The 182,761-nt window shown below is 57.5% G+C and carries 174 protein-coding genes, 2 tRNA genes, 1 other RNA gene and 1 riboswitch (1 of these 178 cut by a window edge); of the genes, 80 read left to right on the top strand and 97 right to left on the bottom strand.

Annotated features, from left to right (window positions below; genetic code table 11):
• Window positions 1-21: 21 nt before the first annotated feature.
• Together V1587_RS21600 and V1587_RS21595 are read right to left on the bottom strand one after the other, a co-directional pair.
• Window positions 22-417, bottom strand: a complete 396-nt coding sequence (locus tag V1587_RS21600) for a YraN family protein (RefSeq protein WP_111964949.1) — start codon at window positions 415-417, stop codon at window positions 22-24.
• Window positions 375-2,552, bottom strand: a complete 2,178-nt coding sequence (locus V1587_RS21595; RefSeq protein WP_395314483.1) for a penicillin-binding protein activator — start codon at window positions 2,550-2,552, stop codon at window positions 375-377. Before V1587_RS21595 ends, V1587_RS21600 begins: the two co-directional genes overlap by 43 nt.
• 62 nt (window positions 2,553-2,614) lie before the next feature.
• Between V1587_RS21595 and rsmI the strand changes: the two genes are divergently transcribed.
• Both rsmI and V1587_RS21585 read left to right on the top strand, forming a co-directional pair.
• Window positions 2,615-3,478, top strand: coding sequence for a 16S rRNA (cytidine(1402)-2'-O)-methyltransferase (gene rsmI, locus V1587_RS21590; protein WP_048028870.1), 864 nt, complete (start codon window positions 2,615-2,617; stop codon window positions 3,476-3,478).
• A 5-nt stretch (window positions 3,479-3,483) separates the two neighbouring features.
• Entirely contained in the window at window positions 3,484-4,464 is a 981-nt protein-coding gene (locus V1587_RS21585; RefSeq protein ID WP_371899165.1) for a Fic family protein, read from the top strand.
• A 19-nt stretch (window positions 4,465-4,483) separates the two neighbouring features.
• On the opposite strand, the gene V1587_RS21580 is transcribed toward V1587_RS21585, so the two are convergent.
• From V1587_RS21580 to kbaZ, 11 genes are all read right to left on the bottom strand, one after another.
• Window positions 4,484-6,373, bottom strand: a complete 1,890-nt coding sequence (locus V1587_RS21580; RefSeq protein ID WP_371899164.1) for an enterotoxin — start codon at window positions 6,371-6,373, stop codon at window positions 4,484-4,486.
• Window positions 6,374-6,389: 16 nt separating this feature from the next.
• On the bottom strand, window positions 6,390-7,562 hold the full coding sequence (locus V1587_RS21575) for a MalY/PatB family protein (RefSeq protein WP_395314482.1): 1,173 nt from the start codon (window positions 7,560-7,562) through the stop codon (window positions 6,390-6,392).
• A gap of 12 nt (window positions 7,563-7,574) precedes the next feature.
• Window positions 7,575-9,146 (bottom strand): maltose/glucose-specific PTS transporter subunit IIBC, encoded by a 1,572-nt coding sequence (malX, locus tag V1587_RS21570; RefSeq protein WP_371899162.1) that lies wholly within the window; start codon window positions 9,144-9,146, stop codon window positions 7,575-7,577.
• 116 nt (window positions 9,147-9,262) lie between these two features.
• Window positions 9,263-10,135, bottom strand: coding sequence for a tagatose-bisphosphate aldolase subunit KbaY (gene kbaY, locus V1587_RS21565; protein WP_371899161.1), 873 nt, complete (start codon window positions 10,133-10,135; stop codon window positions 9,263-9,265).
• Window positions 10,136-10,147: 12 nt separating this feature from the next.
• On the bottom strand, window positions 10,148-11,293 hold the full coding sequence (locus tag V1587_RS21560; protein WP_395314481.1) for an SIS domain-containing protein: 1,146 nt from the start codon (window positions 11,291-11,293) through the stop codon (window positions 10,148-10,150).
• 246 nt (window positions 11,294-11,539) lie between these two features.
• On the bottom strand, window positions 11,540-12,673 hold the full coding sequence (gene nagA / locus V1587_RS21555; RefSeq protein WP_371899159.1) for an N-acetylglucosamine-6-phosphate deacetylase: 1,134 nt from the start codon (window positions 12,671-12,673) through the stop codon (window positions 11,540-11,542).
• Entirely contained in the window at window positions 12,670-13,104 is a 435-nt protein-coding gene (agaF, locus tag V1587_RS21550) for a PTS galactosamine/N-acetylgalactosamine transporter subunit IIA (protein ID WP_045355421.1), read from the bottom strand. Before agaF ends, nagA begins: the two co-directional genes overlap by 4 nt.
• A 16-nt stretch (window positions 13,105-13,120) precedes the next feature.
• Window positions 13,121-13,999: a PTS N-acetylgalactosamine transporter subunit IID gene (agaE, locus tag V1587_RS21545; RefSeq protein WP_371899158.1), complete on the bottom strand. Its 879-nt coding sequence runs from the start codon at window positions 13,997-13,999 to the stop codon at window positions 13,121-13,123.
• Window positions 13,989-14,768 (bottom strand): PTS N-acetylgalactosamine transporter subunit IIC, encoded by a 780-nt coding sequence (agaW, locus tag V1587_RS21540; RefSeq protein WP_024906387.1) that lies wholly within the window; start codon window positions 14,766-14,768, stop codon window positions 13,989-13,991. Before agaW ends, agaE begins: the two co-directional genes overlap by 11 nt.
• Before the next feature lie 10 nt (window positions 14,769-14,778).
• Window positions 14,779-15,252 (bottom strand): PTS N-acetylgalactosamine transporter subunit IIB, encoded by a 474-nt coding sequence (agaV, locus tag V1587_RS21535; RefSeq protein WP_028014524.1) that lies wholly within the window; start codon window positions 15,250-15,252, stop codon window positions 14,779-14,781.
• An 18-nt stretch (window positions 15,253-15,270) separates the two neighbouring features.
• On the bottom strand, window positions 15,271-16,578 hold the full coding sequence (kbaZ, locus tag V1587_RS21530; protein WP_395314480.1) for a tagatose-bisphosphate aldolase subunit KbaZ: 1,308 nt from the start codon (window positions 16,576-16,578) through the stop codon (window positions 15,271-15,273).
• 239 nt (window positions 16,579-16,817) lie between these two features.
• Here kbaZ and V1587_RS21525 point away from each other — a divergent pair, with 239 nt between their 5' ends.
• Window positions 16,818-17,621: a DeoR family transcriptional regulator gene (locus V1587_RS21525; protein WP_371899156.1), complete on the top strand. Its 804-nt coding sequence runs from the start codon at window positions 16,818-16,820 to the stop codon at window positions 17,619-17,621.
• Between the two features lie 553 nt (window positions 17,622-18,174).
• Here V1587_RS21525 and garD read toward each other — a convergent pair.
• Window positions 18,175-19,746 carry a galactarate dehydratase gene (garD, locus tag V1587_RS21520; protein WP_371899715.1) on the bottom strand — a complete coding sequence of 524 codons (1,572 nt, stop codon included), beginning with the start codon at window positions 19,744-19,746 and terminating at the stop codon, window positions 18,175-18,177.
• A gap of 374 nt (window positions 19,747-20,120) precedes the next feature.
• Between garD and garL the strand changes: the two genes are divergently transcribed.
• From garL to V1587_RS21475, 9 genes are all read left to right on the top strand, one after another.
• Entirely contained in the window at window positions 20,121-20,891 is a 771-nt protein-coding gene (gene garL / locus V1587_RS21515) for a 2-dehydro-3-deoxyglucarate aldolase (protein ID WP_371899716.1), read from the top strand.
• A gap of 20 nt (window positions 20,892-20,911) precedes the next feature.
• The gene (garR, locus tag V1587_RS21510) at window positions 20,912-21,802 is read left to right on the top strand and encodes a 2-hydroxy-3-oxopropionate reductase (RefSeq protein ID WP_371899717.1); all 891 of its coding nucleotides are present in this window, start codon (window positions 20,912-20,914) and stop codon (window positions 21,800-21,802) included.
• 59 nt (window positions 21,803-21,861) lie between these two features.
• Window positions 21,862-22,239, top strand: an RNA gene (gene rnpB / locus V1587_RS21505) — RNase P RNA component class A.
• A 687-nt stretch (window positions 22,240-22,926) separates the two neighbouring features.
• A complete protein-coding gene (gene tdcA, locus V1587_RS21500; RefSeq protein WP_371899718.1) occupies window positions 22,927-23,847 on the top strand; it encodes a transcriptional regulator TdcA in 921 nt (306 codons plus the stop codon).
• Window positions 23,848-23,947: 100 nt separating this feature from the next.
• A complete protein-coding gene (tdcB, locus tag V1587_RS21495) occupies window positions 23,948-24,937 on the top strand; it encodes a bifunctional threonine ammonia-lyase/L-serine ammonia-lyase TdcB (RefSeq protein ID WP_023326154.1) in 990 nt (329 codons plus the stop codon).
• A gap of 9 nt (window positions 24,938-24,946) precedes the next feature.
• Complete coding sequence (gene tdcC / locus V1587_RS21490; RefSeq protein WP_371899719.1) at window positions 24,947-26,278, top strand: threonine/serine transporter TdcC; 1,332 nt, start codon at window positions 24,947-24,949, stop codon at window positions 26,276-26,278.
• A 30-nt stretch (window positions 26,279-26,308) separates the two neighbouring features.
• Window positions 26,309-27,517, top strand: a complete 1,209-nt coding sequence (gene tdcD / locus V1587_RS21485) for a propionate kinase (protein ID WP_371899752.1) — start codon at window positions 26,309-26,311, stop codon at window positions 27,515-27,517.
• A 15-nt stretch (window positions 27,518-27,532) separates the two neighbouring features.
• On the top strand, window positions 27,533-29,827 hold the full coding sequence (pflB, locus tag V1587_RS21480) for a formate C-acetyltransferase (RefSeq protein WP_371899720.1): 2,295 nt from the start codon (window positions 27,533-27,535) through the stop codon (window positions 29,825-29,827).
• Window positions 29,828-29,976: 149 nt separating this feature from the next.
• The gene (locus V1587_RS21475) at window positions 29,977-30,387 is read left to right on the top strand and encodes a Spy/CpxP family protein refolding chaperone (RefSeq protein ID WP_045371418.1); all 411 of its coding nucleotides are present in this window, start codon (window positions 29,977-29,979) and stop codon (window positions 30,385-30,387) included.
• A gap of 83 nt (window positions 30,388-30,470) precedes the next feature.
• Here V1587_RS21475 and V1587_RS21470 read toward each other — a convergent pair whose 3' ends face one another.
• Window positions 30,471-31,172: a pirin family protein gene (locus tag V1587_RS21470; protein ID WP_023309295.1), complete on the bottom strand. Its 702-nt coding sequence runs from the start codon at window positions 31,170-31,172 to the stop codon at window positions 30,471-30,473.
• Between the two features lie 104 nt (window positions 31,173-31,276).
• On the opposite strand from V1587_RS21470, the gene V1587_RS21465 reads away from it, so the two are divergent.
• Complete coding sequence (locus V1587_RS21465; protein WP_371899721.1) at window positions 31,277-32,179, top strand: LysR family transcriptional regulator; 903 nt, start codon at window positions 31,277-31,279, stop codon at window positions 32,177-32,179.
• A 47-nt stretch (window positions 32,180-32,226) separates the two neighbouring features.
• Here the strand turns inward: V1587_RS21465 and V1587_RS21460 are convergent, their stop codons facing one another.
• The 11 genes from V1587_RS21460 to V1587_RS21410 all read right to left on the bottom strand — a co-directional run bounded on the left by V1587_RS21460 (window position 32,227) and on the right by V1587_RS21410 (window position 39,726).
• Complete coding sequence (locus tag V1587_RS21460) at window positions 32,227-32,592, bottom strand: DUF805 domain-containing protein (protein WP_032650333.1); 366 nt, start codon at window positions 32,590-32,592, stop codon at window positions 32,227-32,229.
• 231 nt (window positions 32,593-32,823) lie between these two features.
• On the bottom strand, window positions 32,824-33,810 hold the full coding sequence (locus V1587_RS21455) for a glutathione S-transferase family protein (protein WP_371899722.1): 987 nt from the start codon (window positions 33,808-33,810) through the stop codon (window positions 32,824-32,826).
• A gap of 71 nt (window positions 33,811-33,881) precedes the next feature.
• On the bottom strand, window positions 33,882-34,274 hold the full coding sequence (locus V1587_RS21450) for a DoxX family protein (protein ID WP_023309292.1): 393 nt from the start codon (window positions 34,272-34,274) through the stop codon (window positions 33,882-33,884).
• A 252-nt stretch (window positions 34,275-34,526) separates the two neighbouring features.
• On the bottom strand, window positions 34,527-34,823 hold the full coding sequence (locus tag V1587_RS21445; protein WP_371899723.1) for a YqjK-like family protein: 297 nt from the start codon (window positions 34,821-34,823) through the stop codon (window positions 34,527-34,529).
• Window positions 34,820-35,218, bottom strand: a complete 399-nt coding sequence (locus V1587_RS21440; RefSeq protein WP_014885329.1) for a phage holin family protein — start codon at window positions 35,216-35,218, stop codon at window positions 34,820-34,822. The genes V1587_RS21445 and V1587_RS21440 overlap by 4 nt, the downstream gene beginning before the upstream one ends.
• Before the next feature lies 1 nt (window position 35,219).
• Window positions 35,220-35,525, bottom strand: a complete 306-nt coding sequence (locus tag V1587_RS21435; protein ID WP_008503141.1) for a YqjD family protein — start codon at window positions 35,523-35,525, stop codon at window positions 35,220-35,222.
• Between the two features lie 31 nt (window positions 35,526-35,556).
• Complete coding sequence (locus tag V1587_RS21430) at window positions 35,557-35,925, bottom strand: DUF1090 domain-containing protein (protein WP_008503142.1); 369 nt, start codon at window positions 35,923-35,925, stop codon at window positions 35,557-35,559.
• 142 nt (window positions 35,926-36,067) lie between these two features.
• Complete coding sequence (gene mzrA / locus V1587_RS21425) at window positions 36,068-36,451, bottom strand: EnvZ/OmpR regulon moderator MzrA (protein WP_023294631.1); 384 nt, start codon at window positions 36,449-36,451, stop codon at window positions 36,068-36,070.
• Between the two features lie 2 nt (window positions 36,452-36,453).
• A complete protein-coding gene (gene yqjA / locus V1587_RS21420; protein ID WP_023309289.1) occupies window positions 36,454-37,116 on the bottom strand; it encodes a DedA family general envelope maintenance protein YqjA in 663 nt (220 codons plus the stop codon).
• A 344-nt stretch (window positions 37,117-37,460) separates the two neighbouring features.
• Window positions 37,461-38,237: a transcriptional regulator ExuR gene (gene exuR / locus V1587_RS21415; RefSeq protein WP_023615584.1), complete on the bottom strand. Its 777-nt coding sequence runs from the start codon at window positions 38,235-38,237 to the stop codon at window positions 37,461-37,463.
• A gap of 190 nt (window positions 38,238-38,427) precedes the next feature.
• The gene (locus V1587_RS21410; protein ID WP_045910065.1) at window positions 38,428-39,726 is read right to left on the bottom strand and encodes an MFS transporter; all 1,299 of its coding nucleotides are present in this window, start codon (window positions 39,724-39,726) and stop codon (window positions 38,428-38,430) included.
• A gap of 475 nt (window positions 39,727-40,201) precedes the next feature.
• Here V1587_RS21410 and uxaC point away from each other — a divergent pair, with 475 nt between their 5' ends.
• Both uxaC and V1587_RS21400 read left to right on the top strand, forming a co-directional pair.
• Window positions 40,202-41,614 (top strand): glucuronate isomerase, encoded by a 1,413-nt coding sequence (gene uxaC / locus V1587_RS21405; RefSeq protein ID WP_371899724.1) that lies wholly within the window; start codon window positions 40,202-40,204, stop codon window positions 41,612-41,614.
• 17 nt (window positions 41,615-41,631) lie between these two features.
• Entirely contained in the window at window positions 41,632-43,119 is a 1,488-nt protein-coding gene (locus V1587_RS21400) for a UxaA family hydrolase (protein ID WP_371899725.1), read from the top strand.
• Between the two features lie 139 nt (window positions 43,120-43,258).
• Here the strand turns inward: V1587_RS21400 and sstT are convergent, their stop codons facing one another.
• From sstT to V1587_RS21380, 4 genes are all read right to left on the bottom strand, one after another.
• Window positions 43,259-44,500 carry a serine/threonine transporter SstT gene (gene sstT, locus V1587_RS21395; protein ID WP_371899726.1) on the bottom strand — a complete coding sequence of 414 codons (1,242 nt, stop codon included), beginning with the start codon at window positions 44,498-44,500 and terminating at the stop codon, window positions 43,259-43,261.
• Window positions 44,501-44,771: 271 nt separating this feature from the next.
• Window positions 44,772-45,740 (bottom strand): TerC family protein, encoded by a 969-nt coding sequence (locus tag V1587_RS21390; RefSeq protein WP_023309283.1) that lies wholly within the window; start codon window positions 45,738-45,740, stop codon window positions 44,772-44,774.
• Window positions 45,741-45,991: 251 nt separating this feature from the next.
• Window positions 45,992-46,990 (bottom strand): Gfo/Idh/MocA family protein, encoded by a 999-nt coding sequence (locus V1587_RS21385; protein ID WP_371899727.1) that lies wholly within the window; start codon window positions 46,988-46,990, stop codon window positions 45,992-45,994.
• A gap of 70 nt (window positions 46,991-47,060) precedes the next feature.
• A complete protein-coding gene (locus V1587_RS21380) occupies window positions 47,061-47,564 on the bottom strand; it encodes a YgjP-like metallopeptidase domain-containing protein (RefSeq protein ID WP_131633444.1) in 504 nt (167 codons plus the stop codon).
• 83 nt (window positions 47,565-47,647) lie between these two features.
• Here V1587_RS21380 and rlmG point away from each other — a divergent pair, with 83 nt between their 5' ends.
• Window positions 47,648-48,784 (top strand): 23S rRNA (guanine(1835)-N(2))-methyltransferase RlmG, encoded by a 1,137-nt coding sequence (gene rlmG / locus V1587_RS21375; RefSeq protein WP_371899728.1) that lies wholly within the window; start codon window positions 47,648-47,650, stop codon window positions 48,782-48,784.
• Window positions 48,785-48,949: 165 nt separating this feature from the next.
• Here rlmG and V1587_RS21370 read toward each other — a convergent pair whose 3' ends face one another.
• The 3 genes from V1587_RS21370 to lsrR all read right to left on the bottom strand — a co-directional run bounded on the left by V1587_RS21370 (window position 48,950) and on the right by lsrR (window position 53,780).
• Window positions 48,950-50,971, bottom strand: a complete 2,022-nt coding sequence (locus tag V1587_RS21370; RefSeq protein ID WP_371899729.1) for an FAD-dependent oxidoreductase — start codon at window positions 50,969-50,971, stop codon at window positions 48,950-48,952.
• Between the two features lie 176 nt (window positions 50,972-51,147).
• Window positions 51,148-52,776: an autoinducer-2 kinase gene (lsrK, locus tag V1587_RS21365; protein ID WP_371899730.1), complete on the bottom strand. Its 1,629-nt coding sequence runs from the start codon at window positions 52,774-52,776 to the stop codon at window positions 51,148-51,150.
• A 32-nt stretch (window positions 52,777-52,808) separates the two neighbouring features.
• Window positions 52,809-53,780, bottom strand: coding sequence for a transcriptional regulator LsrR (lsrR, locus tag V1587_RS21360; protein ID WP_371899731.1), 972 nt, complete (start codon window positions 53,778-53,780; stop codon window positions 52,809-52,811).
• Between the two features lie 215 nt (window positions 53,781-53,995).
• Between lsrR and lsrA the strand changes: the two genes are divergently transcribed.
• From lsrA to lsrG, 6 genes are read left to right on the top strand one after another with little or no spacing between them, the layout of a single operon-like run.
• Complete coding sequence (lsrA, locus tag V1587_RS21355) at window positions 53,996-55,483, top strand: autoinducer 2 ABC transporter ATP-binding protein LsrA (protein ID WP_371899753.1); 1,488 nt, start codon at window positions 53,996-53,998, stop codon at window positions 55,481-55,483.
• The gene (lsrC, locus tag V1587_RS21350; RefSeq protein WP_371899732.1) at window positions 55,480-56,511 is read left to right on the top strand and encodes an autoinducer 2 ABC transporter permease LsrC; all 1,032 of its coding nucleotides are present in this window, start codon (window positions 55,480-55,482) and stop codon (window positions 56,509-56,511) included. The genes lsrA and lsrC overlap by 4 nt, the downstream gene beginning before the upstream one ends.
• Window positions 56,512-57,489, top strand: a complete 978-nt coding sequence (lsrD, locus tag V1587_RS21345; protein WP_371899733.1) for an autoinducer 2 ABC transporter permease LsrD — start codon at window positions 56,512-56,514, stop codon at window positions 57,487-57,489.
• 1 nt (window position 57,490) lies between these two features.
• The gene (gene lsrB / locus V1587_RS21340) at window positions 57,491-58,492 is read left to right on the top strand and encodes an autoinducer 2 ABC transporter substrate-binding protein LsrB (protein ID WP_371899734.1); all 1,002 of its coding nucleotides are present in this window, start codon (window positions 57,491-57,493) and stop codon (window positions 58,490-58,492) included.
• A gap of 11 nt (window positions 58,493-58,503) precedes the next feature.
• A complete protein-coding gene (gene lsrF / locus V1587_RS21335) occupies window positions 58,504-59,391 on the top strand; it encodes a 3-hydroxy-5-phosphonooxypentane-2,4-dione thiolase (protein ID WP_032650317.1) in 888 nt (295 codons plus the stop codon).
• Complete coding sequence (gene lsrG / locus V1587_RS21330) at window positions 59,388-59,681, top strand: (4S)-4-hydroxy-5-phosphonooxypentane-2,3-dione isomerase (protein ID WP_371899735.1); 294 nt, start codon at window positions 59,388-59,390, stop codon at window positions 59,679-59,681. Before lsrF ends, lsrG begins: the two co-directional genes overlap by 4 nt.
• Before the next feature lie 202 nt (window positions 59,682-59,883).
• Here the strand turns inward: lsrG and V1587_RS21325 are convergent, their stop codons facing one another.
• Both V1587_RS21325 and V1587_RS21320 read right to left on the bottom strand, forming a co-directional pair.
• Window positions 59,884-60,732, bottom strand: coding sequence for a dihydrodipicolinate synthase family protein (locus V1587_RS21325; protein ID WP_371899736.1), 849 nt, complete (start codon window positions 60,730-60,732; stop codon window positions 59,884-59,886).
• A gap of 12 nt (window positions 60,733-60,744) precedes the next feature.
• Entirely contained in the window at window positions 60,745-61,431 is a 687-nt protein-coding gene (locus V1587_RS21320) for a B3/4 domain-containing protein (protein WP_371899737.1), read from the bottom strand.
• Window positions 61,432-61,473: 42 nt separating this feature from the next.
• Between V1587_RS21320 and V1587_RS21315 the strand changes: the two genes are divergently transcribed.
• A complete protein-coding gene (locus V1587_RS21315) occupies window positions 61,474-62,076 on the top strand; it encodes a helix-turn-helix domain-containing protein (RefSeq protein ID WP_371899738.1) in 603 nt (200 codons plus the stop codon).
• Window positions 62,077-62,161: 85 nt separating this feature from the next.
• Here V1587_RS21315 and ygjG read toward each other — a convergent pair whose 3' ends face one another.
• On the bottom strand, window positions 62,162-63,541 hold the full coding sequence (gene ygjG / locus V1587_RS21310; protein WP_032660397.1) for a putrescine aminotransferase: 1,380 nt from the start codon (window positions 63,539-63,541) through the stop codon (window positions 62,162-62,164).
• 435 nt (window positions 63,542-63,976) lie between these two features.
• On the opposite strand from ygjG, the gene V1587_RS21305 reads away from it, so the two are divergent.
• Together V1587_RS21305 and V1587_RS21300 are read left to right on the top strand one after the other, a co-directional pair.
• A complete protein-coding gene (locus V1587_RS21305; RefSeq protein WP_371899739.1) occupies window positions 63,977-65,497 on the top strand; it encodes a methyl-accepting chemotaxis protein in 1,521 nt (506 codons plus the stop codon).
• Between the two features lie 335 nt (window positions 65,498-65,832).
• A complete protein-coding gene (locus V1587_RS21300; protein ID WP_371899740.1) occupies window positions 65,833-67,392 on the top strand; it encodes a methyl-accepting chemotaxis protein in 1,560 nt (519 codons plus the stop codon).
• Here the strand turns inward: V1587_RS21300 and V1587_RS21295 are convergent.
• Window positions 67,389-67,883, bottom strand: a complete 495-nt coding sequence (locus V1587_RS21295; protein ID WP_116342146.1) for a PadR family transcriptional regulator — start codon at window positions 67,881-67,883, stop codon at window positions 67,389-67,391. The two genes, V1587_RS21300 and V1587_RS21295, sit on opposite strands and share 4 nt — an antisense overlap.
• A 147-nt stretch (window positions 67,884-68,030) precedes the next feature.
• Between V1587_RS21295 and V1587_RS21290 the strand changes: the two genes are divergently transcribed.
• Window positions 68,031-68,795: a siderophore-interacting protein gene (locus tag V1587_RS21290; protein ID WP_371899741.1), complete on the top strand. Its 765-nt coding sequence runs from the start codon at window positions 68,031-68,033 to the stop codon at window positions 68,793-68,795.
• On the opposite strand, the gene V1587_RS21285 is transcribed toward V1587_RS21290, so the two are convergent.
• Entirely contained in the window at window positions 68,796-69,965 is a 1,170-nt protein-coding gene (locus tag V1587_RS21285) for a DNA repair protein (protein ID WP_371899742.1), read from the bottom strand. It lies immediately after the preceding gene.
• A gap of 320 nt (window positions 69,966-70,285) precedes the next feature.
• A tRNA-Ile gene (locus tag V1587_RS21280) sits at window positions 70,286-70,361 on the bottom strand.
• A 124-nt stretch (window positions 70,362-70,485) separates the two neighbouring features.
• Between V1587_RS21280 and mug the strand changes: the two genes are divergently transcribed.
• Complete coding sequence (mug, locus tag V1587_RS21275; RefSeq protein WP_008503183.1) at window positions 70,486-70,992, top strand: G/U mismatch-specific DNA glycosylase; 507 nt, start codon at window positions 70,486-70,488, stop codon at window positions 70,990-70,992.
• 96 nt (window positions 70,993-71,088) lie between these two features.
• Here the strand turns inward: mug and rpoD are convergent, their stop codons facing one another.
• The 3 genes from rpoD to rpsU all read right to left on the bottom strand — a co-directional run bounded on the left by rpoD (window position 71,089) and on the right by rpsU (window position 75,287).
• Window positions 71,089-72,936 (bottom strand): RNA polymerase sigma factor RpoD, encoded by a 1,848-nt coding sequence (gene rpoD / locus V1587_RS21270; protein ID WP_032642138.1) that lies wholly within the window; start codon window positions 72,934-72,936, stop codon window positions 71,089-71,091.
• A 274-nt stretch (window positions 72,937-73,210) separates the two neighbouring features.
• On the bottom strand, window positions 73,211-74,956 hold the full coding sequence (gene dnaG, locus V1587_RS21265) for a DNA primase (protein WP_167213480.1): 1,746 nt from the start codon (window positions 74,954-74,956) through the stop codon (window positions 73,211-73,213).
• Between the two features lie 115 nt (window positions 74,957-75,071).
• The gene (gene rpsU / locus V1587_RS21260; protein WP_001144069.1) at window positions 75,072-75,287 is read right to left on the bottom strand and encodes a 30S ribosomal protein S21; all 216 of its coding nucleotides are present in this window, start codon (window positions 75,285-75,287) and stop codon (window positions 75,072-75,074) included.
• Between the two features lie 236 nt (window positions 75,288-75,523).
• On the opposite strand from rpsU, the gene tsaD reads away from it, so the two are divergent.
• On the top strand, window positions 75,524-76,537 hold the full coding sequence (gene tsaD / locus V1587_RS21255; protein WP_133295161.1) for a tRNA (adenosine(37)-N6)-threonylcarbamoyltransferase complex transferase subunit TsaD: 1,014 nt from the start codon (window positions 75,524-75,526) through the stop codon (window positions 76,535-76,537).
• 87 nt (window positions 76,538-76,624) lie between these two features.
• Here tsaD and ureG read toward each other — a convergent pair whose 3' ends face one another.
• The 9 genes from ureG to V1587_RS21210 all read right to left on the bottom strand — a co-directional run bounded on the left by ureG (window position 76,625) and on the right by V1587_RS21210 (window position 83,315).
• A complete protein-coding gene (gene ureG / locus V1587_RS21250; RefSeq protein WP_024906473.1) occupies window positions 76,625-77,242 on the bottom strand; it encodes an urease accessory protein UreG in 618 nt (205 codons plus the stop codon).
• 9 nt (window positions 77,243-77,251) lie between these two features.
• Entirely contained in the window at window positions 77,252-77,926 is a 675-nt protein-coding gene (locus V1587_RS21245; protein WP_371897776.1) for an urease accessory protein UreF, read from the bottom strand.
• Window positions 77,926-78,465 carry a HupE/UreJ family protein gene (locus tag V1587_RS21240; RefSeq protein WP_248207125.1) on the bottom strand — a complete coding sequence of 180 codons (540 nt, stop codon included), beginning with the start codon at window positions 78,463-78,465 and terminating at the stop codon, window positions 77,926-77,928. The genes V1587_RS21245 and V1587_RS21240 overlap by 1 nt, the downstream gene beginning before the upstream one ends.
• A gap of 9 nt (window positions 78,466-78,474) precedes the next feature.
• Window positions 78,475-78,981 carry an urease accessory protein UreE gene (ureE, locus tag V1587_RS21235; RefSeq protein WP_395314595.1) on the bottom strand — a complete coding sequence of 169 codons (507 nt, stop codon included), beginning with the start codon at window positions 78,979-78,981 and terminating at the stop codon, window positions 78,475-78,477.
• A gap of 9 nt (window positions 78,982-78,990) precedes the next feature.
• Window positions 78,991-80,694, bottom strand: a complete 1,704-nt coding sequence (gene ureC, locus V1587_RS21230; protein ID WP_371897777.1) for an urease subunit alpha — start codon at window positions 80,692-80,694, stop codon at window positions 78,991-78,993.
• Window positions 80,687-81,001, bottom strand: a complete 315-nt coding sequence (locus V1587_RS21225) for an urease subunit beta (RefSeq protein WP_371897778.1) — start codon at window positions 80,999-81,001, stop codon at window positions 80,687-80,689. Before V1587_RS21225 ends, ureC begins: the two co-directional genes overlap by 8 nt.
• Before the next feature lie 10 nt (window positions 81,002-81,011).
• A complete protein-coding gene (locus V1587_RS21220; protein WP_006811999.1) occupies window positions 81,012-81,314 on the bottom strand; it encodes an urease subunit gamma in 303 nt (100 codons plus the stop codon).
• A 10-nt stretch (window positions 81,315-81,324) separates the two neighbouring features.
• Complete coding sequence (locus V1587_RS21215) at window positions 81,325-82,152, bottom strand: urease accessory protein UreD (RefSeq protein ID WP_371897779.1); 828 nt, start codon at window positions 82,150-82,152, stop codon at window positions 81,325-81,327.
• Between the two features lie 149 nt (window positions 82,153-82,301).
• Complete coding sequence (locus V1587_RS21210) at window positions 82,302-83,315, bottom strand: alpha/beta hydrolase (protein WP_371897780.1); 1,014 nt, start codon at window positions 83,313-83,315, stop codon at window positions 82,302-82,304.
• 149 nt (window positions 83,316-83,464) lie between these two features.
• Here V1587_RS21210 and V1587_RS21205 point away from each other — a divergent pair, with 149 nt between their 5' ends.
• Entirely contained in the window at window positions 83,465-83,887 is a 423-nt protein-coding gene (locus tag V1587_RS21205; protein ID WP_371897781.1) for a MarR family winged helix-turn-helix transcriptional regulator, read from the top strand.
• Between the two features lie 40 nt (window positions 83,888-83,927).
• On the opposite strand, the gene V1587_RS21200 is transcribed toward V1587_RS21205, so the two are convergent.
• Together V1587_RS21200 and plsY are read right to left on the bottom strand one after the other, a co-directional pair.
• On the bottom strand, window positions 83,928-85,394 hold the full coding sequence (locus V1587_RS21200) for an MFS transporter (RefSeq protein WP_371897782.1): 1,467 nt from the start codon (window positions 85,392-85,394) through the stop codon (window positions 83,928-83,930).
• A gap of 90 nt (window positions 85,395-85,484) precedes the next feature.
• On the bottom strand, window positions 85,485-86,099 hold the full coding sequence (gene plsY / locus V1587_RS21195; protein ID WP_111963295.1) for a glycerol-3-phosphate 1-O-acyltransferase PlsY: 615 nt from the start codon (window positions 86,097-86,099) through the stop codon (window positions 85,485-85,487).
• A 107-nt stretch (window positions 86,100-86,206) separates the two neighbouring features.
• Here plsY and folB point away from each other — a divergent pair, with 107 nt between their 5' ends.
• Complete coding sequence (gene folB, locus V1587_RS21190) at window positions 86,207-86,575, top strand: bifunctional dihydroneopterin aldolase/7,8-dihydroneopterin epimerase (RefSeq protein WP_023309215.1); 369 nt, start codon at window positions 86,207-86,209, stop codon at window positions 86,573-86,575.
• A gap of 105 nt (window positions 86,576-86,680) precedes the next feature.
• Window positions 86,681-87,502, top strand: coding sequence for an undecaprenyl-diphosphate phosphatase (gene bacA, locus V1587_RS21185; protein WP_134348713.1), 822 nt, complete (start codon window positions 86,681-86,683; stop codon window positions 87,500-87,502).
• 10 nt (window positions 87,503-87,512) lie between these two features.
• Here bacA and V1587_RS21180 read toward each other — a convergent pair whose 3' ends face one another.
• Together V1587_RS21180 and V1587_RS21175 are read right to left on the bottom strand one after the other, a co-directional pair.
• Window positions 87,513-88,754 carry a multifunctional CCA addition/repair protein gene (locus V1587_RS21180; RefSeq protein WP_371897783.1) on the bottom strand — a complete coding sequence of 414 codons (1,242 nt, stop codon included), beginning with the start codon at window positions 88,752-88,754 and terminating at the stop codon, window positions 87,513-87,515.
• 60 nt (window positions 88,755-88,814) lie between these two features.
• Window positions 88,815-89,435, bottom strand: coding sequence for a TIGR04211 family SH3 domain-containing protein (locus tag V1587_RS21175; protein ID WP_024906484.1), 621 nt, complete (start codon window positions 89,433-89,435; stop codon window positions 88,815-88,817).
• A 229-nt stretch (window positions 89,436-89,664) separates the two neighbouring features.
• On the opposite strand from V1587_RS21175, the gene V1587_RS21170 reads away from it, so the two are divergent.
• From V1587_RS21170 to hldE, 3 genes are read left to right on the top strand one after another with little or no spacing between them, the layout of a single operon-like run.
• Entirely contained in the window at window positions 89,665-90,966 is a 1,302-nt protein-coding gene (locus V1587_RS21170; RefSeq protein ID WP_395314479.1) for an inorganic triphosphatase, read from the top strand.
• Between the two features lie 21 nt (window positions 90,967-90,987).
• Entirely contained in the window at window positions 90,988-93,843 is a 2,856-nt protein-coding gene (gene glnE / locus V1587_RS21165) for a bifunctional [glutamate--ammonia ligase]-adenylyl-L-tyrosine phosphorylase/[glutamate--ammonia-ligase] adenylyltransferase (RefSeq protein WP_371897785.1), read from the top strand.
• Between the two features lie 40 nt (window positions 93,844-93,883).
• The gene (hldE, locus tag V1587_RS21160; RefSeq protein ID WP_371897786.1) at window positions 93,884-95,314 is read left to right on the top strand and encodes a bifunctional D-glycero-beta-D-manno-heptose-7-phosphate kinase/D-glycero-beta-D-manno-heptose 1-phosphate adenylyltransferase HldE; all 1,431 of its coding nucleotides are present in this window, start codon (window positions 93,884-93,886) and stop codon (window positions 95,312-95,314) included.
• Between the two features lie 77 nt (window positions 95,315-95,391).
• Here hldE and ubiK read toward each other — a convergent pair whose 3' ends face one another.
• Window positions 95,392-95,688: a ubiquinone biosynthesis accessory factor UbiK gene (gene ubiK, locus V1587_RS21155; protein ID WP_014071796.1), complete on the bottom strand. Its 297-nt coding sequence runs from the start codon at window positions 95,686-95,688 to the stop codon at window positions 95,392-95,394.
• Window positions 95,689-95,807: 119 nt separating this feature from the next.
• A riboswitch (FMN riboswitch) is annotated at window positions 95,808-95,958 on the top strand.
• Window positions 95,959-96,064: 106 nt separating this feature from the next.
• On the opposite strand from ubiK, the gene ribB reads away from it, so the two are divergent.
• On the top strand, window positions 96,065-96,718 hold the full coding sequence (gene ribB, locus V1587_RS21150) for a 3,4-dihydroxy-2-butanone-4-phosphate synthase (RefSeq protein WP_028017147.1): 654 nt from the start codon (window positions 96,065-96,067) through the stop codon (window positions 96,716-96,718).
• Between the two features lie 33 nt (window positions 96,719-96,751).
• Here ribB and zupT read toward each other — a convergent pair whose 3' ends face one another.
• Window positions 96,752-97,525: a zinc transporter ZupT gene (gene zupT / locus V1587_RS21145; protein ID WP_033146665.1), complete on the bottom strand. Its 774-nt coding sequence runs from the start codon at window positions 97,523-97,525 to the stop codon at window positions 96,752-96,754.
• Between the two features lie 196 nt (window positions 97,526-97,721).
• Between zupT and ygiD the strand changes: the two genes are divergently transcribed.
• Window positions 97,722-98,510 carry a 4,5-DOPA dioxygenase extradiol gene (ygiD, locus tag V1587_RS21140; RefSeq protein WP_371897787.1) on the top strand — a complete coding sequence of 263 codons (789 nt, stop codon included), beginning with the start codon at window positions 97,722-97,724 and terminating at the stop codon, window positions 98,508-98,510.
• A gap of 93 nt (window positions 98,511-98,603) precedes the next feature.
• Here the strand turns inward: ygiD and V1587_RS21135 are convergent, their stop codons facing one another.
• From V1587_RS21135 to tolC, 3 genes are all read right to left on the bottom strand, one after another.
• On the bottom strand, window positions 98,604-99,764 hold the full coding sequence (locus tag V1587_RS21135) for a glutathionylspermidine synthase family protein (RefSeq protein ID WP_371897788.1): 1,161 nt from the start codon (window positions 99,762-99,764) through the stop codon (window positions 98,604-98,606).
• Between the two features lie 2 nt (window positions 99,765-99,766).
• Entirely contained in the window at window positions 99,767-100,435 is a 669-nt protein-coding gene (locus tag V1587_RS21130) for a DUF1190 family protein (RefSeq protein WP_023309204.1), read from the bottom strand.
• 194 nt (window positions 100,436-100,629) lie between these two features.
• Window positions 100,630-102,108, bottom strand: coding sequence for an outer membrane channel protein TolC (tolC, locus tag V1587_RS21125; protein WP_371897789.1), 1,479 nt, complete (start codon window positions 102,106-102,108; stop codon window positions 100,630-100,632).
• A gap of 204 nt (window positions 102,109-102,312) precedes the next feature.
• On the opposite strand from tolC, the gene nudF reads away from it, so the two are divergent.
• From nudF to parE, 5 genes are read left to right on the top strand one after another with little or no spacing between them, the layout of a single operon-like run.
• On the top strand, window positions 102,313-102,945 hold the full coding sequence (nudF, locus tag V1587_RS21120) for an ADP-ribose diphosphatase (protein ID WP_023333429.1): 633 nt from the start codon (window positions 102,313-102,315) through the stop codon (window positions 102,943-102,945).
• Window positions 102,942-103,364, top strand: coding sequence for a DUF1249 family protein (locus V1587_RS21115; RefSeq protein ID WP_014833293.1), 423 nt, complete (start codon window positions 102,942-102,944; stop codon window positions 103,362-103,364). The genes nudF and V1587_RS21115 overlap by 4 nt, the downstream gene beginning before the upstream one ends.
• A gap of 27 nt (window positions 103,365-103,391) precedes the next feature.
• A complete protein-coding gene (cpdA, locus tag V1587_RS21110) occupies window positions 103,392-104,219 on the top strand; it encodes a 3',5'-cyclic-AMP phosphodiesterase (protein ID WP_045909978.1) in 828 nt (275 codons plus the stop codon).
• On the top strand, window positions 104,219-104,800 hold the full coding sequence (gene yqiA / locus V1587_RS21105) for an esterase YqiA (RefSeq protein ID WP_008502976.1): 582 nt from the start codon (window positions 104,219-104,221) through the stop codon (window positions 104,798-104,800). Before cpdA ends, yqiA begins: the two co-directional genes overlap by 1 nt.
• Before the next feature lie 28 nt (window positions 104,801-104,828).
• Window positions 104,829-106,721 (top strand): DNA topoisomerase IV subunit B, encoded by a 1,893-nt coding sequence (gene parE, locus V1587_RS21100; RefSeq protein ID WP_157189732.1) that lies wholly within the window; start codon window positions 104,829-104,831, stop codon window positions 106,719-106,721.
• Window positions 106,722-106,847: 126 nt separating this feature from the next.
• Here parE and V1587_RS21095 read toward each other — a convergent pair whose 3' ends face one another.
• A complete protein-coding gene (locus tag V1587_RS21095; protein WP_395314478.1) occupies window positions 106,848-108,989 on the bottom strand; it encodes a TonB-dependent siderophore receptor in 2,142 nt (713 codons plus the stop codon).
• A gap of 382 nt (window positions 108,990-109,371) precedes the next feature.
• Here V1587_RS21095 and V1587_RS21090 point away from each other — a divergent pair, with 382 nt between their 5' ends.
• From V1587_RS21090 to V1587_RS21070, 5 genes are read left to right on the top strand one after another with little or no spacing between them, the layout of a single operon-like run.
• Window positions 109,372-110,184 (top strand): ABC transporter ATP-binding protein, encoded by an 813-nt coding sequence (locus V1587_RS21090; protein ID WP_371897791.1) that lies wholly within the window; start codon window positions 109,372-109,374, stop codon window positions 110,182-110,184.
• Window positions 110,181-111,164: a FecCD family ABC transporter permease gene (locus V1587_RS21085; protein ID WP_371897792.1), complete on the top strand. Its 984-nt coding sequence runs from the start codon at window positions 110,181-110,183 to the stop codon at window positions 111,162-111,164. Before V1587_RS21090 ends, V1587_RS21085 begins: the two co-directional genes overlap by 4 nt.
• Window positions 111,161-112,201, top strand: coding sequence for a FecCD family ABC transporter permease (locus tag V1587_RS21080; RefSeq protein ID WP_371897793.1), 1,041 nt, complete (start codon window positions 111,161-111,163; stop codon window positions 112,199-112,201). The genes V1587_RS21085 and V1587_RS21080 overlap by 4 nt, the downstream gene beginning before the upstream one ends.
• A gap of 9 nt (window positions 112,202-112,210) precedes the next feature.
• The gene (locus V1587_RS21075; RefSeq protein ID WP_371898018.1) at window positions 112,211-113,161 is read left to right on the top strand and encodes an iron-siderophore ABC transporter substrate-binding protein; all 951 of its coding nucleotides are present in this window, start codon (window positions 112,211-112,213) and stop codon (window positions 113,159-113,161) included.
• The gene (locus V1587_RS21070; protein WP_371897794.1) at window positions 113,158-114,033 is read left to right on the top strand and encodes a MurR/RpiR family transcriptional regulator; all 876 of its coding nucleotides are present in this window, start codon (window positions 113,158-113,160) and stop codon (window positions 114,031-114,033) included. The genes V1587_RS21075 and V1587_RS21070 overlap by 4 nt, the downstream gene beginning before the upstream one ends.
• Before the next feature lie 96 nt (window positions 114,034-114,129).
• Here the strand turns inward: V1587_RS21070 and V1587_RS21065 are convergent, their stop codons facing one another.
• From V1587_RS21065 to qseB, 4 genes are all read right to left on the bottom strand, one after another.
• Entirely contained in the window at window positions 114,130-114,444 is a 315-nt protein-coding gene (locus V1587_RS21065; RefSeq protein ID WP_008502984.1) for a putative quinol monooxygenase, read from the bottom strand.
• A 31-nt stretch (window positions 114,445-114,475) separates the two neighbouring features.
• Complete coding sequence (locus V1587_RS21060) at window positions 114,476-115,057, bottom strand: NAD(P)H-dependent oxidoreductase (RefSeq protein WP_395314477.1); 582 nt, start codon at window positions 115,055-115,057, stop codon at window positions 114,476-114,478.
• A 104-nt stretch (window positions 115,058-115,161) separates the two neighbouring features.
• Window positions 115,162-116,511 (bottom strand): quorum sensing histidine kinase QseC, encoded by a 1,350-nt coding sequence (gene qseC / locus V1587_RS21055; RefSeq protein WP_371897796.1) that lies wholly within the window; start codon window positions 116,509-116,511, stop codon window positions 115,162-115,164.
• On the bottom strand, window positions 116,508-117,167 hold the full coding sequence (gene qseB, locus V1587_RS21050) for a quorum sensing response regulator transcription factor QseB (protein WP_371897797.1): 660 nt from the start codon (window positions 117,165-117,167) through the stop codon (window positions 116,508-116,510). Before qseB ends, qseC begins: the two co-directional genes overlap by 4 nt.
• Before the next feature lie 139 nt (window positions 117,168-117,306).
• Here qseB and V1587_RS21045 point away from each other — a divergent pair, with 139 nt between their 5' ends.
• The 5 genes from V1587_RS21045 to V1587_RS21025 all read left to right on the top strand — a co-directional run bounded on the left by V1587_RS21045 (window position 117,307) and on the right by V1587_RS21025 (window position 124,760).
• A complete protein-coding gene (locus V1587_RS21045) occupies window positions 117,307-117,708 on the top strand; it encodes a YgiW/YdeI family stress tolerance OB fold protein (RefSeq protein WP_371897798.1) in 402 nt (133 codons plus the stop codon).
• A 118-nt stretch (window positions 117,709-117,826) separates the two neighbouring features.
• Window positions 117,827-120,085 (top strand): DNA topoisomerase IV subunit A, encoded by a 2,259-nt coding sequence (gene parC, locus V1587_RS21040; protein ID WP_302237510.1) that lies wholly within the window; start codon window positions 117,827-117,829, stop codon window positions 120,083-120,085.
• Window positions 120,086-120,248: 163 nt separating this feature from the next.
• Window positions 120,249-120,986 (top strand): 1-acylglycerol-3-phosphate O-acyltransferase, encoded by a 738-nt coding sequence (gene plsC / locus V1587_RS21035; protein ID WP_371897799.1) that lies wholly within the window; start codon window positions 120,249-120,251, stop codon window positions 120,984-120,986.
• Between the two features lie 58 nt (window positions 120,987-121,044).
• Complete coding sequence (gene ftsP, locus V1587_RS21030) at window positions 121,045-122,457, top strand: cell division protein FtsP (protein ID WP_371897800.1); 1,413 nt, start codon at window positions 121,045-121,047, stop codon at window positions 122,455-122,457.
• Window positions 122,458-122,588: 131 nt separating this feature from the next.
• The gene (locus tag V1587_RS21025; protein WP_371897801.1) at window positions 122,589-124,760 is read left to right on the top strand and encodes a YgiQ family radical SAM protein; all 2,172 of its coding nucleotides are present in this window, start codon (window positions 122,589-122,591) and stop codon (window positions 124,758-124,760) included.
• Window positions 124,761-124,844: 84 nt separating this feature from the next.
• Here the strand turns inward: V1587_RS21025 and dkgA are convergent, their stop codons facing one another.
• Entirely contained in the window at window positions 124,845-125,672 is an 828-nt protein-coding gene (dkgA, locus tag V1587_RS21020) for a 2,5-didehydrogluconate reductase DkgA (RefSeq protein WP_335244783.1), read from the bottom strand.
• A gap of 105 nt (window positions 125,673-125,777) precedes the next feature.
• Entirely contained in the window at window positions 125,778-126,941 is a 1,164-nt protein-coding gene (yqhD, locus tag V1587_RS21015; protein ID WP_371897802.1) for an alcohol dehydrogenase, read from the bottom strand.
• A gap of 194 nt (window positions 126,942-127,135) precedes the next feature.
• Here yqhD and V1587_RS21010 point away from each other — a divergent pair, with 194 nt between their 5' ends.
• On the top strand, window positions 127,136-128,035 hold the full coding sequence (locus V1587_RS21010) for an AraC family transcriptional regulator (protein ID WP_115876279.1): 900 nt from the start codon (window positions 127,136-127,138) through the stop codon (window positions 128,033-128,035).
• A gap of 48 nt (window positions 128,036-128,083) precedes the next feature.
• Here the strand turns inward: V1587_RS21010 and yghB are convergent, their stop codons facing one another.
• Complete coding sequence (gene yghB / locus V1587_RS21005; protein ID WP_024906512.1) at window positions 128,084-128,743, bottom strand: DedA family general envelope maintenance protein YghB; 660 nt, start codon at window positions 128,741-128,743, stop codon at window positions 128,084-128,086.
• A gap of 143 nt (window positions 128,744-128,886) precedes the next feature.
• Complete coding sequence (gene metC, locus V1587_RS21000; RefSeq protein ID WP_371897803.1) at window positions 128,887-130,074, bottom strand: cystathionine beta-lyase; 1,188 nt, start codon at window positions 130,072-130,074, stop codon at window positions 128,887-128,889.
• 251 nt (window positions 130,075-130,325) lie between these two features.
• Here metC and exbB point away from each other — a divergent pair, with 251 nt between their 5' ends.
• Window positions 130,326-131,057: a tol-pal system-associated acyl-CoA thioesterase gene (gene exbB, locus V1587_RS20995; protein ID WP_368525349.1), complete on the top strand. Its 732-nt coding sequence runs from the start codon at window positions 130,326-130,328 to the stop codon at window positions 131,055-131,057.
• A 4-nt stretch (window positions 131,058-131,061) separates the two neighbouring features.
• Window positions 131,062-131,487: a TonB system transport protein ExbD gene (exbD, locus tag V1587_RS20990; protein ID WP_371897805.1), complete on the top strand. Its 426-nt coding sequence runs from the start codon at window positions 131,062-131,064 to the stop codon at window positions 131,485-131,487.
• A gap of 42 nt (window positions 131,488-131,529) precedes the next feature.
• Here exbD and V1587_RS20985 read toward each other — a convergent pair whose 3' ends face one another.
• Together V1587_RS20985 and V1587_RS20980 are read right to left on the bottom strand one after the other, a co-directional pair.
• Window positions 131,530-131,979 (bottom strand): cytoplasmic protein, encoded by a 450-nt coding sequence (locus V1587_RS20985; protein WP_371897806.1) that lies wholly within the window; start codon window positions 131,977-131,979, stop codon window positions 131,530-131,532.
• A 1-nt stretch (window position 131,980) separates the two neighbouring features.
• Window positions 131,981-132,385, bottom strand: a complete 405-nt coding sequence (locus tag V1587_RS20980) for a hypothetical protein (protein ID WP_371897807.1) — start codon at window positions 132,383-132,385, stop codon at window positions 131,981-131,983.
• A gap of 103 nt (window positions 132,386-132,488) precedes the next feature.
• Here V1587_RS20980 and V1587_RS20975 point away from each other — a divergent pair, with 103 nt between their 5' ends.
• Both V1587_RS20975 and V1587_RS20970 read left to right on the top strand, forming a co-directional pair.
• Window positions 132,489-132,992 carry an ESA_00282 family adhesion-associated protein gene (locus V1587_RS20975; RefSeq protein ID WP_023309170.1) on the top strand — a complete coding sequence of 168 codons (504 nt, stop codon included), beginning with the start codon at window positions 132,489-132,491 and terminating at the stop codon, window positions 132,990-132,992.
• 81 nt (window positions 132,993-133,073) lie between these two features.
• Window positions 133,074-133,562, top strand: coding sequence for a TIGR00645 family protein (locus V1587_RS20970; RefSeq protein WP_008499805.1), 489 nt, complete (start codon window positions 133,074-133,076; stop codon window positions 133,560-133,562).
• Window positions 133,563-133,673: 111 nt separating this feature from the next.
• On the opposite strand, the gene V1587_RS20965 is transcribed toward V1587_RS20970, so the two are convergent.
• Window positions 133,674-134,714: an aldo/keto reductase gene (locus V1587_RS20965; RefSeq protein ID WP_371897808.1), complete on the bottom strand. Its 1,041-nt coding sequence runs from the start codon at window positions 134,712-134,714 to the stop codon at window positions 133,674-133,676.
• A gap of 218 nt (window positions 134,715-134,932) precedes the next feature.
• Between V1587_RS20965 and V1587_RS20960 the strand changes: the two genes are divergently transcribed.
• From V1587_RS20960 to V1587_RS20950, 3 genes are all read left to right on the top strand, one after another.
• Window positions 134,933-136,480 carry a methyl-accepting chemotaxis protein gene (locus V1587_RS20960; RefSeq protein WP_371897809.1) on the top strand — a complete coding sequence of 516 codons (1,548 nt, stop codon included), beginning with the start codon at window positions 134,933-134,935 and terminating at the stop codon, window positions 136,478-136,480.
• Window positions 136,481-136,605: 125 nt separating this feature from the next.
• Window positions 136,606-136,860: a hypothetical protein gene (locus tag V1587_RS20955; RefSeq protein WP_371897810.1), complete on the top strand. Its 255-nt coding sequence runs from the start codon at window positions 136,606-136,608 to the stop codon at window positions 136,858-136,860.
• Window positions 136,861-137,062: 202 nt separating this feature from the next.
• Entirely contained in the window at window positions 137,063-137,335 is a 273-nt protein-coding gene (locus V1587_RS20950) for a hypothetical protein (protein ID WP_371897811.1), read from the top strand.
• Window positions 137,336-137,454: 119 nt separating this feature from the next.
• Here V1587_RS20950 and V1587_RS20945 read toward each other — a convergent pair whose 3' ends face one another.
• Both V1587_RS20945 and yghU read right to left on the bottom strand, forming a co-directional pair.
• Window positions 137,455-137,787, bottom strand: coding sequence for a glycine zipper domain-containing protein (locus V1587_RS20945; RefSeq protein ID WP_159514897.1), 333 nt, complete (start codon window positions 137,785-137,787; stop codon window positions 137,455-137,457).
• A 158-nt stretch (window positions 137,788-137,945) separates the two neighbouring features.
• Window positions 137,946-138,812: a glutathione-dependent disulfide-bond oxidoreductase gene (yghU, locus tag V1587_RS20940; RefSeq protein WP_371897812.1), complete on the bottom strand. Its 867-nt coding sequence runs from the start codon at window positions 138,810-138,812 to the stop codon at window positions 137,946-137,948.
• Between the two features lie 245 nt (window positions 138,813-139,057).
• On the opposite strand from yghU, the gene V1587_RS20935 reads away from it, so the two are divergent.
• From V1587_RS20935 to gss, 6 genes are all read left to right on the top strand, one after another.
• Complete coding sequence (locus V1587_RS20935) at window positions 139,058-140,647, top strand: ABC transporter substrate-binding protein (RefSeq protein ID WP_371897813.1); 1,590 nt, start codon at window positions 139,058-139,060, stop codon at window positions 140,645-140,647.
• Between the two features lie 45 nt (window positions 140,648-140,692).
• Complete coding sequence (locus V1587_RS20930) at window positions 140,693-141,646, top strand: ABC transporter permease (RefSeq protein WP_371897814.1); 954 nt, start codon at window positions 140,693-140,695, stop codon at window positions 141,644-141,646.
• Window positions 141,647-141,651: 5 nt separating this feature from the next.
• Window positions 141,652-142,497 carry an ABC transporter permease gene (locus V1587_RS20925; protein ID WP_371897815.1) on the top strand — a complete coding sequence of 282 codons (846 nt, stop codon included), beginning with the start codon at window positions 141,652-141,654 and terminating at the stop codon, window positions 142,495-142,497.
• Window positions 142,490-143,467: an ABC transporter ATP-binding protein gene (locus V1587_RS20920; RefSeq protein WP_371897816.1), complete on the top strand. Its 978-nt coding sequence runs from the start codon at window positions 142,490-142,492 to the stop codon at window positions 143,465-143,467. The genes V1587_RS20925 and V1587_RS20920 overlap by 8 nt, the downstream gene beginning before the upstream one ends.
• On the top strand, window positions 143,464-144,441 hold the full coding sequence (locus V1587_RS20915) for an ABC transporter ATP-binding protein (RefSeq protein WP_371897817.1): 978 nt from the start codon (window positions 143,464-143,466) through the stop codon (window positions 144,439-144,441). Before V1587_RS20920 ends, V1587_RS20915 begins: the two co-directional genes overlap by 4 nt.
• Before the next feature lie 182 nt (window positions 144,442-144,623).
• Complete coding sequence (gene gss, locus V1587_RS20910) at window positions 144,624-146,489, top strand: bifunctional glutathionylspermidine amidase/synthase (protein ID WP_371897818.1); 1,866 nt, start codon at window positions 144,624-144,626, stop codon at window positions 146,487-146,489.
• 472 nt (window positions 146,490-146,961) lie between these two features.
• Here the strand turns inward: gss and pgaD are convergent, their stop codons facing one another.
• Genes pgaD through pgaA form a run of 4 tightly spaced genes read right to left on the bottom strand, consistent with a single transcriptional unit; the run spans window position 146,962 to window position 153,110 of the window.
• A complete protein-coding gene (gene pgaD, locus V1587_RS20905) occupies window positions 146,962-147,393 on the bottom strand; it encodes a poly-beta-1,6-N-acetyl-D-glucosamine biosynthesis protein PgaD (RefSeq protein ID WP_371897819.1) in 432 nt (143 codons plus the stop codon).
• A complete protein-coding gene (gene pgaC / locus V1587_RS20900) occupies window positions 147,393-148,721 on the bottom strand; it encodes a poly-beta-1,6-N-acetyl-D-glucosamine synthase (protein ID WP_371897820.1) in 1,329 nt (442 codons plus the stop codon). The genes pgaD and pgaC overlap by 1 nt, the downstream gene beginning before the upstream one ends.
• A complete protein-coding gene (gene pgaB / locus V1587_RS20895; protein WP_395314476.1) occupies window positions 148,714-150,663 on the bottom strand; it encodes a poly-beta-1,6-N-acetyl-D-glucosamine N-deacetylase PgaB in 1,950 nt (649 codons plus the stop codon). Before pgaB ends, pgaC begins: the two co-directional genes overlap by 8 nt.
• Before the next feature lie 8 nt (window positions 150,664-150,671).
• Complete coding sequence (pgaA, locus tag V1587_RS20890) at window positions 150,672-153,110, bottom strand: poly-beta-1,6 N-acetyl-D-glucosamine export porin PgaA (protein ID WP_371897822.1); 2,439 nt, start codon at window positions 153,108-153,110, stop codon at window positions 150,672-150,674.
• A gap of 672 nt (window positions 153,111-153,782) precedes the next feature.
• On the opposite strand from pgaA, the gene V1587_RS20885 reads away from it, so the two are divergent.
• Together V1587_RS20885 and V1587_RS20880 are read left to right on the top strand one after the other, a co-directional pair.
• The gene (locus V1587_RS20885; protein ID WP_371898019.1) at window positions 153,783-154,310 is read left to right on the top strand and encodes a helix-turn-helix transcriptional regulator; all 528 of its coding nucleotides are present in this window, start codon (window positions 153,783-153,785) and stop codon (window positions 154,308-154,310) included.
• Window positions 154,311-154,572: 262 nt separating this feature from the next.
• The gene (locus tag V1587_RS20880) at window positions 154,573-154,995 is read left to right on the top strand and encodes a hypothetical protein (RefSeq protein WP_371897823.1); all 423 of its coding nucleotides are present in this window, start codon (window positions 154,573-154,575) and stop codon (window positions 154,993-154,995) included.
• A gap of 140 nt (window positions 154,996-155,135) precedes the next feature.
• Here V1587_RS20880 and V1587_RS20875 read toward each other — a convergent pair.
• Together V1587_RS20875 and V1587_RS20870 are read right to left on the bottom strand one after the other, a co-directional pair.
• A tRNA-Phe gene (locus tag V1587_RS20875) sits at window positions 155,136-155,211 on the bottom strand.
• A gap of 95 nt (window positions 155,212-155,306) precedes the next feature.
• Window positions 155,307-156,020, bottom strand: a complete 714-nt coding sequence (locus V1587_RS20870; protein ID WP_371897824.1) for a DUF554 domain-containing protein — start codon at window positions 156,018-156,020, stop codon at window positions 155,307-155,309.
• 181 nt (window positions 156,021-156,201) lie between these two features.
• Here V1587_RS20870 and V1587_RS20865 point away from each other — a divergent pair, with 181 nt between their 5' ends.
• Window positions 156,202-158,337, top strand: coding sequence for an ornithine decarboxylase (locus V1587_RS20865; RefSeq protein ID WP_371897825.1), 2,136 nt, complete (start codon window positions 156,202-156,204; stop codon window positions 158,335-158,337).
• Window positions 158,338-158,444: 107 nt separating this feature from the next.
• Here the strand turns inward: V1587_RS20865 and V1587_RS20860 are convergent, their stop codons facing one another.
• On the bottom strand, window positions 158,445-159,137 hold the full coding sequence (locus V1587_RS20860; RefSeq protein ID WP_371897826.1) for a response regulator: 693 nt from the start codon (window positions 159,135-159,137) through the stop codon (window positions 158,445-158,447).
• Window positions 159,127-160,752 (bottom strand): ATP-binding protein, encoded by a 1,626-nt coding sequence (locus V1587_RS20855; protein WP_371897827.1) that lies wholly within the window; start codon window positions 160,750-160,752, stop codon window positions 159,127-159,129. The genes V1587_RS20860 and V1587_RS20855 overlap by 11 nt, the downstream gene beginning before the upstream one ends.
• A gap of 345 nt (window positions 160,753-161,097) precedes the next feature.
• Here V1587_RS20855 and V1587_RS20850 point away from each other — a divergent pair, with 345 nt between their 5' ends.
• The 8 genes from V1587_RS20850 to citG are packed head-to-tail and all read left to right on the top strand — an operon-like array spanning window position 161,098 to window position 168,412.
• Window positions 161,098-162,465 carry a 2-hydroxycarboxylate transporter family protein gene (locus V1587_RS20850; RefSeq protein WP_371897828.1) on the top strand — a complete coding sequence of 456 codons (1,368 nt, stop codon included), beginning with the start codon at window positions 161,098-161,100 and terminating at the stop codon, window positions 162,463-162,465.
• A gap of 17 nt (window positions 162,466-162,482) precedes the next feature.
• Window positions 162,483-163,346, top strand: a complete 864-nt coding sequence (locus V1587_RS20845; protein WP_021242089.1) for a fumarylacetoacetate hydrolase family protein — start codon at window positions 162,483-162,485, stop codon at window positions 163,344-163,346.
• A 10-nt stretch (window positions 163,347-163,356) separates the two neighbouring features.
• Complete coding sequence (citC, locus tag V1587_RS20840) at window positions 163,357-164,379, top strand: [citrate (pro-3S)-lyase] ligase (protein WP_371897829.1); 1,023 nt, start codon at window positions 163,357-163,359, stop codon at window positions 164,377-164,379.
• Window positions 164,380-164,395: 16 nt separating this feature from the next.
• Window positions 164,396-164,689 carry a citrate lyase acyl carrier protein gene (gene citD / locus V1587_RS20835; protein ID WP_008499773.1) on the top strand — a complete coding sequence of 98 codons (294 nt, stop codon included), beginning with the start codon at window positions 164,396-164,398 and terminating at the stop codon, window positions 164,687-164,689.
• A complete protein-coding gene (citE, locus tag V1587_RS20830; protein ID WP_371897830.1) occupies window positions 164,686-165,561 on the top strand; it encodes a citrate (pro-3S)-lyase subunit beta in 876 nt (291 codons plus the stop codon). Before citD ends, citE begins: the two co-directional genes overlap by 4 nt.
• A gap of 10 nt (window positions 165,562-165,571) precedes the next feature.
• Entirely contained in the window at window positions 165,572-167,089 is a 1,518-nt protein-coding gene (gene citF / locus V1587_RS20825) for a citrate lyase subunit alpha (protein WP_371897831.1), read from the top strand.
• Between the two features lie 2 nt (window positions 167,090-167,091).
• Window positions 167,092-167,631, top strand: coding sequence for a citrate lyase holo-[acyl-carrier protein] synthase (gene citX / locus V1587_RS20820; RefSeq protein WP_371897832.1), 540 nt, complete (start codon window positions 167,092-167,094; stop codon window positions 167,629-167,631).
• Window positions 167,609-168,412 (top strand): triphosphoribosyl-dephospho-CoA synthase CitG, encoded by an 804-nt coding sequence (gene citG, locus V1587_RS20815; RefSeq protein WP_371897833.1) that lies wholly within the window; start codon window positions 167,609-167,611, stop codon window positions 168,410-168,412. Before citX ends, citG begins: the two co-directional genes overlap by 23 nt.
• A gap of 78 nt (window positions 168,413-168,490) precedes the next feature.
• Here the strand turns inward: citG and V1587_RS20810 are convergent, their stop codons facing one another.
• The 4 genes from V1587_RS20810 to mutY form a co-directional block, all read right to left on the bottom strand.
• A complete protein-coding gene (locus V1587_RS20810; RefSeq protein ID WP_371897834.1) occupies window positions 168,491-169,747 on the bottom strand; it encodes a nucleoside permease in 1,257 nt (418 codons plus the stop codon).
• A gap of 218 nt (window positions 169,748-169,965) precedes the next feature.
• The gene (mltC, locus tag V1587_RS20805) at window positions 169,966-171,042 is read right to left on the bottom strand and encodes a membrane-bound lytic murein transglycosylase MltC (protein WP_371897835.1); all 1,077 of its coding nucleotides are present in this window, start codon (window positions 171,040-171,042) and stop codon (window positions 169,966-169,968) included.
• Between the two features lie 124 nt (window positions 171,043-171,166).
• Entirely contained in the window at window positions 171,167-171,439 is a 273-nt protein-coding gene (locus V1587_RS20800; RefSeq protein WP_008499765.1) for an oxidative damage protection protein, read from the bottom strand.
• A gap of 26 nt (window positions 171,440-171,465) precedes the next feature.
• The gene (gene mutY, locus V1587_RS20795; protein ID WP_371897836.1) at window positions 171,466-172,518 is read right to left on the bottom strand and encodes an A/G-specific adenine glycosylase; all 1,053 of its coding nucleotides are present in this window, start codon (window positions 172,516-172,518) and stop codon (window positions 171,466-171,468) included.
• 144 nt (window positions 172,519-172,662) lie between these two features.
• On the opposite strand from mutY, the gene trmB reads away from it, so the two are divergent.
• Genes trmB through V1587_RS20780 form a run of 3 tightly spaced genes read left to right on the top strand, consistent with a single transcriptional unit; the run spans window position 172,663 to window position 174,481 of the window.
• Window positions 172,663-173,382 (top strand): tRNA (guanosine(46)-N7)-methyltransferase TrmB, encoded by a 720-nt coding sequence (trmB, locus tag V1587_RS20790; protein ID WP_023333355.1) that lies wholly within the window; start codon window positions 172,663-172,665, stop codon window positions 173,380-173,382.
• Window positions 173,382-173,708: a YggL family protein gene (locus tag V1587_RS20785; RefSeq protein WP_014885198.1), complete on the top strand. Its 327-nt coding sequence runs from the start codon at window positions 173,382-173,384 to the stop codon at window positions 173,706-173,708. The genes trmB and V1587_RS20785 overlap by 1 nt, the downstream gene beginning before the upstream one ends.
• Window positions 173,709-173,764: 56 nt before the next feature.
• Window positions 173,765-174,481, top strand: a complete 717-nt coding sequence (locus V1587_RS20780) for a DUF2884 domain-containing protein (RefSeq protein ID WP_257260149.1) — start codon at window positions 173,765-173,767, stop codon at window positions 174,479-174,481.
• A 61-nt stretch (window positions 174,482-174,542) separates the two neighbouring features.
• On the opposite strand, the gene V1587_RS20775 is transcribed toward V1587_RS20780, so the two are convergent.
• From V1587_RS20775 to V1587_RS20750, 6 genes are all read right to left on the bottom strand, one after another.
• On the bottom strand, window positions 174,543-174,905 hold the full coding sequence (locus V1587_RS20775) for an endonuclease domain-containing protein (protein WP_371897837.1): 363 nt from the start codon (window positions 174,903-174,905) through the stop codon (window positions 174,543-174,545).
• Window positions 174,906-174,968: 63 nt separating this feature from the next.
• A complete protein-coding gene (gene hemW / locus V1587_RS20770; RefSeq protein ID WP_371897838.1) occupies window positions 174,969-176,111 on the bottom strand; it encodes a radical SAM family heme chaperone HemW in 1,143 nt (380 codons plus the stop codon).
• Window positions 176,104-176,697 (bottom strand): XTP/dITP diphosphatase, encoded by a 594-nt coding sequence (locus V1587_RS20765; RefSeq protein ID WP_371897839.1) that lies wholly within the window; start codon window positions 176,695-176,697, stop codon window positions 176,104-176,106. The genes hemW and V1587_RS20765 overlap by 8 nt, the downstream gene beginning before the upstream one ends.
• Window positions 176,698-176,700: 3 nt before the next feature.
• Window positions 176,701-176,997: a DUF167 family protein YggU gene (gene yggU, locus V1587_RS20760; protein WP_023309131.1), complete on the bottom strand. Its 297-nt coding sequence runs from the start codon at window positions 176,995-176,997 to the stop codon at window positions 176,701-176,703.
• Window positions 176,994-177,560: a YggT family protein gene (locus V1587_RS20755; protein WP_336668952.1), complete on the bottom strand. Its 567-nt coding sequence runs from the start codon at window positions 177,558-177,560 to the stop codon at window positions 176,994-176,996. The genes yggU and V1587_RS20755 overlap by 4 nt, the downstream gene beginning before the upstream one ends.
• 21 nt (window positions 177,561-177,581) lie before the next feature.
• Entirely contained in the window at window positions 177,582-178,283 is a 702-nt protein-coding gene (locus tag V1587_RS20750) for a YggS family pyridoxal phosphate-dependent enzyme (protein WP_371897840.1), read from the bottom strand.
• Window positions 178,284-178,300: 17 nt separating this feature from the next.
• Between V1587_RS20750 and V1587_RS20745 the strand changes: the two genes are divergently transcribed.
• On the top strand, window positions 178,301-179,281 hold the full coding sequence (locus tag V1587_RS20745; protein WP_371897841.1) for a type IV pilus twitching motility protein PilT: 981 nt from the start codon (window positions 178,301-178,303) through the stop codon (window positions 179,279-179,281).
• A gap of 10 nt (window positions 179,282-179,291) precedes the next feature.
• Here V1587_RS20745 and ruvX read toward each other — a convergent pair whose 3' ends face one another.
• The 5 genes from ruvX to endA all read right to left on the bottom strand — a co-directional run.
• On the bottom strand, window positions 179,292-179,708 hold the full coding sequence (gene ruvX / locus V1587_RS20740) for a Holliday junction resolvase RuvX (protein ID WP_021242076.1): 417 nt from the start codon (window positions 179,706-179,708) through the stop codon (window positions 179,292-179,294).
• Window positions 179,708-180,268 carry a YqgE/AlgH family protein gene (locus V1587_RS20735; protein ID WP_028014368.1) on the bottom strand — a complete coding sequence of 187 codons (561 nt, stop codon included), beginning with the start codon at window positions 180,266-180,268 and terminating at the stop codon, window positions 179,708-179,710. The genes ruvX and V1587_RS20735 overlap by 1 nt, the downstream gene beginning before the upstream one ends.
• Window positions 180,269-180,355: 87 nt before the next feature.
• Window positions 180,356-181,303 (bottom strand): glutathione synthase, encoded by a 948-nt coding sequence (gene gshB / locus V1587_RS20730; RefSeq protein WP_024906557.1) that lies wholly within the window; start codon window positions 181,301-181,303, stop codon window positions 180,356-180,358.
• A 19-nt stretch (window positions 181,304-181,322) separates the two neighbouring features.
• Window positions 181,323-182,054, bottom strand: coding sequence for a 16S rRNA (uracil(1498)-N(3))-methyltransferase (gene rsmE / locus V1587_RS20725; RefSeq protein ID WP_021242075.1), 732 nt, complete (start codon window positions 182,052-182,054; stop codon window positions 181,323-181,325).
• A 51-nt stretch (window positions 182,055-182,105) separates the two neighbouring features.
• On the bottom strand, window positions 182,106-182,761 hold the 3' portion of the coding sequence (endA, locus tag V1587_RS20720) for a deoxyribonuclease I (RefSeq protein ID WP_021242074.1). It continues 52 nt past the right edge of the window; 656 of the gene's 708 nt are visible here — the last part of the coding sequence; its start codon lies off the right edge, out of view — the gene reads right to left on this strand; its stop codon occupies window positions 182,106-182,108.

Genomic DNA, 182,761 nt, shown 5'->3' with positions numbered 1-182,761 from the left:
GTTATCCCTTTTAAATCTTAATTATGCGTCTTCGCCAAAAGCGTTTTTAAGCCATTCGATCTCATTTCCGGTGAAGGCTATCACATCGAACCGGCAATCCACAGTATCAAAACTCCCATTATGGCGGGCAAGCCACAAGTGGGCAGTCTGTAATAATTTATGTTGTTTGGCGAGCGTCACGCTGGCGGCAGCACCGCCAAAACGGGAGGACTGTCGGAAGCGGACTTCTACAAACACGGTGACCTGACCGTCTTTCATGATCAGATCAATTTCGCCGCCGCGCCCGCGGACGTTAGCGGCGATAAAGCGCAGTCCTTTGCCTTCAAGCCAGCGACGCGCCTTTAACTCCCACGCATCGCCGGTCTCTTTACGGCTTAACTGGCCGGGACGATCTGCCCCTGCTGGTATTTGAGCCATGATAACTTCCTGTTGATCACGCAGTCCTGAGTCGCGGTCAGATCGCCGGTGTTGCCGTTAAGCTCAAAGCCTGGCACCTGACGCATCTGGGTAAAGTGGTTCGCCAGTGCCCATGCATCGACACCCATTGCATACAGACGCGCCAGCGAATAATCGTTACGTACGGTACTCAGCGCCTGCTGCATCAGCGCCGGGTTGCTGCCTGCCAGCATCGGGATTTCGCTGTACTGCAGGCCGTCCATTTCCAGACGGAAATCCGGGCCAGCGGTGCCCTGTGCGCTGCGGGAGCTGGCGTAGAGCGTTGCGCCGCTCTGGCTGCCGTTACGCATCGCGATCATCGGCTTGATAAAGGCGATCTCCTGCGGCGTGGCAACGATATAGGCCGCATCCACTTTACCGCCACCGCTAATCTGCGCGTCGGTTGGTGGGGCAGGGATCGTCAGGCCGCCGATCGTCACGCCCTGCTGCTGCGGCAGGCTCGCGGTGACCGGGCTACCGTTAAGCGCGATACCCGCTCCGCCGTTTACGCCAGCGCGCAGTTCAGAGACGGAACCGAATTTCTGCTGCAGCACCACGCCGCCGCCAAGCTTCTGCCACTCATCGGCAAAGGCATTGGCTACGCGATCGCCCAGCGCACTGCGGGGGATGAGCAGCAGCGGAGCCTGCTTACCCTGCTCGTGAATATGACGCGCCGCATCGCGGGCTTCATCTTCAGGGGAAAGCGCAAAATAGCAAATATTGGCCCGGTTCTGAACCTGCTCTGGCTGGTTGAGCGCCAGCACGTTCAGCGTGGTATTGCTCTTCATCAGCTCTTCCACGTTGTTTTTCAGCAGCGGGCCGACAACGATGCTCGCCCCGTCCTGTTGAACCTGCGCCAGAACCTGGTCAAGCGGCTGCGAGCTGGTGTCGTAGATTTTCAACTCAGCGCCCGGGTTGGCGCTGGTGGTTGCCACGGCCTGCGGCTGCGCGGCAGGTTGAGCGGTAGGCTGTGCAGTCTGCTGTTGAGGCTGTTCTGCAGTTGCGTCAGGCGCTGGTGCCGCTTGCGTCTCGGCCGGAGCCTGGGTCGCAGGTGCTGTAGTTGACGGTTCTGCTGTAACCGGTGCAGCAGTAGCCGGAGGCGTCGTCGGGGCCGTCACCGGATTTTGCATCGTGCCCTGCGCTGGCGCTTGCGCCGTGGTCAGGTCGCTGGTCTCTGCGGCGGATGGGCTGACAACATCATTCACGTTAGCCGCCTGGGCCGCCTGTGCGGGAACGGCGCTGCCGGTTACCGCCGTCGTGCCGTTTTTCGCCGCTTCAAAGCCCTGCTGAATGGTACGGCCAAACACCGCCGCCTGGCCGTTGAGCGGCAGAAGCAGGGCGATTTTGCTGGTCGAGGCGGGCTTAAAGTTCTGCACATTCACCAGCTGGGTTGGCAGCATTTTCGCGCCCGGGTTTTGCGGGTAGCGCGTCTGCCAGTCCGTAATACCGGCTTTCAGCATCTTTGGATCGCTGCGGTTGTTAAACCACATCTGCTGCAGATCCAGCCAGCCCTGCAGGACGTTTTCATCCGCGTTGATGACCAGCGACTGCGCCTGTTCCTGGGTCATCGACGCCAGCGCTTGCCAGGTGGCATCGATATTTTTCTGCTTATCGGCATCGCCGAGCAGCGGCTCTTGCGCGATGAGGGCGCGGAGCAGCGTCAGGGAAGGCCGCCCCTGCTCTGCGGTAATGCCCGCCTGCCAGAAGCGCGCCTGCTGGTTTTTATCCAGCGCGCTCACGTCAATGTCCCCGAAGATCTTCTTCGCGGCAGAGTAATCTTTCAGCGCGACCTTCAGCTCGGCAGAGAGTAGGCTCTGCTCACGACGCTGGGCGTCGTTAAGATCTTTCGGCAACTGGTTAAACAGTTCGGCAGCCTGCTGGGTTTTACCCTCTTTCAGCAGTGCACGAATGGCGAGTAATTGCCAGTTGGTCTTGGTATCATTTGAACTCTGCGACATTTGTTGCAGATAAAAGCCAGAATCAGCCTGAGCAGAACCCTGAAGATGGGCGGTGCTCTGGTCAGGTGCCTGGGTGCCACAGCCTGCAAAGATCAGGGCTGCCAGCAGAAGCGGCACGCTGCGCGTGGCTTTTTTTCGAAGAAACGTTAACGGTACCATACTGTATCCAGTGATTTTTTTTACGCAATGCTCAATATTAAATCGGCAATACGGACGAAACAATGAAACAACACGAAACGGCAGATAATTCTCAAGGCCAGCTTTATATTGTACCTACTCCAATCGGGAATTTGTCTGATATTACCCAACGTGCGCTCACCGTACTGCAAGCTGTTGATTTAATTGCTGCTGAAGATACCCGCCATACCGGCCTGCTGCTGCAACACTTCGCGATTAACGCCCGTTTGTTTGCTCTGCACGATCACAATGAGCAACAAAAAGCCGAAACGCTGGTGGCGAAGCTGAAAGAGGGGCAGAACATTGCCCTGGTCTCCGACGCCGGTACGCCGCTGATCAACGATCCCGGCTATCACCTGGTGCGTACCTGTCGCGAAGCCGGTATTCGCGTTGTGCCGCTGCCCGGGCCGTGCGCCGCGATTGCTGCGTTAAGCGCCGCAGGTCTGCCGTCTGACCGTTTCTGCTATGAAGGCTTCCTGCCTGCCAAATCCAAAGGCCGCCGCGACGTCTTAAAAGACCTGGAAGCGGAACCGCGCACCCTGATTTTCTACGAATCCACGCACCGCCTGCTGGAGAGCCTGGAAGATATGGTGACCGTCTGGGGGGAAGGCCGCTACGTGGTGCTGGCGCGCGAGCTGACCAAAACCTGGGAAACCATCCACGGAGCGCCGGTAGGTGAACTGCTGGCGTGGGTGAAGGAAGACGAAAACCGCCGCAAGGGTGAAATGGTGCTGATTGTCGAAGGGCACAAGGCGGAAGAAGACGCGCTTCCAGCCGACGCGCTGCGTACGCTGGCGCTGCTGCAGGCGGAACTGCCGCTGAAGAAAGCGGCGGCATTAGCGGCGGAGATCCACGGCGTGAAGAAAAATGCGCTGTATAAGTATGCGCTGGAGCAGCAGGGGGAATAAGCCAAATGAGCCGCTATCAGCCTCCTTTCACCATCACCCCCTTTATTCTCAATCAAGTGGTTGAGATTGGTGAGCTATTAGGACATTGGGCGGCACATTCAGGTCGAACCTCTCCGCTTCTCCGTAAAGAGAACCGTATTCGAACCATTCAGGCCTCGTTAGCGATTGAACACAACTCGCTGACGACAGGCCAGGTGACTGCAATTATGGAGGGCAAGCGCGTGCTTGCTCCCGAAAAAGATATTCAGGAAGTACGCAACGCTATCCTGGCATATGAGAAATTGCCCGAATGGAAACCATGGAAGCTCAATGACTTACTCAGTGCACACCGATTATTAATGACTGGTCTGGTCGATCACCCCGGCAAGCTCAGGAATGGAGATGTAGGGATATACCGTGGAAACCAGTTAGTTCACATGGCTCCACCAGCTTCGCAGATAAATCGCCTTATCGACGATCTTCTTACCTGGATTCAGCAAACCGATCTTCATCCGCTGATTGCCAGTTCAGTATTTCATTATGAGTTTGAGTTTATTCATCCCTTTTCGGATGGAAATGGCCGCATGGGGCGGCTGTGGCAAACGTTGATCTTAAGCCAGTGGCGTGCAGAACTGGCATGGCTGCCCGTTGAGACACTCATTCATTTCCAGCAAGGGCGCTATTACCAGATTTTAGGGCAATGCGATCGGGCCAGTGATTGCACGGTATTCGTGGAATTCATGCTACAAAATATGGCGGAAGCGTTGCGGGAAGGAATCAGTATGTCGTCCGTCATGTCGGAAAAAATGTCGGAAGAATTGTCGGAAAAAGAAAAGGCTATCCTTGAGCTTCTTACCGTTCAACCGCGATTGACTGCGGTAATGTTGGCCTCTGTACTGGGCGTGACTTCCCGCACCGCGGAACGATATCTCCATTCTTTGCAAACAAAAGGTAAATTGAAACGCATAGGGGCAAAGAAAGGCGGAAGCTGGCAGGTCATGGCATAACCTGCCAGCTGAACACGCCTTATTTACCCGGTACCGCCTCAAACACCAGCGTTTCCAGCGGTTGCAGCGTAATCACCACGGCGTTTTTGTACGCCTCCGGTACGGTTGAATTACGTCCATACACCGCCTTCAGACTAAACTGCGCCGCGTTTCCTGTCGGGACTTCGAAATCTCTCGTCAAATCCAGGTAGTAGCTTTGCGGCTTATCCGACGGGTTACGCAAGCCGAGAATCGCTTTGTCTTTATTCCATGAAGCCCAGCCGTAAACCTGCAGCGCCGTTGGGTCGCCGCCTATCCAGTGGGTGTCCACCAGCACGCTGGCGTTTTCCCGGGACCATTTCGCCGCCTGCGCCAGGGTATCCCACTTCGCCTTATTCAGCATTGACGGGGTGATATACAGCTCCTGCAGCTGCGTACCGGTCGCGAAATAGCTCCAGACCTGGTCGGCAAAATCGCTGTTCGTTTGCACTTTCTCCAGACCGTAATAGGCGTTTTCCGCGCTGACGATCCCGTGGTACATCAGCGAGTTCAGCGGGAACAGCGGGCCTTTGCGCACAATGGAGCGGTACGTTTCCGCATCGCGGTAGGTCATCCACTGCTGCACCGGCGTGCCGGGGCCGTAAAGGTTGATGTCATCGCCCTGGCGCCAGATGGAATCAGCGTAGAACAGCCAGGACGGGCTGGCGTTGGTCCCGGTGGTCAGGTTGATAAACAGATTCGGGTTGGCGCTGCGCATGTTGTGCAGCAGGGCGATAGAGGCGTCAAAATCCGAGGCGAACGGACTGCCCTTAATATGCGAATTAGCATTTCCCATCCCATCAAGTTTGAACGAGGTAATGTGTTCGTTTTTGATAAGCTTAACGATCTGCTCATTGAAGTTCTTAAAATAGTTCGGACCTGACAGCGCCAGCTTCCCGTCAACGGTTTCGAAACCGTACTCTTTTGCATGCGAAACGCGAGTATCGCGCGGTTTGTTGTATCCACCCCACGGCGAGAGCCACAGACCCACGGAGCTGTGCAGGCTGTCGGCTTTTTCTCGAACCTTGCCAAAACCGTTGCTGAATGCTGGGCCAAACAGCCAGCGCCCGGTAAGGTCGTCCCAGCCGTCGTCCAGCAGGAAGGCGTCCAGCGCCACGCCGCGTCCGGTGATAAATTCCTTATTCCACTCGTCCATCCGCCCCAGCACATCCTGCTCGGTGTACGGATTGAAAAAGCCGATATCCATCCAGCTGTTGTAGTGCAGATAAGGCTTGTACGGCCGCGGACGTACGGCATCAATAAACTGGTTCACGCTGCGGCGCAGCTGGCTAGTTTCCGGAAATGTGCCGAACCAGGTGGTGTAGCTGACCGGCGTTTCAGGCTGAATGGGGGTTTTCAGCTCGACGTTGAGGTTGGTCGTCGCTTCATAGGCGTAAGTGTTAACGATGGGCTTGTCCGGCAAAATAAAGAACGAATCAGCCACGATCGGCGAACTGTTAATTGCCCCGTCTACGTAAGGTGCCTGCGACTGCTTTTTCGTCGGGAAGAAGGTAATTTTCGCCACGTCTCGCGGCTGGCCGACTGCGGCAACGGTGTAGTCGATGCTGGCGTATTTCCCCTTCACCAGATTCAGCTTCACCGTTACGTTAAAGTCCGGATGGGTAAAGTCGACGACAATCGCGCTGTCCTGCTTTTCGACGTGCTTGATTTTAAAATCTGCGGTGTGGATTTTTGTCTCATCCGGCAGCGTCAGAAAGAACAGCTCCTGCGGCGTGAGAGGATGGTTAGCCTTGCTGTCCTTCACTACCACCGTTGCGTTTGCGTCATCAAACGACAGGGCAATATTGTCGTTATTGAGCGCGTAGTTGGCGGCCAGAGCGCCATGAGAAACAGAGAGAGCCAGCAGCGAAAGAGTGAGCACTTTTTTCATCGGGTTTAGATCCTTATCAGTAATGCTTCAGCATTCGGGTGATGGACTGCTCCAGCCAGTAGCGCTGGGTGCCGAAGTTAATCCGCAGGTAGTTTTCGCCGTTTTGCACGTAGTGGCTGCCGTCTTCAATGACCACGCCCGCCTGCCGGGCAAAATGTTGGGTTAACTGTGTGGCGCTGCGCTCGTCGGCGCTCACGTCTATCCAGGCCAGATACGACGATTCCGGGTTCATCATCTTCCACGCCGGGAAGTGGGTCTGAATAGCGTCCGCAAGGTAGCGCGAGTTGCCTTGCAGATACCCGTTCAGCGCGTCGAGCCACGGCAGACCGTGCTGGTAGGCGAGGATAATCCCCCATACGCCGAACATATTGGGTGAGGTAATCGAGTTCTTCTCAAGCTGCTGGCGGAAGCGCCGGCGCAGCGAATCGTCCGGGATCATCGAATAAGACGTTTTCAGCCCGCCTAGGTTGAAGGCTTTATTTGGCGACGTCAGCACGATCAGGTTGTCCAGTGCGGCACAGCCGGAGCTCAGACAGCTGACGAATGTACCGTCCAGAATGTGCTCGGCGTGAACCTCATCAACCACCAGAATGGTGCCGTAGCGCTTGCAGAGATCGGACACCTGACGTATCTCATCCGCGCGCCAGATTCGGCCCGAGGGGTTATGCGGCGAGCAGAAGAACCACAGTTTGGGACGGTGGGTTTTGAGCTGATCTTCAATCAGATGAAAATCCAGCTGATAGCGGTTTTCCTCCACGCGGAGCGGGTTAGCGAGGATCTTAACGCCCTGGCGCTGTGCCGCCATTGCAAACGGATCGTAGACCGGCGTGTTCATCATCACGCTGTCGCCAGGCTGGCAGAACGCCTGAACCGTGTAGTGCAGCGTGGAGACGGTGCCGTAGGTCAGGGTGATCCACGACTTCGCGACCTCAACCTGATGACGCATGCGCTGAAAGGCAATCGTCGCGTCGTAGAATTCGTCGAAGCACCAGGTATAACCAAAGGTGCCGTGCTCCACGATGCGCTGGAAGCCTTCAATAACGGCGGGCGGCGAGGTGAAATCCATATCTGCGATCCACAGCGGGATAAACCCCTCCGGAACATCACCAAAGCGTGAGCAGACAAACGCATGGTCCCATTTGCGGCACTTATCGCTTTTACGCTCGACGATTTTGTCGAAATCAAACACAACGACCCCCTGTTAAATTAAGGCTTCAATGCCGGTTTTGACGCTCTGCACCTGCGGGCCAATGATCACCTGCACGCTGTGAGCATCTAGCACAACCACCGACAGGGCGCCCGCCGCTTTCAGCGTCTGTTGATCGATAAGGCCCATCTCTTTCACCACCAGACGCAGGCGGGTGATGCAGTTGTCGAGCGACTCTATGTTCTCTTTGCCACCGAGCGCCTGCAGGATAAGCTCATGATCGTATTTCGATTTTCCACGCGCGCGGGTGTTGGCTTCGACGGCCTGCTGTGCAGCCTGTGCATCCACTTCACGTCCCGGCGTCTTGATATCGTGTTTGAGGATGTACCAGCGGAATACGAAGAAGTAGATGGCAAACCAGGCGATACCGACTGGGAACAGCAGATACCATTTGGTCGACATCCCCTGCATCACGCCAAAGATCAGCAGATCCAGAATCCCACCGTCGGTGTTGCCGATGGTGACGCCGAGCAGGGCCATCACCATCAGCGCCAGGCCAGACATCACGATGTGGAAGGCGTAAAGCACAGGTGCGATAAACAGGAACAGAAACTCAATCGGCTCTGAAATACCGGTGACGACGGACACCAGCACGCCGGAAAGCAGCAGCCCCTTAATCACCGGGCGGTTTTCCGGACGCGCGGTGCGGTAGATGGCGTACGCTACGGCAGGTAAGCCAAAGATAAAGGTCGGCATAAACCCTTGCGACAGAAACGCGGTAACGTGCGGGCTAAACGGCAGTCCGGCTTTCAGCTCGGCGTAGAAGATATTCAGCGCGCCGGCCACTTCATGGCCGTTGACCATTTCAATGCCGCCTGCTGGCGTGAAGCGCACCATCGCCAGCAGAATGTGGTGCAGGCCGAAGGGTTTAAGCAGCAGCACGCCTACGCCGTAAAGGAAGGGGCCAAAAACGCTGGTGCTCTGGATAATATGTCCAATCCCGGCAATCCCCAGCGCCACGTATTCCCACAGCAGGGGAATGAACAGCCCGACCAGCGAAAGGGTAAGGGCGGTGATAATCGGTACAAAACGGATGCCGCTAAAGAAGGCAAAGGCGTCGAGGAGGACCGTGTCCTGAAAACGCTCGTGCAGGAAATAGGTAATCACCCCCACCACGATGCCGCCCAGCACGCCCATCTCCAGGGTCTGGATCCCCAGCACGATCGATTGTCCCACCTGTTTCATAGTGGCGGCATCGGCAAGCTGGTGGGTGGCGATCAGGTAGTAGTTAATGCTCATGTTCATCAGCATGTAGCCAACGAACCCGGCAAAGGCGCCTACGGCCTTGTTGCGTTTCGCGAGGCCCATCGGGATCGCCATGGCGAACATCAGCGGCAGATAGGTAAAGGCGAAGCCGCCCACCATGGCGATAAAGCCAAAAGTCAACTGCGTTAACTCGCCGCCCAGAAAGGGAAAACTTTTAATGGTGGAAGGGCTGGTAACGGAGCTACCGATCCCCAGCAGCAGCCCCATAAAGGCCAGCAGGGAGACCGGGAACATAAAGGTCTTTCCCAGGCTTTGGAAAAATTCCCACGCTTTCGATTTAAACGACTTTTCCTGTGTCATGTAGGGACTCCTCGGATTTTTAGGATAATGGAAGGCGCTGTCCGGCTTAAGGACGCGCCTTCATATTTGCGAGGCTTATAGTTATTTTTTAGGTGCTGACGTAATGCGCGATGGGATCAGGCTTCCGCTGGAAGCAATAGCCGGTTTGCGGAGCCGCAAACGGTGATTTTGCTTCTGACCACCTCTTTCATGGCGTCCATGCCGACCCGCATATAGAAGCGCGGATCGTTCCCCTGCGGGTTGTCGGCAAACCAGGCCTTAACCGCGTCAGAGAAAGCAATTTTCAGCTCGGTTGCCACGTTAACTTTGCACACGCCCAGTTCGATGGTGCGACGCACATCCTCATCCGGCACATCGCTCGCGCCGTGCAGCACCAGCGGCACGCTTACCACTTCGCGGATTTCCGCCAGCCGCTGGAAGTCGATTTTTGGGCGTTTGGTATACAGGCCGTGCGCGGTGCCGATGGCGACGGCAAGGCTATCGACGCCGGTCAGTTCGACGAAGCGTTTCGCCTCCTGCGGATCGGTGAGAAACGCGCTTTCCGCGTCAACGCTCATGTCATCTTCCATTCCGCCCAGGCGGCCCAGTTCGGCCTCGACGCTGCAGTCGTTGAGGTGGCAGAAATCGACCACCGACTTCACCAGCTTCACGTTCTGTTCAAACGGATAGTGGCTGCCGTCGATCATCGCGCTGCGCACGCCCGCGTTGACCTTGCGGCGAATATCTTCCAGCGATTCGTGGTGATCGAGGTGCAGCGCCAGCGGCATGTCGTAGGTGAGGGAGTAGGCGCTGCACAGGGCGTAGATCTCTTCCAGCGCAATATGCTTAAAGGTGCCCGGCGTGCCCGCGAGGATCACTGGCGATCGCATTTCGCTGCATACTTCGAGGATCGCCTGGATCGTCTCCGCGTTGTGGATGTTGAACGCCGGAACGGCATAGCCTTTTGCCTGCGCGTCCTGGAGAAGATATTTCGTCGAGATAATACTCATAATCAGATCCTCTTAAGCCTGCCACGGATGAATAACAACGCCTTGCACCACGCGGTTGACCGTTCCGCTGGCGGATGGCGTATCGGGCGTATTGCCCACGCTGAGCGACTGCGTGAGCGCAAAGACCTGGGCATAGATCAGGAAGCAGAACGCCTGTTCCATATCGCTAAACGGACGGGAAGGCGGCAGCAGAATGTGCGGACCCGCCTCAATTGCTGGATCGTTTTCAGCGGCGATGGCGACGACGCGCAGGGCCTGGCGATCGCGGCGCAGCTCGGCCAGCAGATCCAGATCGTACTGACGCGTATACGGATGGCTGGAGATGAACACCACCACCAGCGTTTCGTTATCCACCAGCGACTTTGGCCCGTGACGGAAACCGGTGGGGGAGTCGTAGAATGCCGCCAGCTTGCCCGCCGTCAGCTCCAGCACCTTCAGCGCCGATTCGCGCGCGGCTCCCTGCAGGCCGCCGCTTCCCAGATACACGACGCGTTTCCACGCTTCATTACCAAAGACGCCGTGGCTGAAATCGCCGAGCGTAGTGAGGATCGCCTGACAGCGATCGGCAACGTCGCGGAAGGTGTGGCTATTGATCGTTTCCGGGGCAAATACGGCCAGACAGCTCGCCATCATGGTGGTGATACTGCTGGTCATCGCGAACCCGCGATCGTGCGTTTCGGCAGGCATCAGCAGGGCATAAGCGTTATCGCTGTCGACGGCGGTCTGATACAGGCTTCCGGCCTCGTTACAGGTGATCGACAGGTGGTAGCACTCCGGTACGAACTGATTGGCCAGCTCAACGGCTGCGACGCTTTCCGGACTGTTGCCGGATCGGGCAAACGAAACCAGCAGCAGCGGATGCGCAGGGCTGAAGTAATCCATCGGGTTTGTGACCAGGTCAGTGGTCGGGACGGCGGAGATATTTTTCCCGGTGTGGCTCGCAAGCCATGGCGCAACGATATCGCCGATAAAAGCGGACGTGCCCGCGCCGGTCAGGACGATCCGCAGATCGTGCTTGCGCAGCAGCGGCGTCAGGAAGCTGTCGATCGAAGAGCGCAGGCTATCGATATTGTTGAGCGAGCGGATCCAGCTGGCAGGCTGCTGGCGGATCTCTTCCTCGGTCCAGGTGCCGGTTGCGGCGGTGGTAGTTTGTGGCATAACTCAGTCCTTAGTCGTGTGAATTCCACATCAGACGCTGGCAATCGTGTCGCTATCTTTCGTTTCGTTTCACTTGTTCACTTTAGCAGTTGAATAAAATCTATAGAAAAGAAATCGAAACTTCAATGAAAGAAAAGAAATAAAAAGAAAAGTGTGATCGTGAAAGGAAGAGGCAGATTAAAGGAAAGGAAAAGAAAGGCCTTACGATCTCGGGCCGTAAAGCCAAAAGGAGACACAATGAAAGGGCTAAAGGGGGAGAGCCTGGCCCTGAATCCAGATCTGCTGGAGGTGTAAACCCCCGTTCAGTGCGTTGAGATTCGCGCGTTTACCCGGCGCTAACGAACCGAGTTGATTATCCATGCCTAGCAGGCGGGCGGGATGCAGCGAGGCCATATGAATGGCGTCTTCGGCAGTGATACCTGTATGTTCCACCATATTGCGTACAGCGGCATCCAGCGAGAGCGTGCTCCCGGCCAGCCCGCCGGAGCCGGTTCGAACCACGCCGTTTTGCATCGAGACTTCTTTACCACAGAGCGTATACCTTCCGTCCGGCATACCGGCCGCCTGCATGGCATCGGTGATCAGCACCAGGCGTTCTTTTGCGCAGCAACGGCATAACCGCATGGCTCCCGGATGGACGTGATGCCCGTCGGCAATCAGCTCCAGCCACGCCCGTTTATCCGTCAGCCCGGCGCCAACCATGCCGGGTTCTCTGTGATGCAGTCCCGTCATGCCGTTATAGCAGTGCACCAGCCCATCGGCACCCGCATCAAACGCGGCGAGGGTTTGATCGAACGTAGCGGCACTGTGGCCCAGCATCACGCGTATTCCGCGCTGTTTAAGATGGCGAATCGCCTGCAACGCGCCTGGTTTTTCCGGCGCGAGCGCCACCACCCGTAACGTGTCCAGTGAAACGTCAATTAACCTGTCCAGCTCGGCGACATCCAGTTCCCGGAACAGATCCGGCGGATGCGCCCCTTTGTTCTGCGGCGTAAAGTACGGTCCTTCCAGGTAGCTGCCCAGGATCTGCGCGCCGGGGCCGTCCGACTGACAGCGTCGGGCGATTCGCGCGAGCGCGCCGTGGATAGCCTCCAGCGGCGCGGTAACGGTGGTGGGTAAAAAGGCGCCCACGCCTTCGCGCGCTTTATGCATCGCGAGAATATCCAGCACGTCAGGCGCATCATCCATCACGTCCACGCCCGCGCCGCCGTGGACGTGCGTATCGATATACGCCGGGCAGAGCAGTTCCGCATCGCGCGACGTCACGCCCGCCGGGACAGGCTCAATAGCCGCAATCACGCCGTTTTCAATGCGTAGCTGGTGGTCATCCAGCCAGCCCTGTTCGGTAAGCACCCGCCTCGCACGCAGCAGCTGGCTCATATCCCTTCCTCGGCAGGGGCTTCCTCGCGACAGCGTCCCAGCTCGTCTACGAGGCTCGTCAGGCCGCGGTGCCCGCACTCCAGCGCCTGCAGACGAAACGCTTCGCTGCTTAATCCGTCGCGCTCCAGCACCATCTCCAGCAGCAGCTGCAGGTTGGTGCCGGTTATCACTTCACTGCCCGGCCTTTGCATGGCGAGCGTCGACGCCACGCGGAACGGCGTGCCGCCGAGCAGGTCGGTGAGAAACACAATATCGTGCTCTGCATCGAGTTCGCTCACCGCCTGCTCAAGCTGAGCGGTCAGCCGCGCGGTGGTGGACGTTTCGGGAAAATCGATGGCGATAAACTGCGGCTGTTCGCCGAGGATCTGCTTCATCGCCTGCTCAAGCCCGCTGGCAAACCCGCCGTGACCCGTCAAAATAATGCCTAACATCGCAACCTCTTTGCTTTTACAGGAAATGACAGAATTTACCGACAACGCCCAGCAGCACGGTGATACCGATCAGTCGCAGGGGGCTCCAGCCGCGGCGCACCAGCCAAAACATGGTCAGGGTGTAGACCAGCGGCAGGAATGCGGGCATCAGCTTGTCGATAACGTCGGCCTGCAGTTTGACAACGGCATCACCCGCTTTGATCTCAAGCGTGGTATTGAGGCGGACGTAGGTCGCCACCAGCGCGCCGATTACCGTCATCCCGACGATAGACGCCGCGTGACCGACTTTTTTGGTGTTGGCTTTGATCAGCGGAATGGCCGCCACGCCCATCCGGTAAGCGTAGTGCGCCAGGCCAAAACGCAGGCCGAGGTGCACTACGTTAAACAGCACGATAAAGACCACGGCCCCAAGAATCGATCCTTGCAGCGCCAGGCTGGCGCCGATACCGCCGCAGATGGGCAGCAGGGTTAGCCAGAACATGGCGTCGCCAATACCGCCGAGCGGCGCGCCGACGGCAATTTTGGTGCTCTGGATGATGTTCACATCCTGCTTGGAGCGCTCCATCGCCAGAATGATGCCGATAACAAAGGTCACCAGGAACGGATGGGTATTAAAGAAGCCCATATGGCCTTTCATCGCCCGCGCCAGGTCCCGCTTGTTGGTGTGGATCTTTTTCAGCGCGGGCAGTAGCCCGTACAGCCAGCCGGAGGCCTGCATACGTTCATAGTTAAACGAGGCCTGCAGCAGCATTGAACGCCAGGCCACGCGGTTAATATCTTTTTTCGTCAGTTCGGCACCGATGCTCTGGTCTTCGTAGACGTTTTCGTTGACGCCGGTCAGCAGCGTCTCTTCGGATTCTGACACGCCCGGTAACGTTGTTTGATTAGATGCCATCTTCGAATTCCTCTTTCTGGGCTGCGGGAGCCGTCGGTTCAGGTGATTTACGCATCAGGTCGATCAGCGCCATGGCCAGCGCGGCGGCCGCAATCGCCAGCACCGGAAGCTTGAGCCAGGCGGCGGCGACAAAACCGATAATGAAGTAAGGGATGTAGACGTTTTTCATCATGATCTTCAGCAGCACGGCGAAGCCGATGGCAGGCATGATGCCGCCCGCGACTCCGAGGCCGTCAATCAGACGCGCTGGCAGAACATCAATGGCGGTTTTTGCATGTTCCGCACCGAAGTAGATCGGCAGGAAGGCGCACAAAAAATAGAAGATGCCGAGCGCCAGCAGCGCAAGATAGTTAACCCGTTCAATACCGTGAGTATCTGCATTGGCCGCCATGCGATCGCAGCGTGACATCACGCCGGACATCACCGAGAAGAGGAACGTAATTCCCATCTGTACCGCGACGGCAAACGGGACGGCGACGCCAACGGCAACTTCTGGCTTCACGCCGGTGCTGATGGCAAATGCGGTACCTACAATGGTGCCAATAATGACGTTCGGCGGCTGGGCACCGGCGAGCGGGGCCAGCCCCATCCACACCAGCTCTAACGTACCGCCGGTCAAAATGCCGGTGTGCAGATCGCCCAGAATCAGGCCGACCAGCGGCCCGAGCACCACCGGGCGGTGCATGTGCGTTAACCCGTTAAACATATCCAGACCGGCGATAAAGGCGAGTATGCCCAACCCCAGCGCCTGCAACAGACTGATTTCCATTGTGAATCCCTCAGAGCAGTTTAAAGAGATCCAAAGCAGTTTCTGTTGGAACGCCCTGAACGAAGCATTCCACCCCGGCCGCCTTCAGGCCGTTGAACGCGGCGATATCGTTCGCGTCGACAGAGACCGTTTTGGCAATTTGTTGTTTGCCACTGGCGTAGTGCATGTTTCCTACGTTGATACGGGTGATGGGCACGCCGCCCTCAACCAGCTTCAGAAAATCAGCGGGTGATTTGCAGACCAGCAGGATTTTCTGGCGGTCAGCGGCGCGGTGAATGTTGTCGATCACTTTTTGCAGCGACCAGAAGCGCACGGCGATCCCTTCCGCGAGCACCATCTCCATCAGGTTCTGTTGAACCGGATCGTCAGCCACCTCATCGTTGGCGACGAGTACCAGGTTTGCCCCCGCAAACCCCACCCACTGCACGCCCACCTGACCGTGGATCAGGCGTTCGTCGATGCGGCATAAGACAATGTTTGGCATAGCGCTTTCCTCTTTTTATTATGCGTTTTGCGTCGTTACGCCTTCGCAGGCGGCGTGGTACTGCTGGAGTATGTCCTGAATGTGGTCGATGATGAGTTCCCGTGGCGTTGACTTGAGAGCGCCCTCGCGAACTTTGCCGTACTGCAGCGGCAGGTACTGGCTGATCAGCGGCAGCGGAATGGGCTCGTCTGCCAGGTTACGCACCAGCCGCTCGAAGGCGTCGTCAATCTGGCTGTCCGGCCAGTAATAGCGAACGCGGTCAGAGTAGCTGTAGCCGCGCGCCAGGCGACGCGCGTTGCCGTCACCGTGGTAATGGCTTTGCCAGTATTCCGGGCGATCGAGCATGACGTTTTCCAGCACGTGACGCAGGCCAGAAACGGCTTTCGCTGGCAGCAGTTCCTCTTCGATGGCGGCCAGCGCGAAGAGCGCTTCGCGCAGGGCGAAGGTCAGGGCGGGGCCAACTTTCAGAATCGCAAAGTGATCGTTGACCAGCTTTCGCAGCGCCTGCGGCGTCTGGTAGTCGGTGGAGTGCGCTTCAAACACCAGCGTGTTGTAGGCTTCAACCATTTTGCTCAGGGCGACGGCTTTCTGCGGCTGATAGTCGCAGACGTGCGCGTGGTCGAACTCCACGCCAGGCTGGACCACAAGGCCAATAATGCGCGGCCAGATGTCGGTTAAGCCTTCCTTTTCGAACGCGTGGCGGTGCGCTTCAAGTGTGGCGCGGGCCGCGTCCGGCGTGGTCACGGCAAGTTCGGTGAGCGTCTCGTGCGCGCCGCCGGGGACCGGCACTTCCGTACCGATAACGTAGACCAGATCGGATTCACCAAGCTGCTCGCGGCAGGCCGCTTCGGCAATCTTCGCCAGGCGTGCGGCGCGTCCGGCGACGATCGCGTCGGTGAGGGGAACCGGGTCGTCCGCGCAGGACATGCTGCAGTCGAGGTGGATCTTCTTAAACCCGGCAGCCACGTAGCTTCTGATCAGATCGTCGGCATTTGCCATCGCCTGTTCAGCAGGGAGATTTTGCCAGCGGTTAGGGCCCAGGTGATCGCCGCCGAGGATCAGCTGTGACGTCGGGAAGCCGAGCGAGTCCGCGAGCTGGCAGACAAACCCGTGAAAATCGGCGGGCGTCATGCCGGTATAGCCGCCAAACTGATCCACCTGATTGGAGGTGGCCTCGATCAGCAGCGGGGATCGATGCGAATGTGCGTAACGAATTGCCGCTTCCAGTACCAGCGGATGCGCGGAGCAGACGGCGTAAATCCCGTTTGAATTCCCCCGTTTATGGTGTTCCACCATTTCTGTCAGATGTTTCACTTTCCTCTCCATTTCGGATGGTAATGATATTTATCTTTCGTTTTGTTTCATTTAATCCTGCATCATGGTGATATAAAAATAAAACGAAAGATAATAGTTTTCCGATCTGTTTCACAAAAGAAACATAATGAAAGGTTTCAGCGCGAAGCCAGCTTGCGTATCGTCACCATGCAGGGCTTGCATTCCCGTAAAGGAAAGGCCTTAATAGGCAAAACGAAATGAAACGAAAGAATATTGATTAAGGAGCTCGTATGAGCAGCACCGATTCATCCGCGGAAAAGCGCATCACCGGCACCAGTGAAAGGCGAGAGCAGATCATTCAGCGGTTGCGGGCGCAGGGAAGTGTGCAGGTTAACGATCTGTCTCATCTGTACGGCGTATCGACGGTGACGATCCGCAATGACCTCGCCTTTCTTGAAAAGCAGGGCATTGCCGTTCGCGCCTACGGCGGCGCACTGATTTGCGAAGGTAATGTGCCGGGCGCTGAGCCTTCCGTGGAAGATAAGAGTTCATTGAATACGGCGGTGAAGCGCAGCATTGCCCAGGCCGCTGCCGCGCTGGTAAAACCCGGGCACCGTATCATTCTGGATTCGGGTACCACGACGTTTGAAATCGCCCGCATGCTGCGCCAGCACACGGACGTCATTGCGATGACCAACGGGATGAACGTGGCGAATGCGCTGCTGGAAGCAGACGGGGTGGAGTTGCTGATGACCGGCGGGCATTTGCGTCGTCAGTCGCAATCCTTCTACGGTGACCAGGCAGAACAGTCGCTACAGAATTACCATTTTGACCTGCTGTTCCTGGGCGTCGATGCCATCGATCTCGATCGTGGCGTGAGTACGCATAACGAAGACGAAGCCCGTCTGAACCGCAAAATGTGCGAGGTGGCAGAGCGCATTATTGTGGTGACGGATTCCAGCAAGTTTAACCGCTCAAGCCTGCATAAAATCATTGATACACAAAGGATTGATATGATTATTGTCGATGAAGGTATTCCGGCGGAGAGTCTGGACGGGCTGCGGAAAAGTGGGATTGAGGTGGTGTTGGTTTAAGGTTTTTACCCTCTCCCCTGGGGGGCTGAGGGTTCCCCACAAAATAATGCCTACACGGACGCCCCCTCTCCCTTGAGGGAGAGGGCTGGGGTGAGGGGGAACATACGGCTGTGGAGGTCATTCCGTTTACTTTATGTTCCTTGCTACTCTGTAACGACATGACCGGTGAACGTGCCAGGGTGGCTCAATCGCCACCACCCTGGCGACCCGGGCTCCCGGCGGTAAATCGCCGCTTCGCGGATTGCTCGCCCCATCCCTGGGGCTCACCCTTTCAGGGCCAGCGCATGCGCTGTCCAAAATTGCTCCCGGCAATTTTGTCCGCAGCTTATTCCTTCAGGCTATCGGGTCGGGCATGAGCCTGCATCCCTGCAGGCCACGCCCTCTCGGCGCATCCCTGCGCCTCGCCCCGCCTTACGGAAACGCTTCGGCGATTTACAGCCGGACCAGGGCGTCGCTGTAAGCCATTAATTTTGAAGAAGAGACGTTCATCGCTTCAGGTAAAAAATTACTGGGGATCCCTCAGCCTATGGGGAGAGGGTAGTGCGAGGGGAAGTCACGTCACCGGTGCCGGGTTAAACACCGCCAGCTGGTTGTGTAATCCCCATTGATCCGAAAAGGTTTTCTTCCGCCCGCTGGCGACATCCAGAATGAAGTGGAACAGCTTCCAGCCCACGTCCTCAATGCTCTCTTCTCCGGTGGCGATGGTGCCCGCGTTGATATCCATTAAGTCATACCAGCGGTTCGCGAGCGCGGTGCGTGTCGCCATTTTAATCACCGGTACCGCCATCAGGCCGTACGGCGTGCCGCGCCCGGTGGTGAAGACCTGCACCGTAATGCCGGATGCGACCTGCTGCGTACCGCACACAAAATCGCTGGCCGGCGTTGCCGCGTAAATCAGGCCACGTTTCGTCGGGCGCTGGCCCGGAGAGAGCACTTCCACAATCGCGCTCTGGCCGGATTTGGCAATGGAGCCGAGGGCTTTTTCCACCACGTTTGCCAGGCCGCCTTTCTTGTTCCCGGGGGAGGGATTGGCGCTGCGGTCGGTTTTGCCCATATCGAGATAGTTATCGTACCAGGCCATCTCCTCAAGCAGGCGCTTGCCGACCTCTTCATTAACGGCGCGCGGCGTCAGAAGATGGATGGCGTCACGCACTTCGGTCACCTCGGAGAACATCACCGTGGCGCCGCAGCGAACAAGGAGATCGGATGCAAAGCCCACCGCCGGGTTAGCCGTCACGCCGGAGAAGGCATCGCTGCCGCCGCACTGGGTGCCCACAACCAGCTCAGAGGCCGGGCACGTTTCACGCTGGCGGCGGTTAAGTTTGTACAGATGACGCTCTGCCACCTGCAGAATATCGTCAACCATTGAGCGGAAACCGACGTGGCGTTCGTCCTGCAGTCGCACGATGCTGGCCTCGTCTGCCGGGATGGCTTTGACATCCTCGGTTCCCTGAAGCAACCGTTCTGGCTGCAATTTTTCACAACCGAGGCCAATAACCATCACCTCGCCGCCAAAGTTCGGGTTCAGGGCGATATTGTGGATGGTCCGGATAGGCACCACGGCAGCGGGCGCGTTAATCGCCACGCCGCAGCCGTAGAGGTGGTTCAGTCCCACCACGCCGTCGACGTTCGGGTATTTTGGCAACAGATCGCGTTCGATGATTTTCACCACGTAATCCACTACGCCTGCCACGCAGTGCACGCTGGTGGTAATGCCGAGCAGATTTTTGGTGCCGACGCTGCCGTCCGCATTGCGATAGCCTTCAAAGGCATAGCCTTCCAGCGGGGGAAGCGGCTCCGGCACGCGGGTTGCCAGCGGAAGCGTGTTCAGCGGCGGCGCTTCTGGCAGTGCCACCAGCGACTCCTCAACCCAGCTTCCCTGCGGAATAGGGCGGACGGCATAGCCGATGACTTCACCGTAACGCACGATTTCGCTTTCTGCAGGGATATCTACCAGGGCGACTTTATGTCCCTGCGGAACATGCTCAATCAGCTCCAGCCCGTCCGGGAAGCGGGTTCCTGCTCTTAAGCCATTGTCGTTGACGATAATCGCCACGTTATCGGCGTCGTGCACTTTTATATAAAACGCCGTCGGCGGTGCCTGTCGAATTTCAATGTCGGCCATTGTTCAGTATTCTCCAGCAAATAGTCTGATAATAAATTCAGCCATTTTTCTAATGGTAGAAATAAATACGCGGCTTTCAGAAATAAAGCATGTCAGCAGAATGAATAGCAAAATGTGATCCCGATCGCTTCAGAACCCGTAATCCTTGATTCTGTGCATTAGCGCCCAGTGCTTTGTGCATATGCATATAATTTTATCAAAATATAGCGCAATACCTGAGCATTAAAACAATGTGCGGTCGCGAATTGCGTCTTATACTGAATGACGTTTTTATCACGCCATAATACGTCAGAATAATAAATATCATACTGGCGCGGTGTCTGAATAAATAAAATGATGCTGAAAAAAGCTGCGGAATAAAAAAGGTAAATACGATGAATAACGCGATCTTCCCGAATAAATTTAAAGCGGCTCTCGCGGCGCACCAGATTCAGATTGGCTGCTGGTCCGCGCTGGCAAATCCCATCAGCACCGAAGTGCTGGGCCTGGCCGGTTTCGACTGGCTGGTGCTGGACGGCGAGCATGCGCCGAACGATATCAGCACCTTTATTCCGCAGCTGATGGCGCTGAAAGGTAGCCCCAGCGCTCCGGTGGTGCGTGTTCCCACCAACGAACCGGTGATTATCAAGCGTCTGCTGGATATCGGCTTCTACAATTTCCTGATCCCGTTTGTGGAGACGGAAGAACAAGCGGCGCTGGCCGTAGCCTCAACGCGCTATCCGCCAGAAGGGATCCGCGGCGTTTCCGTTTCGCACCGCGCCAATATGTTTGGCACCGTGCCGGACTACTTCGCGCAGTCCAACAGCAACATCACCATTCTGGTTCAGATCGAGAGCCAGCAGGGCGTGGATAACGTCGACGCGATTGCCGCCACAAACGGCGTGGACGGTATCTTCGTCGGCCCGAGCGATCTGGCTGCCGCCTTTGGCCATCTGGGTAACGCCAGCCACCCTGACGTGCAGCGCGCGATCCAGCACATCTTTTCCCGTGCTAAAGCACACGGCAAGCCGTGCGGCATTCTGGCGCCGGTTGAGGCTGACGCCCGTCGCTATCTGGAGTGGGGAGCCACGTTTGTTGCCGTCGGCAGCGACCTCGGCGTTTTCCGCTCGGCCACGCAGAAATTAGCCGACGCTTTTAAAAAATAACCATCATTGAGGAAACAGATATGACGCTGAAAGTGGGTTTTATTGGCCTGGGGATCATGGGTAAACCAATGAGTAAGAACCTCATCAAAGCGGGTTACTCACTGGTGGTATCCGATCACAATCCGCAGGCCGTGGCAGAGGTGATAGCGGCGGGAGCAGAAACGGCCACCACCGCTAAGGCCATTGCCGAGCAGTGCGATGTCATTATCACCATGCTGCCCAACTCCCCGCATGTTAAAGACGTTGCGCTGGGGGAAAACGGTATTATCGACGGCGCGAAGCCGGGCCTGGTGCTGATTGATATGAGTTCTATTGCGCCGCTCGCAAGCCGTGAAATCAGCGAGGCGCTAAAAGCGAAGGGCGTCGATATGCTGGATGCGCCGGTCAGCGGCGGTGAGCCGAAAGCGATTGATGGCACGCTGTCGGTGATGGTCGGCGGCGATAAAGCCGTTTTCGATAGATACTACGACCTGATGAAAGCGATGGCGGGCTCAGTGGTGCACACCGGTGAGATCGGGGCGGGTAACGTGACCAAGCTGGCAAACCAGGTGATTGTGGCGCTAAACATTGCCGCCATGTCCGAAGCGCTGACGCTGGCAACCAAAGCGGGCGTCAATCCGGACCTGGTCTACCAGGCCATTCGCGGTGGTCTGGCGGGCAGCACCGTACTGGATGCCAAAGCGCCGATGGTGATGGATCGTAATTTCAAGCCGGGATTCCGCATCGACCTGCATATTAAAGATCTGGCGAACGCGCTGGATACGTCTCACGGCGTGGGCGCACAGCTGCCGTTGACCGCAGCGGTCATGGAGATGATGCAGGCGCTGCGCGCCGATGGCCTGGGCACGGCCGATCACAGCGCGATTGCGTGCTACTACGAAAAACTGGCGAAGGTGGAAGTGGCGCGTTAATCACGCCTTGCCCACACCTGAGGGTGACAGCGGCGCGCAAACCCTCTATACTGCGCGCCGAAGCTGACCAGACAGTCGCCGCTTCGTCGTCGTCCCTTTCGGGGGAGACGGGCGGAGGGGAGGAAAGTCCGGGCTCCATAGGGCAGGGTGCCAGGTAACGCCTGGGGGGGAAACCCACGACCAGTGCAACAGAGAGCAAACCGCCGATGGCTCGCGCAAGCGGGATCAGGTAAGGGTGAAAGGGTGCGGTAAGAGCGCACCGCGCGGCTGGTAACAGTCCGTGGCACGGTAAACTCCACCCGGAGCAAGGCCAAATAGGGGTTCACATGGTACGGCCCGTACTGAACCCGGGTAGGCTGCTTGAGCCAGTGAGCGATTGCTGGCCTAGATGAATGACTGTCCAACGACAGAACCCGGCTTATCGGTCAGCTTCAACTTCTTAAAAAACCCCGCTTCGGCGGGGTTTTTGCTTTCAGGGTGTTGCAGGCCGGATAAGCGCAGCACCACCGGCAACCAGACAAACGACATCAATTCTCATATTTGCGACATTAAGCACATTTCACTGTTTTTATCCCTTCAGTATCGCTACTGCATCTGTGGACGATCGCCATCACAAAATTTCACGCTAAAAAATGTACGGTTTTCAGTATTGATAATTTGTTATGATTGTTACCTTAATGATCCTGAAACATTTCTCGTTTGATATACATATATTGAAATCAAATACATTTATCCTGTGAATATGTGACGCATTCCACTCTTTTCCTTAAGTCTGAAAACTCACGCCGTAAAAAATTGATAATTTGAAAGAATGTTTCAAACAAATAGCGGCTATTTATTAGGCTTTAATTGCCTGAAATATCGTCTTTAATGATTTTTTCCGGACGGTGAAATTTATCCGGGTTATCGCCATAAAATTAATTTATTACCGCTATTTTTGTTGATCAATATCAGCGTAGTAGCGTATTTTTACTTTTGTATTTATTTGATAAATAACGTTTTTATTGATTTTTTGGTGTGTGCGTTAAGGGGCCTGAAAAGCAAATTGTGAGTAACAGCACATACCCCTTTAAACATTATTGAGTAGAATTCACCCCGTCATAGGGAAATAAGCGCAGAATATTATGAACACTATTATTCTACCGAAAACACAGCACCTCGTGGTATTTCAGGAAGTCATTAAAAGTGGCTCCATAGGTTCTGCAGCAAGACAGCTGGGCCTGACGCAACCCGCCGTCAGCAAAATCATCAGCGATATCGAATCCTACTTCGGCGTGGAAGTGATGGTGCGTAAAAACACCGGCGTAAAACTGACCGCCGCGGGCCAGGTTCTGCTCTCGTACTCAGAGTCGATCACCCGCGAAATGAAAAATATGGTGAGTGAGATTAACAGTCTGAGCTTCAGCACCGTTATGGACGTCTCCTTTGGCTACCCGTCGCTGATCGGCTTTACCTTCCTGTCCGGGATGATCAAAAAATTTAAGGAAGTGTTCCCGAAAGCGCGCGTCTCGATGTATGAAGCCCAGCTCTCATCTTTCCTCCCGGCCATTCGCGACGGCCGTCTGGATTTCGCCATCGGCACGCTGAGTGATGAAATGCTGCTGCAGGATCTGCACGTCGAGCCGCTGTTTGAGTCCGAGTTTGTGCTGGTCGCCAGCAAGTCACGAACGTGCACCGGCCCGACGACACTGGCATCGCTCACGCACGAACAGTGGGTGATGCCGCAAACCGATATGGGCTACTACAAAGAACTTCTGACCACCCTGCAAGACAACCACATCAGCATCGAAAACATCGTCCAGACCGATTCCGTCGTCACCATTTATAATCTTGTCCTGAATGCCGATTATCTGACGGTGATTCCCCGCGACATGATTGCCCCTTTCGGTTCTGACCAGTTTATTGTGCTGCCAGTGGAAGATGAATTACCCGTGGCGCGTTATGCCGCCGTGTGGTCAAAAAATTACAGGATTAAAAAATCGGCGTCAGTATTAGTTGAGCTGGCAAAACAATATTCGTCGATGAATATCGAAAGACGACGATGAATAATTAGTATCTATTTTAAAACACCCAGAGCGTTAACGTATTAACGCGCTGATACCCTGACTTTGCCTGAAAAGAATGAATTATTATAACGAGGATATTATGCATATTACCTACGATCTCCCGGTAACGATTGAAGATATTCAGGACGCCAGAAAACGACTGGCAGGAAAAATATATAAAACCGGCATGCCACGCTCGAATTATCTCAGCGAACGCTGTAAGGGTGAAATATTCCTGAAGTTTGAGAACATGCAGCGCACCGGTTCGTTTAAGATCCGCGGCGCGTTTAACAAGTTAAGCTCGCTGACCGACGCTGAAAAACGCAAGGGCGTGGTCGCCTGCTCCGCGGGAAACCACGCGCAGGGGGTTTCCCTTTCCTGCGCCATGCTCGGCATCGATGGCAAAGTGGTGATGCCAATGGGCGCACCAAAATCCAAGGTGGCCGCGACGCGCGACTACTCGGCGGAAGTGGTGCTGCACGGTGAGAACTTTAATGACACCATCGCCAAAGTCAGCGAAATCGTCGAGATGGAAGGGCGCATTTTTATCCCGCCTTACGATGACGCCAAAGTGATTGCCGGGCAGGGCACCATCGGCCTGGAAATTCTCGAGGATTTATACGACGTGGATAACGTCATTGTGCCTATCGGCGGTGGCGGTTTAATTGCCGGGATTGCGACGGCGATTAAATCCATCAATCCGACCATTAATATTATCGGCGTTCAGTCTGAAAACGTGCACGGAATGGCAGCCTCCTGGCAGGCAGGAGAAATAACCAACCATCGCGTCACCGGCACGTTAGCCGACGGCTGCGACGTCTCTCGTCCCGGGAAATTAACCTTCGAAATCGTTCGTGAACTGGTCGATGACATTGTGCTGGTGAGCGAAGACGATATTCGCAACAGCATGATTGCCCTTATTCAGCGAAATAAAGTGGTGACGGAAGGCGCCGGCGCACTGGCCTGCGCGGCGTTATTAAGCGGCAAACTGGACCACTATATTCAGGGCCGCAAAACCGTCTGCATTATTTCCGGCGGCAATATCGATCTCTCCCGTGTTTCCCAAATTACCGGCTTCGTTGACGCATAAAGGTGACCTATGAGCAACACAGAAAGCATTATCGTTGGCCAGACAAAAACGTCGTCCTGGCGTAAGTCTGATACCACCTGGACGCTTGGCCTGTTTGGTACCGCCATTGGCGCAGGCGTGCTGTTCTTCCCCATTCGCGCAGGCTTTGGCGGATTAATCCCTATCCTGCTGATGCTGGTTCTCGCGTTCCCGATTGCGTTTTACTGCCACCGCGCGCTGGCGCGCCTCTGCCTGTCCGGCAGCAACGTCTCCGGCAACATTACCGAAACGGTGGAAGAGCATTTCGGTAAAACCGGCGGGGTGGTGATCACGTTCCTCTACTTCTTCGCCATTTGCCCGCTGCTGTGGATTTACGGCGTCACCATTACTAACACCTTCATGACCTTCTGGGAAAACCAGCTCCAGCTGCCTGCGCTGAACCGCGGCGTGGTGGCGCTGTTCCTGCTGCTGCTGATGGCTTTTGTTATCTGGTTCGGTAAGGACCTGATGGTGAAGGTGATGAGCTTCCTGGTGTTCCCGTTTATCGCCAGTCTGGTGCTGATTTCGCTGTCGCTGATCCCTTACTGGAACTCGGCGGTGATCGACCAGGTCAACCTGAGCGATATCGCCTTCACCGGCCATGACGGCATTCTGGTCACGGTGTGGCTGGGTATCTCCATCATGGTCTTCTCATTCAACTTCTCGCCTATCGTCTCCTCGTTCGTGGTCTCCAAGCGTGAAGAGTACGAGCCGACGTTCGGGAAAGAGTTCACCGAGCAGAAATGTTCCAAAATCATCGGTCGCGCCAGCATGCTGATGGTCGCCGTAGTGATGTTCTTCGCCTTTAGCTGCCTGTTTACGCTCTCTCCGCAGAATATGGCGGACGCCAAGGCGCAGAACATTCCGGTGCTCTCTTACCTGGCGAACCACTTTGCCTCCATGTCCGGAACCAAATCGACGTTCGCGACGGTACTGGAATACGGCGCTTCCATTATTGCCCTGGTCGCTATCTTCAAATCCTTCTTTGGCCACTACCTGGGCACGCTGGAAGGGCTGAATGGCCTGATCCTCAAGTTCGGCTACAAAGGCGATAAGAAGAAAGTCTCTGTCGGCAAACTGAACACCATCAGCATGGTGTTCATCATGGGCTCCACCTGGGTTGTGGCCTACGCCAACCCGAACATTCTCGACCTTATCGAAGCCATGGGCGCGCCAATCATCGCCTCTCTGCTGTGCCTGCTGCCGATGTACGCCATCCGCAAAGCGCCAGCGATGGCGAAATATAAGGGCAAACCCGAGAACATCTTCGTCACGGTTGTGGGCCTGCTGACCATTCTGAATATCGTTTACAAACTGTTCTAACCCATTGCTCAGGAAGAGCGGAGTCACATGATGATTGAGTTTCCGGTTGTACTGGTAATTAACTGCGGTTCGTCCTCTGTTAAGTTTTCGGTGCTCGACGCCAGCAGCTGCGACGCCCTGATGACGGGCATTGCGGATGGGATCAACACCGAGAAGGCCTTTATTTCCGTGAACGGGGGTGAGCCAGCCAGACTGGCTCACCAGGACTACGAAGGGGCGCTGGCTGCCATCGCCCTGGAGCTGGAGAAGCGTAACCTGATGAGCAGCGTGGCTTTAATTGGCCACCGCATTGCGCACGGCGGCGACCTCTTCAGCGAGTCGACCCTGATCACGGAAGCGGTGATTGAGCAGATCCGCCAGGTCTCCCCGCTGGCACCGTTGCATAACTACGCCAACCTGAGCGGCGTGGAAGCGGCCGAGCGCCTGTTCCCGGGCGTGCAGCAGGTGGCGGTATTTGATACCAGCTTCCACCAGACGCTGCCGCCGCAGGCCTATCTGTACGGCCTGCCGTACCGCTATTTTGAAGCGCTGGGCGTGCGCCGCTACGGCTTCCACGGCACCTCTCACCGTTACGTGGCCGCGCAGACGCATACGCTTCTTGGGCTGTCCCCCGATGACAGCGGCCTGGTGATTGCCCATCTCGGCAACGGGGCGTCCATCTGCGCGGTGCGCAACGGCGAAAGCGTTGATACCTCGATGGGGATGACCCCCCTGGAAGGACTGATGATGGGTACGCGCTGCGGCGACGTGGATTTTGGCGCGATGGCGTGGATTGCCCAGCAGACCGGGCAGTCGTTTGAGGATCTGGAGCGTGTGGTCAACAAAGAGTCCGGGTTGCTGGGGATCTCCGGCATCTCTTCAGACCTGAGGGCGCTGGAGAAAGCCTGGCATGAAGGCAACGAGCGGGCTGTGCTTGCGATCCAGACCTTCGTTCACCGCATTGCGCGACACATTGCCGGGCACGCGGCGTCGCTGCACCGCCTGGATGGGGTGGTCTTTACCGGCGGCATTGGCGAAAACTCGAAGCTTGTCCGTGCGCTGGTGGCGGAGCATCTGAAGGTGTTCGGCATCCGCCTCGACGACGCCAAAAATGCTCTGCCGGGCAGCGCGGGTGAGCGCGTCATTAGCGCTGATTCGTCCCGCGTGGCCTGCGCGGTGATCCCTACCAACGAAGAAAAAATGATCGCGCTGGACGCCCTCCGTCTTGGGAAGGTTACCCCGGCTGCGGCTTACGCCTGATAAAGCGAGAAACACATGAAAGTAACAATCGATACGGGCGTCGCGCCTTACAGCGACGCGTGGGCCGGGTTTCGCGGTGAAGAATGGAAAAACGCCGTCAACGTCCGCGATTTTATTCAGCATAACTACACCCCTTATGAAGGCGATGAAGCTTTCCTCGCGCAGGCGACGCCAGCAACGACGGCGCTGTGGCAGAAGGTAATGGTCGGCATTCGCCAGGAGAACGCCACCCACGCCCCGGTAGATTTCGACACCAACATCGCCACCACCATTACGGCTCATGGACCGGGCTATATCGACCAGGATCTGGAGACGATCGTCGGTCTGCAAACCGATAAACCGCTCAAGCGCGCGCTGCATCCGTACGGTGGGATCAACATGATCCGCAGCTCGTTCGAAGCCTACGGTCGGGAGATGGATCCGCAGTTCGAATACCTGTTTACCGATCTGCGTAAAACCCACAACCAGGGCGTGTTTGACGTCTATTCGCCGGAGATGATGCGCTGCCGTAAATCCGGCGTGCTGACCGGCTTGCCGGACGGCTACGGGCGCGGACGTATCATCGGTGACTATCGCCGCGTGGCGCTGTACGGGATCGCTTATCTGGTGCGCGAGCGTGAACTTGAGTTCGCCGATCTGCAGGGCAGGCTGGAGCGCGGTGAGGATCTGGAGGCGACGATCCGCCTGCGTGAAGAGCTGGCGGAGCATAAGCGCGCGCTGCTGCAGATCCAGCAGATGGCGGCGAACTATGGCTTCGATATCTCACGCCCGGCGATGAACGCCCAGGAAGCGGTGCAGTGGCTCTATTTTGCCTACCTTGCAGCGGTGAAATCCCAGAACGGCGGGGCGATGTCGCTGGGGCGCACGGCCTCGTTCCTCGATATCTACATCGAACGGGATATGCAGGCGGGACGCCTGAAAGAGGTACAGGCGCAGGAGCTAATCGACCACTTCATCATGAAGATCCGCATGGTGCGTTTCCTGCGCACGCCGGAGTTTGACACGCTCTTCTCCGGCGATCCGATCTGGGCCACGGAAGTGATCGGCGGCATGGGGCTGGACGGCCGCACGCTGGTGACCAAAAACAGCTTCCGCTATCTGCACACGCTGCACACCATGGGGCCCGCGCCGGAGCCGAACCTGACGATCCTCTGGTCAGAACAGCTGCCGATCGCGTTCAAGAAATACGCCGCGCAGGTGTCGATTGTCACCTCGTCGCTGCAGTATGAAAACGACGATCTGATGCGTGCGGACTTCAACAGCGATGACTACGCAATTGCCTGCTGCGTCAGCCCGATGGTGATCGGCAAGCAGATGCAGTTCTTTGGCGCGCGAGCCAACCTCGCCAAAACGCTGCTGTACGCGATCAACGGCGGGGTGGACGAGAAGCTGAAGATCCAGGTCGGCCCGAAAACCGAGCCGCTGCTGGACGACGTGCTGGATTACGACACGGTGATGGCGAGCCTCGATCACTTTATGGACTGGCTGGCGGTGCAGTACATCAGCGCCCTGAATCTCATTCACTACATGCATGACAAGTATAGCTACGAAGCCTCGCTGATGGCGCTGCACGACCGGGACGTCTATCGTACCATGGCCTGCGGCATTGCCGGGCTGTCGGTAGCCGCGGATTCCCTGTCGGCCATTAAATATGCCACGGTGAAGCCGGTGCGCGACCATACCGGACTGGCGGTCGATTTCGTGATAGAAGGGGACTATCCGCAGTACGGTAACAATGACGATCGCGTGGACAGCATCGCCTGCGACCTGGTGGAGCGCTTTATGAAGAAAATTCAGGCGCTGCCAACCTACCGCAACGCGGTACCGACCCAGTCGATCCTGACCATCACCTCCAACGTGGTTTATGGTCAGAAGACCGGGAACACGCCGGACGGACGACGCGGCGGCACGCCGTTTGCCCCAGGCGCGAACCCAATGCACGGGCGCGACAGAAAAGGGGCGGTGGCCTCGTTAACGTCGGTCGCCAAGCTGCCGTTCACCTATGCCAAAGATGGGATCTCCTACACCTTCTCCATCGTGCCGCAGGCGCTGGGCAAGGACGAGCTGGTGCGCAAAACCAACCTGGTAGGGCTGCTGGACGGGTACTTCCATCACGAAGCATCTATTGAGGGCGGGCAGCACCTGAACGTTAACGTGATGAACCGGGAGATGCTCCTCGATGCCATTGCGCATCCCGAGAACTACCCGAACCTGACCATCCGCGTCTCCGGCTATGCGGTGCGCTTTAATGCCCTGACGCGCGAGCAGCAGCAGGATGTGATTTCGCGAACGTTTACCCAATCTATATAAAAGTGAGTTCTCATGCCCCCTCAACGCAGGGGGCATTTTTTTGCCCGCTGGACATACACAATTGTTTATATAATTACTCACACATATTCATCCGCTCTTGAAAAACAATACGCCTGCTTTTCCCTATCACAGCATGTAAGGACAGTAAGATGATGAAAATGACCCGTATTGCGTTGGCCGCCGCCGCGCTGGCCGTGTGCAGTTTTACGGCGCAGGCCGCGAACGTGGAGGCTGCTCCGTCTCCATCTCAGGACCCGCTGGTTCAGCACCTGAAGCTCAGCAATGAGCAGGTTAAGAAGATTGAAGATCTGCATAAGCAGCTGGAACAAAATGTCAGCAAGATCCCGATGACGGGCGTGAAGGACGGCGCGCTGATCGACATGTTCCAGGCGGGCAAATGGGACGAAAGCACGGTGAAAAGCCAGCTTAGTGCATTCAGCAAAATTGAAGAGCAGACCCGCTATTACCGCGTGAAATATTACTTCGACGTCAGCCAGGTGTTGACGCCGGAACAGCGCAAACAGATTAGAACGGATATGGCTAACGCGCTGGCAGAGTGATTTCGTCGTCGCGTACGGCGCCGGATGATTTTGCCGTGGCTCGATCGGTTCCCTCTCCCATTGGGAGAGGGTTAGGACATTCTCTAAACCGGCAAATCAATCAGCAGCGCGCGCAGCGGCGTATCCGCCACCAGGGTGATATTCGCTTCATCACGAATAAACGCCCCGTCGCCGCAGGTGAGCGCTTCTTTCTCTTCCGTATGCGTCACCGCATGCACCGTACCGTGAATAGACTGCAAATAGGCGCGCGGACCATGAAGCTGGAAGCTCGCCTGTTCACCTTTCTTGAGCTCGATATGGTGCAGCCACACCTGCTGACGCAGCTGCAGGCTACCTTTACTGCCGTCCGGCGATGCAATCAGCTGTTGCTTATCGCCCGTTAAATCTAACTTCTGTACCAGCGGATTTTCTCGCTCAGGGCAGGCGTCGAGCCACAGCTGCATGCGGGTCAGCGTTTTATCTTTGCTGAGGTTATGCTCGCTGTAGCTAATGCCCGGCTGCGTGGAAATTAACAACGCTTCGCCAGCCTTTGCCTGGACATGATTGCCCTCGCTATCGCGGTATTCTGCCTCGCCTTCCAGGATCAGGTTCAGGATATCGACTTTCGGGTACGTACGCGGCTGGAAGGAGGCGCCCGGGGCGAGCACTTCCTGGTTCAACACGCGCAGTGAAGCGTAACCGAGGAGTTTAGGGTCAAAGTAGTGTCCAAAGGAAAAGGTGTAGCGGGCCTGCAGCCAACCGAAATCGGCTTGTCCGCACTGTTTAGCTGTTCTTGTCGTAATCATAAACTTGACCTCTCTTTACACTAAAACAATGGTAAAGGTATGGACGCTTCATTGTTAGCCAGATATTCTGCCTGGTATGTTCAAATTTCCTGAATGAGAACGAGATGGCTAAAGAGAGAGCATTGACGCTTGAGGCGCTTCGCGTCATGGACGCGATTGACCGGCGCGGCAGTTTTGCGGCAGCGGCCGATGAACTGGGGCGCGTTCCGTCTGCGCTGAGCTACACCATGCAGAAGCTGGAAGAAGAGCTGGATGTGGTGCTTTTTGACCGCTCCGGTCATCGAACAAAATTCACCAACGTGGGCCGAATGCTGCTGGAGCGCGGCCGCGTGCTGCTGGAAGCGGCGGACAAGCTCACCACGGACGCCGAAGCGCTGGCGCGCGGCTGGGAAACCCATCTGACGCTAGTTACCGAAGCGCTGGTGCCGACTGAAGCGCTGTTCCCGCTGGTGGACCGCCTGGCGGCGAAGGCCAATACGCAGCTGTCAATTATCACCGAGGTGCTGGCAGGGGCGTGGGAGCGTCTGGAGACGGGCAGGGCGGATATCGTGATTGCGCCGGATATGCACTTCCGTTCTTCATCGGAAATCAACTCGCGCAAGCTCTACAGCGTGATGAACGTCTACGTTGCCGCCCCCAACCACCCGATTCACCAGGAGCCGGAGCCGCTATCTGAAGTCACACGCGTGAAGTATCGCGGCGTGGCGGTTGCGGATACCGCGCGCGAGCGTCCGGTGCTGACGGTGCAGTTACTGGATAAGCAGCCTCGTCTGACGGTCACGTCGCTGGAAGACAAGCGGCAGGCGCTGCTGGCGGGGCTGGGCGTGGCGACCATGCCGTACCCGTTTGTCGAAAAAGACATTGCAGAAGGGCGGCTGCGCGTTGTCAGCCCGGAATATAGCCACGAGGTGGATATCATTATGGCGTGGCGCCGCGACAGCATGGGCGAAGCCAAATCGTGGTGTTTACGCGAAATTCCGAAGCTTTTCACGCACTATAATAAATAAAATTGTGGTTTGTAGGCCCGGTAAGCGAAGCGCCACCGGGCTTTTTTTTATGCGCCGACCTTAGGATCCGGACCAAAGCGGTTTTCGCCCGGCGTCCCGCTCTGACAGTTGAAGATCAAAATCACGATCCAGCCCACGATCGGAATCAGCAGCAGCAATAACCACCACGCCGAACGATCGGTATCGTGCAGCCGACGGAACAGTACCGCCCATGATGGCAGCAGGACTAACAGGCCATAGATGGTGGTCAGCACGCCTTCACCGCCAGCCCGCTCCCAGCCGAGAATTTTATCCACGATGCCCAGCACCATAATCAGGACGAAGTTCACCAGAACGAACATCCAGTACTCTTTGCGGCGGGCGCGGCCACCAAATCCAATGTAGTTGCGCAGTACTTTTAAATACCAGTCCATTTTCCTTGCCTCATTAGTCAGTCAATCACTTGTTTTCTAAGCGATCGAGGTAAGGATAGATGGAGATTGTGAATTAAAAAAGGGCATTTACCCGTCATACTTCAAGTTGCCTGGGCGTTGGCTTTCCTCGCTCACCCCAGTCACGTACTAATGTACGCTCCTGGGGATTCGCTGCGTCGCCGCCTTCACGCAACTTGAATTATTTAGGGTATTGATTGGTGCCCTTAATATTTATCCAAAACGCACGTCGCGCCCGTGCGGTTCATCCAGGTTCTGCCACGGGCCGATGGAGATAATGCCCGTCGGGTTGATGGTCTTGTGGCTGCGGAAATAGTGGGTGCGAATATGGTCGAAGTCGACCGTGTCGGCGATACCCGGCATCTGGTAGATGTCGCGCAGGAAACCATACAGGTTCAGGTAGTCGCTGATGCGGTGTTTATCGCACTTAAAGTGGGTGACATAGACCGGATCAAAGCGAACCAGCGTGGTCCACAGGCGAATGTCCGCTTCCGTCAGGCGATCGCCCGTCAGGTAGCGATGCTGGCCCAGGATCTGTTCCAGGCGCTCCAGTGATTCAAACACCTTTCCAACCGCTTCGTCATACGCTTCCTGGCTGGTGGCGAAACCGGCCTTATAGACACCGTTGTTGACGTTGTCGTAAATCCAGCTGTTCAGCTCATCAATCTTATCGCGCAGTTCAACCGGGTAGTAATCCCCGGCGCGGGCGCCGTGCGCATCAAATGCGGTATTGAACATGCGGATGATTTCCGCAGACTCATTGCTGACAATCGTCTGGTTTTTCTTGTCCCACAGCACCGGCACGGTCACGCGCCCGGTGTAGTGCGGATCGGCGCGCAGATAGAGCTGGTACAGGAAATCGTGGTGATACAGTTCGTCGCCGGTTGCCGCAGGGAAATCATTGTCAAACGTCCAGCCGTTTTCCAGCATCAGCGGGTTGACGACTGAAACTGGAATTAAAGATTCGAGACCTTTCAGCTTGCGCACAATCAGCGTGCGGTGAGCCCACGGGCAGGCGAGGGAAACATAAAGATGATAACGATCTTTCTCAGCCGCGAAGCCGCCTTCGCCGCTTGGGCCCGGCGCACCGTCCGCGGTCAGCCAGTTACGGAAGGCCGAAACAGAGCGCTTAAAGCGACCTCCGGTGGATTTGGTGTCATACCAGACATCCTGCCAGACGCCGTCTACGAGTTGTCCCATTTTTTCTCCTCCGTCAGATAGCAAAAGCGAGGAGATGTCTCCTCGCTTTGTGTTTATTCAGTATAGCGTGCTTACCATTTCTTATTCAGAACGCGGTCGATGCTGTATGCGCCCGGGCCAGTGACCGCCAGCAGCAGGAAGCCACCCGCGATGGTCAGGTTTTTCATGAACATCAGAGAGTTCACGCCTTCCGCAAAGTTGCTGTGGAAGATGAACGCCGTCAGCACGGTGAAGCCTGCGGTAAACAGCGCGGTGGTGCGGGTCAGGAAGCCGAACAGGACTGCCAGGCCGCCGCCGAACTCAAGAAGAATGGTCAGTGGCAACAGGAACCCCGGAACGCCCATGGCTTCCATATACTGCTGGGTACCCGCATAACCGGTAATTTTGCCCCAACCTGCCACGATGAACAGAATTGGCATCAGAATACGCGCTACCAGTACACCAACATCTTCTAATTTTTTCATTTTACTCTCCAGGAAACCACATCAGCGGCTGAACGTTATTTGTCTGCAATTACGGGTAGATACCGCGTCGTTGCTGTCGATGGAGAGCATCATAAACGTGACGGTGGGCGATTGTTAGCAAGGAAAACTGTCAATCTTCTTCAAAGATATTGAGTAAAGGGGGGGAGAGGATTTTGCCGGGTGGCGCTGCGCTTACCCGGCCTACGAGTGTAAGTAGGCCGGGTAAGGCGTAGCCGCCACCCGGCGAGAAGGCTAGCGTAATTGCTGCTGCCGCAACGTTGCTTTCACCAGACGCCAGGCGCTCCATGCACCAAACCCACGGCGCGCCCAGCGGATGAGCATATTTGGATGACGAACGGACCAGATAGCCATCACGCTGCTGCCGACCAGCGCCCATGAACGCAGGCTCAGGAAGGTGTTCCAGCCCCGATCAAACCGTCGCGTCGCGTCAATCCAGTCGCGACGGTCGGCAGACAGATCCAGCCTCTGCTGCTGGATCTGGCTTAGCAGGTACGCTTTTCGCTTTTGACGTTCGGCTTTACCGCTCACGGCTTGTCATCCTCCAGCAGGGCGCGATCGTTAGCCAGCTCCTGACGCGTATGGCGCAGGAAAGTGGATTTACGCGCTTTACGCAGCGTCCAGATACCGCCAATCAACGCTGCGACCAGCAGAACGACGGTGGTGGCAATCATCGCGTTAAGACGATACTGCGGATCAATGGCCCAGATGATTAACACCATCAGGCTCATCAGTCCAAACGCGGCGAAGAGCATGGTGAGTCCGAGCATCAGCAGCATCTGGAAGAGGTTGGCTTTCTCCTCTTCCAGCTCGACCACTGCCAGCCGGACGCGCGTTTCGGCAATCCCGACCAGCGTCGTTAAAATACGCTGGCCGATGCCGAGGACGTTGTTAGCAGGCCCTTGTGCGTGACGAGGATCTTCCATATCAACGACGCGTCAGCAGGACACCCAGTACCACACCGACTGCGGCACCAATCCCTACGCCCGTCCATGGATTATCACGTACGTATTCGTCCGCACGCGCGGCCGCTTCGCGGGTCTGTTTTGCCAGCGCATCGCCGGTTTCACCCAGGCGATAGCGGCTCTCTTTCAGCGCCTGCTCCGCTTTGCTGCGCAGCTTGCTGACCTCTTCTTTTGACTTGTCAGCAGAGGAGTTCAGCACCTCTTCAAGGGTATCGGCCAGGGATTTCAGTTCAGCGCGCAGATGTTCAGACGTCGTATCTTTTGACATGATTCTCTCTCCTGTTGAGATTTCCGTTAACTCAATAATCGCGAGCTTCCAGCGCTTTCAGGTCGTCCTGCGCTTCTTTCAACTTCTTCTCGCGCTTAGCAATTTTTTCCGCATCCCCTTTCTCTTTCGCTTCCTGCAGGTCGCGACGGCGCTCGGCTATCTCGTCCTTCTGTTCAGCGATTTTCTTCTGATGGTCGGCACGAAGCTTGCTGTCTGAACAGTTCGCTTTCACTTCGCTCAGCGCTTTTTTGAGACCATCAACACGGTGCTGATTGTTATGCTTTTCGGCATAACCGATCTCACGCTGAATATCCTGTTCTTTCTCCTGACAGAGAGAGTTTGCGAAGGATGCTGTGCTTAAAGAAAAAAGGGCCAGAGCCAGAGTCATGCGGAATTTCATTATCGAAACCTTCCATTGTGTGGCGGCATAAGCCGCTATCCAAAGTTATGCGGAGTACATCGAGGGGTGCTCCGCGTACTTAAGCATAGTAAGTAAACGGGGGATTCACCAAAGTGAGTGAAAAGATTCGGAATCCTGGAAGTTATCCAAACCGATGCGACGTATCGCGAATCAGCGACAGCCAGGCTGCAGGCTGGCTGTCATCTTCCTGCTGAGCAATGATGTACCCGTGCGGCAGCGTACGGTCGAGAACCACTTTCGCGGCGGCACTTTGCGCACGGGAATCAAATTTGATCAGTAAAACATCGTCCTGCGGGGTGATGCTCTTAAAGCGGATCCCATTCGCATCCAGATGATGCCAGACAGAAAAACCGTCAGGCACGCTGGCACCCTGGTTCACCGGGCGAATGGCCAGCGTGGATTCCTGGTGCGAAAGCGCGCTCCATGCCAGCAGCATGGCGCTGAGCACTACCAGCGTAATCACAGCGCAGGCAAAACGGCGCAGGGCGAGCGGTGAGATAGCCATCGTTAGCCTCTGGCTCCGTATTTCTTTTTCCACAGCACGACCAGGGAGCCGATCAGGCCGAAGACCAGCAGCACAACGGGCAGCAGCATCAGGCAGGACATGAGCTGGTCTTCATATTTCATAAAGACCGGCGTTTTACCCAGGGCATAGCCGAGCGTCGTCAGGATAAGCACCCATAACAGACCGCTCATCCAGTTAAAGAACTGGAAGCGCGCGCTGCTCAGCCCCGACAGACCGGCAATGGTCGGCAGCAGGGTACGTACAAACGCGATAAAGCGGCCAATCAGCAGCGCGGAAAGCCCGTGCTTATGGAAAAGGTGGTGCGCCCGCTGATGATAATGTGCAGGCAGGTGCGAGAGCCAGTTCTGGACGATCCGGGTATTGCCCAGCCATCTTCCCTGGATGTAGCTCACCCAGCAGCCGAGGCTGGCCGCGACGGTCAGTAATAAAATGGTGTGCGGAAACGCCATCGCCCCTTTGGCACACAGCACGCCGACAAGCACCAGCAAACTGTCACCGGGCAGGAAGGCTGCAGGCAGCAAACCGTTCTCAAGGAACAGGATCATAAACAAGACGAAATAGAGCATGCCAATCATGGAAGGGTTGGCCAGCGTTTCAAAATCCTGCGCCCAGAGGGCATGCAGTAGTTGGGTCAAAAGTTCCATTCAGTGTTCCTGGAAATCGGTTAACGTCACGCCTGTTATCCGGGGCAAACAGCACGGCGACATTGTTGTGATTTCATTATGGTCGCTCGCGGACACATTGCGGTGTGGCCAACACGGTTCCCTGTTAATTGGCTGGTTAGCAAGCACTAACTTACAAAATAACGAAGTGAATCCAATTGTAACAAAGCCCAACGTTCTGCGTCACAGAATTTGCAGGCGTGAGTTGATTTTGGCGTAAGCCCAGGAAGTGAGCGAGGGGATTTACAAAGGCTGACACTATATATGTTTTGCTTACCCACTGAAGCCAGAAGGCGCAGCGAGGCGCCTGCCAGCGGGAAGGTCATCTATTTTGCGGCACTGGGAGCCGTATCGAGATGAACGACGGGATTATCGGCGAAAAGATAGCGGTCAGCGTTAAATTCGAAGTCATCGCTGGTTTCATTGAACAGCATCTGCTTGGTGTTTTCGAGGTGCTGCCACATCGCCAGCTTAGCGGCATGCGGATCTTTACGAATCAGCGCCTTAAGGATTTGATCGTGATCGTCACACCAGTTGTCGACGGTTCGGGAATCGATATGGTCGTGCAGTTTTTTCCAGTACGGGTTGTGAACGCGCTGAGTCCACATTTTCTCAACGATTGCCGCCAGCGCCGTATTCTGGGTTGCCAGGGCGACCTGGACGTGGAACTGCAGATCCCATTCTGAATCGCGGAAACATTTTTCCTTACGCGCATTCTCCTGGATTTCCATCAGCTTCATGATGTCCTGCTTGGTCACCTGCGTCGCCGCAAATTCGGCAATGTTGCTTTCAATCAGCTGGCGAGCCTGGAGCAGCTCAAACGGACCATAGCTGGCGAATTCCAGGCTTTCGTCCGCGACGGGAGAGTGTTTTGGCAGATTGGAAATGACGTGAATGCCGGATCCTTTGCGTACCTCAACGTAGCCTTCCACTTCCAGCATGATGATCGCTTCGCGCACAACGGTGCGGCTGACGCTTTTTTCATCCGCGATGAAGCGCTCGGCGGGCAGTTTATCACCGACAAGATAGACCCCTTGCTCGATGCGATCTTTCAGCTCCGCAGCAAGTTGCTGATATAAACGACGTGGTTCGGTGATTTCCATATGCGCTCCAGGCAGGGTACGGCAGATGATTTGTTATACCACTTTTGCGTGCCACTCTCCAGATTTTGCCATTAAAAAAGCCGCTACTGAGCGGCCTTTAAATGCCGGGTGGCGCTGCGCTTACCCGGCTTGCGGTTTTGTTGGGTGTTGTAGGCCGGGTAAGGCGAAGCCGCCACCCGGCACAGCGGAGCTAACTCTGCGTGGCTGGTTTCCCGAGCGACTCTTTCGCCAGCTCCTCTGCCGATTTGCTTTTCAGCACCGTCCAGATCACCACCGCGCCCAGCAGGTCGAAGATAGCCAGCACGGCGAACAGCGGGCTGAAGCCGATGGTATCCGCCAGCGCGCCGACCACCAGCGCAAACATCGTACTCGCGGTCCAGGCGGCCATGCCTGTCAGACCGTTAGCGGTGGCCACTTCGTTACGACCAAAGACGTCAGACGAGAGCGTAATCAGCGCGCCGGACAGGGACTGGTGCGCAAAACCACCGATGCACAGCAGGGCAATGGCGACGTACGGGCTGGTGAACAGGCCGATCATGCCCGGGCCAATCATCAGCAGGGCGCCCATGGTGACTACCATCTTACGGGAAACAATCAAGTTCACCCCAAACCAGCGCTGGAACAGCGGTGGCAGGTAGCCGCCCACGATACAGCCCAGGTCAGCGAACAGCATGGGCATCCAGGCAAACATCGCGATCTCTTTCAGGTTAAAGCCGTAGACTTTAAACATGAACAGCGGGATCCACGCGTTAAAGGTACCCCACGCCGGTTCTGCCAGGAAACGCGGCAGGGCGATACCCCAGAACTGACGGGTGCCCAGGATCTGCCAGACGGTCATTTTCTTGCCGTTGTTGGTCTGATGCTGCGCTTCCTGACCACCAATAATGTATTCGCGTTCTTCTTCGGAGAGTTTTTTCTGATCGCGCGGGTGCTTATAGAAAACCAGCCATGCGATTGCCCAGGCGAAGCTCAGCACGCCGGAGATGATGAAGGCCATCTGCCAGCTGTGCATCACGATAGCCCACACCACCAGCGGTGGCGCAATCATTGCCCCGATGGACGAGCCTACGTTGAAGTAGCCGACCGCAATGGAGCGTTCTTTTGCCGGGAACCACTCGGAGCTGGCCTTGAGGCCGGCCGGGATCATCGCGGCTTCTGCCGCACCGACCGCACCGCGCGCCAGCGCCAGGCCGCCCCAGCTTCCCGCCAGCGCGGTTGCGCCGCAGAACACCGCCCAGGCGATGGCGAAGAAGGCATAACCGATTTTGGTACCGAGGATATCCAGCACATAGCCTGCAACAGGCTGCATGATGGTATACGCCGCGGAATAGGCGGCAATGATGTAGGAGTATTGCTGTGTGGAGATATGCAGCTCTTCCATTAACGTCGGCGCTGCGGCTGCCACGGTGTTACGCGTCAGGTAGCCCAGCACGGTGCCTAACGTCACCAGTGCGATCATATACCAACGTAACCCTTTAATTTTACGCATCTAAAACCTCATCGTTATGTTATGTCCGCGCCAGAGCACGGCAACCTCTCAACCGTTTCCGGGAGCAGTTGTGTAACGGGAGGGGCGTAGCGGGAGCATGTCCCGGAACGGCCCGAACCTTGCCATAAGTAAGCGTGCATAAGTCGGTATCCGTACCGTTAAACCCGATGTCTCTCACACCGGTAATGCATTCCGTCGGCTGAGTGTTTGCGACGGCGAAAAGATAACTTGTCATACAACTTTAAAAGGTGAGTGACATCACAAATGTATGATTCTTTGTAGGGACATTAAACGCTGCGCGCAAAGCCAGTAATGGCGCGGCCTGTAGAAGTGTTTACGCCATCGAGGGTAATTTATTTGTTGGCGTTTATTGATCTCACTCACGAAAAAAGCTTCGGTGGGTGGGAATTGGTGTGATAACTTTGCAGCATATGAACATACGCTTTCTGACGCTCCCGTAATGAGGAAGACGATAATGACGCCGTTTATGACCGACGATTTTCTGTTAGATACCGAATTTGCTCGCCGCCTGTACCACGACTACGCAAAAGATCAGCCGATTTTCGACTACCACTGCCATTTACCGCCGCAGCAGGTTGCCGAAAATTATCGTTTCAAAAACCTGTATGATATTTGGCTGAAGGGTGACCACTACAAATGGCGTGCCATGCGCACCAACGGCGTGGCGGAACGCCTGTGTACCGGTGACGCCACCGACCGCGAGAAGTTTGATGCCTGGGCGGCGACCGTTCCGCACACCATCGGTAACCCGCTCTATCACTGGACGCATCTTGAGCTGCGTCGCCCGTTTGGCATCACCGGCAAGCTGCTCTCCCCAACGACCGCAGATGAAATCTGGGATCGGTGCAATGCGCTGCTGGCGCAGGAGAACTTCTCCGCGCGCGGCATCATGAAGCAGATGAACGTGAAGATGGTGGGCACCACCGACGATCCGATTGATTCCCTGGAGCATCATGCCGTTGTCGCCAAAGACACTTCTTTTGATATCAAAGTGCTGCCAAGCTGGCGCCCGGACAAAGCCTTCAACATTGAGCAGGCCACGTTTAACGACTACATGGCGAAGCTGGCGGAAGTGTCCGATACCGACATCCGTCGTTTCACCGATCTGCAAACCGCGCTGACCAAACGTCTGGATCACTTCGCGGCGCACGGCTGTAAAGTCTCTGACCACGCGCTGGACGTCGTACTGTTCGCGGAATCAAACGAGGCCGAGCTGGACAGCATTCTGGCGCGTCGCCTGTCCGGTGAATCGCTTAGCGAGCACGAAGTGGCGCAGTTCAAAACGGCGGTACTGGTATTCCTCGGTGCGGAATACGCCCGTCGCGGCTGGGTACAGCAGTACCATATCGGCGCGCTGCGCAATAACAACCAGCGTCAGTTTAAGCTGCTGGGCGCGGATGTGGGCTTCGACTCCATCAACGACCGTCCGCTGGCCGAGGAGCTGTCTAAGCTGCTGAGCAAACAGAACGAGCAGAACCTCCTGCCGAAAACCATTCTCTACTGCCTGAACCCGCGCGATAACGAAGTGCTGGGCACTATGGTCGGCAACTTCCAGGGCGAAGGGATGCCGGGCAAGATGCAGTTCGGTTCCGGCTGGTGGTTCAACGATCAGAAGGACGGCATGGAGCGTCAGATGACGCAGCTGGCGCAGCTTGGCCTGCTGAGCCGCTTTGTCGGCATGCTGACCGACAGCCGCAGCTTCCTGTCCTATACCCGTCATGAATATTTCCGCCGCATTCTGTGCCAGATGATTGGCCGCTGGGTGCACGCAGGCGAAGCGCCGGCGGATATCCAGCTGCTGGGTGAAATGGTGAAAAACATCTGCTTTAACAATGCGCGTGACTACTTCGCCATTGAACTGAACTAAGGCCGTTTGAGGTTGATATGCAATACATCAAAATCCATTCGCTGGATAACGTGGCCGTCGCGCTGACGGATCTCGCTGAAGGCGACGTGGCGATCGTTGATAACCAGAGCGTCACCCTGCGTCAGGCGATTGCTCGCGGACACAAGTTTGCCGTGAAGCCTCTCGCTAAAGGGGACAACGTCGTGAAGTACGGCCTGCCGATTGGGCATGCGTTAGCGGATATCGCGCCGGGTGAACATCTTCATTCCCACAATACCCGCACCAATCTGAGCGATCTGGACGAGTACAGCTATCAACCTGATTTACCTGGGGCACAAGAGCAGGCGGCGGATCGTGAAGTGCAGATCTACCGCCGCGCCAGCGGCGACGTGGGGATCCGCAACGAGCTGTGGATCCTCCCGACCGTCGGATGCGTGAACGGGATTGCGCGCCAGATCCAGACGCGCTTCCTGAAAGAGACCAATAATGCCGAAGGCACCGACGGGGTGCATCTGTTCAGCCACACCTACGGCTGCTCCCAGCTCGGCGACGACCACATTAACACCCGCACCATGCTGCAAAACATGGTGCGTCACCCGAACGCGGGCGCGGTGCTGGTGATTGGCCTGGGCTGCGAGAACAACCAGGTTGATGCCTTCCGCGACACGCTGGGCGAGTTTGACCCTGAGCGCGTGCATTTTATGGTGTGCCAGCATCAGGATGACGAAGTGGAAGCGGGCGTTGAGCAGCTTCATCAGCTGTATGAAGTGATGCGCCACGACAGGCGCGAGCAGGGCAAGCTGAGCGAGCTGAAGTTTGGTCTGGAGTGCGGCGGGTCTGACGGCCTGTCCGGCATCACCGCCAACCCGATGCTGGGCCGCTTCTCGGATTACGTGATTGCTAACGGCGGCACCACCGTGCTGACCGAAGTGCCGGAGATGTTCGGCGCGGAACGTATTCTGATGAGCCACTGCCGCGACGAGGAGACGTTTGAAAAAACCGTCACCATGGTGAACGACTTCAAACAGTACTTTATCGCCCACAATCAGCCGATTTACGAGAACCCGTCGCCGGGTAACAAAGCGGGTGGGATAACAACGCTTGAGGAAAAATCCCTCGGCTGCACCCAGAAAGCGGGCGCGAGCCAGGTGGTTGATGTTCTGCGCTACGGCGAGCGCCTGAAAACGCACGGTCTGAACCTGCTGAGCGCGCCGGGTAACGATGCGGTCGCCACCAGCGCGCTGGCCGGTGCCGGCTGCCACATGGTGCTGTTCAGCACCGGGCGCGGCACGCCGTACGGCGGTTTTGTGCCGACGGTGAAAATCGCCACCAACAGCGAGCTGGCAGCGAAGAAAAAACACTGGATCGACTTTGATGCCGGGCAGCTTATCCACGGCAAGGCGATGCCGCAGCTGCTGACGGAATTCGTGGACGCGATTGTGGAATTTGCCAACGGCAGGCAGACCTGTAACGAGAAGAACGACTTCCGCGAGCTGGCGATCTTTAAGAGCGGTGTGACGCTTTAATCGGTGCGCCCTGATGCCCTCACCCTGGCCCTCTCCCACGGGGAGAGGGTACAAACACTAAAAACGGCAACCTCAGGGTTGCCGTTTTGCGTTTACCCTGTAGGCCCGGTAAGGCGTATCCGCCACCGGGCTTTTCTTTTTAACTGCGCAGGGCGTTCTTCGCTAAACGCGCGTCTTCCGCCTGGCACACGGCGGCGGTAAACATCACGTCGGTGGAGGAGTTGATCGCGGTTTCGCAGGAGTCCTGCAATACGCCGATGATAAAGCCTACCGCAACCACCTGCATGGCGATCTCGTTCGGGATGCCGAACATATTACACGCCAGCGGGATCAGCAGCAGGGAACCGCCCGCCACGCCGGATGCGCCGCAGGCACACAGCGAGGCCACCACGCTCAGCAGCAGCGCGGTTGGCAGATCCACCGGAATACCCAGCGTATGCACCGCGGCCAGCGTAAGCACCGTAATGGTGATGGCCGCCCCCGCCATATTGACGGTCGCCCCCAGTGGGATTGAGACGGAATAGGTATCGCGGTCCAGATTCAGCTTCTCACACAGGGACATGTTGACCGGAATGTTTGCCGCCGAGCTGCGGGTGAAGAAAGCGGTCACGCCGCTTTCGCGCAGGCACATCAGCACCAGCGGGTACGGGTTACGACGGGTCTGCAGAAATACCAGCAGCGGATTAATCACCAGCGCTACGACGGCCATACAGCCAATCAGCACCAGCAGCAGTTGCGCATAGCCCCACAGCGCGCCGAAACCGGTGGTTGCCAGCGTGGATGCCACGAGGCCAAAAATACCAATCGGCGCAAAGCGGATGACCACCGTCACGATAAACGTGACGGCGTGAGAAAGGTCGTTAACCAGGTTTTTGGTCGTGTCGTTGCTGTGGCGCAGAGCGAAGCCCAGGCCGACGGCCCAAACCAGGATCCCGATGTAGTTCGCGTTAATCAGAGCATGGATCGGGTTGGCGACAATGCTCATCAGCAGGCCGTGCATCACCTCCACGATACCCGCGGGCGGCGTAATATCGGTAGCGCCAGTGGTCAACTGCAGCGTGGACGGGAAGATAAAGCTAACGACAACCGCCGTCAGCGCGGCCGAGAACGTCCCCAGCAGGTACATCCAAAGAATCGGGCGAATATTGGTTTTCTGCCCCTGCTGGTGGTTGGCGATTGAGGCCATCACCAGCGTCAAAACCAGAACCGGCGCGACCGCTTTCAGCGCGCCGACGAACAGTGTGCCGAGCAGGCCAGTAGCCTCCGCGGCAGGTTTTGAGATCAGTGCCAGCGCGACGCCGAGCACCAGTCCAACCAGTATTTGCTTAACAAGGCTGCCGCGCGACAGACGCGCAAGCAGGCCCGATGAGGATGTCGTCATGAGCGTTCCTTAAGTGAAATTGCGTTCCATCCCGGATGTGCTCTTAGTCACATTTATGTCCGGATGTAAGTAAATGTTTGCCTGGTCGAGTATAGGGAAAGCGTCTGCGGAGGGAAGCGTAAAATGCTGGATTTTACGTGTCGCGTCATGTTTTTTAACTATTGATTAACGAAAGTGCCGGGTGGCGCTACGCTTACCCGGCCTACATTGCATTTCCCCCTCTCCCTGTGGGAGAGGGGCGGGGTGAGGGCATCAGCCCGCACCGAACGTTTTACTCCACCTGCTGCTTCTTATCGTGCTGGCGGTTAACCCAGGTATTGATAATCAGCGTCACGATCAGAATGCCAAACACCACGCCGAGCGAAATGGCGATCGGGATATGGTAGAAATCGACGATCAGCATTTTGATACCGATAAACACCAGAATCACCGACAGGCCGTACTTCAGCATTGAGAAGCGCTCCGCTGCACCCGCCAGCAGGAAGTACATCGCACGCAGGCCGAGGATCGCAAACAGGTTTGAGGTCAGGACGATGAACGGGTCGGTGGTAACCGCGAAAATGGCCGGAATGCTGTCCACGGCGAAAATCACGTCGCTCAGCTCAACCAGTATCAGCACCAGCAGCAGCGGAGTGGCAAACAGCAGGCCGTTCTTGCGCACGAAGAAGTGCTCGCTCTCGATCTTGTCGGTCATGCGCAGATGGCCTCGGATCCACTTCACCAGCGGGCGATCGCCAATCGCAGAGCCGTCCTCTTTCGCCAGCGCCATTTTGACACCGGTAAACAGCAGAAACGCGCCGAAGACGTACAGCAGCCATTCGAACTGGGTAATCAGCCAGCTGCCGGCGAAGATCATGATAGTACGAAGGATAATCGCGCCAAGCACGCCGTAGACCAGCACGCGGCGCTGCAGGGCCGCAGGTACGGCGAAGTAGCTGAACAGCATTAGCCAGACGAAGACGTTATCGACCGCCAGGGCTTTTTCGATCAGATAGCCGGTGAGGAAGGCGAGTGCCTGAGGATCGGCCACCGCGCGGCCTTCGGTCGAGGCCAGATACCACCAGAAGGCGGCACAGAAAAGCAGGGAGAGGGTGACCCACACCAGCGACCAGGCCGCAGCCTGTTTCATGGTCATGCCGTGCGCGCCGCGACGCCCCTGTAAAAAGAGGTCGATCGCCAGCATGATGAGCACGACAACCGCGAATCCGCCCCACAACATGGGAGTGCCGACAGAATGCATACTATTTTCCTTACACATAAAAAACAAAAACGGCCATGGTCAGAAGACGATAGCCGTTAGCTTTTTATGCATAGACCTCGCCTTCCGGCAAGGTCTCACTTACAACCACGAGGGTTGCCCGGCGACCGGATGCGGTATTGCACGCATCGTAATGACGATCCACCGGCGAAGAAGTTACTCCCCTTTGCAGGTAACAAAATATGTCAGACCATTGGTTTCGTCAATGGTCTGCGCCGTTTCATTACACAGCTTTACGCGATAGCTTCCGCGCTCACGCCGTCAGCCGGGAACACCACGCCTGTCTGACGGCGGATCTCAGTTTGCAGCTTCGCCGTGGTGCGGCTCACCGCAAGGCCTGGGTGATTCACTTCGTTGTCTTCCACCAGACGGGCGAAGACCTCTGCCTCATAGAGCATAGTGTTAATATGCTGAGGCTGCGTCAGCTCCTGCGCTTTGCCGCCGCGCGGCACAAAGCTCACCTTCTGGCATTCGGAGATCTTCTCGATAACCAGCGAGCCCGCTTCGCCCTGAATTTCGCTCGGCAGCACGGAATCGCTTACTTTGGAGTGCTGCAGCGTGACGCTGAAATCACCGTAGTCCAGCACTGCTATACCGTGCGCATCCACGCCGCTCTCCAGCAGGCTGGCGGTGGCCGTGACGCCGTGCGGCTCGCCCCACAGTGCCACGGCAGAGGCCAGGCAGTAGAAGCCGATATCCATAATCGAGCCGTTAGAGAAGGCCGGATTAAAGGTGTTCGGGTTCTCGCCGTCGAGATAGCGCTGGTAGCGCGACGAGTACTGGCAGTAGTTGATGAACGCTTTACGCACTTTGCCAATTTTCGGCAGTGACTGCTGCAGCAGCAGGAAATTCGGCAGGCTGGCGGTTTTGAAGGCTTCGAACAGCACCACCTGGTTTTCGCGGGCAAGTGCAATAGCCGCTTCGACTTCATCGATGTTCGACGCCAGCGGCTTCTCGCAAATCACATGCTTTTTGTGGCTGAGGAACAGCTTCGTTTGCGGGAAGTGCAGGGAGTTCGGGCTGGCGATATACACCGCGTCAATGGCGTCGCTTTGCGCCATCTCATCAAGCGAGGTGAAGAGATGCTCGACGAGGTAATCGTTGGCAAAACTCTGCGCCTGCTCAAGGCTGCGGGAATAGACTGCGGTAAGTTTCAGTTTGCCGGTTTCGTGGGCGGCGTCGACGAACTGGCGCGTGATCCAGTTCGTTCCAATGACTGCGAAACGTATCATAAACGTTTACGTACTCCGTAGCGGGGAACCTTTAGCCACTGTAGCACGTCATCATGACAATTCGCGTGCGCTATTCCGCATTACCTTTTAACGATAAATGCGTAAGCCACAGCCGGGTATCAAACTCCAGCTGATGGTACTGCGGCTCCATGTGGCAGCACAGGGAATAGAAGGCTTTGTCGTGCTCTTTCTCTTTAAGGTGCGCCAGCTCGTGCACCACGATCATCCGCAGAAACGCTTCCGGCGCGTTACGGAAAACCGTCGCGACGCGGATCTCCGCCTTGGCCTTCAGCTTGCCGCCCTGTACGCGGGAGATGGCGGTGTGCAGGCCGAGCGCGTTTTTCAGCACGTGGATCTTGTTGTCATACATGACTTTATTGATCGGCGGGGCGCTTCTCAGATACCGGTTTTTCAGATCCTGCGTATACTGCCAGAGTGCTTTATCGGTCGCGAAATCGTGGGTGCCGGGGTAGCGTTTTTCCAGCACCGCGCCCAGCTTCTGCTCGGCAATCAGGCTGCGAACCTGAGTCAGTAAATGCTCCGGGTAGCCCTGGAGATAAGTAAGTTGGTTCATCAACGCCCCAAATCGACAATAAAACGGGTATACTCACGCACCCTTTTCAGGGATACGCCAAATTTTACCATTCAGGAGGGCCGATGAGCCACTTAGACAACGGTTTCCGTTCACTCAACCTTAAACGTTTCCCGGAAACGGACGACGTTAACCCGCTTCAGGCGTGGGAAGCGGCGGATGAATATCTGCTGCAGCAGTTGGATGACACTGAAATCCGCGGCCCGGTTTTGATCCTGAATGACGCGTTTGGCGCTCTGGGCTGCGCCCTGGCAGAACACGCGCCTTACAGCATCGGCGATTCCTACTTAAGCGAGCTGGCGACGCGTGAAAACCTTCGCCATAACGACATCGAAGAGTCCAGCGTGAAGTTCCTCGACAGCACCGCGGACTACCCTCAGGCGCCGGGAGTGGTGCTGATCAAAGTGCCAAAAACCATGGCGTTGCTGGAGCAGCAGCTGCGCGCGCTGCGTAAGGTCGTCACGCCTGAAACGCGCATTATCGCGGGTGCCAAAGCGCGCGATATTCACACTTCAACGCTGGAGCTGTTCGAGAAAGTTCTCGGCCCGACCACCACCACGCTGGCGTGGAAAAAAGCGCGCCTGATCAACTGTACCTTCAGCGCGCCGGAGCTGGCCGACGCGCCAGAGACCCTGAGCTGGAAGCTGGAAGGGACCGACTGGACCATCCACAACCACGCGAACGTCTTCTCACGTACCGGTCTGGATATCGGCGCGCGCTTCTTTATGGAACATCTGCCGGAAAATCTGGAAGGTGAGATTGTCGATCTGGGCTGCGGTAACGGCGTGATTGGCCTGACGCTGCTGGCGAAGAACCCGGAAGCCAGCGTGGTGTTCAGCGACGAGTCGCCGATGGCGGTGGCCTCCAGCCGTCTGAACGTGGAAACCAACATGCCGGACGCGCTGGACCGCTGCGAGTTTATGATCAACAACGCGCTGTCGGGGGTAGAGCCTTTCCGCTTCAACGCCGTGTTCTGCAACCCGCCGTTCCACCAGAAGCACGCCCTGACGGATAACGTCGCGTGGGAAATGTTCCACCACGCGCGCCGCTGCCTGAAGATCAACGGCGAGCTGTACATCGTGGCCAACCGACACCTGGACTACTTCCACAAGCTGAAGAAGATTTTCGGCAACTGCGTCACCATTGCGACGAACAATAAATTTGTGGTGCTGAAGTCGGTGAAGCTGGGGCGTCGTCGTTAAGATTGGGTATGTGCGGCCTGATGCCCTCACCCCAACCCTCTCCCACAGGGAGAGGGCGCAAACACTAAAAACGGCAACTGGGTTGCCGTTTTGCTTTTACCCTGGCCGCCCGGCAATGCCCTGGTTTTGTAGGCTCGGTAAGCGAAGCGCCACCGGGCGATGCCGTTAAATACTCAGCGCCAGCTTTGTCCCCTGCGCAATCGCCCGCCGCGCGTCCAGCTCCAACGCCACGTCGCACCCGCCAATCAGATGCACCGTTTTACCGGCCTCGCGCAGCGGATCCGCCAGATCGCGCTTTGGCTCCTGCCCGGCGCATAAAATCACATGATCCACGCGTAGCAGCTGCGGTTCGCCGCCGATCGTGACGTGCAGACCCTCGTCGTCGATCTTCTCGTAGCTTACCGCCGGGATCATTTTCACCCCACGCGAGAGCAGGGTAGCGCGGTGGATCCAGCCGGTGGTTTTGCCAAGCCCTTCGCCCGGCTTGCTGGCTTTACGCTGCAGCATCACGATCTGGCGCGGGCTTTTTGGCAGCTGCGGCCCTTCGGGGCGCAGGCCACCGGACTGGCTGAGGCTGGTATCAATGCCCCATTCGACGCAAAACTCGGCAATGTTCTGGCTGGTCGCCTCGCCCGGCTGGCTCAAATACATGGCGGTATCAAAGCCGATCCCGCCGCAGCCGATAATCGCCACCTTCTCGCCAACCGGTACTTTGTCACGCAGCACGTCGAGATAGCTCAGCACTTTTGGATGATCGATACCCTTGATCGCAGGCGTGCGCGGTACGATCCCGCTCGCCAGGATCGTCTCATCGAAATCAGTCAGATCCGCCGCGTGGACAAACTGGTTAAGCCGCAGCTCGACGCCCGTCAGCTCGATCATCCGGCGGTAGTAGCGCAGCGTTTCGTAGAACTCCTCTTTGCCGGGGATCTGTTTGGCGATATTAAACTGCCCGCCAATCTCCCCGAGCGCATCAAACAGCGTCACGCTGTGCCCGCGCGAGGCGGCATTCACCGCAAACGCCAGCCCTGCCGGGCCTGCGCCCACCACGGCCAGGCGTTTTTTCTTGACCGCCGGAACGACCGGCATTTTGGTTTCGTGGCAGGCGCGCGGGTTGACGAGGCAGGAGGTGACCTTGCCGACGAAGATCTGATCCAGGCAGGCCTGGTTACAGCCGATGCAGGTGTTGATCTCATCCGCACGGCCGCTTTGCGCTTTGGACAGCAGTTCGGCATCGGCGAGGAACGGACGCGCCATCGACACCATATCGGCATCGCCGCGTGAAATCACATCGTCCGCCACCTGCGGATCGTTAATGCGGTTGGTGGTGACCAGCGGAACAGACACTTTGCCCTTCAGCCTGCGCGTCACCCAGCTGAACGCCGCGCGCGGCACCGGCGTGGCGATGGTCGGAATGCGTGCCTCGTGCCAGCCGATGCCGGTATTGATAATCGTGGCACCTGCGGCTTCAATCGCCTGCGCGAGCTGCACGGTTTCGTCGAACGTGCCGCCTCCCTCTACCAGGTCGAGCATCGACAGGCGGAAGACGATAATAAAGTCCGCGCCCGCACGTTCGCGCACGGCGCGCACGACTTCTACGGCGAAGCGCATCCGGCGGGTATAGTCGCCGCCCCATTCATCGTCGCGCTGGTTGGTGCGGGCGGCGAGAAACTCGTTGATCAGATAGCCTTCTGAGCCCATCACCTCTACGCCGTCGTAGCCCGCCTCACGCGCCAGCGCCGCGCAGCGGGCAAAGTCGTCGATCAGCGCCAGGATCTCGTCGTGGGTGAGGGCGTGAGGTGTAAAACGGTTAATCGGCGCCTGAAGGGCCGACGGCGCGACCAGGTTCGGCTGATAGCTGTAGCGACCCGTGTGCAGAATCTGCAGGGCGATTTTACCGCCCTCGCGGTGTACCGCGTCGGTCACAATGCGGTGGTGCGGCAGCTGTGACGCATCGTTTAGCACCGCGCCGCCCTCCATTCCCACGCCGGAAGGGGCTGGGGCCACGCCGCCGGTGACAATCAGCGCCACCCCGTGGCGGGCGCGCTCGGCATAGAAGGCTGCCAGACGCTCGGCCCCGTCCGGATGCTCCTCCAGCCCGGTGTGCATCGAGCCCATCAACACGCGGTTTTTGAGTGTGGTGAACCCCAGATCGAGGGGGGCGAATAACGACGGGTAGCGGCTCATAGTCTCTTCCAGTGTAAAATTATTGTTATGTGGTCGGATGAGTTACTAATTTAGCCAGCGGCAGCAGAAAGGTAAAAGCGGGATCGAATGATTGTGATAGATCTCAAAGAACTTCCCCCTCACCCTAACCCTCTCCCCGGAGGGGAGAGGGGACTGGCCGGTGCGGTCTTAAAGAATCAGCTCGATCTGGTTTTTTCCCTCTCCCCTATGGGGAGAGGGGCAGGGTGAGGGGTGTGGGTTTTTACTAACCCCGGAGCCTGCCACATTGACGTCGTCAGCCCGCTGTCCACCAGCCCGAGCTGGTCCGCATATACCGCCTGCCATTTCTGCATCATGCCGTCGTACAGCTCGCGGTGCTGCGGGTTCGGCGTGAACTCGCGGCTCCACTTCACCAGCCGCTCGCCCGTCGAGGCCATATCGGCAAGCAGCCCCGCGCCAGCGCCTGCCGCAATCGCGCAGCCCAGCGCCGTGGCCTCTTTCACTTCCGGCACGCGCACCGGCAGCCCGGTAACGTCGCTTAAAATTTGACTCCACAGCGCCCCTTTCGCGCCCCCGCCCGCAAAGACCAGGCTTTCAAACGTCACGCCCGAAAAGTGGGAGATCTGCGCCAGGTTGCAGGCCGAGACGATCGCCGCGTTCTCCTCCAGGGCGCGGAACAGCGTCGCTTTATTGCACTTTTCCGGGTCGATGGAGAGGTTAATAAACGACGGCGCGGCGTGGTACCACTGCTTAAAATGCATGGCGTCAGAGAAGATTGGCATCACTCCGTGGGAGCCCGCCGGCACCCTGCTGGCCATCTCTTCCAGCAGAGAATAGGTGTCCATTCCCATCCGCTCGGCAATCAGCTTTTCCTCTGCGCAGAAGGCGTCGCGGAACCAGCGCATGGTCAGCCCGGTAAAGAAGCTGATCGACTCCGCCTGCGCCATGCCGGGAATCACGTGCGGGTTCACGCGGATGTTCATCTCGGGGTCGGTGCGCACCTGCGGCAGGTTGACCACCTGCTGCCAGAAGGTGCCGCCCAGCACCGCCGTCTGCCCGGCGCGAACCACGCCCAGCCCCAGACAGCCCAGCTGCACGTCGCCGCCGCCCATGACGACCGGCGTGCCTTCGCGCAGGCCGCTCTGCTGCGCGGCCTCTCTGGTGATAGCGCCCAGCACGGTGCCGGTCTCTTTCACCGGGGAGAGGATATCGGCGCGCAGTCCGGCCATGTCGAGCAGCGCCGGACGCCAGTCGCGGGAGAAGAGATCCAGCATGCCGGTGGTACCCGCGTTAGACGGGTCGACCGCCAGCTCGCCGGAGAGCTTCGCCGCCAGCCAGTCGCTGATCATGGTGATAGTCGCGGCCCTGCGGTAGATATCCGGACGATGGTGCGCCAGCCACAGCAGGCGCGGCATGGCGCTCAGCGCCAGCGTCTGGCCGGAGACCTCATACACTTCGGATTCAAAACGGTCGTCGTGGATCTCTTTGAGTTCGGCCACCTCGCGGCTGGCGCGGGCGTCGACGTTGGCGCAGGCCCAGATGGCCTCGCCGTTGCGGTCATACAGTACGATCCCTTCGCGCATCGAGCAGCAGGCAACGGACTGAATATCCGCCGCGCTCAGGCGTGCACGCTCCAGCGCCTGATGAATGCACCGGCAGGCCAGCTGCCAGTTGGTGTCGAGGTCAAACTCCATCGACCCCGGCACGTTCTCGACGCTCAGGTGCTTCCACTCGGCCTGGCCGACGGCAATCTGGTTGCCCTGTAAATCAAAAATCACGGCGCGAACGCTGCCGGTCCCTGCATCTAACGCTAAAAGGTAACTCATGAGCTTGCCTCGCTGTTAGCGCAGGGCGACTCTTATTCGGCCAGAGCCAGCACCGCGCGGGCTGTCGTCTCTTCCGTCACCAGGCCATTGATACGGCGACCCTTCAGTGCGGCATAAATCGCATCGGCTTTCTCTTCCCCTCCGGCCACGCCAACGATGGTGGGCAGCTGCGCCAGCTCATCAAGCGAGACGCCGAGTAGTTCTCTATGGATCTCCAGCTCCTCGACGCACTCCCCTTCGGCATTGAGGAAATAACCGAGAATATCGCCGACCGCCCCTTTGCGGGCGTACATCAGCTGTTCACCTTCGCTGATGTAGCCGGAGCGCAGGATCGTTGCATCACGGCGCTGGTTCACTGAACCAATGCCAACCACCGCCACGTCGGCGGCGGTGGCCGCGAGGATCACGTCCCGCACGCTGGTTTCGCGTTTTAAGATCCCGGCGACTTCTGCGGATGACACGCGAAGCGGGGCGGGGATCATGCTGACGCTGCAGGCCGCGTCCAGCTGGCCGATACCGGTCATGTACGGCCCGACGCCGCCGGAGAGCGTCACCAGGCGGATCTGCTGTGAGCTGATAAAGCCGCTCAGGTGCTGCAGGCTGCTCATGGTGGTTTCACCAAACCCCACAGCCAGCAGCTGGCCGGGCTCCAGCACGCCCATCAGCGACTGCGCTGCGCCAATGCCCAGCCGCACGTTCATCGGCGGCGTATTCAGGGCGGGCATCACGCGCACCAGCTTCAGGCTAAAGCGCTGCTGTAGCTCGGTCTCCAGCGCCAGGCAGCCCTCGTAGCGGGAGTTGATCTGTACTCGGATCACCCCAGACTGACGGCCTTTTTCCAGCAGGCGAGAAATCTTCAAACGCGGCAGCCCGAGCCGCTCGCCGATGTCGTTCTGGGTTAATCCGTCGTGGTAGTAGCACCAGGCCACGCGCGCCACCAGCTCCTCTTCCGCCAGCGCCAGCCCGGCAAACCGTCCTTCTTCCGCAGTGCGTTTATCGCTCATAATTGAACTCTTATAAAAATTTAGATCATATGTTCGTGATGGCGCGAAGGGAAAATGTGAGCCACGCGACAAAACGGATCATTTCGATCGTTTCTGGTTTATCTGAATCTCAATCGATAAAACTGTGATCCCTGCACGGTTGTAAATATAGTTCACAGTCTACGCTTTTGAACATTATTAAATCTAAAAATCATTTGTTCAATATCGGAGCGATGATGACCTCACTTCTCGACGCGCGGAATATCAGCAAGCAGTTCTCAGGCGTGCCGGTTCTAAAAGGCATTGATTTCACGCTGCTTGCGGGCCAGGTGCACGCGCTGATGGGCGGAAACGGCGCGGGAAAATCGACGCTGATGAAGATCATCGCCGGGGTCGAGACGCCGGACAGCGGTGAACTTTCCGTCGAGGGGCAGTCATATGCGCGGCTCACGCCCGTGCAGGCGCACAGGTTAGGCATTTACCTGGTGCCGCAGGAGCCGCTGCTGTTCCCCAACCTGACGGTGCGGGAAAACATCCTGTTCCGCCTGCCGCGCGAACGCGATCGGGAAAAGCGGCTGGCGGAGAAACTTGAGCAGCTGCAGTGCCAGCTGAACCTCGACGCCGCCGCCAGCACCCTGGAAGTGGCGGATCAGCAGATGGTGGAGATCCTGCGGGGCCTGATGCGCAACGCCAGGATCCTGATCCTCGACGAACCCACGGCCTCCCTCACGCCGGGTGAAACCGAGCGGCTGTTTCGCCAGATCCGCGCCCTGCAGGCGCTTGGCGTCGGGATTGTTTTTATCTCGCACAAGCTGCCGGAAATTCGCGTGCTTTCGAGCCACGTCTCGGTGATGCGCGACGGCGCGGTGGTGCTGAGCGGTGAAACCGCGCAGTTCGACGACAGCGCCCTGATCGCCGCCATGACGCCGGTAAGCCGGGAGAAATCTCTGAGCGATACGCAAAAGCTGTGGCTGGCGCTGCCGGGCAACCGTCGCACCCAGCCGCAGGATTTCCCGGTGCTGCGGGTGGACGATCTCACCGGGGAAGGGTTTATCGATCTCAGCCTTGAGATCTACGCCGGAGAGATCGTTGGCCTGGCGGGGCTGGTGGGATCCGGACGTACCGAGTTTGCCGAAACGCTCTACGGCCTGCGGCCGGTACGTGGAGGCCGCATCTGGCTGGAGAATCAGGAGATCGCCGGCGATCCGGTAAGTTCACGCCTGGAAAAAGGGCTAGTCTACCTGCCGGAAGACAGGCAGGTGTCCGGCCTGTTCCTCGACGCGCCGATCCGCTGGAACACCGTAGCGCTCAACGAGCCGTCGATTTGGCAGCAGCGCAAGCGGGAGTCGGCGGTGGTGGAGCGCTATCACCGGGCGCTGGGGATCAAGCTCAATGATGCGGATCAAACCGTGCGCACGCTCTCCGGCGGTAACCAGCAGAAGGTGCTGCTGGCGCGCTGCCTGGAGGCCAACCCTTTACTGCTGATCGTCGATGAACCGACGCGCGGCGTGGACGTCTCGGCGCGCGCAGATATCTACCAGCTCATCAAAAGCGTGGCGGCGCAGAACGTGGCGGTGCTGATGATCTCAAGCGATCTTGATGAGTTTCCGGGCCTCGCGGACCGGGTGCTGGTGATGCATCAGGGCGTGCTCAGCGGCGAACTGCCGCGCCACGCCGTCAGCCTCGACAGAATGATGGCGCTGGCGTTCGGAGGGCAATCATGAAGACCTTACTCAAAAACCGCGAGCTGAGCGCGTTTCTCGCCATTCTGGCGCTGTTCGCCGTGCTGGTGGTGCTGAACCCGTCCTACTTCAGCCTGCAAACTCTGGGGATGATTTTCGCCAGCTCGCAGATCCTGATCCTGCTGGCTATCGGCGCGGCGCTGGTGATGCTGACCCGCAATATCGACGTGTCCGTCGGCTCTGTCGTCGGGCTGTCCGCTATTGCCGTCGGCGTGGCGCTGAACGGCGGCTACAACCTGCCGGTTTCCATTCTCTTCGCGCTGTCGACTGGCGCGCTGGCCGGGGCGTTCAACGGGTTTCTGGTGGTGGGGCTGCGCATCCCGGCGATCGTCGCCACCCTTGGCACGCTGGGGCTGTACCGCGGGGCGATGCTGCTCTGGACGGGCGGTAAGTGGATTGAGGGGCTGCCGCCGGGGCTGAAATCCCTCTCTGAGCCTGCCGCCGTCGGCGTATCGCCGCTCGGTATGATGGTGTTGATGATCGTGCTTATCGGCGCGTGGACGCTTTCGCGCACCGCGTTCGGACGTGATTTTTACGCCGTGGGCGATAACCTCGCCGCGGCGCGCCAGCTGGGCGTGGCGGTGAACCGCACCCGCATGATCGCCTTTACCCTCAACGGCGTGCTGGCGGCCTGCGCCGGGATCGTCTTTGCCGCGCAGATTGGCTTTGTGCCCAACCAGACCGGCAGCGGGCTGGAGATGAAGGCCATCGCCGCCTGCGTCCTCGGCGGCATTTCGCTGCTGGGCGGCACGGGCACGCTGATCGGCGCGCTGCTCGGCGCGTTCTTCCTCACCCAAATCGACACCGTGCTGGTGCTGTTCAGGCTTCCAGCCTGGTGGAATGACTTTATCGCCGGGCTGGTGCTGCTGGGCGTGCTGGTGCTCGACGGGCGCCTGCGCCAGGCGCTGGCGCGCCATCAGCGGGGGCTGAAGTATGGTCGCTTCCAGCCGGGTAACAAAGGGGGAAAGCACGTCACCCCGTTTCCTAAACGCAAAAAAGAGGTGGCGTAAATGAGGCTTAACTGGGAAAGCGCGCTGCTCATTTTGCTGGTGCTGGAGATCCTGCTCTTCGGCGCCATCAACCCGCGCATGCTCGACATCAACATGCTGCTGTTCAGCACCAGCGACTTCATCTGCATCGGCATTGTGGCGTTGCCGCTCACGCTGGTCATCATCAGCGGCGGGATCGACATCTCCCTCGGCTCAACCATCGGACTGTGCGCCATCGCGCTGGGCGTGATGATGCAGGCGGGGTGGCCGATGGCGGTCGCCGTTCCGTTGACGCTGCTGCTCGGACTGCTGTGCGGGCTGGTAAACGCGGCGCTGATCCACTACACCGGCATTAGCCCGCTGGTGATTACCCTCGGCACGCTCTACCTCTACGGCGGCGGCGCGCTGCTGCTCTCCGGCATGGCGGGGGCCACGGGCTACGAAGGCATCGGCGGCTTTCCGGACAGCTTTACCGCCTTCGCTAACCTCACGGTGTTGGGTCTGCCGATCCCATTGGTCTTGTTCGCGGCTATCACCGTCTTCTTCTGGCTGATTACCCACCGCGGGCGCTTTGGCCGTCATCTGTTTTTAATCGGCCAGAATCCTCGCGCGGCGCGCTATGCGGCGCTGTCGGTGAACGGCATGCCTTACGCGCTGTACGGCCTGGTGGGTATAGCCTCGGCGATTGCCGCGCTGGTGATGGTCTCCTATTTTGGCTCCGCGCGTTCGGATCTGGGGCGGGATTTACTGATGCCCGCGCTCACCGCCGCCGTGCTCGGCGGGGCCAATATCTACGGCGGCTCAGGTTCGGTTGTCGGCACGGCGCTGGCGGCGCTGCTGGTGGGGTATCTGCAGCAGGGTTTACAGATGGTCGGCATCCCCAATCAGGTGTCGAGCGCGCTGTCAGGGGCGCTGCTGGTTGTGGTGGTGATGGGACGTTCGCTAAGTCTGCACCGCGAGTGGGTGCGATCTCTCTTCAGAAAACTATCCGGAGCGTAAGATGAAAACAAAACTGCTCGTCCTGGCAATGGCCCTCAGCTTCGCTTCGGCGCAGGCGGCGGACCGCATTGCCTTTATCCCGAAGCTGGTGGGCGTCGGCTTCTTCACCAGCGGCGGCAACGGCGCGAAAGAGGCGGGGAAAGATCTTGGCGTGGACGTCACCTACGACGGTCCGACCGAGCCGAGCGTCTCCGGCCAGGTGCAGCTCATCAATAACTTCGTCAACCAGGGCTATAACGCCATCATCGTCTCCGCCGTGTCGCCGGACGGGTTGTGTCCGGCGCTTAAGCGCGCGATGCAGCGCGGCGTTAAGGTTCTGACCTGGGACTCCGACACCAAACCGGAGTGCCGCAGCATCTACATCAACCAGGGGACGCCGGAACAGCTGGGCGGCCTGCTGGTGGAGATGGCGGGCAAGCAGGTCACCAAACCGAATGCCAAAGTGGCGTTCTTCTACTCAAGCCCCACCGTCACCGACCAGAACCAGTGGGTGAAAGAGGCGAAGGCCAAAATCGAGAAAGATCATCCCCAGTGGCAGATCGTAACGACCCAGTTTGGCTATAACGACGCCACCAAATCGTTGCAAACCGCCGAGGGGATCTTAAAAGCGTATCCGGATCTGGATGCGATCGTTGCCCCGGACGCCAACGCGCTGCCGGCCGCGGCGCAGGCGGCGGAAAACCTGAAGCGGGAAGGGGTGGCGATTGTCGGCTTCAGCACGCCGAACGTGATGCGCCCGTACGTTGAGCGCGGCACGGTGAAGGCCTTTGGCCTCTGGGACGTGGTGCAACAGGGCAAAATTGCGGTCAATGTCGCCGATCGTTTGCTGAAAAAAGGCGATCTTAACGTCGGCGACAGCGTGGACGTAAAAAACATCGGGGCGCTGAAGGTCGAGCCGAACAGCGTGCAGGGCTACCAGTATGAGGCGAAGGGCAACGGCATCGTGCTGCTGCCGGAGCGGGTGGTGTTCACCAAAGAGAACATCAGCAAATACGATTTCTGACGGGGGAGCAAATGGCTGATTTAGACGACATCAAAGACGGCAAGGATTTTGGCATCGGCACGCCGCAGGTCAACGTGCCGTTCACGCTGAAGGGCTGCGGCTCGCTGGACTGGGGCATGCAGTCCCGCCTGGCACGCATCTTCAACCCGCAGAGCAACCGCACGGTGATGCTGGCCTTCGATCACGGCTATTTTCAGGGGCCGACCACCGGCCTTGAGCGTATCGATCTCTCTATCGCGCCGCTGTTTGGCGAAACCGACGTGCTGATGTGTACCCGCGGCATCCTCAGGAGCCAGGTGCCAGCTGCGACCAATAAACCGGTCGTGCTGCGCGCCTCCGGCGGTAATTCAATTCTGGGGGAGCTGTCGAACGAGTGCGTGGCGGTGGCGATGGAGGACGCGCTGCGCCTGAACGTCTGCGCCGTGGCGGCGCAGGTGTACATCGGCAGCGAGTTTGAGCACCAGTCGATCAACAACATCATCAAGCTGGTGGACGCGGGCGCGCGCTACGGCATGCCGACGCTGGCGGTGACGGGCGTGGGGAAAGAGATGGCGCGCGACGCGCGCTATTTCTCGCTCGCCAGCCGCATCGCCGCCGAAATGGGGGCGCAGTTCGTCAAAACCTACTACGTGGACGAGGGCTTTGAAAAAGTGACCGCCAGCTGCCCGGTGCCGATTGTCATCGCCGGGGGCAAAAAGCTGCCTGAGCACGAGGCGCTGGAGATGTGCTGGCGTGCGATTGACCAGGGCGCGTCAGGCGTGGATATGGGGCGCAACATTTTCCAGTCCAGCGCGCCGCTCGCCATGCTGAAGGCGGTGAAGAAAGTGGTTCATGAGAACTGGAATGCCCGCGATGCGTTCCAGTTCTGGCAGGAAGAGAAACAGGGAGAAGCAAAATGAACGTGACGCTGGTTGAAATCAACATTAAGCCCGAGCGGGTGGACGAGTTTCTGGAAGTGTTTCGTGCCAACCACGAGGGGGCAATCAAGGAGCCGGGGAACCTGCGCTTTGACGTATTGCAGGACCCGCGCGTGAAAACCCGCTTCTTTATCTACGAGGCCTATAAAGACGAGGAGGCGGTGCTGGCACACAAGCAAACCCCGCACTATCTGGCGTGCGTGAATAAGCTTGAGGAATTGATGTCGGAGCCGCGCAAGAAACGCAGTTTTGTTGGGTTGTTGCCGGAGTAACGGATTTGCCCGGTGGCGCTGCGCTTACCGGGCCTACGGGGGCGGGATGGTGCGGTGTTTGCCCGGTGGCGCTGCGCTTACCGGGCCTACGGGTACGGGATGGTGCGGTGTTTGCCCGGTGGCGCTAACGCTTACCGGGCCTACGGTGACGAGGCTGTTTTGATTTTGTAGGCCGGGTAAGCGCAGCGCCACCCGGCGTTGTTCAGGCCAGCGCCAGATCCGCAAGTATCACAGCAAGCGCTTCACGCGGTTCACCCTGAACCGCCTGCAACGGGAACGGCAACGCAGGTGCAGCCACTTTTCCCATCATCTCTGCCGCCGCCGCGATAACCCGTAAGCTGCCGTAGCGACGGAACAATTCCCACAGCGGCTCCAGCCGCTCGGATTGTGCCGTCTCTTTCGAACGCGCAATCGCCAGCGCTGTTTGCGGGAACAACCCGCCGAGCACCGAGTACCAGACGTCAAACCCGGCCTGCAGGGCTGAGGCCGCTCGCCAGTCGCCAGCGATCCCCAGCGTGACTGTATCAGGAAGACGGGCGCGTACCAGCGACAAGTCCTCCGGCACGCGACCAAGCTTAATGGATCCCACATTCGGCAGGGCCGCGACGGTAAATAACAATTCATCGCTAAACGCAAACCCGGTGGTGGCCGGATTATCGTAAATGCACAACGGTACGGAGAGCTGTCGGCTTACCACTTCATAAAGATTAAACACTTCCTCTTCCGTTAATCGCTGGTACGACACGGGTGCCAACAGCACGCCGGAGACACCTGCCGATTGCGCGTTGTCAGCCAGACGCAGTATATCGTCCAGCCGGAGCGCGCCAATGCTGACGATGACCGGAATGTCATCAGCATGCGCCACCGCGCAGCGTGCTATCCGACCGCGCTCTTCTACGGTCAGATAGGTATAGCTTCCCGTTGAGCCGAGAATGCCCAGAGAATCCACGCCAGCGTCGACCACAGGGCGCAGAAGATTGATGAAGGATTGCTCGTCAAACGTCCCCTCTTTCAGGGGGGTTAACGGAAAAGCGCTTAATCCGTGAAACATCGTGTTGTCCTCTTACAGCGTCAGCATCTGAACCTGAGCCGTGGCCCCTGGCATCAGCCGCTGCAGGTTGTTGACCAGCTCTTCTCCTGCCTCTTCCAGCGCCGCAAGCGGCATTGACGGCAGGCTTTCAAGAATAAACCACATAGATTGCGCCTGGCTATCGAGGCGCGTACGCACCCCCTGTCGCCAGTTCCAGCGGCGGCAGGTGACGCCGAGGTCGTCGCGCCAGATAACCTCGCCAGCATCCGGGTATTCCACCACCGGCTGGCCCTCTTTCAGGATATCGAAGGGTTCATGTCCTTCGGCCAGCGTCAGACGCGGCGCGCCCGAGTACGCCGCGAGATTTTCCCCTCCCACCGGAATGGCGTAGCGAATGCTCACCGCGTTATAGATATCCACGACCGGATCCAGCGACGGCAGCGAACCGTCTTTCAGTACCCGCTTGCGCAGGGCCGCAGCGGAACAGGGTGTGCGTTTCGGTTTCGCGCCGAAGGCTTTAAACACCTCATCCCAGTCTGAAAGGTGTACATCAGCCCATGGTAAATCATCATTCAACATCTGCTGGCAGGCCTGCGCCAGCGCTGCGGGGGCCACCTCCGGGTGGGTAATCGGCGCAGCTTCAACCAGAATGCTCAGCGCCTGAAAGCCCGGGGCAATCCCGGCAAGACGCGAATCTATTGACGGCGTAACGAGAGACATAAATAATCCTGTATTGACTGTTTTATACCATGGTAGTGACCAATGACTGATAAAGTCAATATAATGACTGATTCGGGTGCCGATGTTGCCCAGGTAAGCCTGGCCGTGGCGAACCGCCTCCGCAACTGGCGTAAAGAGAAAAAGCTTTCGCTGGACGAGCTGTCCCGCCGCGCCAGCGTCAGCAAAGGGATGCTGGTGGAGATCGAAAAGGGCGCAGCCAATCCCAGTATCGCCATCTTGTGCAAGCTGGCCGCCGCGCTCGGCATCTCCGTAGCGGATATCGTCAACGTCTCCAGCGATCCGCTGGTGCATGTTATCGAAGAAGCGGCGATTCCGGTGCTGTGGCAGGGCGCACTGGGTGGACGCGCCAGACTGCTGGCGGGTACAGCGGGACCGGACATGATTGAGTTATGGCAGTGGGAGATGCAGCCGGGGGAGCGTTTTACCTCTCCGGGGCACCCGGCGGGAACCTGTGAGCTGCTGCACGTGAACGAAGGCGTTTTAACGCTGACGGTGGAGGAGACGGTGACGAAGGTAAACCAGGGGGCATCGGCGGTGGCGAAAACGGAAGCGGCGCACGGCTACGCCAATGAAGGCGATACCGTGCTTCGCTTCACCATGACGGTGGCGGAGTTTCACCGATAAAAAGCAGCCCGGTGGCGCTACGCTTACCGGGCCTACATATGTACTATTTTGTAGGCCGGGTAAGCGTAGCGCCACCCGGCGTTGATTACGCCTCTTCCACGCTCACCCGCAGCGCTGCCAGCGCTTTACGCGCCGCTTTCAGCACTTGCTCACACTGCTCAATCGTCAGCGTCAGCGGCGGTTCAATGCGGATGGTTTTCGAGTTGTTGAGCGTTCCAGCCACCAGCACCCGCTGGCGGAACATCTCGCTCGCGAAGCTGTAGCCGGTTTCGTTATCGACAAACTCAATCGCCATCAGCATCCCTTTCCCACGCGCGTCCTGCACCAGGTCCGGATACTCCCGGCCTAGCTGACGGAAGCCGTCCAGCAGCATGTCGCCTTTCTGCTCCGCCTGCGCGGGCAGGTTTTGCTCCAGCAGCACGTTGATGGTCGCCAGCGCGGCCGCACAGGCCAGCGGATTACCGCCAAAGGTGGTTGTATGCAGGAACGGATTGTCGAACAGCACCGAGAAGACCTCCTCGGTGGCCACCGTTGCGCCAATTGGCATCACGCCGCCGCCGAGCGCCTTCGCCAGGCACAGGATGTCCGGCTGCACGTTCTCGTGCTCGCAGGCAAACATCTTGCCGGTGCGCCCCATCCCGGTCTGGACTTCGTCGAGGATCAGCAGAGCGCCAAACTCATCGCACAGCTGACGCACGGCGGGCAGATAGCCCTGTGGAGGGAGGATCACGCCGCCTTCACCCTGAATCGGCTCCAGGATCACCGCCGCCACGTCATCGCCGGTTTTACGGCATTCACTCAGCACGGTGCGCATGGCGTTGATGTCGCCAAACGGCACGTGGCGGAAGCCCGGCAGCAGCGGCATAAACGGTTTGCGGAAGGTGGATTTGGCGGTAGCAGACAGTGCGCCCAGTGATTTCCCGTGGAACGCGCCGCTGGTGGCGATAAACGTGAATTTCCCGCGCGGCGACTGGTACGCTTTGGCGAGTTTAATCGCCGCTTCGACCGACTCCGTGCCGCTGTTGCTAAAGAAGCTGTACTTCAGTTTGCCGGGCGTTAAGGCCGCCAGCGTTTTCGCGAGCATGGCGCGAAGCGGGTCGAGCAGTTCCTGGCTATGGAGAGGTTGTTTCGCAAGTTGATTCTGTACGGCGGAAACCACAACTGGATTACGGTGCCCCACGTTGAAGATACCAAAACCACCAAGGCAATCGATAAACTCCTGTCCCTGGGTGTCGACAAGCGTGTTAAGACTCCCCGCTTGCCACTCTACGGCTCCGTAATCCCCGCCGGCGGTAACAGATTTGCGATACTCCAGAAACCCTGGATTGACGTGCTCTTTAAAGTAATCGATGACCTCTCGGTTAAGTTGTTTCATCTCCTCATGATCGAGCGTTCGCTTCTCAATGAGATTCAGTGCGTGCGCGGTACAGGCAAGAGCCGAGGCGCTGGAAGGTAACCTGTTCAAAATGTGCTCCCGGGGATCGCGTATCACATGATACTGATTTAAGTATTGCAGGGATTACGCCACTTCAGATGCCTTAACGAAAATCGGGATAAACGCCAGGTTAAAATAATGTTGCGCAATATTTAATCATGCCGATAGAAGCCAAACGGGATTTAGCGGTACGGGGTAGAGAGTAAAAAGAAAGGGGGAAGAGCGCCGCTGCACTAAAGAAGTGCATACGCTGCGACTTAAGCGGGCATTAACGGGTCATGCTTTGTGGGTAATTTCTCTGCGAAAGTATTTGAAATCAATGGATTAAAAAATCGTACAAAAAGTATGGTTTAAGTCAAATCTGCGATCTTCATCAAGTTTAACAACTAAAGATAAATTGTTTACCGCCGAAAAAACAATGACCCACAAAATTAACATTCAAATAACCTGCAAGGGATGCACGCCATGTCCTCTCCAACCTATGTCACCCAGAATGAATATCCTCTGGACGATGACACCACCTTAATGTCTACCACAGACGTCCACAGCTATATCACCCACGCCAACGACACCTTTGTGCAGGTGAGCGGCTATCAGCTCGATGAGCTGACGGGCCAGCCGCACAATATGGTGCGCCACCCCGATATGCCAAAAGCCGCGTTTGCCGATATGTGGTACACGCTGCAGCAGGGCGAGCCGTGGAGCGGGATTGTCAAAAACCGGCGCAAAAACGGCGACCATTACTGGGTGCGTGCCAATGCGGTGCCGATGGTGCGCCGCGGGCAGGTGACGGGCTATATGTCGATTCGCACCAGAGCCGCGGCGGAGGAGATTGCCGCCGTGGAGCCGCTCTATCGGGCGCTGAACGACGGGCGCTGTAAAAAACGTATCCATAAAGGGCTGGTGGTCGGAAAGGGCTGGCTGGGCAAACTGCCGGCCATGCCGCTGCGCTGGCGCGTGCGCAGCGTGATGGCGGCGCTTTTTGCCGTTCTCGCCGCCACGCTGGTCGCGACCTCCGCCGGGTGGGCGCCGCTCGCCGCTACCGCGGTGGTGATGCTGCTGGGTACGCTGCTGTTTGAACAGCAGATTGTCCGCCCGATAGAGAATGTGGCGCGACAGGCGCTGAAGGTCGCCACCGGCGAGCGCAACAGCGTGCAGCACCTTAACCGCAGCGATGAGCTGGGGCTCACGCTGCGCGCGGTTGGGCAGCTTGGCCTGATGTGCCGCTGGTTGATCAATGATGTGTCGAGCCAGGTGGTGAGCGTCCGTGACGGCAGCGACAGGCTGGCGCAGGGGAATGAAGATCTCAACGATCGTACGCGTCAGACCGTCGCGAACGTGCAGCAGACCGTCGCGACAATGAACCAGATGGCCGCGTCCGTTCAGAGTAACTCCGAAACCGCCGCCGAGGTGGACAAACTCTCCGTGGCCGCGAGCAGCGCGGCGACGAAAGGAGGCAACGCGATGCAGACCGTCGTTAAAACGATGGATGACATTGCCGACAGCACGCAGCGAATTGGCTCAATTACCTCCCTGATAAACGATATCGCTTTCCAGACCAATATTCTGGCGCTGAATGCGGCTGTTGAAGCGGCAAGGGCAGGCGAGCAGGGCAAAGGGTTTGCCGTGGTCGCGGGCGAAGTCCGCCATCTCGCCAGCCGCAGCGCCAGTGCGGCTAACGATATTCGTAAACTCATCGATGCAAGCGCCAGCAAGGTGCAGTCCGGCTCTGAGCAGGTTCACGCAGCGGGCCGTACGATGGATGATATCGTTGTGCAGGTGAAAAACGTGACGCAGCTTATCGCCCAGATCAGCCACGCGACGACCGAGCAGGCAACCGGACTGTCAGAGTTGACGCGCGCGGTTGCCGAACTCGACAGCATCACGCAAAAAAATGCCGACCTGGTCGAAGAGAGCGCCCACATTTCTGCCATGGTGAAGCATCGCGCTGGACGCCTTAAGGATGCGGTGACAGTGCTCCATTGAGTCATAATGTTCCTGAAAAGCCGTTTATTTCGTAAGGAATAAGCGGCGTTTTATTTTTCTGATGTGAGTATTAATGTATTTTATTGTTAAGTTAATATTAAATAACTAAAGAAAGTTCCTCAGTTATTTATCCCTGCCTAAGTCAATTATCCAGAATGCTATTTTGAAAAACACCCATCTGGTGGTCTGGTAACGATCGATGAAGCAATATTAATAGCCTATACCTATCCATTGTGACGGTTATGAAATAAAAAAACGATCAAACTCATAAAGTTAGCAAAATCGTTACCGATAACAGCGATCGTCTGAGAAATAATCACATCGATGGAGAAAATATGTTCTTACATGACGTAAAGATCGGCACGAAATTATTTCTGGCGTTTGGGTTCTTTATTGTCCTGATGGCGATCAGCGCGAGCCTGTCTCTGCTGAGTCTCAACCGGGCTAATAACGGGATGCAATCCATTATTACCAGTGATTATCCGACCACGGTAAAAGCGAACCAGTTAATCGATAACTTCCAGGAATTTATTAGCACTCAACAGCTGATGCTGCTGGACGAGCAGGGCACCTACACGGGGCAATCTCAGCAGCGCCTCAAAGAGATCAGCGAGCACATCACGGTGATCCTGGGCGAGCTGAACAACGCCTTGCAGGATCAAAAGTCTCAGCAGGTGCTTGCTGAGATCCGCAGCGTGCGCCAGCAGTATCTGGACTCGCGCTACCGCATTTTGCAGGCGGTGCAGAACAACAATCGTGCGGGCGCCATTCAGGAAATGATGACCACCACCCTCGCCGTGCAGCAGGCTTATAAAGCGAAGGTGAAGGAGCTGATTACCATTCAAAACAGCGAGATGCAGAGTGCAGGAGCGCAGGTGGAAGGAGATTTCAGGTCTAACCGCCTGCTGCTGATCCTGCTCACGCTCTTTAGCATCGGGGCAGGCAGCCTGATCGGCTGGTTTATCGTGCGCGCTATCACTCGTCCGCTCGGCGAGGCGGTGAATTTTGCTAAAGCCATTTCAGAGGGCGATCTGACGGGCAGCATCACGCCGCACGGCAAAGACGAAACGGGTCTGCTGCTGCATGCGCTGATGGAGATGAAGACGCGACTGCTGGACATTGTGCAGCAGGTGCAAACCGGCTCGGAGAATATCTCCAGCGCGGCCGCGCAGATTGTTGCCGGAAACCAGGATCTGGCGGCGCGCACGGAAGAGCAGGCAAGTTCTGTCGAACAGACCGCCGCCTCGATGGAGCAGATCACCGCGACGGTGAAAAATACCGCCTCGCATACCGGGGAAGCCACCAACCTCTCGGCGGATGCCGCCACGGTGGTCAAAAACAACGGTGAGATGATGAAGCAGGTGACCAGTAAAATGCGCCTGATTAACGAAACATCGAACCGGATGTCCGACATTATCGACCTGATCGACGCCATTGCCTTCCAGACCAACATTCTGGCGCTGAACGCGGCGGTGGAAGCGGCGCGCGCCGGCGAACACGGCCGCGGCTTTGCGGTGGTGGCCGGTGAGGTGCGCCAGCTTGCCCAGAAGAGCGCGTCGTCTGCCAGCGAAATCCGCGAGCTGATTGAAAGCTCAACCAGCCAGACCCAGGACGGGATGAACCTGGTTGAAAAAGCGAGTGGGCTGATCAACGGGATGGTCGGTAACGTGGAGGAGATGGACGTGATTCTGCGGGAAATCCGCCAGGCCAGCCACGAGCAGACGGAAGGTATCTCGCAGATTAACAGCGCGATTGGCCTGATTGACGCCACCACCCAGCAGAACTCCGCGCTGGTGGAGGAGTCCGTCGCGGCGGCGGCATCGCTTAACGAACAGGCGATGCACCTGAAAGAGCTGGTACGCGTCTTCCGCGTGAGCGAGCACGCACCGGCTTAGTCTAGCTGGGAGATCTCGAGCGCCGCGCGGTCAATGACGCCGATAATCTGCTTAAGCTGCGCGTCGCTGAGCTCTCCCTGATTTACCTTCAGGTCTAACACCGCCTTGAAGTTATCCAGCGCCCGCTTCATCTGCGGGTTTTTGCGCAGCTGAAAACCGACGGAACGCGCTTTGATACGCACCTGGATCTGTTCCAGCTGTTCCCGGTTTTCGTCCAGCCAGCGTTGCCCTTCAGCGGTAATCGCAATCTTCTTCCGACCGCTCTCTTCTTCCGTAATGGTGATAAAGGTCTGATCCTGAAGATAATCCAGGGTTGGATAGATCACTCCGGGACTCGGAGTGTAATTTCCCTGGGTCAGATTCTCGATCTCTTTGATCAGCTCGTAGCCGTGGCTCGCGCTGCGGGTCAGGATATCCAGAATCACCAGCCGCAGATCGCCGTGGCCGAAAAAGCGCGGTCGACGCCCGCCGCCATCGTGTTCATGTCGCATAATATGCCCTTTAATTTGATATATCTAAACTATATCTAAGATATATTCAGATGCAATCTAAAAGATCTTGCATTTTTCCTTATTAGTAATCATTATCATTTGAAAATTGATTTAGATATATCGTATTCATCAGAGAAGGGGCTACAAATGGCATCTACCCGTTACCCACAGCGTGTTCGTAATGACCTGCGTTTTCGCGAGCTGACGGTGCTCCGCGTTGAGCGCGCCAGCGCGGGTTTCCAGCGCATTGTGCTAGGCGGCGAGGCGCTGGAGGGCTTTAGCTCCCGCGGTTTCGACGACCATACCAAAGTCTTTTTCCCGGCACCCGGGACGATGTTTACGCCGCCGGTGGTCACCGATGAAGGCATTGAATGGGGCGACGGCGTACGTCCTCAGGCGCGCGACTATACGCCAATTTACGACGAGGCAAATCATGAACTGGTACTCGATTTCTTCATTCATGACGGCGGCATAGCCAGCGGATGGGCGCTACAGGCGAAGGTAGGCGATAAGCTGACCATCGGCGGCCCGCGCGGTTCGCTGGTGGTGCCGGAGGATTACGCCTGGCAGCTGTACGTGTGCGACGAGTCCGGCATGCCCGCGCTGCGTCGACGCTTAGAGGGTATTACTAAGTTGCCGGTTCGCCCGGAGGTTCATGCGGTAGTGACGGTTGGGGATGAATCGTATAAGGACTATCTGGCGCACCTGAGCGAGTTCAACATCACCTGGGTTGTGGGCCACAGCGAGCAGGCGGTAGCGGACCATCTGGCGGCGCTGACCGTTCCGGGGGAAGACTACTTCATCTGGCTGACCGGGGAAGGGAAGGTGGTGAAGACGCTGAGCCGTCAGTTTGAAACCGACGCGATTGATTCTCAACTTGTGCGTGCCAGCGCATACTGGCACGCCAAATAATCAGGCGGCGGAATCCAGCTGCGCTTCGTTCACCTGATGTTCGAGCGAGGCGCGGACCTCGTGCAGCGCTTTCTCCTGCTGAGCGAAGTACGCTTCCATATTGTTGAGCGACGAGACCAGCAGCCAGGATTCCTCTTTCTCCAGTTCTGCCAGCTCGTTCACTAAGATGTCGATCTGCTCGCGCACCTGCGCCATTTTCTTGCGGATACGTTCCAGATCGTTCAACCTGTCGCTTGCCATCAGCGGCTCAAAGCCCTGCTGCAGGCGGGCCACCAGTGAGCGAATGGTTTTAACGTCACCACGCTGCTTCGCCTGGTTGAGCTGCACCATCATCGCGTTAGCTTCCTCTTTCAGATCGTCTGCAACCAGGTCCGGGTGGCAGAGCTTGCTCGCCTGACGCCAGAGACGCTTGAGCTCGTTCCGATCCTCTTCCGAAAGATCTCTGCCCTTGCGCAGCCGCACTTCGGCATCGTGATGCTGCTCGCGATACTTCTCGTACTCTTCGTTAGCGTCGTCGCGCGCCTGACGCGCAGGCTCCTCTTCCCGCGTTAAGCCGCTCTCCAGCTCCAGCGCTTCGGCCAGCAGGTTGGCAATCAGATTGCTTTGCTGTTCCAGATGCTTACGTGCCTCGGCGGCCTGTACGGAGTCGGCCGGGAGATCGCGCCAGCGCTGGGTGAGCGTCGCCAGCACCTCTACCGCCTGCGCCATATAGTGCTGGCAGCGACGGTAATCCTCCTCGCGACGACGCGCTTCTGCCTGCTGACGACGCAGGTTCAGCTCCGCCAGCGTTTTACGCAGGGCGAGGATCTGCTGCATCAACGGCCCGAGGCGGGAGAAATAGAGATCGTTGAACTCATCGAGCTGCTGCACCCGCGCGTTGCGGCGGTCAATCAGATCGCGCAGACGCTCTTCCAGCGCCTTTAGCTCCAGCTTGCTGGCGGCCACCTGCGGATCGCGCCATTGGGTCACGGCGCGCTGGCCCTGCAGCCAGGCGGTAATTGCCGCCATCGCAGAGGTGTAGTTCTTCTCCTCAAGCGCCACGACGATTGCCTGTAGCTCATCGTCAAACGCTTCATTTTTCAGGCGTGTCAGCTGGCTCTGGATGATGTCGTCATCTTCCAGTTCAATGGCATTTTTAATGATTTCTAGCCGTTTGATCGGTGTGCTCATGATGCCTTTCGCTTTGGCGCTTAAGTATTTGAGTTAAGGTTAGTTGTTGTAAAAGCTACAGGAAATAATACACACGGATGATGATCGGCGCGATGGGGGATTTCTTTAGTTTTGCAGTTTGTGAGGGTGAGCGGCAAGCCGGGCTACGTGTCATTGATTCCGTATGTGCTTGCATAGGGTGCAGTAAAAATCAGAGGCGAGATACAGCCTGGCGGATGCCTGGGGAAAAGTCAGGAGACAACAAGGAGTCACTGGTCATTCACCCAACAAAAAAACCACTCAATCGAGTGGCTTAATTATATGATTCTAAAACTAAAATTTGGTGGCCCCTGCTGGACTTGAACCAGCGACCAAGCGATTATGAGTCGCCTGCTCTAACCACTGAGCTAAGGGGCCGTGGCGGTGAATTATAAAGTAACTCCCCGCAGCAATCCAGCCATTCGCACCTGCCTGCTGTTTTTATAAACAACGCATAATCAATCCTTTATACTTCCATAACGATGTATCAGCGGGAGTAAAGATGATCAACGATATTTTGGCCCCTGGCCTGCGGGTGGTGTTCTGCGGAATCAACCCGGGTAAGTCCTCGGCGCACACCGGTTTTCACTTCGCCCATCCCGGGAATCGCTTCTGGAAGGTGATCTATCAGGCCGGATTTACCGACAGGTTGCTCAAGCCCGAAGAGGAGCAGCACCTGCTGGACACGCGCTGCGGCATAACCATGCTGGTCGAGCGGCCGACGGTGCAGGCAAGCGAGGTCAACCTGCATGAACTGCGCAGCGGCGGGCGGGAGCTGGTCAAGAAGATTGAAGACTACCAGCCGGCCGCGCTGGCGATCCTCGGCAAGCAGGCCTACGAGCAGGCGTTTAGCCAGCGCGGGGCTAAGTGGGGTAAGCAAAGCATCATGATTGGCGTTACGCAGGTGTGGGTGTTGCCGAACCCGAGCGGGCTCAACAGGGCGACGCTGGATAAGCTGGTAGAGGCGTACCGGGAGCTGGATGAGGCGCTGATGGTGCGGGGGCTTTAATCCTCTGCGGCCTGATGCCCTAGCCCTCTCCCACAGGGAGAGGGAATAAACAAAAAAAAAGCTCCCGATTGGGAGCTTTTTCACGGTCAGGACCGGTTAGTCGTCCAGGAAGCTACGCAGCACTTCAGAGCGGCTTGGATGACGCAGCTTACGCAGCGCCTTCGCTTCGATCTGACGGATACGTTCGCGGGTAACGTCGAACTGTTTACCCACTTCTTCCAGCGTGTGGTCGGTGTTCATATCGATACCGAAACGCATACGCAGGACTTTCGCTTCACGAGCGGTCAGGCCAGCCAGAACGTCGTGTGTCGCGGCACGCAGGCTCTCGGTGGTGGCAGAGTCCAGCGGCAGCTCGAGGGTGGTATCCTCGATGAAATCGCCCAGATGCGAATCTTCATCATCACCGATTGGTGTTTCCATGGAGATTGGCTCTTTGGCAATCTTCAGCACTTTACGGATCTTGTCTTCCGGCATCAGCATGCGCTCGGCCAGCTCTTCCGGCGTCGGCTCGCGGCCCATCTCCTGCAGCATCTGGCGGGAGATACGGTTGAGCTTGTTGATGGTCTCAATCATATGCACCGGAATACGGATGGTGCGCGCCTGATCCGCGATAGAGCGGGTGATAGCCTGACGGATCCACCAGGTTGCGTAGGTGGAGAACTTGTAACCACGACGGTATTCAAACTTATCTACCGCTTTCATCAGACCGATGTTGCCTTCCTGAATCAGATCCAGGAACTGCAGACCGCGGTTGGTGTATTTCTTGGCGATAGAGATAACCAGACGCAAGTTCGCTTCAACCATCTCTTTCTTCGCGCGGCGGGCTTTCGCTTCACCGATGGACATACGACGGTTGATGTCTTTAACCTGCTCGATGGTCAGGCCGGTCTCTTCTTCAATCTGCTGCAGCTTCTGCAGACCGCGATGCACATCGTCCTTCACGTCGTGCAGTTTTTCAGACCACGGCTTGTTCATCGCGATAGCCGCGTTGAACCAGGTTTCGCTGGTTTCGTTGCCAGTGAAGAGGGTGATGAAGTTCTTCTTCGGCATTTTGCACTGCTCAACGCATAGCTTCATGATGATGCGTTCCTGGGTACGTACGCGATCCATCATCACGCGCATGCTGTTCACCAGGTAGTCGAACTGTTTTGGCACCAGGCGGAACTGTTTGAATACTTCAGACAGCTTCAGGATCTCTTCCTGAGCGGCGGCATGGCTGCGGCCTTTCGCTTTGATGGTGTCACGCGTTACTTCGTACTGGGTACGCAGCTCGGCAAACTTCTCGCGCGCCAGCTCCGGGTCGATGCTGTTGTCATCGTCCGCGGTGTCGTCGTCGCTCTCTTCCTCATCTTCGTCTTCGTCATCATCCATCTCTTCCTGAGACAGTTCAGAGCCGACGTGAGTGGCGGTAGGCGCCATATCTTCTTCAGCGTTCGGGTCGACAAAACCGGTGATCAGGTCAGACAGGCGCGCTTCTTCCGCTTCAACGCGATCGTACTGCTCCAGCAGATAGGTGATCGCTTCAGGGTACTCGGCAACAGAGCACTGAACCTGGTTGATCCCGTCTTCGATGCGTTTTGCGATGTCAATTTCGCCTTCGCGGGTCAACAGTTCAACGGTACCCATTTCGCGCATGTACATGCGGACCGGGTCAGTGGTACGCCCGATTTCAGATTCCACGCTGGACAGTACCTGTGCAGCAGCTTCTTCCGCATCTTCGTCAGTGTTGTTGGAGGTTTCAGCCAGCAACAGATCATCGGCATCCGGTGCTTCTTCCATCACCTGAATGCCCATGTCATTGATCATTTGGATGATATCTTCGATTTGATCTGAATCGACGATATCTTCCGGCAGATGGTCATTGACCTCGGCATAGGTCAGATAGCCTTGCTCCTTACCACGTTGGACAAGAAGTTTCAGCTGTGACTGCGGGTTTTGCTCCATAAGACGGTATCCACACTTAATTCGTTTGATTGGTGTCGGCGATGGGGCTGCCAACCTTTAAAGCGAGGGCGTACTTATATTTTTGCCGCTGCCTCTCAGTGCGGCTGCCGGGGGCTTCCCGATCGATATTCGGCACTTAAGCCGTTAAATACTTCATCCTTCACGTTGTCTCTGCGTTAGCTGCGTTCTCTCATCCTGGTCATGTACTTATGCACACTCCCAGGACTTCGTTCGCTTGCTGCCTTGATACAACGCGAATGATTTTGTCTTTCACTTATTTTCTTGCCAGTTCCTGGTTAATCATCCAGAGCTCCCGGCGTTCTTCGCTGCTCAAACCGTGTGTGCGCTCGCGAGCTATCAACTCTTCCTGGCGCAGCTCAAGCATCGAATCAAACATATGGTTGAGTGAGTCGGTGAACGTTTTTTCTGCAATGTCCTTATCTGCTATATCGTCCCACATCGACAATTTTTCAAGGGTAGCGGCCTCTTTTGTGCCGCGATAATGCTCTAAAAGTTGTCCGGTGGTCAGACCTGGCTGAGACAAACACGTGTTGACCAGTTCTGAAAATAAGCCAAGTCCGGGCAATTTTTCGTGGTTCAAACCCGCCAGCGACGGCACCTGTGGCGCCAGCTCGGGGTTTTGGACCAGCAACCCTATCAGTATACGCATGGTTGTGCGTTTTAGCTGAGGCGCGGGGCGAACCGCGCCGTTTTCAGCCTGTTTAGGCATTAAACGTTCAAGCTGGCTGTCATCCAGAATGCCGAGCTTGTTGCCTAACTCCTGACGCAGATAGATGCGCAGCGTTTCGCCGGGCACCTGGCTGATTAACGGCAGCGCCAGCGTGCTGAGCTGCGCGCGCCCGTCAGGGGTACTCAAATCGACCTGCGGCATCAGGCTGTTAAACAAAAACGTGGAGAGCGGCTGAGCCTGCTCCATCCGCGCTTCAAACGCCGCTTTGCCCTCTTTACGCACCAGCGTATCCGGGTCTTCACCGTCGGGCAGGAACATAAAGCGTAGCTGACGCCCGTCGGTCATATAGGGTAGCGCGGTTTCCAGCGCACGCCAGGCGGCGTCTCGTCCGGCGCGGTCTCCGTCGTAACAGCAGATGACGTTATTGGTCACCCTGAACAGCAGTTGAATATGATCGGCGGTGGTGGACGTACCTAAAGACGCAACCGCGTAGTTGATGTCGTACTGAGCCAGCGCCACGACGTCCATATAACCTTCGACGACCAGAAGACGCGGAGGTTCCGCGTTATCCTGCTGCGCCTCATAAAGACCGTAAAGCTGGCGGCCCTTATGGAAAATATCGGTTTCCGGGGAGTTGAGGTACTTCGGCAGGGCATCACCCAGCACGCGACCACCAAAACCAATTACCCGGCCTCGCTTGTCGCGGATTGGGAACATCACCCGTTCGCGGAAGCGGTCGTAGCTTCGTCCCTGGTCGTTGGTGACCAGCATGCCTGCATCGATGAGAGACTTACGATCTTCGCTATTGCCGCCAAAACGCTTTAACACGTTGTCCCAGCCGGGCGGGGCGTAACCAATAGCGAAACGCGCAATGACATCGTCGCTCAGTCCGCGCTTGTTCAGATACTGACGCGCAGGCTCAGCCGCAGAGTGCTTAAGAGACTGTTGGTAAAACGAATTCAGGCCATCCATCAGTTGATACAGCGTTTGCCGTTGATGGCGCTCGATCTGACTTGGCCCACTGCCTGCTTCATACGGCACTTCAAGGTTATGCATCGCCGCCAGCTCTTCGACGGTTTCAACGAACTCGAGCTTGTCGTAGTTCATTAAAAAATCAACGGCATTACCGTGAGCACCACAGCCGAAGCAATGGTAAAACTGCTTTTCACCGTTTACGGTGAAGGAGGGGGTTTTTTCGTTATGGAACGGACAGCACGCATGGTAGTTCTTGCCCTGCTTTTTCAGCTTTACCCGCGCGTCGATGAGATCGACGATGTCGGTTCTGGCAAGCAGGTCATTGATGAAAACGCGTGGGATTCTTCCGGCCATATGCCCCAAAATTTTAAGCGACTTATAAACGAAAACAAGCCGCGCATTCCTTCCGGAAGCACGGCCTTACGACTATTACTCTGTCTGTCAATTGAGGGCTGAGGCCCTCAACCAATTAGTACAGACGAGTACGGCGTGCGTTTTCGCGAGCCAGTTTCTTCGCGTGACGTTTCACAGCGGAAGCTTTAGCGCGCTTACGTTCGGTCGTTGGTTTTTCATAAAACTCACGACGACGAACTTCAGCCAGAACACCTGCTTTCTCGCATGAACGTTTGAAGCGACGCAGTGCTACGTCGAACGGCTCGTTTTCACGTACTTTAATTACCGGCATGTAACTCTCACCTTTAATAAATTCGGTTTGCCGCTGGCATCAACGCCAGCTTATTTCAAAATGGTGCGGAATTTTACTGCAAATGCTGCTGCTTTGTAAAGCACCGATGCGATTTTGAAAGGGACTTTAATAAGGGTGAGGAGTATACACGAGCCTTCTTCCTGGGGCGAACAAAGTTTTACATCAACCCGCCCAGGCTCTACACTGCGCGGTATTGAAATGAGGTAAAACAAGTCATGCGTGTACTGGGTATTGAAACATCCTGCGATGAAACCGGCATCGCCATTTACGACGACGAAAAAGGGCTTCTGGCCAACCAGCTGTATAGTCAGGTGAAATTGCACGCTGACTACGGCGGCGTCGTACCTGAACTGGCCTCTCGTGACCACGTGCGTAAAACGGTTCCCCTGATTCAGGCGGCGCTGAAAGAGGCGGGGTTAACGGCAAAAGAGATTGATGCAGTAGCGTATACCGCAGGCCCGGGCCTGGTCGGCGCGCTGCTGGTTGGCGCGACGGTTGGCCGTTCGCTGGCCTTCGCGTGGGACGTGCCGGCCATCCCGGTTCACCATATGGAAGGGCACCTTCTGGCGCCGATGCTGGAAGAAAATCCGCCTGAATTCCCGTTTGTGGCGCTGCTGGTCTCCGGCGGCCATACGCAGCTGATTAGCGTAACGGGCATTGGCAAGTACGAGCTGCTGGGCGAGTCAATCGACGACGCCGCCGGTGAAGCGTTCGACAAAACCGCCAAGCTGCTGGGACTCGATTACCCTGGCGGCCCGATGCTGTCCAAAATGGCGGCGCAGGGAACGGAAGGGCGCTTTGTCTTCCCGCGTCCGATGACCGACCGTCCGGGGCTGGACTTCAGCTTCTCCGGGCTGAAAACCTTCGCGGCCAACACGATTCGCAATAACGACGACAGCGAGCAGACCCGCGCCGATATCGCCCGCGCGTTTGAAGATGCGGTGGTGGATACGCTGATGATCAAGTGCAAGCGCGCGCTGGAACAGACCGGCTTTAAGCGTCTGGTGATGGCGGGCGGCGTCAGCGCCAACCGCACGCTGCGCGCGAAGCTCGCCGAGATGATGCAAAAGCGTCGCGGGGAAGTGTTCTACGCGCGTCCGGAATTCTGTACCGATAACGGGGCGATGATCGCTTATGCGGGTATGGTGCGCCTGAACGCTGGCGCAACGTCCGACCTGAGCGTGTCCGTACGTCCGCGCTGGCCGCTGGCGGAACTGCCGGAGGCGTGAGTTTTTGCCCGGTGGCGGCTTCGCCTGACCGGGCCTACAAAACCGTAGGCCGGGTCAGGCGAAGCCGCCACCCGGCAACAAACCGAACTACACCCGCAGCATCCCTTTCTCTTCCAGAAACGCAATAATCGTCGCTAAACCGTCACCCGCCTTCAGGTTGGTAAAAGTCCATGGACGCTCGCCGCGCATGCGGTTGGTGTCGCGCTCCATCACCTCCAGCGACGCACCGACGTACGGTGCGAGATCGGTTTTGTTGATCACCAGAAAATCGGATTTGGTGATCCCCGGCCCGCCCTTGCGCGGAATTTTTTCCCCTTCGGCGACGTCGATCACGTAGATGGTCAGATCCGCCAGCTCCGGGCTGAAGGTCGCGCTCAGGTTGTCCCCGCCGCTTTCCACGAAGATCAGATCCAGATTGCCGAACTTCTCGCTTAACGCTTCCACCGCCGCCAGGTTCATCGAGGCGTCTTCGCGGATGGCGGTATGCGGGCAGCCGCCTGTCTCCACGCCCACGATGCGCTCCGGCGCCAGCGCGCCCGCTTCGGTCAGGATGCGCTGATCCTCTTTGGTGTAGATATCGTTGGTTACCACCGCCAGGTGATACGTGTCGCGCATCGCCTTGCAAAGCGCTTCCAGCAGCGCGGTTTTGCCCGACCCTACCGGGCCACCCACGCCCACGCGCAGGGGATGTTTGTAATCAGCCATGTTGACTCCTCAGGAACGGAATAGTCGTGAATATTGGGTTTCGTGGCGCGCGGAGGCGATGGCGGACAGCGGCGTTGCTGCGCCCAGCGCGTCGTCGCGACGTAAAAAGGCCTGTTCAAGCCCGGCGGCAAAATGGTCGCTCAGTTCGATAATCAGCTGCTGCGCGGCCTGCTGCCCAAACGGCACCAGCTTAACGCCCGCCATGACCGCGCTCTCAATCCAGCTGTATCCCAGGCTCAGGGCCAGCTCACGCACGTCAATGCCCCAGCGCACGCCGAGCCACGCCATGCCGCAGAGCTGGCTTTGCCTGCACAGCGCCAGCCATTCTGCCGGGCAGTCCGGCTCCCAGCTTTTAATCAGGCGCGTAAACGCCGCCCCGCGGTTGCGTTCTTCTTCGCGCAGCTCGCGCGTCTCCCGGCAGGCGAGCAGGTATGCCGTCCAGCGTTTGGCCGTCGCCAGATCGTTCCGATCGCAGGCCCGGCAAAGGCGATCAAACAGCGGCAGATCGACGCAGAAAAAACTCTGTTCCATCTGCTGGAACTGCCAGCGTTTAAAGGCGTCGGCGTCCGTGACCCAGCCCGCCTCAACGGCCCACTCCAGCCCCTGCGACCAGGTAAACGACCCGACCGGCAGGCTGCTGCTGGAGAGCTGCATCAGGCGCAGCCGCTGGCGGGCGTGCTCCATTAGCTCATCAGCGCCAGCAGGGCGGAGACGATCAGCCCGCCGCCGAAGGTTTTACGCAGCCCGTCGTGACGGCGCAGCAGCAATCCTGCGGCAAAGCTGGCGCACAACACCGTGGCGCTGGCGAACATAAACCCGCTGGTGAAGAGCCAGAAGCTGTGGCCGGACATCTCCACGCCGTGCGCCCAGCCGTGAAACATCGCCAGAGCAGGTACCGCCAGCAGCAGACGATTTTCGGTTTTAAACATCATCACGCCGCTGACCGCCAGCGAGGCGATAATCAGCATCTCCATGCCGCTGAAGCCGCCGAGCAGGCTGCCCGCAATGGCGCCGACAAGCATCATCCCGAGGGTCGCAAACGGCAGCAGGAGCTTGCGGCCGCTAAGCGCCGAGAGCACGCCCGCACCGGTGAGCATCAGCAGGTGATCGAGCCCGGTCAGCGGGTGGAGAAATCCGGCCTGAAAGCTGTCGGCGCCATGGCCGGGATGCGCGAGCGCGGGAACGGAAAAAGCCAGCAGTAACAGCGGTAAATACTTGCGCATGATTGATCCTTAATGTGAATGAGCGTGAGAATGGCTATGGCTATGGCTATGGCTATGGCTATGGCTATGGCTATGGCTATGGCCGTGGGCATCGCTGGCATACGCGCCCGCTTCCGGTTCAAACGGCAGGCTGGCGTAGGTCACCTCCAGCCCGAACTGGCGCAGCATGTCGTTGAGAACGTGGTCGTGGTGATAGCGCAGCTCGCCGGGCATGATCTGCAGCGGCACGTGGCGGTTGCCCAGGTGGTAGCAGGCGCGGGCGAGCAGGAACGGATCGGCGCATCGCACCACGGAGACGGACTCCGGAGCGGCGATCACTTCGATCACTTCGCTGCCGTCGTCGGTGGTCAGCAGGTCGCCCCCGCGCAGCAGCAGGCCGCGCGGAAGCATCAGCCCGGCTTCGCGGCCGTCGTTAAGCTCCACGCGGGCGCGGCTTTTCACCCGCACGTCAATCGGCAGCGTGACGCTGGCGGTAGTTTGATGCGCATGGTCCAGGCGTTGGGTCAGATAAATCATCATCACTCCTCAAAACAGGAAATAGCGTTGCGCCATCGGCAGAACGTCGGCCGGTTCGCTGGTTATCAGTTGACCGTCGACGCGCACCTCGTAGGTTTGTGAGTCGACGGTGATATTCGGCTGCAGGCCGTTGTGGATCATGTCGGCCTTTTTCACCGTCCGACAGCCTTTCACCACCGCGGTCGCGCTCTGTAGGTTGAGCTGCTGCGGGATGCCGCTCGCACTGGCGGCCTGCGAGATAAACGTCAGCCGCGTGGCGTGGCGCGCGGCGCCCAGCGATCCAAACATCGGGCGGTAATGCACCGGCTGCGGCGTGGGGATTGAAGCGTTGATATCTCCCATCGGCGCGCAGGCGATCATCCCACCCTTGACGATGGTGGCGGGTTTTACGCCGAAGAACGCCGGGGACCAGACCACCAGATCCGCCAGCTTGCCCGCCTCAATCGAACCCACTTCATGGGCGATGCCGTGGGTGAGTGCCGGGTTAATGGTGTATTTGGCGACGTAGCGCTTCACGCGGAAGTTGTCGTTCTCGCCGGTTTCTTCCGGCAGCGCACCGCGCTGGACCTTCATGCGGTGCGCCACCTGCCAGGTGCGGATAATCACTTCCCCAACGCGGCCCATGGCCTGCGAGTCTGACGACGTGAGCGAGAACGCGCCGATGTCGTGCAGCACGTCTTCCGCGGCGATGGTTTCCCGGCGAATGCGGGATTCGGCAAAGGCCACGTCCTCGGCGATATCCGGATCGAGGTGATGGCAAACCATCAGCATGTCGAGATGCTCGTCGATGGTATTGACCGTGTAGGGCAGCGTCGGGTTGGTGGAGGAGGGCAGAATATTCGGGTGTGCGCAGGCGGTGATGATATCCGGCGCGTGGCCACCGCCCGCCCCTTCAGTGTGGAAGGTGTGGATGGTGCGCCCGCCAATGGCGGCCAGCGTATCTTCGACAAACCCGGACTCGTTCAGCGTGTCGCTGTGCAGCGCCACCTGAATGTCCATCTCTTCGGCCACCTCTAGAGAACAGTTGATCGCCGCAGGCGTCGCGCCCCAGTCTTCGTGGATTTTAAGCCCGATGGCGCCCGCGGCAATCTGCTCGCGCAGGGCGTCCGGATTGGATCCGTTACCTTTGCCGAGCAGGCCGATATTCACCGGCAGCGTATCGGCAGCCTGCAGCATGCGGGCGATATACCACGGCCCCGGGGTGCAGGTGGTGGCGTTGGTGCCCGCCGCCGGTCCGGTGCCGCCGCCGATCATGGTGGTGACGCCGGAGACCAGCGCCTCTTCCGCCTGCTGCGGGCAGATCCAGTGGATGTGGGTGTCGATCCCGCCTGCGGTGACGATCTTCCCCTCGGCGGCGATGACTTCGGTTGCGGCACCAATCGGGATCGTCACGCCGGGCTGAATGTCCGGATTCCCGGCTTTACCGACGGCAAAGATCCGCCCGTTCTTGACGCCGATATCGGCTTTCACGATCCCCCAGTGATCGACGATCAGCGCATTGGTCAGCACCAGATCCACGCAGTCGTCTGCGGTCATCTGCCCCTGACCCATGCCGTCGCGGATCACCTTTCCGCCGCCGAATTTGACCTCTTCGCCGTAGATCGTGAGATCGTCTTCCACTTCAATCCACAACTCGCTGTCGGCCAGCCGCACTTTATCGCCGGTGGTGGGGCCGAACATATCGGCATAGGCCTGGCGCGAAATCTCAGCCATGCTTCACCTCACCCATTACCTCGCCGCGAAAGCCGACAATGCGCTGCGCACCCGTGACCTGAACCAGCGTCACTTCCCGCTTCTGGCCGGGCTCGAATCGCACGGCGGTGCCTGCCGGGATGTTCAGCCGGTAGCCTCGGGTCACCTCACGGTTAAACTTCAGCGCCGGATTGACCTCGTAAAAGTGATAGTGCGATCCGACCTGGATCGGCCTGTCGCCGTGATTTTCGACAATCACGGTTTGGGTTTCGCGCCCGACGTTGATCGCAATCGCGCCGGGCTGGATCTGGTATTCGCCTGGGATCATCACGCGCTCCTTAGACGATCGGGTTGTGGACGGTGACGAGCTTGGACCCGTCCGGGAAGGTGGCTTCTACCTGGATATCCGGGATCATCTCCGGCACGCCTTCCATGACCTGATCGCGCCTCAGGACGTGGCGGCCCGCCTCCATCAGCGAGGCGACGGTTTCGCCATCGCGCGCGCCTTCCATAATGAAGGCGCTGATCAGCGCGACCGATTCCGGGTAATTGAGCTTTACCCCGCGCGCAAGGCGGCGTTCGGCAACCAGCGCGGCGGTGAACAGCAACAGCTTGTCTTTTTCTCTGGGGGTCAGTTCCATAACGTTTCTCTTATGTCTGCCAGATACGCGGCGAACAGGCGGTTTTGGTGGTGAGAAGCGGGCGAAGCGACTGCCAGACGTCGCGCATCACCCGCTGACAGATCAGGTTATCGTGGGAGAGAAAGCGCACCGACATGAGATCGTCCACGAGCGTGGCGCCCGCAAACGTATCCAGCGGGGCGAGCAGCGCACGCGCCGCGTCGAGATGTTCTTCTCTGGCCGGGTAGAACAGCAGCGTGCCGATCCACGGATGCCCGGCGACGGGCGTGAGATCGCCGTCGGCAAGATGCTGACGTTCAATCAGGCGCGGCTCGTTCTCAACCCAGACCTCAAGGCGGCTCTCCAGCGTGCCGTGGCTGAAGGCCTCATTGATTACCGGTCGTCCCAGGCAGTAAAGCTCCCACGCCAGCAGCGTGCTGAAGGCCTTCAGGTGGAAGACAGAACGCAGCGCGGCGTTCGCACCGGGGAAGATAATCGTGTCCTGCGGCAGCCACTCCAGCGTGGAGTCATCATCGAGATAAAAGTGCTGATTCAGGCGAGCCTGCGGGCCGCTGCTGCGATAGAACTTGCTGGCGCCGGGCATGGTGATAAGCGCATGGCTTTTGGCGTCCAGACGCACGGAGATATCCAGCGAATCCCCGCCCACAACCCCGCCCGGCGGGTGCAGCAGGTAAAGGTGGCAGGTTTCGCCTTCAGGGTAAAATGGACGCTGAACGGTAAGCGGCCCGACGTGATGAGCGGAGTGCAGGAGGGTTTTCTCAGGGGTGTGACAAAACTGCAGGGCAAGCGACGCTTGCCAGCCTTTGTACGAGTTATCAGTGACCTGAGCTGCTAACATGCTGCATCCATCTGCTCATCATCGTGGTCGTTTCAGTATGCCCTGGCAGAAATGAAGGCTGTCATATGAGTCGCTTATGGATGGCGGTTAAGACGAAACAAAAAAGCACGCCCCGGGGGACGTGCTGTCTGACAAACATCGCGATGCTGTTATTTCAGGTGCTCATGCAGCGCTGAACCAGCCTGCTCCAGGGCAACCTTGACCGTAGGCTCTTCGCTCAGTGGATTGAGCAGGCCGTAATCGTGGATCATGCCGTTATAGCGCGTGACGGTCACCGGGACGCCAGCCGCATCCAGCTTACGCCCGAATGCTTCACCTTCATCCCGCAGAACGTCCAGCTCTGCTGTCTGGATCAGCGTCTCGGGGAAGCCTTTCAACTGCGCGGCGCTGGCGCGAAGCGGAGAGGCAAGGATATTGTTGCGATCGGCCGCGCTGGTGGTGTAGTTATCCCAGAACCATTTCATCATGTTTTTCGACAGGAAATAGCCGTTCTCGAACTGGTTATACGAGGCAGTATCAAAATTCGCATCGGTAACCGGCCAGAGCATGACGTTGTAGCGAATCTTTGGCCCATTGAACTGTTTGGCCTGCAGCGCCACCGAAGCCACCATATTGCCGCCCACGCTATTACCCACCAGACCCAGACGGCTACCGTCCACGCCAATTTCCTTGCCGTGCTCGGCGACCCATTTTGTCGCTTCATAGGCCTGATTAATTGCCACCGGGAAGTGGGCTTCAGGCGACGGTGTGTAGTCGACGTAAACCGCTGTGGCGCCCGAAGCGCGAACGAGGTCGCGGATTAAGCGTTCGTGGGTAGGGAAGTCACCCAGGACCCAACCGCCGCCGTGGAAGAACATAAATGCCGGGAGCGTGCCGCTAGCGTTTTCAGGTTTCACTATTTTCAGTTTTATCGCCTGGCCATTTACCTGGATCGTTTTTTCTGAAACCTGAGCGGGCGGCAGTTTTACGCCTTGCTGCGCACCGATCAGGACCTGGCGGGCCTCCTGCGGGGTCATCTGTTCCATTGGCTTACCCTTGCCGGAATTCAAAACATTAAGAAATGCCTGTACGCCTGCGGTTGGGGCTGGGGTATTGGTAGTTTGAGCGGATGCTGCAGCTGACGCGAAGACGGAAGAAACCAGGATGGCGGTTAGTGTTTTCATGGTAATGCCTCTTTAAGCGTATTGGATCGGATGAGATAATTAAGTAGTGCACTACTTAGTTGTTGGTGGTAATACTTGCGCGCAAGATACTTTTAGTCAAACATTATTTATAATTTTTTTTAGGTAACCGATTCGGAGTTGATAGAAAAATGAAAGAAAACAAAACGCTAGATGATTTACTTTGCTTCTCGCTGTACTCGGTCACCAATGCGTTCGTTCGCCAGTATCGCCCCTTACTACAAGAGTTGGATCTGACCTATCCGCAATTCGTTGTTTTGATGGCGCTTTATGAGAAAGACAACATTCCACTTCGCGATCTCAGCGAAAAGACGTTTTTTGATTCGGGCACATTGACTCCGCTTGTACAAAAGCTGGAGGCAAAAGGATTTCTCAACCGTATCGCTGTTGTGGGTGATGAAAGGATGAAAAATGTCGTACTGACCGACAAGGCAAAAGAACTGAAGAAACGGGTGATGGCTTTGCCGGATCAGATTCGCTGTAGCATGCGGATGAATGATGAAGAGCTTGAGATGCTGAAAAAACTCTCCCGAACGCTTCTGGATGATTTGTAAGAACCCTTCGGTGGGGTGAGCCCACCGAAGTAATGCGTCGTTACCGGTAGTCCTCCGCATCCACATCATACCCGGACGGCTCCCAGCGGATTGCCAGCAGCGAGGCCAGACCGATAAACGGCGCCAGCGCAATCACCCAGAACACGGCGGTGTCGAGAGACGCGACCAGCAGCGGAAACAGGAACAGCGACAGCGTGGAGCTGCTGCGCATCAGCGTCTGGTTGAGACCTACGCCCACGCCGCGCAGCGAGGTGGGGTAGCTCAGCGAGGCAAACGTCATGGTATGCGCGCCCGGGCCAAAGCCCTGACCGAACAGGAACAGCGCCAGCATCGCCACGGCAAGCACCCCTTCAGAGGCACCTTCCGGTCGACCAATCAGCCCCAGGCCCAGCAGCGCAACCAGCTGGCAGGCGTAACCCGCAAGCGACATCCGCCAGGCGCCGAAGCGCGGCACGTAGCGTACCGCCAGCAGTCCGCCAACGAAGGCAAACAGCAGGTTAAGCGCCAGAGAAATCAGGATGGTGGTCAGCATCGACTGGACAAAGAAGCTGGAGATGATCACCGGCAGGCCAAACGCCACGGCGTTATAGGCGAAGGAAGAGACGACAGATAGCAGCGTGGCGAGCGTCGTGCGGCGTAAGTAGATGCCCCGGAACAGGTTCAGATAATTTGACCATTTCGCTTTATTCACGACGGGGGCTGGCTGGCTCAGCGCATCCTGCGGCACGTGGGCATTGATGTTGTACGACTGGCGTAAAATGGACGCCGCCTCTTTCAGGTTGCCCTGATTCGCCGCCCAGACCGGAGATTCGCTCATATAGCGGCTGCGGATGGCGATAATCACCAGCGCGGGCACTGCGCCAAAGCCGAGAATCAGACGCCACAGCCAGTCGCTGTGGCTTTCCGGCAGCACGGCGTAGAAGAAAAGCACCAGCAGGTAGGAGATGCTGATGGCGGCATACCAGGTGGGGCACCACATCGCAACGCTGGAAGCCTTATTTCCTGGCCCTTTCAGCCTGGCGAACTCGCTTAAAAACGCCATCGCCACGGGAAGATCGATCCCGACGCCAAGCCCCATGACAAAGCGGGCACCCGCCAGCACATATTCGTTCGGGGCCAGCGCACAGGCGATAGCCGCTACGACGAAGAACACCATATCAGCCATAAAGACGCGATAGCGCCCGATTTTATCCGTGAGATAACCGCCGAGCAGCGCCCCGACAATGGCACCAAAGGTAATCGCCGACGCCACCATGCCGGTACCGGCGGGCGTCAGGTTAAATTCGCGGGTGATGTCTTTAATGCCGAAGGCCAGCGCGCCCAGATCGTAGGCATCAAGGAAAATCCCGCCCAGCGCGATCCCAACCACGATACGGGCGTTGGCCCGACCCTGAGAACCGTCATTAACGAGGCGTGATACATCCGAGGCGCTGCGCACCCACTGGATGTCGCCATCGGTGTGTTTTCCTGCCGTTGAAAGGGGAGTTGTTTCTGTGATTTCTGCCATTTTCTTCTTGTGTGGTTGTGTTGTGTCATTAACAGTTACCACAGGCAGAAGGTGACCAAAATCACATTTGGCTATAAGGCATAACTAACCTTACGGGGCGTCTTTTTTCTTCCTCTTGAGCTTCGTCCAGATTTTTGTCTCCTGACGACGCCACAGGCGCTGAATATTATCGTGATGACGCAGCAGGATAAGGCAGGAGAGCATCGACACCGGGAAGGTAAACTGGGGTTTAAACCACCAGACGTAGAATGGGGCGATCAGCGCGCTGACGATGGCGCCCAGCGATGAATAGCCGCTCAGCAGAATGGTCAGCAGCCAGGTCCCGGCCATCACGCCGGTTAGGTCCCAGCCGATAGGCGCAATGGCACCAAAGGCGGTCGCCACACCTTTGCCGCCTTTAAAACCGAAGAATACGGGCCAGATGTGTCCGACACAGGCAGCAATAGCAATGAGCCCCAGCCAGAATGGCGTGACGCCCAGCGCATACGCGCCCCAGACGGGTAGCATCCCTTTCAGAACATCAAAAATCAAAACCGCTACGGCTGCTCCCTTGCCGCCAATTCGTAGTACGTTGGTCGCCCCCGGATTCCCGGAACCATTTTCACGCGGGTCAGGTAACCCGGCGATGCGGCAGACCAGAATGGCGCTGGAGATTGAGCCGCAAAGATAGGCGAGGAGGATCATTCCAGGCGCGATTGCACTCATAACGCTGTTCCGTTTTGAAAATGTATCTGTATTCTCAGCATCTGTGGATAATACGCATAATTCGCCGGAAGTGGTATCCGGTTTAGCCAAAAAGCAGGCAGGTCGTGATGGATATTGTATTTATAGAGCAACTTTCGGTAATCACCACAATTGGTGTTTACGACTGGGAACAGACCATCGAGCAGAAACTGGTGTTCGATATCGAAATGGGATGGGATAACCGTAAGTCGGCAAAAAGCGATGACGTGAACGACTGTCTGAGCTATGCCGATATCAGTGAAACGGTCATCGCCCACGTTGAAGGGCAACGTTTTGCGCTGGTCGAACGGGTGGCGGAAGAAGTCGCAGAACTGCTGCTGAAAAAATTTAACTCACCGTGGGTGCGCATCAAGCTGAGCAAGCCGGGCGCGGTGGCGCGAGCCGCCAACGTTGGCGTCATTATCGAGCGTGGCACAAATCTGAAAGGAAAGATTTAACGTCATAATAGCTAAACCAATTTAGGTTATACCGGTCTCAGGACTGTATCTTATCGGTTGTCCGTATGGGGCACCGTTTTTTTATATCTTTTTAGGGGTTTATAGATGAGCGATATGCACTCGCTGCTGGTGGCGGCAATACTGGGTGTGGTCGAAGGATTGACGGAGTTTTTACCGGTTTCCAGTACTGGTCATATGATTATCGTTGGTCATCTGCTGGGCTTTGAAGGCGATACCGCAAAAACGTTCGAAGTGGTTATCCAGCTGGGTTCGATTCTGGCGGTGGTCGTGATGTTCTGGCGTCGCCTGTTTGGCCTGATCGGTATCCATTTTGGCCGTCCGCCTCAGCACGAAGGGGCCGGTAAAGGTCGTCTGTCACTGATCCATATTCTGCTCGGGATGGTCCCGGCGGTGGTGCTGGGGCTGGTTTTCCACGACGCCATCAAATCGCTGTTTAACCCGATTAACGTGATGTACGCGCTGGTGGTGGGCGGTTTCCTGCTGATCGCCGCGGAAGTGCTGAAGCCAAAAACGCCGCGCGCGGAAGGGCTGGACGATATGACGTATCGTCAGGCGTTTATCATTGGCTGCTTCCAGTGTCTGGCGCTGTGGCCGGGCTTCTCGCGTTCAGGCGCTACCATCTCCGGCGGGATGCTGATGGGCGTAAGCCGTTATGCCGCGTCAGAGTTCTCGTTCCTGCTGGCGGTGCCGATGATGATGGGCGCCACCGTACTTGACGTCTATAAGAGCTATCACTTCCTGACGGCTGGCGACATTCCGATGTTCGCCGTTGGCTTCATAACCGCGTTTATCGTGGCGCTGATTGCCATCAAAACCTTCCTGCAGCTGATTAAGCGTATCTCGTTTATTCCGTTCGCGATCTATCGCTTCATCGTTGCCGCTGCGGTATACGTGGTCTTCTTCTGACCGATTGCCCTCAGTCTTTTGGCTGAGGGCAATGCTTTTCCTTCCAGTCAGACACCGCCTGAATTCGCCGTTTCGTGAGTTCTTCGCGAATTTCCGGTCCTTTGAATCCCGCCTCGACGACGTCCTTCGTCGGCACCGCTTTCGCCACCTCCCAGGCTTTACGCAGTAAACGTCCCTGCGGGTAGTCGCATGCTTCAAACCCGGTACGCCCGCGAACGTCAGCTTCGCTGGTCAGCGCGATTTGCTCCACGCGCTGGGGTTTGCGCCAGGCGTCGATATTATCGAAAAGCTTAACGATGGTGGCCGGTTTCAGGATGGGGAAGGTATGGATCAGATCGTGGAACTCTGCCACCAGTTTCGCCAGATCGCGGATCTCGTTCGGCACGCGCAGACGCTGGCACAGCCCCTCGACCAGTTTCACCCCTGCCGGACCGTGTCCGTGGTGGCGAGGCCAGAGCTCTTTTGGCGTTAAGCCTTTGCCGAGATCGTGGCACAGGGTGGAAAAGCGCACGTCCACGTCAGGGCTGAGCATGGCCGCCATGCTCAGGGTCATCAGCGTGTGTACGCCGGTATCAATTTCCGGGTGCCATTTTGCCGGGGCAGGTACGCCAAACAGCGCGTCTATTTCCGGGAACAGCACCTTCAGCGCGCCGCAGTCGCGCAGGACCTGGAAAAAGACCTGCGGGTTGCGCGTGGTGAGAGCATTTTCCGTCTCTTTCCAGACGCGCTCTGGCGTCAGGTGTTCAAGCTCGCCCGCCTCGGTCATGGCGGTCATCAGCGCCATTGTCTCATCGGCAATACGGAAACTAAGATGGGCGTAACGCGCGGCAAAGCGCGCCACGCGGAGCACGCGGAGCGGATCTTCAGAAAACGCCGGGGAGACGTGACGTAAAAGACGGTTGCGCAGATCGTCCTGACCGCCATAAGCGTCAACAATCTGACCGTGTTCGTCCTGCGCCAGCGCATTGATGGTAAGATCGCGTCGCAGGAGATCTTGCTCCAGCGTCACGTCCGGCGCGGCATAGCAGGTGAAGCCCGTATAGCCCGAGCCCGATTTCCGCTCGGTACGCGCCAGGGCATACTCTTCACGACTTTTCGGGTGGAGGAACACGGGAAAATCGCGGCCTACCTGCTGGTAGCCCGCGTCGAGCATCTCTTCAGGGGTGGCGCCAACCACCACCCAGTCTTTATCTTTGACCGGCAGACCTAACAACGCATCACGTACCGCACCACCGACAAGATAACTCTTCACGCCCAACTCTCCCGTTTTCTCTTTTCCAGAATGATACGTAAGTCTGGCAGAGAAGACGAATTAGTTCATCCAGCGATCTTTGCGCTTACGGCTTGGGATCAGATGCGGCAGAACCAGACCCAGTACCAGGCCCACGCCCAGCACGCCGCCGCCATACATAAACCACTGCATGATAATGGTGCGCTGTTTGTCGTCGAGCTGCAGATTGGCGGCATTCACTTTCTTCTGCGCGACAATCAGCTCGTTTTTCAGCTTCTGGTTCTCTTCTTTGAGACCGTTAATCACACCGTCGCTTTGCGCCACTTTCTGCTGCATTTCAGCTGTACGCTGGTTCCAGGTGCCATCAATGTTGTTCAGCTTGTCGGTCAGGGTCTTCACCTGGTTTTCCAGATCCGGCACGCGCGTGCGCAGGCTTGGCACGGTGCTCAGCTCTTTCAGCGGGATCCAGGAAGTACGACCGGTACTGTCGCGAACCTGACCGTAGTTGGTGTCCGCGTTGGTCTGTAACAGGGTGACTTCCTCGCCGGCATTTACCGTGCCCACGAGGCGATAATTATCTCCGGGGCCACTGCGTACCCAGGTGTTCAGTTCGTCAGAAACGTAACGCTTCTCTTCAGCGTGCACTGCGGTTGCGGCGCTAAAAGCGAGTAAAGTAAGTCCAATCAGGCGTAATTTAAGCATCATTAGTCGTTATTTTCATAAATAGTGGAACGATAGTAGTGGCAACAGTGTCTCTACGCAAAGCATTCGTCAGCAATCAGAATCATCTGTGTCACGACTCTACACATTTACGCCCGACAAATTGCTCATTGCATGGCAATTTGGCGCAAAATACTATGTACTGACAAACAAATGGCGAGGAAGTTCGCCCTCATTGACGCGTCTGTGACGCACGCAAAAGTACAAGGCTATGGCACAAGAAATCGAATTAAAGTTTATCGTCGAAAAAGACAGCGTTGACGCACTCCGCCAGCATCTGCATACGCTTTCCGGCGAACACCATGCACCGGTACAACTGCTTAATATCTATTACGAAACGCCAGACAACTGGCTGCGCCGCCACGATATGGGGCTGCGTATCCGCGGTGCGAGCGGTCGCTACGAGATGACGATGAAAATTGCCGGTCGCGTGGTCGGCGGGTTACATCAGCGCCCGGAATACAATATCGACATCAGCAAGCCAGAACTTGAGCTGGAACGCTTCCCGGCGGAAGTCTGGCCGGAAGGCGAGCTGCCTTCCACGCTGGCGGAACAGGTGCAGCCGCTGTTCAGCACCGATTTCTGGCGCGAAAAATGGCTGGTGACGGAAGGTAAAAGCCGCATCGAAATCGCCCTCGATCTGGGAGAGGTGAAGGCGGGTGAGTTCCAGGAGCCGATTTGCGAACTGGAGCTTGAGCTGCTGGAAGGAGACGCAAATGACGTGCTGAAGCTGGCGCGCAAGCTGGTGAACCAGTCCGGGCTGCGTCAGGGAAGCCTGAGTAAAGCCGCGCGGGGTTACCATCTGGCCGCCGGGAATGCGCCGCGCGTCCTGAAAGAGACGACCATTTTGCGCGTTGCGCCGAAAGCCAGCGTTGAGCAGGGGCTGGAAGCCGCGCTGGAGCTGGCGCTTTCGCAGTGGCAGTACCACGAAGAGCTGTGGGTGCGAAATGTGAAAAACGCCAAATCCCACGTTCTCGCGGCGATTGCCCTGGTGCGCCATACCCTGGCGCTGTTCGGCGGTATCGTTCCTCGTAAAGCGAGCGCTCACTTACGTGACCTGCTGACGCAGACCGAAACGCTGATGCTCTCCGACGTCTCGGCGCAAACGGCGATCTACAGCCCGCAAGCCGCTTCGGCAAAACTGGCGCTGACCGAGTTTCTGGTCACGCGCGGCTGGCGCGCCTTCCTGGATGCGAAAGCCGAGGCCAAAATCGCGGAGAACTTTAAGCGTTTCGCGGACATTCATCTTTCCCGTCATGCCGCTGAACTGAAGAGCACTTTTGCGTATCCGCTCGGCGATAAGTATGGCGATCAGCTTCCCCGTCTTTCACGCAACATCGACAGCATGCTGCTCCTTTCCGGTGCCTACGACGGCCCACAGGCGCAGGCGTGGCTTGAAAACTGGCAGGGGCTGAAGCATGCCATCGAAACCCGTCAGCATATTGAGATCGAGCATTTCCGTAACGAGGCCATTTCGCAGGAGCCGTACTGGCTGCACAGCGGAAAACGTTAACTCTGGCAAGGAACCCCTATAATGCCGCTTTCTTCACCGTTACAGCAGCAGTGGCAGACCGTTTGCGAACGTCTGCCTGAGTCATTACCGGCGTCATCGTTAAGCGAGCAGGCGAAAAGCGTGCTCGCCTTCAGTGATTTTGTGCAGGAAAGCATCACCGTCTACCCGGACTGGCTGGCGGAGCTTGAGAACGCACCGCCGCAGGCGGACGAGTGGCGGCACTATGCCGGCTGGCTGAAAAACGCACTCGAAGACGTAACGGATGAGGCGACGCTGATGCGCGTCCTGCGCCAGTTCCGCCGTCGGATGATGGTGCGCATTGCCTGGGCGCAGGCGCTGGAGCTGGTGAGCGAAGAGAGCACGCTGCAGCAGCTAAGCGAGCTGGCGCAAACGCTGATTGTCGCCGCGCGCGACTGGCTCTATGCCGCATGCTGTAAAGAGTGGGGCACGCCGTGCAGTGAGGAAGGGGTTCCTCAGCCGCTGTTGATTCTGGGGATGGGCAAGCTGGGCGGCTGCGAGCTGAACTTCTCCTCCGACATCGACCTGATTTTTGCCTGGCCTGAAAACGGCTCCACGCGCGGCGGCCGTCGCGAGCTGGACAACGCCCAGTTCTTTACCCGTCTCGGTCAGCGTCTGATTAAGGCGCTGGACCAGCCGACGCAGGACGGTTTTGTTTACCGCGTGGACATGCGCCTGCGGCCGTTTGGCGACAGCGGACCGCTGGTGCTGAGCTTTGCCGCGCTGGAGGATTACTACCAGGAACAGGGGCGCGACTGGGAGCGCTATGCGATGGTTAAAGCGCGGATCATGGGCGACAGCGACGACGCCTACGCCAACGAGCTGCGCGCCATGCTGCGCCCGTTCGTGTTCCGTCGCTATATCGACTTCAGCGTCATCCAGTCACTGCGTAATATGAAAGGGATGATCGCCCGTGAGGTTCGCCGTCGCGGGCTGAAGGACAACATCAAGCTTGGCGCGGGCGGCATTCGCGAAATCGAATTTATCGTTCAGGTCTTCCAGCTTATTCGCGGAGGTCGTGAGCCTTCCCTGCAGTCCCGCTCGCTGCTGCCGACCCTGAGCGCCATCGAGCAGCTGCACCTGCTGCCGGACGGCGACGCGCAAACCCTGCGCGAGGCCTATCTGTTCCTGCGTCGTCTGGAAAACCTGCTGCAAAGCATCAACGACGAACAGACCCAGACCCTGCCGGGGGATGACCTTAACCGGGCGCGTCTGGCCTGGGGGATGCGCGTGGATGACTGGTCAACGCTGACCGAACGGCTGGACGCCCACATGGCGGGCGTGCGCCGCATCTTTAACGAGCTGATCGGTGATGACGAAAGTGAATCGCAGGACGATGCGCTTTCCGAGCACTGGCGCGAGCTGTGGCAGGACGCGCTTCAGGAAGATGACACCACGCCAGTGCTTACGCACTTAACCGACGATGCGCGGCATCGCGTGGTGGCATTGATTGCCGATTTCCGTCTTGAGCTGAACAAACGCGCCATCGGCCCGCGCGGCCGTCAGGTGCTGGATCACCTGATGCCGCACCTGCTGAGCGAGGTCTGCTCGCGGGCGGACGCGCCGGTGCCGCTGTCGCGCATGATGCCGCTGCTGAGCGGGATCATCACGCGTACCACGTACCTTGAGCTTTTGAGCGAGTTTCCGGGAGCACTCAAGCACCTGATTACGCTCTGCGCCGCGTCGCCGATGGTGGCGAACAAGCTGGCGCGCTATCCGCTGCTGCTGGATGAACTACTCGACCCGAACACGCTGTATCAGCCCACGGCGACGGATGCCTACCGGGACGAGTTGCGTCAGTATCTGCTGCGCGTGCCGGAAGAGGACGAAGAGCAACAACTGGAGGCGCTGCGTCAGTTTAAGCAGGCGCAGATGCTGCGCGTGGCGGCGGCGGACATCGCCGGAACGCTGCCGGTGATGAAAGTGAGCGATCACTTAACCTGGCTTGCAGAGGCGATCATCGACGCCGTGGTCCATCAGGCGTGGGTGCAGATGGTGGCCCGCTACGGCCAGCCGAAGCACCTTGCCGATCGTGAAGGACGGGGATTTGCCGTGGTGGGTTACGGCAAGCTCGGCGGCTGGGAGCTGGGATACAGCTCCGATCTAGATTTAATCTTCCTGCACGACTGCCCGGTTGACGTGATGACCGACGGCGAGCGCGAGATTGACGGGCGTCAGTTCTACCTGCGCCTGGCCCAGCGCATTATGCACCTGTTCAGCACCCGCACCTCGTCGGGCATTTTGTATGAAGTCGATGCACGCCTGCGTCCGTCCGGCGCGGCGGGCATGCTGGTCACCTCAACGGAATCCTTCGCCGATTACCAGAAGAACGAAGCCTGGACGTGGGAGCATCAGGCGCTGGTGCGCGCCCGCGTGGTGTATGGCGATCCGCAGCTCAAAACGCATTTCGATGCCATTCGTAAGGACGTCATGACCACCCCGCGCGATGGCAGTACGCTGCAGACCGAAGTGCGAGAGATGCGCGAGAAAATGCGCGCGCATCTCGGCAATAAACACCGCGATCGCTTTGATATCAAAGCCGACGAGGGCGGGATTACCGATATTGAGTTCATTACCCAGTATCTGGTGCTGCTTCACGCCCACGACAAGCCGAAGCTGACGCGCTGGTCGGATAACGTGCGCATTCTGGAACTGCTGGCGCAAAACGACATCATGGACGAGCAGGAGGCGCAGGCCTTAACCCGCGCCTACACGACGCTTCGCGATGAGCTTCATCACTTGGCGCTGCAGGAGGAACCGGGGCACGTGGCGTTGGACAGTTTTGCTCATGAACGTGCTCAGGTAACGGCCAGCTGGCAGAAGTGGCTGGTGGAACCGTGCGTAACAAATCAAGTGTGATATTATCGCGCGCAAATTGTGAATCTTTCTGGAGTCAGGAATGAAAGTAACACTGCCAGAGTTTGAACGTGCTGGGGTAATGGTTGTTGGGGATGTGATGCTGGATCGCTACTGGTATGGGCCTACCAGCCGCATCTCTCCGGAAGCACCGGTACCGGTGGTTAAGGTCGACACCATTGAAGAGCGTCCCGGCGGCGCGGCAAACGTGGCGATGAACATTGCCTCTCTGGGCGCGCAGTCGCGTCTGGTGGGCCTGACCGGCATCGACGATGCGGCTCGCGCGCTGAGCAAGTCGCTGGCGGACGTGAACGTGAAGTGCGATTTCGTTTCTGTTCCGACCCACCCAACGATTACGAAACTGCGCGTGCTGTCGCGCAACCAGCAGCTGATACGCCTCGACTTTGAAGAAGGTTTCGAAGGCGTTGATCCCGAGCCGCTGCACGAGCGCATTAACCAGGCGCTGGGCAATATCGGCGCGCTGGTGCTGTCCGACTACGCCAAAGGCGCGCTGGCCAGCGTGCAGACGATGATTCAGCTGGCGCGCAAGGCCAGCGTGCCGGTGCTGATCGACCCGAAAGGGACCGATTTTGAGCGCTATCGCGGCGCGACGCTGCTGACGCCAAACCTCTCCGAGTTTGAAGCGGTGGCGGGCAAGTGCAAAACCGAGGACGAACTGGTTGAGCGCGGCATGAAGATCATTGCCGACTTCGAGCTGTCCGCGCTGCTGGTGACCCGCTCCGAACAAGGGATGACGCTGCTGCAGCCGGGCAAATCGCCGCTGCATATGCCAACCCAGGCGCAGGAAGTGTACGACGTGACCGGTGCCGGTGATACGGTAATCGGCGTGCTGGCGGCGACGCTGGCCGCAGGCAACTCCCTGGAAGAGGCGTGCTACTTCGCTAACGCCGCGGCGGGCGTGGTCGTCGGTAAACTCGGTACCTCAACCGTGTCCCCAATCGAGCTGGAAAACGCGGTGCGCGGCCGTGCAGACACCGGTTTTGGCGTCATGACCGAAGACGAGCTGAAGGTGGCCGTCGCCGCCGCGCGCAAGCGTGGTGAAAAAGTGGTGATGACCAACGGCGTGTTCGACATTCTGCACGCGGGCCACGTTTCGTATCTGGCGAACGCGCGCAAGCTGGGCGATCGCCTGATTGTGGCTGTTAACAGCGATGCATCGACGAAACGCCTGAAGGGTGAAACGCGTCCGGTGAACCCGCTCGAGCAGCGCATGATTGTGCTCGGCGCGCTGGAAGCCGTGGATTGGGTGGTGTCGTTTGAAGAAGATACCCCGCAGCGTCTGATTGCCGGTATTCTGCCGGATCTGCTGGTGAAAGGCGGGGATTACAAGCCGGAGCAAATCGCGGGCAGCGAAGAGGTCTGGGCGAACGGCGGCGAGGTGATGGTGCTCAACTTTGAGGACGGGTGCTCAACCACCAACATCATCAAGAAGATCCAGAAAGACAGTCAGTAAAAAACGGGCCAGCTGGCCCGTTTATTTTTTCACCCCCTCCCTGGGGAGAGGGCTGGGGTGAGGGCATCAGGCCGCACTTACTCCTGGTCATCCACCGGTGGAATGGCCGGTGCCGGCTTCACTTCTTCCGGCGCATTGCGGTTTTCCAGCTCGGTCAGACGCTGTTCCAGCAGCGCCAGCTTCTCGCGGGTGCGCAGCAAAACCTGGGTCTGCACGTCAAACTCTTCGCGGCTGACTAAATCAAGGCGAACCAACTGCGCCTGCAGCGTCTGGCGGATTTTCTTCTCAACGTCATCACCAAATTCACGAATGCCTTTTGGCATAGATTCATGAACCTGACGCGCAATTTGCTCAATTTTTTTCGGGTCAATCATTGTCGTTTCCCTTGATGGAAAGGTGTTAGTGTCCATTGTAGCGCGTCATGCCCGGGGTAAACAAAATTGTTTGATGCTTATGCATTGCCCAGGATAATCAATAGCGTTATAGTTATCTCGCTTATTCTCAGGGCGGGGCGAAATTCCCCACCGGCGGTAAATCAGCGTGACGCTGAAAGCCCGCGAGCGCTTTGGGTGAAAACTCAAAGGTCAGCAGATCCGGTGTAATTCCGGGGCCGACGGTTAGAGTCCGGATGGGAGAGAGTAACGATCAAGTCGGGCATGGGCCCGCTCACGTTATCTTTTTGCCGCTTATACGGCGCTCCTAAGACTGCCCTGATTCTGGTAACCATAATGTTAGTGAGGTTTTTTTACCATGAATCAGACGCTACTTTCCTCTTTTGGCACTTCAACTCAACGTGTTGAACATGCACTGGATGCACTGCGCGAAGGCCGCGGTGTGATGGTGCTTGACGATGAAAACCGTGAAAACGAAGGCGACATGATTTTCGCCGCCGAAAACATGACCGTTGAACAGATGGCGCTGACCATCCGTCACGGCAGCGGCATCGTATGCCTGTGTATTACCGAAGATCGTCGTAAGCAGCTCGAGCTGCCGATGATGGTCGAAAACAACACCAGCGCCTTTGGTACCGGTTTTACCGTGACTATTGAAGCGGCGCATGGCGTGACCACCGGTGTGTCTGCGGCTGACCGTCTGACTACCGTACGTGCCGCCATTGCTGATGATGCGAAGCCATCCGATCTGCACCGTCCAGGTCACGTCTTCCCACTGCGTGCGCAGGCGGGCGGCGTGTTGACCCGCGGTGGTCACACCGAAGCGACGATCGACCTGGTGACGCTGGCTGGCTTCAAACCTGCTGGCGTGCTGTGCGAACTGACCAACGATGACGGCACCATGGCGCGCGCGCCGGAGTGCATCACCTTTGCCCGCCTGCACAACATGCCGGTAGTAACGATTGAAGATCTGGTTGAGTATCGCCAGGCGCACGAGCGCAAAGCCAGCTGATAATAAAAAACGCCGGGATGTCCCGGCGTTTTTTTACCCGATTCCTGCGGTCTGGAGCAGAACCAGACTTAATCCCATCACCGACATTCCGCACAGCACGCCATAGCTGGGGTTGTTGTTAGGATCGATCTCCTTCGCCAGCGGCATCAGTTCATCCACCGAAAGCGCAACCATGATCCCGGCTACCGCTGCCATAATCGCCGCCATCACTACCGGAGAGACCAGGCTACCGAGGATGAGCCAGGCCAGCACGCCGCCAAGGATTTCGGCCATCCCGGAAATACCCGCCCAGAACACCGCGGTGCGTTTCGATCCCGTTGCGGCATACACGGGCCCAGCGACGGCCAGTCCTTCAGGAATATTGTGTAAGGCGACCGCCAGCGCGATGCCAAAGCCCATCTCAAGATTGCTGCTGGCCGTCACGTAGGTGGCGACCCCTTCCGGGAAGTTATGCAGACTGATGCCAAGCGTTAACAGTACGGCGGTACGCTTGATATTGCGCGGCATGGGCGTCACGTTTTTTTGCATTAAATCCTGCGGATGCGCGTGCGGCAGCATCCGATCGAGGGCAAAGTATCCCAGCAGACCAAAAACAAACATGCCGTAGCCCAGCAGTGGAGACATGCCTTCTGTGCCCAGCGCGGCAGGCAGCATCTCCATCAGGGAGATGAGCAGCATGATCCCGGCAGCAAAGCCCAGTGAGAAGGCCAGCACGCGGTTAGAGGGCTTTTGGCCGAGCACGCCGAGAAGCGCACCGATGAAGGTCGCGGCGCCCGCCAGTATGGTCAGGATCAGGGGGACTGACATGCATTGCTCCTTATGATAATGATTCTCATTAATATAAATGATTCATTTCTGGCAAAGCGAGGGGGAAAACCCGGCTTTACACATTCCTTACATTCAAATTTCCTGATGATGATCTTCACGCTTATCTGCGTTCATCTTTGCCGGATTGCGCGTAATGTAGCACCATTAAATTGACACCTTCTGTAAGGATATCACCATGACTTCTTCCCGTATGCCAGCCCTGTTTTTAGGCCACGGCAGCCCAATGAACGTTCTGGAAGACAACGTCTATACCCGCGCCTGGCGTCATCTGGGCGAGACGTTGCCGCGTCCGAAAGCGATCGTGGTGGTGTCTGCGCACTGGTTTACCCGTGGGACAGGCGTGACCGCCATGGAAGCGCCAAAAACCATTCATGATTTTGGTGGCTTCCCGCAGGCGCTGTACGACACGCATTATCCGGCCCCCGGCTCGCCTGAGCTGGCACAAAGGCTGGTGGATTTGCTGGCGCCTGTTCCTGTGACGCTGGATAAAGAAGCCTGGGGCTTTGACCATGGCTCCTGGGGCGTGCTGATTAAAATGTATCCTGACGCGGATATCCCGATGGTGCAGCTGAGCATCGACAGCACCAAACCGGCCGCCTGGCATCTTGAGATGGGCCGTAAGCTGGCAACCCTGCGTGATGAAGGCATCATGCTGGTGGCGAGCGGCAACGTGGTGCATAACCTGCGTACCGCACGCTGGCACGGTGAGAATACGCCTTACCCATGGGCGATATCATTTAACGACTACGTCAAAGCGAACCTGACCTGGCAAGGCCCGGCTGAGGCACATCCGCTGGTGAACTATCTGGATCACGAAGGCGGTTCGCTCTCTAACCCGACGGCGGAACACTTCCTGCCGCTGCTGTACGTTCTTGGCGCGTGGGATGGTCAGGAGCCGGTTACGATCCCGGTCGACGGTATTGAGATGGGAAGTCTGAGTATGCTGTCGGTGCAGGTGGGATAATAAAAGCAAAACGGCAACTTCAGGTTGCCGTATTTAGTGTTTGCACCCTCTCCCTGTGGGAGAGGGCTGGGGTGAGGGCATCAGGCCGCAGTCTTACTCCACAAAAATATGCGGATAAAACCGCGACAGATCCTGCGTGATCAGCGCGCGATCTTCGCGAATACCAATCCCGGCCGGTTGATCGTTGATAAGCCAGCTGCCAATTAGCGTATAGCTGTCACCAAATTTCGGCAGTTGCCAGAACTCCTGGACGATCATCCCTTCTTCGCCGTACGGCCCTTCAACCGCTTCCAGCGTCTTACCGTTTTCGATAATCGACACGTTCGCGCCTTCGCGGGAGAAGATCGGCTTAACGACGTATTTCTCCATCTGCGGGTAATTATCTTCTGCAAAGTAGGCTGGCAGCAGGTTAGGGTGATTCGGGAACATCTCCCACAGCATCGGCAGCAGGGCTTTGTTAGAGATAATGCTCTTCCAGGCCGGCTCCAGCCAGCGCACGCCAGCATCTTCCAGCTTGGTGGAGAACATCTCGCGCAGCATATATTCCCACGGGTAGAGCTTGAACAGGTTGCTAATCACCTGATCCTGCATGTCCGTGAACTGACCTTTTTCACCCAGGCCGATATCCTCGATATAGAGGAACTCGGTCGCCACTTCCGCTTCGGCGGCGCAGTCCTGCAGATACTGAACCGTGCCACGGTCTTCTTCCGTGTCGCGGCAGCAGGCGAGATGCAGCAGGTTGAAGCCAAACTGCTCGCGCAGCTCGGCGAAGCGCTCGATCAGCTTTTCCTGCAGGCTGTTGAACTGGTCGCTGCCTTCCGGCAGGTTTCCGGCATTGGCCTGGTCTTCCAGCCAGATCCACTGGAAGAACGCCGCTTCGTACAGAGAGGTTGGCGTATCGGCGTTGTTTTCCAGCAGCTTCGGTTCACCTTTACCGTCCCACGCCAGATCCAGGCGAGAGTAAAGCGAAGGCTGATTCGTTTTCCACGACTGGCGGACAAAGCTCCAGGTATGCTTCGGAATGCGGAACTTTGCCATCAGCTCGTCGCTGTCGATGACCTTTTCCACGACCTTCAGGCACTTCTGGTGCAGCTCGGCGGTCACCTCTTCCAGTTTTTCCACCTGGGCCAGCGTGAGCTTGTAATAGGCGTCTTCACACCAGTACGGCTCGCCGTACATGGTGTGGAAGTTAAAACCGTACTCGGTGGCTTTTTCACGCCAGTCCGGGCGCTCGGTGATACTGACTCGTTCCATGATCAGCCGCCCATTGAGCGAGTAGAGGAGGTGCCTGTTGCGCTGCGCTGCATGCTGGTCTGCTTCGCCACGGACTCACCAAACCCGCCGCGGGTGATGGTGCTGGTCGTCGCAGGCTTCGGCGCCATCGCCGTTTTCGGTACGGTCACGGTGCGGCCAGGGGTTGCTGCGCCGTAGCCTTTGCCGCTGGCATCGGTATATTGACCGTAAGCCGGGCTGGCCGGGTTTTTCGAGCTAAACAGCGGCTGCTGCTGGTAGCCCGCACCGCCGCCCATCAGGCGACCCATCATGTAGCCCGCCATCAGCGGCATCCAGAAGCTGCCGCTCGACTGTGCCTGCGCCTGATTTTCAGGCGCAGTGCCGGCCTGAGCCGGTGCCTGCTGGCACTGGCCTTCACCAAACTCCGCCACGCAGTCTTCGCGTGAAGCATATTTCGGCGCGGTACGTTCCGCTTCTTTCAGCGCGCTGGTGTAGGCCGTTTTACATTCGGCCGCTTTACCGGTTGCGGCGGAGCAGTCGTCCGCGTTTTGATACAGCGAAACCGTTTCATCGTTTTTCTCACAGCCTGCCAGCATAAAGACAGCGGTAACCGCCAGCGCGACAGGGGTGAGGTGACGCGCGTTCCAGCTCTTGCGGAACGAAGCGTGATTTATAGATTTTGTCCGTTTCATGTTTGTCTTCCTGGACCCAGTGGTAATAACGCTCAGGATAGAGGATGAGTGGTTGAAAATGAAGCGAAGAGGGGCGGAATCAGGGGGATCTTTACGTTGGCTTACGTTCGGATGTGATTTTGCGCCGGGTGGCGCTGCGCTTACCCGGCCTACGATTCAGTAGGCCCGATAAGCGCAGCGCCATCGGGCAATGCTTAGTTACGGAACGGATTATTGCCTTTGCTGGCAGGCGCAGTGGTACGCGCGGCAGCAGGCTGTGCAGCAGGGGTGTTGCTGTTAGCGTTGAAGTTATCAACCGCGGCAACCTGCTCCGGGTTCTCCGGCGCAACGCTGTCCGGAGAGGTGGAGACCGGCTTGCCCAGCGCGCTGTTCAGCATCTGCAGATCTTGCTCGTTCAGCGTACCCAGAGCCTGTTTGATGTTCAGCTGGTTAATCAGGTACTGGTAACGTGCGCTGGAGAGCTGCTGTTTCGCGTTGTACAGCGTGGTGGTCGCGTCGAGCACGTCCACGATAGTACGCGTACCGACCGAGTAACCCGCTTCCATTGCATCCAGGGAGCTCTGTGCAGACACCACGGCCTGTTTATAGGCGTTGATGCTGCTGATCGAGGCGTTCACGTTGTTGAAGGAGGAACGTACGGTCTGCACCACGTTGCGGTGGGCGCTTTCCAGCTGCTCGCTCGCGCCAACAAAGTTGTACTGAGCCTGTTTCACCTGAGAGTTGACCTGACCGCCCTGGTACAGCGGCAGGGAGAAGCTCAGACCCACTTTGTTCTGCCCCATGTTGCTGTCGTCGTACTGGGACGTATTGGTTTTAGAGCCGCTATAGGTCGTATCAGAGACACCGGTAGACGCGCTCAGGCTCAGTGTTGGCAGATGGCCGTCCTGCGCCTGACGAATTTGCTCGCGGGCCAGGTCCTGGCTCAGACGTGCCTGCAGCAACGTCAGGTTGCGGTTTTCCGCCTCTTTCAGCAGGGCGTTGACGGCCTGCGGTTTATCCGTTTTAAAGCTGTCCACGTTCAGAGACGCCAGCTCAGGATAGTAATTCCCGGTGACCTGGCGCAGGGATTCCAGCGCGTTGTCGAGGTTGTTACGTGCGGTCACTTCGTTAGCCAGCACGGTGTCGTACTGTGAACGGGCGTTCTGCACGTCGGTGATCGCAACGAGGCCCACGTTGAAGCGCTGGGTGGTTTGATCTAACTGGCGGTAAATGGCCTGTTTCTGCGCTTCGGTGTAGGAGAGCGCGTCAATGGCGCTCAGCACGTTGAAGTACGCCGTGGCCGTGTTCAGGATCAGCGTCTGCTGGTCGGTCTGATAGGTCACATCCTGGATGCCTGCGCTTTTTTCCTGCAGGGTCAGGGCACGCCATTTGGACATATCAAACAGCGTCTGTGTCAATTGCAGTGAGGCGCTGGTAGCATTGGAGTTTACGCCGTTAGCGTCGCGGAAACCGTTGCTGTAGGTATAATCTGCACCTAAACCTAACTGTGGCAGCAAGGGGCTACGCGCTTCGTTAATCTTTTCAAACGCAGCATCACGATCGGCCGCTGATTTACGTAAATCAGGGTTGCCCAGACGTGCCTGCTGGTAGACCTGTAACAGGTTTTCCGCCTGGCTCATTGCACTGAAGCCCGTCAGGCTCAGGCCGATAAGGATGGGGAGCAATTTCTTCATTTGCATTCCTTGTTGTGAAGCAGTATTAGCGCTGATCTAATTAAAAAATAATTGCCGATTCTAACAGAATCATCCACACCAAAAGGTTGGCGTAACGTGCCATCTGGCGGTAATTTGCACCAATCTACCATATAGCCTTACAAACGGCAGCCAAACAGCCTTGAAATTCACAATTTCATCACCATTGCTACCAGGACTCGACTCATGCAAAAACCAGAAAAGTTGCCCGTGACATTCGCCAAAAACGATGTAGAAATTATTGCACGAGAAACGCTTTATAGCGGTTTTTTTTCAATGGATCTTTACCGTTTCAGGCATCGCCTGTTTAACGGCGAGATGAGCGGCGAAATCAGACGTGAAATTTTTGAGCGCGGGCATGCGGCAGTCTTGCTACCCTTTGACCCAGTGCGTGACGAAGTTGTGCTGGTGGAGCAGATCCGCATCGCCGCTTATGACGTCAGTGAAAGCCCGTGGCTGCTGGAGATGGTGGCCGGGATGATCGAAGAAGGCGAGTCGGTTGAGGACGTCGCCCGGCGCGAGGCGCTGGAAGAGGCGGGGCTGGTGGTCGGCCGTACCAAACCGGTGCTGAGCTATCTGGCAAGCCCGGGAGGCACCAGCGAACGCTTATCCATAATGGTGGGCGAAGTGGACGCCACGACGGCGGAAGGGATCCACGGTCTGGCTGATGAAAACGAAGATATTCGGGTTCATGTGGTAAGCCGGGAACAGGCTTACCAGTGGGTAGAAGAGGGGAAAATCGACAACGCAGCGTCTGTCATCGCCCTGCAATGGCTGCAACTGCATTATCAGACATTACGAAACGAGTGGAAAAAATGAAGCGCTATACGCCTGACTTCCCAGAAATGATGCGCCTGTGCGAAACCAATTTCGCACAATTGCGCCGCCTGCTGCCGAAAAACGACGCACCCGGCGAAACGGTAAGCTATCAGGTGAGCAACGCGCAGTATCGATTAACGATAACAGAATCAACGCGCTACACTACGCTGGTGGAGATTGAGCAAACGGCACCCAGCATTAGCTACTGGAGCCTGCCGTCGATGACGGTACGCCTCTATCATGACGCGATGGTCGCTGAAGTGTGTTCAAGTCAGCAGATCTTTCGCTTCAAGGCGCGGTATGATTACCCGAATAAAAAGTTGCATCAACGCGACGAAAAGCATCAAATTAACCAGTTTTTAGCCGACTGGCTAAGATATTGTTTAGCACATGGAGCAATGGCGATTCCGGTTTGTTAGCGTCATAAACCTACCTAAGGACACCATTTGGAAAGCCTGTTGAACCTGACTGTTGCTGGTGGGGCGCCAGTCAGGATATTACAAATCACCGATACCCACCTTTTTGCCGAAAAGCATGAAACGCTGCTGGGGGTGAATACCTGGGAGAGTTATCAGGCGGTACTTAGCGCCATTCACGCTGAAAACCGTGCATGCGATTTGATTGTCGCAACGGGCGATCTGGCGCAGGACCAATCTTCCGCGGCCTATCAGCATTTTGCTGAGGGCATCGCGAGCTTTAGCGTGCCTTGCGTCTGGCTGCCAGGCAACCACGATTTCCAGCCCGCAATGTACAGTTCTCTCCAGGATGCGGGTATTTCTCCGGCGAAATGTGTTTTTGCGGGTGACCAGTGGCAGATCCTGCTGCTGGACAGCCAGGTGTTTGGCGTCCCGCACGGTGAGTTAAGCGAGTTTCAGCTCGACTGGCTGGAGACCAAACTGGCTGCTGAACCTGAACGTCATACGCTGCTGTTGCTTCATCATCATCCTCTGCCGGCGGGCTGCAGCTGGCTCGATCAGCACAGTCTGCGCAACTCCGCGGCGCTGGATCGCGTGCTGGCGAAGTTCCCGCGGGTGAAAAATCTGCTGTGTGGGCATATTCACCAGGAGCAGGATCTCGACTGGAACGGGCGCCGCATGCTGGCGACGCCGTCGACCTGCGTTCAGTTTAAGCCGCACTGCGCCAACTTTACGCTGGATACCATCGCGCCAGGCTGGCGCTGGCTGGAACTGCATGCCGACGGCACGCTGACCACGGAAGTCTGCCGTTTGACCGGCGCACAGTTCCGCCCGGACACCGCTTCAGAAGGCTATTGATGTCTACGCTCCTTTATCTGCACGGATTCAACAGCTCGCCGCGCTCCGCAAAAGCGACACAGTTTCGCCAGTGGCTGAGCGAGCATCACCCCGACGTTGAGATGATTATCCCTCAGCTGCCGCCTTATCCGGCAGAGGCCGCGGAGATGCTGGAATCCATTGTGCTTGCGCACGGCGGCGAAACCTTCGGTGTGGTCGGCTCATCGCTGGGCGGGTATTACGCCACCTGGCTCTCGCAGTGCTTTATGCTGCCCGCCGTGGTAGTTAATCCGGCGGTACGGCCATTTGAGCTGCTGCGGGACTTTCTTGGTGAAAACGAGAACCCCTACACCGGCCAGCAATATGTGCTAGAGTCACGCCATATTTACGATCTCAAAGTTATGCAGGTCGACCCGCTCGAGGCGCCGGATCTCATCTGGCTGCTGCAGCAGACGGGAGATGAAGTGCTGGATTACCGCCAGGCAGTGGCGTATTACGCCTCCTGCCGCCAGACTATAGAAGAGGGCGGAAACCATGCTTTCACGGGCTTTGAGAATCATTTCACCCAGATTGTCGATTTTCTTGGACTGCACAGCCACTGACAATCAATGCGAATTGCTAGTTTAAATCATGACGCAAACCTATAACGCTGATGCCATTGAGGTCCTCACCGGGCTTGAGCCGGTTCGCCGCCGCCCGGGGATGTACACCGATACGACGCGCCCAAACCATCTGGGCCAGGAAGTTATTGATAACAGTGTGGACGAAGCGCTGGCGGGCCATGCCAAACGCGTTGACGTCATCCTGCACGCCGATCAGTCGCTGGAAGTCATTGACGACGGGCGCGGCATGCCGGTGGATATCCACCCGGAAGAGGGCGTCCCTGCCGTTGAGCTGATCCTCTGTCGCCTGCACGCGGGCGGTAAGTTCTCCAACAAAAACTACCAGTTCTCCGGCGGCCTGCACGGCGTGGGGATTTCCGTCGTCAACGCCCTGTCAAAACGCGTGGAAGTAAACGTCCGTCGCGACGGTCAGGTGTACAACATCGCGTTTGAAAACGGCGAGAAGGTGCAGGATCTTCAGGTTGTCGGGACGTGCGGCAAACGCAACACCGGCACCAGCGTTCACTTCTGGCCTGACGAGAGCTTCTTCGACAGCCCGCGCTTTTCCGTTTCCCGCCTGACGCACCTGCTGAAAGCCAAAGCGGTGCTGTGCCCGGGCGTGGAAATTACCTTTAAGGATAACGTCAACAACACCGAGCAGACCTGGCGCTACGAAGATGGCCTTAATGACTATCTGTGCGAAGCGGTAAACGGCCTGCCGACGCTGCCGGAAAAACCGTTCGTCGGCAATTTCACCGGCGACACCGAAGCGGTGGACTGGGCGCTGCTGTGGCTGCCGGAAGGCGGCGAGCTGCTGACCGAAAGCTACGTTAACCTGATCCCCACCATGCTCGGCGGTACGCACGTCAACGGCCTGCGTCAGGGGCTGCTGGATGCGATGCGCGAATTCTGCGAATACCGCAATATCCTGCCGCGCGGCGTGAAGCTGTCGGCGGAAGATATCTGGGACCGCTGCGCCTACGTGCTCTCCGTGAAGATGCAGGATCCGCAGTTTGCCGGTCAGACCAAAGAGCGCCTGTCGTCACGCCAGTGCGCGGCGTTTGTCTCCGGCGTGGTGAAAGATGCGTTTACCCTGTGGCTGAACCAGAACGTTCAGGCGGCTGAGATGCTGGCTGAAATGGCGATTTCCAGCGCCCAGCGTCGTCTGCGTGCCGCGAAGAAAGTGGTGCGTAAAAAGCTGACCAGCGGCCCAGCGCTGCCGGGCAAGCTGGCGGACTGTACCGCGCAGGATCTCAACCGTACCGAGCTGTTCCTCGTGGAAGGTGACTCGGCGGGCGGGTCGGCCAAGCAGGCGCGCGATCGTGAATATCAGGCGATCATGCCGCTCAAGGGTAAGATCCTGAATACCTGGGAAGTCTCTTCTGATGAAGTGCTGGCCTCGCAGGAAGTCCACGATATCTCGGTTGCGATCGGTATCGATCCGGACAGCGACGATCTGAGCCAGCTGCGCTACGGCAAGATCTGTATCCTCGCGGATGCGGACTCCGATGGTCTGCACATCGCCACGCTGCTGTGCGCGCTGTTTGTGAAGCACTTCAAAACGCTGGTGAAAAACGGTCACGTCCACGTGGCGCTGCCGCCGCTCTACCGTATCGACCTCGGTAAAGAGGTTTACTACGCGCTGACGGAAGAAGAGAAAGCGGGCGTGCTGGAACAGCTGAAGCGCAAGAAGGGCAAGCCGAACGTGCAGCGCTTTAAAGGGCTGGGCGAGATGAACCCGATGCAGCTGCGCGAAACGACGCTGGATCCGAACACGCGCCGTCTGGTGCAGCTGACGATCAGCGACGAAGACGAACAGCAGACCAACGCGATGATGGATATGCTCCTTGCCAAGAAACGTTCGGAAGACCGACGTAACTGGCTGCAGGAGAAAGGCGATATGGCGGATATTGAGGCCTGATGCTGAAAAAGCCCTGCGATGCAGGGCTTTTTTTTGCTCGGTGGCGCTGCGCTTACCGGGCCTACGATCGATCCCCTCGCCCCTTTGGGGAGAGGGTTAGGGTGAGGGGAACACCCCGCACTGACGTCAAAACTCCATCTTCACCGTAAACTGCACTTCGCGAGGGTCGCCAATCTGGTTACCCAGATTGTTGGTTGCGATAGATGAGGTGTAGTAAGTCTTATCAAACAGGTTCTTCACGTTCACCTGCAGCGTGACCGGATACTGCAGCTTCATCTTGTACGCCGCAAAGGCATCCGCCACAAAATAGCCCGGCAGATAATAATCCGCACCGTTGGTTGCGGAACGACGGCTCACGCCGTGCCCGCCGCCGCCCAGCGTCAGGGTATTCCCGGCAAACACATTATGAATATCGTAGGTCAGGAACAGGGAGCCGGTATGGCGCGGCACGTTCGGCAGCGGTTTGCCCGCATAGTCCGGGTCTTCCAGCACTTTCGCGTCGGTATAGCCATAGCTGGCGATGATATTGGTGTTCTCGGTCAGCGATCCGGCGAGATCCACCTCCACGCCCTGAGAGCGCACGCGGCCCGCGGTTTTGGCGACGGTTTCATCCCCTACGCTCTCGGTGTACAGCACGTTGCGCTTGTGGATATCAAACAGCGCAATATTGGCGGTGATGCCGTCGAACAGGTCGAACTTTGCGCCCACTTCGTAAGCATTAGACGTTTCCGGCGGCAGGTCGCCGATGTAGCTTGCAATTGACGACTGCGGCATAAACGTCTGGGAATAGTTGGCAAACAGCGAGACCGCCGGGGTGAGCTTATAAACAAGACCCAGCTTCGGCGTCCACTGGTCGTCGCGGCTGTCGGTGTTCACGTTAAACGGACGCCCTTTCCCCGCGTACTGGGTGTAATACTGATAGCGCAGCCCGGCGACGGCAATCCACTTATCGGTCAGGTACAGCGCGTCCTGCGCGTAGGCAGAGTAGCTCTCCTGCTTGATGGTTTGATCGCTGTCGGATGCCGAGACGGTGGTGCACTTGCCGAGGCTGCCGTAGCTCGGGTTGTAAATATTGAAGTCCTTAACGTTCTTACAGCGGATCATGTCCGTACGCAGCAGATCGTAATTCTCATACGACACGCCGGTCAGAATCTCATTATAAAAGCCCGCGATGTCCACGTTCCCCTGCAGATCCGCTCGCGTCGTGTGCATACGCTGGGTCGAGCCCTGGGTCGCATCCACGCGGCGGGTCAGGTTGCCGGTTTTTGAATCGTAGGCCATCACGCGGGCCTGGTTGTCGCTGTATTTATCCTGGCTGTAGCTGTAGTCGAACTTCGCGGTCCACTGGCTGTTGAGGCGATATTCTGCGTTGAGCTGAGCGAGATCGGACTGGCCGTCGGTCACGTTAAACGGTTCGTCGAAGCGGGTTTTACGATCGACGTTGACGGCTTTTTTAGTATTAAGATCGAAGATCGTTCCGCGATCGAACGGTGTTTTATAGTCGCGATGCGAATAGAGCACGGTCACGGTGGCATCGTCGCCGAACCAGGTGAGCGACGGGGCGATAAAGGTGCTGCGTTCGTTGCCAAAATTACGCCAGTAATCTTCGTCCTGATACTCACCCGTGAGGCGATACGCCAGGCGCGTGCCGTCAATCGGGCCGGTAACATCGATCTGTCCGGTGCCGCCGCCAAAGCTGGAAGAGGTGGCAGAAATTGAACCGCCAAAGGTCTTCTCCGGGCGTTTGGTGACGACGTTAATCAGGCCGCCCGGATCGAGAATGCCATAGAGCGTAGAGGCCGGGCCTTTCAGCACCTCCACGCGCTCGGTTGCGGCATTAAAGCTGCGCGGCAGCACGGTGCGCAGACCGTTGGTCATGATTGACCCATCGCGGTTCGCGCCAAACCCACGGCGCACAAAGGCATCCTGCGTACCGCCCAGGGTATTGGTCTGCACCACGTTGCTGACGTTATAGAGCGCTTCATCCAGCGTGGTGGCGTGCTGATCCTCCAGCACTTTATCGCTAACGGTATTGACCACCTGCGGGATATCCAGCATTGGCATGTTGGTTAGCGTGGCGGTGGAGGTATTCAGCGGCTGATAGCCGTTGGTGGCCTCCGCCGCGGTATTTGGATCGGCGGTGACGGTAAGCGTTTCGCCGTCTTTAGCCGCGGTGGTGTCTGCTGCCTGCGCCAGCGGCGCCATAAACAGCAGTGAAAAGAGCGCGCGCCCTTTTACCCCAGAGAGTGAAGGTGTCAACGTAGCCATTACATCTGTTATCCCGAAATATTCCGCGAATGCGTTCGCGGCAAACTGTGTGAGTCATTGCCCTTTACGATCTGTCCGTTAGCCACGGTGGGCATCGGACATGTAATTGAGAATCATTCAATCATGCGGAGATGTAGTAGTAAATGGAAAAAAGAAAAAATCGGCTACAGCGTTTAACCGTGCGTATAAGCGCAGCGGGTTAATAATTAAATTTTTGAAATTAAAGCTTTTTTAAGCCATTTCGAGTTCATGTTTCCTCTGGCTTTTCCCTGTTTTTTTCAGGGTGTTTCTTCGCTTGACTACTACATGGCGCAGCGTCAAACTCTCAAAAGAGAATGAGTTTTATTTTTATTTATTGGTTTTTCATTACGTTGGCATTCACGTGGCTCACAACACAAAACAACCGGGACTGGTTCTGGAGAATCTCTCTGCGGGCTATCAGAAAAAAATCATCGTTGATGATATCTCCCTTGCGATCCCACAGCAGAAAATGACGGTGCTGGTAGGGGCGAACGGCTGCGGAAAATCCACGCTGCTGAGCACAATTGCGCGCTTGCTCCAGCCGCTTGGCGGCGCGGCAGTTCTCGACGGCAAGGCGATCCACGAGCAGCCAACCAAAGCCGTCGCCCGCCAGCTTGGCATCCTGCCGCAGTCTCCGCTGCTGCCGGAAGGGTTGACCGTCTTTGAGCTTGTCTCGCGCGGGCGTTTTCCCTGGCAAAACTTTATGCGCCAGTGGAGCGACGAGGACGAACTTGCGGTAGAAGAGGCCCTGCGGCTGACCGGCACGGCAGAGTTTGCCCATATGCCGGTGGAAAGCTTATCCGGCGGCCAGCGTCAGCGCTGCTGGATCGCCATGGCGCTGGCGCAGCAAACGCCGTATATCCTGCTTGACGAGCCGACGACGTATCTCGATCTCCGCTATCAGGTGGAGATCCTGGAACTGCTGCACGCCCTGACCCGCCAGCACGGGCGTACCGTGGTGGTGGTGCTGCACGATCTCAACTTTGCCGTGAACTACGGTGATTCCCTGGTCTTTTTACGCCAGGGAAAAGTCGAGGGGGTGTTACATGAAGGCGACGCCTGTACGCCGGAACTGATCAAAGCGGTGTTTGATGTGGACGTGCATATGTCCATCAACCCCTTGACCGGCAAACCGTTCTTTATGCCGTTTCGCCAGAGCCTTGAACAGCCATGATGCGCGCTTCTCTCGCCTTCCTGATTTTTACATTGCTGCTGGCGCTGGGCGCGATTGTGCATCTTGGCATCGGGGCGCGGTTTATCCCTCCCCGAACGGTAGTCGAGGCATTCTTTCACTTCGATCCGCGCAATTTCGACCATAACATCATCATCAGACTACGGCTGCTGCGCCTCTGCGCCGCAATGGTGACAGGCGCCGCGCTCGGCGTGGCGGGCGTGCTGCTGCAGTCCGTGATCCGCAACCCGCTCGGCGAGCCGCATATTCTGGGACTCAACGCCGGGGCCGCGCTGGCGGTGGTGATTACCAGCGCGCTTGGGCTGTCGCTGCCGTTTGGTCGCCCGCTGATTGCCGCCGCCGGTGCCGCCGCGCTGTTTCTGCTGGTGCTGATGTTCTCCTCGTCCGGTCGCACCGGGCTCACGCCGATGAAGATCACCCTGTGCGGCGTAGCGATGTCGGCGTTTGCCTCGTCGATTACCGCCGCGGTGTTAATCCTGGATGAACAGACGCTGCTCGCCCTGCGCACCTGGCTGGCGGGTGATATCGCCGGGGTCAACGCGCAGATACTCCAGAGTGCCCTGTGGGCTGCAGCCGCTGGTTTTGTTCTTGCTATCGGGCTGTCGCCCTCGCTCAATATGCTGGCGCTGGGCGACAGAATGGCCCAGGGGCTTGGCGTGTCGCTGCTGAAAACCCGCCTGTTCGCCCTGCTGGCCATCGCGCTGCTCTGCGGCGCGGCCGTCTCCATCGCCGGACCGATTGGCTTTATTGGCCTTGTGGTGCCACAGCTCATCCGCCGTCTGGTGTCGGTCGATTTGCGCGTGATGGTGCCGCTGTCGGCCCTGTGCGGCGCGCTGGTGTTGCTGCTGGCGGATATCGCTGCCCGCACGCTGTTTACCCCCTGGGAGCTGGCAACCGGCATCATGACGGCCCTGGTTGGCGCGCCCGTGTTCATCTTTATGGCTTCGAGGATGTTCAAATGAACCGGGCCGGACTCCGCGCAATACGTGTTGGCCGTTTATCGGCGCTGGTTCGTCCGAAGGCGCTGGTGTACCTGTCGCTTTTCGCGCTGATGGCGCTAAGCCTGCTGGGCTTTGGCCTGACGCACGGTTCTCTGCCTATTCCCGCCTCCGCCATCGGGCGCGCGCTGTTTTCTCCCGAGAGTCTGACGGCGGAGACGCGCTACGTCGTGATGGATATCCGCCTGCCGCGACTGCTGATGGCGGCGCTGTGCGGGGCGATGCTCGGCATGGCGGGGGCGGCGATGCAGTCGATCGCCCGCAACGGTCTGGCCGATCCCGGACTTATCGGCGTGAAGGAGGGCTGTAGCGCGGCGGTACTTCTGCTGATTTTTCAATTCCCGGCGCTGGGCCTGGCCTGGCGCCCGCTGGTCGGCATGGCCGGTGGGCTGCTCACCGCGCTGCTGGTGATAGCCCTGGCGCGCGATATCTCGCGCCCGCGGTTCATTCTGATTGGCATCGGCGTGTCGTGGGCGTTTGCCGCGGCGATGGGCGTCTTTATCACCACCGCCGACGTGCGCGACGTGCAGACGGCGATGCTGTGGCTGGCGGGAAGCCTGCATGCGGCAAACTGGACGCTGGTGGGCCTGGCCGCGCTCTGGGCTATCCCCGCGTTTGCGCTGCTGCTGTTTACCGCCCGGGCCGCAGACGTGGCGTTGCTCGGCAATCAGGCTGCCGCGGGCCTTGGCGTGCGCACAACCCGGCTGGCGCTGCTGCGGGTTCTCGCCCCGGTGGTGCTGACGGCGGCCTGCGTCTCCTGCGTGGGCAGCATTGGTTTTGTGGGGCTGATTGCCCCGCACATGGCGCGCCTGCTGCTGCGCGGTGGGCAAACCGCGCTCCTGACGGGAAGCGCCGTGCTGGGGGCGCTGCTGGTGCTGCTGGCGGACAACGTCGGACGTCTGGCATTCCTCCCGCTGCAGCTGCCGGCGGGGATTGTGATTTCATTGATTGGCGGACCGTTTTTCCTGCTGCTGCTCTGGCAGCGTAGGGACAGATTTTAGGGGACTATGATGCGCGTACTGTTTTCGATGCTTTTGCTGGTGGGGTTCGCGGTGAGCGCGGCGGAGCCGACGCAGGTTTTTACCGACGATTTAGGACGCAAGGTCGTTGTGCCGGTTCATCCGAAGCGGATTGTTTCCTTACACGATCTCGATATCACCATTCCGCTGATTGAGCTTGGTGTGCCGCCGGTCGCGAGCCATGGCCGCACGCGGCCGGACGGTAGCCACTTTCTGCGCTCAAGCGGCATGTTGACCGGCGTCGACTTCGATAATTCCGACATTAAATTTATCGGTACGGCCGATATCGACATTGAAGCCATCGCCGCCGCAAAGCCTGACCTGATCGTCACCGAGCCGACCCGCAACACCCCGGTGGAACAGCTGGCGAAAATTGCCCCGACGGTGAGCATCGATCATCTCGACGGCGGCGCGCCGGAAATCTACCGCAAGCTGGCGCAGCTCACGGGCACGCAGGCAAGGCTAAACATTCTGGAACGCCGCTATCAGGAGCAAATCAAGGCGCTGAAGGCGACCATCGACACGCGCAAAATCACCGTGTCGGTGATTCAGGCTAATCAGGGGAAAATCAACGCCATGCACAGCTACCACTCGCTGGGCCGCGTTCTGCGCGACGCCGGATTCAAATTCCCGCCACTGATTGAGTCCATCCCGGACGGAGGGCGCATCGACGTCAGCGCCGAGCGCCTGCCGGAGCTGGATGCCGATTTCGTCTTCGCCACCTGGCGCGGAGATACGGGCGGAAAACCGCAGGACGAGCTGGCGGCAATGGATGCGGTCATGCCGGGCTGGTGTCAGTTCCTGAATGCCTGCCGAACCGGGCATTACGTGCTGATCTCACGTGAAGAGGCGATCTCGAATTCGTTCGCCTCATTAGGGCTGATGGTCGCGCAGGTGCAGTCGCAGATTGCCGGTCGTCCGTTGCTGGAGGCGTCACGGTGATCCGAAGAGTCGATGTTTACGGTGAGAGATTTCGCGCGCGGGCGCATCAGCTGACGCCGCGTCTGCTACAGGTCGCACGCTATATCCACGATAACCGCGAGGCGGTGATGGAGCAGACCGCCATGGAGATTGCCGCCTTATTGAAAACCTCGGATGCTACGGTGGTCCGCGCCATACAGGCGCTGGGTTTCGCCGGGCTGCGCGATCTCAAGCAGACGCTGGAGCAGTGGTTTGGTCCGGTGGTTACCTCCAGCGAAAAGATGTCCACCACGGTGAACACGCTCGCCAGCGACGTCAACGCGAGCATTGATTTCGTGCTGGAGGGACATCAGCACACCTGCGAGGTGTTATCCGAGCCCCACAACCGCTACGCGATGGCGCAGGCGGTCTCACTGCTGGCGCAGGCGAGGCAGGTTGCCATATTTGGCATTGGCGCCTCCGGCATTCTGGCCGAGTACACCGCCAGGCTGTTCAGCCGTATGGGGTTACCCGCCACGCCGCTCAACCGTACCGGGATCGGGCTTGCCGAGCAGCTGATTGCGCTTCAGCGCGGCGACGTGCTGGTGATGATGGCGCAGAAATCCGCGCACCGGGAGGGGCAAACCACCCTGCGTGAAGCAAAACGTCTGGGCATTCCCACCATCCTGCTGACCAATGCCCTCGACTCGCGCTTCAGCAAGGAGGCCAGCGTGGTGATCCACGTTCCGCGCGGCGGCGAAAAGGGCAAGATTCCGCTCCACGGCACGGTGCTGCTGTGTCTGGAGATGATCATTTTATCCGTCGCCTCCACCGAGCCGCAGCGCACCATCAAGTCGATGAAGCGCATCAATGAGCTACATCGCGGGTTAAAGCCGGGGAAGAAAAGCAGCTAAAAACAACAAAGCCCGGTGGCGCTAGCGCTTACCGGGCCTACGGTTCAGGTTTTGTAGGCCGGGTAAACGCAGTGCCACCCGGCAAATTCCACGAACTTAAACCCCTTGCTCCAGGATGCGGATGTGGGTTTCCAGCACGTCGCCCTTCACCGCGTCGCTCCACGCTTTCATGTGCGCGGTCTGCAGATGCGCTTCAAGATGCGCGACGGTTTCCCACTGCTCAACCATGATGATTGAGTCTGGCGCGGTCGCCTGGAAGCTGGCGTCAGTGGCGGCATCCACCATCGGCGCGTAGCCGTGGCAGCCTTCTTCTTTCAGTACGGTCGGGATAATTTTCGCGAACTGATCCAGCACCGCCTGGCGGTGATGTTGACCTGGACGAGTACGGATTTCTGCGATAACGGTAAGCATGTTTACTACTCCTTTAATTCCAGGCTACCAGTTAAGCAAAAATTTCCGCGAGATGCTTGCGATATTCTGCGATATAGCTCGGGACATCAGGCATTTTAATCACGTCGTTGACGATAAACGTCGGCAGCGGATCCATGCCCAGGAACTGATTCGCCTTGTGGAACGGCAGGTACGCGCCGTCTACACCCACGCCTTCGAAGAACTGATCTTTCTCGGTGAAAGCTTCCAGCGGGGCGTTCCAGGTCAGTGACAGCATATATTTTTTGCCCTGAATCAGGCCGCCTGAACCGTATTTTTTGGAGGCGTCAGAACGGGTACGACCGTCGCTGGCATACAGCGAACCGTGGCCTTCGGTGAACACGTCGTCCATGTATTTTTTCACGGTCCACGGCGCGCCCATCCACCAGCCCGGCATCTGCCAGATAACCACGTCGGCCCACAGGAAGTTCTGCACTTCGGCTTTCACGTCATAATCGCTGTCCGCGCGCACGACCTTGACATCATGCCCGGCGTCGCGCAGGAAACCGTCCGCGACCTCGGTCAGGGTGTCATTCAGCTGGCCTTTAGAGTGCGCGAACTCTTTCGCGCCGTTGATAATCAGAATGTTGCTCATTATTTGTCCTCGATGATGAGAGTATGGCGAGTATTCTACGCGCGAGGACGGAGCGGAAAAATGAGCAAAATGTGCAAAGTCTTTTGCATTAAACGCAATAATCCCTACCAGCTGACCTTCGCTTCAAAACCGCCTTCAGGCGCATTGCTCAGCGACACGCGCATCCCGTGCAGGGCGGCGATGCGTTTTACGATGGATAACCCAAGCCCGCTGCCCGTGGCGTCCTGACCCGGCGGACGATAAAAGCGCTCGCCGATGCGCGCCAGCGCGTCCGGTGAAATGCCGGGACCGTTGTCGCGCACGGTAAAGCTACGCGCCTCCAGCGTCACGTCCACCACGCTGCCGCGCGGGCTGTAGCGAATCGCGTTGTCCAGCAGGTTGCGGACCAGAAGGCTCAGGAGCAGCTGCTGGCCGGTGCGTGTAACCTCTGGTGCATGAATGTTCAGGCGAATATCAATGCCCGCCTGCTGCGTCGGATGCCAGATATCCAGCACGGCCGACTGCAGTAACTCTCCCAGGGGAATCGGTTCGACATCGTCAAGGTTATCCAGCGAGTCCAGACGCGACAGCGTGAGGAGCTGATCCACCAGACGGGAAGCGCGGTCGATGCCCGCATGCAGCTGCATCAGCGCCTTTTCCCGCGCCTGCGGATCGTCATGAGAGAGCTGCGCCACGTCAGTTTGCACCTTCAGTGCCGCCAGCGGGCTGCGTAACTCGTGGGCGGCATCGGACGTAAAGCGGCGTTCGCGGGTCATCATCTCCTGGGTACGTGCGAAGAGATGATTCAGCGCGTCGAGCAGGGGGCGCACCTCAGTAGGTACACCCTCCGTCGGCAGTTTATCGGTGGCATCCGGCGAGCGGGAGCGCAGGGTCTGCGCCAGCTTTTTCAGCGGCTTCAGCTCCAGACTCATGAGGACAACCAGCAGCAGCAGCATCACGGGCAGAGCCACCAGCCAGGGGGTCAGCTGCGAGCTGACCACGTCCAGCGCCATATCCTGGCGGTACTCCCACTCCTGACCGACCACCACGCGGTACTTCCCGTCGGGAGAGGTCAGCCACAGGAAACGCCATTCGTCGTTGTCGTCCTGGAGCTGCCCGTTAGCAAACCCGTCGCGGCGATAGTGGTACGGAATATCGCGCCCGTTCTCGCCGTCGTTGAGGAGCATTTTGCCGTCGACGGCGTAAATGGCGAAAGCCAGCGCGTCGTCATCGAGACGGCCATGCTTCACTTTTTTCGGGATCTCGCGCATCCGTTCGGGGGCGCGGATCTCGTCAAGATCCATCGTCAGCAGCCGTTTGGCAAACAGCATCTGCTGCGTGTCGAAGAGCTTATCCAGCTTGTGGGTGGTCTGCTGCCAGGCCACCAGGCTGGCGGCAAACCATGCCGTCAGGGAGAGCGCTAAAAAGAGGAGCGTCAGGCGCAGCTTCAGGCTCAGGCGTTGCGTCAGCTTCATGCGTCACCCAGGGTATAGCCGATGCCGTGCACGGTGCGGATAAACTCGCTGCCAAGCTTGCGGCGCAGATGATGGACGTGAACTTCGATGGCGTTGCTGGAGACGTCGTCGTCCCAGGTATAGAGTTTTTCCTCGATCAGCTTTCGCGGCAGCACGCGACCTGCGTTACGCATTAATAGCTCCAGCAGCGCGAACTCTTTCGGCTTGAGCGTCAGCGGCTCACCGTCCAGCGTGGCGACGAGACGGGTCGGATCGAGCGTGACCTTGCCGTGGCTTAGCTCGCTATGCGTCTGGCCGTGACTGCGGCGGACCAGCGCCTCAAGGCGGGCGCCGACTTCAATCAGCGCGAACGGCTTGCAGAGATAATCATCCGCGCCAAGACGCAGTCCTTCCACGCGCTGGTTAAGCGCATCCCGCGCGGTCAGGATCAATACCGGCTCGCTGCGCCCGCTTTCGCGCCACGCGCGCAGGATGTCCAGACCGTCAATTTCCGGCAGCGTCAGATCCAGCACCACGGCATCATAGGGCGCAGAGGAGAGCGCGGCCTGGCCGGTTTTTCCGTCGGTAAACCAGTCCACGCTAAAGCCCATTTTGCTTAAACCCGCCCTGATACCGTCGCCAATTAACGTGTCGTCTTCTACCAGTAAAATGCGCATATTCCCTCCTTGATGCCGTCAGTAAACCCTCTGTTAGCGCCTGCTGTACAGCAATAATAAATAAATTTTCTCCTTAAGAAGTTGTTAAGGATTACCCTGTTTAATGGACTGCGAAACCACATTAAAGGGAGAGATTAATATGAAAAAATTCGCTGCACTTGCTGCCATCATGATGATGACCACTGCCCCTGTTTTTGCCGCGCAGGGCGGATTTAACGGCCCGTCCGCCACGCAAACCCAGACCCAGACGCAAACGGGCGGTTTTGTTGATAACGACGCTAACCTCACCACCGCGGTGAAGGTCAAAGAGATGAAAGACGACAGCTGGGTGAAGCTGCGCGGGAACATCACCCAGCGCCTGTCCGATGACCGCTACACCTTCCGCGATGAGACCGGTACGGTGAACGTGGAAATTGACCACAAGCGCTGGAACGGCGTGACCGTCACCCCTCAGGATAAAGTGGAAATCCAGGGCAAGGTCGATAAAGAGTGGAACGATTTTGAAATCGACGTGAAGCAGGTCATTAAGCTGAACAAATAACCCGGAAAGGGCCGCATAAGCGGCCCTTTTTCTTTGTGACTCAACTCGTCAGATAGGGTAGTATCTGCGGCAATATTGCCTGAAACCCTTCGGTTTCTGAGTTGAGGAATCACACGTAATGAGCGATATGGCAGAGCGCCTCGCGCTACATGAATTCACGGAAAACGCCTACCTGAACTACTCCATGTACGTCATCATGGACAGGGCGTTGCCGTTTATCGGGGATGGCCTGAAGCCCGTTCAGCGCCGCATCGTCTATGCGATGTCCGAGCTGGGGCTGAACGCCACCGCCAAGTTCAAGAAATCCGCCCGTACCGTCGGTGACGTACTGGGTAAATACCATCCGCACGGCGACAGCGCCTGCTATGAAGCGATGGTGCTGATGGCCCAGCCGTTCTCTTACCGCTACCCGCTGGTGGATGGTCAGGGGAACTGGGGGGCGCCGGACGATCCGAAATCCTTCGCGGCGATGCGTTATACCGAATCCCGTCTGTCTAAATATGCCGAAGTGCTGCTGGGCGAGCTGGGTCAGGGAACCGTTGACTGGGTACCAAACTTCGACGGTACGATGCAGGAGCCGAAGATGCTGCCCGCGCGTCTGCCGAATATCCTGCTGAACGGCACCACCGGGATTGCGGTCGGTATGGCGACGGACATTCCGCCGCACAACCTGCGTGAAGTGGCGAAAGCCGCCATCACCCTGATTGAGCAGCCGAAAGCCTCGCTCGACGATCTGCTGGATATCGTACAGGGTCCGGATTTCCCGACCGAAGCCGAAATCATCACCTCGCGCGCGGAAATCCGCAAAATTTACCAGAACGGTCGCGGCTCCGTGCGCATGCGCGCGGTGTGGAATAAGGAAGACGGCGCCGTGGTCATCACCGCGCTGCCGCATCAGGTTTCCGGTGCCAAAGTGCTGGAGCAGATTGCCTCCCAGATGCGCAATAAAAAGCTGCCGATGGTAGACGACCTGCGCGACGAGTCTGACCACGAGAACCCGACCCGTCTGGTGATCGTGCCGCGCTCCAACCGCGTGGACATGGAGCAGGTGATGAACCACCTGTTTGCCACCACCGATCTGGAAAAAAGCTACCGCATCAACCTGAACATGATCGGCCTCGACGGACGCCCGGCGGTGAAAAACCTGCTGGAGATCCTCACCGAATGGCTGACGTTCCGTCGCGATACGGTCCGCCGTCGTCTGAACCATCGTCTGGAGAAAGTGCTTAAGCGCCTGCATATCCTCGAAGGTTTGCTGGTGGCATTCCTCAATATCGACGAGGTGATTGAGATCATCCGTACCGAGGACGAGCCGAAGCCCGCCCTGATGTCGCGCTTTGGCATCAGCGAAACCCAGGCCGAAGCGATCCTCGAGCTGAAGCTGCGCCATCTCGCCAAACTGGAAGAGATGAAGATCCGCGGCGAGCAGAACGAGCTGGAAAAAGAGCGCGATCAGCTGCAGGCGATCCTCGCCTCCGAGCGCAAGATGAACACCCTGCTGAAGAAAGAGCTGCAGGCCGATGCAGACGCCTTCGGCGACGACCGTCGTTCTCCGCTGCACGAGCGCGAAGAAGCGAAGGCGATGAACGAGCACGACATGCAGCCGTCCGAGCCGGTGACCATTGTCCTGTCGCAGAGCGGCTGGGTGCGTAGCGCCAAAGGCCACGATATCGACGCACCGGGGCTCAGCTACAAAGCGGGCGACAGTTTCAAAGCGGCGGTGAAAGGTAAGAGCAACCAGCCGGTGGCGTTTATCGACTCCACCGGGCGCAGCTACGCCATTGACCCGATCACGCTGCCTTCCGCGCGTGGGCAGGGCGAGCCGCTCACCGGCAAGCTGACGCTGCCGCCGGGCGCAACGGTTGACCATATGCTGATGGAGGCCGATGACCAGAAACTTCTGCTGGCGTCTGATGCGGGCTACGGCTTTATCTGTACCTTTAACGATCTTGTCTCCCGTAACCGTGCCGGTAAGGCGCTGATTAGCCTGCCGGACAACGCCCACGTGATGGCGCCGCTGGTGATTGAGAACGAAAGCGACATGCTGCTGGCGATCACTACCGCCGGACGTATGCTGATGTTCCCGGTCAGCGATCTGCCGGAGCTGTCAAAAGGCAAGGGCAACAAGATCATCAACATCCCGTCGGCGGAGGCCGCGAAAGGCGAAGATGGCCTGGCGCACCTCTTCCTGCTGCCGCCGCAGAGCACGCTGACCATTCACGTCGGCAAGCGCAAAATCAAGCTTCGTCCGGAAGAGCTGCAGAAGGTGGTGGGTGAGCGCGGTCGCCGTGGCTCGCTGATGCGCGGTCTGCAGCGTATCGATCGCGTGGAGATAGACTCTCCTGCACGCAGCGCTGCGGGTGACAGCGAAGAGTAATGTCGTGATATCCCCCTCTGTCCGGAGGGGGAATTTCAATAAAATTTCCCGTAAAATCGTTGTTAATTCGTGCGTTGCGATTAACAATACGCGCTCGTAATAAAGTCCTTACCTGGCCACAGGTGAAGTATAATTGTCAGCTGTTGGGGCTTCAGAGGTCGCTATGCTATATATTGTTCGTCTTATTCTTACCGTTATCTACTGCATTCTGGTCTGTATTTTCGGCTCTATTTATTGCCTGTTCAGCCCGCGTAATCCGAAGCATGTCGCCACCTTTGGTCATATGTTCGGGCGCCTTTCGCCGCTGTTTGGTCTGAAAGTTGAAAAACGTCTGCCTGAAGGGGCGGAGAATTTCGGTAACGCCATCTATATCGCCAACCATCAGAACAACTACGATATGGTGACGGCCTCTAATATCGTGCTTCCACCGACCGTGACGGTGGGCAAAAAAAGCCTGCTGTGGATCCCGTTTTTTGGTCAGCTGTACTGGCTTACCGGTAATCTACTGATCGACCGTAATAACCGTGCAAAAGCGCACAGCACCATTGCGGAAGTGGTGAATCATTTTAAAAAGCGCAAAATTTCAATCTGGATGTTCCCGGAAGGGACGCGCAGCCGCGGCCGCGGCCTGCTGCCGTTTAAAACCGGTGCGTTTCATGCCGCAATTGCGGCAGGTGTTCCAATTATTCCTGTGTGCGTTTCCAATACTTCGAATAAGATTAATCTTAACCGCCTGAATAACGGGCTGGTGATTGTCGAAATGCTGCCACCGGTCGATACCAGCAAATACGGTAAAGATCAGGTGCGCGAGCTGGCCGCGCACTGCCGCGATCTGATGGCTGAGCATATTGCGCTGCTCGACAAAGAAGTCGCAGAGAGAGAAGCCGCCGGTAAGATTTAATCCGGCGTTAAAGGGAAAACGAATTCCCACGTTGTTAGTCGTTTCAGATGGAGCTTATATGTCACTCAGTCGGCGTCAGTTTATTCAGGCTTCGGGGATCGCCCTTTGTGCGGGTGCGATGCCGCTGACAGCCAGCGCCGCCGGGCAGCAACAGCCGCTGCCTATTCCGCCACTCATTGAATCCCGTCGCGGTCAGCCGCTTTTCCTGACGCTGCAGCGCAGCCACTGGTCCTTTACCCAGGGGACGCGCGCGCCCGTCTGGGGCATTAACGGACGTTATCTTGGGCCGACCATACGCGTGTGGAATGGTGATGACGTTAAGCTCATCTACAGTAACCGTACCCCTGAAAATGTCGCCATGACCATCAGCGGCTTACAGGTACCTGGCCCGTTAATCGGCGGCGCGGCGCGAATGATGTCGCCCAGCGCCGACTGGGCGCCCGTTCTGCCGATTCGCCAGAGCGCGGCAACCCTGTGGTATCACGCCAACACGCCTAACCGCACGGCGCAGCAGATCTATAACGGTCTGGCCGGAATGTGGCTGGTGGAAGATGAGGTCAGCAAATCTCTGCCGATCCCGAACCACTACGGCGTGGATGATTTCCCGATTATCATCCAGGACAAACGTCTGGATAATTTCGGGACGCCAGAATACAGCGAGCCGGGCAGCGGTGGTTTCGTCGGCGATACGCTGCTGGTTAATGGCGCGCAGAGCCCGTATGTCGAAGTGTCCCGTGGCTGGGTGCGCCTGCGTCTGCTCAACGCGTCTAACTCGCGCCGCTATCAGCTGCAGATGAGCGATGGCCGTCCGCTGCACGTGATCTCCGGCGATCAGGGTTTTTTACCGGCGCCGGTGTCCGTCAAACAGCTGGCGCTCTCGCCGGGCGAACGTCGCGAAGTGCTCATTGATATGACCAATGGGGATGAAGTGTCTGTCACCTGCGGTGAAGCGGCCAGCATTGTCGACCGTATTCGCGGGTTCTTTGAACCGTCGAGCATACTTGTCTCGACCCTGGTGCTGACCCTGCGTCCAACCGGTCTGCTGCCGCTGGTGACCGATAGCCTGCCAATGCGTCTGCTGCCGCAGGAGATCATGAGCGGCTCGCCGGTGCGCAGCCGTGATATCAGCCTGGGCGACGACCCGGGCATCAACGGCGCGCTGTGGGACGTCAACCGCATCGACATCACCGCGCAGCAGGGCACCTGGGAACGCTGGACGGTGCGTTCAGATATGCCACAGTCGTTCCATATTGAAGGGGTGTCATTCCTGATCCGCAACGTCAACGGCGCGATGCCGTTCCCGGAAGATCGCGGCTGGAAAGATACCGTCTGGGTGGACGGCCAGGTTGAACTGCTTGTCTATTACGGTCAGCCATCGTGGCCGCACTTCCCGTTCCTGTTCCACAGCCAGACGCTGGAGATGATGGACAGGGGCTCGGTAGGGCAGATGCTGGTCAATCCGGCATCGTAAATTGCTTTTCTCCCTCTCCCTGTGGGAGAGGGGTGGGGTGAGGGCAACAGCCCGCATAATACCCCTTCATTTCCCACAATGTTCCAGCGTATAATCCCCGCCCTTTTGTCTATTTTTTCTTCGGAAGCATTATGAGCGCAATTTCCCTGATCCAGCCGGATCGTGACCTCTTCTCCTGGCCCCAGTACTGGGCGGCCTGCTTTGGACCGGCGCCGTTCCTGCCGATGTCCCGTGAAGAGATGGACCAACTGGGCTGGGACAGCTGCGACATCATTTTGGTCACGGGCGATGCCTACGTTGACCATCCGAGCTTCGGCATGGCCATCTGTGGCCGTATGCTTGAAGCGCAGGGCTTCCGTGTGGGGATCATCTCCCAGCCTGACTGGAACAGCAAAGACGACTTTATGCGTCTGGGTAAACCCAACCTGTTCTTCGGCGTGACCGCAGGCAACATGGACTCGATGATCAACCGCTATACCGCCGACCGTAAGCTGCGCCATGACGACGCCTACACGCCGGATAACGTGGCGGGCAAACGTCCGGACCGCGCGACCCTCGTCTATACCCAGCGCTGCAAAGAAGCCTGGAAGGACGTGCCGGTGATCCTGGGCGGCATCGAGGCGAGCCTGCGCCGTACCGCGCACTACGATTACTGGTCTGATACCGTGCGCCGCTCGGTGCTGGTGGATTCCAAAGCCGATATGCTGATTTACGGAAACGGCGAGCGTCCGCTGGTGGAAGTGGCGCACCGTCTGTCGCAGGGCGAGCCGGTGAGCAGCATCCGCGACGTGCGCAATACCGCCATCATGGTAAAAGAGGCGCTACCGGGCTGGCGCGGCGTGGATTCCCGCATCATCGATATGCCGGGCAAAATCGACCCGATCCCGCACCCGTACGGCGACGATCTGCCGTGTGCCGATAACAAGCCGGTTGAGCCGAAAAAAGCTGAAGCGAAGGCTATCGTCGTGCAGCCGCCGCGCCCGAAGCCGTGGGAAAAGACCTACGTGCTGCTGCCGTCCTACGAGAAGGTGAAAGCCGACAAGGTCCTCTACGCGCATGCGTCCCGTATTCTGCACCATGAAACCAACCCGGGCTGCGCCCGCGCGCTGATGCAGAAGCACGGCGAGCGCTTTATCTGGATCAACCCGCCGGCGATCCCGCTCTCCACCGAAGAGATGGACAGCGTCTTTGCGCTGCCGTACAAGCGCGTGCCGCACCCGGCGTACGGCAACGCCCGTATCCCGGCGTATGAGATGATCCGCTTCTCGATCAACATTATGCGTGGCTGCTTCGGCGGCTGTTCCTTCTGCTCCATTACCGAGCACGAAGGCCGTATTATCCAGAGCCGTTCGGAAGATTCGATCATCAACGAGATCGAAGCGATTCGCGACACGGTGCCAGGCTTTACCGGCGTGATTTCCGATCTTGGTGGCCCAACCGCGAACATGTATATGCTGCGCTGCAAGTCGCCGCGCGCGGAGCAAACCTGCCGCCGTCTCTCCTGCGTCTATCCAAGCATTTGCGAACACATGGACACCAACCATGAGCCGACGATCAACCTCTACCGCCGCGCGCGTGACCTGAAAGGCGTCAAGAAGATCCTGATTGCCTCCGGGGTGCGTTACGACATCGCCGTGGAAGATCCGCGCTACATCAAAGAGCTGGCGACGCACCACGTCGGTGGCTATCTGAAGATTGCGCCGGAGCATACCGAAGAAGGCCCGCTGTCGAAGATGATGAAGCCGGGCATGGGCAGCTATGACCGCTTTAAAGAGCTGTTCGACACCTACTCCAAGCAGGCGGGCAAAGAGCAGTATCTGATCCCGTACTTCATCTCCGCCCATCCGGGCACGCGCGATGAGGACATGGTGAACCTGGCGCTGTGGCTGAAGCAGCGTCGCTTCCGTCTGGATCAGGTGCAGAACTTCTATCCGTCACCGCTCGCCAACTCGACGACCATGTATTACACCGGCAAGAACCCGCTGAGTAAGATTGGCTACAAGAGTGAAGAGGTGGTGGTGCCGAAAGGGGATAAACAGCGTCGTCTGCACAAGGCGCTGCTGCGTTACCACGACCCGAAAAACTGGCCGCTGATCCGCCAGGCGCTGGAAGAGATGGGTAAAAAACACCTGATCGGCTCGCGCCGCGACTGTCTTGTACCGGCTCCGACGCTGGATGAGATGCGCGAAGCGCGTCGCCAGAACCGCAATACGCGCCCGGCGCTGACCAAGCACACGCCGATTGTGCATCAGCGTTCGAACGGTAATTCGAGTGTTAAGAAGCCCGTGAAGCGTAAAGCGTAAATAAAAAACCCCGGCAAGCCGGGATTTTTTATGTCGACACGTAGGCCGGGTAAGGCGAAGCCGCCACCCGGCTTTTTTACGCGATCACCCGCCAAACTGATCCGGGTCCGGCCCTAAACGCTTGCCTTTATCCAGCTTCGCAATCTCGCCAAGCTCATCTTTGTCCAGACGGAAATCCCAGACGTCGAAATTCTCGGCGATGCGCGATGGCGTGACCGATTTCGGGATCACCACCAGGCCGTTGTCCAGATGCCAGCGAATGACGATCTGCGCCGGGGTTTTGCCGTATTTATCCGCCAGGTCGCGGATAATTTTCTGATCGAATACCCCTTCACCACCCTGAGCCAGCGGGCTCCAGGACTCGGTCTGGATTTTATGCGTGGCGTTCCAGGCGTGAAGCTGACGCTGCTGCATCAGCGGGTGGAGCTCGATCTGGTTAATGACAGGCGCGACGCCCGTCTCGTCAATCAGCCGCTGCAGGTGATGAACCTGGAAATTACAGACGCCGATACTTTTCACCAGCCCCTCTTTCTGCAGTTCAATCATCCCTTTCCAGGCATCAACGTAATGGTCGATGGCCGGAACCGGCCAGTGCATCAGATACAGGTCGACGAAATCGAGCTGGAGTTTCTCGAGGCTCTCCTGCAGGGCTTCGCGGGGACGCTTTTGATCGTCATTCCACAGTTTCGTGGTGATGAACAACTCATCGCGAGGGACACCGGCGCTGGCCAGTGCGGTACCCACGCCGTCCTCGTTTTTGTACGCGGCGGCGGTGTCAATCGACCGGTAGCCGACTTCCAGGGCTTTATGAATGGCGGAGACGACCTCGTCGTTACCGGCTTTCCATACACCTAGCCCCAGCTGGGGCATCACGTTGCCGTCCTGCAGCTTGATTACGGTTTGGTTTGCCATTTTTCCTCCTTCAGGTGCGCATCGCCGGAGGGAAACTCCGGCGATGGGGTGTGCATTAAGTCTGGACGAAATGTCAAAAAACGAAAGTCGGGGAGACAAAAACGCTTAGCGTGCCGCCTCGTAAATACGACGGCTGACGTCCAGGGTGATGTCGCCGTGCTCGCCCAGATGGGTCATGCCGTGCTCTTCGAGTTTCGCCAGCAGGGCAGGGATGGAGCTGCCGTCCAGGCCATAGCCTGACAGACGCGTTGGCACGCCCAGGCCTTCAAAGAAGCTGCGGGTCGCTTCGATGGCGGCATCAATGCGCGCATCGTCAGAACCCTCGGTAATGTTCCACACGCGCTCGGCGTACTGCAGCAGCTTGGCGCGTTTGGTGTCGCGTTTTTCGTTCCACAGCGCAGGCAGCACAACGGCCAGCGTTTGAGCATGGTCCAGGCCGTGCATCGCCGTCAGCTCGTGGCCCAGCATGTGGGTCGCCCAGTCCTGCGGCACGCCAGCGCCGATCAGGCCATTCAGCGCCTGTGTAGCCGCCCACATTACGTTGGCGCGAACGTCATAGTTTTCCGGCTCTTTCAGCGCTTTCGGACCCTCTTCGACGAGCGTCAGCAGAATGCCTTCCGCGAAGCGATCCTGAATTTTGGCATTCACCGGATACGTGACGTACTGCTCAACGGTATGTACAAAGGCATCGACCACGCCGTTCGCCACCTGACGCGCAGGCAGGGTGTAGGTGTAAACCGGATCCAGAATGGCGAACACAGGCTGAACGTGTTCGTTCATGAAGGCCTGCTTGTCACCGGTGGTTTTACGGGAGATCACCGCGCCCTTGTTGGATTCAGAACCGGTGGCCGGCAGGGTCAGCACGGAACCCATCGGGATAGCGCTTTTGATGTCGCTGCCGCGGGTTTCCAGGATGTGCCACGGATCGATGCCGTCAGCATAGTGCGCTGCCGCCGCGATGAATTTGGTACCGTCCAGCACCGAGCCGCCGCCGACCGCCAGCAGGAAGGTGATGTTTTCTTCACGGGCGATTTTTACCGCCTTCATCAGCGTTTCGTAGGACGGGTTTGGCTCAATGCCGCCGAACTCACGCACGTCCATACCGTCCAGCGCGCTGTAAACCTGATCCAGCACGCCGGTTTTTTTCACGCTGCCGCCACCGTAGGTGATCAGCACGCGGGCGTCAGCAGGGATCTGCGCGCGCAGATCGGCGATAGCGTCTTTACCAAACAGAATGCGGGTTGGGGTGTGGAGATTAAAGTTGTTCATTGCTCGTTCCCTTTAGTGGGTGAAAAACCGTGGTGCGCAGAGGGCGACCTGATGCTGCTCATTGTGGCGATCCGGGACCACGCCCTCAATGCACATTCCTGCCGATGTCTTGCCCATTTCTACAGAGCGCTGGAGAAAGCGCGGAAAACAACGCACACTGTCAACGTCGAAAACCGCACCCGGAGTAACGCAAGATGAACCGTGAGGCTATCTGCCAGCAGCTCACTGTACAGATTAAGAGATTGATAGATAATGAAAATCGTGCCAGCGACCTGCTGCCGGACATTCGCCTGCTCTATGGCACGCAGCCGGGGACGCGCACGCCGGTCATGTACCAGCCGGGCATCGTTTTTCTCTTTTCAGGCCATAAAATTGGCTATATCAACGAGCGCGTGTTCCGCTACGACACCAATGAATATCTGCTTCTGACGGTACCTTTACCCTTTGAATGTGAAACCTTCGCGACAGAGGCGGTTCCGCTGGCGGGTATTCGCGTCAACGTCGATATTCTTCAGCTGCAGGAACTGCTGATGGAGATTGGCGAAGATGAACTCTTCCAGCCTTCGATGGCGTCGAGCGGGATTAACTCGGCAACGCTGTCGGAAGAGATCCTCTGCGCCATCGAGCGTCTGCTGGACGTGATGGAGAGGCCGCTGGACGCGCGCATTCTGGGCAAGCAGATCGTCCGCGAAATTCTCTATCACGTGCTGCTGGGCCCGGGCGGCGGCGCGTTACTCGCTCTGGTGAGCCGACAGACCCACTTCAGCCTGATAAGCCGCGTGCTCAAGCGTATCGAAAGCCAGTACACGGAAAACCTCAGCGTCGACCAGCTGGCGGCGGAAGCGAACATGAGCGTCTCGGCGTTTCACCATAATTTTAAATCGGTGACCAGCACCTCGCCGCTGCAATACCTCAAAACCTACCGGCTGCATAAGGCGCGGATGCTGATGATCCACGATGGCATGAAGGCCAGCGCGGCGGCGATGCGGGTGGGCTATGAAAGTGCTTCGCAATTCAGTCGGGAGTTTAAGCGCTATTTCGGCGTTACGCCGGGAGAGGATGCGTCACGTATAAGAACCATGCAGGGCGCCTGACGGAAAACGTAGGCCGGGTAAGCGTTAGCGCCACCCGGCTTTGTTGAATTATGCGCTGCAGTACTTCTTCTTAATCACCACCGCGATGGTTCCCACCAGACCCGCCACCAGCAGGAACATCGGCAGCACCATCAGGAAAGTCATCACCTGATCTTCGTGATGTTTCACGAAGGGGATCATATTCAGCGCGTAGCCGAGCGTCGTCACCACGCCAACCCACAGCAGGGCGCTCAGCCAGTTGAAGAACTGGAAGCGGCGGTTCGACAGACCTGAAATGCCTGCCATCGTCGGCAGAAGGGTGCGAACGAACGCGAGGAAACGCCCGGCCAGCAGCGCCAGCAGGCCGTGCCGGTCAAACATGCAGGTCGCGCGCTGATGATATTTATGCGGCAGCTGCGCCAGCCAGCTTTTGACGACGCGCGTGTTCCCCAGCCAGCGGCCCTGCAGATAGCTCAGCCAGCAGCCCAGGCTGGCTGCTGAGGTCAGGATAACCATCGTTGGCGTGAAGTCCATGACGCCTTTCCCGATTAACGCCCCGGCAAGTAAAAGCAGGCTGTCACCGGGTAAAAACGAGGCTGGCAGTAATCCATTTTCCAGAAACAGAGTTGCGAACATCACGAAATAGACGATACCGACGACGTGAGGATCCGCCAGCGCGGCAAAATCGTGGTGCCAGAGCGCCGCGATAATATCTTGAATAACAGCCATGGACTTTCCTGTGGAACAGCAGATATAGCGCTATTGTACTCCCTTATTCGCCCGTCGGGTTTGATCCCGGGCGCAACTCATGCAGACTTTTCCGCTTGCGGTGTCCACAAAAGCGTCCAGGGAGTACATTTTCAGCCAGCACTCTACACGATACGCTCGAACCCTGCTGCTAAATCGGCAATCAGATCGTCAACATTTTCTAAACCAATATGCAGTCGTATCAGGGTTCCGCTGAAATCCACTTCACCGCCGGGGCGCAGGGCCGCAACCTGTTCCGGCTGGTTAGCCAGGATCAGGGATTCAAAACCGCCCCACGAGTAGGCCATGCTGAAGAGGATAAAATTATCCAGATAGCTTGCCAGCTCGTCGTTATTCAGCCGTTTTTTCAGCACGAACGAGAACAACCCGCTGCTGCCCGTAAAGTCACGCTGCCAGAACTCATGGCCTTTACTGCCGGGTAGAGCGGGATGATTTACGCGCTCAACCTGCGGATGCTGCGCCAGCCATTCGGCCACCGTCAGGCTGCTTTCATGGTGCTGACGCAGGCGAACGCCCAGCGTGCGGAGTCCGCGGCTGGTCATGTAGGCCGTGTCCGCGTCCACCATCTGACCCATCAGGTAGGCATTTTCACGCAGCCGATCCCAGCAGCGCGCGTTGGAGACCGCCGTGCCAATCATCCCGTCAGAGTGGCCAATCAGGTACTTCGTCGCCGCCTGAATCGAGATATCAATGTCGAAGTCCAGCGCTTTAAACAGCACGCCTGCCGCCCAGGTGTTGTCGATCATAACGATCGCCTCTGGCGCTTTGCTGCGCACGGCCTTCACGATAGCCGGCACGTCGTGAACTTCCATGGTGAGCGACCCCGGCGATTCCAGGAACACAATGCGCGTGTTTGGCTGAATAAGTTCGGCAATACCTTCACCAATCAGCGGGTCGAACCAGCCGGTCGTCACGCCGAGCTTGCTGAGGATTTTGGTGCAGAAGTCCTGGCTGGGTTCATAGGCGGTGTTGGTCATCAGGATATGGTCGCCCTGTTCCACAAACGCCAGAATCGTGTTGGCGACCGCCGCCGCCCCGCAAGGGAATAGCGCGCAGCCTGCGCCGCCTTCCAGCTCGCACATCGCTTCCTGCAGAGAAAAATGGGTTAGCGTGCCGCGACGGCCATAAAATAGCCCGCCATTTGCGCGGTTGCGCGTGGCGATTTTTTTCTCCTCAACGGTGTCAAACACCAGCGAGGAGGCGCGTTGAATCACGCTGTTGACCGATCCCTGAGTATATTTTTTGCTGCGTCCTGCCTGTACCAGCGTGGTATCAAGATGCTTCTTTGTCATGTTCGCTAACCCTGTTTTTATACGTCTGGACGTCCAGACTACCACGATTGGAAAAAACTGCACCCGCAGGCTTATCGAATAAGCAGAAAATTTTATCAAAAATTCGCATAAGAAATTTTTACTGCGTAAGCGCAAGGAAAGTGAGCGAAAATTACGGCACCATGCAAATACTAATGAGAACTACTATCAATTCGACGACGTTTTGATATTATTACGCTCAGATTTTGTGATTTGCGTCCTGGAGATACAGAGTGGGTAATAATTTGATGCAGACGGATCTCTCCGTTTGGGGCATGTATCATCATGCTGACATCGTGGTTAAGATTGTGATGATCGGCCTGATTCTGGCGTCCGTTGTCACCTGGGCTATCTTCTTCAGTAAAAGCGCCGAGCTGCTTTCGCAGAAGCGTCGCCTTAAGCGGGAACAGCAGCAGCTGGCTGAAGCCCGTTCTCTGGATCAGGCTTCGGATATGACCTCATCCTTCCATGCCAAAAGCCTGACCACCCTGCTGGTGAATGAAGCGCAGAACGAGCTTGAACTCTCCGCTGGCAGTGAAGATAACGAAGGTATCAAAGAGCGTACCGGTTTCCGCCTGGAGCGTCGCGTTGCGGCCGTTGGCCGACACATGGGACGCGGCAATGGTTATCTGGCGACCATCGGGGCGATCTCACCGTTCATCGGTCTTTTCGGAACGGTCTGGGGCATCATGAACAGCTTTATCGGTATCGCGCAGACCCAAACCACTAACCTGGCGGTTGTGGCGCCGGGCATCGCAGAAGCGCTGCTGGCGACGGCGATTGGTCTGGTTGCCGCGATTCCTGCGGTGGTTATCTATAATATCTTCGCGCGTATGATTGGCAGCTACAAAGCCACGCTGGGTGACGTTGCCGCGCAGGTTCTGCTGCTGCAAAGCCGCGATCTCGACCTGAATGCCAGCTCGGTTAAGCCGGTGCATGCGGCGTCTAAACTGCGCGCAGGTTGATAGTATGGCGATGCGTCTTAACGAAAATCTGGACGATAACGGCGAAATGCATGAGATCAACGTGACGCCGTTTATCGACGTCATGCTGGTTCTGCTGATTATCTTCATGGTGGCTGCGCCGCTGGCGACGGTGGATGTGAAGGTAAATCTGCCGGCATCTTCCAGCCAGCCCCAGCCGCGCCCGGAGAAGCCTGTCTACCTGTCGGTGAAGGCGGATAAAACCATGTTCCTTGGGAACGACCCGGTGACGGCCGACTCGGTCATCCCGGCGCTGGAGCAGCTTACCGGCGGCAAGAAAGACACCACGGTCTTCTTCCGTGCGGATAAAACCGTTGATTATGAAACCATGATGAAGGTAATGGACACGCTGCATCAGGCGGGTTACCTGAAGATTGGACTGGTCGGCGAAGAGAAAGCGGCCTCGAAGTGATAAAGAAGCTGGCGAAAGCCGGCTTTTTTTATGCCTGTCAGTTTATGCGTTTTTGTTATCTGTCGGTGAAGTCGAAGGGGGGGCCAGCGCATCCTCATCCAGCGCCACGCAGGTGACGTTTGAGGTACGGTACTCACCGTCTGACAGCTTGCGCGTCAGACGCAGGGTGGCGATTTCTCTGGCAAGCAGATACTGATAATTGGCCTCGAGGCGCCCCAGAAGCTTCTCTTTCAGCTCAGGACGCTCTTCAATGATGGCATTCATCACGGCGCCGTAAATTTCTTCTTTGACCTGCAGCGGATAAATTTCACGGCGATTGTGCCATTTCAGCCGAACCAGCGTCGCCGGGATCGACACCAGGTCTTGTGTAATACGCGTCATCTCGTCATTTTTTGTGTTTCTTAGCGCGTCGAGATTTTGCTTTAAGATAAATTCATCACTTTTTTTATCATCTAAAGTCAAATAAACGTCGTTATTTTTAACTTCTTTCACGTTAATCTTCCCCCAGGCTATAAAAAATTGGGTTGTTTTTTTCGCGCGTAATTAAGTTAAGCCAAATTTCATTGCCCGCTTCATTAATTTTTTCGGTTTTCTCGGCCAATATTTGACTTAGTTTCTGGGCATCTATTTCACCCTCGGCCTGCAGGTCATTCAACAGGTGGACAAAGGCTTCAATTTTTATGGCGCGAAATAAGCGCTCTTTTATATGGCGGTCGTGCTCTTCCAGCAACATATTTCGGGATTTGCCAGTTCGGGAAACACCAATTAATATATCGGGCTCGAAATCAGAGAGCTTTCTTTTCCCCTGAGTGAAACTGGCCTCTTTTTCTGCTTCCGTCGGTTGCTGTTCCACAGGCGTAATGTGGTACTTAGCCGGGACGAGATAGTCGGGCAGCATTTTTAATTTCCTTTAATTTCAACAGGGTGGGGTTGGTAAAGGCGTGAGATTCGTTGACAATATCATGAGGCAAATTTAAAATCAAAAAAAATGGAGCCTACCCATGAACAGCATCTTTTTTACGGTCATCACATTACTATTACTGACCGCTGGTGTGCTTTTATTGATGCAGGAGTTCAATAAAACGAAAGTGTCGAAAGACACCAGTGAACCCCCGCAACCTGAACTGATGACAAAAGAGGAAGGTGAAGACCATTTCTCTGTATTGATGAACTCCGTTACGCCTGTCTGGTACTGGCGGGTGAACCACGAATATATCGACTTTTTACACGCGACAATTAAGCGCATGAAAATGTCGGAAATTAATGATACGCCTGGACTGTTTGAGGCGCAGCGTCGCTGTAGCGATCTGAATTCAGCAGTCTATAAATATTATGACAATATCAAAAAGCGCTGTCTTAACGGCGAGAAGGTCTCTTATTCCGATCTGGACGTATTAAATTTGCGTCAGTGTTTCCGCGAATTCAGCCTGGAAGCTTATCCTGAGCTGGTGGCGCTTGTCTGGCCGGAGTACGCACGTCCCGAGGTTAACCCGGACAACGTCTGAGTGACGTACCGTTGAGTTATTGCAAACAGCCAGTGCCGTTGAGATATACTGGGCGCTGGTTTCTTTTGCAAACAGGACTTTATGGAACGCTTTTTTGAAAATGCCATGTACGCCTCCCGCTGGATACTGGCTCCCGTCTATTTTGGCCTCTCGCTGGCACTTATCGCGCTGACGATTAAGTTCTTTCAGGAAATCCTGCACGTTCTGCCGAATATCTTTTCCATTGCCGAAGCGGATTTGATTTTGGTTCTGCTGTCGCTGGTGGATATGACCCTGGTGGGCGGGCTGCTGGTGATGGTGATGTTCTCCGGCTACGAGAATTTTGTCTCCCAGCTTGATATCGACGAGCGTAAAGAGAAGCTCAGCTGGCTGGGCAAAATGGATGCCTCGTCGCTGAAGAATAAAGTGGCCGCGTCGATTGTGGCGATCTCCTCTATCCATCTGTTACGCGTGTTTATGGACGCAAAGAACGTGCCGGATAACAAACTGATGTGGTACGTCATCATCCACCTGACTTTTGTGCTGTCAGCGTTTGTGATGGGTTATCTGGATAAGATCAGTAAGAAGTGAAGTAAACCTTTCCCCTCACCCTAACCCTCTCCCCAGAGGGGAGAGGGGACTGCTCGGTGCGGCCTTTCGCCCTCTCCCCTTTGGGGTGAGGAGCAAGGGCATCAGCCCGCACTATTTATCCGAAGACGCCTGCCACAAATTCAACTCCCCATCCGCAACATGCTGGTCAATCCGCTTGAGCTCGTCCTCCGTAAAGCGCAGGTTTTCCAGCGCCTGAACGTTCTCTTCCAGCTGTTCCGGGCGGCTTGCGCCAATCAGCACGGAAGTCACGCGCGCATCTTTCAGCAGCCAGCTTAGCGCCATCTGCGCCATAGTCTGACCGCGCGCCTGGGCCATTTCACTCAGCAAACGCAGGCTGTTCAGGTTGGCTTCGGTCAGCATTTTTTCGTTCAGACCGCGGACTTTCTTGCCTTCACGCTGCATACGTGAATCTTCAGGAATACCGTTCAGGTATTTTCCTGTCAGCAGCCCCTGTGCCAGCGGGGTGAAGGCAATACACCCCGTACCGTTTGCTTCCAGGGCATCCAGCAAGCCGGTCTTATCGACCCAGCGGTTAAGCAGGTTATAGGACGGCTGGTGGATCAGCAGGGGGATCTTCCACTCGCGCAGCAGCTCGGCCATTTTTTGTGTGCGCTCTGTTGAGTAAGAGGAAATGCCCACATACAGCGCTTTTCCGCTCTGCACGGCATGGGCCAGCGCAGAGGCCGTCTCTTCCATCGGCGTGTTTTCATCCACGCGGTGGGAATAGAAAATATCCACATACTCGACGCCCAGACGCTTCAGGCTCTGGTCGAGGCTGGCGAGCAGATATTTGCGTGAACCACCCGAACCGTAAGGCCCCGGCCACATGTCGTAACCCGCCTTGGTGGAGATAATCAGCTCGTCGCGGTACGCGGCAAAATCCTCCCGCAGCAGGCGGCCAAAATTCTCTTCCGCGCTACCCGGCGGTGGTCCGTAGTTATTGGCGAGATCGAAATGGGTGATGCCGAGGTCGAAGGCTTTTCGCAGCAGCGCGCGCTGGGCATCAAGAGGCTGGACGTGGCCGAAGCTATGCCACAGCCCCAGCGACAGCGCGGGCAGGCGCAGGCCACTTTTGCCGCAATAACGGTATTGCATATTCTCATAGCGGCCGGGGTAAGGGTGCCAGGACATGATGTCTCCTTTCTTATCGATAAATTTTTGAAACAACGTTTTCATTCTGAACTTATCACATCACTAAGCGCGAAGATAATGGTTAACGGCGGCTGTGCGACTAGTGAAGCCACGCTAATTAAAAATGATCACAAAACGTTATAATTTCCCTCTTTCCTGCCGATAACGAGAGTAGTACTCGCCTCTGGGCGAACTCACCCTCACGGCAAGGAAGACTTATGAATATGCTCCGTAATTTCACGATCCGTTTCGTCATGCTGGCGATTCTCGGGATCTTTTGTTTAATGTGGGCGGGCGTTGGCTTGTACAGCACCTGGTCCCTTTCTCGCGTTTCAGATGGCAATGAAGTCGATCGCCAGCTGGTTAAACAGATGACGGTGCTCAGCCAGGGCAACGATCAGTATTTCCGCTTTGTGACCCGTTTGAGCCGCGCAATGGAAGTCAAAGCCGCAGGCGGCACGCCGGATTTAGCCTCTGCCCAGCAGGCGCTGGATAACATGGGCAAGAAGCTGGCCGAGATGAAAGCGATCTCACCAGGCCCAATGGATCAGCAGATCTCTTCCCGGGTGATCGGCACCTGGCAGGCGCTGCTCGAACAGGGCGTAACGCCGCAAATGCAGCAGGCGAAGCTGGGCGCGCTGGACGGCTATCGCCAGCAGGCCAACAACGTCACGCCACCGCTGAGCCGCGCGTTCGGTGCGGCGGCTGAAGAGTTCAACAATGCCGCCGCGAAGTCGCTCGACAGTACTCGCGTGGTGGTGGACGGCCTGACAAGCATGACCCGCACGGTGATTATCGTCGCCACGATAATCGGCCTGCTGATCCTGCTCTTCACCGACCGCTACCTGGTAGCGATGCTGGTCAAACCGCTGGACCGCATTCGCCAGCAGTTCCGCCAGATTGCCCAGGGCGATCTCAGCCAGCCCATTGAGCCGTTCGGCCGCAACTGCGTGGGCCAGCTGGTGCCGCTGCTGAGCGTCATGCAGGACAGCCTGCGCGAAGCGGTCAGCACGATTCGCTCCGGCAGTGAAAATATCTGGCGCGGCGCGACGGAAATCTCCAGCGGTAACAACGATCTCTCTTCCCGTACCGAAGAGCAGGCGGCTGCGCTGGAAGAGACGGCAGCCAGCATGGAACAGCTAACCGCCACGGTGAAACTGAACGCGGAAAGCGCGCGTCAGGCCAGCCAGCTGGCCGATGTGGCCTCAACCACCGCCAGCCGCGGCGGCTCGCTGGTGGAAGAGGTGGTGACCACCATGAGCGGGATTTCGGAAAGCTCGAAGAAAATTGCTGAAATCACCAACGTGATCAACAGCATTGCCTTCCAGACCAATATCCTGGCACTCAATGCGGCGGTTGAAGCGGCGCGCGCGGGTGAACAGGGGCGTGGTTTCGCGGTAGTAGCAGGCGAAGTTCGCAACCTGGCAAGCCGCAGCGCCAACGCGGCTAAAGAGATTGAGGGGCTGATTACCGATTCCGTTTCCCGCGTCGAGCAGGGGGCGAAGCTGGTGGGCGATACCGGCACCACAATGGATGCGATTTTGCGGGACGTGACGGAAGTGACGACCATCATGAAGCAAATTGCCTCTGCCTCTGAGGAGCAAAGCAAGGGCATTTCGCAGGTCGGGATTGCCATTACCCAGATGGACGGCGTTACGCAGCAAAACGCCTCGCTGGTGGAGGAAGTTTCCGCGGCGGCGGCGGCGCTGGAGCGTCAGACCGAAGATCTTCAGCGCTCGGTGCAGAAGTTCCGCCTGACGGCATAACGCAACGTGATAAGGCCGCCTTGTGCGGCCTTATATTATTAATGCCTTCCTCATTCAGCGGCGCTGAAACTGCTATTCTTTTGCTAACCCCTGACGTTCTGGGCTCTCTTCTACGAGGTGTTGCTATGAACAGATCGTTATCTTTTATCCCTGTCCTTTCTCTCATTTTTCTGACGCTTTTCTCGGTTTCCGCCAGTGCGAACCAGCAGGCGCAGGAACGGCGCGTAGCGCGTGATGTCAGGCAGGATACCCGCGACGCGTCGCGGCAGGTGAAGCAGACCTGCGTTGCGAACAATAACCAGAGTAATCACGACTGCCGTCAGGACAAGCGCCATATGAAACAGTCCGGCAGACAAAAAGCGCGAGATATTAAGTATTAACATAACAGGTGAGGCGGCACGCAAGCCTATTTCTTGCCGCCTTTTAAAAAAACGTAAGTCAATATTTTTTAAATATTAAATTATTGGCTTGTAACAATATATTTGGCATTTCATGCACATTCCAGAACATGAAAATTAATATTGTTTTAAGATTCAGTCGACATAATGAATTATCTTCTTGATACCGGAAATAATTCAATTTATGAAAAACCGTATTATTTTATTTGCTGCCCTGGCAGGTTTGGCCGTGGTCAATACAGCGATGGCCCAGAGCGTCACGGTCGATGTCCCTTCCGGGTATAAGGTCGTGATTGTTCCGCAGTCAGCCACGGTTCCTGGGGCGGTAAGCGTTGCGCCTGCACCTGCACAAACAACATATGCCTCCTCTGCACCGGTCTATCATCCGCGTGCACGCCATGTAGCGAGCGTGGCGGAAGGGATGGTGATTGAGCATCAGTATGACGATCATCATTGATGTATTCCGGGTGAAGTTTCTGACAATAAGTTGATGGCAAATAGTAGTGATTGGGGGTGGTGGATTATTACTGAACAGCAATGAGGCCGGGCACGCGCTGCGACGCCCGGCGAAGTGTATCAGTGTGTCGCTTCACCAATCAGCGCGCCTGAACCGGCACCAACGGCTGCACCTTTCAGCACGCTCTTGCCGGTAACCGCCGCAGCACCTGCGCCCACGGCAGCCCCTACGGCGCCGCCTTTACGCGCGGCTTTACCTTTTTCGCCGTTTTTGAACATGGCACCGGTGCCTGCACCCACGACGGCACCGCCAACGGTCGATTTCAGATCTTTGCCCGTCGCCGCACCAATGGCAGCGCCTGCTACCGCGCCAGCGGCGGTTTTGTCGATGGCCATTCCCGAGGTGGAAAAAATAAGGGCGCTGATAACCAGCGTTGTTTTAATAAGTTTCATAACAGATCCTTTGTGACTGCTGTTGGTTGGTACGTTGCTTCTCACTCTGAGGTGAGAAAAACGCACAGATAGTGCCAGCAATACCGGCTCAACCTTTAGGCCAATCATGCCCTGAGCAAAGATCTCTGTGGCCGGGCGGTGAACCGCCCGGCAGAACATTACGCCTGACGCTTATCTTCCGTATTGGTCTCGAAATCGCTCGCCGCGTGGCGTTCGTGAAGCTGCTCGTTCAGCTCGCCGCTGGTGCGGTTAACGATACGTCCGCGCTTAACGGCATGGCGATTCGCCACGTCTTTCGCCCAGCGCTGGACGTTGGTGTACTTCCCGGCGTCGAGAAACTCGGCGGCGTTGTACACGCTGCCCAGCGCCACGCAGCCGAACCACGGCCAGATGGCGATATCCGCGATGGTGTACTCCTCACCCGCCACGTAGCGACCGCGCGCCAGCTGTTTATCCAGCACGTCGAACAGGCGTTTGGCTTCCATGGTGAAGCGGTCAATCGCGTACTCGATTTTCACCGGGGCATAGTTGTAGAAGTGGCCAAAACCGCCGCCGAGGAACGGCGCCGCGCCCTGCAGCCAGAACAGCCAGTTCAGCGTCTCGGTACGTCCCGCCGGATCTTTCGGCAGGAAGTGGCCGAACTTCTCTGCCAGATAAAGCAGAATATTGCCGGATTCAAAGACGCGCGTTGGCGGGTTCGTGGAGTGGTCACGAAGCGCCGGTATTTTCGAGTTCGGGTTCACCTCAACAAATCCGCTGGAGAACTGATCGCCCTCGCCGATGCGGATCAACCAGGCGTCATACTCCGCGCCCGTCACGCCCAGCGCCAGCAGCTCTTCGAGCATAATCGTCACTTTCTGGCCGTTCGGTGTCCCCAGAGAGTAGAGCTGCAGCGGGTGCGAACCGACAGGAAGATCTTTCTCATGGGTTGCGCCGGAAATGGGGCGGTTGATGTTGGCGAACGCGCCGCCGTTGTTCTTTTTCCATTCCCACACTTTTGGTGGCTGATACGTGTTGTCTGACATGTTGGCCTGCCTTTTGAGTGATGTGTTGAGGCAGTGTAGCAGGAGATTTGTGAAGCGTTTAACGAACTGAGCGTAATCGATCTGCCGCTATTCCTTCCGGCGCTTATATATATCAAATCCGGCATAAGCTTAATCGAAAATCGCATTTTCATAATTAATGCGTTAACCGATAAAGCTGCATATGATGCTTCAACATAAATAAAAGATGCAGTAATAAACACTTTATAAGGCAAGGAGTTAGTGAGATGCGCAAGCTTCTGTTATCGGCAGTGGTCGTTTCGCTCGCGTTAGGCCTGGCGGGCTGTGATGATGCGAAAAATAAAGAGACAAATACGCCCTCAGCGGCAAAAAGCGACGCGCCAAAAGAGGGCGGTTCGCTAATTATTGGAATTACCTCTGGCGACCCGTTAGCCGTTAATCCGCTCTATGCCAGCGACCGCACAACGTTAACCATCATGCAGGCGCTGTATGCTCCCCTGTATAGCTTCAACAACGGCAAGATCGAATGGGGCCTGGCGGAAAGCCTGACGCCCTCCGCCGACAACCTGAGCTATACCCTGACGTTAAAACCCAACCTGAAATGGCAGGACGGCCAGCCGCTGACGGCGGACGACGTGGTCTTTACGTTCAATAAGCTGCTGGATGCCAAACAGCACAGCTTCTTCCGCAGCATGTTTACCTACGGCGATAAGCCGGTACAGGTTAGCAAGGTTGACGACCGCACCGTTAAGTTCACCTTACCGCAGGTCAGCGCGGCCTTTACCGGCACCCTGGTTCAGATCTACCCGATTCCGCAGCACGTGTTCGCCGGTGAAGGCGACCTGGAAAAGAGCAGCAAAAACGATGCACCGGTAGGCTCCGGGCCGTTCAAATTTAAAGAGTACCGCGCCGGGCAGTACTACGCCCTGACACGTTTTGACGATTACTGGAACGGCAAAGCGAAGCTTGATTCGGTCACCTACCGTTTCGCCAAAGACAGCAACGCCGCCAACCTTGCGCTGCAAAACGGGGAAATCAACCTCAAGATGGTTGATCCGCAGGATGTGAACCGCCTGAAAAATACCGGTAAGTTTGACTTCGTGGTCTATCCGGAAGGCCGTCTGGCCTATATGACGTTCAACCAGAACGTGCCGGTGATGAAGAGCAAAGAACTGCGTCAGGCCATTGCTTATGCCATCAACAAAGACGAACTAACCCAGACCGCGTTTACCTCGCTGGACTATGCTAAACCGGCAACGTCCTTCCTGACGCCCGATACGCTTTACAAGACGGATGACGTTGAACAGTACAAATTCGATCTGCAAAAAGCCAAAGATCTGCTGAAGAGCTCCGGCGCGCCGGACAACCTCAAGCTGCGCCTGGCGTATGTGAACACCAACAAAACCCAGGAGAGCATGGCGCTCTATATTGAGCAGGCGCTGAAGGGTATCGGAGTGAACGTGGAGCTGATGCCGCTGGACTCCAACGCCATGTCTCAGCGCAGCCTCGATATGAACAACACCGCGTGGGAGCTGAACCTGGGTGGCTACATCATGGGCTCCGAGCCGGACGGCTACAAATCGCTGTTCATGAGCAACGAAGCCTATAACTACGCGCACTACAAAAATCCGCAGTTTGATGCCCTGTGGGATAAAGGCGCCGTGGAAACCGACGCCGCGAAACGTGCCGATATCTACAAGCAAATTCAGCAGACCGTGGCGAACGACATGACCTACTACCCGATTGCCTACACCAATGCGACCGTCGCGGTGGACAAGCGTTTTGGCGGCACCGAGGAGGCAGAGCCGAAACCGGTCTATCTGTTCCAGGATCTGTCAAAAATCTATCAGAAATAAGTAATTGCCCCGGCCGTCAGGTCGGGGATTTTGTAAGGGCATGTCGTGAACACACTTCTCACGCGTCGGCTGCTGCAGCTGCTGCCGATGCTGTTCTTTATTTCACTGGTGGCGTTTTTGCTGGTCAAGCTCGCGCCCGGCGATCCGGTGGCGGCGTACATTACGCCGCGCATGGCCCCGGAAGATATCGAACGTATTCGCCAGAGCCTGGGGCTGGATAAGCCCCTGGTTACGCAGTACGTCCTGTGGCTGAAAAACGTCCTGCAGGGCGATCTCGGCTATTCGCTGATCTACCACCGCCCGGTGCTGGAGATGATCGGCGAACGCATTCCGGCCACGCTGGGGCTGATGGGCGCGTCGCTGCTGATGGCGATCGTGCTGGCGATCCCGCTGGGCCTGCTGGCGGGGGCATTTAAGCACCGCTGGCTGGATCACGTGCTGAACCTTTTCGCCTATATTGGCATCTCGGTACCGATTTTCTGGTTCGGCATTCTGCTTATCACCGTTTTTGCCGTGCAGCTTAACTGGTTTCCCAGCATGGGGATGCGCACCATCGGCATGGAAGATAATGCGCTGGACGTGCTGCGTCACGGCGTGCTGCCGTGTATTGCCCTCACGTTCTACAACCTCTCCAGCTACGTGCGCTACATCCGCTCCAACACCATCTCGCAGCTCTCGGCCGACTACGTGCAGACCCAGCTGGCTTACGGCGCCACGCGTTCCAGCATTCTGTTTCGCCACGTGCTGAAAAACGTGCTGCTGCCGGTGATTACCCTGTTCGGGCTGTCGTTCGGTGAGCTGATTGTGGGGGCCTATGTGACGGAAAGCGTCTTCTCCTGGCCGGGGATGGGGCTGCTCGGGATCCAGTCGATCGCCTCGCTGGACTACCCGCTGATCATGGCGATCATCATGCTCTCGTCGATGATGCTGATCGTCGGTAACCTGATCGCCGATGTGCTTTATCGCTTCGCCGATCCCCGCATTCGTACGCTGAGGTAACCCGGATGAGCAGACGCTGGCAGCAGGTTCGTCACCAGCTGCGCCGCAACCGTCCGGCGCAGTTCTCCCTGTTTGTGCTTTTTATTTTCGTTGTCGCCGCGCTCTGTGCGGGGTTAAGTCCGTACGATCCGGATCGGATGGCGCTCGGCGCACGCATGCTACCGCCAGATGCCGCGCACTGGTTCGGCACCGACGAGTATGGCCGCGACTACTTTACCCGCGCGCTGTATGGCGGCCAGATCTCCCTGATGGTCGGTTTTCTCGCCATGCTCTTTTCCACGCTTATCGGCACGGTGGTGGGAACGGTGAGCGGCTATTTTGGCGGCTGGCTGGATAACCTGATGATGCGCGCCGTGGATATCCTTATGGCCATTCCGGCCTTCTTCCTGCTGCTGGTGGTGAATGCGTACCTCAAGCCGGGCGTGGATAACATCATTCTGATTATCAGCCTGCTGACGTGGATGAACATGTCGCGTCTGGTGCGCGCAGAAACCCTATCGGTGAAAGAGCGCGAGTATGTGCTTTATGCCCGCGCGTCGGGGGAAAACCCGCTGCGCATTATCGTGCGCCACATTATTCCCGGCGTGCTGCCGACCATTATCGTGGCCGCCACGCTCAATATCGCCTCGGCCATTCTGATGGAGTCGACGCTCAGCTTCCTTGGGCTCGGCGTGCAGGCGCCGGCGGCGTCGTGGGGAAGCATGCTCAACAACGCCCAGTCGTATATTGGCGAAGCGTCGTGGCTGGCGATGTTCCCCGGCATTCTGATCCTGCTGACGGTGTTCAGCTTTAACGTGCTGGGCGATGTGTTCCGTACCGCCTTTGAGCCGGGAGCGAATCGCGATGAGTAACTTATTAGCGCTTGAGAACCTGCAAACCACCTTCCGCACCCGCGAGGGAGAGGTTCACGCGGTGCGCGGCGTGAGCTTTCAGGTGCAGCCGGGCGAACTCGTCGGCATCGTCGGCGAGTCGGGCTGCGGGAAAAGCGTCACCTGTAAGTCGATTATCCAGCTTCTGGGAAACAACGGACGGATAACCGGCGGCAGCATCCGCTTCCAGAACGAGGATCTGGCACAGAAAACCCCTGCGCAGATGCGCGCCATTCGCGGCAACGAGATCGCGATGATTTTCCAGGATCCGATGACCGCCCTGAACCCGGTGCTGACTATCGGCAAGCAGATGGCTGAGATCCTGATGCGCAACAAAGGACTCACCAAAAAAGCGGCCAAAGCGGCGACCATCGCCATGCTGGAACAGGTGGGAATTGCTGAGGCGGAACGCCGATACGACCAGTATCCCCACGAGTTCAGCGGCGGGATGCGCCAGCGGGTGATGATCGCCATTGCGCTCTCCTGCAATCCGAAGCTTCTTATTGCCGATGAGCCGACCACCGCGCTGGACGTCACCATTCAGGCGCAGATCCTGCGCCTGCTGAAAAGTCTGCAGCAGCAGACCCGGACCGCGATTCTGCTGATCACCCACGATCTGGGCGTCGTGGCGCAGGTCTGCAGCCGCGTGGTGGTGATGTACGGCGGGCTGGTGATGGAGGAGGGGAGCGTGGAGGACATTTTTTATCGCCCTGCGCATCCTTACACCCAGGGGCTGCTGGCCTCGCTGCCGCGCCCGGATGAGGTCAATCAACGCTTATCGCCCATTGAAGGCGCGCCGCCCGGCCTGCTTAACCCGCCGCCGTGCTGTCCGTTCGCCGAACGCTGCCCGAAACGCCTGCCCCAGTGCGAACGGCAGCCCGCTTTTTACGCTATGGGAGAAGGCCATCGCGCCGCCTGCTGGCTATGGGCCGATAAGGAGATTCAGGCATGAGTGAACAACAGGCCCCATTAGTGAGCGTGCGCGATCTGAGCAAACATTTTCCGCTTAACGGCGGTTTGCTGCGTAAAGGCGCGGCCGTGAAGGCGGTTGATGGCGTGAGCTTTGATATCCAGCCCGGCGAGACGTTTGGCCTGGTGGGGGAGTCCGGCTGCGGAAAATCCACCCTCGGGCGCGCCATCCTGCGCCTTTTCGATATTACCTCTGGCGAGATCCACTTTGCCGGGCAGTCGATCGCCCACGCCCGCGAAAAAGAGCTCAAGCCGCTGCGTAAGCGGATGCAGGCGATTTTTCAGGATCCTTACTCCTCGCTCAACCCCGGCATGACGGTGCGGCAGCTGGTGGCCGAGCCGATGCAGATCCACGGCTACAGCCGGGAAGAACAGCGGGAACGGACGGAAACGCTGCTCTACAAAGTGGGGCTGAAGCAGGAGCACCTTGAGCGGTTCCCGCATGAGTTCAGCGGCGGGCAGCGCCAGCGCATCAGTATTGCCCGCGCGTTGTCCGTGCGTCCTGAGTTTGTGCTGTGCGATGAGCCGCTCTCGGCGCTGGACGTCTCTGTGCAGGCGCAGGTGGTGAATATTCTGCAGGATCTGCAGCAGGAGCTGGGGCTGACCTATCTGTTTATCGCCCACGATCTCTCGATGGTGCGCCATATCTCCAGCCGCATTGGGGTGATGTATCTCGGTAAGCTGGTGGAGGTGGCCCCGGCGAATGAACTGTATCAGCGTCCGGCGCACCCTTACACCCGCGCGCTGCTGGCGGCGGTTCCCCTGCCCGATCCGCGGATTCGCAACCTCGAAGACGCGACCCTGCGCGGCGAAATGCCCGGCCCTACGTCCGCGCTGCCGGGCTGTAAGTTTTGCAGCCGATGCCCGCATGCCATGCCGGTTTGTCAGACGCAGGAGCCTGCCATGCAGGAGATTGCGCCAGGCCATTTCGCGGCGTGCTGGCTGTTTAAGATTTGAGCCTTAAACGTGTCGGGTGGCGCTTCGCTTACCCGACCTGGAGGTTTTGTGTTTTGTAGGCCGGGTAAGGCGAATTATTTGCCACGCAGGTGTATGATAAACGCTCCTCTGTCAGGTTAATTACAACGTGCAGACGACGACAACCCATAAAAATTGCCGCCTGCCTGTTTTAGGTTGGATACATGCGTAAAGGAAAGTTAAGCAGTGATGCGCCATTCGGGACATTGTTAGGCTATGCGCCCGGTGGCGTGGCGATTTACTCTTCAAATTACGGCAGTCTGGACCCGCGCAACTACCCGCAAGATGCGGATTTCCGCAGCTATATCGGCAACGAATACATGGGCCACAAGTGGCAGTGCGTTGAGTTTGCCCGCCGTTTCCTGTTCCTCAACTATGGCTTCGTGTTTACCGACGTCGGCATGGCGTGGGAAATCTTCTCCCTGCGCTTTTTGCGTCAGGTGGTGAACGATAACATCCTGCCCCTTCAGGCTTTTGCCAACGGTTCAAAACGCGCCCCGCGCGCCGGGGCGCTGCTGATCTGGCAAAAGGGCGGCGAGTTTCATGAGACCGGTCACGTGGCGGTGATCACCCAGCTTCTGGACGATAAGGTGCGTATCGCCGAGCAGAACGTGATTCACTCTCCGCTGCCGCTCGGACAGCAGTGGACGCGCGAGCTGCGCCTGAGCGTGGAGAACGGGTGTTATACAATCCATGACACCTTCAACGACACGGAGATCCTCGGCTGGATGATCCAGACCGACGACACGGAACACAGCATTCCCCAGCCGGAAATCAACGGCGAACTGCTGAAGATCAGCGGCGCGCGGCTGAAAAACACGCGTCAGTTCGACGGAAAATGGCTTAACGAAAATGACGCATTGCAGCAGGCGTATATCCGCGCCAACGGCCATGTGATCAACAAAGATCCCTGCCAGTACTTCACCATTACCGAAAGCGCCGAGCAGGAGCTGATCAAGGCCACCAACGAACTGCACCTGATGTACCTGCACGCGACGGACAAGGTGCTGAAAGACGACAGCCTGCTGGCGCTTTTCGACATCCCGAAAATCCTCTGGCCGCGCCTGCGCCTCTCCTGGCAGTGGCGTCGCCATCATATGATCACCGGTCGTATGGATTTCTGCATGGATGAGCGCGGCATCAAGGTCTACGAGTACAACGCCGATTCCGCCTCCTGCCATACCGAGGGCGGACTTATCCTTGAGGAGTGGGTGAAAAATGGCTATCGCGGCAACGGGCATAATCCGGCGGAAGGCCTGCTGGAAGAGCTGACCGGCGCCTGGAAGCATAGCCACGCTCGGCCGTTTGTCCACATCATGCAGGACAACGATGTCGAAGAGGACTATCACGCGCTCTTTATTCAGCGTTCGCTGATGCAGGCCGGGTTCGAAACCAAAATTCTGCACGGGCTGGAGGCGCTCAGTTGGGATGCCGCCGGACAGCTGATTGACGACGAAGGTCGCCACGTCAACTGCGTGTGGAAAACCTGGGCGTGGGAAACGGCGATAGAGCAGATCCGCGAGGTCAGTGAAACCGAATACGCCGCCGTGCCGATCCGCACCGGACATCCCGAGGGCGAAGTGCGCCTGATTGACGTCCTGCTGCGCCCGGAGGTGCTGGTCTTTGAACCGCTGTGGACCGTCATTCCCGGCAACAAGGCGATTCTTCCGGTGCTGTGGCAGCTGTTCCCGAATCACCGTTACCTGCTTGATACCGATTTTGAGGTCAACGATCTGCTGAAGCAGACCGGCTACGCCGTCAAGCCGATTGCCGGACGCTGCGGCAGCAATATCGACCTGATTAGCGCCCAGGACGAACTGCTGGATAAATCCAGCGGCAAGTTTGTCGACCGTAAAAACATCTACCAGCAGCTTTGGTGCCTGCCGAAGGTCGACGGCAAATATATACAGGTCTGTACCTTTACCGTGGGCGGGAACTACGGCGGAACCTGTCTGCGCGGCGATGACTCGCTTGTGGTGAAGAAAGAGAGCGATATTGAGCCGCTGATTGTGGTGAAGGACTCGCTATAAAAATACCCCCGCAGGGTTGAGGGGGCCCCACAAAATAATGCCTGCACGGACGACCCCCTCTCCCTTGAGGGAGAGGGCTGGGGTGAGGGGGAACATACGGCTGTAGTGGTCATTCCGTTCACTTTATGTTCCTTGCTACTCTTTAACGACATGGCCTGTGAACGTGCCAGGGTGGCTCAGTCGCCCCCACCCTGGCGACCCGGGCTCCCGGCGGTAAATCGCCGCTGCGCGGTACCTTCGGCTTATCCCTTCCGGCTTATCGGGGACGGGCGGAGGTAACGTCCCTGTAAAGCCCGCCCTCTCGGCGCATCCATGCGCCTCGCCCCGGCCGGAAGGCAAACGCCTCAGCGATTTACAGCCGGACCCGAGCATCGCTGAAAGCCTTTTAGACGTTCTGAAACAAGGTTATTGCTTCTGATTAAAAAATACTGTGGATCCCTAAGCCCGCAGGGCATCCTGCGGGGGCTTTTCGTTACTGTTCTTCCTCTTCCTGCCCGTTGATCTTCAGATCGATGATGCGGCCAATCTGGTCATGGTACACCGTCAGCAGGTTGTACTGGCTCATCTCGGAGATGATCTGCGGTGAGACATTAAAGCTGCGGGCCAGCTCCTCCTGGTGAAAATAGCCCGGCTGACGCCGCCTCACGTGGGCCCGACGGCGATTGTACTGATACCATAAAATCAGCAGCCAGCCGTTGAGCGCGGCGAACAGTAGGTAGAGCAACACCGTATTAAAGGACGCGATAATCACGCCCCAGCGGTGGTCGCTCTCATCGGTGAGCTGCATCCAGAGCCGGGCATACAGGAAAAACAGAAATCCTCCCCACGCCACCAGCGTTAACGCGGCATCGAAAAGACGTGGAAATAGCCGCTGTTCGGTCAGAATTAAGGTATTTTCGTTCATTAAATGCGTCCTTTTCCCCGGTCCGGGCTGATCCAGCGCGCGCGGGCGCGCTGGCGTTTAAGCATGACTTTTGGAAATGCAACGAGGGTGGTGAACAGGCCGATCATCCAGTACACCATCGGAAACCAGATCACCCAGAAAAGCGAGCTGGCCACTTTTCGTTCATAGCGCCGCTCGATGAACAAGCTGACCAGGAACTGCAGCAGACACATCACGCCCAGCAGCAGCCCGGTAAACTCCGGTGGAAAAAGGCTCTCCACGGTCAGGTTGGGTGGAACTGGCGCGACATGACTGAGAAGGAATAACAGCACCGTCATCGCGTACGCGAAGGCCCACAGCGTTGACAGCGCGTACTCCATGAACAACGGCCACATGCGGTGATGCTCCCAGCGCACAATCTTGCGAAGGTTGACCAGAAACACCTCTGCGCCGCCCTGGGCCCAACGCAGACGCTGTTTCCACAGGCCCTTCAGCGTCTCCGGCATCAGGATCCAGCACAGCGCCCGCGGCTCAAAAAAGATATCCCAGTGGTGGAGCTGCAGCTTCCAGCTGATGTCGATGTCTTCGGTGATCATGTCCGGGCTCCAGTACCCAACGTCCGCCAGCGCCTGTCGGCGAAAGGCGGCGATGACGCCCGAGACGGTAAAGACCCGGCCATAGATCCGCTGCGTCCGCTTGATGAGCCCTATAATGGATGAGAACTCGCCCACCTGAATGCGGCCGATCAGCGTGGAGCGCGTGCGAATACGCGGATTCCCGGTGACCGCCCCAACGTGGGGATACTGAATCAGCGGTGCCACCAGATACGCTGCCGTATCGCGATCGAGCAGGGCGTCGCCGTCAATGCAGACCAGCAGATCGCCCCGGGCCGCCGCTGCGCCGGCTTTGAGCGCCAGCGCTTTCCCCTGGTTCTCCGCGAGGTTAATCACCCGCAGGCGCGGCTGTTCCTGCGCCAGCGCCTGCAATACCTCCGCCGTGTTGTCAGACGAACCGTCGTTGATGGCGATAACTTCTATATTTTCATACCGCTGATCCAGCGCGGCGCTGATGGTCTCCCGGGCATTCCTTCCCTCGTTGAAGCAGGGGATCAGAATGGAGATGAGCGGCTCACCCGCGAGCGTCGGGGCGGGCGTCTCTTTATCCCATGACCAGTGGCGTTCAAGCTGAAACCAGAAATAGAGGCCGCCGGTTATCCAGAGCACCGACATGAACAGCGGCCAGAAGAACACAAAATCCAGTATCAGCTCGCCGGTAAAGAGGGCGGCCACGCCTAACGGCAACCCGAATACCAGACATAAAATAGAAAAGGCGATAATGCGATCAGTCATTGTCAGGGTACCAGTACGAAGAAAATTCAGGCCTGATGCGCGAGATATCAGGTTGGTTGTTGAGGAAGTCGTCGGGGTAGTAACCGTAGTTTTTGACGCCGTTCAGCTGGAGCACGCGCATCCACTGCGCAAGCTGGCTATCGGAAACGGCGCGCTGCGGTTTCCGATCCCAGTTCCTGGCCTGCAGCTCGAAAATAGTTTTATCGAGCGCGCCGGGACGCGTGGCGACCGCTTTCACCAGACGCGCCAGCCAGGCATCGCTCTCGTCTGCCGGGACGGACTCCATCAGCGGCATGGCCATCGGCACCGTCCAGTCATACTCCGCCAGAAAATCATCAACATTCTGCGCGAACCACGCCTCGCTTTCGGGCTGCAGAATGGGTAAGGCGAACATGTTGCGGGCGGTTTTTATCTGCGGGCCACGAATGTGCTTCACCGCCAGGCCCAGGGCGTGGGTAAACCCAATCAGCAGCTGGCTTTTCTGACGCGTTGTGTTCTGGGCGGCGTCCTGCCCGGCATCGTCCACGTCCGTCAGCACCGCGTCGTCATGGAACAAGATCCCGTTGAAGCTGGCATAGCGGGCCAGATCTTCATAGATGTCCGTCACCTGCTGGCGCACCTGCGGGTTCCACGGAGAAAGCCGGATATAAGGCTCGGTGGCTTCGCGCAGCTGGCCTGACGAGCGGTCCCGACGCAGCACGCGCGGCAGGGCAGGATCGAGATCGAACGAGAGCACCGGCATCCACGCGAAGACTTTCACGCCCGCGCGGGTTTGCAGCTGCCAGGAGACAAAATTAAAGAGATCGGCCCGGACCGGCAGCTGGCGGTTGGGAAAATAGAGCGCCTTGATCCTGCCGTCGCCCTGCGGGTCGGCAAACGCCTGCAGGAAAACATGGCTGATTTTCATGTCGTAGACCCGCTGGATCAGCCTGTTGATGTTTTGCGTCTGCTGGGCCGGATCGGGGTCGTAAACGTAGTCGAGATCGACGTGCATGACGCGCACGGGATCGCGCTCCTGAACCTGGCTGACCGTGGTGGCAAATGCCTTTAGCGAGGGATTACCGGCGATCAGAAGACGAGGGATGTTGCCCAGATCCTGCGCATTCCCCAGTCCGTCCTCGAGGGTAAAGGCCAGCTGATAACCCTGCTGTCTGGCGATAGCGAGCGACGTGCCGCTGGCGGCGCCGTAGGGCCAGACCCAGGCGCGCGGCGCTTTGCCCGTAACCTGCGTGATTTTTTCAGTCACTTTGCGAACGTCATCGCCTATCCGCTGGTTGAACTGCTGGTCCGTTTCATAGCGGCCCGTGGCTTTGTCATAAAAGCGGTTGGCGATCGCCGGTTCGCGGCTGCCCTGCGGGTTAGCCGGAATGCCGTAATGCGAGGCCCAGGTATGCGATCCGATCTCAATCAGCGGAGACCGGCTGAGCTCGCGCACCATGTCCCACGTCGCGAAGCGATCGCGGGGTGTCATCAGGCCGCCGAAGTTAACTTTTTGATTTTCCGGCATATCCACCCAGCTGCCCACCGGCGCCCAGAGCGCAGGGACGTTCCACGCCTGAAGCAGCGGCCACACGCGGGTGTAAAAGCTGCTGTAACCGTCGTCAAAGCTGAGCAAAACCGCTTTGGGCGGCAGCGTTTTTTTCCCGTCATGCGCGTCCAGAATGTCCTGCACGCTGATGACGTGATAACCGTTGTGCAGAAGCCAGCTTATCTGCTCGTTTAACGCGCTGGTGCGAACGGAGAGATAGCGCTGATCGGCGGCATCGTCTTCTACGTCGTGGTAGGCCAGCACCAGAAACTGGTTCTGCGGCCAGGGTTTACTCGCCTCCAGCTGCGGCCGATCTTTGGGCGCAATGAACGAGATCGCCTGGGCGAAGACATTTGCGCTGAGGCAGAGCCAGCCGAGGAGTATCAGGCTCGCGGAAAAACGTGTGTTCAGCATATTCATCCTTAAAAGCGTAAAGTCGCGTCAAACGTGACGGAGAGATTGCTCTCGCGTTTGCCGTCGTAAGGGCGTTTATCCCAGTTCAGCATCACGCCGGTATCAATGACGTTGTTCCACTGGACCCGCTGTCCGTAACCCAGCAGGGCGATGGCGCCAGCGGACTGATTTTTCTGCCAGTAGCTGCCGCCTCCGGCCACGAACTGCTGGCTCCAGAGGGTGTCGTAATGGCGGTACATCTCATGGTCAACGGCCAGGGCCGCCGTCACGGACAGATCCCGCGCCGGGTTGTAATAGAGCGTGTCCCGCAGGCTGTTTTTACTGGCGGCGATCTCCGGTTCGAGATCCAGCGTCAGGGACGGGGTCTGCCAGAGACGCTCCTTACCCGTGAGGGTGTATTCCTGGCGACGGTTATGATCGGAGAAGCGGGTCAGGGCGGCGTTGAACTGATATTCACGACGCTCGTTTTGATACCAGCGCACGCCGCCTTCTCCCCGGTTTGCACTGATCCCGTTGCGTAACGCCCGCAGGGGCGTAGTGCGCGACAGGCGTTCAAGGCTGCCGCTGACCTGCCAGTTATCGGTTACGAAGTACGTTGTTGAGAGACGAGCGCCCGGCTTGCTTGCCCCGTGATAGCGGTTGCTGGAAAGCTCGGCTTCGAGCTGGAGGTCGCGTGGCCGCCATTCGACGCCGCCCAGCAGGTGACGGCTGGTGCCTTTGCCTTCATCGAAATTACCCTCGGCATACCGCGTGCCCGCAAACAGCCGCCAGTTATCCGCTACGGGCGGGCCATAGAGCGTGGCGTCCCAGTTGAGGTCGTGCGTCCCGCTGACGGGGTTATCGGAGTGCAAGCCCTTGCCCGCGTTGAGGCGCAGCTCGGACATATGGTGGACGGTGCGGAGCCTGTCGAGACGCCTGGCGCTGCGATCGGCTGGCGCGCGGGCCAGCACGTCGTCGGCCAGTAAATCCATCTGCCGCCACTCCTGCAGATCCATCGCGACGTAGGCCTGCTGCTGCTCAAGTTCCAGATTCGAGGGCTCCAGCGCCTCCGCTGTTTTCAGCTTCTGCTCGGCCGCGCGCGGCAAGCCCCGCGCCTGAAGCAGGGTGGCGTAGTCAATCTGTAATCCCTGATTGCCCGGCGCCGTTGTCGCCAGACGGTGCGCCAGATTTTCGGCTTCCGGCAGGGCATTCGTCGCCAGCAAATAGTTAAAACGGAGCGACTGCCCGGTAAGCCACCTGTCGTTCGGCTGAGGGGTCGGGGAGCCGAAATCGTAACGGGTCCAGGGGACGTTGCGGGTCTGGCGCTCAACGTACTGGCGGGCGGACTGATACTGTCCCGTATCCAGCCAGGCATAGAAAAGCGCGTGCTCCTCGTCCTGCGGGTCGGAAGCGTATTGCGGGTAGCGTTGCAGAAGCGCGAAGGCGGCGGCCGCGTTTTTCTCCTGCAGATATGCGGAGATCGCCCAGCCGATTGCCCAGCCCGGCACCGTATCCTGGGCTGCCGTAAGATCCTGATATTCGCTAATCACCTGTGGGTAATCAGCATGGGCGTACAGCGCGCCAAGCCTGTCGATACGCGCAAGGACGACGTCTTCCGCCGCCTGCGGCTCGTTTTGCCAGCGGGAAAGCAGGGCGTCGTAACGATTCAGCGCAGATTGCGCAAGCTGGAGGCGTTCCTTTTCCGTTCGGCCGGGCACGTCGGCAAGGCGAACCCGTTCGGCGACGGCATTACGCTCAAGACGACGACGCTCCGCGGGAGACAGCGTCACGCTTTGTGAAAGCTGGAGCGCGGGCGTATTCACCCGGTTATCCGTAAGCGCGTCGATCAGTTCGCTGAGGAGCGCTTTATTCTCAGGTGCGATATTCAGCGCGCGCATGTCTGCTAAAAGCCGATCCCAGCTTTTTCCCTGGCGTAACCAGACATACGCCAGCGTCTGAAGATGCGCCTGAGAGGGATTTTCCGCCACCAGCCGTCGGGCTTCCTGCAAGGCAAGCGTATCTTTACGGGCATCGGCCAGGGTTTTGATATAGCCGATACGATAATCGTCGTTATCCGGCGCAAGGCTACGGGCTTCTTTCCAGAGCGCCAGAGCGGGCTGCCAGGCTTTCTGATTTCGCCTCGCCTGTGCGACAGCCGCAACGCCGCGGGCGGGCAGCGGCATATAAATACCGTAACGCTGCCAGACCTGAATAACCTCGTCATCATGACCCGCCCAGGCTGCCACCTGTAACCAGTCCGCAACCTGTTCAGGCGTCAGAGCATGCTGCTGTTGATAACGCTGAAGATAATCGAGAAACGACGTGTAATTACCATTACGCGCCTGTTGAATCTGTTGCTCATAAACGGATTCCGTAGCCTGAACCAGAACAGGAAAGAGTAATAACAGAAACAATAATGTTGGGGCGCGATAAAAGAATAACGTATTGAAGCGAAGCGATCTTTCCATATCTATTTGCCATTTGTTTATCATGAATCCATTGCATAACACGGCCGCCTTTAAGCTCAGCGTAAAAGGCCATAAATGAGAACATTAAATCTGAATGCAGTGATGTTACGGGGTACTTACTTAAAGGTAATTATGGATCCTCATCTCAGTGGACTGGGTGAAAGCTAATGTACACCTGATATGTTGCCGGATAAATATGCGGAAAAGCGGCATCATAGTTTTGAGATAATTCTGTAATGAGCAGTTTTTTGTGTTTATTTTGAATTGAGTGCTTAATTGTAATTTATTGAAATTCAATAGTTTTATTTTTATTGTGACAGTTTTGTATATATTTTCAATGACGCTTTTCTGCCTCAATTAAAGTACTTTCTGGTGCATGTTTGGGAAGTTTCATGACAAAAATTCTTAATGTTTAGAGAAGTGACTTTTCTGCGATTGTTTTTTATTTATAATTAATGGCAGCCATTGAATGATAGTCTACAGGAAGTCTTGCTCATCAATGTGTGTATTGAGGGATGTCCAAAGCCAGAATACATTTATCGTTAATATAACAGCGCTATAAAACGAAGGCGGCCTTCTTTCCGAGGGATCGTTCTTGCTTTAATCTAAAAGGGATGGTTAGTGGCAACTTCAATAGTGTTAGTGACTCAGGATCGCTACCTTGTCAGGGGCATGCGGATATTTTTTCCGGATATTATCCTGCTCGATTCGATTGACAGAAACATATTTGATAACGGTGCAGATGAATATTCTGTATTGATTGATAGTCGTTGTCCGCTCCGTTTATATGATTACCTGATACGCCATCCGGCCAGAACGAGAAAAACGATCTGCTGCGTTATGCTTGATATGCGCCACCGCGAGGAGAATCTGCTCAGTATGAAGCTGTTTATGAACACGTCGCTTACGGCGCCGGATATGGCCTCGCTGTTTAACCTGGTGCTCAATATGAAGGGCCGACGCCTGACCACGAAGTGGCTGCTGAATTTACGGCTTAGCACGCACGAGGCGATTATGCTGCGGTTGCTGAGGGCAGGGATGTCGATGGAGGAGGTGGCTGGCGAGCTGAATACGTCGGTGAAAAGCCTCTATCGCAAACGGACGGCGCTCTCCGAACGGCTGGGGGCGGAGAACTTCAACGAGGCGTGTTTGTTTATCTTCAAAAACAAACTGCTGGGCACAGGTGGGAACGATCCCTAAAGTTGTCAGGAATTCAAAAGCAAAAAACCGCCACGAGGGCGGGTTCGTTAATAAGGTGCGTGGTAACGCGCTTATCTCGATACCGGCGGATGTAAGGTGGCAGAAAATGAGCGGGTGGCGGTTGGATTTTGGGGGAGAGGAAACGCGTATTATAATGAAAAACGAATAGTATCTTCTGCTCTTTAACCCCGTTTATGAACTGCCAGAGGCTAAGCCATGTGTTTTATCCTGAGCGGGTGATACCAGAAGGAGACTCCTGGAAGTGATTGAAAAATTTAAAAGGACGTTAGAAATGAATAAATATCTGTCTGGTCTGTGTGTTGTTTCTTTTTTTTATTTTTCTTCAATAGGTTACGCGCACTCTACGGGGCAAAATAAAGTTCAGGTTAGTATCAAACCCAGCAGCGCTAATGGAGGATATATCCCGGTAATTTCTGATGCAGATGAAATCGAGCCTTCTGATTTCAGGGAGTCGGATCTACAGGAGATGCAGGATAGCCTGAGGAAGATGAAGTCCGACAACCGCAAAGTCGATGAGCTAACTCAGAAGGTTTTACAGCTTGAGAGAAAGAATTCTGAGCAGGAGAGTAAGATCGAGCGAATGCAAAGAAGCCTTGATGACATGAAGCGGAGCAACGACAACCTTTCAAATCAGGTCAGCAATTTATCCGGCAAAATTAAGTGATAAAAAAGAGCCACCGCCTGTATTAACTTACCGGGCTATTAGCGTGAGCGTGCCTGCATTAAAGCCACGCTTATCAGCGCCCAGAAACTGGCCGTAGCCATATAGCAAAAACCCAGCCATAGGCTGGGTTTTCTAAATAGTGGTGCCCGGACTCGGAATCGAACCAAGGACACGGGGATTTTCAATCCCCTGCTCTACCGACTGAGCTATCCGGGCAACGGGGCGCATTAAACCCGATTCACTCTCCGCCGTCAACGAAAAATGTTGTTTTCGTTACAGACTGCGCAATCTCTCACCATTTCGCCGCATCCTTAAGCGAAAAAGTGCGTCCAGAGCGCGGAGAGGGGCATGGCGAGCAACAGAGCGGGCAGCATATTCACCACGGCAAACATCTTGATCCCACAGATGCGCAGCCCGGTAGCCAGCAGCAGCAGGCCGCCGACAGCGGTAAAATCCGCCATCATCGCTGGCGTGGTGAGCGGGAGAATCAACGTGGCGCAGGTGGCGAGCGCGAGCTGGATAAGCAGCATCGGGACGCAAATCGCCGCCACGGCAACGCCAAGAGTAGTGGCGAAAATGGTGGCAGTGAAGAAATCAAGAAACGCTTTTGCAATCAAAATGCTCGGGTCGCCCGTCATCCCCTCCTGCATTGAACCGAAAATCCCGGTGCCGCTGGCGCAAAACAGAATAATGATGGCGACATAGTTCTGAATAAACGTCTCGTGCGTGCCGTGTTTCGCCTTGCCCGGGCGGGCTATCAGGTTTTTGGCTCTGCTCACCGCGCTGTTAATGCCTTTTTCCAGATAGCAAAATTCGCCAATCAGCGCGCCGAGCAGGGTGGCCAGCACCATCACCGGCAGGTTGGCGCATTTGATCACTAACAGAATACCGATCCCTAACGATGCCAGGCCGAATATTGAGGGCATGGAGGTGCGAATACGCTCCGGCAGCCGCTGGCTAAGCATTGCGCCGAGTACGCCGCCCAGCAATACGGCGCCTGCGTTAATAAATGGCCCGATTACCAAAGTTAACTCCTGTTATTTAATCATTGATATTGCATTATTATGGCACGTCATGGCTGCGCAGGCCTTAGCTTTGGGTGGTTTCGTGCATATTGATTCCTTCTTGCACCTCAAAATAAAAGGTGACATTATTGCGCGAATTTTCTCCTCCCTGTCTCACCGCCCGGTGAGGGTAACTGCGCCTATGAAAACCATGAAAATTGCCGTCAGCCGCGAGCTGCTCTCCACTGTGTCTACGCACCGCGAAAAGGTGACGCTGGACAGCACTGATTTTACCGATGTGGCGGCCGTCGTCATCACAACGGCTGAAAGCCGCAGCGGTATCCTTGCACTGCTGAAACGCTCGGGTTTTCAGCTGCCGGTGTTTATTTTCTCGCAGGAGCCGACGGACGTACCCGACGGCGCCACCGCGGTCATCTCGGGTAAAGCTCAGGAATTTCTGGAACTGGAGACCGCTGCAAGCCGGTATGAAGAGAATCTGCTGCCGCCGTTTTTCGACACCCTGAGCCAGTATGTGGAGATGGGCAACAGCACTTTCGCCTGTCCAGGCCACCAGCACGGCGCCTTTTTCAAAAAACACCCGGCAGGGCGACAGTTCTATGATTTCTTCGGCGAGAATGTGTTTCGCGCCGATATGTGCAACGCCGACGTGAAGCTGGGCGATCTGCTGATCCACGAAGGGTCCGCCAAGCATGCGCAAAAGTTCGCGGCGAAAGTGTTCAACGCGGATAAAACCTACTTCGTGCTGAACGGAACGTCGGCGGCCAACAAGGTGGTGACCAACGCGCTGCTCACCCGCGGCGACCTGGTGCTGTTCGACCGCAACAACCATAAATCTAACCACCACGGGGCGCTGATCCAGGCGGGCGCCACGCCGGTCTACCTTGAGGCCGCGCGTAACCCGTTTGGCTTTATTGGCGGGATTGACGAGCACTGCTTTGATGACGCGTATCTGCGGGACCTGATCCGCGAGGCGGCCCCGGAGAAAGCCGACGAGGCGCGTCCGTTCCGCCTGGCGATCATTCAGCTTGGCACCTACGACGGGACGATCTACAACGCCCGTCAGGTGATCGACAAGATCGGTCATCTGTGTGACTACATCCTCTTTGACTCCGCATGGGTGGGCTACGAGCAGTTTATTCCGATGATGGCGGAAACGTCCCCGCTCTTGCTGGAGCTGAACGAGAACGATCCGGGAATATTCGTGACCCAGTCGGTGCACAAGCAGCAGGCTGGGTTCTCGCAAACGTCGCAGATCCATAAAAAGGACAACCACATTCGTGGTCAGGCGCGTTTCTGCCCGCACAAGCGGCTGAACAACGCCTTTATGCTGCATGCCTCCACCAGCCCGTTTTATCCGCTGTTCGCAGCGCTGGATGTGAATGCCAAGATCCACGAAGGAGAAAGCGGACGCAGGCTGTGGGCGGAGTGCGTTGAGCTGGGCATTGAGGCGCGCAAGGCCATCATTGCCAACTGTCATATGATCAAACCGTTTATCCCACCGGTGGTGGCGGGGCGGCCGTGGCAGGATCATCCGACGCACGCGATTGCCCGCGAGCTGCGCTTCTTCAGCTTCGAGCCGGGGGCCAAATGGCACGGGTTTGAGGGCTATGCGAGCGAGCAGTACTTTGTCGACCCGTGCAAGCTGCTGCTGACCACGCCGGGCATTGATGCCGAAACGGGGGAGTACACCGATTTCGGGATCCCGGCGACGATTCTGGCGCACTACCTGCGCGAAAATGGCATTGTGCCGGAGAAATGCGACCTTAACTCGATCCTGTTCCTGCTGACGCCTGCCGAAAGCAGCGAGAAGCTGGCGCAGCTGGTGGCGATGCTGGGCCAGTTTGAACAGCATATTGAAGACGACACGCCGCTGGCGGACGTGCTGCCGACGATCTTCCAGAAATACCCGGTGCGCTACCGGGATTACACCCTTCGCCAGCTGTGCCAGGAGATGCACGATCTCTATGTCAGCTTTGACGTCAAGGATCTACAGAAGGCGATGTTCCGCAAGGAGAGCCTGCCTGAGGTGGTAATGAACCCGCAGGACGCGAACCGGGCGTATATTCGCGGAGACGTGGAGCTGGTTCGCATACGGGATGCCGAAGGGCGAATTGCTGCCGAAGGAGCGCTGCCCTATCCGCCGGGCGTATTGTGCGTGGTTCCAGGTGAAGTCTGGGGCGGGGCGGTACAGCGTTACTTCCTGGCGCTGGAGGAGGGGATCAACCTGCTGCCGGGCTTCTCGCCGGAACTGCAGGGCGTTTACAGCGAGAAGGATGCCGACGGGATTAAGCGGCTGTATGGGTATGTATTAAAGTAGACCCCCTCACCCTAACCCTCTCCCAAAAGGGGAGAGGGGATTGCACGGGGCCGTCTTTTCACCCTCGCCCCTTTGGGGAGAGGGCCAGGGTGAGGGGGAGGGTTTCATCAAACCGCACTACGCTTGTACATCCTTCTCGGATGCCCAATCTTGCCGTACAGCATCTCCACCGTCAGAAAACCCGCCTCCACGCAGTGTTCAAGATAGCGACGGGTGGTGGTTTTACTCAACCCCGTCTCGCTCACCACCTCATCCACGGTAAAGCAGTGCGTTGCTTTGTCGTTAAACAGCGACTGCACCCGCGCCAGCGTATTTTCCTCAATGCCTTTACTGCCGTTGTCCTGGCGGTAGTTTTTCGCCTGGAGCTGATACAGCGAATCGACGTTCTGCTGATCGACAATCTTCCAGACGCGCTGCTGTTCGGCAAACTGCACAAATCGCTCCAGCGACTGGCTGAGCCGCTTCCAGGAGACGGGTTTAAGGATGTAGTCGAAAGCGCCGTTGCGGATCGCCTGGCTGCAGGTGTCCATATCGCTGGCGGCAGTGATAAAAATCACCGAGCAGTTGGCGCGGGCCAGCATGGGGTTATTGATCAGCGAGATCCCTTTGCCGTCCGGCAGATAGTTATCCAGCAGCAACAGCTGCGGCTGTTTGTTTGTAAGCTCTGTCTGGGCCGCTGCCAGCGACGAGGCAATGCCCACCAGCCTCAGACGCGGATGTTTGCTTATCAACTCCGCGTGCAGTTGCGCCAGCTCGTTCTCGTCTTCAACAATCAGTACGTCGATAAGTTCATGTTGCATAGTCGGTGTCTTCCAGTTGCCGGGCGGTTCCCGTGGCCGGGATAAACAAGGAGAAAATGGCGCCGCGGGGCATATTATCGGCAACTTCTATCGCGCCGCCAGCCTGTGTGACATAGCTTTCGATCAGATACAGACCAATCCCATGATCGCCGCGTGTTTTGGTGGTAATGCCGCGTTCAAAGATCCGGTCACGGATCTCCGGCTTGATGCCCACGCCCTGGTCGGCTACTTCAATAATCAGCTCCTCGTCGCTGAGTTTTATCAGCACTTCTACCGGCGCGTGGGGAAGCGGTGACCGCTGTGTCGCTTCGATGGCGTTATCCAGCAGGTTGCCAATAATCGAAATCAGCTCTTGCTCCCCGAGGGGAAGGAACGATCTGTCCAGCCGACAGGTCGGGTCGAAGCACAGCTCGACGCCTTTCTCCCGCGCGCGGGCGGTTTTCCCCAGCAGCAGACCGCACAGGGTCGGGGAGCTGAAGCGTGAAGAGATAAAGTCCAGCAGCTCCTGGGCGTGTTCAGACTGCGCCTGAATGTAGCCAATCGCCTCCTCATAGCGGCCCATATGCAGCAGGCCGGAGAGGGTGGTCATCCGGTTTAACTGCTCATGGCGCATAATGCGGAGGTTATCGACATAGCGTTTGACCTGGCTGAGCTGGGCGCTCAGCGAGTCGATCTCGTTGCGATCGCGGAAGGTGATCACCCAGCCCTGCAGCGAACCCTCAAGCATGATGTGCACCCGGCTGGCGATCACCGTGAGATCGTTAAAACGGCAAATCTCGTCATGGGTATCTTTGGCCAGCATCGTCTGCGTGTCGAAGAACGGGACCGGATCGATCACCTGGCTTATCAGCTGCCCGCGCAGTTCCCGGGCCGGCTGGCTCAGCCCAAGCAGCTTACGCGCCGCCTGGTTGATCACCTCAATCCGCCGTTTATCGTCTATGGCAATCACGCCTTCATAAATAGACTCCATCAGTGCCTTCTGCTGGCGTACCAGCAGGCCGATCTCGCGCGGCTCAAGGGAGAAGATCTGCTTCTTAATACTGCGGGTAAAGAACCAGGAAAAGATAAAGAGCGCAATCAACAGCAGCGCGGCGGCAATCAGGATATTGACCACTTTACTGACGGTAATGGTGTCCAGGTAGCTGGTGAGATAGCCGACCGAAACAATGCCGACCACCTGTCCGGCAGCGTTGAAAATGGGGGCTTTACTGCGCAGCGAAATGCCCAATCCGCCTTTGCGGATGGTGGTGGTACTTTTACCCTGCAATACGGCTTCGTTGTCTCCGCCAACCAGGGTTGTGCCCACTCTGTCGGCGAAGACGGAGTGAAAAAGATGCTGGCCCTTATTATCGCCAATCACAATAAAGCTGGCGTCACTGTGCGCAGAAATCTTCTGCATAAAATCATAGATGGCAGTGATATTTTTTTGTTCAACTTCATTACGCAATGTCGGAATAAGCGCAATCTCTTCAGCCTGTATTTTGGCGCGCATGCTCATTTCCTGATAAAGCTGTTTCCCGACATCGGCATAATAATATCCGCCCAGTAACGTAAAAAGCACTGAGAAAAAGGCAACCAGCGAAATAAACAGCTTTATCTGGAAAGAGACTTTCATAACTATCACGCAAGCTAGCGACAAAGATCGCCAATATATCATCTTTTTTCGCGCGGGCGCCCGCTTTGCCGAAAACTTGTGATCCCTTGCACAGCGGGCGCTGTAAAAGCGTTATCCAAAAGGCTAACGTGCTTTGGGCGGCATGAATAAATGTTATTTGTTTGTTCAATTCAGAAAAGAAACCATAAAAACCACGACCATAAATAAGGCATAAATCACATTAAATAAAAGAAACCATTAAAACCATAGCTGCCATTAAAACTTCGCTTTTAATATGCCATCCCTCACATAAAGTAAGCCTTTGTGACTCTAAGCTGAACGCACAAAATAACCAAGGGGCTTATTATGAGCACAACTGACGATTCTTTCTCTGTTACCCACGACCCGATTGAAATTCAGCAACCTTCGCTCAAAGAGCGCTGGTGGCATATTATGGATACCTGGAAAATCGGGATTATTCCTCTGCCGCTGTTCGTTCTGGCGGGTGTACTGATCGCGATTGATTGCCTGGGCGGAAAACTGCCGAGCGATATCGTGGTGATGGTGGCGACGCTGGCCTTCTTCGGCTTTGCCTGCGGTGAGTTTGGCAAACGCCTGCCGATTGTCGGCAAGCTCGGCGCGGCGGCGATTTGCGCCACCTTTATCCCTTCCGCGCTGGTCTATTACGGCCTGCTGCCGGACGTGGTGGTCGAGTCTACAACCAAGTTCTACAAATCCACCAACATTCTCTACCTCTACATCTGCTGCATTATTGTCGGCAGCATCATGAGCATGAATCGCACGGTGCTGATTCAGGGCTTCCTGCGCATCTTCTTCCCGATGCTGTGCGGCGAAATCGTCGGCATGCTGGTGGGGATGGGCGTCGGCCTGGCGCTGGGCCTTGAGCCATTCCAGATCTTCTTCTTTATCATTCTGCCGATCATGGCGGGCGGCGTCGGAGAAGGGGCGATCCCGCTTTCTATCGGCTATGCCACCCTGCTGCATATGGACCAGGGCGTGGCGCTCGGTCGCGTGCTGCCGATGGTGATGCTCGGCGGTCTGACGGCAATCATCATCTCCGGCTGCCTGAACCAGCTCGGTAAACGCTACCCGCATCTGACCGGTGAAGGCCAGCTGATGCCTAACCGCGCAAATGCCGATGCCGATGCCACCGCCTCCCAGCCTGCATTCTCCGGTAAAGCGGACGTGACCACTATTGCCTCCGGCGTGCTGCTGGCGGTGCTGCTTTACATGCTGGGCATGCTCGGCCACAAGCTGATTGGCCTGCCTGCTCCGGTCGGCATGCTGTTTATGGCGGTGCTGGTGAAGCTCTGCAACGGCGCCTCTCCGCGCCTGCTGGAAGGCTCTCAGGTGGTGTACAAGTTCTTCCAGACCTCTGTGACCTACCCGATTCTCTTTGCTGTTGGTGTGGCCATCACGCCATGGCATGAACTGGTGGCCGCCTTCACGCTGACCAACCTGCTGGTGATTATCAGCACCGTCTCCGCGCTGGTGGCGACCGGGTTCTTCGTCGGCAAAAAGATTGGTATGCACCCGATTGATGTCGCCATCGTTTCCTGCTGCCAGAGCGGCCAGGGCGGTACCGGCGACGTGGCGATCCTGACCGCAGGCAACCGCATGAGCCTGATGCCGTTCGCCCAGATTGCTACCCGTATCGGCGGGGCGATTAACGTCTCTATCTCACTGCTGATTCTGGGCAACTTCCTCGTTTAAGTTTTCAGGAAAGAACAATGAAACTCGCAAGCTTTTTATACCAGGGAAAACGCAGCTACGGCATCGTCCAGGCCGACGGCGTGATTGATTTAGGCCGCCGTCTTGGCGACCGCTACAGCGACCTTAAAGCGCTGCTGCAGGGTAACGGGCTGGCGCAGGCCACCCGCTACCTGAACGACGCCGTGGACGTGCCGATGAGCGCCATCACCTTCTTACCGGTGATTGAGCAGCCGGAAAAAATCCTCTGCGTGGGCATGAACTACGCCGACAAGCGCAAGGAATTTGACCAGCACAACCCGGCCCCGACGCTGTTTGTCCGCTTTCCGGATTCACAGACCGGCCACAACGAGCCGGTGCTGAAGCCGCGCCACTCCAGCGAATTCGACTACGAAGGCGAGCTGGCGGTGATCATCGGTAAAGGCGGGGAGAATATCAGCCGCGACGACGCCCTTCGCCACGTGGCGGGCTACAGCTGCTACATGGACGGCTCCGCCCGCGACTGGCAGCACACCTGGTTTACCGCCGGTAAAAACTGGCGCAAAACCGGCGCGTTTGGCCCGTGGATGGCGACGGCGGATGAGATCCCCGATCCGCACCAGCTGGCAATCCGCACCTGGCTGAACGGTCGCATGGTGCAGGAAGACAACACCAGCAGCATGATCCACAAGGTGGCGGAGCTGATCGAGTACATCAGCACCTTCACCCGCCTCAGCCCGGGCGACGTGATCATCACCGGCTCACCGGGCGGCGTGGGTAAAAAGCGCAATCCGCCGCTGTTTATGAAAGAGGGGGATCGCATTGAGGTGGAGATCGAGCATATCGGTCATCTGAGCAACGTGATCGTGGAAGCGCCAGCCGTCGGGCTTGCGGCGGCACACTGAGTAAGGCGGCATGAACAGTCAACCCATCGATTTTCGCCACACGCTGGTGGCGAAACATCCGGAACGCTTAAGTCAGATCCGTTATTTGCTGGCGGACAGCGGCCTTGGCCTGGACAACGACATCACGCTGTTCGTCGAAGCCTGGTCCGGCTCGCAGCTGGTGGGTTGCGCAGGGCTTGCCGCCAACGTCATCAAGTGTGTGGCGGTGAACGAGCAGCTTCGCGGTGAGAACCTCAGCGCGCGGCTGCTGGCAGAGGTGGAAAATGCGGCGCTGGAGCGCGGCCATTTTCACCTCTTCCTCTGCACCCGTCCGTGCAACCGGGAGCGCTTTGCCCGCAGCGGCTTCTGGCCGATTGCCCAGAGCGGGAACAACGCCGTGCTGATGGAGAACACCCCGCAGGGGATCGAGCGCTACTGCCGTTCTCTGCGCGCGAACCGCAAGTGCGGAGAGAAAATTGGCGCCATCGTGATGAACGCCAATCCGTTCACCCTCGGCCACCGCCATCTGGTGGAGCAGGCGGCGCAGCGGTGTGACGCCCTGCACCTGTTCGTGGTGCGTGAAGACGCCTCGTTCTTCCCGTTCAGCGCGCGTCTCGAAATGGTGCGCGCGGGCGTGGCGCATCTGCCGAACGTGGTGGTGCATGAGGGCTCGCAGTACATCATCTCTCGCGCCACGTTTCCGGCCTACTTCCTGAAGGAGAGCGGCAAAGTGCAGCAGGCGTGGAGCGAGATCGACGTGCTGATCTTCCGGGACTTCATCGCCCCGGCGCTCGGCATCACGCACCGCTTCATCGGCTCGGAGCCGTTCTGCGATATCACTCGCCAGTACAACCAGACGCTGCACGACCTGCTGGCCTCGCATATCGAGGTGGTGGAAATGCCGCGCATCAAGGTCACCGGCAACGCTATTTCAGCGTCCGAAGTGCGCCGCTTACTGAAGACACAGCAGTTTTCCCGGATCCGGGAGATTGTCCCGGACTCCACCTTCGCGCATCTCGAAACGCATTACCGTGCGAGTGCGGAAGTCGCTTAACTACCAGGAATTTATCATGAAAATTGTAAGGGAGGCGCTGGCCGGAACGCAGGAGTCCAGCGACCTGATGGTGAAAATCGCTCCCGCTCACGGTGAGCTGGAGATAGTCATCCACAGTGAAGTGATTAAGCAGTTCGGCGAGCAAATTCGCCAGGTGGTCAACGACACATTGCGCGCCATGAACGTGCACCAGGGATTAATCATTATTGAAGACAAAGGAGCGCTGGACTGTGTGATCCGCGCCCGCCTGCAAAGCGCACTGATGCGTGCCGCCGATGAACAGGCCATCAACTGGGGGGCGCTGAAATGAGCAAACTCCGCCGCAGTATGCTGTTCCTGCCCGGCGCTAACGCCGCCATGCTCTCCACCGCCTTTATCTACCGTCCCGACTCCATCATGTTTGACCTTGAGGACGCCGTTGCCCTGCGCGAGAAGGATACCGCGCGCATGCTGGTGTTCCACGCGCTGCAGCATCCGATGTATCAGGATATCGAAACCGTGGTGCGCATTAACCCGCTGAGTACGCCGTTTGGCCTGCTGGATCTGGAGGCCGCCGTGCGGGCCGGCGTGGACGTGATCCGCCTGCCGAAAACCGACACGCCGGACGATATCTACGAGCTGGAAGGCCACCTCGAGCGCATCGAGCAGGAGTGCGGCCGCGAGGTCGGTTCCACCCGCGTGATGGCGGCGATTGAGTCGGCCGTTGGCGTCATTAACGCCGTGGCGATTGCCCGCAGCTCTCCGCGCCTTATCGGCATTGCGCTGGCCGCCTTTGACTACGTGATGGACATGCAGACCGAGCGCGGCGACGGCACCGAGCTGTTCTACGCCCGCTGCGCCGTGCTGCACGCCGCCCGTGCGGCGGGCATCGACGCTTTCGACGTGGTGTGGTCAGACGTTAACGACGAGGCCGGGTTCCTGCGCGAGGTCGATCTGATCCGCAAGATGGGCTTTAACGGCAAATCGCTGATTAACCCGCGCCAGATTGACCTGCTGCACAACGCCTACGCCCCGACTCAGGAAGAGGTGGAGCACGCCAGAAGGGTGATTGAGGCTGCAGAAGAGGGCGAGCGTAACGGCCTGGGCGTGGTGTCGCTCAACGGCAAAATGGTGGATGCACCGATTATTAACCACGCGCAGGTGGTGCTGGAGCGCGCGGCGGCCTCCGGCGTGCGTCGGTAAGGATAAAATAATGAATCAGACAGAACTTCTTCACGTGAATTTTCCCCATCTGCGGGACTTAAAACCGTTTGATACCGCCCACAGCGCTACGCCGTGGCTGGCGGACAGCGACGCGAAGCACAGCCGCAAGCTCTGCGCCTCTGTTGAAGAGGCGGTTAAGCGCTGTGCCCTGCAGGACGGGATGACCATCTCCTTCCACCATGCGTTTCGCGAAGGGGACCGGGTAATCAACACCGTCGTGGCGCTGCTGGCGCGAATGGGCTTCAAAAACCTGACGCTGGCCTCCAGCTCGCTGATGACCTGCAACGATGCGCTGATCGAGCATATTGAAAGCGGCGTCATCACCCGGATTTATACCTCCGGCATGCGCGGCAGGCTGGCGGATGCCATCTCCCACGGGCTAATGGACGAGCCGGTGCAAATTCACTCCCACGGTGGTCGCGTGAAGCTGCTCCAGGACGGCGAGCTGAATATTGACGTGGCTTTTCTCGGCGTGCCGTGCAGCGATGAGTTTGGCAACGCCAACGGCACGCACGGCAAATCGTGCTGCGGTTCCCTGGGCTACGCCATGGTGGACGCGCAGTTTGCCCGCAAGGTAGTGCTGCTGACCGAAGAGCTGGTGCCGTTTCCCAATATGCCCGCCAGCCTGGTGCAGGACCAGGTGGACTACATCGTGCAGGTCGAGAGCGTGGGCGATCCGGCGAAAATCAGCGTTGGCGCGGCGCGTGTCACCAGCAACCCGCGCGAGCTGATGATCGCCCGCTATGCGGCGGACGTGATTGAACACTCCGGCTACTTCAAACCGGGCTTCTCGATGCAGACCGGCTCCGGCGCGGCGGCCACGGCCTGCACCCGCTTTATGGAAGAGAAGATGGAGCGCAGCGGCGTGAAGGCGCGCTTTGCGCTCGGCGGCATCACCGGCAGCCTGGTGGACCTGCACGAGAAGGGGCTCATCGAAAAGCTGCTCGATACCCAGTGCTTTGACGGCCAGGCGGCGGCTTCGCTGGCGCGCAACCCGAACCACGTGGAGATCTCAACCAACGTTTACGCCAACCCCGGCAGCAAGGCGGCAAGCTGCGATCGGCTCGACGTGGTGATCCTCAGCGCCCTTGAAATCGACGTTGATTTCAACGTCAACGTCATCACCGGCTCCGACGGCGTGATGCGCGGCGCGTCCGGCGGGCACTGCGACGTGGCCGCTGCGGCAAACCTGACCATCGTGGTCGCGCCGCTGCTGCGCAGCCGCATTCCGACGGTCGTTAAGCGGGTTACCACGCGCCTCACGCCGGGCGAAAGTATCGACGTTCTGGTCACCGACCACGGCATCGCGGTAAACCCGGCGCGCCCGGAGATCCGCGAGCGGCTGCTGGAAGCCGGGCTGAAGGTTGTGGGTATCAACGCGCTGTATGAGCGTGCGATCTCCCTGACGGGCGAACCGAAACCGATTGAATTTACCGACAAAATCGTCGGGGTGATTCGCTACCGCGACGGCAGCGTGATCGACACCGTACGACAGGTGAAGGAGTAATTATGACAACAGCGACACCCGTGCGGGCGGGTGTCAGCCTGGACGAACTGCTGGCGGCGAAAGAGCGCCGCGCAGCGCGCCAGGCTGACATGCTCGAGCACTATCAACAACCGGTGATTTCCCTCACGCTGGTCACGCCAGGGGAAATCAAGGACAGCCTGCGCTACCGCAATACCATGGGCGTGGCGCTGCAGATGTGTGACCAGCTGCTGTGGGAGAACCGCTGGCAGGTGCTGGACCGCCAGGTGCTGTGGCTCCCGACCGGGCCAGAGGCCCTGTGGTGTGTGGCCCATCCGGCGGTGGAAATCAAAGCGCACTGTGCGGATCTGGAGCAGACGCACCCGCTCGGCAGGCTTTGGGATCTGGACGTGATTTGCCCTCAGCACGGCCACGTCGGGCGTCAGTCGCTGGGGGCGAATCTCAGGCGCTGCCTGATCTGCGACGCGCCCGCACACGCCTGCTCCCGTTCGCGCAATCACCCCGTTGAGCAGGTGGTTTCCCGCGTGGAGAAGACGATCGATGACTGGTTTGCTCGCGACTAAACCGCGCCCGGTTGACGTGCCCGCGCTTGCCGAAGCGGCGCTATGGCAGGAGCTGGAGCTGACGCCCAAGCCGGGGCTGGTGGACAAGATCAATAACGGTTCCCATCGCGATATGGACCACGCGCTGTTTGTCCGCAGCATCGGGGCAATTACGCCGTGGTTTTCGCGCTTTGCCGAGCTGGGCAGCGCGCATGCGGATAAACCCGCTGGCGAACAGCTACGGCTACTTCGTCCGATGGGGATGGCCTGTGAGCAGGCGATGTACGCCGCGACGAACGGAGTGAACACGCACAAGGGCGGAATTTTTGCCCTGGGTTTACTGTGCTTCGCCGCCGGTCGTGTGAAAAAGCTCTCCGCAGAAAGCCTTTGCTGTGAGGTGAGTAACATCTGTCGCGGGCTGGTGTCGCGGGAGCTGGACGCACGCAGCGGACAGGCGACGGCGGGCGAGCGGCAGTTTAAGCAGTACGGCTTAACCGGCGCGCGCGGCGAGGCGGAGAGCGGCTTTGCGACGGTGCGTAAGGCGCTGGCGCAGTGGAACGGACATTCACTTCACGACCTGCTGTTGCGCCTGATGGCGGTTAATCAGGACAGCAATCTGGTTTCACGCGGCGGCATGGAAGGGCTGCGCTACGTTCAGGGCTATGCGCGGGAATTACTGGCTACTGGCTGGGACCGCGAGGCATTGCTTAAGATGGATAACGCGTTAATTGAACGGAACCTGAGCCCGGGCGGCAGTGCGGATTTGCTGTCGGTGGGGTGGGTGCTGTCTGCAATAAAATAGCCGGGTGGCGGCTTCGCCTTACCCGGCCTACGGTTTGATTTGTAGGCCCGGTAAGCGAAGCGCCACCGGGCACAACAATCAATGCGCGATCGGCTGCGCACCGTGCGGTTCACGCACGTGCTTGTACTTGAACAGCGCGATGAACGCGAAGAACAGCACCAGCGAGTACGCCGCGAAGATCAGCCACACAGGCTGCCAGTTGGTGATGCCGTCGGTGGTGTACATCTCAACCACTTTGCCGCTCACCACGCCGCCCAGAATACAGCCGAAGCCGTTAGTCATCATCAGGAACATACCCTGCGCGCTGGCGCGGATTTCAGGCTTCACTTCTTTTTCCACAAACACCGAACCGGAGATGTTGAAGAAGTCGAAGGCGCAGCCGTAAACGATCATCGACAGCACCAGCAGCACGGTACCGAACGGGCTTGGGTCGCCGTAGGCGAACAGACCGAAGCGCAACATCCACGCCGCGATACTGATCAGCATGACGTTTTTGATGCCGTAGCGGCTCAGGAAGAATGGGATGGTCAGGATGAACAGCGTCTCAGAGATCTGAGAGATGGACATCATCACCGACGCATGTTCAACGATAAAGCTGCCGGAGAACAGCGGGTTGTTATCGAAGCTGTGCAGGAAGGTGTTGCCGAACATGTTGGTGATCTGCAGCTCCGCGCCCAGCAGCATGGAGAAGATGAAGAAGATCGCCATGCGTTTGTTTTTGAACAGCGCGAAGGCGTCCAGGCCGAGCATGGTGCTCCAGCTTTGGTTTTTCTGCTGGTTTGAGACCGGAATATGCGGCAGCGTAAGGGTGAAGAGCGCCAGCACCACGGAGAGTGCAGCACCGATATAGAGCTGCATATGGCTCAGTTCGAAGCCCGCGAAGCTCACGCCCCACATTGCCATGATAAAGCCGATGGTCCCCCAGATACGGATTGGCGGGAAATCGGTCACGATATCCATATCCGCAGACTTCAGGCGGTAGTAGGAGATGGTGTTGATCAGCCCAAGCGTTGGCATATAGGCCAGCGAGTTAAGCAGGATCACCATGAACATCGCCCCCGGCGTGGTTACCTGGGCTGCCATAAACAGCGTCCCCGCGCCCACCAGATGGCAAAGCATGTACAGCCATTTGGCGCTCAGCCATTTATCCGCCACGATCCCCAGCAGCGTTGGCATAAAGACCGCCGCAATACCTAGCGAGCTGTATACGGCACCGATTGACGCACCATCGAACTTGAGCGTCACAAACATATAGGAGCCGAGTGTAGTCAGCCAGCTACCCCACAGGCAGAACTGCAGAAACGACAATATTTTAAGCTGCAGCTTAAGGTTCATGTTACTTTCCTCACAAGTGAGCGGGAGATATGTTGTTATAGGAACATTCAGGGTTGTTATTTGATGCAATTCTATCAGTTGGCAACGATATGTTTTGTTACCTCCCGCAAAAAAATGCAATCCACATTAATTTGCAGTTTGGATTGTGATGCAAATAACATTTTCGTATGGATGGGGGGAAGCAGAACACCTTCTCCTTGCAGGAGAAGGTGTGTTGATTATCGACGACGATAGTTTTTCTGCGCCGTATTCACCTTATACAGGTACCGGCGGGATTCCGCAGACGGGTGGCGGGTGGTCAGGGTGGAATAAACATCCCCCGGCGCCATGCTGTTGATGATGTTCGCGGCCTGCACTTTGTCATTCGAGAAGACGCGCAGCACGCTGCCCGCGCCGCCGTTATAGGCGGTGATCACCGCATAGCGACGCGACGTTGGGTTATCGATGCCGCCGAGGTACACATTGTTCAGCATCGCCAGATAGGCGGTACCGGTATCAATGTTGCTCTGCGGGTCGAACAGATAGCTGCGGCTCGGCGTGCCGGATTTCCCCTGCGCGCGGAAGACGTCTTTACCCGCGCTGTGCTGCACCACCTGCATCAGCCCCAGGGCGTCGGAACGGCTTACCGCGTACGGGTTAAATGAGGATTCGGTCTGCATAATCGCCAGGATCAGCGACTCATCCACGCCGTACTTACGCGAGGCCTGACGCACCATCCCAATGTACTTATGCGCACGCTTGTCGAGGTGGTTCGGGACGAGGTTGATGGTGACGCTGTAGATAATCTTCAGCCCGTTAGAGCGGCTCTTCAGGCGCGTCTGCAGCAGGTAGTCGGCAAATTTCGTGGCGCGACCTTCCCAGCGGATCGGTTGACCGGTCTGATCGACGACCTGGCCGTACAGGAACGGCTCTTTCGAGATGGTGATATCGTCGGCATCGGAGTAGAGATCGATAGTTCCCGGATCGTCACCCATCAGCAGGGTTTTGATAATCGCCTGACGGAGTCGTGCCGCAGGGTCCGTGCCTGCGATGGTCTCAATCGTGATCGTACCCTCATCAAAGTTGATGTGGCTACGGGTCTGATAGGCGTCGGTGTACTTAACGTAGTCCTTGGGTCCGGCAATAAGAACTTCGTTAAATCCCCATATGTTCTCGATGTTGTGGGCAAACTGCCCCATCAAAATGTCAAAACCGTTGGTGTCCTTGATCCAGGCTTCGTTGTAATCTTCGCCTTTTTTTGACGAACACGAGACCAGCAACGGCGCAACAAGGGCTAGCGCTAATAGTTTTTTCATCATTCCGGGAGTGCGTGTTGTGTTTGCTTAGTCGTTGCTATTGCCCGGCGGCGCTACGCTTGCACGGGCCTACGGTTTTGTAGGCCGGGTAAGCGCAGCGCCACCCGGCAACAGCCGCTCGATATTATTTTTCCGGTGGCGTATAGCCTTCGATGTGCACGTCTTTACCTTCGAACAGGAAGCTCACCATCTCCTGCTCCAGCAGCTTGCGGTGTTCCGGGTTCATCATGCTGAGTTTCTTCTCGTTGATCAGCATGGTCTGCTTTTTCTGCCACTGTCCCCAGGCTTCTTTGGAGATTTCATTGTAGATGCGTTTACCCAGCTCGCCCGGATAAAGCTGGAAATCCTGGCCTTCAGCGTCACGCTGCAGGAAAGTACAAAAAATCGTTCTGGCCATACTCATTCCTCTTTTTCTTGTCGATGCTAAACCATTGCACCGGCACGTAATTGCTGTAACAGGCGCTCCACGGGAGCCGCCAGTCCGACTGATGGCGGTTGCGCTAAGTTATACCAGAGAGCGGTGCCTTCATCCATGCACGAGGCAAATGACGACACGGGAAGCCACATGGGTACGATATCCAGGTGGAAATGGCTGAAGGTATGGCGAAACGCGGTCAGCTGCGTCAGGTTATCGGCAGCAATCCCGCGCTGTTTAAGCCATTCACGCAGCAAGTCTTCGTCTTCAAACTGTGGGAAGCAGTATAGACCACCCCACAGACCGCTCGGCGGACGCTGGGCCAGGAAGACCTCGTCGCCGTGCTGCATCAGCAGCATATAGCCGGTGCGCTCCGGCAGCGTCTGTTTGGGTTTCTTACCCGGATACTGCGCCCATGAATGGTTGGCATACGCCACGCAGAGATTATTCACCGGGCAGAGTTCGCATTTGGGCTTTGAGCGCGTGCAGACCATCGCGCCGAGATCCATCATCGCCTGGTTGAAACGCTCGACGCCGTTGGCCGGGGTGACCGCTTCACTGATTTCCCACAGGCGTTTTTCAACGTCTTTCTTCCCCGGCCAGCCTTCGACGGCGTAGCAGCGTGCCAGCACGCGCTTCACGTTGCCGTCGAGGATCGGGAAATGCTTGCCTAAAGACAGGGAGAGAATGGCGCCTGCGGTTGAACGTCCGACGCCGGGGAGATCTGCCACCTCATCAAAAGTTTCCGGGAATTTCCCGTTGTGGCGCGTCGCGACCTGCTGTGCGGCCTTGTGAAGGTTACGCGCGCGGGCGTAATAGCCAAGACCGGTCCACAGGTGCAGGACCTCGTCCAGCGGCGCGTTGGCCAGATCGGTCACCGTCGGGAAGCGCGCCATAAAACGCTCGAAGTAAGGGATCACCGTGGCGACCTGCGTTTGTTGCAACATCACCTCGGAGAGCCATACTTTGTAAGGCGTTTTTTCAATTTGCCAGGGCAGGGTTTTACGCCCGTATTTGTCGTACCAGTCCAGCACCTGGGCTGAAAATTGAGAGGCTTGCATGGTCATCGATTCGCATAATCAGGGACGCAGATTGCAGCACAGCGTCAATCTGCTGTAAACCGGATCTTTCCCATGCTTGCATAGAAGCCTTAACTTTGGATAATGCCCGTTTCCCGAACAATCTCACAAGCAGACAACTCTTTTATGAAAAACGACGTCATTTCACCGGAATTTGATGAAAACGGTCGCCCGCTGCGCCGTATTCGCAGCTTTGTCCGTCGTCAGGGCCGCCTGACAAAAGGTCAGCAACACGCGCTGGACAACTACTGGCCGGTGATGGGCGTTGAGTTCAGCGAGCAGCCTCTGGACTTTACTGAACTGTTCGGCCGCGAAGCACCCGTCACGCTGGAGATCGGTTTTGGTATGGGTACCTCGCTGGTGACCATGGCGAAAGCGCGCCCTGAGCAGAACTTCCTCGGTATCGAAGTCCACTCCCCCGGCGTTGGTGCGTGTCTGGCAACGGCCCATGAAGAGGGCGTTGAGAACCTGCGCGTGATGTGTCACGACGCGGTGGAAGTGCTGCACAAAATGATTCCTGACAATTCTTTAACCATGGTTCAGCTCTTTTTCCCTGACCCATGGCACAAAGCACGTCATAATAAACGCCGTATCGTTCAGGCGCCGTTTGCCGAGCTGGTAAAAAGCAAGCTGAAGCTGGGCGGTGTCTTCCATATGGCGACCGACTGGGAACCGTATGCGGAACATATGCTGGAAGTGATGTCGTCGCTGGACGGGTATAAAAACCAGTCTGCGAGCAACGACTATGTACCGCGTCCGGAATCGCGTCCGGTAACGAAATTTGAACAGCGTGGCCATCGTCTTGGTCACGGTGTATGGGACTTAATGTTCGAGAGGGTGAAATAATGGCAAAGAATCGTAGCCGTCGTCTGCGTAAAAAGATGCACATCGAAGAATTCCAGGAAGTGGGCTTCTCCGTTGCGTGGCGTTTCCCGGAAGGCACCAGTGTAGAACAGATCGATCAGGACGTGGATGCGTTCATCAATGACGTGATTGAGCCAAACAAGCTAGCCTTCGACGGTAGCGGCTACCTGGCCTGGGAAGGTCTGATCTGCACCCAGGAAGTGGGTAAATGCACCGAAGAACATCAGGCGCTGGTACGTAAATGGCTTGAAGACCACAAGCTCGAAGATGTCCGCGTTAGCGAACTTTTCGACGTTTGGTGGGACTAATAAAGCAGTAAGGGGCCAGCATTAGCTGGCCCATTTTGTCTGAGGGAGTGTTTAAGATGCGCAAAACGTTGCTGGCTGTTGCTTTGATGGCAACCGGATTCACCGCCCATGCGGATTATCAATGTAGCGTCACCCCGCGTGATGACGTGGTGTTAAGCCCGCAAACCGTGCAGGTCAAAGGCGAGAACGGCAATCTGGTGATTACGCCAGAAGGGAACGTCACCTATAACGGCAAGCAGTACAACCTGACTGCCGCACAGCGCGAGCAGGCGAAAGACTATCAGGCCGATTTGCGTACCGCGCTGCCATGGATTAATGAAGGTGCCCTGACGCGCGTCGAAAAGAGCCGCGTGGCGCTGGATAAGATCATCACCAAAGAGGTGGGTGAGAGCAGCAACATGCGTACCCGCCTGACGAAGCTCGATAAGCAGCTTAAAGAACAGATGAACCGCATTATCGAGACGCGCACCGACGGCCTGACGTTCCACTACAAGGCGATTGATCAGGTCCGCGCTGACGGGCAGCAGCTGGTGAACCAGGCGATGGGCGGCATCCTGCAGGACAGTATCAACGAGATGGGCGCCAAAGCCGTACTTAAAGGCGGCGGTAACCCGCTGCAGGGCGTGCTGGGCAGTCTGGGCGGCCTGCAAACCTCCATTCAGAACGAGTGGAAGAACCAGGAAGATGATTTCCAGCAGTTCGGTAAAGACGTGTGTAAACGCGTGGTGTCGCTGGAAGACAGCCGGAAGGCGCTGGTGGGGACGCTGAAGTAAGTTCCCCTCACCCTATCCCTCTCCCCAAAGGGGCGAGGGGATGGTTTGCTCCCTCTCCCTTTCAGGGAGAGGGCCGGGGTGAGGGTTGCAGCATTTGCAGTGTCTCAAATATTTTTTCTAACACCGCTTCTTCGTTATTCCAAAGTTCGTTGTTCCAAAATCGAATGACATGCCAGCCTTTTTGATTTAGCCAGGTTGTCCTTTGGCAATCATATTCCAGATTTTCAGCATGCTGTCCGCCATCCAGTTCTATAGCCAGCCGCTCTGCGCAGCAGGCGAAATCCAGTATGTAGTTTCCTACCGGATGCTGTCGGCGAAATTTATAATTTTCGAAACGGCGGCTGCGCAGTAGATACCAAAGCCGCCTTTCTTCCGTTGTCAGTTCGCGTCTGAGCTGTTTTGCATATGTACGAGTAATTTCCATCCCCACACTCTGCCAGCCTTTCCCTCAGCCGGCAGAACGGGATGCAAAATCCTGAATCAACCTTCAGGATTCTTCGGCAAGGAACAGCTCAAGAAGGGAGTTTAAGAATAGTTTGCCGTGCTCGGTGATCTGCCAGTATTCCTCACTTTCGGTGAGATACCCCTGGGCCAGCGCCTCGTCAATCTGCGGGCGAATCACCGATTCCGGCAGCCCGGTGTAACGCGCAAACTCCGCGCGCGGCGCGGCTTCAAGCAGGCGGAAGCGGTTCATAAAGAACTCAAACGGCTTATCCGCTGCCTCTACGTCGTGCTGACGCTCCAGGTAGCGGCCTTCCATATAACCGCGCGGGTGGCGGGTTTTGGCGGTGCGCAGAATGCGTCCGTCCGGGAAGGTCACCTTGCCGTGCGCGCCGCAGCCAATCCCGAGATAGTCGCCAAAACGCCAGTAGTTCAGGTTGTGCTGACACTGGTAGCCCGGCTTCGCATACGCCGATGTTTCGTACTGCTGATAGCCCGCAGCCGTTAACAGCTGGTGACCCTGCTCGAAGATATCCCACAGCGCGTCGTCGTCCGGCAGCACCGGCGGGCGCGAGCCAAACAGGGTGTTGGGCTCGATGGTGAGCTGGTACCACGACAGGTGCGGGGGATTCAGCGCAATGGCCTGGCGCAAGTCGTCCAGCGCCTCTTCCAGCGACTGATCCGGCAGGCCGTGCATCAAATCCAGGTTAAAGCTGCGAAGATTAAGACCGGTCGCCAGGTTTGCCGCGCGCTTCGCCTCTTCCGGGCCGTGAATACGCCCCAGCCGTTTCAGCTTTGGCTCGCTAAAGCTCTGCACGCCGATGGAGATGCGGTTTACGCCCGCGCGCTGATAGTCGACAAAACGGTCGGCCTCAACGGTGCCGGGGTTGGCCTCCATCGTAATTTCAGCATCCGCTGCCAGGTTCAGGCGCGCACGCACGCCATCCAGCAGCGTTTGCATCGCCGGGCCTGACAGCAGGCTCGGCGTACCACCACCAATGAAAATGGTCTTAACTTCACGTCCCTGTGCGTAAGGTACATCGGCGTCCAGATCGGCCAGCAGATGCGCAACGTAGTCATCGTGCGGCACTTCGCCCTTCAGCGCGTGCGAGTTGAAATCGCAGTACGGGCATTTCTGCACGCACCACGGGATGTGAATATAAAGACTCAGAGGCGGCAAATTAGCCATTACGCAGTGCTTCCAGTAACAGTTTCAGCGCGCGTCCGCGGTGGGAAATCGCGCTTTTCTCTTCGCGGGTCAGTTCCGCAGCGGTTTTGCCCGCGGTCGGGACAAAGAAAATCGGGTCGTAGCCAAAGCCGCCGTTGCCAGCCGCTTCACGGGTAATCACACCCGGCCAGCTGCCGTGGCAGACGATCGGCGTAGGGTCTTCCGCGTGACGCAGATAGACCAGCACGCAGTGGAACTGCGCGGTGCGCTGTTCGTCCGGTACGTCCTTCAGGGCGACAAGCAGCTTTTCCAGATTCTGCTGGTCGGTGGCGTCAACGCCGGAGTAGCGCGCAGAGTAGATCCCCGGCGCACCGCCGAGAAAATCCACCGCCAGGCCGGAGTCGTCGGCAATCGCGGGCAGGCCGGTAATCTGCGCGGCGTGGCGTGCTTTGAGGATCGCGTTTTCGATAAACGTCAGCCCCGTCTCTTCGGCGGATTCCACGCCAAGATCGGTTTGGGCGACCACGTCCAGCCCAAAATCATTTAATAGCGAGGCCAGCTCGCGCACTTTACCGGCGTTGCCGGTCGCGAGAACAACTTTCTGCATGGTTTAGTCCTGTTCTTTCAGAGCCGCGACTTCCGTCGGGATAGATTGCGGATTAAGGATTTTTACCTGTTTATGTCGCCCAAGTTCACCTTTTTCAATGATGACCTGGCTTTTGGCGACGCGAAACTGTTTAGCCAGATATTTGGTCAGATGCGCGTTCGCCTGGCCGTCAACCGGCGGGGCGGTGATGGCGACTTTTAACTCGTCGCCATGCAGCCCCACAATACCGTCACGGCTGGCTTTGGGCTGAATATACAGCCGCAAAACCAGCCCGTCAGCGCAGGTGCTTACTGCACTCATAGCGCCATCCACAGCCCCGGCAGCAGCATATTGCCCGTGGACTGTAACAGCTCTGCGATCCCCATGTTGACCACATAGAGCAGCAGAACCAGGATCATCGGGGAAAAATCGATGCCGCCCATAGAGGGAAGCAGGTTACGGATCGGACGCAGCAGCGGCTCGGCCAGCTGAATCAATGCATACTCCACCGGGCTACGTCCCTGGCTCACCCAGCTCATGATGGCCATGACCAGCAGCACCCAGAAAATCAGCAGGCCGATGGTTTTGATCAGAATCAGAACCGCGGCAATCCAGATAATCGGCTGGAATGTGATGACCATAAACAGCACAATCGCTTTGATAACGCTCAGAATAAACGCCACCAGCAGAGACGAACTGTCGATGGGGCCCATGGCCGGGATAATACGGCGCAGCGGTCCAACAACAGGCTGCGTAATTTTCACGACAAACTGCGAGAACGGATTGTAAAAATCACAGCGGGCCCACTGCATCCAGACGCGCAGCAAAAGCGCCATCGTATACAGCTCAAGCACAGTTGAGAGCAGGAAAGTCAACGTCTTCATGGCGTTCCTCAGGTTTCCTTATTATTTTGAGTAGTCGCGCGCACCGAAAATTGCCGTGCCGATGCGCACCATAGTGCTGCCTGCCGCGATGGCGGCTTCCATATCATCCGACATGCCCAGAGAAAGCGTGTCTACCGTGTTATAGCGCGCTTTAAGCGCCTCAAATGCTACAGCCATTTGCTGTGCCACGGCAAACTGCCTTTCATAACTTGACTCAGGCGCCGGGATTGCCATCAGCCCGCGCAGGGTTAAGCGCGGCAGTTCGACCACCTCTGCGGCCAGCGCGTCCAGCTCGCTCAGCGCAATGCCGGACTTGCTGTTTTCGTCGCTGATATTGACCTGAATCAGCACGTTAAGCGCTGGCATCTCTGCCGGACGCTGGTCGTTCAGACGCGTTGCAATGCGCAGGCGGTCAATGGTATGACACCAGTCGAAGTGTTCTGCCACCAGACGGCTTTTGTTCGACTGCAGTGGGCCAATAAAGTGCCACTGCAGATCCGTCTTCCCCTGTTCCTGGAAGTAGCGAATTTTGTCCACGCCTTCCTGCACGTAGTTTTCACCGAACGCCCTCTGGCCTGCATCAATGGCTTCTGCGATGGCGCTCGCAGGCTTGGTTTTGCTGACTGCAAGCAGCGTAATTTCTTCTGAAGCCCGGCCGCAACGCGCTGCGGCGGCTGAGATTTTGTCCCGGACCTGTGCCAGGTTATGCGCAATGTCGTTCATTTTCCGAGGAGTAGTCTATGGATGTGGAAGAAATTGTGGCCCTTAGTGTAAAGCATAACGTCTCCGATCTACACCTGTGCAGTGATTCGCCACCCCGCTGGCGAAGAACGGGCCGCCTTGAACCGGCACCGTTTCCTCCTCCTGACGTCGGGGCGTTGTTAAAAACGTGGCTCAACGATGAGCAGCAGGGGATATGGTGGGCCAGCGGGCAGGTGGATTTTGCCGCGACGGTGGCGGGAGGCCAGCGCCTGCGCGGCAGTGCCTTTAAGCAGATGCGCGGTATCTCTGTGACGCTGCGGCTGTTGCCGCGTACCTGTCCGCAGCTCGCTTCACTGGGCGCACCGCGGGCCATCCCGGAACTATTGTCCAATGACGCCGGGTTGATTCTGGTGACGGGGGCGACCGGCAGCGGTAAATCCACGACGCTGGCGGCGATGGTCGATTTTCTCAACCACCACACTGACGGCCATATCCTCACGCTTGAAGATCCGGTGGAGTTTATCTACCAGAGCGAGCGTTGCCTGATCCAGCAGCGGGAGATAGGCCAGCACAGCCCGTCATTTGCCGAAGCGCTGCGCAGTGCCTTGCGCCAGGATCCTGACGTGATTCTGCTCGGGGAGTTGCGCGACAGCGAAACGATCCGCCTGGCGCTGACGGCGGCGGAAACCGGGCATCTGGTGCTGGCGACCCTGCATACGCGCGGGGCATCGCAGGCGATTGAGCGGCTGGTCGATACGTTCCCGGCGCAGGAGAAAGATCCGGTGCGTAACCAGCTGGCCGGCAGCATGCGTGCGGTGCTGGCGCAGAAACTGCTTCCCGATCTTCAGGGCGGGCGCGTCGCGCTGTATGAACTGCTGGTGAATACCGCCGCGGCGGCAAATCTCATTCGTGAAGGGAAAACGTGGCAACTGCCCGGCATCATTCAAACCGGTCAGCAGGCGGGCATGCAGAACTTTGACCAGAGCCTGGCGGAGAGACGGGCGCAGGGGCGGCTGTAAGCCCCTGTGCTTAAAAGCCCTGCTCGAAATAGCTTTCGAGGATGATAACGGCAGAAGCGGAGTCCACGCTGCCTTTGTTCAGCGCCCGGAAGCCGCCGTGCTCAAACAGACCCGCACGCGCTTCGACGGTGCTCAGACGCTCGTCGTGCAGCTTCACGGAGACGCCAAAGCGGCCATGGATTTTATTGGCGAACTTACGCGCCCGTGCGGTAAGCGGCTGTTCGGTACCGTCCATGTTCAGCGGAAGCCCAACAATCACGTCATCCGGCTGCCACTCTTTGAGCAGGCGCTCAATGAGGTTCCAGTCCGGCGTACCGTCGTTGGCCTTCAGGGCCGTTAGCGGACGCGCGGTACCGGTGATGCGCTGCCCCACGGCGACGCCGATGCTTTTGGTACCAAAATCGAAGGCCAGAAGCGTTCCGCTCATCAGGCATGCCCCGCTACGCCAGGCATGGTCAGGATATCAATGCCAATCAGCTTCGCCGCGTCGCGCCAGCGATCGGCAATCGGCGTTTTAAACAGGATATTCATGTCTGCAGGCGCGGTGAGCCAGGCGTTATCGAGGATCTCCTGCTCAAGCTGGCCTTTCTCCCACGACGAATAGCCCAGCGCCACCAGCACTTCAGAAGGCTGCTCTGCGGTGCCCAGCGTTTCGAGCACGTCACGCGAGGTCGTGATAACGGTGTTGTCGGAGATGCGAATGCTGGAAGAGAATACCGGCGGCGTATGCAGGATAAAACCGCGATCTTCTGCAAGAGGTCCACCGAGCATCACCGGTTTATCCAGCCGGATTTCCGGCAGTCGCGCTTCAGCCGATATTTTCAGCTTGTCCAGAATCCCTTCAACCTGAAGATTTTCTAGTGGTTTATTGATGATAATGCCCATCGCGCCGTCTTCATTGTATTCACAAATATAAACCACGGCGCGGCGAAAAATCGGGTCCTGGAGAGCAGGCATGGCAATAAGAAAGTGATGCTGTAAATTCATTGTCAGAGGTACTGTTTCCTGGTTTAAAAAGCGACAGCGCCCAGTATGGGGACAAACTCAGGCGCTGTCACTAATAGTATTGTTAGGTTATTTTTGTAAACGTTTTTCGATAGCGTCCATCAGCATCCCGGTGATTGAGACAGGGAATTCCGCCTCAATTTCACGAATGCAGGTCGGGCTGGTGACGTTCACTTCGGTCAGACGATCGCCGATGATATCCAGTCCGACGAAGATCAGGCCTTTGGCTTTCAGCGTTGGGCCAACGCGGCGGGCAATTTCCCAGTCGCTTTCGGTCAGCGGGCGCGGCTCACCGCGGCCACCGGCTGCCAGGTTGCCGCGGGTTTCGCCACCCTGCGGAATACGCGCCAGGCAGTAAGGAACCGGTTCGCCATCCACCACCAGAACGCGTTTATCGCCGTCTTTGATCGCCGGAATATAGTTTTGCGCCATGCAGTAGCGCGTGCCAAGTTCGGTCAGCGTTTCGGCAATCACGCCAATGTTCGGATCGCTCTCTTTCACGCGGAAAATCGACGCGCCGCCCATGCCGTCCAGCGGCTTCATGATGATATCGCCGTGCTTCTGCCAGAATTCTTTCAGCTGCGCTTTGCTGCGGGTCACCAGGGTTTCAGGCGTCAGGTCAGAGAACCACGCGGTGTAGAGCTTCTCGTTACAGTCGCGCAGGCTCTGAGGCTTGTTGACGATCAGCGTGCCTTTCTCTTCCGCGCGTTCGAGAATATAGGTGCAGTAGATGTACTCGGTGTCGAACGGCGGATCTTTACGCATCAGAATGACGTTGAGATCGGCCAGCGCAATGTCCTGCTCGGTGCCGAATTCGTACCATTTGTCGTAGTTCTGCTCGACGTTAACGATGCGGGTGCGCGCGCGGGCTTCACCGTTGATCAGGTAAAGATCGTTCATCTCCATATAGTGGAGTTCATAGCCGCGACGCTGCGCTTCCAGCAGCATGGCGAAGCTGGAATCTTTCTTGATGTTAATGTTTGCGATGGGGTCCATCACGATGCCGAGCTTGATCATGTTCTTCTCCGTTAATGCTTCAACCCAGATCGCCAAACCGTACCTGTAGCGCGGTAATGGCCGTGAGTGCCGTTGTCTCAGTGCGCAGAACGCGAGGTCCCAACAGAATATCAGTAAACTGGTAACGTGCCGTCATCGCAATCTCGTCCGCCGACAGGCCGCCTTCGGGGCCAATCAGCAGGCGAACGCGCTCAACGGGCAGCGGCAGCGTATTGATGCTGGCGCTGGCGCGCGGATGAAGATTGAGCTTTAGCCCGCTGTCTTCTTCTGCACACCACTCCTCCAGATCCATCGCCGGGCGGATCTCCGGAATACGGTTGCGGCCACTCTGTTCACAAGCCGCGATGGCAATTTTCTGCCACTGCTGGATCTTTTTGTTAAGACGTTCCGCATCCAGTTTAACGCCACAGCGCTCAGAAAAAAGTGGCGTAATGAGGCTTACACCCAGTTCAATGGATTTCTGAATGGTGAACTCCATTTTCTCACCGCGCGACATCACCTGGCCCAGATGGATGTGCAGCGGTGATTCCCGGTCATCCACTTCACCGCGCAGGACGTTCACGTGTACGCTTTTTTTATCTGCCCGCGTAATTTCGGCGTCGAAAACCTGGTTCGAACCGTCGAACAGCTGGATTGCCTGACCGGCGCCCATGCGCAGCACGCGGCCAACGTGGTTGGCGGCGTCATCAGACAGGGCGATTTCGCGGCCTGCGGTAATCAGTTCAGGGTGGTAAATGCGGGGAATGCGCATAGTCAGAAATTCCATATGTCATGCGATATAAGCGAATTGCCGTAGTGTAGGTTAGCTCTTTTGCGCCTGGCAAGCCCGCTGGACGTAAGGGTTGTGATTCCCCTGGACTCTGGCGATACGTTCGTCGCGCTGGCATTCCCACTCCGTCACCGGGTACTGCTTGTCCCAGGCGTTGAACAGCTGCGTCTGCTGGCGGGAAAGGTTGAGATCGTAACGGTCGCGCATATAGAAGTAGGTGCGGGCAATGCTGCCGCGCGCGCGGGCAGGGGGCTCGGCGACTTTCTCTTTAAAATCAATCTTCATACCGCACTGGCCGTACTGGCCTTCGCCACCGTTCCACTGGCTGTACATGAAATTGCCCCGGTCGCCGTTTACCTCACCCACGGCAGGCTGAAGGTTATGCATATCGCTTTCCATCTGGCGGTAAACCGGATCTTTGGCGCAGTTTTTACGCCCGCCATCCTGCCAGCACTGGCGCTGGTGGCCAAACTGCCATGCCGGAACGACGTGTTCCCATTCAATACGGCTGGCGCGGTTTTCGTTTTTACGCACTTTGTAGCCGCAGGACTCAAGGTCAACGACCCCTTTTTTACCCTGCCAGTTGATTTTACAGCCGCAGTAGAAATCGCCCGGCACATCGGCGTTCACCTTCACGCCTGCTGCTTTAGCCTGGGAAAAACTGTTGATACCATCGGCCAGCGCGTGGC

This window comes from Enterobacter sp. ECC-249 (assembly GCF_043965265.1).
GTDB classification, from domain to species: domain Bacteria; phylum Pseudomonadota; class Gammaproteobacteria; order Enterobacterales; family Enterobacteriaceae; genus Enterobacter; species Enterobacter quasiroggenkampii.
The sequence above is the reverse complement of the archived record's forward strand: the minus strand, read 5'-3'. Positions and strand labels throughout refer to the sequence as shown.

Coding starts and splice junctions, on each gene's coding strand:
- V1587_RS21045 (WP_371897798.1), top strand. CDS start 117,307: ATGAAAAAATTCGCTGCACTTGCTGCCATCATGATGATGACCACTGCC.
- rpoD (WP_032642138.1), bottom strand. CDS start 72,936: ATGGAGCAAAACCCGCAGTCACAGCTGAAACTTCTTGTCCAACGTGGT.
- nudF (WP_023333429.1), top strand. CDS start 102,313: ATGCAAAAACCAGAAAAGTTGCCCGTGACATTCGCCAAAAACGATGTA.
- V1587_RS21085 (WP_371897792.1), top strand. CDS start 110,181: ATGATGCGCGCTTCTCTCGCCTTCCTGATTTTTACATTGCTGCTGGCG.
- V1587_RS20970 (WP_008499805.1), top strand. CDS start 133,074: ATGGAACGCTTTTTTGAAAATGCCATGTACGCCTCCCGCTGGATACTG.
- V1587_RS20745 (WP_371897841.1), top strand. CDS start 178,301: ATGGATGTGGAAGAAATTGTGGCCCTTAGTGTAAAGCATAACGTCTCC.
- V1587_RS21595 (WP_395314483.1), bottom strand. CDS start 2,552: ATGGTACCGTTAACGTTTCTTCGAAAAAAAGCCACGCGCAGCGTGCCG.
- V1587_RS20960 (WP_371897809.1), top strand. CDS start 134,933: ATGAATATGCTCCGTAATTTCACGATCCGTTTCGTCATGCTGGCGATT.
- hemW (WP_371897838.1), bottom strand. CDS start 176,111: ATGGCTAATTTGCCGCCTCTGAGTCTTTATATTCACATCCCGTGGTGC.
- V1587_RS21525 (WP_371899156.1), top strand. CDS start 16,818: ATGAGCAGCACCGATTCATCCGCGGAAAAGCGCATCACCGGCACCAGT.
- V1587_RS21580 (WP_371899164.1), bottom strand. CDS start 6,373: ATGAAAAAAGTGCTCACTCTTTCGCTGCTGGCTCTCTCTGTTTCTCAT.
- dkgA (WP_335244783.1), bottom strand. CDS start 125,672: ATGGCAAACCAAACCGTAATCAAGCTGCAGGACGGCAACGTGATGCCC.
- V1587_RS21285 (WP_371899742.1), bottom strand. CDS start 69,965: ATGAGCACACCGATCAAACGGCTAGAAATCATTAAAAATGCCATTGAA.
- nagA (WP_371899159.1), bottom strand. CDS start 12,673: ATGAGCCAGCTGCTGCGTGCGAGGCGGGTGCTTACCGAACAGGGCTGG.
- V1587_RS20935 (WP_371897813.1), top strand. CDS start 139,058: ATGCGCAAGCTTCTGTTATCGGCAGTGGTCGTTTCGCTCGCGTTAGGC.
- V1587_RS21385 (WP_371899727.1), bottom strand. CDS start 46,990: ATGATACGTTTCGCAGTCATTGGAACGAACTGGATCACGCGCCAGTTC.
- V1587_RS21215 (WP_371897779.1), bottom strand. CDS start 82,152: ATGTTAGCAGCTCAGGTCACTGATAACTCGTACAAAGGCTGGCAAGCG.
- citG (WP_371897833.1), top strand. CDS start 167,609: ATGACTGGTTTGCTCGCGACTAAACCGCGCCCGGTTGACGTGCCCGCG.
- V1587_RS20925 (WP_371897815.1), top strand. CDS start 141,652: ATGAGCAGACGCTGGCAGCAGGTTCGTCACCAGCTGCGCCGCAACCGT.
- exbD (WP_371897805.1), top strand. CDS start 131,062: ATGGCGATGCGTCTTAACGAAAATCTGGACGATAACGGCGAAATGCAT.
- plsY (WP_111963295.1), bottom strand. CDS start 86,099: ATGAGTGCAATCGCGCCTGGAATGATCCTCCTCGCCTATCTTTGCGGC.
- V1587_RS21065 (WP_008502984.1), bottom strand. CDS start 114,444: ATGCTTACCGTTATCGCAGAAATCCGTACTCGTCCAGGTCAACATCAC.
- V1587_RS21060 (WP_395314477.1), bottom strand. CDS start 115,057: ATGAGCAACATTCTGATTATCAACGGCGCGAAAGAGTTCGCGCACTCT.
- uxaC (WP_371899724.1), top strand. CDS start 40,202: ATGACGCCGTTTATGACCGACGATTTTCTGTTAGATACCGAATTTGCT.
- V1587_RS21475 (WP_045371418.1), top strand. CDS start 29,977: ATGATGAAAATGACCCGTATTGCGTTGGCCGCCGCCGCGCTGGCCGTG.
- bacA (WP_134348713.1), top strand. CDS start 86,681: ATGAGCGATATGCACTCGCTGCTGGTGGCGGCAATACTGGGTGTGGTC.
- pgaA (WP_371897822.1), bottom strand. CDS start 153,110: ATGGAAAGATCGCTTCGCTTCAATACGTTATTCTTTTATCGCGCCCCA.
- qseC (WP_371897796.1), bottom strand. CDS start 116,511: ATGAAGCTGACGCAACGCCTGAGCCTGAAGCTGCGCCTGACGCTCCTC.
- V1587_RS21380 (WP_131633444.1), bottom strand. CDS start 47,564: ATGAACCAACTTACTTATCTCCAGGGCTACCCGGAGCATTTACTGACT.
- hldE (WP_371897786.1), top strand. CDS start 93,884: ATGAAAGTAACACTGCCAGAGTTTGAACGTGCTGGGGTAATGGTTGTT.
- citX (WP_371897832.1), top strand. CDS start 167,092: ATGACAACAGCGACACCCGTGCGGGCGGGTGTCAGCCTGGACGAACTG.
- V1587_RS21400 (WP_371899725.1), top strand. CDS start 41,632: ATGCAATACATCAAAATCCATTCGCTGGATAACGTGGCCGTCGCGCTG.
- lsrA (WP_371899753.1), top strand. CDS start 53,996: ATGACCTCACTTCTCGACGCGCGGAATATCAGCAAGCAGTTCTCAGGC.
- lsrG (WP_371899735.1), top strand. CDS start 59,388: ATGAACGTGACGCTGGTTGAAATCAACATTAAGCCCGAGCGGGTGGAC.
- V1587_RS21435 (WP_008503141.1), bottom strand. CDS start 35,525: ATGTCAAAAGATACGACGTCTGAACATCTGCGCGCTGAACTGAAATCC.
- V1587_RS21175 (WP_024906484.1), bottom strand. CDS start 89,435: ATGCTTAAATTACGCCTGATTGGACTTACTTTACTCGCTTTTAGCGCC.
- V1587_RS21585 (WP_371899165.1), top strand. CDS start 3,484: ATGAGCCGCTATCAGCCTCCTTTCACCATCACCCCCTTTATTCTCAAT.
- V1587_RS20955 (WP_371897810.1), top strand. CDS start 136,606: ATGAACAGATCGTTATCTTTTATCCCTGTCCTTTCTCTCATTTTTCTG.
- folB (WP_023309215.1), top strand. CDS start 86,207: ATGGATATTGTATTTATAGAGCAACTTTCGGTAATCACCACAATTGGT.
- rsmE (WP_021242075.1), bottom strand. CDS start 182,054: ATGCGCATTCCCCGCATTTACCACCCTGAACTGATTACCGCAGGCCGC.
- garL (WP_371899716.1), top strand. CDS start 20,121: ATGAATAACGCGATCTTCCCGAATAAATTTAAAGCGGCTCTCGCGGCG.
- lsrR (WP_371899731.1), bottom strand. CDS start 53,780: ATGAGCGATAAACGCACTGCGGAAGAAGGACGGTTTGCCGGGCTGGCG.
- ubiK (WP_014071796.1), bottom strand. CDS start 95,688: ATGATTGACCCGAAAAAAATTGAGCAAATTGCGCGTCAGGTTCATGAA.
- V1587_RS21430 (WP_008503142.1), bottom strand. CDS start 35,925: ATGAAATTCCGCATGACTCTGGCTCTGGCCCTTTTTTCTTTAAGCACA.
- dnaG (WP_167213480.1), bottom strand. CDS start 74,956: ATGGCCGGAAGAATCCCACGCGTTTTCATCAATGACCTGCTTGCCAGA.
- malX (WP_371899162.1), bottom strand. CDS start 9,146: ATGACACAGGAAAAGTCGTTTAAATCGAAAGCGTGGGAATTTTTCCAA.
- tdcC (WP_371899719.1), top strand. CDS start 24,947: ATGAGCAACACAGAAAGCATTATCGTTGGCCAGACAAAAACGTCGTCC.
- ureC (WP_371897777.1), bottom strand. CDS start 80,694: ATGGCTGAGATTTCGCGCCAGGCCTATGCCGATATGTTCGGCCCCACC.
- yqjA (WP_023309289.1), bottom strand. CDS start 37,116: ATGGAACTTTTGACCCAACTACTGCATGCCCTCTGGGCGCAGGATTTT.
- V1587_RS21410 (WP_045910065.1), bottom strand. CDS start 39,726: ATGCGTAAAATTAAAGGGTTACGTTGGTATATGATCGCACTGGTGACG.
- sstT (WP_371899726.1), bottom strand. CDS start 44,500: ATGACGACATCCTCATCGGGCCTGCTTGCGCGTCTGTCGCGCGGCAGC.
- garD (WP_371899715.1), bottom strand. CDS start 19,746: ATGGCCGACATTGAAATTCGACAGGCACCGCCGACGGCGTTTTATATA.
- V1587_RS21240 (WP_248207125.1), bottom strand. CDS start 78,465: ATGCGCAAGTATTTACCGCTGTTACTGCTGGCTTTTTCCGTTCCCGCG.
- V1587_RS21320 (WP_371899737.1), bottom strand. CDS start 61,431: ATGTCTCTCGTTACGCCGTCAATAGATTCGCGTCTTGCCGGGATTGCC.
- pgaC (WP_371897820.1), bottom strand. CDS start 148,721: ATGACTGATCGCATTATCGCCTTTTCTATTTTATGTCTGGTATTCGGG.
- trmB (WP_023333355.1), top strand. CDS start 172,663: ATGAAAAACGACGTCATTTCACCGGAATTTGATGAAAACGGTCGCCCG.
- lsrC (WP_371899732.1), top strand. CDS start 55,480: ATGAAGACCTTACTCAAAAACCGCGAGCTGAGCGCGTTTCTCGCCATT.
- V1587_RS20850 (WP_371897828.1), top strand. CDS start 161,098: ATGAGCACAACTGACGATTCTTTCTCTGTTACCCACGACCCGATTGAA.
- V1587_RS21115 (WP_014833293.1), top strand. CDS start 102,942: ATGAAGCGCTATACGCCTGACTTCCCAGAAATGATGCGCCTGTGCGAA.
- yghU (WP_371897812.1), bottom strand. CDS start 138,812: ATGTCAGACAACACGTATCAGCCACCAAAAGTGTGGGAATGGAAAAAG.
- V1587_RS20980 (WP_371897807.1), bottom strand. CDS start 132,385: ATGCTGCCCGACTATCTCGTCCCGGCTAAGTACCACATTACGCCTGTG.
- V1587_RS20975 (WP_023309170.1), top strand. CDS start 132,489: ATGAACAGCATCTTTTTTACGGTCATCACATTACTATTACTGACCGCT.
- citE (WP_371897830.1), top strand. CDS start 164,686: ATGAGCAAACTCCGCCGCAGTATGCTGTTCCTGCCCGGCGCTAACGCC.
- V1587_RS21025 (WP_371897801.1), top strand. CDS start 122,589: ATGAGCGCAATTTCCCTGATCCAGCCGGATCGTGACCTCTTCTCCTGG.
- pflB (WP_371899720.1), top strand. CDS start 27,533: ATGAAAGTAACAATCGATACGGGCGTCGCGCCTTACAGCGACGCGTGG.
- V1587_RS21455 (WP_371899722.1), bottom strand. CDS start 33,810: ATGGGACAACTCGTAGACGGCGTCTGGCAGGATGTCTGGTATGACACC.
- mutY (WP_371897836.1), bottom strand. CDS start 172,518: ATGCAAGCCTCTCAATTTTCAGCCCAGGTGCTGGACTGGTACGACAAA.
- V1587_RS21080 (WP_371897793.1), top strand. CDS start 111,161: ATGAACCGGGCCGGACTCCGCGCAATACGTGTTGGCCGTTTATCGGCG.
- V1587_RS20810 (WP_371897834.1), bottom strand. CDS start 169,747: ATGAACCTTAAGCTGCAGCTTAAAATATTGTCGTTTCTGCAGTTCTGC.
- citD (WP_008499773.1), top strand. CDS start 164,396: ATGAAAATTGTAAGGGAGGCGCTGGCCGGAACGCAGGAGTCCAGCGAC.
- V1587_RS20755 (WP_336668952.1), bottom strand. CDS start 177,560: ATGAAGACGTTGACTTTCCTGCTCTCAACTGTGCTTGAGCTGTATACG.
- gss (WP_371897818.1), top strand. CDS start 144,624: ATGCGTAAAGGAAAGTTAAGCAGTGATGCGCCATTCGGGACATTGTTA.
- glnE (WP_371897785.1), top strand. CDS start 90,988: ATGCCGCTTTCTTCACCGTTACAGCAGCAGTGGCAGACCGTTTGCGAA.
- V1587_RS21440 (WP_014885329.1), bottom strand. CDS start 35,218: ATGGAAGATCCTCGTCACGCACAAGGGCCTGCTAACAACGTCCTCGGC.
- V1587_RS21075 (WP_371898018.1), top strand. CDS start 112,211: ATGCGCGTACTGTTTTCGATGCTTTTGCTGGTGGGGTTCGCGGTGAGC.
- V1587_RS21095 (WP_395314478.1), bottom strand. CDS start 108,989: ATGGCTACGTTGACACCTTCACTCTCTGGGGTAAAAGGGCGCGCGCTC.
- V1587_RS21295 (WP_116342146.1), bottom strand. CDS start 67,883: ATGCGACATGAACACGATGGCGGCGGGCGTCGACCGCGCTTTTTCGGC.
- V1587_RS20855 (WP_371897827.1), bottom strand. CDS start 160,752: ATGAAAGTCTCTTTCCAGATAAAGCTGTTTATTTCGCTGGTTGCCTTT.
- exuR (WP_023615584.1), bottom strand. CDS start 38,237: ATGGAAATCACCGAACCACGTCGTTTATATCAGCAACTTGCTGCGGAG.
- V1587_RS20945 (WP_159514897.1), bottom strand. CDS start 137,787: ATGAAACTTATTAAAACAACGCTGGTTATCAGCGCCCTTATTTTTTCC.
- V1587_RS21210 (WP_371897780.1), bottom strand. CDS start 83,315: ATGAAAACACTAACCGCCATCCTGGTTTCTTCCGTCTTCGCGTCAGCT.
- agaE (WP_371899158.1), bottom strand. CDS start 13,999: ATGGCATCTAATCAAACAACGTTACCGGGCGTGTCAGAATCCGAAGAG.
- pgaD (WP_371897819.1), bottom strand. CDS start 147,393: ATGAACGAAAATACCTTAATTCTGACCGAACAGCGGCTATTTCCACGT.
- agaV (WP_028014524.1), bottom strand. CDS start 15,252: ATGCCAAACATTGTCTTATGCCGCATCGACGAACGCCTGATCCACGGT.
- ureG (WP_024906473.1), bottom strand. CDS start 77,242: ATGGCTGATTACAAACATCCCCTGCGCGTGGGCGTGGGTGGCCCGGTA.
- pgaB (WP_395314476.1), bottom strand. CDS start 150,663: ATGCTGAACACACGTTTTTCCGCGAGCCTGATACTCCTCGGCTGGCTC.
- V1587_RS20965 (WP_371897808.1), bottom strand. CDS start 134,714: ATGTCCTGGCACCCTTACCCCGGCCGCTATGAGAATATGCAATACCGT.
- kbaY (WP_371899161.1), bottom strand. CDS start 10,135: ATGAGTATTATCTCGACGAAATATCTTCTCCAGGACGCGCAGGCAAAA.
- V1587_RS20785 (WP_014885198.1), top strand. CDS start 173,382: ATGGCAAAGAATCGTAGCCGTCGTCTGCGTAAAAAGATGCACATCGAA.
- V1587_RS21245 (WP_371897776.1), bottom strand. CDS start 77,926: ATGGAGCACGCCCGCCAGCGGCTGCGCCTGATGCAGCTCTCCAGCAGC.
- tdcA (WP_371899718.1), top strand. CDS start 22,927: ATGAACACTATTATTCTACCGAAAACACAGCACCTCGTGGTATTTCAG.
- V1587_RS20780 (WP_257260149.1), top strand. CDS start 173,765: ATGCGCAAAACGTTGCTGGCTGTTGCTTTGATGGCAACCGGATTCACC.
- V1587_RS21390 (WP_023309283.1), bottom strand. CDS start 45,740: ATGCATTCTGTCGGCACTCCCATGTTGTGGGGCGGATTCGCGGTTGTC.
- V1587_RS20865 (WP_371897825.1), top strand. CDS start 156,202: ATGAAAACCATGAAAATTGCCGTCAGCCGCGAGCTGCTCTCCACTGTG.
- parE (WP_157189732.1), top strand. CDS start 104,829: ATGACGCAAACCTATAACGCTGATGCCATTGAGGTCCTCACCGGGCTT.
- V1587_RS20915 (WP_371897817.1), top strand. CDS start 143,464: ATGAGTGAACAACAGGCCCCATTAGTGAGCGTGCGCGATCTGAGCAAA.
- plsC (WP_371897799.1), top strand. CDS start 120,249: ATGCTATATATTGTTCGTCTTATTCTTACCGTTATCTACTGCATTCTG.
- V1587_RS21305 (WP_371899739.1), top strand. CDS start 63,977: ATGTCCTCTCCAACCTATGTCACCCAGAATGAATATCCTCTGGACGAT.
- tolC (WP_371897789.1), bottom strand. CDS start 102,108: ATGAAGAAATTGCTCCCCATCCTTATCGGCCTGAGCCTGACGGGCTTC.
- V1587_RS21315 (WP_371899738.1), top strand. CDS start 61,474: ATGACTGATAAAGTCAATATAATGACTGATTCGGGTGCCGATGTTGCC.
- rsmI (WP_048028870.1), top strand. CDS start 2,615: ATGAAACAACACGAAACGGCAGATAATTCTCAAGGCCAGCTTTATATT.
- V1587_RS21465 (WP_371899721.1), top strand. CDS start 31,277: ATGGCTAAAGAGAGAGCATTGACGCTTGAGGCGCTTCGCGTCATGGAC.
- ruvX (WP_021242076.1), bottom strand. CDS start 179,708: ATGAGCGGAACGCTTCTGGCCTTCGATTTTGGTACCAAAAGCATCGGC.
- V1587_RS21300 (WP_371899740.1), top strand. CDS start 65,833: ATGTTCTTACATGACGTAAAGATCGGCACGAAATTATTTCTGGCGTTT.
- V1587_RS20920 (WP_371897816.1), top strand. CDS start 142,490: ATGAGTAACTTATTAGCGCTTGAGAACCTGCAAACCACCTTCCGCACC.
- yggU (WP_023309131.1), bottom strand. CDS start 176,997: ATGAGTGCAGTAAGCACCTGCGCTGACGGGCTGGTTTTGCGGCTGTAT.
- V1587_RS21225 (WP_371897778.1), bottom strand. CDS start 81,001: ATGATCCCAGGCGAATACCAGATCCAGCCCGGCGCGATTGCGATCAAC.
- ftsP (WP_371897800.1), top strand. CDS start 121,045: ATGTCACTCAGTCGGCGTCAGTTTATTCAGGCTTCGGGGATCGCCCTT.
- gshB (WP_024906557.1), bottom strand. CDS start 181,303: ATGATCAAGCTCGGCATCGTGATGGACCCCATCGCAAACATTAACATC.
- V1587_RS21470 (WP_023309295.1), bottom strand. CDS start 31,172: ATGATTACGACAAGAACAGCTAAACAGTGCGGACAAGCCGATTTCGGT.
- citC (WP_371897829.1), top strand. CDS start 163,357: ATGAACAGTCAACCCATCGATTTTCGCCACACGCTGGTGGCGAAACAT.
- V1587_RS21135 (WP_371897788.1), bottom strand. CDS start 99,764: ATGGAACGAGTCAGTATCACCGAGCGCCCGGACTGGCGTGAAAAAGCC.
- V1587_RS20860 (WP_371897826.1), bottom strand. CDS start 159,137: ATGCAACATGAACTTATCGACGTACTGATTGTTGAAGACGAGAACGAG.
- kbaZ (WP_395314480.1), bottom strand. CDS start 16,578: ATGGAGAGGAAAGTGAAACATCTGACAGAAATGGTGGAACACCATAAA.
- V1587_RS20750 (WP_371897840.1), bottom strand. CDS start 178,283: ATGAACGACATTGCGCATAACCTGGCACAGGTCCGGGACAAAATCTCA.
- V1587_RS21325 (WP_371899736.1), bottom strand. CDS start 60,732: ATGTTTCACGGATTAAGCGCTTTTCCGTTAACCCCCCTGAAAGAGGGG.
- V1587_RS21200 (WP_371897782.1), bottom strand. CDS start 85,394: ATGGCAGAAATCACAGAAACAACTCCCCTTTCAACGGCAGGAAAACAC.
- V1587_RS20735 (WP_028014368.1), bottom strand. CDS start 180,268: ATGAATTTACAGCATCACTTTCTTATTGCCATGCCTGCTCTCCAGGAC.
- yqhD (WP_371897802.1), bottom strand. CDS start 126,941: ATGAACAACTTTAATCTCCACACCCCAACCCGCATTCTGTTTGGTAAA.
- tdcB (WP_023326154.1), top strand. CDS start 23,948: ATGCATATTACCTACGATCTCCCGGTAACGATTGAAGATATTCAGGAC.
- V1587_RS21370 (WP_371899729.1), bottom strand. CDS start 50,971: ATGAGCCGCTACCCGTCGTTATTCGCCCCCCTCGATCTGGGGTTCACC.
- V1587_RS20800 (WP_008499765.1), bottom strand. CDS start 171,439: ATGGCCAGAACGATTTTTTGTACTTTCCTGCAGCGTGACGCTGAAGGC.
- lsrF (WP_032650317.1), top strand. CDS start 58,504: ATGGCTGATTTAGACGACATCAAAGACGGCAAGGATTTTGGCATCGGC.
- mzrA (WP_023294631.1), bottom strand. CDS start 36,451: ATGGCTATCTCACCGCTCGCCCTGCGCCGTTTTGCCTGCGCTGTGATT.
- rpsU (WP_001144069.1), bottom strand. CDS start 75,287: ATGCCGGTAATTAAAGTACGTGAAAACGAGCCGTTCGACGTAGCACTG.
- parC (WP_302237510.1), top strand. CDS start 117,827: ATGAGCGATATGGCAGAGCGCCTCGCGCTACATGAATTCACGGAAAAC.
- yghB (WP_024906512.1), bottom strand. CDS start 128,743: ATGGCTGTTATTCAAGATATTATCGCGGCGCTCTGGCACCACGATTTT.
- V1587_RS21010 (WP_115876279.1), top strand. CDS start 127,136: ATGAACCGTGAGGCTATCTGCCAGCAGCTCACTGTACAGATTAAGAGA.
- V1587_RS21460 (WP_032650333.1), bottom strand. CDS start 32,592: ATGGACTGGTATTTAAAAGTACTGCGCAACTACATTGGATTTGGTGGC.
- mug (WP_008503183.1), top strand. CDS start 70,486: ATGATCAACGATATTTTGGCCCCTGGCCTGCGGGTGGTGTTCTGCGGA.
- ribB (WP_028017147.1), top strand. CDS start 96,065: ATGAATCAGACGCTACTTTCCTCTTTTGGCACTTCAACTCAACGTGTT.
- lsrK (WP_371899730.1), bottom strand. CDS start 52,776: ATGAGTTACCTTTTAGCGTTAGATGCAGGGACCGGCAGCGTTCGCGCC.
- tdcD (WP_371899752.1), top strand. CDS start 26,309: ATGATTGAGTTTCCGGTTGTACTGGTAATTAACTGCGGTTCGTCCTCT.
- V1587_RS20765 (WP_371897839.1), bottom strand. CDS start 176,697: ATGCAGAAAGTTGTTCTCGCGACCGGCAACGCCGGTAAAGTGCGCGAG.
- garR (WP_371899717.1), top strand. CDS start 20,912: ATGACGCTGAAAGTGGGTTTTATTGGCCTGGGGATCATGGGTAAACCA.
- lsrB (WP_371899734.1), top strand. CDS start 57,491: ATGAAAACAAAACTGCTCGTCCTGGCAATGGCCCTCAGCTTCGCTTCG.
- yqiA (WP_008502976.1), top strand. CDS start 104,219: ATGTCTACGCTCCTTTATCTGCACGGATTCAACAGCTCGCCGCGCTCC.
- V1587_RS20950 (WP_371897811.1), top strand. CDS start 137,063: ATGAAAAACCGTATTATTTTATTTGCTGCCCTGGCAGGTTTGGCCGTG.
- tsaD (WP_133295161.1), top strand. CDS start 75,524: ATGCGTGTACTGGGTATTGAAACATCCTGCGATGAAACCGGCATCGCC.
- qseB (WP_371897797.1), bottom strand. CDS start 117,167: ATGCGCATTTTACTGGTAGAAGACGACACGTTAATTGGCGACGGTATC.
- ygiD (WP_371897787.1), top strand. CDS start 97,722: ATGACTTCTTCCCGTATGCCAGCCCTGTTTTTAGGCCACGGCAGCCCA.
- ureE (WP_395314595.1), bottom strand. CDS start 78,981: ATGATTTATCTGACCCAACGCCTGGACCATGCGCATCAAACTACCGCC.
- V1587_RS21130 (WP_023309204.1), bottom strand. CDS start 100,435: ATGAAACGGACAAAATCTATAAATCACGCTTCGTTCCGCAAGAGCTGG.
- V1587_RS21290 (WP_371899741.1), top strand. CDS start 68,031: ATGGCATCTACCCGTTACCCACAGCGTGTTCGTAATGACCTGCGTTTT.
- V1587_RS20885 (WP_371898019.1), top strand. CDS start 153,783: ATGCGGATATTTTTTCCGGATATTATCCTGCTCGATTCGATTGACAGA.
- V1587_RS20775 (WP_371897837.1), bottom strand. CDS start 174,905: ATGGAAATTACTCGTACATATGCAAAACAGCTCAGACGCGAACTGACA.
- V1587_RS21170 (WP_395314479.1), top strand. CDS start 89,665: ATGGCACAAGAAATCGAATTAAAGTTTATCGTCGAAAAAGACAGCGTT.
- citF (WP_371897831.1), top strand. CDS start 165,572: ATGAATCAGACAGAACTTCTTCACGTGAATTTTCCCCATCTGCGGGAC.
- V1587_RS20845 (WP_021242089.1), top strand. CDS start 162,483: ATGAAACTCGCAAGCTTTTTATACCAGGGAAAACGCAGCTACGGCATC.
- V1587_RS21220 (WP_006811999.1), bottom strand. CDS start 81,314: ATGGAACTGACCCCCAGAGAAAAAGACAAGCTGTTGCTGTTCACCGCC.
- agaW (WP_024906387.1), bottom strand. CDS start 14,768: ATGGAAATCAGTCTGTTGCAGGCGCTGGGGTTGGGCATACTCGCCTTT.
- rlmG (WP_371899728.1), top strand. CDS start 47,648: ATGAGCCACTTAGACAACGGTTTCCGTTCACTCAACCTTAAACGTTTC.
- mltC (WP_371897835.1), bottom strand. CDS start 171,042: ATGAAAAAACTATTAGCGCTAGCCCTTGTTGCGCCGTTGCTGGTCTCG.
- agaF (WP_045355421.1), bottom strand. CDS start 13,104: ATGTTAGGCATTATTTTGACGGGTCACGGCGGGTTTGCCAGCGGGCTT.
- V1587_RS21600 (WP_111964949.1), bottom strand. CDS start 417: ATGGCTCAAATACCAGCAGGGGCAGATCGTCCCGGCCAGTTAAGCCGT.
- zupT (WP_033146665.1), bottom strand. CDS start 97,525: ATGTCAGTCCCCCTGATCCTGACCATACTGGCGGGCGCCGCGACCTTC.
- V1587_RS21205 (WP_371897781.1), top strand. CDS start 83,465: ATGAAAGAAAACAAAACGCTAGATGATTTACTTTGCTTCTCGCTGTAC.
- V1587_RS21450 (WP_023309292.1), bottom strand. CDS start 34,274: ATGAAAAAATTAGAAGATGTTGGTGTACTGGTAGCGCGTATTCTGATG.
- V1587_RS21560 (WP_395314481.1), bottom strand. CDS start 11,293: ATGCCACAAACTACCACCGCCGCAACCGGCACCTGGACCGAGGAAGAG.
- lsrD (WP_371899733.1), top strand. CDS start 56,512: ATGAGGCTTAACTGGGAAAGCGCGCTGCTCATTTTGCTGGTGCTGGAG.
- metC (WP_371897803.1), bottom strand. CDS start 130,074: ATGACAAAGAAGCATCTTGATACCACGCTGGTACAGGCAGGACGCAGC.